This window comes from Variovorax gracilis, assembly GCF_030317115.1.
GTDB lineage: Bacteria > Pseudomonadota > Gammaproteobacteria > Burkholderiales > Burkholderiaceae_C > Variovorax > Variovorax gracilis.
Genome location: NZ_JASZYF010000003.1, coordinates 55192 through 280668, shown reverse-complemented (window position 1 = coordinate 280668; position 225477 = coordinate 55192). Strand labels below are relative to the sequence as shown.

The 225477-nt window shown below is 66.2% G+C and carries 209 protein-coding genes, 4 tRNA genes and 1 pseudogene (2 of these 214 cut by a window edge); 121 read left to right on the top strand and 93 right to left on the bottom strand.

The features are described from left to right. Both pcaF and QTH97_RS09225 read left to right on the top strand, forming a co-directional pair. Positions 1-635, top strand: partial view of a 3-oxoadipyl-CoA thiolase gene (pcaF, locus tag QTH97_RS09230; protein ID WP_286567824.1) — the 3' portion only. It extends 571 nt beyond the left edge of the window; only the last 635 of its 1206 coding nucleotides appear in the window; its start codon lies beyond the left edge, outside the window; its stop codon occupies positions 633-635. A gap of 140 nt (positions 636-775) precedes the next feature. Continuing rightward, positions 776-1774, top strand: coding sequence for a Bug family tripartite tricarboxylate transporter substrate binding protein (locus tag QTH97_RS09225; protein WP_286567823.1), 999 nt, complete (start codon positions 776-778; stop codon positions 1772-1774). Here QTH97_RS09225 and lhpI read toward each other — a convergent pair. Then, entirely contained in the window at positions 1771-2697 is a 927-nt protein-coding gene (lhpI, locus tag QTH97_RS09220; RefSeq protein WP_286567822.1) for a bifunctional Delta(1)-pyrroline-2-carboxylate/Delta(1)-piperideine-2-carboxylate reductase, read from the bottom strand. The two genes, QTH97_RS09225 and lhpI, sit on opposite strands and share 4 nt — an antisense overlap. Before the next feature lie 41 nt (positions 2698-2738). Between lhpI and QTH97_RS09215 the strand changes: the two genes are divergently transcribed. The 3 genes from QTH97_RS09215 to QTH97_RS09205 all read left to right on the top strand — a co-directional run bounded on the left by QTH97_RS09215 (position 2739) and on the right by QTH97_RS09205 (position 4174). After that, complete coding sequence (locus QTH97_RS09215; RefSeq protein ID WP_286567963.1) at positions 2739-3497, top strand: sulfite exporter TauE/SafE family protein; 759 nt, start codon at positions 2739-2741, stop codon at positions 3495-3497. A 65-nt stretch (positions 3498-3562) separates the two neighbouring features. Next, positions 3563-3781 (top strand): hypothetical protein, encoded by a 219-nt coding sequence (locus tag QTH97_RS09210; RefSeq protein ID WP_286567821.1) that lies wholly within the window; start codon positions 3563-3565, stop codon positions 3779-3781. A 15-nt stretch (positions 3782-3796) separates the two neighbouring features. After that, a complete protein-coding gene (locus QTH97_RS09205; RefSeq protein WP_286567820.1) occupies positions 3797-4174 on the top strand; it encodes a hypothetical protein in 378 nt (125 codons plus the stop codon). An 18-nt stretch (positions 4175-4192) separates the two neighbouring features. Here QTH97_RS09205 and QTH97_RS09200 read toward each other — a convergent pair whose 3' ends face one another. The 6 genes from QTH97_RS09200 to QTH97_RS09175 are packed head-to-tail and all read right to left on the bottom strand — an operon-like array spanning position 4193 to position 10981. After that, a complete protein-coding gene (locus tag QTH97_RS09200; RefSeq protein ID WP_286567819.1) occupies positions 4193-4675 on the bottom strand; it encodes a MarR family winged helix-turn-helix transcriptional regulator in 483 nt (160 codons plus the stop codon). A gap of 40 nt (positions 4676-4715) precedes the next feature. Beyond that, complete coding sequence (locus QTH97_RS09195) at positions 4716-6440, bottom strand: acyl-CoA dehydrogenase family protein (RefSeq protein ID WP_286567818.1); 1725 nt, start codon at positions 6438-6440, stop codon at positions 4716-4718. A gap of 14 nt (positions 6441-6454) precedes the next feature. Continuing rightward, positions 6455-7444, bottom strand: coding sequence for a Bug family tripartite tricarboxylate transporter substrate binding protein (locus QTH97_RS09190; protein ID WP_286567817.1), 990 nt, complete (start codon positions 7442-7444; stop codon positions 6455-6457). 41 nt (positions 7445-7485) lie between these two features. Then, complete coding sequence (locus QTH97_RS09185; protein WP_286567816.1) at positions 7486-8250, bottom strand: SDR family NAD(P)-dependent oxidoreductase; 765 nt, start codon at positions 8248-8250, stop codon at positions 7486-7488. Between the two features lie 21 nt (positions 8251-8271). Next, positions 8272-10182: a feruloyl-CoA synthase gene (locus QTH97_RS09180; protein ID WP_286567815.1), complete on the bottom strand. Its 1911-nt coding sequence runs from the start codon at positions 10180-10182 to the stop codon at positions 8272-8274. 25 nt (positions 10183-10207) lie between these two features. Continuing rightward, positions 10208-10981, bottom strand: a complete 774-nt coding sequence (locus QTH97_RS09175; protein WP_286567814.1) for a crotonase/enoyl-CoA hydratase family protein — start codon at positions 10979-10981, stop codon at positions 10208-10210. A gap of 117 nt (positions 10982-11098) precedes the next feature. Between QTH97_RS09175 and QTH97_RS09170 the strand changes: the two genes are divergently transcribed. Next, a complete protein-coding gene (locus tag QTH97_RS09170) occupies positions 11099-11965 on the top strand; it encodes an amidohydrolase family protein (protein ID WP_286567813.1) in 867 nt (288 codons plus the stop codon). Positions 11966-11983: 18 nt separating this feature from the next. On the opposite strand, the gene kefC is transcribed toward QTH97_RS09170, so the two are convergent. Together kefC and kefF are read right to left on the bottom strand one after the other, a co-directional pair. Continuing rightward, complete coding sequence (kefC, locus tag QTH97_RS09165) at positions 11984-13828, bottom strand: glutathione-regulated potassium-efflux system protein KefC (protein WP_286567812.1); 1845 nt, start codon at positions 13826-13828, stop codon at positions 11984-11986. Positions 13829-13830: 2 nt separating this feature from the next. Next, a complete protein-coding gene (gene kefF / locus QTH97_RS09160) occupies positions 13831-14472 on the bottom strand; it encodes a glutathione-regulated potassium-efflux system oxidoreductase KefF (protein WP_286567811.1) in 642 nt (213 codons plus the stop codon). A 67-nt stretch (positions 14473-14539) separates the two neighbouring features. On the opposite strand from kefF, the gene QTH97_RS09155 reads away from it, so the two are divergent. Together QTH97_RS09155 and QTH97_RS09150 are read left to right on the top strand one after the other, a co-directional pair. After that, the gene (locus QTH97_RS09155) at positions 14540-15160 is read left to right on the top strand and encodes a nucleotide-binding protein (protein WP_286567810.1); all 621 of its coding nucleotides are present in this window, start codon (positions 14540-14542) and stop codon (positions 15158-15160) included. Between the two features lie 69 nt (positions 15161-15229). Further along, positions 15230-15688, top strand: coding sequence for a MaoC family dehydratase (locus QTH97_RS09150; RefSeq protein WP_286567809.1), 459 nt, complete (start codon positions 15230-15232; stop codon positions 15686-15688). Between the two features lie 126 nt (positions 15689-15814). Here QTH97_RS09150 and trmL read toward each other — a convergent pair whose 3' ends face one another. Together trmL and QTH97_RS09140 are read right to left on the bottom strand one after the other, a co-directional pair. Beyond that, complete coding sequence (trmL, locus tag QTH97_RS09145) at positions 15815-16276, bottom strand: tRNA (uridine(34)/cytosine(34)/5-carboxymethylaminomethyluridine(34)-2'-O)-methyltransferase TrmL (RefSeq protein WP_286567808.1); 462 nt, start codon at positions 16274-16276, stop codon at positions 15815-15817. A 21-nt stretch (positions 16277-16297) separates the two neighbouring features. Next, complete coding sequence (locus QTH97_RS09140; RefSeq protein WP_286567807.1) at positions 16298-17014, bottom strand: ComF family protein; 717 nt, start codon at positions 17012-17014, stop codon at positions 16298-16300. Positions 17015-17036: 22 nt separating this feature from the next. Between QTH97_RS09140 and QTH97_RS09135 the strand changes: the two genes are divergently transcribed. The 8 genes from QTH97_RS09135 (at position 17037) to QTH97_RS09100 (ending at position 23377) form a co-directional block, all read left to right on the top strand. Then, positions 17037-17951, top strand: a complete 915-nt coding sequence (locus QTH97_RS09135) for a methyltransferase domain-containing protein (RefSeq protein WP_286567806.1) — start codon at positions 17037-17039, stop codon at positions 17949-17951. Between the two features lie 122 nt (positions 17952-18073). Beyond that, on the top strand, positions 18074-18550 hold the full coding sequence (locus tag QTH97_RS09130; protein WP_286567805.1) for a DUF2244 domain-containing protein: 477 nt from the start codon (positions 18074-18076) through the stop codon (positions 18548-18550). Positions 18551-18616: 66 nt separating this feature from the next. Then, on the top strand, positions 18617-19795 hold the full coding sequence (coxB, locus tag QTH97_RS09125) for a cytochrome c oxidase subunit II (protein WP_286567962.1): 1179 nt from the start codon (positions 18617-18619) through the stop codon (positions 19793-19795). A 41-nt stretch (positions 19796-19836) separates the two neighbouring features. Further along, positions 19837-21474 carry a cytochrome c oxidase subunit I gene (gene ctaD, locus QTH97_RS09120; RefSeq protein ID WP_286567804.1) on the top strand — a complete coding sequence of 546 codons (1638 nt, stop codon included), beginning with the start codon at positions 19837-19839 and terminating at the stop codon, positions 21472-21474. 13 nt (positions 21475-21487) lie between these two features. Continuing rightward, the gene (locus QTH97_RS09115; RefSeq protein ID WP_444813409.1) at positions 21488-21598 is read left to right on the top strand and encodes a cytochrome oxidase small assembly protein; all 111 of its coding nucleotides are present in this window, start codon (positions 21488-21490) and stop codon (positions 21596-21598) included. A gap of 8 nt (positions 21599-21606) precedes the next feature. Further along, positions 21607-22239: a cytochrome c oxidase assembly protein gene (locus QTH97_RS09110; protein ID WP_286567802.1), complete on the top strand. Its 633-nt coding sequence runs from the start codon at positions 21607-21609 to the stop codon at positions 22237-22239. After that, complete coding sequence (locus QTH97_RS09105) at positions 22236-22445, top strand: DUF2970 domain-containing protein (RefSeq protein ID WP_286567801.1); 210 nt, start codon at positions 22236-22238, stop codon at positions 22443-22445. The genes QTH97_RS09110 and QTH97_RS09105 overlap by 4 nt, the downstream gene beginning before the upstream one ends. A gap of 50 nt (positions 22446-22495) precedes the next feature. After that, a complete protein-coding gene (locus tag QTH97_RS09100; protein WP_286567800.1) occupies positions 22496-23377 on the top strand; it encodes a cytochrome c oxidase subunit 3 in 882 nt (293 codons plus the stop codon). A 71-nt stretch (positions 23378-23448) separates the two neighbouring features. Here QTH97_RS09100 and QTH97_RS09095 read toward each other — a convergent pair whose 3' ends face one another. Continuing rightward, on the bottom strand, positions 23449-23670 hold the full coding sequence (locus QTH97_RS09095) for a twin transmembrane helix small protein (RefSeq protein WP_286567799.1): 222 nt from the start codon (positions 23668-23670) through the stop codon (positions 23449-23451). A 36-nt stretch (positions 23671-23706) separates the two neighbouring features. Here QTH97_RS09095 and QTH97_RS09090 point away from each other — a divergent pair, with 36 nt between their 5' ends. Genes QTH97_RS09090 through QTH97_RS09065 form a run of 6 tightly spaced genes read left to right on the top strand, consistent with a single transcriptional unit; the run spans position 23707 to position 28738 of the window. Continuing rightward, complete coding sequence (locus QTH97_RS09090; RefSeq protein ID WP_286567798.1) at positions 23707-24504, top strand: SURF1 family protein; 798 nt, start codon at positions 23707-23709, stop codon at positions 24502-24504. Continuing rightward, a complete protein-coding gene (locus QTH97_RS09085) occupies positions 24446-25171 on the top strand; it encodes an SCO family protein (RefSeq protein ID WP_286567797.1) in 726 nt (241 codons plus the stop codon). The genes QTH97_RS09090 and QTH97_RS09085 overlap by 59 nt, the downstream gene beginning before the upstream one ends. Before the next feature lie 7 nt (positions 25172-25178). Further along, positions 25179-26366, top strand: coding sequence for a COX15/CtaA family protein (locus tag QTH97_RS09080; RefSeq protein WP_286567796.1), 1188 nt, complete (start codon positions 25179-25181; stop codon positions 26364-26366). Continuing rightward, positions 26363-27268 (top strand): heme o synthase, encoded by a 906-nt coding sequence (cyoE, locus tag QTH97_RS09075; RefSeq protein WP_286567795.1) that lies wholly within the window; start codon positions 26363-26365, stop codon positions 27266-27268. Before QTH97_RS09080 ends, cyoE begins: the two co-directional genes overlap by 4 nt. 8 nt (positions 27269-27276) lie before the next feature. Continuing rightward, a complete protein-coding gene (locus QTH97_RS09070; RefSeq protein WP_286567794.1) occupies positions 27277-27894 on the top strand; it encodes an SCO family protein in 618 nt (205 codons plus the stop codon). Between the two features lie 10 nt (positions 27895-27904). Then, the gene (locus tag QTH97_RS09065) at positions 27905-28738 is read left to right on the top strand and encodes a DNA alkylation repair protein (RefSeq protein ID WP_286567793.1); all 834 of its coding nucleotides are present in this window, start codon (positions 27905-27907) and stop codon (positions 28736-28738) included. A gap of 48 nt (positions 28739-28786) precedes the next feature. Here QTH97_RS09065 and rpoH read toward each other — a convergent pair whose 3' ends face one another. The 3 genes from rpoH to ftsY all read right to left on the bottom strand — a co-directional run bounded on the left by rpoH (position 28787) and on the right by ftsY (position 31590). Next, positions 28787-29728, bottom strand: coding sequence for an RNA polymerase sigma factor RpoH (rpoH, locus tag QTH97_RS09060; RefSeq protein WP_286567792.1), 942 nt, complete (start codon positions 29726-29728; stop codon positions 28787-28789). A 146-nt stretch (positions 29729-29874) separates the two neighbouring features. Then, positions 29875-30336 carry an Mpo1 family 2-hydroxy fatty acid dioxygenase gene (locus QTH97_RS09055; protein WP_286567791.1) on the bottom strand — a complete coding sequence of 154 codons (462 nt, stop codon included), beginning with the start codon at positions 30334-30336 and terminating at the stop codon, positions 29875-29877. Between the two features lie 69 nt (positions 30337-30405). Next, a complete protein-coding gene (ftsY, locus tag QTH97_RS09050) occupies positions 30406-31590 on the bottom strand; it encodes a signal recognition particle-docking protein FtsY (protein ID WP_286567790.1) in 1185 nt (394 codons plus the stop codon). Between the two features lie 29 nt (positions 31591-31619). On the opposite strand from ftsY, the gene QTH97_RS09045 reads away from it, so the two are divergent. From QTH97_RS09045 to pcp, 8 genes are read left to right on the top strand one after another with little or no spacing between them, the layout of a single operon-like run. Continuing rightward, positions 31620-33077, top strand: a complete 1458-nt coding sequence (locus QTH97_RS09045; RefSeq protein WP_286567789.1) for a M16 family metallopeptidase — start codon at positions 31620-31622, stop codon at positions 33075-33077. Positions 33078-33094: 17 nt separating this feature from the next. Then, positions 33095-34453, top strand: a complete 1359-nt coding sequence (locus QTH97_RS09040) for a M16 family metallopeptidase (RefSeq protein ID WP_286567788.1) — start codon at positions 33095-33097, stop codon at positions 34451-34453. Between the two features lie 30 nt (positions 34454-34483). Continuing rightward, positions 34484-35128, top strand: coding sequence for an RsmD family RNA methyltransferase (locus QTH97_RS09035; RefSeq protein WP_444813406.1), 645 nt, complete (start codon positions 34484-34486; stop codon positions 35126-35128). A gap of 44 nt (positions 35129-35172) precedes the next feature. Next, positions 35173-35676 (top strand): pantetheine-phosphate adenylyltransferase, encoded by a 504-nt coding sequence (coaD, locus tag QTH97_RS09030; protein WP_286567787.1) that lies wholly within the window; start codon positions 35173-35175, stop codon positions 35674-35676. Between the two features lie 52 nt (positions 35677-35728). Beyond that, positions 35729-36391: a 5-oxoprolinase subunit PxpB gene (gene pxpB / locus QTH97_RS09025; RefSeq protein WP_286567786.1), complete on the top strand. Its 663-nt coding sequence runs from the start codon at positions 35729-35731 to the stop codon at positions 36389-36391. Beyond that, positions 36391-37434: a 5-oxoprolinase subunit C family protein gene (locus QTH97_RS09020; RefSeq protein WP_286567785.1), complete on the top strand. Its 1044-nt coding sequence runs from the start codon at positions 36391-36393 to the stop codon at positions 37432-37434. Before pxpB ends, QTH97_RS09020 begins: the two co-directional genes overlap by 1 nt. Next, the gene (gene pxpA, locus QTH97_RS09015; RefSeq protein WP_286567784.1) at positions 37424-38164 is read left to right on the top strand and encodes a 5-oxoprolinase subunit PxpA; all 741 of its coding nucleotides are present in this window, start codon (positions 37424-37426) and stop codon (positions 38162-38164) included. Before QTH97_RS09020 ends, pxpA begins: the two co-directional genes overlap by 11 nt. An 11-nt stretch (positions 38165-38175) precedes the next feature. Beyond that, positions 38176-38826, top strand: coding sequence for a pyroglutamyl-peptidase I (gene pcp, locus QTH97_RS09010; RefSeq protein ID WP_286567960.1), 651 nt, complete (start codon positions 38176-38178; stop codon positions 38824-38826). 23 nt (positions 38827-38849) lie between these two features. On the opposite strand, the gene QTH97_RS09005 is transcribed toward pcp, so the two are convergent. Then, positions 38850-39560 (bottom strand): alpha/beta fold hydrolase, encoded by a 711-nt coding sequence (locus QTH97_RS09005; RefSeq protein WP_286567783.1) that lies wholly within the window; start codon positions 39558-39560, stop codon positions 38850-38852. A 63-nt stretch (positions 39561-39623) separates the two neighbouring features. On the opposite strand from QTH97_RS09005, the gene QTH97_RS09000 reads away from it, so the two are divergent. From QTH97_RS09000 to glxR, 7 genes are all read left to right on the top strand, one after another. Beyond that, the gene (locus QTH97_RS09000) at positions 39624-40295 is read left to right on the top strand and encodes a histidine phosphatase family protein (RefSeq protein WP_286567782.1); all 672 of its coding nucleotides are present in this window, start codon (positions 39624-39626) and stop codon (positions 40293-40295) included. A 119-nt stretch (positions 40296-40414) separates the two neighbouring features. After that, positions 40415-41794, top strand: a complete 1380-nt coding sequence (locus QTH97_RS08995) for an amidase family protein (protein ID WP_286567781.1) — start codon at positions 40415-40417, stop codon at positions 41792-41794. A 39-nt stretch (positions 41795-41833) separates the two neighbouring features. Further along, on the top strand, positions 41834-42865 hold the full coding sequence (locus tag QTH97_RS08990; protein ID WP_286567780.1) for a LacI family DNA-binding transcriptional regulator: 1032 nt from the start codon (positions 41834-41836) through the stop codon (positions 42863-42865). Positions 42866-42961: 96 nt separating this feature from the next. Further along, positions 42962-43924 carry a Bug family tripartite tricarboxylate transporter substrate binding protein gene (locus tag QTH97_RS08985; protein WP_286567779.1) on the top strand — a complete coding sequence of 321 codons (963 nt, stop codon included), beginning with the start codon at positions 42962-42964 and terminating at the stop codon, positions 43922-43924. A 26-nt stretch (positions 43925-43950) separates the two neighbouring features. Then, the gene (gene gudD / locus QTH97_RS08980; protein WP_286567778.1) at positions 43951-45282 is read left to right on the top strand and encodes a glucarate dehydratase; all 1332 of its coding nucleotides are present in this window, start codon (positions 43951-43953) and stop codon (positions 45280-45282) included. A 39-nt stretch (positions 45283-45321) separates the two neighbouring features. Continuing rightward, positions 45322-46110, top strand: coding sequence for an HpcH/HpaI aldolase family protein (locus tag QTH97_RS08975; protein WP_286567777.1), 789 nt, complete (start codon positions 45322-45324; stop codon positions 46108-46110). A 20-nt stretch (positions 46111-46130) separates the two neighbouring features. After that, positions 46131-47009 carry a 2-hydroxy-3-oxopropionate reductase gene (gene glxR / locus QTH97_RS08970; protein WP_286567776.1) on the top strand — a complete coding sequence of 293 codons (879 nt, stop codon included), beginning with the start codon at positions 46131-46133 and terminating at the stop codon, positions 47007-47009. Between the two features lie 11 nt (positions 47010-47020). On the opposite strand, the gene QTH97_RS08965 is transcribed toward glxR, so the two are convergent. Next, positions 47021-48373 carry a tetratricopeptide repeat protein gene (locus QTH97_RS08965; protein WP_286567959.1) on the bottom strand — a complete coding sequence of 451 codons (1353 nt, stop codon included), beginning with the start codon at positions 48371-48373 and terminating at the stop codon, positions 47021-47023. A gap of 58 nt (positions 48374-48431) precedes the next feature. After that, a complete protein-coding gene (locus tag QTH97_RS08960; protein WP_286567775.1) occupies positions 48432-48830 on the bottom strand; it encodes a tautomerase family protein in 399 nt (132 codons plus the stop codon). 110 nt (positions 48831-48940) lie between these two features. On the opposite strand from QTH97_RS08960, the gene QTH97_RS08955 reads away from it, so the two are divergent. Next, the gene (locus tag QTH97_RS08955) at positions 48941-49816 is read left to right on the top strand and encodes a LysR family transcriptional regulator (protein ID WP_286567774.1); all 876 of its coding nucleotides are present in this window, start codon (positions 48941-48943) and stop codon (positions 49814-49816) included. 26 nt (positions 49817-49842) lie between these two features. Here the strand turns inward: QTH97_RS08955 and QTH97_RS08950 are convergent, their stop codons facing one another. The 6 genes from QTH97_RS08950 to QTH97_RS08925 form a co-directional block, all read right to left on the bottom strand. Next, positions 49843-51255 (bottom strand): amidase, encoded by a 1413-nt coding sequence (locus QTH97_RS08950; RefSeq protein WP_444813405.1) that lies wholly within the window; start codon positions 51253-51255, stop codon positions 49843-49845. Next, positions 51246-52736: an ABC transporter substrate-binding protein gene (locus tag QTH97_RS08945; protein WP_286567773.1), complete on the bottom strand. Its 1491-nt coding sequence runs from the start codon at positions 52734-52736 to the stop codon at positions 51246-51248. Before QTH97_RS08945 ends, QTH97_RS08950 begins: the two co-directional genes overlap by 10 nt. Before the next feature lie 82 nt (positions 52737-52818). Next, on the bottom strand, positions 52819-53652 hold the full coding sequence (locus QTH97_RS08940) for an ATP-binding cassette domain-containing protein (protein WP_286567772.1): 834 nt from the start codon (positions 53650-53652) through the stop codon (positions 52819-52821). Further along, the gene (locus tag QTH97_RS08935) at positions 53649-54638 is read right to left on the bottom strand and encodes an ABC transporter ATP-binding protein (RefSeq protein WP_286567771.1); all 990 of its coding nucleotides are present in this window, start codon (positions 54636-54638) and stop codon (positions 53649-53651) included. Before QTH97_RS08935 ends, QTH97_RS08940 begins: the two co-directional genes overlap by 4 nt. An 8-nt stretch (positions 54639-54646) precedes the next feature. Then, entirely contained in the window at positions 54647-55528 is an 882-nt protein-coding gene (locus QTH97_RS08930) for an ABC transporter permease (RefSeq protein ID WP_286567770.1), read from the bottom strand. Positions 55529-55622: 94 nt separating this feature from the next. Beyond that, positions 55623-56573, bottom strand: coding sequence for an ABC transporter permease (locus QTH97_RS08925; protein ID WP_286567769.1), 951 nt, complete (start codon positions 56571-56573; stop codon positions 55623-55625). A gap of 119 nt (positions 56574-56692) precedes the next feature. Between QTH97_RS08925 and QTH97_RS08920 the strand changes: the two genes are divergently transcribed. Then, on the top strand, positions 56693-57001 hold the full coding sequence (locus QTH97_RS08920) for a YfhL family 4Fe-4S dicluster ferredoxin (RefSeq protein WP_286567768.1): 309 nt from the start codon (positions 56693-56695) through the stop codon (positions 56999-57001). Here the strand turns inward: QTH97_RS08920 and QTH97_RS08915 are convergent. The 8 genes from QTH97_RS08915 to QTH97_RS08880 form a co-directional block, all read right to left on the bottom strand. After that, positions 56998-57453 carry a hypothetical protein gene (locus tag QTH97_RS08915; RefSeq protein ID WP_286567767.1) on the bottom strand — a complete coding sequence of 152 codons (456 nt, stop codon included), beginning with the start codon at positions 57451-57453 and terminating at the stop codon, positions 56998-57000. The two genes, QTH97_RS08920 and QTH97_RS08915, sit on opposite strands and share 4 nt — an antisense overlap. 37 nt (positions 57454-57490) lie before the next feature. After that, complete coding sequence (pth, locus tag QTH97_RS08910; RefSeq protein ID WP_286567766.1) at positions 57491-58123, bottom strand: aminoacyl-tRNA hydrolase; 633 nt, start codon at positions 58121-58123, stop codon at positions 57491-57493. A 113-nt stretch (positions 58124-58236) separates the two neighbouring features. Then, a complete protein-coding gene (locus QTH97_RS08905; RefSeq protein WP_286567765.1) occupies positions 58237-58890 on the bottom strand; it encodes a 50S ribosomal protein L25/general stress protein Ctc in 654 nt (217 codons plus the stop codon). Between the two features lie 96 nt (positions 58891-58986). After that, entirely contained in the window at positions 58987-59964 is a 978-nt protein-coding gene (locus QTH97_RS08900) for a ribose-phosphate pyrophosphokinase (RefSeq protein ID WP_286567764.1), read from the bottom strand. A gap of 77 nt (positions 59965-60041) precedes the next feature. Beyond that, positions 60042-60118: transfer RNA gene (locus tag QTH97_RS08895), tRNA-Gln, on the bottom strand. 67 nt (positions 60119-60185) lie between these two features. Further along, positions 60186-61046, bottom strand: a complete 861-nt coding sequence (ispE, locus tag QTH97_RS08890) for a 4-(cytidine 5'-diphospho)-2-C-methyl-D-erythritol kinase (protein WP_286567763.1) — start codon at positions 61044-61046, stop codon at positions 60186-60188. Next, complete coding sequence (locus QTH97_RS08885) at positions 61043-61543, bottom strand: lipoprotein insertase outer membrane protein LolB (protein ID WP_286567762.1); 501 nt, start codon at positions 61541-61543, stop codon at positions 61043-61045. Before QTH97_RS08885 ends, ispE begins: the two co-directional genes overlap by 4 nt. Beyond that, positions 61540-63366: a tetratricopeptide repeat protein gene (locus QTH97_RS08880; protein ID WP_286567761.1), complete on the bottom strand. Its 1827-nt coding sequence runs from the start codon at positions 63364-63366 to the stop codon at positions 61540-61542. Before QTH97_RS08880 ends, QTH97_RS08885 begins: the two co-directional genes overlap by 4 nt. An 81-nt stretch (positions 63367-63447) precedes the next feature. Between QTH97_RS08880 and mutM the strand changes: the two genes are divergently transcribed. The 3 genes from mutM to mutY all read left to right on the top strand — a co-directional run bounded on the left by mutM (position 63448) and on the right by mutY (position 67470). Further along, positions 63448-64263 (top strand): bifunctional DNA-formamidopyrimidine glycosylase/DNA-(apurinic or apyrimidinic site) lyase, encoded by an 816-nt coding sequence (gene mutM, locus QTH97_RS08875; protein ID WP_286567760.1) that lies wholly within the window; start codon positions 63448-63450, stop codon positions 64261-64263. Positions 64264-64338: 75 nt separating this feature from the next. After that, positions 64339-66300 carry a dynamin family protein gene (locus QTH97_RS08870; protein WP_286567759.1) on the top strand — a complete coding sequence of 654 codons (1962 nt, stop codon included), beginning with the start codon at positions 64339-64341 and terminating at the stop codon, positions 66298-66300. 132 nt (positions 66301-66432) lie between these two features. Then, positions 66433-67470 carry an A/G-specific adenine glycosylase gene (gene mutY / locus QTH97_RS08865; RefSeq protein ID WP_286567957.1) on the top strand — a complete coding sequence of 346 codons (1038 nt, stop codon included), beginning with the start codon at positions 66433-66435 and terminating at the stop codon, positions 67468-67470. A 19-nt stretch (positions 67471-67489) separates the two neighbouring features. On the opposite strand, the gene rapZ is transcribed toward mutY, so the two are convergent. The 3 genes from rapZ to QTH97_RS08850 are packed head-to-tail and all read right to left on the bottom strand — an operon-like array spanning position 67490 to position 70943. After that, the gene (rapZ, locus tag QTH97_RS08860; protein WP_286567758.1) at positions 67490-68365 is read right to left on the bottom strand and encodes an RNase adapter RapZ; all 876 of its coding nucleotides are present in this window, start codon (positions 68363-68365) and stop codon (positions 67490-67492) included. Beyond that, complete coding sequence (recN, locus tag QTH97_RS08855; RefSeq protein WP_286567757.1) at positions 68362-70044, bottom strand: DNA repair protein RecN; 1683 nt, start codon at positions 70042-70044, stop codon at positions 68362-68364. Before recN ends, rapZ begins: the two co-directional genes overlap by 4 nt. A gap of 2 nt (positions 70045-70046) precedes the next feature. Continuing rightward, positions 70047-70943, bottom strand: a complete 897-nt coding sequence (locus QTH97_RS08850) for an NAD kinase (protein WP_286567756.1) — start codon at positions 70941-70943, stop codon at positions 70047-70049. A gap of 28 nt (positions 70944-70971) precedes the next feature. Here QTH97_RS08850 and hrcA point away from each other — a divergent pair, with 28 nt between their 5' ends. The 7 genes from hrcA (at position 70972) to QTH97_RS08815 (ending at position 79452) form a co-directional block, all read left to right on the top strand. Further along, positions 70972-71976, top strand: a complete 1005-nt coding sequence (hrcA, locus tag QTH97_RS08845; RefSeq protein WP_286567755.1) for a heat-inducible transcriptional repressor HrcA — start codon at positions 70972-70974, stop codon at positions 71974-71976. Between the two features lie 37 nt (positions 71977-72013). Then, a tRNA-Ile gene (locus tag QTH97_RS08840) sits at positions 72014-72090 on the top strand. Positions 72091-72262: 172 nt separating this feature from the next. After that, complete coding sequence (locus tag QTH97_RS08835) at positions 72263-74650, top strand: FAD-dependent oxidoreductase (RefSeq protein WP_286567754.1); 2388 nt, start codon at positions 72263-72265, stop codon at positions 74648-74650. Continuing rightward, positions 74647-75432, top strand: coding sequence for a hypothetical protein (locus tag QTH97_RS08830; RefSeq protein ID WP_286567753.1), 786 nt, complete (start codon positions 74647-74649; stop codon positions 75430-75432). The genes QTH97_RS08835 and QTH97_RS08830 overlap by 4 nt, the downstream gene beginning before the upstream one ends. 1 nt (position 75433) lies before the next feature. Continuing rightward, the gene (locus QTH97_RS08825; RefSeq protein ID WP_286567752.1) at positions 75434-76498 is read left to right on the top strand and encodes a polyprenyl synthetase family protein; all 1065 of its coding nucleotides are present in this window, start codon (positions 75434-75436) and stop codon (positions 76496-76498) included. A gap of 35 nt (positions 76499-76533) precedes the next feature. Further along, on the top strand, positions 76534-77718 hold the full coding sequence (locus QTH97_RS08820) for a saccharopine dehydrogenase NADP-binding domain-containing protein (protein WP_286567751.1): 1185 nt from the start codon (positions 76534-76536) through the stop codon (positions 77716-77718). 12 nt (positions 77719-77730) lie between these two features. Beyond that, positions 77731-79452 (top strand): hypothetical protein, encoded by a 1722-nt coding sequence (locus QTH97_RS08815; protein ID WP_286567750.1) that lies wholly within the window; start codon positions 77731-77733, stop codon positions 79450-79452. Here QTH97_RS08815 and QTH97_RS08810 read toward each other — a convergent pair. Beyond that, positions 79420-82551: an ATP-binding protein gene (locus QTH97_RS08810; protein ID WP_286567749.1), complete on the bottom strand. Its 3132-nt coding sequence runs from the start codon at positions 82549-82551 to the stop codon at positions 79420-79422. The genes QTH97_RS08815 and QTH97_RS08810 overlap by 33 nt on opposite strands. A gap of 309 nt (positions 82552-82860) precedes the next feature. On the opposite strand from QTH97_RS08810, the gene QTH97_RS08805 reads away from it, so the two are divergent. Next, positions 82861-82937: transfer RNA gene (locus QTH97_RS08805), tRNA-Arg, on the top strand. A 331-nt stretch (positions 82938-83268) separates the two neighbouring features. On the opposite strand, the gene QTH97_RS08800 is transcribed toward QTH97_RS08805, so the two are convergent. The 3 genes from QTH97_RS08800 to QTH97_RS08790 form a co-directional block, all read right to left on the bottom strand. Continuing rightward, on the bottom strand, positions 83269-84429 hold the full coding sequence (locus QTH97_RS08800; RefSeq protein WP_286567748.1) for a hypothetical protein: 1161 nt from the start codon (positions 84427-84429) through the stop codon (positions 83269-83271). A gap of 325 nt (positions 84430-84754) precedes the next feature. After that, positions 84755-84967 (bottom strand): hypothetical protein, encoded by a 213-nt coding sequence (locus tag QTH97_RS08795; protein ID WP_286567747.1) that lies wholly within the window; start codon positions 84965-84967, stop codon positions 84755-84757. Positions 84968-85299: 332 nt separating this feature from the next. Further along, the gene (locus QTH97_RS08790; protein WP_286567746.1) at positions 85300-86304 is read right to left on the bottom strand and encodes a hypothetical protein; all 1005 of its coding nucleotides are present in this window, start codon (positions 86302-86304) and stop codon (positions 85300-85302) included. A gap of 891 nt (positions 86305-87195) precedes the next feature. Between QTH97_RS08790 and QTH97_RS08785 the strand changes: the two genes are divergently transcribed. From QTH97_RS08785 to greB, 6 genes are all read left to right on the top strand, one after another. Beyond that, positions 87196-87930: an ABC transporter ATP-binding protein gene (locus QTH97_RS08785; protein ID WP_286567745.1), complete on the top strand. Its 735-nt coding sequence runs from the start codon at positions 87196-87198 to the stop codon at positions 87928-87930. Next, the gene (locus tag QTH97_RS08780; RefSeq protein ID WP_286567744.1) at positions 87930-88643 is read left to right on the top strand and encodes an ABC transporter ATP-binding protein; all 714 of its coding nucleotides are present in this window, start codon (positions 87930-87932) and stop codon (positions 88641-88643) included. Before QTH97_RS08785 ends, QTH97_RS08780 begins: the two co-directional genes overlap by 1 nt. Before the next feature lie 11 nt (positions 88644-88654). Continuing rightward, positions 88655-89524 (top strand): branched-chain amino acid ABC transporter permease, encoded by an 870-nt coding sequence (locus QTH97_RS08775; RefSeq protein WP_286567743.1) that lies wholly within the window; start codon positions 88655-88657, stop codon positions 89522-89524. Between the two features lie 3 nt (positions 89525-89527). After that, the gene (locus QTH97_RS08770) at positions 89528-90514 is read left to right on the top strand and encodes a branched-chain amino acid ABC transporter permease (protein ID WP_286567742.1); all 987 of its coding nucleotides are present in this window, start codon (positions 89528-89530) and stop codon (positions 90512-90514) included. A gap of 80 nt (positions 90515-90594) precedes the next feature. After that, the gene (locus QTH97_RS08765; RefSeq protein WP_286567741.1) at positions 90595-91824 is read left to right on the top strand and encodes an ABC transporter substrate-binding protein; all 1230 of its coding nucleotides are present in this window, start codon (positions 90595-90597) and stop codon (positions 91822-91824) included. Positions 91825-91879: 55 nt separating this feature from the next. Further along, complete coding sequence (gene greB, locus QTH97_RS08760) at positions 91880-92455, top strand: transcription elongation factor GreB (RefSeq protein ID WP_286567740.1); 576 nt, start codon at positions 91880-91882, stop codon at positions 92453-92455. A 12-nt stretch (positions 92456-92467) separates the two neighbouring features. Here greB and QTH97_RS08755 read toward each other — a convergent pair whose 3' ends face one another. The 4 genes from QTH97_RS08755 to QTH97_RS08740 form a co-directional block, all read right to left on the bottom strand. Beyond that, on the bottom strand, positions 92468-94723 hold the full coding sequence (locus QTH97_RS08755; protein WP_286567739.1) for a RelA/SpoT family protein: 2256 nt from the start codon (positions 94721-94723) through the stop codon (positions 92468-92470). Between the two features lie 92 nt (positions 94724-94815). Further along, complete coding sequence (gene rpoZ / locus QTH97_RS08750) at positions 94816-95019, bottom strand: DNA-directed RNA polymerase subunit omega (protein ID WP_028249368.1); 204 nt, start codon at positions 95017-95019, stop codon at positions 94816-94818. A 29-nt stretch (positions 95020-95048) separates the two neighbouring features. Beyond that, positions 95049-95669, bottom strand: a complete 621-nt coding sequence (gene gmk / locus QTH97_RS08745; protein ID WP_286567738.1) for a guanylate kinase — start codon at positions 95667-95669, stop codon at positions 95049-95051. 11 nt (positions 95670-95680) lie between these two features. After that, entirely contained in the window at positions 95681-96595 is a 915-nt protein-coding gene (locus QTH97_RS08740; RefSeq protein ID WP_286567737.1) for a YicC/YloC family endoribonuclease, read from the bottom strand. Positions 96596-96684: 89 nt separating this feature from the next. Here QTH97_RS08740 and QTH97_RS08735 point away from each other — a divergent pair, with 89 nt between their 5' ends. The 7 genes from QTH97_RS08735 (at position 96685) to QTH97_RS08705 (ending at position 102065) form a co-directional block, all read left to right on the top strand. After that, positions 96685-97692, top strand: a complete 1008-nt coding sequence (locus QTH97_RS08735) for a serine/threonine protein kinase (protein ID WP_028249365.1) — start codon at positions 96685-96687, stop codon at positions 97690-97692. Then, positions 97689-98594, top strand: coding sequence for a PP2C family protein-serine/threonine phosphatase (locus tag QTH97_RS08730; RefSeq protein ID WP_286567736.1), 906 nt, complete (start codon positions 97689-97691; stop codon positions 98592-98594). The genes QTH97_RS08735 and QTH97_RS08730 overlap by 4 nt, the downstream gene beginning before the upstream one ends. Positions 98595-98620: 26 nt before the next feature. Continuing rightward, complete coding sequence (gene rph, locus QTH97_RS08725; RefSeq protein WP_286567735.1) at positions 98621-99349, top strand: ribonuclease PH; 729 nt, start codon at positions 98621-98623, stop codon at positions 99347-99349. 35 nt (positions 99350-99384) lie between these two features. Continuing rightward, positions 99385-99984 (top strand): RdgB/HAM1 family non-canonical purine NTP pyrophosphatase, encoded by a 600-nt coding sequence (rdgB, locus tag QTH97_RS08720; RefSeq protein ID WP_286567734.1) that lies wholly within the window; start codon positions 99385-99387, stop codon positions 99982-99984. Then, entirely contained in the window at positions 99981-101237 is a 1257-nt protein-coding gene (gene hemW / locus QTH97_RS08715) for a radical SAM family heme chaperone HemW (RefSeq protein ID WP_444813404.1), read from the top strand. Before rdgB ends, hemW begins: the two co-directional genes overlap by 4 nt. Before the next feature lie 15 nt (positions 101238-101252). After that, the gene (locus QTH97_RS08710) at positions 101253-101939 is read left to right on the top strand and encodes a TetR/AcrR family transcriptional regulator (RefSeq protein WP_286567733.1); all 687 of its coding nucleotides are present in this window, start codon (positions 101253-101255) and stop codon (positions 101937-101939) included. A gap of 38 nt (positions 101940-101977) precedes the next feature. Next, positions 101978-102065 (top strand) — tRNA-Ser (locus tag QTH97_RS08705). A gap of 876 nt (positions 102066-102941) precedes the next feature. On the opposite strand, the gene QTH97_RS08700 is transcribed toward QTH97_RS08705, so the two are convergent. Both QTH97_RS08700 and QTH97_RS08695 read right to left on the bottom strand, forming a co-directional pair. Further along, the gene (locus QTH97_RS08700) at positions 102942-103838 is read right to left on the bottom strand and encodes a class I SAM-dependent methyltransferase (RefSeq protein ID WP_286567732.1); all 897 of its coding nucleotides are present in this window, start codon (positions 103836-103838) and stop codon (positions 102942-102944) included. A gap of 124 nt (positions 103839-103962) precedes the next feature. Then, the gene (locus QTH97_RS08695) at positions 103963-104544 is read right to left on the bottom strand and encodes a hypothetical protein (RefSeq protein ID WP_286567731.1); all 582 of its coding nucleotides are present in this window, start codon (positions 104542-104544) and stop codon (positions 103963-103965) included. Between the two features lie 292 nt (positions 104545-104836). Between QTH97_RS08695 and QTH97_RS08690 the strand changes: the two genes are divergently transcribed. The 3 genes from QTH97_RS08690 to QTH97_RS08680 all read left to right on the top strand — a co-directional run bounded on the left by QTH97_RS08690 (position 104837) and on the right by QTH97_RS08680 (position 106678). Further along, positions 104837-105400, top strand: coding sequence for a YbhB/YbcL family Raf kinase inhibitor-like protein (locus tag QTH97_RS08690; RefSeq protein ID WP_286567730.1), 564 nt, complete (start codon positions 104837-104839; stop codon positions 105398-105400). A gap of 55 nt (positions 105401-105455) precedes the next feature. Then, positions 105456-106124, top strand: coding sequence for a YceH family protein (locus QTH97_RS08685; RefSeq protein ID WP_286567729.1), 669 nt, complete (start codon positions 105456-105458; stop codon positions 106122-106124). A gap of 170 nt (positions 106125-106294) precedes the next feature. Then, the gene (locus QTH97_RS08680) at positions 106295-106678 is read left to right on the top strand and encodes an HU family DNA-binding protein (protein ID WP_286567728.1); all 384 of its coding nucleotides are present in this window, start codon (positions 106295-106297) and stop codon (positions 106676-106678) included. A 75-nt stretch (positions 106679-106753) separates the two neighbouring features. Here QTH97_RS08680 and QTH97_RS08675 read toward each other — a convergent pair whose 3' ends face one another. Then, positions 106754-109003, bottom strand: a complete 2250-nt coding sequence (locus QTH97_RS08675) for a heavy metal translocating P-type ATPase (protein ID WP_286567727.1) — start codon at positions 109001-109003, stop codon at positions 106754-106756. A 140-nt stretch (positions 109004-109143) separates the two neighbouring features. Between QTH97_RS08675 and QTH97_RS08670 the strand changes: the two genes are divergently transcribed. Further along, the gene (locus tag QTH97_RS08670) at positions 109144-109614 is read left to right on the top strand and encodes a (2Fe-2S)-binding protein (protein ID WP_286567726.1); all 471 of its coding nucleotides are present in this window, start codon (positions 109144-109146) and stop codon (positions 109612-109614) included. 2 nt (positions 109615-109616) lie between these two features. Continuing rightward, positions 109617-111860 carry a xanthine dehydrogenase family protein molybdopterin-binding subunit gene (locus QTH97_RS08665; RefSeq protein ID WP_286567725.1) on the top strand — a complete coding sequence of 748 codons (2244 nt, stop codon included), beginning with the start codon at positions 109617-109619 and terminating at the stop codon, positions 111858-111860. A gap of 9 nt (positions 111861-111869) precedes the next feature. Here QTH97_RS08665 and QTH97_RS08660 read toward each other — a convergent pair whose 3' ends face one another. The 8 genes from QTH97_RS08660 to QTH97_RS08625 form a co-directional block, all read right to left on the bottom strand. Further along, positions 111870-112136 carry a hypothetical protein gene (locus QTH97_RS08660; RefSeq protein WP_286567724.1) on the bottom strand — a complete coding sequence of 89 codons (267 nt, stop codon included), beginning with the start codon at positions 112134-112136 and terminating at the stop codon, positions 111870-111872. Between the two features lie 235 nt (positions 112137-112371). Further along, positions 112372-113022 carry an urease accessory protein UreG gene (gene ureG / locus QTH97_RS08655; RefSeq protein ID WP_286567723.1) on the bottom strand — a complete coding sequence of 217 codons (651 nt, stop codon included), beginning with the start codon at positions 113020-113022 and terminating at the stop codon, positions 112372-112374. 14 nt (positions 113023-113036) lie between these two features. Then, positions 113037-113726 (bottom strand): urease accessory protein UreF, encoded by a 690-nt coding sequence (locus QTH97_RS08650; RefSeq protein WP_286567722.1) that lies wholly within the window; start codon positions 113724-113726, stop codon positions 113037-113039. After that, entirely contained in the window at positions 113726-114307 is a 582-nt protein-coding gene (ureE, locus tag QTH97_RS08645) for an urease accessory protein UreE (RefSeq protein WP_286567721.1), read from the bottom strand. Before ureE ends, QTH97_RS08650 begins: the two co-directional genes overlap by 1 nt. Before the next feature lie 54 nt (positions 114308-114361). Continuing rightward, positions 114362-116080, bottom strand: coding sequence for an urease subunit alpha (gene ureC, locus QTH97_RS08640; protein WP_286567720.1), 1719 nt, complete (start codon positions 116078-116080; stop codon positions 114362-114364). Further along, positions 116081-116386 carry an urease subunit beta gene (locus QTH97_RS08635; protein WP_286567719.1) on the bottom strand — a complete coding sequence of 102 codons (306 nt, stop codon included), beginning with the start codon at positions 116384-116386 and terminating at the stop codon, positions 116081-116083. A gap of 10 nt (positions 116387-116396) precedes the next feature. Further along, positions 116397-116996, bottom strand: coding sequence for a HupE/UreJ family protein (locus QTH97_RS08630; protein ID WP_286567718.1), 600 nt, complete (start codon positions 116994-116996; stop codon positions 116397-116399). A gap of 148 nt (positions 116997-117144) precedes the next feature. Next, positions 117145-117447: an urease subunit gamma gene (locus QTH97_RS08625; RefSeq protein ID WP_286567717.1), complete on the bottom strand. Its 303-nt coding sequence runs from the start codon at positions 117445-117447 to the stop codon at positions 117145-117147. Positions 117448-117520: 73 nt separating this feature from the next. Here QTH97_RS08625 and QTH97_RS08620 point away from each other — a divergent pair, with 73 nt between their 5' ends. The 3 genes from QTH97_RS08620 to QTH97_RS08610 all read left to right on the top strand — a co-directional run bounded on the left by QTH97_RS08620 (position 117521) and on the right by QTH97_RS08610 (position 122811). Further along, the gene (locus tag QTH97_RS08620; protein ID WP_286567716.1) at positions 117521-121060 is read left to right on the top strand and encodes an ATP-binding protein; all 3540 of its coding nucleotides are present in this window, start codon (positions 117521-117523) and stop codon (positions 121058-121060) included. Then, positions 121057-122064, top strand: a complete 1008-nt coding sequence (locus tag QTH97_RS08615) for a response regulator transcription factor (RefSeq protein WP_286567715.1) — start codon at positions 121057-121059, stop codon at positions 122062-122064. Before QTH97_RS08620 ends, QTH97_RS08615 begins: the two co-directional genes overlap by 4 nt. A 75-nt stretch (positions 122065-122139) precedes the next feature. Continuing rightward, complete coding sequence (locus QTH97_RS08610) at positions 122140-122811, top strand: PA4824 family protein (RefSeq protein ID WP_286567714.1); 672 nt, start codon at positions 122140-122142, stop codon at positions 122809-122811. 21 nt (positions 122812-122832) lie between these two features. Here QTH97_RS08610 and QTH97_RS08605 read toward each other — a convergent pair whose 3' ends face one another. Beyond that, positions 122833-123759: a LysR family transcriptional regulator gene (locus QTH97_RS08605; RefSeq protein ID WP_286567713.1), complete on the bottom strand. Its 927-nt coding sequence runs from the start codon at positions 123757-123759 to the stop codon at positions 122833-122835. Between the two features lie 70 nt (positions 123760-123829). Here QTH97_RS08605 and metE point away from each other — a divergent pair, with 70 nt between their 5' ends. After that, positions 123830-126166: a 5-methyltetrahydropteroyltriglutamate--homocysteine S-methyltransferase gene (metE, locus tag QTH97_RS08600; protein WP_286567712.1), complete on the top strand. Its 2337-nt coding sequence runs from the start codon at positions 123830-123832 to the stop codon at positions 126164-126166. Here the strand turns inward: metE and recJ are convergent. Together recJ and QTH97_RS08590 are read right to left on the bottom strand one after the other, a co-directional pair. Beyond that, complete coding sequence (gene recJ, locus QTH97_RS08595; protein WP_286567711.1) at positions 126135-127844, bottom strand: single-stranded-DNA-specific exonuclease RecJ; 1710 nt, start codon at positions 127842-127844, stop codon at positions 126135-126137. The genes metE and recJ overlap by 32 nt on opposite strands. Before the next feature lie 2 nt (positions 127845-127846). Continuing rightward, the gene (locus QTH97_RS08590; protein WP_286567710.1) at positions 127847-128815 is read right to left on the bottom strand and encodes a hypothetical protein; all 969 of its coding nucleotides are present in this window, start codon (positions 128813-128815) and stop codon (positions 127847-127849) included. Positions 128816-128937: 122 nt separating this feature from the next. Between QTH97_RS08590 and QTH97_RS08585 the strand changes: the two genes are divergently transcribed. Both QTH97_RS08585 and lolD read left to right on the top strand, forming a co-directional pair. After that, positions 128938-130194 (top strand): lipoprotein-releasing ABC transporter permease subunit, encoded by a 1257-nt coding sequence (locus QTH97_RS08585; RefSeq protein ID WP_286567709.1) that lies wholly within the window; start codon positions 128938-128940, stop codon positions 130192-130194. Further along, positions 130187-130864: a lipoprotein-releasing ABC transporter ATP-binding protein LolD gene (gene lolD, locus QTH97_RS08580; RefSeq protein ID WP_286567708.1), complete on the top strand. Its 678-nt coding sequence runs from the start codon at positions 130187-130189 to the stop codon at positions 130862-130864. The genes QTH97_RS08585 and lolD overlap by 8 nt, the downstream gene beginning before the upstream one ends. A 91-nt stretch (positions 130865-130955) precedes the next feature. On the opposite strand, the gene QTH97_RS08575 is transcribed toward lolD, so the two are convergent. The 3 genes from QTH97_RS08575 to QTH97_RS08570 all read right to left on the bottom strand — a co-directional run bounded on the left by QTH97_RS08575 (position 130956) and on the right by QTH97_RS08570 (position 133268). Continuing rightward, complete coding sequence (locus tag QTH97_RS08575; protein WP_286567707.1) at positions 130956-131504, bottom strand: DUF4124 domain-containing protein; 549 nt, start codon at positions 131502-131504, stop codon at positions 130956-130958. Positions 131505-131715: 211 nt separating this feature from the next. Further along, the gene (locus QTH97_RS36960; protein ID WP_353655625.1) at positions 131716-132048 is read right to left on the bottom strand and encodes an SH3 domain-containing protein; all 333 of its coding nucleotides are present in this window, start codon (positions 132046-132048) and stop codon (positions 131716-131718) included. A 23-nt stretch (positions 132049-132071) separates the two neighbouring features. After that, positions 132072-133268: an SMP-30/gluconolactonase/LRE family protein gene (locus QTH97_RS08570; protein ID WP_286567706.1), complete on the bottom strand. Its 1197-nt coding sequence runs from the start codon at positions 133266-133268 to the stop codon at positions 132072-132074. A gap of 292 nt (positions 133269-133560) precedes the next feature. Here QTH97_RS08570 and QTH97_RS08565 point away from each other — a divergent pair, with 292 nt between their 5' ends. From QTH97_RS08565 to QTH97_RS08550, 4 genes are all read left to right on the top strand, one after another. Next, positions 133561-134628 (top strand): efflux RND transporter periplasmic adaptor subunit, encoded by a 1068-nt coding sequence (locus QTH97_RS08565; protein WP_286567705.1) that lies wholly within the window; start codon positions 133561-133563, stop codon positions 134626-134628. Positions 134629-134643: 15 nt separating this feature from the next. Next, on the top strand, positions 134644-137853 hold the full coding sequence (locus QTH97_RS08560) for a multidrug efflux RND transporter permease subunit (RefSeq protein WP_286567704.1): 3210 nt from the start codon (positions 134644-134646) through the stop codon (positions 137851-137853). Beyond that, positions 137843-139258: an efflux transporter outer membrane subunit gene (locus tag QTH97_RS08555; RefSeq protein ID WP_286567703.1), complete on the top strand. Its 1416-nt coding sequence runs from the start codon at positions 137843-137845 to the stop codon at positions 139256-139258. Before QTH97_RS08560 ends, QTH97_RS08555 begins: the two co-directional genes overlap by 11 nt. Positions 139259-139368: 110 nt before the next feature. Then, positions 139369-139794 (top strand): hypothetical protein, encoded by a 426-nt coding sequence (locus tag QTH97_RS08550; protein ID WP_286567702.1) that lies wholly within the window; start codon positions 139369-139371, stop codon positions 139792-139794. Between the two features lie 128 nt (positions 139795-139922). Here QTH97_RS08550 and QTH97_RS08545 read toward each other — a convergent pair whose 3' ends face one another. From QTH97_RS08545 to QTH97_RS08475, 15 genes and pseudogenes are all read right to left on the bottom strand, one after another. Further along, positions 139923-140300, bottom strand: coding sequence for a VOC family protein (locus QTH97_RS08545; RefSeq protein WP_286567701.1), 378 nt, complete (start codon positions 140298-140300; stop codon positions 139923-139925). 37 nt (positions 140301-140337) lie between these two features. Then, positions 140338-141819 (bottom strand): SRPBCC family protein, encoded by a 1482-nt coding sequence (locus tag QTH97_RS08540; RefSeq protein ID WP_286567700.1) that lies wholly within the window; start codon positions 141817-141819, stop codon positions 140338-140340. After that, on the bottom strand, positions 141819-142259 hold the full coding sequence (locus tag QTH97_RS08535) for an SRPBCC family protein (protein WP_286567699.1): 441 nt from the start codon (positions 142257-142259) through the stop codon (positions 141819-141821). Before QTH97_RS08535 ends, QTH97_RS08540 begins: the two co-directional genes overlap by 1 nt. A gap of 21 nt (positions 142260-142280) precedes the next feature. After that, positions 142281-143978: a flotillin family protein gene (locus tag QTH97_RS08530; protein WP_286567698.1), complete on the bottom strand. Its 1698-nt coding sequence runs from the start codon at positions 143976-143978 to the stop codon at positions 142281-142283. Between the two features lie 19 nt (positions 143979-143997). Then, positions 143998-144828, bottom strand: a complete 831-nt coding sequence (locus tag QTH97_RS08525; RefSeq protein ID WP_286567697.1) for a phosphoenolpyruvate hydrolase family protein — start codon at positions 144826-144828, stop codon at positions 143998-144000. 29 nt (positions 144829-144857) lie between these two features. After that, positions 144858-146075 (bottom strand): Tm-1-like ATP-binding domain-containing protein, encoded by a 1218-nt coding sequence (locus tag QTH97_RS08520; RefSeq protein ID WP_286567955.1) that lies wholly within the window; start codon positions 146073-146075, stop codon positions 144858-144860. 528 nt (positions 146076-146603) lie between these two features. Continuing rightward, positions 146604-147098: pseudogene (locus QTH97_RS08515) on the bottom strand (ABC transporter ATP-binding protein); the annotation flags it as partial. After that, on the bottom strand, positions 147098-147907 hold the full coding sequence (locus QTH97_RS08510; protein WP_286567696.1) for an ABC transporter ATP-binding protein: 810 nt from the start codon (positions 147905-147907) through the stop codon (positions 147098-147100). The gene QTH97_RS08510 and the pseudogene QTH97_RS08515, both read right to left, overlap by 1 nt. Before the next feature lie 124 nt (positions 147908-148031). Then, positions 148032-149285 carry an ABC transporter substrate-binding protein gene (locus tag QTH97_RS08505; protein WP_286567695.1) on the bottom strand — a complete coding sequence of 418 codons (1254 nt, stop codon included), beginning with the start codon at positions 149283-149285 and terminating at the stop codon, positions 148032-148034. Positions 149286-149301: 16 nt separating this feature from the next. Then, positions 149302-150444 (bottom strand): branched-chain amino acid ABC transporter permease, encoded by a 1143-nt coding sequence (locus QTH97_RS08500; RefSeq protein WP_286567694.1) that lies wholly within the window; start codon positions 150442-150444, stop codon positions 149302-149304. Positions 150445-150467: 23 nt separating this feature from the next. Next, on the bottom strand, positions 150468-151409 hold the full coding sequence (locus QTH97_RS08495) for a branched-chain amino acid ABC transporter permease (RefSeq protein ID WP_286567693.1): 942 nt from the start codon (positions 151407-151409) through the stop codon (positions 150468-150470). After that, the gene (locus tag QTH97_RS08490; RefSeq protein ID WP_286567692.1) at positions 151406-152689 is read right to left on the bottom strand and encodes a metal-dependent hydrolase family protein; all 1284 of its coding nucleotides are present in this window, start codon (positions 152687-152689) and stop codon (positions 151406-151408) included. The genes QTH97_RS08495 and QTH97_RS08490 overlap by 4 nt, the downstream gene beginning before the upstream one ends. Positions 152690-152824: 135 nt before the next feature. Beyond that, positions 152825-154117 (bottom strand): metal-dependent hydrolase family protein, encoded by a 1293-nt coding sequence (locus QTH97_RS08485; protein WP_286567691.1) that lies wholly within the window; start codon positions 154115-154117, stop codon positions 152825-152827. Positions 154118-154119: 2 nt separating this feature from the next. Next, positions 154120-154917 (bottom strand): alpha/beta fold hydrolase, encoded by a 798-nt coding sequence (locus tag QTH97_RS08480; protein WP_286567690.1) that lies wholly within the window; start codon positions 154915-154917, stop codon positions 154120-154122. After that, positions 154914-155786 (bottom strand): fumarylacetoacetate hydrolase family protein, encoded by an 873-nt coding sequence (locus QTH97_RS08475; RefSeq protein ID WP_286567689.1) that lies wholly within the window; start codon positions 155784-155786, stop codon positions 154914-154916. The genes QTH97_RS08480 and QTH97_RS08475 overlap by 4 nt, the downstream gene beginning before the upstream one ends. Before the next feature lie 179 nt (positions 155787-155965). Here QTH97_RS08475 and QTH97_RS08470 point away from each other — a divergent pair, with 179 nt between their 5' ends. The 5 genes from QTH97_RS08470 (at position 155966) to QTH97_RS08450 (ending at position 160569) form a co-directional block, all read left to right on the top strand. Then, positions 155966-156631 carry a TetR/AcrR family transcriptional regulator gene (locus QTH97_RS08470; protein WP_286567688.1) on the top strand — a complete coding sequence of 222 codons (666 nt, stop codon included), beginning with the start codon at positions 155966-155968 and terminating at the stop codon, positions 156629-156631. Positions 156632-156640: 9 nt separating this feature from the next. Beyond that, positions 156641-157489, top strand: coding sequence for an alpha/beta hydrolase (locus QTH97_RS08465; protein ID WP_286567687.1), 849 nt, complete (start codon positions 156641-156643; stop codon positions 157487-157489). A gap of 97 nt (positions 157490-157586) precedes the next feature. Continuing rightward, positions 157587-159191 (top strand): arylsulfatase, encoded by a 1605-nt coding sequence (locus QTH97_RS08460; protein ID WP_286567686.1) that lies wholly within the window; start codon positions 157587-157589, stop codon positions 159189-159191. Positions 159192-159209: 18 nt separating this feature from the next. Then, the gene (locus QTH97_RS08455) at positions 159210-159815 is read left to right on the top strand and encodes a murein L,D-transpeptidase catalytic domain-containing protein (RefSeq protein WP_286567685.1); all 606 of its coding nucleotides are present in this window, start codon (positions 159210-159212) and stop codon (positions 159813-159815) included. A gap of 91 nt (positions 159816-159906) precedes the next feature. Then, a complete protein-coding gene (locus QTH97_RS08450; RefSeq protein ID WP_286567684.1) occupies positions 159907-160569 on the top strand; it encodes a hypothetical protein in 663 nt (220 codons plus the stop codon). Here the strand turns inward: QTH97_RS08450 and QTH97_RS08445 are convergent. Then, a complete protein-coding gene (locus QTH97_RS08445; protein WP_286567683.1) occupies positions 160552-161574 on the bottom strand; it encodes an SGNH/GDSL hydrolase family protein in 1023 nt (340 codons plus the stop codon). The two genes, QTH97_RS08450 and QTH97_RS08445, sit on opposite strands and share 18 nt — an antisense overlap. 135 nt (positions 161575-161709) lie before the next feature. Here QTH97_RS08445 and QTH97_RS08440 point away from each other — a divergent pair, with 135 nt between their 5' ends. Genes QTH97_RS08440 through QTH97_RS08425 form a run of 4 tightly spaced genes read left to right on the top strand, consistent with a single transcriptional unit; the run spans position 161710 to position 168132 of the window. After that, complete coding sequence (locus QTH97_RS08440; RefSeq protein WP_286567682.1) at positions 161710-165198, top strand: hypothetical protein; 3489 nt, start codon at positions 161710-161712, stop codon at positions 165196-165198. Positions 165199-165240: 42 nt separating this feature from the next. Beyond that, positions 165241-166599, top strand: a complete 1359-nt coding sequence (locus QTH97_RS08435; protein WP_286567681.1) for a class II 3-deoxy-7-phosphoheptulonate synthase — start codon at positions 165241-165243, stop codon at positions 166597-166599. 36 nt (positions 166600-166635) lie between these two features. Continuing rightward, positions 166636-167406 carry a class II aldolase/adducin family protein gene (locus QTH97_RS08430; protein WP_286567680.1) on the top strand — a complete coding sequence of 257 codons (771 nt, stop codon included), beginning with the start codon at positions 166636-166638 and terminating at the stop codon, positions 167404-167406. A gap of 15 nt (positions 167407-167421) precedes the next feature. Further along, the gene (locus tag QTH97_RS08425; protein ID WP_286567679.1) at positions 167422-168132 is read left to right on the top strand and encodes a hypothetical protein; all 711 of its coding nucleotides are present in this window, start codon (positions 167422-167424) and stop codon (positions 168130-168132) included. Here QTH97_RS08425 and QTH97_RS08420 read toward each other — a convergent pair. Beyond that, positions 168123-168371 carry a DUF3297 family protein gene (locus tag QTH97_RS08420; RefSeq protein WP_286567678.1) on the bottom strand — a complete coding sequence of 83 codons (249 nt, stop codon included), beginning with the start codon at positions 168369-168371 and terminating at the stop codon, positions 168123-168125. The two genes, QTH97_RS08425 and QTH97_RS08420, sit on opposite strands and share 10 nt — an antisense overlap. Positions 168372-168555: 184 nt before the next feature. Here QTH97_RS08420 and QTH97_RS08415 point away from each other — a divergent pair, with 184 nt between their 5' ends. The 7 genes from QTH97_RS08415 (at position 168556) to QTH97_RS08385 (ending at position 175559) form a co-directional block, all read left to right on the top strand. Then, entirely contained in the window at positions 168556-169422 is an 867-nt protein-coding gene (locus QTH97_RS08415) for a branched-chain amino acid ABC transporter permease (protein ID WP_286567677.1), read from the top strand. Next, complete coding sequence (locus QTH97_RS08410) at positions 169422-170444, top strand: branched-chain amino acid ABC transporter permease (protein WP_286567676.1); 1023 nt, start codon at positions 169422-169424, stop codon at positions 170442-170444. Before QTH97_RS08415 ends, QTH97_RS08410 begins: the two co-directional genes overlap by 1 nt. Next, positions 170437-171201 (top strand): ABC transporter ATP-binding protein, encoded by a 765-nt coding sequence (locus tag QTH97_RS08405; RefSeq protein ID WP_286567675.1) that lies wholly within the window; start codon positions 170437-170439, stop codon positions 171199-171201. Before QTH97_RS08410 ends, QTH97_RS08405 begins: the two co-directional genes overlap by 8 nt. Further along, complete coding sequence (locus tag QTH97_RS08400; protein ID WP_286567674.1) at positions 171188-171895, top strand: ABC transporter ATP-binding protein; 708 nt, start codon at positions 171188-171190, stop codon at positions 171893-171895. Before QTH97_RS08405 ends, QTH97_RS08400 begins: the two co-directional genes overlap by 14 nt. A gap of 43 nt (positions 171896-171938) precedes the next feature. Further along, positions 171939-173123, top strand: coding sequence for an ABC transporter substrate-binding protein (locus QTH97_RS08395; protein ID WP_286567673.1), 1185 nt, complete (start codon positions 171939-171941; stop codon positions 173121-173123). Between the two features lie 42 nt (positions 173124-173165). After that, the gene (locus QTH97_RS08390; RefSeq protein WP_286567672.1) at positions 173166-173933 is read left to right on the top strand and encodes a crotonase/enoyl-CoA hydratase family protein; all 768 of its coding nucleotides are present in this window, start codon (positions 173166-173168) and stop codon (positions 173931-173933) included. A 264-nt stretch (positions 173934-174197) separates the two neighbouring features. Next, the gene (locus QTH97_RS08385; RefSeq protein ID WP_286567671.1) at positions 174198-175559 is read left to right on the top strand and encodes a homoserine dehydrogenase; all 1362 of its coding nucleotides are present in this window, start codon (positions 174198-174200) and stop codon (positions 175557-175559) included. A 24-nt stretch (positions 175560-175583) separates the two neighbouring features. On the opposite strand, the gene QTH97_RS08380 is transcribed toward QTH97_RS08385, so the two are convergent. Together QTH97_RS08380 and QTH97_RS08375 are read right to left on the bottom strand one after the other, a co-directional pair. Then, positions 175584-176819, bottom strand: coding sequence for an acyl-CoA dehydrogenase family protein (locus QTH97_RS08380; protein ID WP_286567670.1), 1236 nt, complete (start codon positions 176817-176819; stop codon positions 175584-175586). Positions 176820-176949: 130 nt separating this feature from the next. Further along, positions 176950-177714: an SDR family NAD(P)-dependent oxidoreductase gene (locus QTH97_RS08375; RefSeq protein WP_286567669.1), complete on the bottom strand. Its 765-nt coding sequence runs from the start codon at positions 177712-177714 to the stop codon at positions 176950-176952. A gap of 173 nt (positions 177715-177887) precedes the next feature. Between QTH97_RS08375 and QTH97_RS08370 the strand changes: the two genes are divergently transcribed. After that, positions 177888-179207: a TetR/AcrR family transcriptional regulator gene (locus tag QTH97_RS08370; RefSeq protein ID WP_286567668.1), complete on the top strand. Its 1320-nt coding sequence runs from the start codon at positions 177888-177890 to the stop codon at positions 179205-179207. On the opposite strand, the gene QTH97_RS08365 is transcribed toward QTH97_RS08370, so the two are convergent. The 8 genes from QTH97_RS08365 to QTH97_RS08330 form a co-directional block, all read right to left on the bottom strand. Continuing rightward, entirely contained in the window at positions 179131-179517 is a 387-nt protein-coding gene (locus QTH97_RS08365; RefSeq protein ID WP_286567667.1) for a hypothetical protein, read from the bottom strand. The two genes, QTH97_RS08370 and QTH97_RS08365, sit on opposite strands and share 77 nt — an antisense overlap. A gap of 26 nt (positions 179518-179543) precedes the next feature. Next, complete coding sequence (locus tag QTH97_RS08360; protein WP_286567666.1) at positions 179544-179705, bottom strand: hypothetical protein; 162 nt, start codon at positions 179703-179705, stop codon at positions 179544-179546. 130 nt (positions 179706-179835) lie between these two features. Next, positions 179836-180210 (bottom strand): hypothetical protein, encoded by a 375-nt coding sequence (locus QTH97_RS08355; protein WP_286567665.1) that lies wholly within the window; start codon positions 180208-180210, stop codon positions 179836-179838. Between the two features lie 94 nt (positions 180211-180304). Next, entirely contained in the window at positions 180305-180937 is a 633-nt protein-coding gene (locus QTH97_RS08350) for a response regulator (protein WP_286567664.1), read from the bottom strand. Positions 180938-181068: 131 nt separating this feature from the next. Next, the gene (gene pgm / locus QTH97_RS08345) at positions 181069-182718 is read right to left on the bottom strand and encodes a phosphoglucomutase (alpha-D-glucose-1,6-bisphosphate-dependent) (RefSeq protein WP_286567663.1); all 1650 of its coding nucleotides are present in this window, start codon (positions 182716-182718) and stop codon (positions 181069-181071) included. An 8-nt stretch (positions 182719-182726) separates the two neighbouring features. Next, positions 182727-184802 carry a transketolase gene (gene tkt / locus QTH97_RS08340; RefSeq protein WP_286567662.1) on the bottom strand — a complete coding sequence of 692 codons (2076 nt, stop codon included), beginning with the start codon at positions 184800-184802 and terminating at the stop codon, positions 182727-182729. Beyond that, the gene (gene gnd, locus QTH97_RS08335; RefSeq protein ID WP_286567661.1) at positions 184799-185812 is read right to left on the bottom strand and encodes a phosphogluconate dehydrogenase (NAD(+)-dependent, decarboxylating); all 1014 of its coding nucleotides are present in this window, start codon (positions 185810-185812) and stop codon (positions 184799-184801) included. The genes tkt and gnd overlap by 4 nt, the downstream gene beginning before the upstream one ends. Before the next feature lie 144 nt (positions 185813-185956). After that, entirely contained in the window at positions 185957-187468 is a 1512-nt protein-coding gene (locus QTH97_RS08330; protein WP_286567660.1) for a phospholipase D family protein, read from the bottom strand. Between the two features lie 231 nt (positions 187469-187699). Here QTH97_RS08330 and QTH97_RS08325 point away from each other — a divergent pair, with 231 nt between their 5' ends. The 5 genes from QTH97_RS08325 (at position 187700) to QTH97_RS08305 (ending at position 194080) form a co-directional block, all read left to right on the top strand. Beyond that, positions 187700-189832, top strand: a complete 2133-nt coding sequence (locus QTH97_RS08325; RefSeq protein WP_286567954.1) for a TonB-dependent siderophore receptor — start codon at positions 187700-187702, stop codon at positions 189830-189832. A 21-nt stretch (positions 189833-189853) separates the two neighbouring features. Continuing rightward, entirely contained in the window at positions 189854-191044 is a 1191-nt protein-coding gene (locus tag QTH97_RS08320; RefSeq protein WP_286567953.1) for a PepSY-associated TM helix domain-containing protein, read from the top strand. Further along, the gene (locus QTH97_RS08315) at positions 191041-191238 is read left to right on the top strand and encodes a hypothetical protein (RefSeq protein WP_286567659.1); all 198 of its coding nucleotides are present in this window, start codon (positions 191041-191043) and stop codon (positions 191236-191238) included. Before QTH97_RS08320 ends, QTH97_RS08315 begins: the two co-directional genes overlap by 4 nt. A gap of 75 nt (positions 191239-191313) precedes the next feature. After that, the gene (locus QTH97_RS08310; protein ID WP_286567658.1) at positions 191314-193425 is read left to right on the top strand and encodes a TonB-dependent receptor domain-containing protein; all 2112 of its coding nucleotides are present in this window, start codon (positions 191314-191316) and stop codon (positions 193423-193425) included. A 22-nt stretch (positions 193426-193447) separates the two neighbouring features. Next, entirely contained in the window at positions 193448-194080 is a 633-nt protein-coding gene (locus QTH97_RS08305; protein WP_286567657.1) for a phosphoribosyltransferase, read from the top strand. Positions 194081-194099: 19 nt separating this feature from the next. Here the strand turns inward: QTH97_RS08305 and metK are convergent, their stop codons facing one another. Beyond that, positions 194100-195281, bottom strand: a complete 1182-nt coding sequence (gene metK / locus QTH97_RS08300) for a methionine adenosyltransferase (protein WP_028249298.1) — start codon at positions 195279-195281, stop codon at positions 194100-194102. A gap of 184 nt (positions 195282-195465) precedes the next feature. Here metK and QTH97_RS08295 point away from each other — a divergent pair, with 184 nt between their 5' ends. Beyond that, on the top strand, positions 195466-196344 hold the full coding sequence (locus QTH97_RS08295) for a lysophospholipid acyltransferase family protein (RefSeq protein ID WP_286567656.1): 879 nt from the start codon (positions 195466-195468) through the stop codon (positions 196342-196344). Beyond that, the gene (locus tag QTH97_RS08290; RefSeq protein WP_286567655.1) at positions 196341-197225 is read left to right on the top strand and encodes an LpxL/LpxP family acyltransferase; all 885 of its coding nucleotides are present in this window, start codon (positions 196341-196343) and stop codon (positions 197223-197225) included. The genes QTH97_RS08295 and QTH97_RS08290 overlap by 4 nt, the downstream gene beginning before the upstream one ends. Here the strand turns inward: QTH97_RS08290 and QTH97_RS08285 are convergent. Next, positions 197219-198133, bottom strand: a complete 915-nt coding sequence (locus QTH97_RS08285) for an alpha/beta fold hydrolase (RefSeq protein ID WP_286567654.1) — start codon at positions 198131-198133, stop codon at positions 197219-197221. The genes QTH97_RS08290 and QTH97_RS08285 overlap by 7 nt on opposite strands. Before the next feature lie 74 nt (positions 198134-198207). Then, positions 198208-198948: a ribosome biogenesis GTP-binding protein YihA/YsxC gene (gene yihA / locus QTH97_RS08280; RefSeq protein WP_286567653.1), complete on the bottom strand. Its 741-nt coding sequence runs from the start codon at positions 198946-198948 to the stop codon at positions 198208-198210. 70 nt (positions 198949-199018) lie between these two features. Here yihA and QTH97_RS08275 point away from each other — a divergent pair, with 70 nt between their 5' ends. From QTH97_RS08275 to msrQ, 5 genes are all read left to right on the top strand, one after another. Continuing rightward, positions 199019-199693 carry a c-type cytochrome gene (locus QTH97_RS08275; RefSeq protein ID WP_286567652.1) on the top strand — a complete coding sequence of 225 codons (675 nt, stop codon included), beginning with the start codon at positions 199019-199021 and terminating at the stop codon, positions 199691-199693. A gap of 106 nt (positions 199694-199799) precedes the next feature. Continuing rightward, on the top strand, positions 199800-201941 hold the full coding sequence (locus QTH97_RS08270; RefSeq protein ID WP_286567651.1) for a cytochrome c biogenesis protein ResB: 2142 nt from the start codon (positions 199800-199802) through the stop codon (positions 201939-201941). After that, positions 201938-203254 (top strand): c-type cytochrome biogenesis protein CcsB, encoded by a 1317-nt coding sequence (gene ccsB / locus QTH97_RS08265; protein WP_286567650.1) that lies wholly within the window; start codon positions 201938-201940, stop codon positions 203252-203254. The genes QTH97_RS08270 and ccsB overlap by 4 nt, the downstream gene beginning before the upstream one ends. A gap of 114 nt (positions 203255-203368) precedes the next feature. Continuing rightward, the gene (gene msrP, locus QTH97_RS08260) at positions 203369-204367 is read left to right on the top strand and encodes a protein-methionine-sulfoxide reductase catalytic subunit MsrP (RefSeq protein ID WP_286567649.1); all 999 of its coding nucleotides are present in this window, start codon (positions 203369-203371) and stop codon (positions 204365-204367) included. Between the two features lie 12 nt (positions 204368-204379). Next, complete coding sequence (msrQ, locus tag QTH97_RS08255) at positions 204380-205021, top strand: protein-methionine-sulfoxide reductase heme-binding subunit MsrQ (RefSeq protein WP_286567648.1); 642 nt, start codon at positions 204380-204382, stop codon at positions 205019-205021. Here msrQ and lysA read toward each other — a convergent pair. Further along, a complete protein-coding gene (lysA, locus tag QTH97_RS08250) occupies positions 204999-206285 on the bottom strand; it encodes a diaminopimelate decarboxylase (RefSeq protein ID WP_286567647.1) in 1287 nt (428 codons plus the stop codon). The two genes, msrQ and lysA, sit on opposite strands and share 23 nt — an antisense overlap. Beyond that, positions 206282-206524: an LPS translocon maturation chaperone LptM gene (lptM, locus tag QTH97_RS08245; protein ID WP_286567646.1), complete on the bottom strand. Its 243-nt coding sequence runs from the start codon at positions 206522-206524 to the stop codon at positions 206282-206284. The genes lysA and lptM overlap by 4 nt, the downstream gene beginning before the upstream one ends. A gap of 12 nt (positions 206525-206536) precedes the next feature. On the opposite strand from lptM, the gene cyaY reads away from it, so the two are divergent. Then, positions 206537-206869, top strand: a complete 333-nt coding sequence (gene cyaY / locus QTH97_RS08240; protein ID WP_286567645.1) for an iron donor protein CyaY — start codon at positions 206537-206539, stop codon at positions 206867-206869. A gap of 8 nt (positions 206870-206877) precedes the next feature. Here the strand turns inward: cyaY and QTH97_RS08235 are convergent, their stop codons facing one another. Then, positions 206878-209286: a penicillin-binding protein 1A gene (locus QTH97_RS08235; RefSeq protein ID WP_286567644.1), complete on the bottom strand. Its 2409-nt coding sequence runs from the start codon at positions 209284-209286 to the stop codon at positions 206878-206880. A gap of 241 nt (positions 209287-209527) precedes the next feature. Here QTH97_RS08235 and QTH97_RS08230 point away from each other — a divergent pair, with 241 nt between their 5' ends. The 13 genes from QTH97_RS08230 to QTH97_RS08170 form a co-directional block, all read left to right on the top strand. Beyond that, positions 209528-210607, top strand: coding sequence for a pilus assembly protein PilM (locus tag QTH97_RS08230; RefSeq protein WP_286567952.1), 1080 nt, complete (start codon positions 209528-209530; stop codon positions 210605-210607). Continuing rightward, entirely contained in the window at positions 210604-211227 is a 624-nt protein-coding gene (locus tag QTH97_RS08225; RefSeq protein ID WP_286567643.1) for a PilN domain-containing protein, read from the top strand. Before QTH97_RS08230 ends, QTH97_RS08225 begins: the two co-directional genes overlap by 4 nt. A gap of 9 nt (positions 211228-211236) precedes the next feature. Beyond that, the gene (locus QTH97_RS08220; RefSeq protein WP_286567642.1) at positions 211237-211917 is read left to right on the top strand and encodes a type IV pilus inner membrane component PilO; all 681 of its coding nucleotides are present in this window, start codon (positions 211237-211239) and stop codon (positions 211915-211917) included. After that, positions 211914-212453, top strand: coding sequence for a pilus assembly protein PilP (locus QTH97_RS08215; RefSeq protein ID WP_286567641.1), 540 nt, complete (start codon positions 211914-211916; stop codon positions 212451-212453). Before QTH97_RS08220 ends, QTH97_RS08215 begins: the two co-directional genes overlap by 4 nt. Further along, positions 212450-214597: a type IV pilus secretin PilQ gene (locus QTH97_RS08210; protein ID WP_286567640.1), complete on the top strand. Its 2148-nt coding sequence runs from the start codon at positions 212450-212452 to the stop codon at positions 214595-214597. The genes QTH97_RS08215 and QTH97_RS08210 overlap by 4 nt, the downstream gene beginning before the upstream one ends. Positions 214598-214619: 22 nt before the next feature. After that, positions 214620-215165 (top strand): shikimate kinase, encoded by a 546-nt coding sequence (locus QTH97_RS08205; RefSeq protein WP_286567639.1) that lies wholly within the window; start codon positions 214620-214622, stop codon positions 215163-215165. Positions 215166-215200: 35 nt separating this feature from the next. Then, positions 215201-216301, top strand: a complete 1101-nt coding sequence (gene aroB / locus QTH97_RS08200; protein WP_286567638.1) for a 3-dehydroquinate synthase — start codon at positions 215201-215203, stop codon at positions 216299-216301. A 55-nt stretch (positions 216302-216356) separates the two neighbouring features. Beyond that, the gene (locus QTH97_RS08195; RefSeq protein ID WP_286567637.1) at positions 216357-217487 is read left to right on the top strand and encodes a deoxyguanosinetriphosphate triphosphohydrolase; all 1131 of its coding nucleotides are present in this window, start codon (positions 216357-216359) and stop codon (positions 217485-217487) included. After that, positions 217484-218746, top strand: coding sequence for an MFS transporter (locus QTH97_RS08190; RefSeq protein ID WP_286567636.1), 1263 nt, complete (start codon positions 217484-217486; stop codon positions 218744-218746). Before QTH97_RS08195 ends, QTH97_RS08190 begins: the two co-directional genes overlap by 4 nt. A gap of 2 nt (positions 218747-218748) precedes the next feature. Then, complete coding sequence (locus tag QTH97_RS08185; RefSeq protein ID WP_286567951.1) at positions 218749-219321, top strand: DUF1415 domain-containing protein; 573 nt, start codon at positions 218749-218751, stop codon at positions 219319-219321. After that, positions 219318-220178: a class I SAM-dependent methyltransferase gene (locus QTH97_RS08180; RefSeq protein WP_286567635.1), complete on the top strand. Its 861-nt coding sequence runs from the start codon at positions 219318-219320 to the stop codon at positions 220176-220178. The genes QTH97_RS08185 and QTH97_RS08180 overlap by 4 nt, the downstream gene beginning before the upstream one ends. Before the next feature lie 21 nt (positions 220179-220199). Next, positions 220200-220895 carry a transposase gene (locus QTH97_RS08175; protein ID WP_286567634.1) on the top strand — a complete coding sequence of 232 codons (696 nt, stop codon included), beginning with the start codon at positions 220200-220202 and terminating at the stop codon, positions 220893-220895. Between the two features lie 181 nt (positions 220896-221076). After that, positions 221077-225477 carry the 5' portion of a glutamate synthase-related protein gene (locus QTH97_RS08170; RefSeq protein WP_286567633.1) on the top strand. 348 nt of this gene lie beyond the right edge of the window, so the window shows 4401 of its 4749 coding nt (coding positions 1-4401); its start codon is at positions 221077-221079; its stop codon lies beyond the right edge, outside the window.

The following is a 225477-nucleotide window of genomic DNA, read 5'->3' as shown; positions in this document are numbered from 1 at the left end:
AGCGCGCCGTGGCCGCGCAGAAGTCGGGCTTCTTCGATGCGGAGATCGTGCCGGTCACCGTGGCGCAGAAGAAGGGCGATCCGATCGTGGTCTCCAAGGACGAGCATCCGCGCGACACCAGCCTGGAAGCGCTCGCCAAGCTCAAGGGCGTGGTCCGTCCTGACGGCAGCGTGACGGCGGGCAATGCCAGCGGCGTGAACGACGGCGCCGCGGCGCTGCTGCTCGCCGACGAGGCGAATGCCGCCAAGTACGGCCTCACGCCGCGCGCCCGGGTGGTGGGCATGGCGACGGCCGGCGTGCCGCCGCGCGTCATGGGCATCGGCCCTGCGCCGGCGACCGAGAAGGTGCTCAAGCTCACGGGCCTGAAGCTCGACCAGATCGATGTGATCGAACTCAACGAAGCCTTCGCCGCCCAGGGCCTCGCGGTGCTGCGCCTGCTCGGGCTGAAGGACGACGACGCGCGCGTCAACATCAACGGCGGCGCGATCGCACTGGGCCATCCGCTGGGCGCCAGCGGCGCTCGCCTTGCGACCACCGCGATCAACCAGCTGCACAAGGGCGGTGGACGCTACGCGCTGTGCACGATGTGCATCGGCGTGGGGCAGGGCATCGCGGTCATCCTCGAGCGCGTCTGATCGTCTGATCCCATCCATTCAGGGCCTGGGCCGCGCATCGCGTGTGTCCGGGCCTTGCCGCGTGTGCATGCCTGCAGGCCGCCGCGCGCTACCGTTTTCATCACTCGTAGTTCAACGGGCTCACGGCCCAAGGAAATTTCATGTTCTTCAGATTGCCTTCCCAGCGTCGTCAACTCGGTCTCGCAGCGCTTGCGCTCGCGGCTGCCGCCTTGCTGCCCGTCACGGCCGGCGCGCAGCAGTTCCCGAGCAAGCCGGTGCGCATCATCACGCCGTTCCCGGTGGGTGGCGGGCCTGACGGCGTTGCGCGCCTGGTCGCGGACAAGCTGTCGCGCGCCTGGGGTCAGCCGGTGGTGGTCGAAAACCGGCCGGGCGGCAACGGCTTCATCGCGATCGACGCCTTCAAGCGCGGCGCCAAGGACGGCCATGACCTGATCGTGCTCGACAACGTGCACCTGGCCGCCTATCCCGCGCTGTTCAAGAAGCTGCCGTACGACGCCGGCAAGGATTTCGACACGCTGCTGCCGCTGTTCAAGACCTATTTCTTCTTCACCGTGCCGACCAACAGCAAGTACAAGACGGTCGGTGACCTGATCGCCGACGCCAAGGCGAATCCCGGCAAACTGAACTACGGCTCGTGGTCGGTCGGCAACCCCGTGCACCTGGGCTCGGAGCTCTTCGAATCAGCCACCGGCACACAGATGGAGCATGTGATCTACAAGGAAACGACGCAGCTCTACACCTCGGTCGCCACCGGTGAACTGGCCTTCGCCCTGGGCAGCAGCGCCACGGCCGGGCCGCTGCAGCGAGCGGGCAAGGTGCGCTTCCTGGCGGTGGCCGCGCCCCAGCGTGTGTCCGCATTCCCGGACGTACCGACGGTCGCCGAGTCGGGCGGTCCGAAGGGCTTCGAAGTCACCGGCTGGAACGCCATCGCAGCGCCCAAGGGCCTGCCGGCGGCCGTCACCGACAAGATCAAGCGCGACATCGAGAAGGCGCTCGCGGAGCCGGACGTGCTGGAGAAGTTCAAGAGCTTCGGCTACGAGCCTTTCCCCCAGACGCGCGAGCAGTTCAACCAGTTCGTGCAGACCGAGACCCAGCGCTTCGGCGAAGTGATCCGCAAGGCCAACGTCTCGCTGGACTAAGCGCCTTCCCAGACCAGTGTGGCGGCGGTCAGGTCTTCGAGCGCGCTGCCCACTGCCTTGAACACGGTGCGTTCGTGCTCGTCCGTGCGTCCTGGATGGGCGCCGCGACACAGGGCGGTGAAACTCACCACGCTGTCCGCGCGCAGCGTGCCGGCGGCCATCGCATCGAGCAGGTCGCCGGCTTTCCCCAGAGCCTCTTCGGTATCGACGAAAGTCCGCGCGCCGGCAAAGCACGACGGATCGGCTTCGCGCATCTGCGGCGTGAAGCTGCCGATCAGGTCGAGATGCGAGCCCGGCGCGAGCCATCCGCCCTTGACGAGCGGTGAAGTGGCCAGGGTGGCACAGGTCACGATGTCTGCGCCGCGAACGGCCGGTTCAAGATCGATGGCCGCTTGCGCATTCCAGCCTTCCGCGCGCCACTGGGCCGCCAGCGCTTCCGCGCCCTCGGGCCGGTGATTCCACACCACCACCTCGTCGATGCCGCGCACGCTTGCATGCGCGGCCGGCAGCAGGCGTGCGATGCGGCCGGTGCCCAGCACCAGCAGCCGCCTCGCATCCGAACGCGCCAGGAACGATGCACCCAGCGCCGATGCCGCAGCGGTGCGCCATGCGGTGATCTCGTTGCCATCGAGTTGCGCCAGCGGCACGCCCGTGTGTGCGTCATAGAGCACGTAGGTCGCGTGGAGTCCAGGCAGGCCGCGTGCGCTGTTGCCGGGGAAGATGTTGATGGTCTTGATGCCGAGGTAGCCTGCCTCGCTCCACGCAGGCATGATCAGCACGGTGCCTCGATCGCTGCCCGCTTCGACGGTATGCACATGCCGCGTCGGCACTGTCGCTTCGCCGGCAAAGGCCTTGCGCAACGCCGGCACAAGACGTCCGAAGTCGAGATGGGCGCGGGTCTGGTCGGCGTCGAGGATCTTCATGCGTGGACAATGTAGCCTTCCCGCAGTCGCCTCCCCCCGTTTTGAATCTCCCCATCATCACCGACCTGCATTTCTATGCAGTCGCCGTTCCCGCCGTGCTGATGCTCGGCGTCAGCAAGAGCGGCTTCGGCGCCGGCTTCGGCTCTCTCGCTGTTCCCCTCATGGCGCTGGCCGTGACCGTGCCGCAGGCGGCGGCGATCCTGATGCCGGTGTTGCTGTTGATGGATCTGCTGGGCATCGCTGCCTTTCGCCGTGACTTCGATCGCCGGCTGCTCTGGTTTCTCATTCCCTGCGGCCTGGTCGGCACGGTGATCGGCGCGCTGCTCTTCAAGGTGCTGCCGGCGCACACCGTGGCGGGCATCGTCGGCGTCTTCACCCTGCTGTTTCTTGCGCAGCGGGTGCTGTTCCCGCCGCGGGCAACCGACCCCCTGCCGTCGAAGACGGCCGGTGCGGTGCTGACGACCATCAGCGGCTTCACCAGCTTCATCGCGCATGCGGGCGGCCCGCCGGTGACGGCGTACGTCATCCCGCTGCGGCTCACGCCGGTGGCCTACACGGCCACGATGGCCTACTTCTTTTTCGTCGTGAACCTGAGCAAATGGGTGCCCTATGCATGGCTCGGCCTGCTCGACTGGCGCAACATGGCGACCTCCCTCGTGCTGTTGCCGATCGCGCCGCTGGGCGTTTGGGTCGGCATTCGCATCGCGCGTCGCATCGATCCCGTCTGGTTCTATCGCTTCGTCTACCTCGGCATGCTGCTGACGGGGCTCAAGCTGACATGGGACGGATTCGTCGCCTGATCTCAGATGATGTAATGCAAATCTCTACGATTGCCGCGACTCCTGGGCGTGTGCAGAATTTCGGCATGCCCGTACCGTCAACGACGCCCGCCGCTCTCCAGGACGATGAGCTCCAGAACCTCGCGTCGGAGTGGCGCATTCGCGCCATGCAAGGCGACCAGCTCGCGCATCGCCTGGCCCAGGCGCTGGAGGCAGAACAGCGTCGCCGCATCCGCGACACGGGCCTTCAGACGCTGCCGCCGGCGGCTTCGCCGAATGCGGCACCCTGGTGGAAGTTCTGGTGACTTGCATTTGCACGCATGATTTCCATTGACTTCGGCATCGGCCTCGCACTGCTGAGCCTCTTCGGCGCGACCTTTCTTTCCAACCTCCTGGCGCGTCGGCGCGACAAGGCCCGGGAGTTCGATCCGATCACGCGCGAGGCGCGGGAGCTTCTTCTGCGCGAGCGCGCCACGCCGATCCCGCTGTGCCCCACGCTCGGTCCCGAGCACTGGGCGCGCCTGGAGGCCGTGCAGCCGAGCTGGCGGCGCAACGGCTTCGTGGCTGCAAAGGCGCGCTACACCGAGGCGCGCAAGGCGTTCTCGCGGCACGACTTCAATGGCGAGCTCTACTACCCCGATCCGAAGCGGATCGTGGGTGCCGTTCACGAAGTGCTGGTGCTCACCGAGCGCTTCTAGCCATTGGCTGCAAGGCGGCTAGTGGTAGATCTTCTGCAGGAGGCGGATCAGCGTCTCGCGCTCGCGTGAAGTCAGCCGCGCGCTGGCGTCCGCTTCGAGCTGCACCACCGTCTGCTCGGCCTCCCGCACCAGTTGCTCGCCGGCCGGCGTCAGGTAGAGGCCGATGGCGCGGCCGTCGTGCGGATGGGGCCGCCGCTCGATCAGGCCTCGGCTGTCCATCCCCGCGATCAGGCTCACGAGGTTGGGCGGCAGGATGTCCAGCGTGGAGCACAGTTGCCGCGACGTGGCGCCCGGGTTGTGCGCCAGCAGCGACAGCACCGAGAAGTCGACCTGCTTGAGCCCGTAGGCGGCCATGCGGTCCGAGAACACCTGGCTGACGATGAGCCAGGCGCGCCGGGCGTTGTAGCCGACGAGCGCTTCAAGCACGCGGGTGTCCAGCCGATCGGATCGCGGCGCCTGGGTGGGGGCCGCGGGAAGAGATTTCTTGCGGGAGACTGCCATGCCCCCGAGCGTAACTGCCTTCGGGGCTGCCGGGAGCCCCTCAGGCGACTGCGTTTGCGGTGACGGACTCGCAGGCCCGCTTGACGATGCCGAGACGCATTTCGAACTCCGGCAGGGCCCAGCGACGGAAGGCCGCGGCAGGAGCCGACCACCGGACGTCGTCCGGTGCCGCGTGTTCGATGCGTGCCCAGGCCCAGGCGAGCAGGGCAAGCATCACGACGCGCAGGTAGTCGTCGGCCACTTCGAAGGGCAGCGCCGCATCGGCGTGCGCGGCCATGGCGATCGTGGTGGTGAGGTAGCGAAGCTGCGCCAGCCGGCGCTGCACGTCGGCGTCGATGTCGCGCGAGGCGTCGAGCTCGTCGCGCAGTTCGATCAGCACGGCAGACATGCCCGTGCCGCCATCGGCCAGCACCTTGCGCACGAGCAGGTCGATGGCCTGGATCTCGTTCGTGCCCTCGTAGATCATCGTCACGCGCGAATCCCGCACGACCTGTTCGATGCCCCATTCGCGCACGTAGCCGTGGCCGCCGAAGACCTGCAGGCATTCGCTCGCGCCCTGGAAGGCCTGCTGCGTGCAGGCCGCCTTCAGCACGGGTGTGACGAGCGCACACCAGCGGTGGGCGCGCTCGCGCACCTTGGGGTCGGCGTCATGCCGTGCGACGTCGAGCTGGACGGCGGTGCGGTAGGCGATCACGCGGGCGCCGTCGATCCAGGCGCGTTGCGTGTCGAGGATGCGGCGGATCGCCGGATGCTCGGCCACGAGGTCCGCCGCCTCGCCGCCGCGGCTGGCGGGCACCGGGCCGGGGGCGCGCATCTGGCGCCGTTCGTGCGCATAGGCGTCGGCTTTTTGCCAGGCCGCGTCGAGCAGGCCGATGCCTTGGAGGGCGACGTGCAGGCGTGCCGCGTTCATCATCACGAACATCGCGGCGAGGCCGCGATTCGGCTCGCCGATCAGCCAGCCGGTGGCTTCGTCGAAGCGCATCACGCAAGTCGAGCTGCCGTGCAGGCCCATCTTTTCCTCGATGCGCTCGCAATGCACCGCGTTGCGCGAACCATCGCGCAACACCTTGGGCACGAGCACCAGCGAGAGGCCCTTGGGGCCGGCCGGCGCGTCTGGGAGGCGGCACAGCACCAGGTGAATGATGTTGTCGGTCAGGTCGTGCTCGCCGCCCGAGATGAAGATCTTGCCGCCGGCCACGCGATAGCTCCCGTCGGCTTGCGCAATGGCGCGCGTGCGCACCTGGCCCAGGTCGCTGCCGGCGTGGGCCTCGGTCAGGCACATGGTCGCCAGCCATTCGCCGGTGGCGATCTTCGAGAGATAGCCTTCCTTCAGTTCCGCGCTGCCGTGGTGCTTGAGGCATTCGTAGGCGCCATGCAGCAAGCCCGGCGCCATGGTGAGGCCGTGGTTGGCCGCACTGAGCCATTCGAAGAGGATGGCTTCGAGCACGGCGGGCAGGCCCTGGCCGCCGTCTTCGGTCGCTGCCGAAAGGGCTGGCCAGCCGCCTTCGACGAAGGCGCCATAGGCTTCGCGAAATCCGGGCGGCGTGACGACACGGCCGTCGACGAAGCGGCAGCCGACCTCGTCGCCGGTCCGGTTCACGGGTGCGATGACTTCGGCGACGAACTTGCCCGCCTCGTCGAGGACCTGTGCCTGCAGCGCGTCGTCGACCTCCGCGAAAGGCGGCAAGGCACGCAGGCGCGGAGCGGCACCGAGCACCGTGTTCAACACGAAGCTCACGTCATCGGGGCGGGGCTGGTAGTTCATCGCAAGCCGGCGTGTCAGGACTCGGCGGTGAAGCCGATCTTCTTGACCAGCGGGCCCCAGCGCTCGTATTCGCTCTGGATGGACTTCTTCATCTCCTCGGGAGACGATCCGTTCGCGACCAGGCCGACGGCGAAGAGGCCTTCGATGATGGCCGGGTCCTTCAGCGCGGTGGTGATGGCGGCGTTGGCGGCCGTGATGACGCTGGCTGGCGTCTTCGCGGGTGCGATGAAGCCGAACCATTCTTCCGCAACGATCTCGGGAAAGCCTTGCTCCGCGAACGTGGGGACGTCGGGGAAGTAGGGCGCCCGCTTGTTGCCCGAGGTGGCGAGCACGCGCAGCTTGCCGGCCTTGGCGAAGGGGAGGTAGTCGCCGGCCGGCGTCATGCTGGACGCGATCTGCCCGCCGACCACGTCGTTCACCGCCGGCAGCGAGCCGCGATAGGGGACGTGCTTGAGTTCCGTGCCGCTGTTGAGGCCGAGCAGAGCGCCCAGGAAGTGCGGCGTCGATCCCGCACCGGGCGAACCGTAGCTGGCGTCCTTGGGATTGGCCTTCGCCCACGCGATGTAGTCCTTCAACGTCTTCACTTCCGCCGGCACCATCGGACCCACGGCGAGCCCGTGCGTCATGACGGCGCCGATCGAGATCGGCGCGAAGTCGCTGATCGTGTAGTTGAGCTTGCTGTAGATGTGCGGATAGGTCGACAGCGCCGAAGCCTGGCAAACCGCCAGCACCGAGCCGTCGGCCGGCGAGGTCTTGAGCGCCTCAAGCGCGATGCGGCCGCCGGCGCCCGGCCGGTTGTCGACCACCGCTGCGTTCTTGGTGAACGCGGTGTTGCCGAGCTTGTCGCCGACGCGCCGCGCGACGCTGTCGCCGGCACTGCCGGCCGGGAAGCCGTAGAGGATCTTCACCTGGTTGAGCGCTTCCGCGAGCGCGGCGAACGGATGCAGCGCGCCGAGGGCGGTGGCTGCGCCGAGGGCCTGGACGAAATGGCGTCGGGTGGTCATGTCTTGTCTCCTGGGGAGTTCGTTGAATTCGTCGAGCAGACTCAGCGCGGCGCCATGCGCAGTGCGCCGTCCAGCCGGATCACCTCGCCGTTGAGGTGCCCGTTGGTCACGATGTGGCAGGCCAGTTCGGCGAACTCCGAGGGCTTGCCCAGGCGCGGCGGGAAGGGGATCGACGCGGCCAGCGATTGCTGGATGGGCTCCGGAAGTTCCTTGAGCAGCGGCGTCGCGAAGAGGCCCGGTGCGATGGTGCACACACGGATGCCGTGCTGCGCGAGGTCGCGCGCCATCGGCAGGGTCATGCCGACCAGGCCGCCTTTCGATGCGCTGTAGGCCTGCTGCCCGACCTGGCCGTCGAAGGCCGCAACCGAGGCGGTGAACATCATCACGCCGCGCTCGCCGCCTTCGACCGGTTCGAGCTTCGCGCAGCGCGCCGCATAGAGACGGCTGATGTTGTAGGCGCCGATGAGGTTGACGTTGACCACCCGAACGAAGTCCTCCAGCGGTGCGGGGTTGCCGTCCTTGCCGACGAGGCGCTTGGCGCTGCCGATGCCGGCCACGTTCATGAGGATGCGCGCGGGGCCGTGCGCGGCCTCGGCCTTGTCGAGCGCAGCCGTGACGCTGTCGGCCTGCGTGATGTCGCAGACGCAGGCGATGCCGCCGATTTCGGCGGCGACCTTTTCGGCGAGCGTGGCATTGACGTCGAGCACGGCGACCTTGGCGCCGAGCCGCGCGAGCTCGCGCGCCGTGGCTTCGCCGAGGCCGGAGGCGCCGCCGGTGACGAGTGCAGCTTGTCCTTGGATGTTCATGGCATGTGTCTCCTGGTGGGGTTATCGGGGCTTCAGCGTGAAAGGCAGCGTGTCGGCATGCAGGGCTTCTGCCAGCGTGGCGCGGTGCTTGAGCACGGCACGCTGGTTGATGGAGCCCTTGTCGGTGACCTCGCCCTTGTCGATCGAAGGCGGCTCGGATACGACGTGCGCGCGGGCGATGCGGTTGGCGCTGCCGGTGCTCGATGCGGCGAGCGTGTCGAGCAGGGCCTGGATCTGCGCCTGGACGGGGGCGCTTTCGACCACGTCCTTCATCGGCGCATCGGGCGCCAGGCCGGCGAGCGTGCGCACTGCCTGCGTCGGGAAGATGAGTGCGCCGACTTCCTTGAGGTTGATGCCGGTCAGCACCACGTCCTGAACGTAGGGCGCGCCGGCCGCGATGATCCTGGCTCTCAGCGGGCCGACGCTCACGAAGGTGCCCGTCGCCAGCTTGAAGTCTTCCGCGATGCGCCCGTCGAAGCGCAGGCCGCGGTGGATGTCGGCTTCGTCGATCCACTGCACGGCGTCGCCGGTGCAGAGAAAGCCTTCTTCGTCAAAGGCTTCGCGCGTGGCTTCCTCCGAGCGCCAGTAGCCCGGCGTGACGTTGGGGCCGCGATAGCGCACCTCGGTCTTGCCGTCGACCTCGATCAGCTTCAGCGTCATGCCGGGGGTCGGCACGCCGACGTCGCCGGCGCGCACGTTCGGGCTGTTGATGAACATCGCGGAAGGGCCCGATTCGGTCATGCCAAGACCGGTTGCCATGACGATGCGCTCGCCGATCTCGGCTTCCTGGATGGAATGCAGCAGGTCCCACACGGGCTGGGCGAGGCCGGCGCCGGAATAGAAGAACATGCGAACCCGCGAGAGCAGGGTCTTGCGCAGTTGCGCATCGGTCTGCATGGCCTGTGCGATGGCTTCGAAGCCGGTTGGCACATTGAAGTACACGGTGGGCGCGATCTCGCGCAGGTTGCGCAGCGTCTCGGCCATGCCCGCCGGCGTCGGCTTGCCGTCGTCAATGTAGAGCGTGCCGCCGTGATAGATCGTGATGCCGACGTTGTGGTTGCTGCCGAAGGTGTGGTTCCACGGCAGCCAGTCGATCAGCACCGGCGGCTCCTCGGCGAGCGCCGGCAGCGACTGGGCGATCTGCACCTGGTTGGCACACCACATGCGCTGCGTGTTGATGACCGCCTTGGGCATCTTGGTCGAGCCCGAGGTGAAGAGGAACTTGGTGATGGTGTCAGGGCCCGTCGCTGCCATGGCTGCATCGACGGCCGGGGTCGCAGGGGTGGCGAGCAGGCTGTCGAAAGCGGTGAGTTGGCGGCCGGCAAGCTCGGGCGATGTCTTGCCCGTGTCGCCCTCGCCGCCGTGGCCGCGGTGCAGCACGACCTCGACGTCCTTCGGCACGACCGCGGCAATGGCGCGTCCGAAGCGCGAGGCGTCGCTGGCGAACACCAGGCCCGGCGTCAACGTGTCGAAGACGTGGCGCAGCTTGTCGTAGTCCTGGCTGACCGTGGAATAGGCGGGCGACGCAGGGCAATAGGGGATGCCGGCGTAGATGCAGCCGAGCGACAGCAGTGCGTGCTCCAGACTGTTCTCGCTCAGGATCACCACCGGCCGTTCGGCGCTCAGGCCGCGGTCGAGCAGGGCCTGGCCGATGCGGCGCGCACCCTGCAGCGCCTCCGAATAGCTCAGGTGCTGCCACGCGCCGGTGCCGCCGTCGGGCAACTGCTCGCGGCGCGCCATGAAGCTGCGGTCCGGCGCGACCTCTGCCCAGTGCATCAGGAGGTCGGTGATGCGCTCGGCGTAGCTGCCGAGCGGGTCGGTGGCTTGCAGGTACCGCACGCCGGATGCGCCTTCGCGCAGGCTGACGTGGCGCACGCCGAAGTTCAGGGGGCGGTATCGGGGCAGGGCTGTGCCGGGGCGTGTGGCTTGCATGGGGTCCTCGGATCTTCGAGAGGGATCAGGTCTTCTGCACTTTTCCGGCTTTGCCTTCCAGGAAGGCGCGGACGCGCTCCTTGGCGTCGGGCGCGCTTTGCGCGATGCCGGCCATCAGTGCTTCGGTAAAGAAGCCATGGTCGGCCGGCTGCTCGGCGATGCGAGGCAGCGCGTGCATCAGCGCGTAGTTGGTGAGCGGGGCGTTGGTCGCCACGCGCTTGGCGAGTTCGATTGCCTTGTCGAAGGCCGAGCCTTCCGCGACGAGGTACTGCGCGAAACCGGCGCGCTCGCCTTCCTCGGCGTTGTAGACGCGGCCCGTCATCATCATGTCGGTCATTCGGGCGGCGCCGATCAGCTTGGGGATTCGCACCGAGCCGCCGCCGCCGACAAAGATGCCGCGCGAGCCTTCCGGCAGCGCGTAGAACGTGGTCGCGTCGGCCACGCGGATGTGGCAGGCGCTCGCGAGCTCGAGGCCGCCGCCGACGACGGCCCCGTGGAGCGCGGCGATCACGGGAACCGGGCCGAACTGCACCAGATCGAGCGCCGCATGCCACATGCGCGAGTGCTGCAGGCCTTGGCCGGCGTCGCGCTCCTGCAGCTCGGAGAGGTCGAGCCCGGCGCAGAAATGCGGGCCCTCGCCATCGATGACCGCCGCACGCACCGTGGAAGGCAGGTTTTCGAAGGTGTTGCGCAGTGCGAGGATCAGCGCATCCGACAGCGCATTGCGCTTGGCGCCGCGCGTGAGGCGGATGATGGCGATGTCGCCCTGAAGTTCGAGCTGGAGGTCGGTGTGGTTCATGATTGCATTCCGGAGTACGATCGATTATGGTTATAGAAAATAATCAATTCAAGCCGCGCGACAGGGTGCGGCATGAGGACTTACCCTAAGCTGCCAACCGCCTGGAGACAACTGCCCATGGACCACCAGAACCTGATCGCGATCGACACTCACACGCATGCCGAGGTGAGCTGCTGGAACCCCTTCGACAACTACGGCGAAGAATACGACCGGGCGGCCGACAAATACTTCCGTTCGAGCCGCCGCCCGACCATCCAGGAAAGCATCGACTACTACCGCGAGCGCAAGATCGGCCTGGTGATGTTCATGGTCGATGCCGAGTCGAACATGGGCCGCCGCCGCATCCCGAACGAGGAAATCGCGGAGGCGGCGCAGAAGAACCCGGACATCATGATCGCCTTCGCCAGCATCGACCCGCACAAGGGCAAGATGGGAGCGCGCGAAGCCCGCCGGTTGATCGAGGAATACGGCGTCAAGGGCTTCAAGTTCCATCCGACAGTGCAGGGCTTCCACCCGTACGACAAGATGGCGTGGCCGATCTACGAGGTCATCAACGAATACGGGCTGCCGGCCGTGTTCCACACCGGCCACAGCGGCATCGGCTCGGGCATGCGCTGCGGCGGCGGCCTCCGGCTCGAATACAGCAACCCGATGCACCTGGACGACGTCGCCATCGACTTCCCCGACATGCAGATCATCATGGCTCACCCGAGCTTTCCGTGGCAGGACGAGGCGCTGAGCGTGGCCACGCACAAGCCCAATGTCTGGATCGACCTGTCGGGCTGGAGCCCCAAGTACTTCCCGAAGCAGCTGGTGCAATACGCCAACACGTTGCTGAAGGATCGTGTGCTGTTCGCAAGCGACTATCCGCTGATCACGCCTGATCGCTGGCTGAAGGATTTCGAGGACGCGGGCTTCAAGCCCGAGGTGGTGCCCGGCATCCTGAAGGGCAACGCGGTTCGCCTGCTCAAGCTCGACCAGTAGAACCGGGCGATCCGGACGCTACGGGGTCCTTTCTTCTTCGACGCGATCCCAATCCAGGCCGGAGCGCTGGCGCCGCTCCTCGCGTTCTCGCGCCATCTGTTCCTGGAACTGCTGCCGGCCTTCCTTCGCGACCGCGATCAGCTTGGCGCGGTCCTTGTAGTGCGGGTAGGTCTCGTGCATCAACTGGATGTTGCGACGCCTGAAGCGCATCGCGGTCTCGCGCGCTTCGTGCGCTGGCCAGCCGAGCCCTTCGAGCACCGAGCGGGCGCTGCGCAGCGACGACTCGAACACCTCGCGCTCGATGAACTCGACCTTGCGGTCGAGCAACTGATAGAGGTGCGCGACGTTGCGCGCGCGCGCAACGATCCTGGCGTTCGGAAAGTGCTTTTGCGCCAGGTCCACGATTTCGAGCGATTGCTCCATGTCGTCGACCGCGATCACCAGCACCTTGGCCGTGCCGGCGCCGGCGGTGCGCAGGAGGTCGAGCCGTGTCGCATCGCCGTAGAAGACGCCGAAGCCGAACTCGCGCAGGCTCTCGATGGTGTCGGGGTCATGGTCGAGCACGGTGATCTTGAGGCCCTGCGCGCTCAGCATGCGACCGATGATCTGCCCGTAGCGGCCGAAGCCGCAGATGACGACCTTGGCGTCCTGCTGCTCCGAGATTTCCTCCATCGAGGCCGGCGCGTGCGCGCTGTAGCGCGGCAGCACCCATTTGTCGATCGCGACCAGCAACAGCGGGGAGATCAGCATCGACAACGCGACCGCCCCGATCAGGAACGAGGCGACGCCATGCGGCAGCACATTGGGCCCGGCAGCCTGGAACACGACGAAGGCGAACTCCCCGCCCTGCGCCAGCAGCAGCGTGAACACCGGCCGCTGCTGGTAGGGAATCCCCATCACCTTGCCCAGCGCGTAGATCACGCCGAACTTGAGCAGCATGAATCCGACCACGACCGCCGCCATGAGCCCCGGCTGGGCAAGGAGCACGCCGAAGTCGATGCTCATGCCCACCGCGATGAAGAAAAGGCCGAGGAGCAGCCCCTTGAAGGGCTCGATGTCGGTTTCCAGTTCGCGGCGGTATTCGCTTTCGGCGAGCAGCACGCCGGCGAGAAAGGCGCCCAGCGCCATCGAGAGGCCGATGAACTGCATCAGCGCGGCGATGGCGACTACCAGCAGCAGCGCGGCGGCGGTGAATATCTCGGGCGTGTTGCTGCGGGCGATCCAGCGCAGGAGAGGGCGGATGGCCAGTCGGCCCCCGAGCACGATGCCGCCGATGACGGCGACGATCTTCAGCCCTTCCAGCGTCCGTTCGAAGCCGCTCATGCCGCCGCCGGCATCGGCACCGACCGCCAGCAGCGGCAGCAGCGCGAGGATCGGAATGGCCGCCACGTCCTGGAACAGCAGGATCGAGAAGCCGGCCTGGCCGCTGGACGTCAGCAGCAGGTTGCGTTCGCCCAGTACCTGGAGAGCGATCGCGGTCGACGACAGGGCCAGTCCCAGCGCCGCCACCAGCGCCACGCGCCAGTTCGCGCCCGCCGCCCAGCCGGCCAGGAACAGCACCGCGGCGCAGGCCAGCACCTGCGCCGAACCCCAGCCGAAGATCGGCTGGCGCAGGCTCCACAGGCGCTTGGGTTCGAGTTCGAGCCCGACCAGGAACAGCATGAGCACCACGCCGAACTCCGCGAAGTGCAGGATGTCCTCGACGTTGGTGACCAGCCCGAGCCCCCAGGGCCCGATGGCGATGCCGGCGGCCAGGTAGCCGATGATCGAGCCGAGCCCGAGCGCCTTCGACAGCGGCACCACCAGCACGGCAGCGCCGAGGTAGATCAGGGAATTGACGAGCCAACCCGGGGCGTGTTCCATGATCAGGCCTCCCCGTGGGTGACGGGCCTGTCGACCTCGGGCACGGCGCAGCTCGCGCAGCCGTCCAGGTCTTCGAGCTCGGGCCAGCTCGGGTAGGTGGAAAGACGATCCTTGAACACGGCGACATGCGCCGCCACCTCGCCGGCTGGAGCGCTGCGTGCGCCATGAAGCAGCAGCGGCGGGAGGAAGCGCATGCCGCAGAGCGCGGCGGTCTGCTCGTAGGGCGGCAGGAAGGCGTCGAAGAAGTAGCGGTTGTAGCTTTGCGGGTGGTAGCTCGTCTCGGGGCCGCCGGTGGTGGCGACCAGCCAGAAATCCTTGCCCTCCAGCGCCGTTCCGCCGGTGCCGTAGGCCCATCCGTAGCCCAGCACTTCGTCGAGCCAGAGCTTCTGCAGCGCCGGCATCGAATACCACTGGATCGGGTGCAGCAGGACCAGCAGGTCGGCGCGGGCAAGCCGTGACTGCTCGGTGCCGACGTCGATCGCGTAGTCGGGGTAGGTGTCGTAGAGATCGTTGACGTCTACACCCGGCACGGCCTGTGCCGCTCTCAGCAACTGGCGATTGACGCGCGAGTCCCGCCAATGCGGATGCGCGGCGATGAGGTAGATGCGAGTGGCGGCGCTTTCCGTGCTTGTTGTTGTCGGCATGCCGCGAACATAGCGCACTCCGTGCACGGCTACCATGGCGCCTGTCTTCAGCCTCGAGGAGCCTCACATGCCGGTGGTCCTGGTCGCCAATCCCAAGGGCGGAGTTGGCAAATCCACGCTCGCAACCAACATCGCGGGCTATTTCGCAAGCCGTGGCTATCCGGTGATGCTGGGTGACATCGATCGCCAGCAGTCGTCGCGGCTGTGGCTCAACCTGCGGACGCCGCAGGCGCGCGAGATCAGGAGTTGGGACGCATCCGAGGACGGCAATGTCGTGCGGCCGCCGCGCGGAACGACGCACGCCGTCATCGACACGCCTTCCGGCTTGCACGGCTCGCGCTTCAAGGAGGTGGTGGCGCTGGCCGACAAGGTCCTGGTGCCCCTGCAGCCGAGCATCTTCGACATCTATGCGACGCGGGACTTCCTCGACAAGCTGCTGTCTCACCGCCATGCGGACAAGACGAAGGTCGCCCTGGTCGGCATGCGCGTGGACGCCCGCACGCTCGCGGCCGACCGGTTGCGCGAGTTCGTCTCCGGGCTGGGCGTGCCGGTGCTGGGGGAGCTGCGTGACACGCAGAACTACGTCCAGCTTGCAGCCCGTGGCCTCACGCTGTTCGATATCGCTCCCGGCCGCGTCCAGCGCGATCTGGAGCAGTGGGAGCCGATTCAGCGGTGGCTCGACGCCTGAGGTTTTTCCCTAGTGCCTTTGTCGCGGCGTGGACAGGCGCGGTGGCTTCACCCCGATAAAGTGAATCGCATGAAAAAGACCTTCCAGACCCTCCAGGATCTCGCCGCATGCGTCGGCCAGGAAGTCGCCGTGAGCGACTGGATCACCATCACGCAGGAGCAGGTCAACCTGTTCGCCGAGGCAACCGGGGATCACCAGTGGATTCACGTGGACGTCGAGAAGGCCAAGGCCGGTCCGTTCGGCGCGCCGATCGCCCACGGCTTCCTGACCTTGTCGCTGCTGCCGCGCATCTACGAAACGGCGATGAGCGTCGTCGAGTCGCGCATGGGGGTGAACTACGGCCTGAACCGCGTCCGATTCATGTCGCCCGTGCCGGTCGGCGGGCCAGTGCGGGGGCGGATGAAGCTGCTGAGCTCGGAGGCGATCCCCAATGACGGCCTTCAAATGACCTGGGAAACCACCATCGAACTCGAAGGTTCGCCCAAGCCGGCCTGCGTCGCCGAATCGGTGGTGAGACGGTACCCGTAGCTCGCCCCCAGGCTTGCTCACTTCGTGTAGCCGGCTACCCCCTGCCGGGGGAACCGCCGGTGGAAGGGCGGAGCCGGATCCGCGGCGGTTCACACGGGGGCGGGCTTTACCGCCTTTTGCGCTTGCTCAGTGGAAATCGTTCTGGCGCCAGGCTTCGAACACCGTGACGGCCACGGCGTTCGACAGGTTGAGACTGCGCTGGCCTTCCTTCATGGGGAGGCGCAGCCGCTGCGTGGCGGGAAAGCGCTCGCGCAGCTCTGGCGCGAGGCCGCGCGTCTCCGAGCCGAAGACGAGCCAGTCGCCGGGGCGGAAGGCGACGGCGTGCACCGCCTGCGTGCCGCGCGTCGTGAGCGCGAACATCCGGTCCGGCGCTGGGTGCTCGGCGTCGAGCAGTGCCTGCCAGTCGCGGTGCCGCAGGATCTTGGCGTACTCGTGATAGTCCAGCCCGGCGCGTCGCAGCAGCCGGTCGTCCATCGAAAAGCCGAGCGGCTCGACCAGATGCAGGGTGCAGCCCGTGTTGGCGGCCAGCCGGATGACGTTGCCGGTGTTGGGCGGGATCTCGGGTTCGACGAGGACGATGTGAAACATGGCACTGATTGTCGGTTCCGCTCAGCCGGGTGCCTCCGTGCGGGCGAGCACGATCGCCGTGACGTGCGATGCGCCGCCCGCGCGCAGCACCTGGGCTGCCGCGAAAAGGGACGCCCCGCTGGTCATCACGTCGTCGACCAGCACGACCCGGCGGTCGCGGACGGCCATCGCGCGCAGTGGCTCCAGGGCGAATGCTCCGCGCAGGTTGCGCAGGCGTTCCGCCCGCGTCAGCCCGCTCTGCGCCGTGGTCTCCCGGGTTCGCAGTAGCAGGGTGGCGTCGGTTTTCCGTGGCGCCAGGCGGCGCGCGAGTTCGTGCGCCTGGTTGAAGCCGCGCTCGCGCAGTCGAACCGGTGCGAGGGGCATCGGCAGGACGATGTCCGCCTTCTCCAGTGCAGGCTCGACCCATGGCGCGCTGCGCAGCAGGGTCGCGAGCGGCGCGGCCCGGCCCGCGTCGCCGCGAAACTTGAACTCCGCGATGCATTCGGGCCATGGCCAGACGTAGGCGCAGGCCGCCAGGCAAACATCGAGGGGCGGGGGCTCCCGCATGCACTCGGTGCAGCGCGAAACGCCGTCGGGAACTTGCAGCGCGCAGGTCGCGCAGCGCGGTGTCGGTGGCGCAAAGCGCGCGACGCATGCGTCGCACACCGGCTGCGCCGGCCATGCCCGGCAAACGACGCATTGGCTGGGCAGGCGGTTGAGCAGGCCCGGGAAAGGCCGTTCGATCCAGTGGCTGAACATCCCTCAATATACTGAGCGCCCCATGTCCACCGAGCCCGCACACCGCCCGCCGACCATCGACGCCACGGCGGCCGCGCGATGGGCACGGCTCGCGCCGGAGCCGGCATCTCCCTGGCTGCACGAGGAAGTCGGTCGCCGCATGGAGGATCGGTTGCAATGGATCAAGGCCAAGCCGCGTCACTGGGTCGACTGGGCGCCGCTGCGCGGGGGGCTGGGGGCGCACGCCCTCGTCGCACGGCGCTACCGCGACGCCGCTTCCTTCGTGATAGAGCCGGAAACCGCGCTGGTTCCGGCGACCGGCAAGGCGCTCGCCGCGCCCTGGTGGTCGGCCCGCCGATGGCAGGGTTCGCAGCCCAGCTTCGACGCGCTCCCGGAAGACGGCGTGGATCTGCTCTGGGCCAACATGGCGCTCCACATGGCCGCCGACCCGGAGGCGCTGATCGCCCAGTGGCATCGCCGGGTCGCGACCGATGGATTCCTGATGTTCTCGTGCTTCGGCCCCGACACCTTGATGGAGTTGCGGGCCCTCTACCGTCGTCTTGGCTGGCCGGCCGCCAGCCACGAGTTCACCGACATGCACGATTGGGGCGACATGCTGGTCGGCGCCGGCTTTGCGGAGCCCGTGATGGACATGGAACGCATCGTGCTCACCTGGGCGGATGCCGATGCGGCGCTGGCCGAGTTGCGTGGCCTCGGGCGAAACCTGCATCCCGGACGTTTTCCGGCCCTGCGTGGCAGGGGCTGGCGCAACGCGCTGGCAGAGGCGTTGCCCGAACTGGCCCCGGCCGAAGAGGGAGGCGGGCGGATCGCGCTGACCTTCGAGATCATCTACGGCCACGCCTTCAAGCCGCCCCCGCGGGTGGCCCTTTCCATCGAAAGCGCCGTGTCCCTGCGCGAGATGCGAACGATGCTTCAGCGCAGTCGCGCAGGCCTGTGAGTGATTGTTGCGTGACCCGCTACAATCCGGCGCTGCGTGAACTCCCGGGTATTGTCCCGTGATCGAGGCCTGTCGGACATGGGTTTGACAGCGATCGACGCACCGATTTGCTGAACTCGCCCGTGTCGAATTCCGTGTTTCGTTTTGCCACTGTTTCAGGCCAGAGCATCCATTGGTTCCTGAAGCGCAACTGCTCGGTCACGCCGAGCCAGCTTGGCTGGCTCTATGCGTCGCTCTGCGTGGTTTCCCTGGGCATCGGAACCGTCTTCTGGCTGAACGGTGCACGACTCGTGCTTCCGTTCGCCTGGCTCGAACTCGCCGCGGTGGGTTTCGCGTTCGTGCTGTATGCACGGCACGCGACCGATGGCGAGAAGATCGCCTTGCAGGGCGGGCGGTTGGTGGTCGAACTCGAGAACGGTGGGCACTATGAGCGCACGGAATTCTTGCCGCACCAGGTGCGGGTCGAGCCACAGGACAGCGATCGGTCGCTGATCGAGGTCTCGGGTCAAGGTCGTTCGGTCAGGGTGGGGCGCTATGTGCGCCCGGAGTTGCGCGCGGCGCTGGCGCGCGAGATTCGCATGGCATTGCGCAGTGCCTGAGGGGGCAGGCGCAATGTCGCACCGTGGGGACCGGTGGGGTTAACAGGAAATGAAGAAGTGAACACGATGAAGAGCAATTGGCGGAACAAGATCTGGCCGGCGAATCTGCTGCTGGCGGCCGGCGCGGCGTTCAGCGGCGCGGCGCATGCAGTCAATGACCTTCCCGGCGGGCCATCCGTACGCCAGTTGAATCTCCCGACGGGCGTCACCAAGATCGCCCAGGAGCAGCATTTCCTGCACACGGTGATGATGATCCTGTGCACCGTGATCTTCGTGGCGGTGTTCGCCGTCATGTTCTATTCGATCTGGAAGCACCGCAAGTCGGTCGGCCACAAGGCGGCCAACTTCCATGAGTCCGTGGTGGTCGAGGTCATCTGGACCATCGTGCCTTTCATCATCGTCATCCTCATGGCCCTTCCGGCGACCCGCGTGCTGGTGGCCCAGAAGGACACCACCAACTCCGACCTGACCATCAAGGTCACTGGCTACCAGTGGAAGTGGGGCTACGACTACCTCAAGGGCGAAGGCGAGGGCCTCGGCTTCATCTCGACCCTCGACAGCTCGCACCGGGCGCTGTCCGATGCCGGCGCCCGGGGCGACGTGCCGGACAACTTCCTGTTCAAGGTCGACAACCCCCTGGTCGTGCCGGTCGACACCAAGGTGCGCATCATCACCACCGCGAATGACGTGATCCATGCGTTCGCCGTGCCCCAGTTCGGCATCAAGCAGGACGCGATCCCCGGCTTCGTCCGCGACACGTGGTTCCGTGCAGAGAAGGTGGGTGACTACTACGGCCAGTGCCAGGAACTTTGCGGCAAGGAGCACGCCTTCATGCCTATCCACGTGAAGGTGCTCGCCAAGGCCGACTACACCGCCTGGGTGGACGGCAAGCGCAAGGAGGCCGCCGCCAAGCAGGACGATCCGAACAAGGTCTGGACGCTTCCGGAAATCATGGCGCGCGGCGAAAAGGTCTACGCGGCCAACTGCGCGGCCTGCCACCAGGCCAACGGCAAGGGCGCCGGCCCGATCAAGCCGCTCGACGGCTCGGCGACCGTGCTCAATGCAGACCACAAGCTGCAGCTCCACATCGTGCTCAACGGCCAGAACAATGGTGCCATGCCCGCATGGAAGCAGCTGAGCGACACCGACATCGCCGCCGTGGTGACCTTCACCAAGAACAGCTGGTCGAACAAGACGGGCCAACTGGTGCAGCCGGCTGAAGTGCTCGCGGAGCGCGGCAAGTAAGCCGCCGCCCCCACGACGAAGAGTTTGCAAGGAATACCAAGATGAGCGCAGTCCTCGATCCCCACGGCCACGCACCCGGCCACGGCGACCATGCCCACGACGATCACCACCACGCGCCGACCGGCTGGCGCCGCTGGGTGTTCGCGACCAACCACAAGGACATCGGCACGCTGTACCTGCTGTTCTCCTTCACCATGCTGATGGTCGGCGGCATCCTGGCGCTGCTGATCCGCGCCGAGCTGTTCCAGCCCGGCCTGCAACTGGTCAACCCCGAGCTGTTCAACCAGTTCACGACCATGCACGGCCTGATCATGGTGTTCGGCGCGATCATGCCGGCCTTCGTGGGCTTCGCGAACTGGATGATCCCGCTGCAGGTCGGCGCATCCGACATGGCCTTCGCGCGCATGAACAACTTCAGCTTCTGGCTGCTGATCCCGGCGGCGCTGATGCTGGTGGGCTCGTTCTTCATGCCGGGCGGCGCACCCGCTGCGGGCTGGACGCTCTACGCGCCGCTCACGCTGCAGATGGGCCCGTCGATGGACGCCGGCATCTTCGCGATGCACATCATGGGCGCGTCGTCGATCATGGGGTCGATCAACATCATCGTCACCATCCTCAACATGCGCGCGCCCGGCATGACGCTGATGAAGATGCCGATGTTCTGCTGGACCTGGCTCATCACCGCCTACCTGCTGATTGCCGTGATGCCGGTGCTCGCAGGCGCCATCACGATGACGCTGACCGACCGCCACTTCGGCACCAGCTTCTTCAACCCCGCCGGCGGCGGCGACCCGGTGATGTACCAGCACATCTTCTGGTTCTTCGGTCACCCCGAGGTGTACATCATGATCTTGCCGGCCTTCGGCATCATCAGCCAGATCGTGCCGGCCTTCGCGCGCAAGAAGCTCTTCGGCTACGCCTCGATGGTGTACGCCACCTCGTCGATCGCGATCCTGTCCTTCATCGTGTGGGCGCACCACATGTTCACCACCGGCATGCCGCTGACCGGCCAGCTGTTCTTCATGTACGCGACCATGCTGATCGCCGTGCCGACGGCCGTGAAGATCTTCAACTGGATCGCGACCATGTGGCAGGGCTCGATGACCTTCGAGACGCCGATGCTGTTCGCCGTGGGCTTCATCTTCGTGTTCACGATGGGCGGCTTCACCGGCCTGATCCTCGCGGTCGCGCCGATCGACACCCAGTTGCAGGACACCTACTACGTCGTGGCCCACTTCCATTACGTGCTGGTGGCCGGTTCGCTGTACGCGATGTTCGCCGGCTACTACTACTGGGCACCCAAGTGGACCGGCGTGATGTACAACGAAGCGCGCGGCAAGGTCCACTTCTGGTGGTCGCTGATCGCTTTCAACGTCACCTTCTTCCCGATGCACTTCCTGGGTCTGGCCGGCATGCCGCGTCGCTACGCCGACTATCCGATGCAGTTCGCCGACTTCAATGCGGTCGCCACCGTGGGCGCGTTCGCCTTCGGTCTTGCGCAGGTCTACTTCTTCCTCTTCATCGTGCTTCCCACGATGATGGGCAAGGGCGAGAAGGCCCCGCAGAAGCCTTGGGAAGCCGCCGAAGGGCTCGAATGGGAAGTTCCTTCGCCTGCTCCGTTCCACACCTTCGAAACCCCTCCCAAGCTGGACGCCACCGCGACCAAGGTGATCGGCTGAGGCGCATAGCGTGATGACACCCGAACAGAAAAGAAGCAACCGGCGCATGGGGCTCACGCTGGCCTCCATCGCGGTGCTGTTCTTCATCGGCTTCATCGTCCGCATGGTCTGGATCGGCCGGTAGGCAGGATCATGGGCATCGGTCGACGCATCCGCCGCGAAAACGTCCGCATGGTCGGCAAGTTGGCCGTCGTGGCGGCCGGCATGTTCGCGTTCGGCTATGCGTTGGTGCCGATGTACCGTGCCATCTGCGAGATGACTGGCATCAACATCCTGGCCCTGTCCGAGTTGCAGGTGCCGGGCGGTGCGTCCGGTGGCGACAAGGTGCGCCTGCCCGACAACACCCAGGTCGACACGAGCCGCACGATCACGGTCGAGTTCGATGCCAACGTGCGCGGGCTGTGGGACTTCAAGCCCGCGCAGCGGTCGATGCAGGTGCATCCGGGCCAGCTCAACACCGTGATGTACGAGTTCCAGAACGTGCAGAACCGCCGGATGGCCGCGCAAGCCATCCCGAGCTACGCGCCGCAACAGGCCGCGCCGTATTTCAACAAGCTCGAGTGCTTCTGCTTCAACCAGTACACCCTCGACGCGGGCGAGAAGAAGCAGTGGCCGGTCGCCTTCGTGATCGACCCGAAGATCTCGAAGGACGTCAAGACGATCACGCTGTCGTACACCTTCTTCGAGGTGGGCGGCAAGACGCCCGCGGCACCGGTGGCCGCCAACTCGGCCGCCGTGCCGCCTGCGACGGAGCCGCGCTCATGACCGCGCCCGAAGCACCGCGCAAGGGCTCGCTCTGGCGGACGGCCAGGGCCGTAGGCTGGTCGTTCTTCGGCGTGCGCAAGAACAGCGCTTTCCAGGACGACGTTTCCAAGCTCAATCCCTTGCACATCATTGCGGTCGGCCTGATTGCCGTGGTGCTGTTCGTGGGTGGCCTGATCCTGTTCGTGCGCTGGGTTGTCGCGACCTGAAGAACACGTCCCACAGAATTTGAATCGAGAGAAGAAAGCCAGGACCTGATATGAGTTCAACCACCCACGGCACCACGCCCTACTACTTCGTGCCCGGCCCATCGGCCTACCCGGTCATGGCTGCGACCGGCCTGCTCTTCGTCATCCTGGGGGCCGCCCAGTGGATCAATGGCCACCAGTGGGGTGCATGGTCGCTGCTGCTGGGCATGGTGGTGTGGCTCGGTACGTTGTTCGTCTGGTTCCGCCAGTCGATCAGCGAAAGCGAGGGCGGCATGTACGGCCACAAGATCGACCTCTCCTTCCGCTGGAGCATGAGCTGGTTCATCTTCTCGGAAGTGATGTTCTTCGGCGCATTCTTCACCGCGCTGTGGTGGGCACGCTCCCATGCGCTGCCATCGCTCGGCAGTCTCGACAACGCCCTGCTGTGGCCCGATTTCAAGGCGGTGTGGCCGACGACGGTGGCCGGCGTGACCGGTTCGCCGGCCGATATCGTCGAGCCCTTCCAGACCGTCGGGCCGTTCTGGCTGCCGACCATCAACACCGCGCTCCTGCTGAGCTCCGGCGTCACGCTCACCATCGCCCACCACGCCCTGCGTGCCGGCCATCGGGCGCAGACCGTGCGCTTCATGTGGCTCACCGTGCTGCTCGGCCTGACCTTCCTGTTCGTGCAGGGCTACGAATACCACCACCTGTACACCGAACTGAACCTCAAGCTCAGCTCCGGCACGTACGGCTCGACCTTCTTCATGCTGACCGGCTTCCACGGCTTGCACGTGTTCATCGGCATGCTGATGCTCTTCTTCATCACCTTGCGCATCCGCAAGGGGCATTTCACGCCGGAGCGCCACTTCGGATTCGAAGGGGCCGCCTGGTACTGGCACTTTGTCGACGTGGTGTGGCTCGGTTTGTACTTCACGGTCTACTGGCTTTGAGCATCACCGACGGCACAACAAAAAAGCGCCGCAAGGCGCTTTTTTCATGGTTCTCCTGGAACGAGCACAACCTACTTGCCGACGGGGAGGCCCCCGGGCTGGATGTAGCCAAGCTTCCAAGCCACCAGAACGCACAGGAACAAAACCACCGACAGCCCGATCCGAACGGTGAGCGCGCGCACCATGCCGCCACTTTTGGCGCGGCCGTTGCGCCCGTCCTTCAGCATGAAGAACAGCGCGAACCCGAGACTCGCCAGGATGCCCAGGAAGGCGAGGGCGACAAAGTATTTCATGACCCCGATTATCGGCCGCAGAGGCCGTCCCACAGCATGAACGCGGACTCTCCGGCCGTCCTGCGCACGCCGCGCCGCGGACGATTCTGGCTGGTCACGGCCATGGCGGCGGCCACGATCGCGACCACGGTTTCGCTGGGCCGCTGGCAGCTCTCGCGGGCCGCGCAGAAAGAGGCCATCCAGGCCGAGATCGACACGCAGAAGAGCCTGCCGCCGCTCGATCAGCAGGCCTTCCTGTCCCTCGACAAGCCTGCTTCGACCCTGAATCGCCCGGTCCGGCTGCGAGGCCTCTGGCTGACGCCGCACACGGTCTATCTGGACAACCGACAGATGCACGGCGTGCCGGGCTTCTACGTGGTGACGCCGCTCGCCCTCGAAGGCACGGATCGAACCGTGCTGGTCCAGCGCGGCTGGGTGCAGCGCAACTTCACCGACCGGACCCGACTGGAGCCCGTCGAGACGCCGCCCGGCCTGATCGAAGTGACCGGGCGGATCGCCGCGCCGCCAGCGCACCTGCTGGAACTCGGCAAGGCGGACGCCGCAACGCCAACGCCGGGAGCCGCCCCGGGGTCTTCGCTCATCCGGCAGAATCTGGACCTTGAAGCGTTTCGCGCCGAAACCGGTCTGCCACTGCGGACCGACGTCTCCTTGCAGCAGACCGGTCCGGCTTCCGAGGGCCTGCAGCGAGATTGGCCGGCCCCCGCGCTGGGTGTTGAAAAGCACTACGGCTATGCATTCCAGTGGTTCGGCCTCTCGGCCCTCGTCGCAATCCTCTATGTCTGGTTCCAACTCATCGCCCCCTTCCGCCGCGCACGCGCTGCACGCCGTGGCTGACGAGCCGCTCGGGCTGACCGTGCATTCGATGCCGTCGCCGCGCCAGGCGCTCGCCGGGGCCGAGGGCCGGCGGACGGTGCTCGGCCGCTGGAAGATGATCGCCGTGCTGCTGTGCTGCGCGGCGCCGGTGATCGCGTCGTACTTCACTTACTACGTGATCCGCCCCGAGGGTCGCAGCGTGTACGGAGAACTCGTCGATCCCCAGCGCCCGGTACCGAACATCACCGGCACCCTGCGTGACGGCAAACCGGTCCAGTTGTCGTCCTTCAAGGGCCAGTGGCTGCTCGTCGCAGTGGGCGATGCCGGTTGCGACGCGCTGTGCGAGCAGCAGCTTTACCTGCAGCGCCAACTGCGCGAAAGCCTGGGTCGCGAAAAAGATCGACTCGACCGCGTCTGGATCGTCAGCGATACCGCGCCCATCCCCGAGCGCCTCGACAACGGCCTTCGCGGCGCGACTGTGGTGCGCGTGCCTGCGGCGCAACTCGCGCAGTGGCTCGCCCCCAGTGCCGGGCATGCACTGGCGGAGCATTTTTTCGTGGTCGACCCCATGGGCAACTGGATGATGCGTTTCCCCGCCCGTATGGACACCGCTGGCGCGAGTCGCGCCAAGCGTGACCTCGACCGCCTGCTGCGTGCGTCCTCCTCGTGGGACGAGCCGGGTCGCTGATTTCGCCATGGACACGACTTCGCTCTACGACCTCACACCGATCGCCTGGCTCATGGCGGTGGGCGTGCTGATCGCCCTGGGCCCGTTGCTCTGGGTCTGGCGGCGCAATGCCGGCAGCGGAGCTGCGAGACGCCTCCATGCGCTGACCGTGCTCACGCTGTTCCTGACTTTCGACCTGACCCTGTTCGGCGCGTTCACCCGCCTGACCGATTCGGGCCTCGGTTGCCCCGACTGGCCCGGCTGCTACGGCAATGCCAGCCCGCTCGGCGCGCGCCACGACATCGCCATGGCGCAGGCCGCGCAGCCGACCGGCCCGGTCACGCACAGCAAGGCGTGGGTCGAAATGGTCCACCGCTACCTGGCGACCGGCGTCGGGGTGCTGATCCTCGCGCTGGCGGTCTCGACCTGGATTGCGCGGCGCCGCCAGCGCATGGCCGAGCACGTCGGTGAAAAGCCGCTCAGCGCATGGTGGCCCGCCGCCACGCTGGCGTGGGTGTGCCTGCAAGGCGCGTTCGGCGCGATGACCGTAACCTGGAAGCTCTATCCGGCGATCGTCACCCTTCATCTGCTGGGCGCCGTCGTGCTGCTGGCGCTGCTGTGCATCCAGGCCGTTCGCTACCAGCAGGCGGCGGCGCAACGCGCGCCCACGGCCGTGCCTTCCGCGCTGCGCACGCTGCTGATCGTGACGACCGCACTGTTGGCGCTGCAGATTGCGTTGGGCGGCTGGGTCAGCACCAACTATGCGGTCCTCGCGTGCACGCAATTCCCCACTTGCCAGGGCAGCTGGTGGCCTCCCATGAACTTCGCCCAGGGCTTCCATATCTGGCGCCAGCTCGGCGAGACGACGGGCGGCGCCCCCATCGATTTTGCGTCGCTGACCGCCATCCACTACGCGCATCGGCTCATGGCCTACGTCGTGTTCGTCGCCATCGGCGCGTTGGCCTGGCGCCTTCACGGTGTCGCCCCGTTGCGCGCCCATGGGCGCTGGCTGGCAGGCCTGGCCCTGCTTCAGCTCGCGACCGGATTGGGCAACGTACTGCTTGGTTGGCCTCTCGCGGCGGCCGTGCTGCACACCGGCGGCGCAGCAGCGCTCGCGGTAGTGCTCACCTGGACGATCTGCGAAAGCCGGCGCGAACGCGCCACGGTGATCGCGGCGGCAGGCGCGCGCAGCAACGGAATGGAGGTTGCCCGATGAGCGCACCTGCCTCCGTCCACGGCCCGACGACCGCCAGCGTCCTGCGCCAGTTCTACGCGCTGACCAAGCCGCGCGTCGTGCAGTTGATCGTCTTCTGCGCACTGATCGGCATGGTGCTCGCGGTGCCCGGCGTGCCGACCCTCGCCGACTTGCAGCAGGGCGCGCTCGCCTGCCTCGGCATCTGGCTGGTCGCCGGCGCCGCCGCGGCCTTCAACTGCCTGGTCGAAAAGGGCATCGATGCCAAGATGAAGCGGACCGCGTGGCGGCCGACGGCACGCGGCCAACTGAGCGACCGGCAGGCGCTGATCTTCTCTGCTGCGCTGTGCGCGATCGGGTCGTTGCTGCTGTGGTTCACGGTGAACCCGCTGACCATGTGGCTCACCTTCGCCACTTTCGTCGGCTACGCGGTGATCTACACCGTGATCCTCAAGCCGCTCACGCCGCAGAACATCGTGATCGGCGGCGCCTCCGGCGCGATGCCGCCGGTGCTGGGCTGGGCGGCGATGACGGGCGAGGTCGGGCCCGAGGCCCTGATCCTCTTCCTCATCATCTTCCTGTGGACGCCGCCGCACTTCTGGGCGCTGGCGCTCTACCGTGTCGAGGACTACCGCAAGGCGGGGCTCCCGATGCTGCCGGTGACGCACGGCAACGAGTTCACGCGCCTGCAGGTGCTGCTCTACACCTTCATCCTGTTCGCGGCCTGCCTGATGCCTTTCATCTACGGCATGAGCGGCTGGCTCTACCTTGCGGTCGCCGTCGGGGTGAGCATCGGTTTCACCGGCTACGCCTTCGCGCTGTGGCGAAACTATTCCGACGCGCTGGCGCGCAAGACTTTCCGTTTTTCACTGATCCACTTGAGCGTGCTGTTCGCGGCGCTCCTGGTCGATCACTACCTGCGATGAAGCATTCAATGAACAAGCGGCAAGCTCTCCAATGGATGGTGAGGACGGCGACCTGGGCTGGCGTGGCTGCCATTGCGGGCGTGAATCTCGCGGCCTGCACCGAGTCCAAGCCCAGCTTCAATGCGGTCGATATCACGGGCGCGGACTACGCGAAGGATTTCTCGCTGACCGACGCCGAGGGCCGCGTTCGGACGATGGCCGACTTCAAGGGCAGGGCGGTCGTGCTGTTCTTCGGCTATGTCCAGTGCCCGGATGTCTGCCCGACCACCATGTCGGAAATGGCGCAGGTCAAGCAACAGCTCGGCGCGGACGGCGACAAGTTGCAGGTGCTGTTCGTCACCGTCGATCCGGCGCGCGACACGCCGGAGGTGATGAAGGCCTACATGGGCGCGTTCGACCCGTCCTTCGTCGCGCTGATTCCGACGCCCGACCAGCTCGCGGCCATGACGAAGGACTTCAAGGTCTATTTCAAGAAGGTGGACGGCAAGACGCCCACCAGCTATTCGATGGACCACTCGGCGGCCAGCTTCGTGTACGACCCGCAGGGCCGCTTGCGCCTCTACGCGCGCTACGGCGCGGGCGTGCCGGCGATGGTGTCGGACATCAAGGCCCTGCTGAAGTCCTGAGCCGGGCGCCGTGGGCAGCGTCGATCATCTCCGGCGGCGAAAAGGCGCTTTCCGCATTGCCCTGATTCCGCCGGAAGTGCTGGATGCCCTCAACGACGGTTTGCTGGAAACCGTCAACCTGAACGAGTTCCTGGCGCTTGAACTCCCTCGCCTGGCGCGCAGCGTGGCGAGCCACATCGGGCTCGATCCCGGCAGCGAGCGTCTGAGCGATACCTTCGCGATGCTGGCGGCCTTCAAGCCGATGCAGCGCCACGGCCACATCGCCCGCGCGCTCTATGACCTGACGGCGCAGCATCCGGAACCCGATGCCGTGGCGCATCTGCTGGCCACCCATCCCAGCGACGTGGCGCGCTGCTGGGCGACGCAGTGGATCGCCATGTCGGGGCTTGTGTTGCCCGAGCAACTGGGCGCGGTTCGCCGCTTTGCCGCGGATTTGCATTTCGGCGTGCGTGAAATGGCCTGGATGGCGGTGCGGGACGCGACGATCCGGTCGCTTGACGATGCGCTGCGGCTTCTTCAGCCGTGGGTGATGGATCCTGACCCGAACATCCGCCGCTTCGCCAGCGAACTCACCCGCCCCCGGGGCGTCTGGTGCGCGCAGATCGAGCGGCTGAAGGCCGAGCCGTGGGCTGGAGTGGAATTGCTGGAGCCGCTGCGCGCGGACCCCAGCCGGTACGTGCAGAACTCGGTCGCCAACTGGCTCAATGACGCCAGCCGGACCCAGCCTGACTGGGTCGAAGAGACTTGCGCGCGCTGGCTTTTGGAAAGCGACGTGGCCGAGACGCGCTACATCGTGCGGCGCGCGCTGCGGACCCTGTCGAAGCGAACGGGCGGGGAGCCCTGAAACCAAAAAGCCCGGCACGAGGCCGGGCTTTTTCGGGTTGGGAGACGCTCAAGCGTATTCCGCCAGCGCCTTCTTCATCTTCTTCATGGCCGCCACTTCGATCTGGCGGATGCGCTCGGCGCTCACGCCGTAGACCGCTGCCAGGTCGTGCAAGGTCATGCCGCCCGAGCCATCGTCGTTGACCTTGAGCCAACGCTCTTCCACGATGCGGCGGCTGCGATCGTCCAGGGCTTCCAGGGCGGTCGAGATGCCGTCGGTCGAAAGACGGTCGCGCTGCTGCGATTCGAGCTGGGCTGTCGGCTCCTGGCTCGCGTCCGCGAGGTAGGCAATGGGGCCGAAGCCTTCGTCGCCGTCGTCGGACGGGCTCGGGTCGAGCAGAACGTCGCCTCCGGAGAGGCGTGTTTCCATCTCCAGCACTTCTTCGGGCTTGACGTTCAACCGGGTCGCCATCTGCGAGACCTCGTCAGGGCTCAGGGTGTCGCGGTGCGTCCCACCATCGGCAGCGGCGGAATCGGCCTTGAAGCCCTGCTTCATCGAGCGCAGGTTGAAGAACAGCTTGCGCTGGGCCTTGGTCGTCGCGACCTTGACCATGCGCCAGTTCTTCAGGATGTACTCGTGAATCTCCGCCTTGATCCAGTGCATGGCGTAGCTCACCAGCCGCACGCCCTGGTCGGGGTCGAAGCGCTTCACGGCTTTCATCAGGCCGACATTGCCCTCCTGGATCAGGTCGCCGTGCGGCAGCCCGTAGCCCAGGTATTGGCGGGAAATGGAGACGACGAGGCGCAGGTGAGACAGGATCAGCGCACCAGCGGCTTCGAGATCGTTGTTGTCGCGCAATTTGCGCGCGTAGCCCTGCTCTTCCTCGAGCGTCAGCAGCGGCAAGCGGTTGGCTGCCGAGATGTAGGCGTCCAGGTTACCCAGCGGGGGCACCATCGACCACGGATTGGCGACGGCAAGCTGGTTGGCAGAGGCTCCAGACAGTGTTGTCATTCGGGAAACTCCTTCGTTCTTGGCCATATGCTGACCATATTAGCACTCGGTTAGAGGGAGTGCTAAGGTAAGGGTTCCCACCTATTTTTAATCGGGTCGATAGCGTCTGCCCATGGACAAATGCCCGAATCGGCGACGGCGACGCCCTACCAGCGGATCCCGAGTCGCAGGAAGATCCTTGACAGGACGAACAGCGGGCCGACCCAGAGGTATTGGATGTCTTCGAAGAAGGAAGGTTTCCTGCCTTCGATCTTGTGGCCGATGAACTGGAAAATCCATGCCACGACAAAAATAGCGGCGGAAACCGGAAAAACAAGATCGCCCAGCGCCTGAACTGCCGCGATCAGCGCGACAGTACCCATGAGCATGGTGATCAGGAACGCGGGAGACCGCAGCATCGCGTAGTACACGAGGCTCGCCGCCACGAATGCATAGGCCACCCAGGGGTGCAGCGCAAAAAGCAGCCCGACGATGCTGAACATGATGGCCGGGATCGCCACCATGTGAATGGCCTCGTTGATCGGGTTCTGGTGGCTTTCGCCATAGTGCGCGAGCAGTCGGTCGACTTTCCTGTCGCTGCCCGTCAGCGGGGCGGCTGCGGTGTTCATCTTGTCTCCTCGGCTTGTTCTTGCGCCGAAGATGATGCCAGACCGCTCCGCTCCGGTCGCTCGGGATTTCTACCCGAGCAGGGCCTGGGCGAACTCCCGGGCGTTGAATGTTTCCAGGTCTTCCAGTTTTTCGCCCACCCCGATGAAATAGACGGGGATCGGCCGCTCGCGGGCGATGGCGCACAGCACGCCGCCCTTGGCTGTTCCGTCCAGCTTGGTGACGACCAGCCCCGTCAGGCCCAGGGCTTCGTCGAAGGCCCTGACTTGCGCCAGCGCGTTCTGCCCCGTGTTGCCGTCGATCACCAGCAGGATCTCGTGAGGGGCGGTCGCATCGGCCCGCGTGACCACGCGCTTGATCTTCTTCAACTCGTCCATCAGGTGGATTTGCGTTGGCAGCCGGCCGGCCGTGTCGACCAGCACCACGTCCTTGCCGCGCGCCTTGCCGGCGTTGACCGCGTCGAAGCTCACGGCAGCGGGGTCCCCGCCTTCCTGGCTGACGATTTCCACCGTGTTGCGATCGGCCCAGACCAGCAATTGCTCGCGCGCTGCCGCCCGGAAGGTATCGGCCGCCGCGAGCAGCACCGAAGCGCCTTCGTTGGCCAGGTGCTTGGTGAGCTTGCCGATCGACGTCGTCTTGCCCGCGCCGTTGACGCCGGCCACCATGATCACGGTCGGCGTGTACTGCCCGATCACCAGCGACTTCTCGAGGGGGCGCAGCAAGTCCGCGATCGCGTCGGCCAGGAGCACCTTCACCTGTGCGGCGTCGGTAGCCATGTTGCTCTTGACCCGGCGGCGCAGATCCTCGAGGAGGTGCTCCGTGGCCTTGACGCCGGTATCGGCCATCAGGAGGGCTTCTTCGAGTTCTTCGTAGAGGGCGTCGTCGATCTGGGCGTTGACGAAGGCGGCCGTGATGCTGTTGCCGGTCTTGCGCAGGCCGCTCTTGAGCTTGCCGAGCCAGCCGGTGCGCTCCGGTGCTGGCGCGGGTGCCGGTGCGAGCATAGGAGGCGGAGGCGGAGGCGGCGGCGGCGGCGGGGCAACGGTCGGTTCCGGCGCGGGTGCAGCAACGGGCGGGGCCGCCGGCGCAGGCGGTGGTGGCTCTGCCACCGCTGGCTTGCCGCCAAACCAGGTGGAAGGCGAAAAGACCGACTTCGCCGGTGCCGCCGCCTCTGCGGGCGCCTCGGCCGGCGTCTCCGCGGGTGCCGCAGACGGCATTTGTGCCTCGGATGGCGGTTTTTTCTTGAAGAAACTGAACATTGCGTGGTTTTTACAATCCGAGCCATTCTATGAAACACCCCTCGCCACGCCGCGCTGCGTTTGGTGCGGTGCTGGCCTCGGTGCTGATGGCGCCCTGGGTTCTGCCCGTCCACGCGCAAACTCCCCCTTCCACGCCTGCGCCTTCAGCGGCTTCGACCGCCCCGGTGCCGGCCGAGCAGTTCACGCTTTCCAACGGCATGACCTTGATCGTGAAGCCCGACCGCCGGGCACCCACTGCGGTCCAGATGCTCTGGGTCCGGGTCGGCTCGATGGACGAGGTCGACGGCACTTCGGGCGTTGCCCACGTCCTGGAGCACATGATGTTCAAGGGCACCAAGGAGCTGAAACCGGGCGAGTTCTCCCGCCGCGTCGCCGCCCTCGGCGGGCGCGAAAACGCCTTCACCACCCGCGACTACACCGGGTACTACCAGCAGATCCCCGCCGACAAGCTCGAGCAGGTGATGAAGCTGGAATCGGACCGCTTCGGCAACAACCAGTGGGCGGACGACGAATTCAAGCGAGAGATCGAGGTTGTCAAGGAAGAGCGCCGCATGCGCACCGAAGACCAGCCGCGCTCCCTGCTCGGCGAGCAGCAGAACGCCGCCGTCTTCACCGCCTCGCCGTATCACCGGCCCGTGGTCGGCTGGATGAGCGATCTCGACGCGATGACGCCGGAGGATGCACGCGCCTTCTTCAAGCACTGGTACACCCCGGCCAACGCGGCGATCGTCGTGGCCGGCGACGTCGATGTGACCAAGGTGCGTGCCTGGGCCGAGAAGTACTACGGCTCGATCCCGGCGCGCGCGGTGCCGGCTCGCAAGCCGCGCACCGAACCCGCGCAGCGTGGCATCCGCCGCATCGAGTTCAAGGCGCCCGCCGAGCAGGCCTACGTGTCGCTCGCGTACCGCGTGCCGCAGATCGACCCCACGGACAAGTTCAAGGGCGATATCGATCCTTATGCGCTGGTGGTGCTGGCGGCGGTGCTCGACGGCTATCCGGGCTCGCGGCTCGACCGCGCATTGACGCAGGGGCCCGATCGCGTGGCTGATTCGGCGGGTGCGTATTCGGGCTTCGTCGGTCGCGGTCCGCAGTTGTTCGTGCTGGATGGCGTTCCCGCAGCCGGCAAGACCACGGAAGCGGTCGAAGCCGCACTCCGCGCTGAAGTGGCAAAGATCGCCCGCCAAGGCATCGGCGAAGCCGAGCTGGCCCGCGTGAAGACGCAGTGGGTCGCCAGCGAAACCTACAAGCTCGATTCGGTGATGTCGCAGGCGCGCGAACTCGGAAGCAACTGGGTACAGGGCCTGCCGTTGGACGCGAGCGAGCGAATCATCGAACGGCTCCAGGGCGTGACCGCGCAACAGGTCCAGGCCGTCGCGGCCAAGTACTTCGGCGACGACCAGCTCACCGCCGCCGTGCTGCGACCCCTGCCGCCCGAGACCGCCCGCCGTCCCCGCGGCTTTGCAGCGCCGGCCGGCGAACTGCGCTGAAACAAGGCTGAATCCGCATGTTCATCCCATTCGATATCCGACGCATTTCGCGCCATGCCGTCATTGCCGTCGCGACGGTGGTCTTCGGTTCCGGCGCCCACGCGGCCATTCCGATCCAGCACTGGTCGCTGCCGAGCGGCGCGAAGGTCTATCTCGCCGCCACCAACGCGCTGCCCATCGTCGATGTCCAGATCGACTTCGATGCGGGCGGTCGGCGCGATCCTCCCGCGCAGGCTGGCCTGGCTTCCGTGACGGCAGGCATGGTCGAAAAGGGCATTCGCGCCAGCGGCAGCGAGCCCGCAATGGACCAGAACGCCCTTGGCGAAGCCTGGGCCGACCTGGGCGCCGACTTCGGCGCGGGTGCCGGTTCGGATCGCACCAGCTTCACGCTCCGCACGCTCTCCAAGCCTGAACTCCTCGACAAGGCGGTACGCCTCGCCTCACGCGAGATCGGCGAGCCAGCCTTTCCCGAAGACGTGTGGAAGCGCGAGCGCGAGCGCATCAATGCCGCCATCCGGGAAGCCAACACGAAGCCCGCGACGATCGCCGAAAAGGCGTTCTCGCAGGCGGTCTATGGGACGCATCCCTACGGCCTGGACACCACCGAGGCCACACTGGCGCAGATCGACGTCGCCACGATGCGCCGGCGTTACGAGCAGCTGATCGTGCCGTGCCGCGCCAAGGTCAGCATCGTCGGCGCGGTGACGCGCGAGCAGGCCGGCGAGATTGCGACGGCCTTGCTGTCGCGCCTGCCGTCATCGTCGTCCGCGTGCGCGGAATTGCCAGCCGTGCCCGAGGTCGCGCCGCTCGCTGCTGCGAAGGAAGACCGCATTCCCCACGATTCCGCGCAGGCGCACGTGATCATCGGCCAGCCCGGCTACCGTCGCGCCGACCCGGACCACTTCGCGCTCAACCTCGGCAACTACGTTCTCGGCGGCGGAGGCTTCGTCTCGAGGCTGACCGAACAGGTGCGGGAAAAGCGAGGTCTCGCGTACAGCGTCTACAGCAGCTTCGCGCCGGGGCTCCATGCGGGTGCGTTCCGCATCGGCTTCCAGACGCGTCCCGACCAGGCGGACGAGGCGGTCAAGGTCTCGCGCGATGTGCTCGCGAAGTTCGTCGCCGAGGGCCCGACCGCGGCCGAGCTGAAGGCGGCGAAGGACAACCTCATCGGGGGCTTCCCGCTGCTGCTCGACAGCAATCGCAAGTTGCTGGGCAATGTCGCGAACATCGCGTGGAACGACCTGCCGCTGGACTACCTCGACACCTGGACTGCTCGCATGAACGCGATCACGGCGGCGGACATCAAGGCGGCGTTCGCCCGCAAGCTGCAACCAGACCGGATGGTCACCGTGGTGGTGGGCGGCGGCAAGCCCTGAAGTTCGCGCGGCTGCCGTTAAGCTCGGGGCGTGAAACCAACGCCTCGAAAACCTGCCATTTCTGCGCCTCCCAAGCTTGCCAAGGCGCCGCATTTCGTACGAATCATCGGTGGCCAATGGAAGCGCACGCGCCTGGCCGTCGCTGACAAGCCCGGCCTGCGCCCCACGCCGGATCGGGTGCGCGAAACGCTCTTCAACTGGCTGGCGAGCCTGGCCGGGGCCGGCGGCGGTGAACTGCCGGGCTGGCACTGCATCGATGCCTTTTCCGGCACGGGTGCGCTGGGCCTGGAAGCCGCGTCGCGGGGGGCAAATCCGGTGCTGCTGTGCGAACAGGACCCCGCTCTGGTCGCCCAGTTGCTGACGCTCAAGACCAAGCTCGCTGCCGACGCCGTGCGCGTGGAGCGCGGCAATGGTGTCACCGCGATCGAGCGCGCGCCGGCCGGGAGCGTGCATGCCGTTTTCCTGGACCCGCCTTTCGAGAACACCGCCCTCTACGCGCCGGCGCTGCGTGCCGCCGCGCGTGCCTTGCGGCCCGGAGGCGTCGTCTATCTCGAAGCGGCCCGTCGATGGAGCGACGAGGAGCTGTCCGCGCTTGGATTGATCGGCTACCGTTACCTCAAGGCGGGTGCCGTGCACGCACACCTTCTCCAGCAAGCGCCGGACGCCGCTGCATAATCCGCCGAACCTAGCCGAAGCGTCTGTACCAGGAGGAAGCAAGCATGTCCAACAACGTGATCGCGGTGTACCCCGGCACCTTCGACCCCATGACGCTAGGCCACGAAGACGTGGTGCGTCGCGCCACCCAGTTGTTTTCGCGGGTCATCGTCGCCGTGGCGGCAGGGCATCACAAGAAGGCGCTCTTCACGCTGCAGGAGCGCATCGACATGGCGCGCGATGCGGTGAGCCCCTTCAGCGACCAGGTCACGGTAGAAAGCTTTTCGGGGCTGCTGCGCGATTTCGTCGTGGCGCGCGGCGGCAAGGCGATGGTCCGCGGCCTGCGTGCCGTGACCGACTTCGACTATGAATTCCAACTCGCCGGCATGAATCGCTCGCTGATGCCGGAAGTCGAAACCGTGTTTCTCACGCCGAGCGACAAGTACCAGTTCATCTCCAGCACCTTCGTGCGCGAGATCGCGATGCTGGGCGGCGAGGTCGACAAGTTCGTGTCGCCCAACGTCCAGGACAGCCTGATGGCGAAAGTCCGCAGTCTCGGCCGGGAATGATGCCCCCCGGCTTGTCGCTTCGCGCACCGTGCCACTCCAGGCGGCTGGCGGCATGAACGGCCCGGCGTCGCCCCGCCTGCATTCCCTCGGCGAGGCGGCACTCTTGTGCGAGTTGCCGGCGCCGGCCACATTGGCGCAGCAGCAGCAGATCTGGGCGCTGGCGACGGAAGCCCTGCGGTGGCGGGGTGTTCGCGAAGTGCTGCCGGGGATGAACAACCTGAGCCTGCTCTTCGATCCTGCGCAAATAGATGGCGTCGAGCTGGAGATGCAGGTCCTGTCGGCGTGGCCGCAGTTGGCCGCCGCTTCCATCCAGGGGCGCCAGATCGAGATTCCGGTGGCTTACGGCGGTGAGGCTGGCCCCGATCTCGCCGATGTCGCGGCGCACACGGGTCTCACGCCATCCGAGATCGTCCGGCGCCACAGCGAGGGCGACTACGTGGTCTACCTGCTGGGCTTCCTGCCCGGCTTCGCATTCATGGGCGGGCTCGCTCCGGAACTGGCGACGCCCCGGCGAGCCGAGCCGAGGCTGGCGGTGCCGGCCCGCTCCGTGGGCATCGGCGGCGAGCAGACGGGGATCTATCCGCTCGCTTCACCGGGAGGTTGGCAACTGATCGGACGAACCTCGCTGGAGCTGTTCGACCCGAGCGCCGCGGAGCCCACCTTGCTGCGCCCCGGCGATCATGTGCGCTTCGTCGTGGAAAGTGTGGAACTCTGATGGCGGCGCGCGCAAGCGTCACCGTGCTGCGGCCGGGGATGATGGCCTCGGTGCAGGACCTGGGCCGTCATGGCCATCGGCATCTGGGCATCTGCCCGGGCGGAGCCCTCGACACGCTGGCGCTTGCGCTGGCCAATCGCCTGGTCGGCAACGCCGACGGTTCGGCCGGGCTCGAGCTGACCATGGGCGCGTGTGAATTGCGCTTCGAAACGGCCACTCGCATCGCCATCGCCGGCGACGACTTCGATGCCCGCCTGGATAGCGCGCCGCTGTGGCCGTGCTGGAGCGTGCCGGTGAGTGCCGGGCAGACGCTCAAGCTGGGACGCGCCAATCGCTCGATCGCCAAGAAGGGACTGCGCACCTGGCTGGCCGTTGCAGGCGGCATCGACGTCCCCCTGATCCTCGGCTCCCGCAGCACGGACCTCAAGGCCGGTTTCGGCGGGCACGAAGGCCGGGCGTTGAAGGCAGGCGACCATTTGATGCTGGGCGCGCCGGCCTTGAACGCGGCCCAGCTGGCGCGTCGCCCCTTCGGATTGCGGATGCCCGAGTGGAGTTTCCACCCCGACGACCATTCGATCGTGCTGCGCGTCATGCCCGGCCCCGAGTTCGAGCAGTTCACCGTCGCATCGCGCGATCTCATGTGGCGCGAACCCTGGCGCATCACGCCGCAGAGCAACCGCATGGGCAGCCGGCTGGAAGGCCCCGAACTCAAGCGCAAGCGCAGCGCGGACATGCTTTCGTCGGCGGTGATTCCCGGCACGATCCAGGTGCCGCCCTCCGGCCAGCCGATCATCCTGATGGGCGACGCGCAAACCACCGGCGGCTACCCCCGCATCGGAGTGGTCATCCGCGCAGATCTCTGGAAGCTGGCGCAGGCGCCTCTCAACGGCCGCCTGCGGCTCCAGCAGGTCGATGCGGCGGAGGCGCTCGCGGCCTGGGACAGTCAGCGCCGCTATCTCTCGCAGGTGGCGCAAGGCCTCGTGTCGGCGGGATGGATCGCGCCGGCGCAGAATTCCGCCGAAGGAGCAAGCCATGCAGATTGACCTCAACGCCGACCTCGGCGAAGGCTGCGACAACGACGAAGCCCTGCTCGGGCTCGTGAGCTCGGCCAACATCGCCTGCGGCTGGCACGCCGGCGACGCCAACACCATGCGGCAGTGCGTGCGCTGGGCCATCGACAACGGTGTCGCGATCGGCGCCCATCCGAGTTTTCCCGACCGCGAGAACTTCGGCCGCAGCACGATGAACCTGCCGCCCGAGGAGATCGTCGCCGGCGTGCTCTACCAAGTCGGCGCGCTCGCTGCGATCGTCAAGGCCGAAGGCGGCACGCTGGCCCACGTCAAGCCGCACGGGGCGCTCTACAACCAGGCCGTGAAGGACCCGGTGCTCGCTGAGGCGATCTGCGAGGCGGTGCGGCGTTTCGACCCGGGGCTGCGCTTTTTCGGCCTGGCCGGCAGCGGCATGATCAGCGCTGCCCATCGCGCGGGCCTGAAGCCGGTGGAGGAAGTGTTCGCCGATCGCGGCTACCAGCCCGACGGCAGCCTCGTCCCACGCAGCCAGCCCGGCGCGCTGATCGAGGACGAGGAACAGTCGCTGGCGCAGACGCTGTCGCTCGTGCGCGACCACCAGGTGACCGCCATCGACGGCAGTGTGGTGGCCGTCAACGCGCAGACCGTCTGCCTGCATGGCGACGGCGCGCATGCTCTGGCCTTTGCGCGCCTCATCCGCGAGCGGCTCACGGCCGAAGGCATCGCCGTGGTCGCCACGGCTTGAATCCTGCGAGCATCGTGAACGTCCTGCTGACCGGCTTCGAGCCCTTCGACAAGGACACCGTCAACCCCTCGTGGGAGGCGGCGCGTGCGCTCCAGGGCTGGCGCTGCGAAGGGGCAGTGGTGCAGGCGCGTCGCGTGTCCTGCGTGTTCGGCGCCGCGCTGCGCGAACTCGATGCGGCGATCGACGAGCTGCAGCCGCACCTGGTGCTCGGCATCGGCCAGGCGGGAGGGCGCAGCGAGATCACGCCCGAGCGGGTGGCGATCAATCTCGACGATGGCCGTATCTGCGACAACGCGGGTTGCCAGCCGATCGACATGCCCGTGGTGGCCGGTGCGCCTGCCGCCTACTTCACGACGCTGCCGATCAAGGCCATCGTGCGGGATCTGCGCGCGGGCGGCATTCCGGCCTCGGTGTCGAACACGGCCGGCACCTTCGTCTGCAACCACCTGTTCTTCGGCCTGATGCATCGCATCGCGACCCGGCCGGTGCCCGGCATCCGCGGCGGCTTCATTCACATCCCTTACTTGCCAGAGCAGGTCGCGCGCCTTCCGGGATTGCCGAGCATGGCGCTGGAGACAGTGATTGCCGCACTGCGCGTAGCCGTCAGGACTTCACTGACCGTGCGGGAAGACGTGCGCGAGGCGGGCGGGCAACTGCATTGAGCCTGCGCCGGCGCGGGTTCGGCTCATGCGTCGGCGAGCAGGCGCCGCAGCCATGGGCCGAGCGTGGTGTTGACGAACTCGGGCTTTTCCATCGTGAGCATGTGGCCGCAGTGTGCAACCCATACCAGTTCGGCATGGGGCATCAGGGCGGCGATCTCGCGCGAGCACTCCGGCGGCGTGAGGCGGTCGCTGTCGCCGCACAGCACGAGCACCGGGCAGCGCAGGCCGGAAAGATGCGGCCGCGCATCGGGCCGCTCCATCAGCGCGCGGTTCTGACGAATCAACTGCGCGGCGCCGGCGTCGAGCACCAACTCGACATAGCGTCGCACCAGCGCGGGGTCGCCGGCTTGCGTGGGGTGAAAGGCGAATCCCGCGTTGAGCTCGATCACATCGCGCGCCTCGCCGCGCTCGAACAGCTCGATCGCCGATTCGCGCAGCTTGTACATGTCGGGCGTTTCCGGCCGTGCATTGGTGCCGAGCAGGGCCAGCCCCACGACGCGTTCGGGCGCTTGGCGCGCAGCTTCCATCGCGATCATCCCGCCCATCGAGGCGCCGCACAGGATCAGTGGGCCGCGGTGCTCGTCCAGCATCGCCGCGGCCATGGCCGGGATGCGGTCGTGGCGCATATGGACATCGCTCACGCGAACGTCGAGCGCTGAGGGCAGGGCGGGCAACTGGGCCTCCCAGAGGCGCTCGTCGCAGGCGAGCCCGGGCAGCAGGACAAGAGTAGGCATCCGCGAATTCTCGTTGAACGGCCGCTACACGAAGTGGACATGCCCGGGGGTGACAATGAGCGCATGCCCAGCACCGAACTCATCCTGATCCGCCATGGCGAAACCGATTGGAACCGCGAACTGCGCTTTCAGGGCCACATCGACGTGCCCCTCAACGACACGGGCCACGAGCAGGCGCGCCGGCTCGGGCTCCGCTTGGCAGGCGAGTCGGTGCAGCACCTGATCAGCAGCGACCTCATGCGTGCACAGCAGACGGCCGCACCGGCTTCGCGGCAGCTCGATTTGGAGATCGTCACCTCGGTCGCGCTGCGGGAGCAGAACTTCGGCGTGGTCGAAGGCATGCGCGCCGACGAGATCCAGGACCTTCACCCGCGCGCGTGGGAAGACTGGCTCCAATTCCGCGAAGACCATGCAATGCCCGAGGGCGAATCGCCGCGCCAGTTCCACGCACGCATCATGGACGCGCTGGGCCGCATCGCCGTCGAGCATGAGGGGCAGAGCGTCCTGGTGGTCACTCACGGCGGCGTGCTCGACATGGTCTGGCGGACGGTGCGCGGCCTGGGCCTGAACGGGCCACGCCAAAGCGACATTCCCAATGCCGGCTTCAACCGCATCCGCATCGCCGATGCCACGGCGCCATCGCTCATGGAGATCGTGGACTGGGCCGACACCCGGCACTTGGCCGACCTGCCCGCTCAACCCACCTATGACCAGCGCCGACACCTGAAGAAGTGAAGCGCGGCGCATGACGCCGGGATGCGCAAGATTCGTCAAGCGCATCGCAATGAAGATCAAGCAGGTGCGCGGATGCGCCGGCATGATGAACGCGTGTGCCATCAACCGGCCAGTTGCCCATGGACTACGCAACCACCAGCGAGCTTGTGGACGCCCTTCGGACGGGCCAGGTCTCGGCTGTCGAACTGCTGAAGCGTTCGGTCGATCGCATCGAGAAATCCGATCCGCAGATCAATGCCGTCGTCGTGCGCGACTTCGAGCGCGCCAGGCAGGCGGCGGCTGCAGCCGACGCGGCGATCGCGCGCGGCGAGCGGCGCCCGTTGCTGGGCGTTCCGCTCACGGTCAAGGAAGCCTTCAACGTCGCCGGCCTGCCGACGACCTGGGGCATCCCGGGCACGGACAAGATCGAGGTGGCCGAAGACGCCGTTCTGGTCGGGCGCCTCAAGGCAGCCGGCGCCATCGTCATCGGCAAGACCAATATCGCGATGCATCTGGCGGACTGGCAGAGTTCGAACCCGATCTTCGGTACGACGAACAACCCCTGGGATCCGGCACGAACGCCAGGTGGCTCGTCTGGCGGCGGCGCCGCGGCGCTGGCGGCGGGCTATGTGTCGCTCGAATTCGGTTCGGACCTGGCCGGGTCGCTGCGCGTGCCGGCGCACTTTTGCGGCGTCTTCGCCCACAAGCCCTCACACGGGCTCGTGCCGATGCGCGGCTTTGCACCGCCGGGGACGCCCGCGCTGTCCGTGGGCAGCGACATCGACCTCGGGGTCGTGGGCCCGATGGCGAGAAGCGCGGGCGATCTCGCGCTGGCGCTGGATGTCATTGGCGGCCCCGACGATGCGGAGGCGGTCGCATACCGTCTCGCGCTGCCGCCTGCGCGCCGGAGCGCGCTGCAGGGTTTCCGGGTGCTGGCGCTCGAAGCGCATCCGATGCTGCCCACGTCGAACGCTGTGCGCTCTTCCTTGCAGCATCTGGTCCATGGGCTGGAACGCGCCGGCTGCCGCGTCGGCCGCGCAAGTCCGCTGCTGCCGGACCTGGAGCGCATCGCATCCCTATGGGGGCAACTTCTGTGGGCCGTGATCGGTGCCGACATGCCGGCCGAGGCGGGAGGCGCCAGCCATCGCGACTGGGTGCACGCCGATCGCGAGCGGCTGGGCATTGCCCATCAATGGCGGGCGTTCTTCCGGGAATGGGATGTGATCCTGTGCCCCGTCATGCCGACCCCCGCGTTTCCGCACGACCACCGCGAAATGGAAGCGCGGCGGCTGGAAGTCGATGGCAAGGAGATCCCGTACCAGGACCAGGCGGTCTGGTCGAGCATCGCGACACTGACCGGCCTGCCGGCCACGACCATTCCGATCGGGCGGAGCGAAGAGGGGTTGCCCATCGGAGTCCAGGTCATCGGCCCGCGTCTGGAGGACCGCACCACGATCGCCTTCGCGCAGGCCGTGGAGCGCGAGTTCGGCGGGTTCGTGCCGCCGCCCAGCTACGCCTGAGTCGTCGCGGTAGCGCTATCGTCGGCCTAGAATGGCCCGATGAGCAAAGACGGCACCCCTGTTCGACGCGCCCGCCGGGGCAGCGGCGCGGTCACCCTGCACGACGTCGCAAAGCTCGCGGGTGTCGCGCCCATCACCGCGTCGCGCGCCTTGAGTTCGCCCAAGCAGGTCTCGGCCGAAGTCCTGAAGAAAGTCACCGACGCCGTGGGCCGTACCGGCTATGTGCGCAACGTGCTCGCGGGCGGGCTGGCATCGACCCGCAGTCGCCTCGTCGCCGCCGTGGTGCCCACCATGACCGGGCCGGTGTTCCTCCAGACCGTGCAATCGCTGACGGAAGCGCTCGCGGAACGGGGCTACCAACTGATGCTGGGCCAGAGCGGCTACGTTGATTCGCGCGAGGACGCGCTGCTCGAAGCCATCATCGGACGTCGACCCGATGGCATCGTGCTGACCGGCATCATGCATTCGCCCGAGGGGCGCAAGCGCCTGCTCGCCGCCGGCATTCCGGTGGTCGAGACCTGGGACCTGACGCCCACGCCGCTGGACATGATCGTGGGTTTTTCACACCCCGATGTGGGTCGCGCAGTGGTGGATTTCCTTCATCGCAAGGGGAGAAGCCGACTCGCGGTCGTGGCCGGCGACGACGAGCGCTCGCAGCGGCGCCATCAGGCGTTTCGGGATGCGGCGCGCGCGGCCGGGCTACGCGATGTTCCCGTGATCCAGGTGCCTGCGCCGACCACCCTGAAGAGCGGGCGCGGTGCGCTGGCCGACCTGCTGCGCGATGTTCCGGACATCGACGCCGTGTTCTGCAGTTCCGACCTGGTTGCATTGGGCGTGCTGGTGGAAGCGCAATCGCGAGGGATCGCGGTGCCGGAGCAACTGGCGGTCGTCGGTTTCGGAGACCTCGAGTTTTCCGCGGACCTGAATCCTGCCTTGACGACCGTTCGCATCGACGGCGCCACCATCGGCCGCACTGCCGCGCAGTTCATCGTGGATCGCGCCGAGGGTCGACAGACCGGGCCGCGGATCGTTGACGTCGGCTTCTCGATCATCGACCGCGCCAGCACATGACTCGCGTAAACCCCTAGACGGATCGCTTGCGCGTCAAAACGGTAGCGCTATCATTTCACTTCCGAAAGATAGCGCTACCATGAAAGAGACAAGCCCATGAAGTCCTTGTTGACCTTCCTTGCCATCGGCCTCGCCGCAGCCACCTCCGTGCACGCACAGGATTGGCCGCAAAAGCCGGTGACCCTCGTCGTGCCATTCCCCGCCGGCGGGTCCACCGACATGGTCGCTCGCGCCATCGGTCCCAAGCTGACCGACAAGCTGGGCCAGCCATTCCTCGTCGACAACAAGGCGGGCGCCACGGGCACCATCGGCGCCACGCAGGTCAAGCGCTCGGCGCCCGACGGCTCGACCTTTCTCGTGACCTCGCTCGGACCGCTCGTCATCGCGCCACACCTCATCAAGGGCATGCAATACGACGCGCTGAAGGATTTCGATCTCATCACCGTGGCGGTGCAGGCCCCCAACGTGCTGGTGGTGCCCGCGAAATCGCCGCACAAGACCGTGGCGGACGTGATCGCCTCTCTCAAGGCCAACCCGGGCAAGATGACCTTCGCCTCTTCGGGCAACGGTTCGAGCGACCACCTCACGGCCGAGTTGTTCTGGCAGCAGACCGGTACCAGCGGCCTGCACGTGCCGTACAAGGGCGGCGCGCCGGCCATCACCGACCTGCTCGGCGGCCAGGTGGACGCCTCTTTCCAGAACGTCAACGCCGTCGTTCAGAACATCAATGCAGGCAAGCTCAGGGCGCTGGCCGTCACCGGCGAAAAACGCTCGCCTGTGTTGCCCGATGTGCCTACCATCGCCGAAGCGGGCGTCAAGAACGTCGAGGTGTATTCGTGGCAGGCGATCGTGGCACCCAAGGGTCTGCCCGCGGCCGTGCGCACCAAGGCACACGATTCGATGGCCGCTGCGCTCAACGACCCGGCGGTCAAGCAACAGTTCGTGGCGATCGGCCTCGAAGTCGTCGCCAACACGCCGGCCCAGTTCGCCGCCTTCCAGCAACAGGAGTTCGCACGCTGGAAGAAAGTGATCGAGACCGGCAAGATCACCATCGATTGACAGCCCCACCGTCCTGAGCGAATCCCATGACCACCTCCACCCCTGTCATCACCGAACTGCGCGTGATCCCGGTCGCCGGCCGCGACAGCATGCTGCTCAACCTCAGCGGCGCGCACGGTCCGTTCTTCACGCGCAACCTGCTGATCCTCACCGACAACGCCGGGCGCACCGGCGTGGGCGAAGTGCCGGGTGGCGAGAAGATCCGCCAGACCCTCGAAGATGCCCGCGACCTCGTCGTCGGCCAGCCGATCGGCGCACACCAGCGCGTGCTGCAGCAGGTGCAGCAGAAGTTTGCCGACCGCGACGCCGGCGGCCGCGGCCTGCAGACCTTCGACCTGCGCACCACCATCCATGCCGTGACCGCCGTCGAATCCGCGCTGCTCGACCTGCTGGGACAGCATTTGGAAGTACCCGTCGCCGCCCTGCTCGGCGAAGGGCAGCAACGCGACGCGGTCGAGATGCTCGGCTACCTCTTCTTCGTCGGCGACCGCGACCAGTCCGATCTGCCGTATGCACGCGAGCCGCAGGCCGACAACGACTGGTCCCGGCTGCGCCACGAGAAGGCCATGACGCCGGAAGCCATCGTTCGCCTGGCCGAAGCGGCACGCGAGCGTTACGGCTTCAACGACTTCAAGCTCAAGGGCGGCGTGCTGCGAGGCGAGGAGGAAACCGAGGCCGTCACGGCGCTGCACGAGCGCTTTCCGGAAGCGCGAGTCACGCTCGACCCGAACGGCGGCTGGCTGCTGAAGGACGCGATCCGCTTGATGCGCGACATGCGCGGCGTCGTTGCGTATGCCGAAGACCCCTGTGGAGCCGAGGAAGGCTTCTCGGGTCGCGAAGTCATGGCCGAGTTCCGGCGCGCCACCGGGCTGCCGACGGCCACGAACATGATCGCCACCGACTGGCGCCAGATGACGCATGCGCTGTCCCTGCAATCGGTCGACATCCCGCTGGCCGATCCGCACTTCTGGACCATGGCGGGTTCGGTGCGCGTCGCGCAGACCTGCCGGGACTGGGGCCTCACCTGGGGCTCGCATTCCAACAACCATTTCGATGTTTCGCTCGCCATGTTCACGCAGGTCGGCGCCGCCGCGCCGGGCCGGGTGACCGCGATCGACACGCACTGGATCTGGCAGGATGGGCAACGCCTGACCAAGGAACCGTTGCGCATCGAAGGCGGGCTGGTGCAGGTGCCGAAGAAGCCTGGCCTCGGCGTCGAACTCGACATGGCCGAAGTCGAGAAGGCGCACCAGCTCTACAAGCAGCATGGCCTGGGCGCTCGCGACGACGCCGTCGCCATGCAGAGCCTGATTCCCGGCTGGACCTTCAACCCCAAGCGTCCGGCCTTCGACCGCTGAGCCCCGGGGTCGCACAATCACAAAACCAAGGAGCGCCCCATGAGAGAGAACCGCTTGCGAACGCTGTGGAAATCAGGAGGGGCCGCCGTCAACGGCTGGCTCGCGATTCCGAACGGCTTTTCCGCCGAGACCATGGCCCACCAGGGCTGGGATTCGCTGACCATCGACCTTCAGCATGGCGTAGTCGACTACCAGTCGATGATTCCCATGCTGCAGGCCATCTCCACCACGGACACCGTGCCGGTCGTGCGGGTCCCCTGGCTCGAGCCGAGCGCGCTGATGAAGGCGCTCGATGCCGGCGCCTACGGCGTCATCTGTCCCATGATCAGCACAGCCGACGAGGCCGCGCGGCTCGTGGCCTACACGCACTACGCGCCGCGCGGCACGCGCAGCTTCGGGCCGGTGCGGGCCTTGCTGTACGGCGGCTCGGACTACGCGCAGCATGCCAACGACACCATCGTCACCTTCGCGATGATCGAGACGGCGCAGGCGCTCGAAAACCTCGACGCGATCATGTCGGTCGAGGGGCTGGATGCGGTCTACATCGGCCCCTCGGACCTCTCGCTCGCGCTGGGCTGCCGGCCGGTGTTCGACGACGTCGATCCGCCGGTCGCGCAGGCCATCGATCACGTGCTCGAACGCGCCAAGGCGCACGGCCTGGTCGCCGGCATCCACAATGGCACGGCCGAGGGTGCACTTGCGCGCGTGGCGAAGGGCTTCCAGTTCGTCACCGTCAGCTCCGACGCGCGGCTCATCGCCGCAGGCGCCCAGCAGGTGCTCGCGAAGATGCGCGCCAAGCCGGCTGCGGCCGGCTCCACCTCCTACTGAAAACTGAAAGGGACCTCCATATGAAGATCGGATTCATCGGACTCGGCATCATGGGCGCGCCGATGGCGCAGAACCTCATGCAGGCCGGCCACGAGATGTTCGTGCGCACGCGCAGCAAGGTGCCCGACGCGCTGAAGACAGCGACCGCCTGCGCCAGCAATGCCGATGTCGCGCGCGCGGCCGATGTCGTGATCCTGATGCTGCCGGACACACCGGATGTCGAGACCGTGCTGTTCGGCGAGGACGGTGTCGCCTCGGGTCTCACGAAGGGCAAGCTCGTGATCGACATGAGCTCGATCGCGCCGATCGAGACCAAGCGCTTCGCCAAGAAGATCAACGAACTCGGCTGCGACTACCTCGACGCGCCCGTCTCCGGCGGCGAAGTGGGTGCCAAGGCTGCGAGCCTGACCATCATGGTCGGCGGCGACGAGGCGGTGTTCGAGCGCGCCAAGCCGCTTTTCGAGGCCATGGGCAAGAACATCACGCTCGTCGGCGGCAACGGGGATGGCCAGACCACCAAGGTGGCCAACCAGATCATCGTGGCGCTCAATATCGCCGCCGTGGGCGAGGCGCTGCTGTTTGCCAGCAAGGCAGGCGCCGATCCGGCCAAGGTGCGCCAGGCGCTGATGGGTGGGTTCGCGGCCAGCCGCATCCTCGAAGTGCATGGCGAGCGCATGATCAAGCGCACTTTCAACCCCGGCTTCCGCATCGCGTTGCATCAGAAGGACCTGAGCCTTGCACTGGCGGGTGCGAAGTCGATGGGCGTGGCGCTGCCGCAGACCGCTTCGGCTGCGCAACTGATGCAGTCCTGCGCTGCGCACGGATGGGATCAACTGGACCACTCGGCCCTCGTCAAGGCGCTGGAGCAGATGGCGGCGCACGAAGTCGCGCCAGACTGACGCGGCGCTGTTCAGCGATCGAATCCCGGCAGGCCGAGGCGCGCATAGACTGCCTCGGTTTGTCGGCGCAGCCGCTTGGATTCTGGCTGCCCGTTGACTTGCCGCTGCAGGATGCCTTGCGCGCCGGTCAGCGTGGCCTCGGTGCCGCGTCGGATCAGCGCATCGAGGTAGACCTGCTCGAACAAGTCCCGCTGCGCGTGGCTTCCGCCGATCTCGATGAGGCGGGGCAGCGCCATTCCCAGCCCTTCGATCGCTGAGTCGAAATCCCCGCGAGCATGCGCGTGCAGGCCGTGCGCAGCCGGTACGCATACGCGTTGCCATGCATCCCGCGTCGACGGCGGTGCTTTCGGCGCAAAGGCTTCGATGTTCCGCATCAGCCTGTCGGCCTCGGGTCTTCCGGCGCGCGCCAATCCATACAGATACTGCAGATCGAGAAACGGCAGCACGTGATCATCGAGCCGGAGCGCCAGATGCTCGGCGAGGTCCAGCCAGCGGTTGCCCACATCGATGCCCGCCAGTTCGAAGCGCGCCAGCAACGAGACGGCCCCGATCTGGTCCTGCGAATACGCCTTGACTACACCCCATACCTGGCGGTCGTAGATTTCCAGCGCCTCCTCGTCTCGACCCAGGTCGATGAGGAAAAGGGCCACGTGCCACCAGTTGTGCGTGACCATGAACGAGTTGAGGCCGACCCAGGTGTCGCTCACGCTGCACATGAACGCCAGCCCTTCGCTCAGCCGGCCTTCGGTGAGCATCACATGGCCCAGTGCATGGTGCGCCCAGGGCTCCTTGCGCTCCATCGAGATCGCCTGGCGCGCGCTGGCCTCGGCCTCGCGCATCAGGTGGCATTGTTCATAGCCGAAGGCGGCCATGCCATGCAGGTAGGGCACTTCGCCCGCTGCAGGCAGTGCCGCCAGGGCGAGTCGCAGCATGCCCGGGCAGTCGCCGGTGTTGAAGCAGTGGTATTGCCCGAGCTTGAGCGAAGCCAGATCGCGCGGATGCTCGCGAACCTGCTCGTGATGAAGCGCAATCGCCCGCGCGATGTCGCCGTCCGCCCAGGCCGCGATGGCGGCGATGTAGCGCTGCTCCCGGAGCGTGGCGCCGGCGGCGGCCTGCGCGCGCAAGATGAACGGGCGCGCGTTGGCGACGGCATCCCGCGATTCTGCAAACAGGTGCAGCGTCGCGCAGTAGGCCTGCACGATGGGGCTCGGGTCATTCTCGGCCGCGAGCACGTCCACTGCGCGCGCCTCGCACGAGATGAAGCCTTCGACGAAGGCGTTGACGGCGCCCACGCTCGTGGGGTCTGCGAGGCTGAGCGGATTGCCGAGGCTGTCGGTGAAGCGGGTGGCTGAACTCAAGGCGATTCCTGGGGCTCGGGTCGGAGAGTTCCCTCATGTTGCCACGCCCCGGATCGGCCTGCGATCAGACGCCGGCTTGCTGGTGGCGGTATTCCTGCGTCTTGCCGCCGTAGCCGTAGGCGGCCGCGCGGGCGTCGATCAGATGGACATACGACACCTCGTGCAGATTGCTCCGCAGCGCCGCCATCGCCGCGTGGATTTCGCGAAGATAGCGCGCCTTCTCCGCCTTGGTGTTGGTCTCATCGGTGATGCTGATGTCGAGGTGGAACGCCGACTTGCCGAGTTCCGCCAGTGACTGGCCGCCGATGAACCAGGCGTCGGCCGCGATGTACTGCACCGTGATCGCGATCACCGGCAGCTTCTTGTCGAGCACGGTCTGTGTGAGTTCGGCCACCTTGTCGACGACGCGCCGGGTGAGTTGCGCGTCAGGATGGCCAGAGAGTTGAACGACGATGTGCGGCATGGTGTGGTCCTTTCCTGCGATGAATGAGGTGTCATTGTGGAAAAGGTGGAAGCATCTGAAAAGCGGGAAGATATGATGATTTCCATCGGTTATTCGAATGGATAAAGAGCATGCAATCGTTCGACATCGAGCAATTGAAGACGCTGGTCGCGGTCGTCGAGGCCGGCAGCCTGACCGCTGCGGCACCGGTGGTCTTCCTGTCGCAGTCCGCCGTGAGCGAGCAGATGCGCAAGCTGGAGGAGCGGGTGGGGCAGTCCTTGCTGACGCGCAGCAAGGCGGGAGTGACGCCCACGCCCGCAGGGCTTCGCCTGGTCGGGCATGCGCGCAGGATCCTCGCATTGAGTGACGAGGCGTTCCGCGACTTGCGCGGCGAATCGCTGCAGGGCGAACTCCGGCTCGCGGTCACCGACTACTTCCGGCCCGGCGAACTCGCGCGCCTGCTGGGCCGGTTGGGGGAGAGCTATCCGCAAGTGCGCCTGAATGTGAGCGTCATGAAAAGCGGCGCCATCGAGGCGGGCTACGCGCGCGGCGATTTCGACGTGGGGCTGTCGATGCGTATTCCAGGCAACGCCGGCGGTTCAAGGTCGGACGAGCAGGCTCGCACGGCCGTGCTGCGCCGTGAATCGCTGGCGTGGATGGGCGCGGAGGGAAGGCGCCTCCAGCGTGACGAGCCCTTGCGTCTTCTCGTCTTGCCCGACACGTGTTCGCTGCACCAGTTCACAGTCAAACTGCTGCGACAGCGTGGCGTGCCCTACGTCGTGGCGCATGTGGCGTCGGGCGTTGCCGGCCTTCAATCGGCCTTGGCGGCTGGCCTGGGCGTGGCCTGTCTCAACGAATCGGCGCTGTGCGAAGGGGTGGCGCGCTTGGCGACGCCGCACGGATTGCCGGCATTGCCGCGCGTGGCCTTTCACTTCCTGCCCGCGCGCCGCGGCGAAACGGAATTCGTGACGCGAGCGCGCGAGTTGCTGACATCGCATCTCGTTTGAGATGCCGCGAGCGGAGGAACGCCTCGTCAGTCGCGAGGCGGTTGCGGCCAGGGCCGCTGCGGTTCGCGGATCAGTTCGAAAGCCCGCGACACCTGCAGCACACCCAGGTCGTCGAAGCGGTGCCCGGCAATCTGCAAGCCGATCGGCAAGCCACTCGTGGTGTAGCCGCAGTTGATCGATGACGCCGGTTGCTCCGACATGTTGAACGGCACCGTGAAGCCGATGTGCTCCAGCGGCCGCAGCGGGTCGTTGGTCGGCGAGGGCAACTCGGCGGAGGCCGGGGCGTTGGGCGCCGTGGGCGAGATCACGTAGTCGTACCTCGCACAGGCGGCCACGGTCGCGACGCGGGTGGTGTGGAACTGGCTGAAGGCGCGGAACACATGCTCGCCGCTGAAGCCCGCGGCGCTCTCCGCCCATTCGCGGATGTAGGGCAGGACCCTGGCGCGCTGCTCGGGCCTCAGCGCGTTCATGTCGACCAGCGAACGCATGCGCCACAGATGGTCCATGCCATCGAGCATCGCCCGCGACATGAAGGGCTGCATCGGCTCCACGATGGCGCCGGCCTTTTCAAAGAGGCGGGCCGCGTGCTCGACGGCGGCATGGATCTCCGGATCGACCGCCAGGCCGCAGCCGGCGTCCAGCAGCAGGCCGATACGCAGGCCGCGCAGGTGATCGGTGCCCACATCGAAGGACGACCAGGCGATCTCCTGCTCGGGCAGGCTCATGCTGTCGCGTGCATCGGGCTGCGAGAGCGTCTGCATCATCAACGCCGCATCACCGACCGTGCGTGTCATCGGACCGGCGGCCCGGCCCATGTAGGGCGGGTCGATGGGGATGCGGCCCAGGCTGGGCTTGAGGGTGAAGATGCCGCACCAGCCGGCCGGCAGGCGCAGCGAGCCGCCGATGTCGGTGCCGATGTGCAGCGGGCCATAGCCTGCGGCGGCGGCGGCGCCGGCACCGGCGCTGGAACCACCGGGGGTCTTCGACAAATCCCAGGGGTTGCGCGCCAGCTTGTGGAAGCTCGACAGCCCCGAGGACAGCATCCCGTAGTCGGGCATCGTCGTCTTGCTGACGATCACCGCGCCGGCTTCCTTCAGACGCGCGGCGGGCGGGGCATCGGCCTCGGCGGGCCGCAGTTCGACGGCGGCGGTGCCGGCCGGCATCGGGTCCCCGCGCGTCGCGATGTTTTCCTTGATGGTCGTGGGCACGCCGTCGAGCGGACCCAGCGGCTCGCCGCGCCGCCACCGAGCTTCGGAGGCACGCGCCTGTTCGAGCGCGGCTTCGGGCCGCAGCAGCCAGGTGGCCTGCAGGCGAGGTTCCCAGCGCTCGATGCGGTCGAGCACGGACTGCGTGACCTCGACCGGCGAGAGGCGCCCTTCCCGGTAGGCTGCGATCAGTTCCTGCGCGGACAGGTCGTGCAGCGCGTTGCTCACGACCACGACAGCGCCGACAGGTCGTTGACGAAGATCGGCATCTCCTTCCAGAGGCCCTTGACCCCCTTCTTCGCGATCACCGGGAACTGGGGCTGGAACAGGAAGGCATTGGCGGCATCGTTGGCCAGCACCTTCTGCGCATCGCCCAGCAGCTTGTTGCGCTCCGCGGTGTTGCCCGTCGCCTTGATCTTGTCGAACAGCGTGTTGAATTCCTTCGACTGGTAGCCCCAGTAGTAGTCAGACTTGGCGTAATTGCCGAGGTCGAAGGGCTCGACGTGCGAAACGATGCTGAGGTCGTAGTCCTTGTTGCCGTAGGTGCCGCTGAGCCACTGCGCCCATTCGACGTTCTGGATCTTCACGTTGATGCCGATCTTGGCCAGTTGCGCGGCGATCACCTCGCCACCCTGGCGGGCATACGGCGGCGGCGGCAGCGTCATCGTGAGTTCGAGCGGTGTCTTCACGCCGGCCTCGGCCAACAACTGCTTGGCCTTCTCGATGTTGAAGGGGTTCACGGCCGTGGTGTCGACGTAGCCGGCGGCACCGGGCACGTAGTGGCTGCCGATGGGCACGCCGAAGCCGTCGGCCGCGCCTTCGATCACGGCCTTGCGGTCGATGGCCATGGAGATCGCACGTCGCACGCGCACATCGTCCAGCGGCTTCCTCTTGTTGTTCATCGCCAGGATGGTCTTGGCGCGCGAGCCGCCGAGGATCACCTGGTACTGCGGGTTGTTCTTGAACTGCGGCACCACGCGCGTGGCGATGCGCGGGAACGCATCCACGTCGCCGGCCAGCAGCGAAGCCGCCTGCGCGGCCGGATCGGAGATGAAGCGGAAGGTGACCTTGTTGAGCTTCGCAGCGGCCGGGTTGCGAAAACCATCCCACTTGCTCAGGACCAGCGAACTGCCCTTGTTCCAGCTGTCGAGCTTGTAGGGGCCGGTGCCCACGGGCTTGGTGGCGTTGGTCTCGGCGCTCTTCGGCTCGACGATGACGGCGGTGGCCTGACCCAGCACGAAGGGCAGGTCAGGGTCGATTTCCTTGTTGATCAGCACCACCGTGTAGTCGTCGACCACCTGCGTGGTGATGTTCGCGAAGGTGCGCTTGTCCTTGTTGGTGCTCTTCTCGCCGCCGGCCCGGTCGAAGGAGAACTTGACCGCCTGGGCATTGAATGGTTCGCCGTTCTGGAACTTGACGCCGCGCCTCAGCTTGAAGGTGTAGGTGCGCAGGTCGGGTGAGACTTCCCAGCTTTCTGCCAGCAGTGGCGAGACGCTGCCGTCGGCGTTGATCTTGGTGAGAGTCTCCAGGATGTTGTACTGGACGATCTCGGCGATGGCGGCGGCGGCGCCGGCGGTCGGGTCCAGCCCCGGCGGTTCCAGCGTCATCCCCAGCACCATCGAGTCCTTGCGTCCCTGCGCCAGTGCGGCCTGCGGCAGCGCGAGCGGCACGGTGGCGAGTGCGGCGGTGGTCAGGAGGGTGCGGCGATTCAACATGGTCAAGGCTCCAGGGAAAAGCTGAGGGTATGGAAATACAACGTTACATCATCGCGAACTGCCGCCCGCGCGGCAAGGAGGCTCATGGCGCGGCCACCGGTTCGGGCCGTGGCACGGCGGCCAGCAGCGCCTGGGTGTAGGGGTGCTTCGCGTGCGCGAAAAGTTGCTGCGGCGCACCGCGCTCGACCACCAGGCCGCGGTGCAGCACGCAGACTGCATCGCACAGATGGTTCACCACCGCGAGGTCATGACTGATCAGCAGGTAGCTGATGCCGAACTGCTGTTGCAGGTCCTGCATCAGGTTGAGCACCTGGGCCTGGACGGAGACGTCGAGCGCGCTCACCGGCTCGTCGGCCACGATGAGCCTGGGTCGCGTGATCAGCGCACGTGCGATCGCGATGCGCTGCCGCTGGCCGCCGGAGAACTCGTGCGGGTACTTGTGCAGGTCGCTGGTGCGCAGGCCCACGGCGGCGAGTGACTCGCCGGCACGCTCGCGCTGCTCCGCGCGGCTGGTCTCGGCGAGCGCTTCGAGGGGCTCGGCAACGATGCGCGCCACTGTCTGGCGCGGGTCGAGCGAGCCGTAGGGGTCCTGGAACACCATCTGCACATCGCGCCGCGCCGCACGCAACTGGTCCTTGGGCAGTGCGTGCAGATCGCGGCCAAGCAGCTTCACGCTGCCCGAGGTCGGCCGGTCGAGTGCCATCACCAGCCGCGCGATGGTCGACTTGCCCGAGCCCGATTCGCCGACGATGCCCAGGCTCTGGCCCGGGCGAATGCCGAAGCTCACGCCGTTGAGCGCCTTGACCATCGGCGGCGGGCTGAACAGGCGCTCGCGCGGCAGGGTGTAGTGGCGCACGAGGTCGGTGACTTCAAGCAGCGCGGCGGAATGCGGGTCGGGATCGAAGCGGTCCGTCATGCGTCCGCTCCTTCCTCGGCGGCAATCTCGTCGAGTCGGATGCAGCGCACGTGGTGGTCATGCGGCAGCGGGACGGGAGGCGGTCGCGTCGCAAGGCAGGCGTCGACCGTGTAGCCGCAGCGCCCCGCAAACGGACATCCGGCAGGCAGGTCCACCAACTCGGGCACGCTGCCCTGGATCGTCGCGAGCTTCACACCGCGCGGTGCGCCCAGCGCTGGCCGGGCAGCGAACAGGCCTTGGGTGTACGGATGGGCACGCTCGGCAAAGACCGTGGCGGTCGGGCCGCTCTCGACCACGCTGCCGCCGTACATCACGAGCATCTTCGAGACGCTCTGCGCGATCACGCCGAGATCGTGCGAAATCAGGATCAACGCCATGCCGCGCTCCGCGACCAGCCCGCGGATGAGTTCGAGGATCTGCTTCTGGATCGTGACGTCGAGCGCGGTGGTCGGTTCGTCGGCAATCAGCAGGTCCGGTCCGCAGGCCAGTGCCATCGCGATGCCGATGCGCTGGCGCTGGCCGCCGGAAAACTGATGCGGATAGGCGTCGAGACGCGATGCGGCGTCGGGGATGCCGACACGTTCGAGCAGCGCCAGAGCCTCCTTGCGGGCCTCGGCATTTGACAGGCCGCGGTGCAGCCGCAGCGGCTCGCCCACCTGTCGCGAGATCGTGTGGACCGGGTTCAGCGCCGTCATGGGCTCCTGGAAGATCATGCCTATCCGGTTGCCGCGCATTTCGCACATGTCGCGTTCGGGCAGGCCGACCAACTCGGTGCCGTCGAAGCGGATGCTGCCCGTCACCTTGGCGCTGGACGGCAGCAGCCCCATCAGCGATTGCACCGTGATCGACTTGCCGCAACCGGATTCGCCGACGATGCCGAGCGTCTCGCCGCGCTCCAGCGTGAAGCCGATGCCCCGCACCGCTTCGGCCGGGCCGCGCTGCGTCTGCAGCTGGACGTGGAGATTGTTGACTTCGAGAAGAGGCATGTCGGGGTTCAGCGTGCGCGTGCGAGGCGCGGGTCCAGAAGGTCTCGCAGGCCATCGCCGAGCAGGTTGAGGCCGAGCACGGCGAATGCGATGGCCATGCCCGGAAACACTGCAAGCAAGGGCGCCTGGAACATCATGGTCTGCGCCTCGCTGAGCATTCGGCCCCACGACGGTTGAGGCGGCTGCGTGCCGAGCCCGAGGTAGGAGAGGGCCGCTTCGGCCAGGATCGCCACCGCAAAGCGGATCGTTATCTGCACGATCAGCACCGCCGAGATGTTCGGCAGCACGTGCTGCATCGTGATCGCGAACGAGCCCTTGCCGCAGGCGCGCGCGGCGGCGATGTACTCGCGCGACCAGATCGCATTGGCCGATGCACGCGTGATGCGCGCGAAGGTCGGGATGTTGTAGATGCCGATCGCGATGATCGCGTTGACGATGCCCGCGCCGAACACCGCCGTCATCATGATCGCCGAGAGGATCGCGGGAAAGGCCATCGAGAAGTCGGTGAAGCGCATGATCGCTTCTTCCACCCATCCGCGCCTGGCCGCGGCGAGCAGGCCGAGCGCCGTACCGACCGTGAGGCCGATGCCGACCGCGATCACCCCGACCAGGATGGACGCGCGCGCGCCGACCAGCAGCAGCGATGCCACGTCGCGCCCGAAGGTGTCGGTGCCCAGCCAGTGCGCGGCGCTGGGCCGCTGCAGCTTGCTGGCCAGGTCCATTTCGTAAGGCGACCAGGGCGTCCAGACGAGGGACACCGACGCGGCCAGCAGCAACAGCAAGGTGAGAGCTGCGCCGATCGCAAAGCTGCGGTGATGCAATGCTCGACGCCAGAAGCCCGGCACCTTGAAGGCAGCCGCGCTCGGGACGCCGACCGGAAGGGCGCTCATGGCGCCCGCCGCCGGGCCGCCCCAGGGCGAGCCGGGCTTCCCCCTCGGGGGGTGGAGCTGCGCGCAGCGAAGCGAAGTGAAAAGCCGGGGGGACTCATATATCGGATGCTTTTATGCGCGGGTCGATCACTGCGTAGAGCACGTCGACGATGAAGTTGACGATGACGACCATCGCGGCCAGCAGCATCACACAATTGCGCACCACGATCAGGTCGCGGTTGCTGATGGCCTGGAAGATCAGCCGGCCGAGGCCGGGCAGATAGAACACGTTCTCGACCACGATCGTGCCGGCGAGCAGTTCGGAGAACTGCATGCCCATCACCGTGATGACCGGGATCAGCGCATTGCGCAGCACGTGGCGCCAGAGCACCGCGCGCTGCGACACGCCCTTGGCGCGAGCGGTGCGGACGAAGTCCTCGCGCATCACCTCGAGCACCGCCGAGCGCGTGATGCGCGCGAGGATGGCGGCCTGCACCACCGCGAGCGAAAGTGCGGGCAGCAGCAATGCCTTCAGGCCCGGGAGGATGCCTTCGTCCCACCCCTCGAAGCCGCCGGCCGAGAACCATTGCAGTTGCACCGAGAAGACGAGGATCAGGAGGATCGCGAACCAGAAGTTGGGGATGGCGATGCCCACCTGCGTCAGTCCCATCAGGCCGACGTCCCCGAGCTTGTTGTGGCGGGCCGCGGCGGTGACGCCGACCACCAGCGCCAGCAGCGTCGTGAAGGTCATGGCGAGCAATGCCAGCGGCACGGTCAGCGCGAGCCGCTCGAGGATCAAGTCGAGCACCGGCGAGCTGTAGGCATAGCTGTCGCCGAGCTGGCCGGTCAGCAGGCCGCCGATCCAGTGCCAGTAGCGGGTCCATGCCGGCTGGTCGAGTCCGAGCTTGGTGGCAAGGGCCGCCACGGCGTCTGGCGATGCGTCCGGGCCCATGAGCATCTGCGCGGCGTTGCCGGGCAGGATCTCGAGCACCAGGAAAACGATGACGGAGGCGCCGATCAGGGTGGCGATCAGCGTCACGAGGCGTTTGAAGAGAAACAGGCTCATGGGGCGGGGCGCAGCATAACCCGATTGACGCAACGACCATGCCCGGGAACGCGTGGCCCCCTGTGGGGGCTTCGGCCGGCATGACGCGGCCCGGAGGCGGGCCGATCGATAATGCGGGCATGGCCCTCATGATCACCGACGAATGCATCAACTGCGATGTGTGCGAGCCGGAGTGCCCCAACGACGCGATCTATATGGGCGTGGAGATCTACGAGATCGACCCGCACAAGTGCACCGAATGCGTTGGCCACTTCGACGAGCCGCAGTGCGTTCAGGTGTGCCCGGTTGCCTGCATTCCGACCCATCCGGAGCACGTCGAGACGCGCGAGACGCTGTGGCAGAAGTTCGAGCGGCTGACGGCTGCGAAGCAGGCAGCACAGGGCGGCGCGGCCGACAGCGCTCCGCCGGCCACGGCATCCGCATCCTAGTTTTCCGCCGCTGACCTGGAGGCCCTCTTCTTCGGCGGCGATGCCGGGTCTTGCCTGCTGACATAGACCGGGTCCTTCGGTCTCTTCTTCATCTTGTACACGGCGTTCGCATCCCGGTGCGTTGGCGTTGCCATTCTTGGCTGTGGCTTGTTGTCGATGAACGAGGCCTGCCTGCGGGCACTGACCGATTCCAGATGCAGGCGCTCGCGCTCCAGGCGGTCGGCCGCCATGCGTGCGTCGCGCGTGGTCCGGTCGGCTTCGCGCCTTTGATCGGCAGTGCGCGCGTCTTGGAACTTCAGCGCCCTGCCGCCCTCGCAGGGACGGTCGGTGTAGGAGTTTCCGCAGCGCCAGGTTCCGCTGCTGCCCTCCGCGGCGAGGGCATCCCATTGAAGGCATGCCGCCGCCAGCAAGATGGCGCTCCTTGCGGCGATTCGCGTGTGTGACAGTCTCATTTCTTGTAGCTCCCTTTTCTTCTCTCTCTCTCTTCCGCTAGCCCGCGGCGGGTGCGTCCCCCTCGCCGGGCTCGCGCCTCGGTGGTTTGGGTCGCGGCGGCTTGCTCGTGTGAATGAGCAAAGTCGCCTTGTCCATCTCGCCGGCCAACAGCGCCGGGAAGGCGTGCAAAGTGCGGGTGATCGCATCGTCGATCGCCTCGCGTTGTTCCTTGAGAGGCTTCTTCAGCACCCAGCTGACGACCTCCGACTTCACGCCCGGGTGGCCGATGCCCAGGCGCAGGCGCCAGTACTCCGCCGTGCCGAGTTGGGCGTGGATGTCGCGCAAGCCGTTGTGGCCCGCGTGGCTGCCGCCGAGCTTCAGCTTGGCCTGGCCCGGAACCACGTCGAGTTCATCGTGCGCCACCAGGATTTCCTGGGGCTCGATCTTGAAGAAGCGCGCCAGCGCCGCGACCGACTTGCCCGAGAGGTTCATGAAGGTCTGGGGCTCGAGCAGCCACAAGGGCTTGCCGCCGACCTGCGTGCGTGCCACCAGCCCGTGGTAGGAGCGCTCCGGCGAGAGGGTGAGCTTGAGATCGCGCGCGAGCGCGTCGATCCACCAGAAGCCTGCGTTGTGCCGCGTCGCTTCGTATTCCGGGCCTGGATTTCCGAGGCCCACAAACAACTTGATCATGGATGAATGATATTGCTCGTGATTTGCTGCTCGCCCCAGGCTTCCCGCACTTCGTGTCGGCCCCAATGAAAACGGCCCGCACTGGGCGGGCCGTTCTGGCTGGGCGAAGCTGCTTACTTCTTCTTCGCGGGGGCCTTGGCGTCAGCCTTGGCTGCGGGTGCAGCACCCTCGGCGGGAGCGCCTTCGGCTGCAGCCGTTTCTTCGGCGACCAGCGGGGACACGGCCGACACGACAACGGGGTTGCCCTTGCCGTGGCTCACGTACTTCAGGCCCTTGGGGAGCTTGATGTCGTTGACGTGGACGGTGGCGTTCTTGGTCAGGCCCGAGAGGTCGACTTCGATGAACTCGGGAAGGTCGGCCGGCAGGCAGCTGACTTCGAGTTCGTTCATCACGTGGTTCACGAGGTTGTGGTCGAGCTTGACCGCCGTGGACTCTTCCTCACCCTTGAAGTGCAGGGGCACCTTGACGGTCATGCGGGTGCGGGCGTCGACGCGTTGGAAGTCGATGTGCTGCACGAGCTGACGGAACGGGTGGTATTGCACGTCGCGCAGCAGCACCTTGGTGGTGTTGCCGGCGAGTTCCATTTCGAGGATGGACGAGTGGAAGGCTTCCTTCTTGAGGGCGTGCCACAGCGCGTTGTGATCGATCTCGATCAGCTGGGGTTGGCCTTCGCCACCGTAGACGATACCGGGCGTCTTGCCCGAGATGCGGAGACGGCGGCTCGCACCCGTGCCCTGCTTTGCGCGCTCAAAAGCGACGAATTTCATGACTGGCTCCTGTGGAAGTCGACCGCGACCAGTGCGACTCCGGTTTCAAAATGGGCTCCCCGAAGGAAGCCCGGCTTTTTGCTCGGAAGGCGAACCTCAGAAGAGGTTTTCCTGGTCCGAGAACAAACTCATGACCGACTCGCCCTTGGCGATGCGCTGGATCGTCTCGGCGATCAGCGGTGCCACGGAGAGTTGGCGGATCTTTCCGCATCCCTTGGCGCCGGCGCTCAGGGGGATCGTGTCGGTCACGACCACCTCGTCGAGTGCCGAGCCCTGCGCGATCCGCTCGATGGCGGGGCCCGAAAAGATCGGGTGCGTGCAATAGGCGTACACCTTCTTGGCGCCGCGTTCCTTCAGCACTTCGGCGGCTTTGACCAGCGTGCCGGCCGTGTCGATCATGTCGTCCATGATCACGCAGTTGCGGCCGTCGATCTCGCCGATGACGTGCATGACTTCGCTCACGTTGGCGCGCGGACGGCGCTTGTCGATGATCGCGAGGTCGCAATTCAGTTGCTTGGCCAGCGCCCGGGCACGAACCACGCCGCCCACGTCGGGCGATACCACGATCAGGTCTTCGTAGTTCTTCTGGCGCAGGTCGCCCAGCAGCACCGGCGACGCGTAGATGTTGTCGACGGGAATGTCGAAGAAACCCTGGATCTGGTCGGCGTGCAGGTCCATCGTCAGCACGCGGGCCACTCCCACCGTTTCGAGAAGATTGGCAACCACCTTGGCGGAGATCGGCACCCGGCTCGACCGGGGGCGGCGATCCTGGCGCGCATAGCCGAAATAGGGGATCACGGCACTGATGCGCTCGGCCGAAGCGCGCTTGAGCGCGTCGACCATGATGAGCAGTTCCATCAGGTTTTCGTTGGTCGGCGCGCAGGTCGACTGGACGACGAACACATCGCGTGCCCGGACGTTCTGGTTGATCTCGACGGTGACTTCGCCATCGGAAAAACGACCGACACGGGCTGCACCGAGCGAAGTGCCCAGGTGCTGCGAAATTTCCGCGGCAAGGCCAGGATTGGCATTGCCGGTGAAAACCATGAAATCAGGGTTGTGAGCAGCCTGCATGAGCGTCCCGGCAAAGTGCATCCGGCAATGCGAAATGGCTCTGGAGGGAGCCGCCAAAAATCTCTTGAATGAAGATTTGGCAGGGGAGAAAGGATTCGAACCTTTGCATGCTGGAATCAAAATCCAGTGCCTTAACCAGCTTGGCGACTCCCCTACACGGGTCGATGGCCAATGCCATCCACCGATATATGTCGCATCAGACCGCAGAGCGCTCTGATTATCTAGACCGCCCAGCCCACGAGGGGATGAACGGCCAGGTTGCTGCACTTGCGAACCTGCCAGCCCTGAGGGGCATCGGCCAATTCAGCTTCGTGCGGCATTGTCGCAAACACCGAACTACCTGAACCGGTCATGCGGGCATTGAATCCTTGGTGACCGAGCCATTCGATGGCTTCGGTGACCGAGGGGCAGAGCCGCTGGGCAACCGGCTGCAGGTCGTTATGACCGAAGTCAAAGCGAAAACCTGAAACTTCCGCTTCGCTGTGTGCAGCAAAGCCCGAGATTATAGCAGCAGGAGTTGAGCGTTGGAGGTCCGGTGCTGCAAAAATCATTCGGGTATCGAGTCCGGCCGGTGGCTTCACGACCGCGAAGGCGCCGGCGGGCAGGGTGATGGGCGTGATTTTCTCGCCGATTCCCTCGACCCAGGCGTTGTGTCCGCGCAAGAAGAAGGGAACGTCTGCACCGAGCTCGAGGCCGATTTCCTCGAGTTTCTGCAGCGGCAGATCCAGGCCCCACAGCCGATTCAGCGCCAGGAGACAGGTCGCAGCGTCGGAAGAGCCGCCGCCCATGCCCGCCTGGGCAGGCACGTGCTTGGCGATCCCGATGTGAGCGCCCTGGCCTGTCCGCGCATGGCCTTGCAGCGCCTTGGCGGCGCGCACGATCAGATCGTCGTCGGGGAGTTCTGTCGTCAGGTCCTCGCGAGAGATGACGCCGTCGTCGCGCCGTTCGACGTGCAGCGTGTCGCACCAGTCGATCAGCATGAACACCGACTGCAGCAGGTGATACCCATCCGCTCGCCGGCCCGTGATGTGCAGAAACAGGTTGAGCTTGGCCGGAGCGGGAAGATCGTAGATTGCCTTCATGCGCGCTCGAACACGATGCGCAGGTCGGCTCGCGGCTCGGGCGACTCGCGGGTCGCCTGCAACCGTCCGGTGCCGACCTGGGAAAGATCCGGACGCCAGCCCGGCACGCGTTCGTCGCGTCCGGCGAGCCACGCGAACAGGGCGCCGACCGGGATGGCGGCGCCCGTCGCAGCCTCGATCAGCGCATCGACCGAATCGAAGCGCCGTGTTTCGCTGCCGTTCTTGAGCAATGCTTCCCCGGGCGCCCAGTGGAGCTGCGCGAGAGTGCTGCCGATCGGGCTGGTGAGGGTGAGGTCGCCGGCCTGCGGTGCGCCGCGCAGTTCGAAGAGTGCCGAAAAGGTCTGGACCGGCTGGCTGTCGACGCGCAGCGAAAGCCGGCCGCTCCAGGCTTCGATGGTGCTGCCGCCGGCCGGTCGCGCCGGACCGCCAGGGCTGGCGCAGCCGGCGGCCAGCAATGCGCCGGCACAGCCGGCCGTCAGCACCAGGCGTCGATTCAAAGCTTCACGCGCAGGCGCTTGAGCGTTTCCTGCAGCGTCTCGTTGTCTGCATCGGCCAGGGACGCTTCCTTCCAGACGGTCATCGCGCGGTCGCGTTGGCCGACCGCCCACAACACCTCGCCCAGATGCGCGCCGATTTCAGGATCGGGACGGCGCTTGTAGGCATCCTCGAGGATGCGCATTGCTTCCCCGGTGTTGCCGAGCCGGAATTCGACCCAGCCCAGGCTGTCGGCGATGAACGGGTCGTCCGGCGCGAGCTGCACTGCCTTCTGGATCAAGGTGCGGGCTTCCTCCAGCCGCACCTTGCGATCGGCGAACGAATAGCCGAGCGCGTTGTAGGCGTTCTGGTTGTCCGGCTTGAGCTCGATGAGGCGGCGCAGCAGGCGCTCCATTTCATCGAGGCGATTGAGCTTCTCCGCGACCATGGCCTGGTCGTAGATCAAGTCGGTGTCGGCGGGCGCTGCCAGGCTGGCTTGTGCCAGCATGTCGAAGGCCGCCTGGTACTGCTTCGCGTCGCGCAGGAGCTGCACTTCGGCCAGGAACTTCTGCTTCTTTTCATCCGCGGTGCGGTCGGGCAGGCTGCGCACGAGTTCGCGCGCCTGAGGCAGCTTGCCTTGCCGAGCGAGCAGCGCGGCGCGGCGCACCTGGGCGACGACCAGGTCGTCGGTGTTGTCGATGCGTGCCAGCCAGCCGTCGGCACCCGCGTAGTCCTTCTTGCGTTCCGACAACTGCGCCATCAGCAGATAGGCCTGTGTGAGCCCGCGCTCCTGCGCCTCCGGGTCGCGTTGCGAGCTGGCGAGCGACATGTAGCGCCTGAGCGACGCCTCGGCTGCCGCGTCCTGGCGGGCCTGCACCTGCAGGCTGCCCAGCAGCAGCCAGGGCTCGGGCAGCTCGGGGCGGGCCGCGGTGAGCGACGCCAGTTCGGAGGTCGCTTCCGCGTAGCGGCGTCCTTCGACCAGCACCCGCGCGTAGGCCATGCGCATTTCGGGCTGGGCTTTCGGGCCGGCGAGGTAGCGCTTGACGATCGGTTCCGCCAAGGGTTGGCTGGGGTCCATCAACTCCAGTGCGAGCAAGGCCGGGCCGTCCGACGAGGGGTCCAGCTCCTGACCCTTGATGGCGGCATCGAGGGCTCCGGCAGTGTCGCCTGCCGCCAGCCGGAGACGGCCGACCGTACCCCAGGCGGCGCCGCCGGTGGCGGGGCTCTTCAGTTCTTCGGAAAGCGCCTGTTCGACGACCGACGCCGCCAGCTTCTTGTCGGTGGCCCGGGCGTAGTTCCGCGCGATCACCGCCATGAGAAAAGGTCGCTCGACCTGTGGCGTGGCGGCCACTTCGGCGCGCAGGGGTTCGACCGTGTCGCCGATGCGGTTCAGCGCGATCAGGATCTGCAGCTCGAAGCGCCGTGCTTCGCGGGAATTCGGCACGCTCTCCTTCCACGCGCGGGCCGCAGCCAGCGCGGCATCGCCGGAGCGCGATTGCAGCGCGATCTCGACGGCGCGCTGGAAGAGCTTGCTGTCACGGGAACGTCGAGCGGCATCCAGCACGAGGCCGTAACCTGCGCCGGGGTCGCCCGAACGCGCGGTGAGTTCACCCATGAGCACTTCATAGAAGAGCTCTGCCGTCATGGCGGAGGGTTGCGCTTCGGACTTGTCCGTGCCGCTGGAAGCTGCGGCCGGGGTCACGGCGGGCTCGGCGGGTTCGATGATGGGGGCCGGGCTGGTGGGGGCTGCGGGCGCGGGCGGTTCAGTCTGTGCCTGGGCGGCAAGCCCCGTCAGAGCCAGGAACGCGGCCGCCGCAAGGCGGGATCGGCGGAGCGGGAAGGTCATCGAACCATAATAATCCAAGGCTTTTGCAAGATGGCCGCGTGGGGCTTCGGCGCCGGCGAGTTTTCGTGTCAGCCTTCTCCCATGCCCGAACTCCCCGAAGTCGAAGTCACCCGTCGTGGTTTTGCCGATCGCATCGCCGGAGCCCGCATCGACGCGGTGCGCGTGGGCAAGCCCTTGCGGTGGGCGCTCGCCGTGGAACCGGGCGTGCTCGTCGGTCGCACGGTGCAGGCGGTCCGGCGCCGCGGCAAGTACCTGCTGGTCGACCTGGATGCGGGGCTGCTGCTCATGCATCTCGGCATGTCGGGTAGCCTGCGTTTCGACGCCGCATTGCCGGCGCCGGCAGCGCACGACCATTTCGACCTGGTCACCAGCCGTGGCACCTTGCGTTTGAACGATCCGCGTCGCTTCGGCGCGGTGGTCTACGTGGAGGACGAGGCTTCGCCGCTGGCGATCAAGCTGCTGGGCGGGCTGGGCATGGAACCGCTGGGCGACGCCTTCGATCTGGACGCCTTCCACGCGGGGCTGCGGCGGCGCACGGCGCCCATCAAGCAGGTGCTGCTGGCAGGCGACGTCGTGGTGGGGGTGGGCAACATCTACGCATCCGAAGCGCTCTTTCTTGCGGGCATTCGCCCCACGCTGTCCGCCTCGCGCATCAGCCGGCCCCGGGCCGCTCGCCTGCATGCGGCGGTGCGCGACATCCTGGCGCGGGCGGTCGAGCGTGGAGGCACCACCCTGCGCGATTTCTCGAACATCGATGGACAACGTGGTTACTTCCAGTTGGAAGCAACGGTCTATGGCCGCGCCGGAGAGCCCTGTAGAGTGTGCGCAACCCCCATTCGGCAAGTTCGCCAGGGGCAACGTTCCACATATTTCTGCCCAAACTGCCAAAAGTACTGAATCTCATCGGGGCGAATGACGCCTCCAGAGCCATGCCGATGCTATATTTTGTAAACCGCTCTTACATTTAGCCCATTGACCGCCTCTTTCAACCAGCAGTTCGACCAGCATGGTGCTTGGCGGCGCAACTTTGCGCACCGCCTGAAGTGGCTTTCGCACTGGCTGAATGAGAACGAACTGCTGAACCAGAGCGTTGCAGAGCGCCTGCGCGACGTCGAATCGCAGCTGCGCACCAGCAAGGTCATGGTCGCTTTCGTCGCCGAGTTCTCGCGCGGCAAGTCCGAGCTGATCAATGCGATCTTCTTTGCCGGGTATGGCCGCCGCATCATGCCGGCGAGCGCGGGGCGCACGACGATGTGCCCGACCGAGCTGGGCTACGACCCCGCCCATCCGCCCAGCCTGCGCCTGCTGCCGATCGAAACCCGGCTCGAACCTCACTCGCTGACACATTGGCGCGACGAGCCTGAACGCTGGACCGAGATCGAGATCGACGTCGAGAACGCGGAGCATCTCTCGCAGACGATGAGCAAAGTCGCCGAGGTGCGGTGGGTCCCGATGGACGAGGCCCGCGCGCTGGGCTTCTGGAGCGACGACGCGCCTGACGACAACCCGGTTCCCGACTCTGACGGCCGCGTCGAGATTCCCCGCTGGCGCCATGCGGTGCTGAACATGCCGCATCCCTTGCTCGAACAGGGCCTGGTGATTCTCGACACGCCGGGCCTCAACGCGATCGGCGCCGAGCCCGAACTGACGGTGAGCCTGATCCCGCAGGCCCATGCCGTGGTGTTCATCCTGGGCGCCGACACCGGCGTGACGCGATCCGATCTCTCGATCTGGCGCGAGCACCTCGTGACCGAGGGCGATGTCAGCGAAACCCGCATCGTGGTGCTGAACAAGATCGACACCATGTGGGACATCCTGAGCACGCCGGCGCAAGTCGATGCGCAGATCCAGCGCCAGCGCAAGGGCGCCGCCGAGTTGCTCGGCGTGCCGCTGTCGCAGGTGCTGCCGGTTTCCGCGCAGAAGGGGTTGCAGGCCAAGATCCGCCGCGATGTCCCGCTGCTGCAGGCCAGCCGCCTTCCCGCGCTCGAAGCCGTGCTCGGCGAAGGTCTGCTCGGCAAGCGCGAGACCATGCTCCGGCTTGCCGTGGATGCCGGCATCGCGTCCCTGCGGACCGAGGCGGCGCGCATTCTCAACGTCCGCCAGCGTGACCTGTCCGAGCAGGCGCTCGAATTGCAGGGCCTGCGTGGCAAGAATGGTTCGGTCATCCGGCACATGCGAACGCGCATCGAGCAGGAGCAGACCGAATTCGAAGGCAGCAACACCCGCATCCTGGCCTTGAGGTCGGTGCAGGGAAAGTTGCTGCGCGAGGTGTACGCGGTGCTCGGCAGCACAGCGCTCAAGGCGGACATGGGGCACCTCGCGGCGGCCCTGAAGCGCCGCGGCATCAAATTCAACGTGCGCAAGGTGTACGGCGAAACCTTCGACGCGCTGCGCAACAACCTGCGCGAGGTCCAGGCGACGACCGCCGAGATCCAGTCGATGCTGCACGCGACCTTCCGCCAGCTCAATGCGGAGCACGGCTTTACCTTGCAGGCGCCGGCCGAGCCCGATCTGTCGGGGTTCGAGCAGCAACTGACGCAGATCGAGCGCAGTCATGTCCACTATCTTGGCGTCGGCAACCTGCTGAAGCTGGCGCAGCCGGATTTCTGCGACAAGCTGGTGCGCGCGCTGGCGAGCCGGCTTCGGGTGGTCAACGAGGCTGCCATGACCGAGGTCGAGCGCTGGAGCAAGGGTGCGGGTGCCCAGCTCGACGCGCAACTCAAGGAGCGGCGCCGTACCTTCACCAAGCGGATCGAAGCGGTTGAACGCATCCAGGGTGCTGCGGGCAATCTCGACGAGCGGCTGGCCGAACTCGCCGCGCAAGAGGCCAATCTTGCCGAGCTGCATCGGCGCCTGGGCGAATTGACATCGGCGCTCGCGAGCAACGAGGCGCCGAATGCCTCTGCAGCTCGCAGTGAACTCAGTGCAGCATGAGGCTCTCCCCCAGGTTGGCTCACTTCGTGTAGCCGCCCACCCCCTCACCGGGGGCCATACCTGTGGCCCGGCAAGGCCGGTTCCTCGGTATTTCTGGTCTTGAGCGGGACGGTTTCAGCTCGCGCGCTGGTGTTGGCGCCGGTTTTTGCGGCGCGCATCGTTGCGTGGCAGCAAAGTCACGGGCGCAGTGAGCTGCCTTGGCAGAACACGCAGGATCCTTATCGGGTCTGGCTCTCGGAGGTGATGCTCCAGCAGACCCAGGTCACTACCGTGCTGGGCTACTTCGCACGATTCCTCGATCGCTTTCCGACGGTGCTGGACCTTGCCGCCGGCACCGAGGATGAAGTCTTCGCGCTGTGGAGCGGACTGGGCTACTACAGCCGTGCGCGAAACATGCACCGCTGCGCGCAAGAGGTTGTAGCGCGCTTTGGTGGGGAGTTTCCGCGCACTGCGGCTGAGCTCCAGACCTTGCCGGGCATCGGCCGGTCGACCGCCGCGGCGATCGCTGCTTTCTGCTTCGGGGAGCGGGTGGCGATCCTCGATGGCAACGTGAAACGCGTGCTCACGCGAGTGCTGGGCTTCGATGGCGATCTGTCTTCCACCGCGCAGGAGCGTGCCTTGTGGAACGAGGCGACCGAACTCTTGCCGCCGGCGACGCAGCGCAAGGCGATTGCGCGGTACACGCAAGGGCAGATGGACCTGGGCGCAACCGTCTGCCTGCCGCGAAAGCCGAGTTGCATCATCTGCCCGGTCAACGACTTGTGCACCGCGCGGCAGGAGGGTGCGCCGGAGAAGTACCCGGTCAAGACGCGAAAGCTGCGGCGCAGCGCCCATTCGTTGTGGATGCTGCAGGCGCGCGACGCCAGCGGCCGTGTGTGGCTTGAAAAGCGTCCGTCGCGGGGTATTTGGGCCGGCCTCTACTGCCTGCCCATCTTCGAGACCCGGGAGAGCTTGCTGGAAGTGCTGGAGCCAGATGATCGCGAGATCGCTCGCGATGACGCGGCATTTCTTCACGTGCTCACGCACAAGGATCTTCATCTTCACCCGGTATCCGTCGTCTGCCAGGGCGAGCGGTCGCTGGGCGAAGCCGGTGGATGGTTTGACGGCGACCAGTGGCCGGCGCTCGGCCTGCCCGCGCCGGTGCGCAAACTGCTGGCAAACGGCGGCTGAAGCCACCGCCGGGCGGCCGTCAAACCCCGTCGAGTTCGCGATGTCGCTTGAGGGCGGCCCACTTCGCACCGAATCCGCGGGCCAGTTGCTCCACCAGGAACACCGAGCGGTGCTGACCGCCGGTGCAACCGATGGCCACGGTCACGTAGCTGCGGTGGTCCCGCGCCAACGCGTCGAGCCATCGACCGAGAAACTGTTCGATGTCGGCGTACATGCGGGCGACGTCGTCATGCTCTCGCAGCCACTCGATCACCGGCGCGTCACGGCCGGTCAGGGGCCGCAACTCGGAGACGTAATGGGGGTTTGGCAGCATCCGCACGTCGAACACATAGTCGGCATCCAACGGCACGCCGCGCTTGAACGCGAAGGACTCGAAGACCAGCGTGAGGGCACTCTCCGGAGCGGAAATCAGCGCCTTGACGTAGCTCTGCAACTGCGCGGGACGGATGATGCTCGTGTCGATGACATCGGCACCGTCGCGCAGGTCAGCGAGCAATTCCCGTTCGAGCTCGATGGCCTGGACCAGCACCCGCTGCTGCTCGGGCGCATCGGTGCGGCCTTCGTGCCGTGACAAGGGGTGGCGGCGCCGTGTTTCGGAATAGCGGCGGACCAGCGCATCGGTGGTCGAGTCGAGAAAGAGCGAGCGCAACGAAACACCTTCGCGCCGCAGCCCTTCAAGCTGCTGCGGAACGAGCGGCAGCGAGACGCCGCTTCGCACGTCCATCGCGATCGCCACGCGCTTGGCGTGTTGCTGCTGCTGCAGCGCCACGAAGGGGGCCAGAAGTTCCGGCGGCAGGTTGTCCACGCAGTAGTAGCCTGCGTCTTCCAGTGCGTGAAGGGCCACGGACTTTCCGGACCCGGACATGCCGGTGATCAGCACCAGCTCCAGGTTCATGACGAGGTCTCCGGCGTCTTGGCGCCCAGCATTTCTCGCGCATGCGCCAGCGAGGTGGCGGACACACGTTCGCCGCCCAGCATGCGTGCGATTTCCTGGGTGCGGCCTTCGCCTTCCAGGACCGAGACGCCGCTTTCGGTGCGAGGCCCTGCCTGGCCCTTGACTGTGGTCTGCCGCTTGGCGACCACGAGGTGGTGATCCGCGCAGGCAGCCACTTGCGGCAGGTGGGTGACAGCCAGGACTTGCCGGTCACGGCCGAGCTGTTTCATGAGGCGGCCCACGGTCTCGGCCACCGCGCCGCCGACGCCCGCATCGACCTCGTCGAATATCAGGGTTTGTGCCGCACCGAGTTCGCTCGTGGTGACGGCGATGGCGAGCGCGATGCGCGACAACTCGCCACCCGACGCCACCTTGCCGATCGAACGCGGCGTGCTCCCCGTGTGTCCGGCGACCAGGAAGGCAATGTCTTCGAGGCCGGAGCGGCTGGGCTGTGCCAGCGGTTGAAGCTCCACTTCGAAACGGCCGCCCTTCATGCCGAGTTCCTGCATGGCCTGGGTCACGGCCTGGGCGAGCCGCGGCGCAGCCTGCTTGCGTGCCTTGCCGAGTGCCTTGGCTTCCTTCAGGTAGGCCTGCTGCGTAGCTTGCTCCGCGCGCTCCAGTGCGTCGAGATCGCTCTGGGCGTCCAGCGCTCGCAGCTCCGTCTGCCAACCGGACAGCAGCGCCGGCAGTTCCGCGGGCGGTCGCCGGTACCGGCGGGCCAGGGACATCCACAGACCCATGCGCTCGTCGAGTTCGGCGAGCTTTTCCGGGTCGGTGTCGGCTTGACGGAGGTAGCTGTGCAGCGAGTGCGCTGCGTCGGAGGCCTGGGCCACGCTCGAGGCCAGCACTTCGCCGAGTGCCTTGAATTCGGGCTCGATGTGCTCGCAGTTCTGCAGCAGCGTGACGGCGCGGCTCAGCGCGGCCAGCGCGCCGTTGTCGTCATCTTCGAGAGCGGTGCTGGCGCCTTCGGCTGCGTCGATGAGCGCCTGGGCGTTGGAGATGCGCGTGTGGGCGGACGACAGTTCGTCCCACTCGCCCTCTCCGGGCGCCAGCTTCATCACCTCAGCCACTTGCCATTGGAGGCGTTCGCGTTCTCGTTGCAGGGAGTCCTGGGCGGAGCGGGCAGTTTCCAGCAGCGAGATCGCTTGTCGCCAGGCCTGCCAGGCGCTGTCGAGCGTGGTGGTGCTCGCGCCGGCATAGGCGTCGAGCAGACCACGCACGGCTTCAGGCCGCGTAAGGCTCTGCCATGCGTGCTGACCGTGGATGTCGAGCAGGCGCTCGCCGAGCTCGCGCAATTGCGTCGCTGTGGCGGGGCTGCCGTTGATCCAGCCGCGACTGCGGCCCTGGAGGTCCACGGTGCGGCGCAGCAACAGTGCGTCGCCGGATTCGAAGCCGCCTTCGTCCAGCCAGCTGGCCAGTGTCGGGTCGGCGTCGAATTCGGCGCTCACGTCCAGCCGCTCGGCGCCCTCGCGCACGGAGCCGGCGTCGGCCCGATTGCCCAGCGCCAGTTGCAGCGCGTCGATCAGGATGGATTTACCCGCCCCGGTCTCGCCCGTGAGGACAGTGAAACCCGTCGAGAGATCGAGCTCGAGTGCGCGCACGATCACGAAATCGCGCAAGGCGATGCGGCGCAATGCCATTTTCAGGAACCTCCTTCGTTCCAGTGCAGTTTCTTGCGCAGAGTGTCGAAATAGCTCCAGCCCCTGGGGTGCAGGAATCGCACCCGGTATTCCGAGCGGCGCACCACGACCCGGTCGCCGATCGCCAGCGATGCGAGCGATTGCATGTCGAAATTGGCGCTGGCGTCGCGCCCACCCACCAGTTCGATCGAGACTTCGTCCTCGTCCGGCAACAGGATGGGGCGGTTGGAGAGCGTGTGCGGGGCGATCGGCACCAGCACCCATCCCGGCACCGCGGGATGCAGCAACGGCCCGCCGGCCGAAAGTGCGTAGGCCGTCGACCCGGTGGGCGAGGCGATGATCATCCCGTCGGCGCGCTGGTTGGCCACGAAATGGCGACCGACCGTGACGCGCAACTCGACCATCCCCGAGGTGGCGCCGCGGTTGACGACCACATCGTTCATCGCAAGCGCGTCGAAGACCGATACGCCGTCGCGAATCACCTGGGCGTGCATGAGGCTGCGGTGGTCTTCCTCGTACTCGCCGGACAGCATCGGGATCAGCGTCGCCTGGTAGTTGTCCAGCGAGATGTCGGTAATGAAGCCGAGCCGCCCCCGGTTGATGCCGATCAGCGGAACGCCGTACGGGGCGAGCTGCCGTCCGATGCCGAGCATGGTGCCGTCGCCCCCGACCACGAGGCCGAGGTCGCATTCCTCGCCGATTTCCTCGACCGTCAGCGCCTTGTACGGGCCGACCTCGACGGCGGCGCCTTGCGACTGCTCCACAAACACCGTGCAGCCCTGTGCTTCCAGAAACGCGCCGATGCCTTCCATGACGTCGTCATGCGCATCGCATTGCGCCCGGGCACCGGAAGCCTGGTATTTACCTATGAGGGCGACGTGCCGAAAGCGAGGGGCCATCTACAAATTACAACATTAAAATCGTCCGATGCTGGACGACCGCGCCAAGTTGCTGCTAAAGACCCTCGTCGAGCGATATATCGCCGAAGGGCAACCTGTCGGCTCGCGCACCCTGTCTCGTGCATCGGGGCTGGATCTTTCCCCGGCGACCATTCGCAATGTGATGTCCGACCTCGAAGGCCTGGGCCTCATCGCGAGCCCCCATACGTCCGCGGGCCGCATTCCGACGGCGCGCGGCTATCGGCTCTTCGTCGACACCATGCTGACCGCGCAGCGCGAGCAGTTCTCCACGCCGAGCCTTGCGCCCGACCAGCCGCAGAAGGTGATCGCGAACGCCGCGAACCTGCTGTCCAACCTGTCGCAATTCGTTGGCGTCGTGATGGCGCCGCGCCGCGCGTCGGTGTTCAGGCAGATCGAATTCCTGCGATTGTCCGACCGTCGACTGCTCGTGATCATCGTTTCGCCTGACGGCGATGTGCAGAACAGGGTGATCTTCCCGGAGGCGGACTACTCGCAGTCGCAACTTGTCGAGGCGTCGAACTACATCAACACCCACTATGCCGGCCTGTCGATCGAGCAGGTGCGCGACCGCCTCCAGTCGGAGGTCGAGCAGCTGCGCGGCGAGATCGCGGCGTTGATGCAGGCTGCGGTCCAGGTGAGCTCCGAAGTGCTCACCGAGGCGCAGGACGAAGTGGTGATCGCCGGCGAGCGCAACCTGCTGGCCGTGACCGATTTTTCCAGCGACATGAGCCATCTGCGCCGCGCGTTCGAGTTGTTCGAGCAGAAGGCGCAACTGATGCGCCTGCTCGACGTGTCGAGCCAGGCGGAGGGCGTGCGCATCTTCATCGGCGGCGAGAGCCAGGTCGTGCCCTTCGACGATCTGTCGATCGTGAGCGCGAACTACGAGGTCGACGGGCAGGTGGTCGGAACGCTCGGCGTCATCGGCCCCACGCGCATGCCGTACGAGCGGATGATCCAGATCGTCGACATCACGTCGAAGCTGGTCACCAACGCCTTGAGTCACCGGAAATAGGATGCGGTCGCAGGCCCCACTAGAATCCGTGCCGCGTGGGCCGTTAGCTCAGTTGGTTAGAGCAGCGGACTCATAATCCGTTGGTCGCTGGTTCAAGCCCAGCACGGCCTACCACCGAACATGGGGTTAGCAGGCGAATGCCTGCTAACCCTTTTTCTTTTTGCGGAGCATGGTCTTCATCCCCCCTCAGGTCCAATCACCTTGACGCCAACTGGCCGACTCGTCAGTATCCGCGGTGGCAAAAAAGTAGGCCTAAACGCCTCTAATAAATTCTTGAGGAGGGCGATTGAGCACTCGTACCCATGCCAAGGCGCGCAAGACGCCCGGGCAAGCGACAGCGCGCACGGCCGCGTCAGTTTCTGCTTCCAGTCCCGCCGTGCGGGTGACCATCGTCGGCGGCGGATGTGCCGGCCTGTCGACCGCATGGCAACTCCTCAAATTGAATGAGGAGCGAGCGAAGCTCCTCGATTCAGACAACCCACGCGAACGGCGGACTGCGCAGGAATGGCCGGAGTACGCCATCACCGTCTACGAGTCGAGTTGGCACCTGGGCGGCAAGGGCGCGTCGCGGCGCGACGAGCACGGCCGGATCCTGGAGCATGGCCTGCACGTCTGGCTCGGCTTCTACGAGAACGCCTTCAAGTTGATGCGCGAGTGCTATGCGCAAGTCGAGGGTGAAGGCTGGGGGCCCGACGCCCCGGCCGGCCAACGACTGACCCATGGCCGTTTCGACGACGCCTTCGCCCCCGAGCCGCACATCGGCGTGGCGAGCCGGCATGGAGGTGCGTGGGAGACATGGACGGGGTTTCTTCCGCCCATGAAGGGGCAGCCCGGTGAACGCCTCGACACGGCCACCAACCCTTTCAGCATGTGGGGCTACCTGGCCCGCGCGCTGGCGCTCGCCAAGGCGCTGATGCAGAGCGTGCTGGCGCCTTCCCACACCGATCCCCACAGCGAGCGCTCCGGCCCGCGCGCGCGTTCCGCGCTGGACGAGGCGGTCGAACTCGACTTCTCCTTCGATCCGAGTTCATCGCCAGAGGTGCTGGTCGAACGATTCGCAGTCCTGGCGCGGGCGGTGCTGCTGACGTCGGCCGCGGGTGTGCTGCAGGCAGCCTCGTTCCTGGAAAGCTGGCTGCGCGAGAACAACCCGGCGCCGCAGATCGCCTCGTCGATGCTCAAGTTCATCGAGGCTCTGGCGACCAATGTCCGTCGCCAGTTGCAGGATCTGGTGATGGTCGACGAGGAGTTGCGTCGCAAGACCGAGATCCTCAATCTGCTGATGACGATCCTGATCGGCCTCTACCGTGATCGCGTCTTCTTCGACGCGCGGGGGCTCGACGCGATCGACGGAATCGACTACCGCGATTGGCTGCAGAAGCACGGCGCGACGACCGGCGCAGTGGACTCGCCGCTCGTGTGGGGCATCTACGACCTCGTGTTTGCCTATCGAGACGGCGACCATCGCAAGCCCTCGCTGTCGGCTGCGCAGGCCCTGCGTGGTGCGGCGCGCATGTTCTTCACCTACCGCGGCTCCATGTTCTGGCGCCTCCAGTCGGGAATGGGCGACGCGGTTTTCGCGCCGCTGTACCGGGCGCTGAAGAAGCGGGGCGTCGAGTTCAAATTCCTTCATCGGCTGGTGGACATCGAATTCGACTTCCGTCAGCGCCAGCCCAGCATCACGAAACTGCGCTTCGAGACGGATCGCGATGTGGCGCTGCTCAACGAGCCGGATCGCTCGCCTCTCGACGAGCAGGGCTGCTGGCCGGAAGATGCGAGCAAGTGCTTTGGTCCAGAGGGTGCAGGGAAATCCAAAGCCGGGAAGGCCCGAAGCAAACGCCAGTTCGACGCGACAGCCGGAGTCGATTTCGAAGTGGCCGTGATTGCCGTCGGCAAGGATGATTTTGTTGCCGCGTGCGAGGCAGCCCGGGATGACACCGCCAGGTCCTATCTGTTCAAGGAACTGCCAGCGTGGGAGTTGATGCGCCAGCGCGTGGCAACCGTCGGAACGCGCTCCGCGCAGGTCTGGATGTCGCACGACGTCGAGGCGCTCGGATGGGATCGCGGGCCGGTCATCGTCGCGGGACTGGATGTACCTCATCGCGATGACAAGAAGAAGGGCTCCCGGCGCTACGAGACCTGGGCCGACATGACGCACACCCTCGCCGCAGAGCGTGCGTATCGCGTGCGGCAGGACGGCGCGGTTCACGGCGCGGATGTGATCCGGTCGATCTCCTATTTCTGCGGCGTACTGCCGGACGACAAGCTTCGCAAGACGCTGGAGCGCACGGATGACGCGCATGGCGAACTGGGTGCGTTTCTCAAGGAGCGGATGCGAACCTTGTGGCCGAAGGCGTTCACGGGCGGCCGGACTCCCCTCGAGTTGCTTGTGGCGGCCAATGGCAAGGAGAAGGGTGCCGGATACCTGCGCGACCAGTACGTCGTCGACAACCGCGTCGGAAGCGCGAGGTATACGCAATCCCTTCCGGGCAGCGGCACCGTCCGCATCTCGCCGCTCGACCCCTGGTTCGCCAACATGACGGTGGCGGGCGACTGGACGGATTGCGGATTCAACGGCGGCTGCGTCGAGGCCGCCGTGATGTCGGGCAGGCTTGCCGCGCACGCGATCAGTGGTCGCGTGGATCTCAACCAAATCGTCGGATACCACCACCCATGAGCACGGTCTGGAAACGACCGACCCTGTCGGTGACGAAACCCAATCGCAACTTCGGCGGCATCTACCGCAGCGCAGAGGGCGAGAACGCAGGCAAGACGATCGGCGGCGTACCGCTGCAGACGGCGTCCGATGCGGTCGTCGCGGCGGTGGAACTTGGCTACAAGGTGGCCGATGCGCAACTGGGCCGGGGCCGCCGCCTGGCGAAGCAGCTTGGCGGCGCGGCACAGCGCGCCGGCGTGCACAGCGCGGCCCAGCCGATCGACGCGACCGAGCGGCTTCTGTCGCGAGCCATGCTTCTGATGCTCGAATGGTTCGAAGGCGCGGCGAGTGATCCGCAAGGCCCGCTGCGCCGTCTCGCACGGGCCGAACTCGATGCCGTAGTGTCCGCGTTCGGGCTCGCCAAAGGAGGCGGGGGACGGGAAGCCAAGACTGCCCACACGCATGCGCCTTCGCCGGCTCCGGCGAGCGCGGCCCCAACGCGGCCCAGCGCGCCCCGCAACTCGCCCAGCCTCGGTGTGCGTCATGCGCCGGGTACGGCCACCCGGTTGGTCCGGGTGACCGAGACCGAATGGTCGGGCCCGTCAGCCGAGGCTCGAACGCGCCTGACCTTCCATCACGCAACGACGCCGACCGCGCCCGTCCTGGGTGCATGGCTGGTGCGACGCGCGGGCGCGGCGGAACTGGTGGTCGAAACCGAAGCCAGCCATCCGCCCGGCGTGTGGCGCGCCGCCGTGTGCGATGCCGAAGGCATGCAGATCGGCCACGTCGAGATCGGGCTCTGACATGGCCACTGCGTTTCGAGAGCGTCCGGTGTTCGAACAGGTCGACGACAGCCTCGTGCAGGAGGTGCTCGACGAATACGGCGCGCGCGTTCGCAGCCAACTCAAGCGCTGGCTGCCGGCCGTGGCGCCGCGCAACTACCTCGACGAATTGCTCGCCGACTACCCGCGGCGCGGCGGCAAGATGCTGCGACCCTGCATCTGCCTGGCGACGGCGCGGATCTTCGGTGCCGACCTCGAGGACGCCGTGGCCTCCGCGGTGTCGATCGAGCTGCTGCACAACGCGCTGCTGATTCACGACGACATCGAGGATGAGAGCGACCAGCGCCGGGGGTCGCCGACATTGCATGCATTGCATGGCGTGCCCCTCGCGCTGAACGCGGGGGACGCGCTCGGCCTGCTCAGCCTCGCGCCGCTGAAGGCCAACTTCGAGCGCCTGGGAACATCGCTTGCGCTGCGCATCTTCGAGGAGACCGAACGCACCGCATGGGCCAGCGCCGAGGGACAGGCGCTGGAACTGGGATGGCAGCGCGAGTCGCGGCTGGACGTGAGCGAGGAAGACTATCTGACGATGGTGCTTCTCAAGACGTGCTGGCTGGCCTTCATCCATCCGCTGCGCGTCGGCTGCCTGATCGGCTCGCGCGGCCGCTACGACGTCGACCGGCTGGTGCGACTGGGCAATTTCATCGGCGCCGCGTTCCAGATCCAGGATGACTTGCTGAATCTCGACAGCGGCGCCAGCTACGGCAAGGAGGCGGACGGCGACCTGCGCGAAGGCAAGCGAACGCTGATGGTCATCCACGCCCTGGCGCATGCCGCGCCGGCGGCCCGGGCACGTCTGGAGCGATTCTTCAAGCTGCCCCGCGAGAAGCGCACCGGGGCCGAGATCCGTTGGGTCCACGCCCTCATCGATCGTTGCGGCTCCATGGACCATGCGCGTGGTGTAGCGGCCGGTTTGGCCGGCGCGGCGCTGTGCGAATTCGAACGCTGCTTTTCCGACCTGGCGCCGAGCCGCGACCTGAGCTTCCTGCGTGCGATGCCGACCTGGGTCCTACAACGCGTCCGTTGAATCCGACACCGCACCGCCATTCGAGGAACGAAGCCATGTTTCGACAGATCCTGCTTTACGGTGCCACCGGATTCTCCGGTCGCATCGTCGCGGAGGCCGCCGCGAAGCGCTGGGCCGACAGCGAGTACGAGCTGATCCTGGCCGGGCGCGACGGCGCGAAGCTGGCGAAGATGGGGCGCGAGTTGGGGTTCCAGACACGCGTGGTCGCACTCGATGACGCGCGGGGCCTGGACGAAGTCCTGGGCGCCAGCGGCATGTACGCGGTACTCAACGCCGCGGGCCCGTTCGCGTCGACCGGCCTGCCGCTCGTGAAAGCGGCCCTGCGCAACAAGCGCCACTACGTCGACATCAACGGCGAGGCCGACGTGTACAAGCAACTCGACGACTATGCCTACATCGCGGAGCAGCGGGAGGTTGCGCTTCTCTGCGGCGCCGGGCATTCGGCAACCACGTCGGACGTGATGCTGGTGGCGGCACTCAAGCTGCTCTCATCGCAGGGCATCAAGGAGATCGGCACCGTGCGGATCGCGTTCTCGCACGTCAAGTACGTGTCGCGCGGCAGTGCACAGACCGCATGGCGCTCGATCCGAGAGCAGACGATGGTGGTCCGTTCCGCCGATGCCGGGCCTCGCAAGCGGCCTCGCCTCGATATCGACTACGAGCCCTCCGGCAGGATCGAGCGCATGTTCGACTTCGGCGACGTCGCTCCGGGACAGAAGGGCGCCGAATCGCCGCGCCGCATCGCGATGCTGGCCAATCTGCTCGACCTGTTGACGGCCCGGATCACGCTCACGCGCAGCGAGATCAACGCGCGCCGCATCGAGTCCTTCATCGAGATGCCGGAAGGGGCACGCATCTTCGTGCAGCTCGGCGCGTTCTCGGCGCCTCTGTACGCGCTGCCCGCGTGGCGTCGGCTGGTGCGCGCGCAGGTCGACATGCTGCCCGAGGGACCTGACCAGGAAGAGCGCCTGAACGATCGGCACACGGTCCTGCTGGAGATCGACGACGGCGCCGGCCGCACGCTGATCGACTGGCGGACGGAAACGCCTGACCCTTACGACTTCACCGCGGATTGCGTGCTGGGCGTGATCGAAGGGCTGCCCTCGAGATCGCTTTACGGCTGGCGCACACCCGCCGAGATGTTCGACATCGAGATCCCGAACGGAAACCTGCCGAACCGGCTTTTCTCCAATTGCCATTTCGAGCGGCGGAAAGGCTGAGCGATGAAGGGCGTGACACCCACCGAAAGGTTCTGGTTCGGAGTCGCCAGCGTCGCTGGCGCGGCCGATTCGCCACCCCTGGTCCAGGGCGCGCGCGACATGGCGGTGGATGTGCTTTGGGATTCGGACGCAGGCGATGCATTTGCGGTCCTCGTTTCTGAAATGGAAGACGCGACCCAGGGCACGCTGAAGTGTCTGTGCGCCTTCACGAATATCGTGGCGTGGGCCGATGCGCTGCGCCAGCAGGGGATCAAGGCCATCGAGACCCCCATTGCAGCCGAAGACCGTGGCACCGGCACCTTCGACCTCACGATCACGGCGCCCCTGAAGCTGGCGACGAACGACGAGGAAGCCGGGGATCCTGCGCCGGTGCTCGGAACGCTCCATGGCGTGAGATTCACGCCGGCCGCTGGGGACGCTGCTGATCCCGAACCCTTGACGGTGGTGTATGGCCAGGACGTTTCCACGCCCGCGGCCGGCGTGTCCAACAGTGAAGTGATCGTCCGGAGCGTGGAGGTCGAAATGCCGCGACAGGACGTGTGCGTACTGCAGGACGGAGCGTCCTTCGTTTTCTCGGGGAAGGGGCGCATGCTTCTCCCGCCAAGGCTTGCGGACCTCCCCTATGCCTTTGCCCACAGCCGGTGCGGCCAACTGGTCAGACGCCTGTCCGACATCCTGGCCCCGCCCGCCGCGCCGCCGCTTTCGCGGCCTGTCCTGAAGCATCGGGCCAGTGAATTCAAGACCACCGGCTACCGCTTCACGGATGTCGAGCTGATCGGCATGCGCATCGACCTGAGACCCTTCGGCGATGCGGCCGACGATCTGCTGGCACGGATGATCCGGCCGCTGAACTTTCACCTGGATCGGAACGCGAAGATCGATCCGATATCGGCGATGGGCTTCAGCTACCGGCCGGCGGCGCGCGTGCTGGTGCTCGAGCTGGTGCGCTATGGCCGCATGTACCTGGGCTATGACAAGCCCGATCAGGGACAGGACGATCCGTTCGAATCGCAGTACGAACTTCTCTTGCGCGTGCTCGTCGGCCGCGTCGATGACGACGGCGCGCAGGCGCGTGATCCGGCCATGTTCGTGCCGGCGGTCTTCGTCGACAGCGCGTGGTCGAAGATGATCGGGCGCGAATACCAGGGCTTCAGGAAGCGCCTGGCGCGCTTCGTCGACAGCAGCGGGCATCCCCTCCGGCCCGCGGGTGGGCCGCGGAACGGGTCGACTTCGCCGCTGTTCGACGTGGCCAGGGTCGAGCAGGTGGATTCGTTTCGGAGCAATCCGAGGATCACTCCGATTCTCGACATCGACCTGCCGTCGATAGATCCCGACTGGTTCGAGCGCGCAGAACCGGTCGATTCGTTCGGCGTCTCGTTGGCGGCCGGCCCGCGATGGCGGCAATCGGACTTCTCGCGCAAGGAATTCCGGCGCTCGTTCGCGCGCGAGGTGCTGCAGGACGGGCCGACGTCCTTCAATTCGATGCAGGTCGCGCCTGTGGACAGACGCGGACTGCCTCCTGCGTGGATCACCGGCTCATTCCATTTGAACGGCCTGCGGGCGGCTTTTCCGCCGGGCATCGCGACACTCCAGCTCGGCGACTCTGCAGAGTTGCCCTACGCGTTCCGCCTTCTGCGAAAAGTCATGCGCAACGAACCCATTGCCATGCCGACCGGCGACTGGTACGTCGGGCGATGTTCGCTAGACCTGCGCGTTGAGGACGGGCTGGTCTGAGACCAGTGCCGAGGCAGCGATAGCCGCCTCGAAATTCGCGAGCGTCACGCGCACGAAGTCAGGATCCGGCGGGACGGGCGCCGCGCCGTCGAGCACCGCAAGCACGATCTTGGCCGCTTCCCGGCAGCTCGCGTTGTCCACCAGGAGCAGGGCGGAGGCGCGCAGTGCCACCGTCAGCGCGCCTTGCGCACGCGCATGCACGATCGCCTTCAGCAGGAGCATGGTCGCGCGTGCGCGGTCTTCCTCGAGCTGCGCCAGGAGGATGCTCAGTTCGGGCGCCATGTACGCTTCTTCGCCGTTCTCGGCGCGCAGCAGCCCGTGTTCTGCCGCTGCACGAGCCCCGTCGCGATCACCCGCGGAAGCGAGCGACATGGCAATGCCCCAACTGTAGTAAGTGGAGCTGACCTCCGCGCCTGCGTCCAGGAAGGCCTTGTGCACGTACTGCAGGGTCGCCACGGATTCCGGCGCGGGGCCCAGCGCGCCCTGGGCCATGCACAGTTGCATCATCCCGGCCGGGATCCATGTCTGGTAGCCGCGCTCCTGCGCGATCGCCAGACCCGTCGTCGCCAGTTCGGCCGCATGCGCGAAGCGGCGCTGCAAGAGCCGCGACGCCGCGAGCCATACCTTGCCGTAGCTGTCATCGAACGGGCTCTTGAGCGCCGCCAGGTGGTCGTGAAGCGCGGTCGCGGCACTCTCCGCGGACTGGAGATCGCCGCGCAGCCACGCGGTGGTTGTCATCAATGCCCAGGCCGCGGTCGCGGGCTCCTGCACATTCGGGTAGGTAAAGCGGTTGCCCTTTTCCGCCATGTACAGCTTCAGGCAGCGGTCAAGATGCTCCTGGCTGTCATCGAGCCGGCCCAGGTAGGTCAGCGGGTAGGCGGCGAACGCGAGCGCGTCGATCAGCAGATCCAGGCGGCCACAGCGTTCGGCCAGCCGGATGCATGACTGCGCGAGTTCCTCCGACCGGACGATGCGCCCGCGAACCAGATAGTGCGTGCCGCTGCCGCGAAACACCGGATAGGCATCCTCGGGAGGCGTCGTATCGTCGCAGAGCGCCATCGCCTCGGCGAAGGCCTGCTCCACCTCTGGTGCTGCGTAGCCGCGTGTCGCGGTGAGCGAGTGACCCAGTTGCGACAGAAGGGCGCGGCGCAGTGAACGGTTGTCCTGCGGATCCTCGATCTGCTCGGTGAGGTTCAATCCGGCCTTCGCGTGGCCGATCGATTCCTCGTAGGCCGCGCGCCCGGCGGTCATGCGGCTGGCGTCGGCCAGTGTCCGCGCTGCCCGTTGGCTCTGGCCGGCCTGGGCGAAGTGGTGGGCGAGCAGATCGAGCGGCACCTCGCCGGTCGCACCGTCCGCATGGGCCTGCAGCAATTCGGCAGCCCGGGCATGCAAGCGCTGGCGGTCGCTGCGCAAGAGGGTCCGATAGACGGCATCGTGGATCAGCGCGTGGCGAAAGCGCAGCGATCCATAGGACGCGGCGCTCGTGGCGATGAGGATGCCTTCCTCGATCAATCGGCCGATCGATGCGGCAATGTCGCCGCTTTCGCCCGCCAGTCGCTCGAGCAGTTGCGGCGAGAACTCCCGGCCGAGGACCGCCGCGGACTGCACCAGGGCCCTGAGCGCGGGCATGCGGTCGAGCCGTGCCTGGATCAGGTTCTGCAGGGTGGCGGGGATTTCCGTGCCGGACCCGGCGTTCTTGTCGAGCACCGTCCTTGTCAGCTCTTCCAGGAAGAGCGGATTGCCCTCGCCGCGCGACACGACGCTGTCGATGGCCTCATTGGCAATCGCTCCGCCGGAAGCCAGGTGCTGCACGAGCTTGCGCGATTCCTCGGCGCCCAGGGGCGCGAGATCCTTGCGCACGACGTTCGGCAGCGCCTGCAGGAAGGTTCCTCCATCCTCGCGCCGTGTTACCAGGATCATCAGGCGCTGGCCGGCCGAGCTTTCGATCACTCGCTGAAGGACCAGCCCCGTCGTGGCGTCGCACCAGTGCAGGTCTTCCACCACGAGCAGCACCGGGCTGCGATCCGTCAGGGCGCGCATCAGCCAGACCAGCAGCTTGACGGTGTTCTCGCGTTCCAGTTCAGGGCTGTCCTGAGAGACGCCTGGCGCTTGCGGCCACACGACGGGGCGCAAGTAGCGCAGCGCCTGTTCCGGGATTTCGCCCGAGACGGACCCGGCGAGCAGCAGGCGTGTCTTGTCCAGCGCGCTCGCCTCGTCGTCGCTGGGCTGCACGTCCGCGAGGCGACGCAAAAGCACACCGAGTGGGTACAACGGTGCGTTCTGCATCCTGGGTGTGCAGTGCAGGTCCACGTGCTGCACCCACTCTTCCGCGAGCGACTGCTGGAGCGCGCCCGCTACGCGAGACTTGCCCACGCCGGCCTCACCCACCAGTTCGACCACCTGCGGGCTGCCCTCGGATGCCAGCCGCCATTGCGCCGCGAGTTCCGCGAGCAAGGACTCCCGGCCGATCAATTGGCTTGTCCCTTGCCCTTTTCGCAAGGCCTCGAAGCGCGACAGCGACGGCAGTTCGGCATGCGCGCGCCAGGCGCTCACAGGCTCGGGAAATCCGGCGAGGCGCAAGTCTCCGAGCGATTGCAACTCGAAGCGCTGGCCCACGAGGCGGCGGGTCTGGTCGCAGAGCACCACGCCACTGGGTGGCGCGCAGGCGACGAGGCGCGCCGCCAGGTGAGCGACGGGTCCCGTGACCGATTGCTCGTCGATCGCTGCGCCATCGATCATCTCGCCCATCACGACCGTGCCGGACGCGATGCCGACGCGCATTTCAAGCGAGGCGGGCGCGGGCGCGCGCACGGATCGAATCGAGTGCACGAAGTCGATCCCGGCACGCACTGCAGATTCCGCGGAGTCTTCCTGGATGGCGGGGTAACCGAACACGACAAAGGCGCCGTCGCCGACGAATCGGACGATGTAGCCGGAATGTCGGCGCGAGACTTCGCGCACGACGCGGTGAATCGATGAGAAGACCAGCCGCAGGTCGTCCGGATCCAGCACATTGGCCAAGCGTGTCGACTGGACGAGGTCGCAGAACAAGACGGTGCCTTGCCGCAGTTCGGGGCGCTCGACCGCAGTCGTGGGCAATGGGGTGCCGCATTGGTCGCAATAGCGTGCAGAGGGACGTGACTCGGATCCGCAGCGCGGGCACAGCGTGGACATCTCGCGACGGAGCCTTTCAAGCAAGCAGCTTCGGCAGTGATCAATCGCCTTTTCCAAGGCGCGCACGCATCAACGCGGCAAGTGTAGAACTTACATACTAGGACTGGATGTAGTCAAGGTCGCCGGCCGATCTGCGGCGCTGAATGTGGCGTTCGCGCTGAATGCGCGTCAGATCCGATTGAAATTGGGACTACTGGAAAGAGGCCCAAAAAGCATGCTATGATCGCAAGCTGTGCGGCTGTAGCTCAGTTGGATAGAGTACTTGGCTACGAACCAAGGGGTCGTGGGTTCAATTCCTGCCAGCCGCACCACTCTCTCGAATGGCCTAGAGGATTCATTTCCTCTAGGCCATTTTCTTTTGCGTGGGGCCTTCACGGGGCGCACCTCCTTGCGCAGGCGCATGCCCGCCGCGTGGCTCAGGTCGTGAATGCAGGTCGTTCAGAACAACTTCCTGTCGGGCTCGTTCCCAAGCAGATCCCTACGGCGGCCGCAGCGGGCCTCGATCACCGAACGCGCGACGCCGTTGGACATCAAGACTTGGACGCTCCGCCTGCCTTTCGCGTAATGAGCACGTGCAGCGGCATATCGCAATGTCAAGGGCCGCTACCGCTCACACGCCTCGTCGGCGCTGTAGCCGCCATATCAGGTCCGACTCACGCCCAAATAATCTGCCAATTTTCGGAGCGGTCGCGTCACTGCCCACGAACGTGAAGAAAATACCGCAGTCAGATCATTTCTCAATTTCGCTATCTCAGCCTCAGCGCGCGACTGCTCATTCATCAGTTTTACGATTTGAGCCTCAGCGTGCGACTGTGCGTTTGCCAGTTTTGCGATTTGTGCCTCGGCGTGGGAGTTATCCTTTTTCAGCAGAGAGATGGAATCTTCAATGGAAATTGCTTCTATGAACGCCTCGTCCCTCTCGATGATATGCCGTCCCTTGCGAAGCACGGCAGTGAATTCCTGCGTTCCAAATCGTGTGTGATAGACGCGCTCGACAGCAAAGTCCGTCAATCCAATTTGGTAGAGAAAACTCATGATCTGGAAAAACGAAGTTGGAGTAAATTGCCACGCGTGGGTATCGTGGTAAGCATCTTCGCCAGGAAGTTCGTGAAAGACATCCGCCTTCACGTCCTTGTAGGTTTCGTACCGCTGGGGGCCATGGTCGCCTGACCAGTGACGATCGGCGTCATTGTGGGCCCGATGCAGACGTTGAACGATATGGCTCCTCGGCTGATGGGTCTTGCGGTTCGCATAATATGCAGCGAGAACGTCGCTGACAGCAGTCGGCGGTGCAAAGTGATCAAAGCAGTAGCGCTTATCCGGGCATGCGATGTAGTAGCGGCCGTCATCCTCCAGCACACTGGAAACGCCCTGAAAGTGCCGGACAAAGTCGGGCTGATGTTCGATGCAATGGCCGCTGAAAACTGCTGAAAATTTCCGATCAACCATGTCGAATCCGCCTTTCGGAGCAACATAGTGGATCTGCGGAACGTTGGAGGTGTCGTGGCCTGCGTGCTTCACCGCTTCCGTCAGTTCTTCCGTAGTCAAAACGTCCATATACCGCACGTTCTCGCCGACGACTGATGGGGCGTGAAATGGCCCGATTTCGAGAATGGATCCTTCGGCGTGTGCAAACGCCAGTAGGTGACATCGTTCAGCCCCGGGACTCGCGACGTCCCCTTTCAATATCCCATGAATCTGATAATGCTCCAGTGCCTCTTGATCCGTGAGGCGCGCCAGACCTTGGTATTGCTGCCTGTAGAAATCTGGTTCAAATGCGCGAGGAAGGGGCACTTTATTCATTTGAAGAACCGGGGTTAGTGTGACGGGGGCTTTGATGCCATCACTGCAGCAGAGCCTGGCGTGCCTTGTTCGCCCATTGGGTCGGGTGGTTCTGGAAGGACGCTGCCGATGGCTACCTCGCCGCCCGGCGTGTGGGTGCTGTGGCGGGGCGCTTGATGACCGTCTTCGCGGCCGCTGTCGGCTTGGCTGAACTCGTCGATGACCGAGTAGCCCGCTTGGCTGGCTTTCTTGGAGCGCCGCTCAACGCTTCGAGGAGATGGCGCCTGGCCACCTCGAATGAGACCGATTTTTCACGCATGACGAACTCCGGATGACCTGCACGGTCTCAGGTGCCCTTGTCGCGCTTGGGCCGCGGCCAGAACACCGCGATGCCTTCGCGTGCGCAAATGGCGCGTGCTTCCAACTCGGACAACTCGCTGACCGTCACGCCAGTGTTTGGCGAGCGCGCGGGCGGTTCGGCAAGCGGCGCGGGTTGACTGACCGCGGGCAGGTCTGGATCTGCATGTTCAGGACGACGGCGTCGCAACAATGAGCGCATGGAGCGGAGTTTGGGTCTGCTCGCGGGGCTGGGGCCCATGGCGTTTCATGATGTTGCCGGCCTTACCTGCAGACATGAAAAAGCCCGCGGTCGGCGGGCTTTTTGAATGTGGACGTGAGCACTTACGCGGCCCACGTTACGGCAAAAATTCATCTGCAGAAGCCATCTTTGATTTTTCTCGTCGTGATGACTTCGACGCGCCTAGTGAGATTCGGCTTGCCTGCGCAGGCATTTTGCCCAGGAGCCCTGGGCAACCGATAATTATAGCACGAATCGAGCCGATTCGGACAAGATATCCGACCCGGCCCGATCACAAGAAATGCATTCGCCGCTCACCCCATCAACATCGGATTGCGGCGCGCCTCGTCGATGCGGCGCTGGCGCAGGGCTTCGCGACATTGGCCGAGACGCGCGGCTCCAGGTTCGGCGCAGCGGTTGTTGACGCAAACGGCGCGTGCCAGGAAGCTCCGTCCGCTGCATGCGGCCAGGAGGTCGGATCGCTGGCGGACCGGTGCTGCCGCCACATCCCTGGACCGAGGCGGAGCCGACCGCGTTGTGTGCGACGGCCCGTGACTGCCAGGACTCGAAGCGCGACTGGAATCTTCGGGTTCAGCTGCCCGTGCCTGCACTGCGGGCGGCGCGACCCATGACGTGCTGCTCACTTCCTCGTGACCGCTGGCGATCTTCTTGCTGGCCAACAGATCCGACACGATCTTTTGCTGCGCCGAGGTCACCGCGACCGGGCTTGTCGTTGCGGCTGCGGCAAGCGAGGAACTTGGCTTCGCCGATGCAGCGGCCGTCTCATGGTTCTCGAATTGCAATTGGTGCCATGTCGCGAAGCTGACGAACAGCAGAAGCGGCGGTACCAGCACCATGGTCAGGACGCTGCGCAACGCGCGGGCATCCGGGGACGACGCCTTGGCCGGCTTCGCGGGCTCGGGCGAGGGCGCCTCGTCGCTCGACGGGGACAGGTGTCCTCCGCAGGTCGCGCAGCGAACCGCACCAAGACTGTTCATCGTTCGGCAGAACTCGCAGGCGGCGAAGTCCGACTCCTTGTGCTGAACCAGCATCTTGAAGAGATCCCCCACTTGCGCATAGCCCACGGCTTGCACGGTCGCGGGCCACTTGGCGGGCCATATCGAATTCGCGGTGGTCGCATGCATGCTGGACTCCTTTGAAGATGGGTTGGGGAAACCCCGCTCTTTGGCAGAGCGGGCACGCGGAGCTTCAAGCGTAGAACACTCGCGCGGCCCGTCAAATGAGGAATGCAACACCTCAGCCGGCCAGGTCGCGACAGGCACATAAGGGGTGTTTTTCGTACGCGCCGGGCGCGCCACGTGTAAGACTGCGCCTGAATTTGACGGACAGGAATGCTGAGGGGCCGGCGGTGGCCTCCGCCGGAATGCCGCCGGCCGAAGCGGGGTAGCAACACTACTGGGGGAATGGCCGCGTCCGCGGGCGCGCCGTGCCGGCGGGATAATGCGCGGCGGCCACGCCAGGGACCGCTTTGGACGTCGATGCTTTCGGGGCCTGCCGACACCAGGCCGGCGGCGTTCGCAGCCTGGCGCTCATGGGGACGATCACGATGAGTTCATTGCACATGTTCCTGCCGGCATCCGAGCCCGCCCGCAGCGAGGCCTTGGCCCTGTTGAAGAAGACCCACCACATACCTCGTCACCTCGTGAGAGGCACCGCGCGCGCGGATCTGGGCAAGCGTGGACTGGCGGTTTCGGACGACGTCCGGCAAAGCCAGCAAGAGGCGCCCCCGCAAGAGCCGCAGCCACCGGACCCCGCCCCCGTCCAGGCAAGCTGAGGCGTCGCCGAAGCCGCGCAGTGCGCAAACGCGACCTGCCGGTACCCGGCCGGGACGAGCCGCCACCGGAGCCGGTGCCGGGCCAGAACGAGCCGAATCCTCAAAAGCCCGAGAGCGACGAACCGATTCTTCCGAGGCCGCTCGACCCCTCGATCCCTGATCTCCCGCCGACCGAATGAGTCGGCGTGCGACGTCTCGCGCGCTGACACGGCCCCGCAGTCACCGATGTGACAGCAAGGGTAAAGCCCGCTTCGAAATATTTCAAAGCTCGGTATCTTGATGTATCGGTCGGCATCGAGCTTCCATTCCTGGCAGGCAAGATCGTCCGACACCGGCCGCTGACCCAACGCGCAAGGAGTCGAACATCGTCTCGCCTGCCAACCGTGCTGATCTGCTCTGTGTCGACGGCGTCACCGTGCGCTTCGGCGGCATCACGGCCCTCGACAGGGTGTCGTTCTCGGTCGCGACCGGACATATCGTCGGTCTGATCGGGCCTAACGGAGCCGGCAAGACGACGTTGTTCAACTGCCTCTCCCGGCTCTATGCCTTCAGCGAAGGGCGAATCCTTTTCGAAGACCGATCGCTCGTCGCCACCCCGGCCCACGGCATCGCCGCGCTCGGCATCGGGCGTACTTTCCAGAACCTTGCGCTATTCCGGACCATGACGGTGCGGCAGAACATCCTGCTCGGCGGGCATTGCCGGACGCGCAGCGGATTCTTCGCGAATGCGGTCCGCCTGCCGTGGGTGCGGCGCGAAGAGCAGGCGCTGGAGGCGCATGCCGACCAACTCGTCGATCTGCTGGACCTGCACAGCGTCGCTCACACCCGCGTGATGGACCTGCCGTTCGGCACGCAGAAGCGCGTCGAGCTTGCCCGCGCCCTGGCCAGCCAGCCGAAGCTGCTGCTGCTGGACGAACCCGCCGGCGGCCTCAATCACGAAGAGGTCGGCAACCTGATGGAACTGCTGCGGCAGGTGCGCGACCGGCTCAAGCTCACGATGCTGCTGGTGGAGCACCACATGAACCTGGTGATGCGGGTATCGGACAAGGTGGTCGCGCTGGACTTCGGGCGCATCATTGCCGACGGCACACCGGCCGAGGTGCAGGCCAATGCCGAGGTGATCCGCGCCTACCTGGGAGGGCAGACCTGATGGCCGCGCTGCTCGAAGTGCGCGGCCTGCACGCGCAGTACGGCCCGAGCAAGGTCCTGCATGGCATGGACTTCGGCGTGGAGGAGGGCGGCATCACCACCATCCTCGGCGCCAACGGCGCTGGCAAGACCACGACCCTGCGCGCGGTCTGCGGCATGGTGAAGACGCAGGGCGACATTGTCTTTGCCGCGACGCGCATCGACGGCCGCTCGACCGAAGGCATCGTCCGGCTGGGCGTGGCCCACGTGCCCGACGGGCGCGGCACCTTCGTCAACCTGAGCGTCGAGGAGAACCTGCGCCTCGGCGCCTACACGCGGCGTGACAAGTCCGAGGTGGCGGCGGATTTCGAGCGTGTGTACGAGTACTTTCCGCGCCTGAAGGAGCGCAGGCGCCAGCAGGCCGGCACCTTGTCGGGCGGCGAACAGCAGATGCTGGCCGTGTCGCGCGCGCTGATGCTGCGGCCGCGCCTCCTCCTGCTCGATGAACCTTCGTTCGGCCTCGCGCCGCGCATCGTTCAGGAGCTTTTCGAGATCTTCCGCGAGATCAATCGGCGGGACCGGGTCAGCATGTTGCTGGTGGAGCAGAACGCGGCGCAGGCGCTGCGCCTGGCCGACCAGGCCTACCTGCTGGAAACCGGCCGCGTCGTGATCTCCGGCTCGGCCGACACCATCCGCAACGACGAGGCGGTGCGGCGTTCGTACCTCGGCTACTAGCCCCCTCCCAGATGAACGTCCTGCTCCATCAAGTGCTCTCCGGCCTCGCCACAGGCGGCATCTATGCCAGCATGGCGCTGGCGCTGGTGATGATCTACCAGGCCACGCACCTGGTGAACTTCGCGCAGGGCGAAATGGCGATGTTCTCCACCTACATCGCGTGGAGCCTCATGCAGGCCGGCGTGCCGTACTGGGGGGCTTTCTTCATCACGGTCGCGGTGGCGTTCTTGCTGGGTGCGCTGATCGAGAGAATCATCCTGCAGCCGGTGGAAAACGCGCCGATCCTGTCGGTCGTGATCGTCTTCATCGGACTGCTGGTGATTCTCAACAGCCTCGCGGGATGGATCTTCACGTACACGATCAAGCCCTTCCCGAGCCCCTTTCCGTCCGAGCCGCTCTTCGGCAATTCGTACGTGTCCTCGCACGAGCTGGGCTCCATCGGCATCACGCTCGGCGTGCTAGCGCTGGTCTTCATGTTCTTCCGCTTCACGCCGCTGGGCCTGGCGATGCGTGCGGCTGCGCAGAACCCCGTGTCGAGCCGGTTGGTGGGCATCCGCGTGGGCTGGATGCTGGCGCTCGGCTGGGGCCTGGCCGCGGCCATCGGATCGATCGCCGGCATCATGGTCGCGCCGACGGTATTCCTCGAGCCGAACATGATGGCCGGCATCCTCCTGTATTCCTTTGCCGCGGCGTTGCTGGGCGGCATCGACAGCCCGGGCGGCGCGGTGCTGGGCGGATTCATCGTCGGCGTGCTGGAGAACCTGGTCGGCGCCATCCTCGGCACCGAGCTGAAACTGACGGTTGCGCTGGTGCTGATCGTCGGCGTGCTGGTGATCCGGCCGTCCGGCTTGTTCGGCAAGGTCCACGTCACACGGGTCTGAACCATGGCCACACCCAACGAACCGACCAGCGAGCCATCGGCCAAGGCACGCCTTGCCGGATTGCTGCTCCTGCTGGTCATCGCGTGTGTGTTGCCTTTCCTGGTCAGCAACTACCGCGTGTTCCAGTTCACGCTCGCGCTGGTCTACGCCATTGCCTTGCTGGGCCTGAACATGCTCACCGGCTACAACGGGCAGATCTCGCTCGGCCATGGCGCCTTCTATGCGATCGGCGCCTACGTGGCGGCGATCCTCATGGACAAGTTCGGCGTGCCCTACTGGCTGACCGTTCCGGTCGCCGGCGCCGTGTGCCTGCTGGCGGGCTTCCTTTTCGGTTTGCCGGCGCTTCGCCTTGAAGGCCTCTACCTGGCGCTGGCGACCTTCGCCCTCGGCGTGGCGATGCCGCAGATCCTCAAGTACAAGCACCTCGAACACTGGACCGGGGGAGCGCAGGGCATCGTGATCGTGAAGCCGGAGGCGCCGGAGTGGACGGGGCTGACGCAGGACCAATGGCTGTACTTCGTCGTGCTGGCCTTCCTGCTGGTGCTCTTCGTCATAGGCTGGAACCTGCTGCGCGGGCGCATGGGCCGGGCGATGGTCGCGATCCGGGACCAGCCGATTGCCGCGCAGGCGATGGGCGTCAACACTGCCATGGTCAAGTCGTTGACTTTCGGCGTCTCGGCGATGTACACCGGTATCGCCGGGGCCTTGGGGGCCATCGTGATCCAGTTCGTCGCACCGGACTCATTCAACATCTTTCTTTCGATCACGTTCGTGGTGGGGATCGTGATCGGAGGGCTGGCGTCGATGCAGGGGGCGATCTTCGGGGCGGTGTTCATCCAGTTCATTCCGAACGTCGCCGACCAGATCTCGAAGGCCGCCCCATGGGCGATCTACGGCGTGTTCCTCATCGTGTTCATGTATGTCATGCCGGGTGGAGTGGCCGGCCTGATCCGCATCCTCTTCGGTCGATTTCAAAGGCGCAGGCGCTGAGAAGTTCGTGTTCTCGTCCGGTTCACGGCCCTCCGCAGGCCGGTCCGTTTTGTGTTCGATGACATTGAAGGAGACACATCATGAAGTTCAGTCCAGACCGTCGTGCAACCCTGCTCGCCGGCGCGGCGGCGGTCGCCTTGGCCGTCGTCGCCGCGCCGGCCGCCGCCCAGAAGAAATATGGGCCCGGCGTGACCGACACCGAAATCAAGCTCGGCCAGACCATGCCCTACAGCGGGCCGGCCTCGGCCTACGGGACGATCGGCAAGCTCCAGCAGGCCTACTTCAAGATGATCAACGAGAACGGCGGTATCAACGGCCGCAAGATCAACCTGATCAGCCTGGACGACGGCTACAGCCCGCCCAAGACCGTCGAGCAGGTGCGCAAGCTGGTCGAGCAGGACGAGGTGCTCGCGCTGTTCCAGACGCTGGGCACTCCGAGCAATTCGGCGATCCACAAGTACGTCAACGCCAAGAAGGTGCCGCACCTGCTGCTCGCTACCGGCGCGACGAAATGGGCCGACCCCAAGAACTTCCCGTGGACGCTGGGCTTCAACCTGAGCTATCAGGCCGAAGGCGTCATGTACGCCAAGTACCTCCTGAAGGAAAAGCCCAACGCGAAGATCGCGATCCTTTACCAGAACGACGACTACGGCAAGGACGTGCTCAAGGGTGTGAAGGACGGCCTGGGTGCGAAGGGAGCCAAGATGATCGTTGCCGAGGCGACGTACGAGGTGACGGACCCCACGGTCGATTCGCAGATCGTCACCCTGCAGGGCTCCGGCGCGGACACCTTCATCAATATCACCACACCCAAGTTTGCGGCGCAGGCCATCCGCAAGGCCTTCGATTCGGGTTGGAAGCCGCTGCATATCGTCAACAACGTCGGCGCATCGGTGGGGTCGGTGCTCACGCCGGCCGGGCTGGACAAGTCGACGGGACTGCTCACCATGCAGTACTACAAGGACCCGAACGATCCGCAGTGGAAGGATGATCCGGCGATGCTGGAATGGCGTGCCTTCATGGGCCGCTACTACCGCGAGGGTGATCCGAAGGACGCGTCCAATCTCTATGCCTATCTGGCGGCGCAGGCGATGGTCCAGATCCTGAAGCAGGCCGGCAACGACCTCACCCGCGAGAACGTGATGAAGCAGGCCGCCAACATCAAGAACCTGAAGCTGCCGCTGCTGCTGACGGGCATGTCGCTCAACACGACGCCGACCGATTTCTTCATCGTCAAGCAGGGGCAGCTGTCTCGCTTCACGGGCACGCAGTGGCAAGGCTTCGGCGACCTAATCAGCACGGTCGATTGAACGCGGCCCCCTGTGATACAACCGCCGCCGAGCCCGCGATGGGACGGTGTGAGCAATGAGCAAGGCATTCACGAAAGAAAGCGATACGGACGACGAGGACGGCGGCGAAGGCGGTACGCTGCCCCCGTTGCCTGCGGGCGGCAAGAACTACATGACGCCCGCGGGCTATGCACGCCTGCGCGCCGAGTTGCTGAACCTGATGGACGAGGAGCGGCCCAAGGTGGTCGAGGCGGTTCACTGGGCGGCAAAGAACGGCGACCGTTCGGAGAACGGCGACTATCTCTACGGCAAGAAGCGGCTGCGCGAGATCGATCGCCGGATCCGCTTTCTGACCAAGCGCCTCGAAGTGGCGGAAGTCACCGACCCCTCGGTGCACCATGGCAGCGACCAGGTGTTCTTCGGCTCCACGGTGCGATATGCGGACGAAACCGGCGACGAGCGCGAAGTCACCATCCTGGGCATCGACGAGGCCGACAGTGCTCAATCGCAGGTCAGCTGGATTTCGCCGATCGCCCGCGCACTGCTCAAGGCGAGGGAGGGCGACGTGGTCAAGCTGGCGACGCCGGGCGGCGTGCACGACATCGAGGTGTTGTCCGTGAGCTATCCGCCGCCGCCAGGCGACGCGGCCTGATCGGCCGCTGGTTCAAGGCGCGGGGATGGTCCGCGCCGCCGCGAGCACGGAAGAGGTCCGGCGCACGGCGCGCAGCACGGCTTCGAGATGCGCCCGGTCCCGTACTGCGATCACGAAGCGAAGGTCCGTCGAATCCTGCGGCGTCTCGTCGGCCATTTCCACGTGCGTGATGTCTGCCTCGGCGTCGGCCAGCGTCGCCGCCACGCGGGCCAGCACGCCCTTGTCGTTGCGCACGGTGATGACGACGCCGGTCTCGAAGGTGCGGACCGGGTCGTCGGCCCATTCGACCGCGAAGAAGCGCTCGCTGTCCTTGTAGCGCAGGCGTTGCCCGACCCCGCATTCGTCGGTGTGCACGACCAGGCCTTCGCCGTGGCCCAGGTAGCCGACGATCGAATCGCCCGGAATCGGCCGGCAGCACAAGGCGAAGCGCACCGAGGAGTTTTCGCTCCCGTCCAGCGTGACGGCGCCTTGCGAGACGCCTTCATGCGCGGTGAAGCGCTCTCGGCTCAGCATCAGCGCATCGGGCTTTTCGCCGCGCTCGGCCAGCAGTGCCATGAGCCGCTTCGCGACGATGCTGGCAATGCGCTTGCCCAGGCCGATGTCGGTCAGCAGTTCGGAGCGCGTGCGGTTGCCGGTGAATCGCAGCAGCTTTTCCCAGAGTTGCTGATGTTCCGCGTCGTCGTCCGGCAGATTTCCGAGTCCCTCGGCTCGCAGCGCCTGGGCGAGCAGCTTCTCGCCCAGCCCTTCGGATTCGGCATGCGCGAGCGTCTTGAGATAGTGGCGAATCTTCGAGCGCGCACGGCCGGTTCGAACGAAGCCGAGCCATGCGGGATTCGGCGTCGACACTGGTGCCGTGATGATCTCGACCACGTCGCCATTCTTGAGTTCGGTGCGCAACGGGACCTGGTCGCCATTGATGCGCGCGGCGGATGTGTGATCGCCGATGTTGCTGTGGATCGCGTAGGCGAAGTCGACCACGGTCGCGCCACGCGGCAGCGCCATGATCTGGCTCTTCGGCGTGAACACGTAGACCGCATCGGGAAACAGGTCGACCTTGACGTGGTCCCAGAACTCGGCCGCGTCGCGCGTTTCATCCTGGATGTCGAGCAGCGATTGCAGCCATTTGGCTCCGAGCCGTTCGCTGGTGGTCGCCGCCGCGGGCTCTGCGGCCTTGTAGAGCCAATGCGCCGCGACCCCGGATTCCGCGACGACGTGCATGGCCTCGGTGCGCAGCTGGAACTCGACATTGACGCCCGCGGGGCCGACCAGCGTGGTGTGCAGCGACTGGTAGCCGTTGAGCTTGGCGATCGCGATGTGATCCTTGAACTTGCCGGGCAGCGGCTTGTACATCTGATGCAGGATGCCCAGCCCGGTGTAGCAGGAGATCACGGTCGGCACGATCAGCCGGAAACCGTAGATGTCGGTCACCTGGGCGAAGCTCAGGTGCTTTTCGTCCATCTTGCGGTAGATGGAATAGAGCGTTTTTTCGCGCCCGGCGATCCGCACGCTCATGCCGGCGGCGGAGAAGGCCGTTTCGACCTCCTGCTGGACTTTCTGGATCAGGTCCCTTCGTCGGCCGCGCGCCTTGGCCACTGCTTTTGCGAGGATGGCATAGCGCCACGGCCGCAGATGGCGAAACGACAGGTCCTGCAGTTCGCGGTAGGTCTGGTTGAGGCCGAGCCGATGGGCGATTGGCGCGTAGATCTCGAGCGTCTCGCGCGAGATGCGCGCCCATTTCTCGCGCGGCGCGTCGTCCAGCGTGCGCATGTTGTGCGTACGGTCGGCCAGCTTGACCAGGATGACCCGTACATCCCGGGCCATGGCAAGAAGCATCTTGCGGAAGGATTCCGCCTGATTCTCCTCGCGGGTGTTGAAGCGCAGCTTGTCCAGCTTGGTGAGGCCGTCGACCAGTTCGGCGACCGGGGCGCCGAAGCGCTCGATCAGCTCCGACTTGGTCACGCCGCAATCCTCGATCGCGTCGTGCAGCAGGGCAGCCATCAGGGCCTGTGCGTCGAGCTTCCATTCCGCGCACTGCGCGGCCACGGCGATCGGATGGGTGATGTAGGGCTCGCCGCTGTTGCGAAGCTGCCCCAGATGGGCTTCGTCCGCGAAGCGGTAGGCGCGGCGTACCTGCTCGATGTCTTCCGAGCCCAGATAGTCCAGCCGGTCGGTCAGGGCCGCGAAGCTGGCGGCGGCCGCGTTCAATGCCGCCGGGCTCGGCCGGGGGCTCGGGGAGGCCTCTAACTGGGGCTTGACGACCGCGCTCATGACTCCCACTTTAGCGTGCCAGCCAATGGGACGCATTCAGGCACAAAAAAAGCACCGCGTACGGTGCTTCCTTGTTGCATGTGAGCATCAACTTAGCCGGGAACCTTCTTCAGCATTTCAAGGCCGATCTTGCCTTCGGCGATTTCGCGCAGGGCGGTCACGCCGGGCTTGTTCTTGCTCTCGATCTTGGGCGCATGGCCCTGGCTCAGCATGCGCGCACGGTAAGTGGCGGCGAGCACGAGCTGGAAGCGGTTCGGAATGTGTTGCAGGCAATCTTCGACGGTGATGCGGGCCATGAGGATCTTTCGGCGGTGGGGTGGGCGGATCAGGGGATGTTCAGCGCGGCAAAGGTGCTTGCACGCGCACGGCGCTGTGCGGAGTAGCGGAGCCGCTGAGCGTGGACTATCGCCTTCAAGTCGAAAAGCGCGCGCTCAAATACCTCATTGATTATAACGAAGTCGAACTCGCTGGCGCGGGCCATCTCCTCGGCGGCGTTCCGGAGCCTCAATTCGATGATCGCGGCGCTGTCCTCCCCGCGGCGTTCGAGCCGGGAACGCAGTTCTTCCCAGCTCGGCGGCAGGATAAAGATCATCACTGCGTTCGAAAAGGTCTTTCGGATCTGAAGCGCGCCTTGGAAGTCGATTTCAAGGATCACGTCCGCCCCTTGGGCGATGCGCTCCTCGATTGCCTTCTTGGACGTGCCATAGCGCTGGCCGTGCACGTGCGCCCATTCGACGAAGGCGTCGGCCGCCACCATCGAGTCGAACTCCGAATGGGACGCAAAAAAGTACTCGCGTCCGTGCTTTTCCTGGCCGCGAGGCGGGCGCGTGGTGTGCGACACCGAGGGTTGCACGGCGGAGTCGAGTTCCATCAGGGCCTTGACCAGGCTCGATTTGCCGGCGCCACTGGGCGCCGCGACCACGAAGATATTGCCGGGGTAGTCCATTCGCTGCTTCTCTATTCGATGTTCTGGACTTGCTCGCGCATCTGCTCGATCAGCACCTTCATGTCGACGCCGATGCGCGTCAGTTCGAGCGTGGCCGACTTGGAGCCCAGCGTGTTGGCCTCGCGATGGAGTTCCTGGATCAGGAAGTCCAGCCGCTTGCCGATTTCGCCGCCCTTCTTCACGAGGCGCTCGATCTCGTCGAGATGCGAATTCAGGCGCGTCAGCTCTTCGGCGACGTCGATGCGGATCGCGAAGGCCGTGGCCTCCGTGAGGGCACGGTCCTGCGCCGCTTCCGGCAGCGTGCCTCCGCTCAGGCCCATGGCTTCCTGCCAGCGTTCGAGAAAGCGCGTGCGCTGCTGCTCCACGAGCTGGGGGACCAGCGGCAGGGCCTGGGTCGCGAGCGCTCGTAGCTGCGTGAGGTGGTCCTGCAGCATCCTGGCGAGGCGGGCGCCTTCACGTTCTCGCGCTGAAAGCAGGGCCTTGAGCGTCTTTTCGGTGACGTCCGAGAGATCGGGCCCCCAGTCACCCTTGGCTGCGGTGTCGCCGGCGGCGAGCCGCAGCACGTCGGCGACGCTGAGATCGCGCGCGCTCGGAAGCCACGCCTTGATGTTGTCCTGCAGGCCGTTGAGCCGTTGCAACAGCTTGGCCGAAGGCTCGCCGATGCCGGCGTTGAAGGTGTTCTCGATCGCCGCGCGCACCTCGACCTTGCCCCGCTTGAGCTGCCCGGTGAGCAATTCGCGCAGCGCGGGTTCGTGCTGGCGCAGTTCCTCGGGCAGCTTGAAAGTCAGGTCGAGAAACCGGCTGTTGACCGAGCGGATTTCGACCCCGAGCCTGACCGTGGCGTGGGGCCTCGCTTCGGCTTCGGAGTGGCTGCCTGCGGGGCCGGTCTGGCCGCTGGCATAGCCGGTCATGCTGTAAACTGGCATTGCGCCTCACTGTGATTTGTTGTTCGCACCGTGGCGTCGGCACAGCGTTCGCTTGCCGCACCATCGCCTTCGGGCGAAACTCCCGGATTATGTCAAAGGTCAAACCTTCGCCCCTGCTGCCTGATACGGTCATTGGCGGCTATCGCGTCGTGCGGCGGCTTTCCGCCGGTGGTTTCGGTGTCGTCTACCTCGCCGTCGACCACAGCGGCCAGCAGGTGGCCATCAAGGAATACCTCCCATCATCGCTCGCGACGCGCGGCACCGGTGAACTGGCGCCGCAGGTGCCGCCGGAGAAGCTCTCCCTCTACCGTCTGGGCTTGAAGAGCTTCTTCGAGGAAGGGCGGTCGCTCGCGCAGATCTCGCATGCCTCCGTGGTGAGCGTGCTCAATTTCTTCCGCGAGAACGAGACCGTCTACATGGTCATGAATTACCTGGAGGGGGCCACTCTTCAGGATTTCATCGTCACCGCTCGCGACCTGAAGAAGCAGAAAGTATTCCGCGAGTCGACGATTCGCTCCCTGTTTGACGAAATCCTGCGTGGTTTGCGCATCGTGCACCAGCACAAGATGCTGCACCTGGACATCAAGCCGGCCAACATCTTCGTGACCGACGACGACCGCGCCGTGATGATCGACTTCGGTGCCGCGCGCGAAGTGCTCTCCAAGGAGGGCAACTTCATCCGTCCGATGTACACGCCCGGCTTCGCCGCGCCCGAGATGTACCGCCGCGACTCCTCGATGGGGCCGTGGACCGACATCTACGCGATTGGCGCCTGCATCTATGCCTGCATGCAGGGTTATCCCCCGAACGACGCGCCGCAGCGCATCGAGAAGGACCGCCTCGGCCTGTCGCTCTCGCGTCTGCGCGGCATCTATTCGGACAACCTGATCGAAGTGGTCGAGTGGTGCATGTCGCTCGATCCGCTGTCCCGTCCGCAATCGGTGTTCGCCTTGCAGAAGGAACTCAGCCGCGAAGGCGAACGCCGTTACACCAAGCTCACCGTCGGCGAAAAGGTCCGACTTTCGATCGACAACATGCGCTCATTTGAAAAGAAGGGGCTGCCGAAGGCGGCAGCGCCGACCACACGCCCGGCATGAAGTTTTCAGTATTCCAAGTCAGCCGCAAGGGCGGCCGCCTCAAGAACGAAGATCGCATGGGTTATTGCTACACGCGTGAATCGGGGTTGTTCGTGCTGGCCGACGGCATGGGCGGGCATCCCGAAGGCGAAGTGGCAGCCCAACTGGCATTGCAGACCATCGCGGCGCTCTACCAGCGCGAAGCCCGCCCGATCGTGAAGGACGTCAAGGCCTTCCTGACCGCAGCAGTCATGTCGGCGCACCAGCAGATCATGCGGTACGCGGGAAACAAGGGCATGCTCGATACGCCGCGAACGACCGTGGTCGCCGCTGTCATCCAGGGCACGACGGCCACGTGGATCCACTGCGGCGACTCGCGCCTGTACGTGGTGCGCGACGGCGATCTGCTCATCCGCACCCGCGACCATTCGCACGCCGAACGGCCGCGTGCCAACGCCGGCCCCGAGCCGGTCAACCGGAACTTGCTGCTGACGTGCCTGGGCTCGCCCACGCCCCCCTTGTTCGACGTGTCGGCGCCGCTTCAACTGCAGCGCGGCGACCGCATCATGCTGTGTTCGGACGGCGTCTGGGGCGTGCTGGACGACAGCGTGATCGTGCACATCCTTTCGTCCGGCAAACCCGTCTCCGACTCCGCACCCGACCTCGCTGAAATGGCGCTGCGCAATGGCGGCACCCACAGCGACAACGTGACGCTGATCGCGCTGGAGTGGGAAACGCCCGATGAGCCTGGGCAGAAGCGCGGTGTTTCCACCGACAGCATCAGTGACGGCGTGTTCGCCTCGACCATCCAGGCCGGCATGCCTTCGGACAGCGAACTCGATGACCTCGACGAAGACGCCATCGAGCGTTCGATCGCCGAGATCAACGAAGCCATCAAGCGTTCCGCTGCCCGAAAGGGCTAATTTTTCTTCTTTTTTCGTTCTTCACCATGACAGTTTTCGTACGAAGCGGCGGCCGCGCCGCCGATCAGTTGCGCCCGGTGCGCATCACCCGGGGCTTCACCATCCACGCGGAGGGCTCGGTGCTGATCGAGTTCGGCCAGACGCGCGTGCTGTGCACGGCATCGGTCGAGGACCGGGTGCCGCCGCACAAGCGCGGCAGCGGCGAGGGCTGGGTCACGGCCGAATACGGCATGCTCCCGCGCGCCACGCACACCCGCAGCGATCGCGAAGCGGCCCGCGGCAAGCAAAGCGGCCGGACGCAGGAAATCCAGCGCCTCATCGGGCGCTCGATGCGCGCCGTGTTCGACCTCGCGGCGCTGGGCGAGCGCACCATCCACCTCGACTGCGACGTGCTGCAGGCCGACGGCGGCACGCGCACCGCGGCCATCACCGGCGCCTTCGTGGCCGCGCAGGATGCGGTCAACAAGCTGCTGGCGGAAGGCAAGATTCCCGCGTCCCCCATCCGCGGCCATGTGGCAGCCATTTCGGTGGGCATCGTGCAGGGGACGCCGCTGCTCGATCTGGAATACACGGAAGACTCCGCTTGCGACACCGACATGAACGTCGTGATGACCGGTGCCGGCCACTTCGTCGAAGTGCAGGGCACGGCGGAAGGCGCGGCCTTCTCGCGCGACGAGATGAATTCGCTGCTGGCGCTCGCCGAAAAAGGCATCGCCGAGCTGACCGTCTTGCAGACACAAGCGCTTTCGAGCTGAAGACTGAAGAAGACGCGCATTCGCGCAAGCTGACGATGAAACTGGTCCTCGCCTCCAACAACCAAGGCAAGCTCGCGGAACTGCAGGCCCTGCTCGCGCCACTCGATGTCACGCTCGTGCGCCAATCCGAATTGGGTGTCGGCGAGGCCGAGGAGCCGCACCGCACCTTCGTCGAAAACGCGCTGGCCAAGGCGCGCCATGCGTCGGCGGTCACGGGGCTGCCGGCCATTGCGGATGATGCCGGGCTGTGCGTCGAAGCCTTTGGAGGGCTCCCCGGCGTCGACACGGCGTACTACGCCACGCAATTCGGCTACGAGAAGGGCGACGCAAACAACGTGCGCGCGTTGCTGGAGCAACTCGCCTTGAAGACCGATCGCCGCGCCGCCTTGGTCAGCACCCTGGTCGCGCTGCGCAGCGCCGACGACCCGGAGCCGCTGATCGCTGTCGGCCGCGTGGCTGGCGAGATCGCACGCGAGCCCGTGGGCGACAACGGCTTCGGCTTCGACCCCGTGATGTTCCTGCCGCAGTTTGGCAGGACTTTCGCGCAGTTGCCCGCCGACGTGAAGAATGCCAACAGCCATCGCGGCCAGGCGGCGCGTGCAATGCTGGCCCTGATGCGCGAGCGGTGGTCGTGAGCGTCGTCATTCCGATCTCGACGAGCGCCGAGGAGGCTTCCAACGGCGCGGCCGGCGCGAACGATGCGCTTCATCTGATGCGGCCCGGACCCTTGCAGTTGTCGGCGCTGCCGCCGCTGTCGCTGTACGTGCATCTCCCCTGGTGCCTGCGCAAATGCCCGTACTGCGACTTCAATTCACATGAATGGCGAGGCAGCGACGACGCGCTGCCCGAACAGCGCTATCTCGACGCACTGGTGGCCGACCTCGATGCTGCGCTCCCCTTGATCTGGGGCCGCACGGTGCACACCATCTTCATCGGCGGCGGCACGCCGAGCCTGTTTTCGCCGGCGTCCATCGACCGGCTCATCGGCGACCTCCGCGCACGGCTCAAGCTGGCCCCCGATTGCGAGATCACGCTGGAGGCCAATCCCGGCACCTTCGAGCGCGACCGCTTCCGCGCCTACCGTTCGGCTGGCGTCACGCGGCTGTCGGTCGGCGTCCAGAGCTTCAACGACGAGCACCTGAAGGCGCTCGGCCGCGTACACGACCGCGCGCAGGCCATCGCCGCGGTGGAGGAGGCGGCAGTCGCCTTCGACACCTTCAACCTCGACTTGATGTATGCGCTTCCCGGCCAGACGCTGGAAGGACTGGATGCCGACCTCGACCAAGCCTTGGCGTTGGCGCCGCCACATCTGTCGGTCTACCACCTCACGATCGAGCCCAACACCTATTTCGCCAAGTTCCCGCCCGTGGTGCCCGAGGACGATACGGCCTATGCCATGCTGGACCGCATCACGGAGCGCACAGCCGGGCACGGCTTGGGGCGCTACGAGATTTCGGCCTACGCTCGCGCCGGCCACCGGTGCGCGCACAATCTCAACTACTGGGAGTTCGGCGACTACCTGGGCATCGGCGCCGGCGCGCATAGCAAGCTCAGCTTTGCGCACCGCATCGTGCGACAGGTTCGCTTTCGGGAGCCGCGCCTCTATATGGACAACGCCATCGCCATGCAGGCCGTAGCGCAAAGCGACGATGTCGCCATCGCGGCGCTGCCCTTCGAATTCATGCTCAATGCCTTGCGGCTGAAGGACGGCTTCACGCTGGCGCAGTTCGGCGAGCGCACCGGCCTTGCCATCACCGCCATCCAGCGCGGCCTCGAAGAGGCTGAGCGCAAGGGCTTGATCGAACGGGATCTCGCGCGCGTCTGGCCGACGGCACGGGGGTACGATTTCTTGAGCGACCTGCAAGCCATCTTCCTTCCGGACACCTGAGCGACTTCAACAGCCATGGAAAACCTCGAATCTGTAGAGACCAAACGCCGTTCGCGCGGCCGGCCCAGCCCGGAGCAGGCCATCGCGCTGCGCGAGTCCTTTCTGGCCGCGGCGCTGGAGTCCTTCCTGGACAAGGGCTACGCCGCCACCAGCATCGAGGCCATCGCGCGCGAGGCGGGCGTAGCCAAGATCACCATCTACCGCCAGTTCGACAACAAGGAAGCCCTGTTCCGCGAGGTGGTGCACCGCGCGGTGAGCAGCGCTCGCGAGACGATGCAGGCGACCCTCGTGCAGCAGGATGCCGACGAGCGGCAAGTGCTGCTGGACCTGGTCGACCGCATGTACTTGAGTGCCACCGAGCCCAAGACGTTGGCGCTGCTGCGCCTCGTGATCGCCGAAGCGGTGCGCTTTCCGGAACTGGCCAAGTCGCTGTATGCGGAGAACAGCTATGTGCTTGCGCCGGTCGTGGAGTACCTGGCGAAGGCACACAAGGCGGGGACCTTGTATGTGCCGTCGCCTGAACTGGCAGCGGTGCAACTGTCGACCCTGGCCTTCGGTGGGGTGAGGTTCTTTATTTCGAAGCCCCTCGCCGGTCCGGAGGAGCGGCGCGCTTGGGCGGAAGGCATCGTTGATCTGGTGATGCGAGGATGGACGCCTGCGCCTGCAGACGCGTCCGAGAAACCGACTCCAGGCAACGACTAAAATCGCGACCCTGCCGCCATGCGCATGGAGGCAGCCCAGGAGAGTTGGGTGAGTGGTTTAAACCAGCAGTCTTGAAAACTGCCGACGGGCAACCGTCCGTGAGTTCGAATCTCACACTCTCCGCCAGCGATCGATTTTTCTCATCGAGGCTCGGGCAGTTCGATATTTCTCCCCATCCTTTGACCCGTCCGTCGGCGGTGAGACTGCGTGAGACTCAACGGCATGCCGGGCGACAACTTCTAGCCGCCAGTGCACGAAACCGGCGTGGCGCGCCCCACGGCCCACGACGTGCGGCCCTGATCGATCGTCATCGTTTGGCGTCCGTTCGAGAACGTGGTCCCCGACTTTCCGATTGCGGGAAGATCGATGGCGGCCGCTCCGTCAACGGAGACCGAGGCACTATCTCCCATCAAGCGCACAGCCAAGCGTGTCCCATCGCAAACGTAGCTACTGACTGGATAGGGATTGCCGACACCGATCGACGGACTTGGCGTCGGACCCTGGCAGGCCGCCAGTGTCCAGATGGCAAACGTGCCGACGATTGAACAAAGAACGCGTTGCACGTTGCCCCTCACAACGTCCGCCACGTCGTTCGATGGAGCGATGCTCATTTGCTGCGTAGATCGCACGAAGGGCTCCTCGATTTAGAAAGGGTGAACCCTACACACTCAGGCTAGCAGCGTCCAGTCACGCCAATTGACGTGGCATTGGAGAGCCCTAGCCCAAGGCCCCGACTTCCTAGAACCCGCGGCGCACCGCCGAGAAGGCACTCACCGCCGTTATCCAAGTGTGAGAGTCAGTGACCACTCGGGGAGGGAAAGGGAGGGGGAGATACGGATTGCCCGCCGAACTTCTTTGCCGATGACCGAATCGTGGCGGCGGGCCCGTCCGCCAAACCTTCGCCAAACATTCTCTCAGGCTCGACTGGGGCCGCGGTGCGATTTCTTTGGCGCTGGCGACAGCGAACCAACCTCGATCGTAATCCCGACCGATATCGCTTCATCATGCGGAAGCGCGTGTAACCGCAAGATCGCAAAACATTTCGCTGTGCAACGCCAACCCGACGACGCGCCAATTGTCCTGAACGATTAACTCGTTCGCCGCGCGGACAACTCCATAGTGAATGTTTGCGAAATGGTCAAATACCACGTAGTCATTGAAGATGATGATTCCGTCAGGCTTGAGTTTGCGCGCTGCGTTAATCGAATCAAGCTTGACGTCCGCATATTCATGACCGGCATCAATATAAATCAGATCGAAAGTCTCGTCAGGATACGCAGCAAGTGTCTCGTGACAATCCCCAACTTCATAAGTCATCACATCACCTTGCGCAGCGAACCTGTCTTTATAGAAATCTAGATGCGTCATCCCTTTAAGGAGGACAGAACTTGGCTCGCCCCAGATCAATGGACTCGCATGCAAATTGTATGTGTCGAACGCAACAAATCTTGATGGCCTGAACTTCTGGATCATGACATCGGTAAACGTCCCAAGCGCCACACCGACTTCGCCAATGATCGGATTCTCCCTCGGTAGTGACAGCCCTTCGATCATCGTGAATCGGTCAGAGAATAATTGGGCGCCGCGCAAATGCTCCTCAGTCAGTTTGGGCGGAGGTACGTACGCCATTTTTTGCTCGAACTCGCGAATAACTTTATCGCGACGCTCGATTTCATCCGCGGCTCGCTTTGCCTCACCGAGTGCGCGCTCAGTCTCCTCTCGTAGCTTGTTTTTCGCATCCTCCAGTGCATTATTTGCCGCAGCTTCTGATGCCGAGGCCGATGTGCGTTCGGCCTGTATCGCAGCTACCAGATCACGCTTCTCGCGTCGCAGTTGGTAGGCCCGAACAATACCATGAGGCATTAAAAATTTTGATATGTCTCTCAGATAATTGGCCATGACTTTGATGGACTCCTCGTGGGATATTAATGCTTATCACATGGAATTCGAGAATCGGTGCTTGATGCTTGGTATTAAATATCTTCAATGAGGGCGCAGGATGAGTCTCTGCCTGGAGATCGGTCTACTTCCTTGGTGCCGGCGCCCCTTGTGGCACCAGAGCACCGTTCGCCGGACCTGGAACAACTGGTGATGCCTCTTGACTGATGGACTTCTGCTTGTTCTCTACCTGCGCGGAACCGGATAGCCGCGACACATGCGCAGACGTAGCGATGATGAGCACGATCGCAAGCACTGGAATGTAGAACGACCACACGCCGAGGACTTTAACCTCGGCACGTGCGATGGACCTCCAGGGATTCGTACCCGGGCCGCCCGACAGGGTCTCGCAGATCAGGGGGCCGTCATAGGCGATTTCGCCTCGAAGCGCGCGTTCGATGCTGGCGACGCGATCTATGGACTCGCGTTTGGGCACCCGGATCATCAACTCCATGAAGAAGAATGCCAGGATCAGGACGCATCCGACTGCGAGAAAGGCCCAAACAAACAGCCTGGAGTTGTCGCCGCTGAAGAGTGCGGCTACCAAGCCTCCGAGCAGAACAAGCAACCAGCCACGGACTTGATATTCCTGCCCCTCATGGCGACCAATGATGGTCTGAAGCTGCTTGAACTCTTCAATAGCCACAAGCCTCTCGGCATCAGTCATTGCCAGATCCTTTGAACGTTCAGCATGGTACGGCGCTTGCGGGACTGAGGAATCCGCAGGTCGCCGGCGCGTCTGCGATGTCCCCAGTGACGCTCAAGCTCCCTCACGCTCAAAAGGACAAGCTGCAGCGCTTGGGTGGTGCGCCTTGATCCGAGAAAGGATCGGGGAACAACCGCTCCGGCGTCGCGCCGTCACTGCGCGCCCCGGCACGCCACGCTGGCCAGGCAAGGCTTCCCTAGCCGAACACTTCAGGATTTAATGGCCCTCCTTCGAATCCAGAGGGGACCGCTTCATGAACATCCGATATTGCAGTGCCGCATTGGCCCTTGGCTTCGTGACCTTGGCAGCCCAGGCCCAAGGCTTCCGCGTGACCAGCCCGGACCTGCACGACAGCCGCCCGATCGACAACAAGTTCGTCTTCAAGGGCTTCGGCTGTACCGGAGACAACGTCTCCCCGACCCTGCGCTGGAGCAACGCGCCACCCGGCACGAAGAGCTTCGCGCTGATGGTCCACGACCCCGACGCTCCCACAGGCGGCGCGGGCTTCTGGCACTGGATCGTCGTCGACATTCCCGCCACGGCAACCTCTCTCGAACAGGGCGCAGGCACAGCCGACGGCGCCAAGCTCCCTGCAGGCGCACGCCAGATCAACACCGATTTCGGCACTCCAGGCTGGGGTGGCCCGTGCCCGCCCGTCGGCGACAAGCCGCACCGGTATCACGCCACGCTCTACGCCCTCAAGGTCGAGAAGCTGGAGTTGCCGCCGAACGCGACGGCTTCACTGGCGGGCTTCGTGGTCAACGCCAACGCGATCGGCAAGTCCACCACGACCGGGACTTACGGAAGAAAGAAGTAGAGCCGCCCGCAGGGAAGCGACCAGGGACAATGGCGAATCCAACCTGCCGCAAGCCATGTCCAGTCCGCTCCCTACGCTTTCCCTTCTTGAAACCCGCGTCCTCGGCGTCCTTGCCGAGAAGCAGCGCACGGTGCCCGACAGCTATCCGCTGACGCTCAACGCCATCGTCTCGGGGTGCAACCAGAAGACAAGCCGCAATCCGATCCTCGAAGTGTCCGATGCCGAGGCGCAGGCCGTCATCGACAGCCTCAAGGGCTACAGCCTGGTGTCGGAGACGAGCGGCGGGCGCGCGTTCCGGTACGCGCACAACATCGACGGCGTGCTGCGGATCCCGTCGCAGTCGATCATCCTGTTGACGGTGCTGATGCTGCGCGGTCCGCAGACGGCCGGCGAGCTTCGCATCGCGTCCGATCGCATGCACAACTTCGCGGACATCTCCTCGGTCGAGGCTTTTCTCGACGAGTTGGCGAATCGGCCGGCAGGCGCACTGGTGGTCAAGCTGCCCCGCTTGCCTGGCGCGCGCGAGAGCCGTTGGGCCCACTTGCTGAGCGGGACGCCGGCCGAGGATGCATCCGTCCCCACTCTGCAGGCCAACGGCGACGTGTCGCTGGGCGAACTCGCAGCGCTCAAGGCCAATGTGGCGCGGCTCGAATCAGAGCTCGCGAGTTTGAAGGCGCTGGTCCATCGAATGGCTTCAGAGTTGGGCATCGCGAGCGATCAATAGGGGCACGAAAGCCCTGCCAGGTGTTGCGTATTGCCTGCATTCGGCTGGGAAAGCAGCGTGCAGGCGCCGGGCATCATGTCGCCGCCCTATATACTCCGCGCCGCTTGCAGCTTGTATCTATCGCTGCGCCGCCATCGGCAACATGGCGAAACTATCCTAAGGAAATTCTCTTGAACCGTATCGAACTGGTCGAAAAGATCGCCACCGCACACAACGTCAGCAAGGCAGAAGCCGCTCGCATCCTCGAAACCGTGACCGGCTCCATCGTCGCTGCAGTCAAGAAGGGCGACCCCGTCCAACTGATCGGCTTCGGAACCTTCAAGCAAGTGGCTCGCGCTGCTCGCACGGGCTTCAACCCCCAAGCCGGCGCCAAGATCAAGATCGCTGCACAGAAGGTGCCGAAGTTCGTGGCAGGTGCAGCCTTCAAGGCCGCCATCGACCCCAAGGCAGCCAAGCGCAAGGCCGAGAAGGCAGCGGCCAAGCCCGTCGCCAAGAAGGCTGCAGCACCTGCCAAGAAGGCCGCTGCACCCGCAAAGAAGGCAGCCAAGAAGTAAGCTGCTGCAGCCCAGGGCTGCGTCAATGAACAACGGCCCCTCGGGGCCGTTTTCTTTTTTTGGGATTGAAGAAGGTCAACGATCGCTTCGGCGCAGCAGCCGCAAGCCGTTGCCGACGACCAGCAGGCTGGCGCCCATGTCCGCGAACACGGCCATCCACATCGTCGCGGTGCCGAACACGGCGAGTACAAGGAACACGGCCTTGATGGCGAGCGCCAGGCTGATGTTCTGCCAGAGCACTGCGTGCGTGCGGCGCGACAGGCGGATCGTCTCGGCGATGCGGCCGAGGTTGTCATTCATGATCACGACGTCTGCCGCTTCCATGGCCGCGTCGGTCCCTGCGGCGCCCATGGCGAAGCCGATGTCTGCCTGCGCCAGCGCCGGGGCATCGTTGATGCCGTCGCCGGTCATCGCGGTCGCGCCATAGCGCTGGCGCATTTCCTTGATCGCGCTGAGCTTGTCTTCCGGCAGCAATCCACCGCGTGCATCGCCGATGCCGGCCTCGCGCGCGACGGACCTCGCGGTGGCGTCGTTGTCGCCGGTCAGCATCACAGGTGCCACGCCGAGGCGCTTGAGCTCGGATATCGCTTCGATGGAGCTGGCCTTGATCGTGTCGGCGACCACGAAGAGGCCGAGTACACCACCGTCGTTCGCGAGCAGGGTCACAGTGCGGCCCTGCGATTCGTGCGCCGCGAGTTCCGCCTCGAGGCGGGGCTCGGCCTGCTGGCGTTCCTGAATGAGCCGATGGTTTCCGAGCACGAGGCGCTGCCCGCCGATCACGCCCTCGACCCCACGACCGGGCAGTGCCTTGAATTCATGAACGTCGATCGCATCGCTCTCCAGGCGCGTTGCGATCGCCTGGGAGACCGGGTGATCGGATCGTGTCGCGAGGCCTCTGGCGAAACGCCGGACCTCAGCCTCGTCGGCATTGCCCCAAGGCTGGAACGCGACCAGCCTGGGCTTGCCCTCGGTGATGGTGCCGGTCTTGTCCAGCGCGACGGCCTTGAGCAGGCGCGCATCTTCGAGATAGGTGCCCCCCTTGATCAGGATGCCGCGCCGCGCGGCCGAGGCGAGGCCGCTCACGACGGTGACCGGCGTCGAAATGACCAGCGCACAGGGGCATGCGATCACCAGGAGCACCAGCGCCCTGTAGATCGCCTCGAGCCAGGGCCAGCCGATGAAGAGCGGGGGCAGCACAGCGACGGCCACGGCCACCGCAAACACGGCCGGCGTGTAGACCGCCGCAAAGCGATCGACGAAGCGCTGCGTGGGCGCGCGCGTGCCTTGCGCTTCCTCGACCGCGTGGATGATGCGCGCCAGCGTCGTGTCATCGGCAGCGGCAGTGACGCGAAACTCGATCTCGCCGACTTCGTTGATCGTGCCTGCGAACACGGTGTCGCCGGGACCCTTGTCGACGGGGATGCTCTCCCCGGTCACCGGTGCCTGGTTGATGGTGCTGTTGCCCTTGGTGATGACGCCGTCCAGCGCCACCCGTTCGCCGGGCTTGATGCGTGCGATGGCACCCGGAGCGATCTCCGCGGCCCGGACGCGCGCCCAGCGGCCGTCGGCCTGCTGCACATCCGCATCCGCCGGCGCGAGGTCGACGAGGCCCTTGATCGCATTGCGCGCGCGATCCACGGCGCGAGCCTCGATCAGTTCGGCAATCGCATAGAGCGCCATCACCATCGCCGCTTCGGGCCACTGGCCGATCAGGAACGCGCCAGTGACCGCCACCGACATGAGCGCGTTGATGTTGAGCCGTGCGTGCCGCAGGGCCTTCAGGCCCTTCGTGTAGGTTTCGAGGCCGGCGAGCCCGATCGCAGCGGCAGCGACCGCCATTCCGACCGCCTTCCACGCCAGCGTATCCGGTGCGAAGAAGGAAATGCCTTCTGCCGCAACCGCCAGCCCGAGCGCGGCTGCGAAGCGCGCGTAGCCGTTGCCAGGAGCATGGTCGTGTCCGTGACCGTCGTCGGTGTTCGCGGCGCTTGTCCCCGAGATGGCTTCAGGCGCGAAACCCGCCTTCCGAATGGCCTCCAGGGCTCGCAGGACGGCATCTGCAGGGCCGTCGATCCTCAGCGTCCGTTGCCCCAACTGGAAATGCATTGCGCGGATGCCCGCGATCGGCTCGACGGCGCGCCGGATCTCCGACTCCTCGGCGCTGCAATCCATGGTGGAAATGCGAAAGGTGTTGGCCTCGACCCGCCCGATCGATATGGGTTCGGCGCAATGGTCGGCCGCACAGCAGGCTGAATGGCCGGCGGCATGCGGGCCAGCTTCGGGCGCACGCAGTGCAACGATCGGGGTCTCGGGGGTGCTTCTTGCCATGGACCCATTGGAAACCCTGAAGTGACTACAAGGTCAAGCGCAGGCGGAAACACGCTTGATGCAAGCCGAACCCTGTGGCAATCTGCAGCGCCGTCGACCGACCCCGCCCGCCTGGCCGGGACTCGACGCAGGAGGTCCGAATGCCAACCGTCACGATGATCGTCAATGGCGCGTCGCGGAACATCGACGCCTGGGACCCCGACATGCCCTTGCTCTACGCGCTGCGCAACGACCTGGGCCTGCACGCGGCCAAGTTCGGATGCGGACTCGGGCAATGCGGTGCCTGCACCGTGCTGATCGACGGGGCGCCCGTGCGATCGTGCACCGTACGCGTCGGTGATGCGGGCGGGCGGCGCGTCGTCACGGCGGAAGGGCTTGGCACACCCGACAAGCCGCATCCCGTGCAGGCCGCCTTCATCGCCGAGCAGGCTGCGCAATGCGGCTACTGCACCAACGGCATGGTGATGAGTTCGGTGGCGCTGCTTCAACGCGTGCCCAGGCCCAGTCGCGAACAGGCCCAACAGGCACTCGCCGGCAACCTGTGCCGATGCGGCTCGCACGACCGCGTGCTGCGCGCCGTGGAACGCGCGGCCGGCGTCAAGAGGGCCTGATCATGACGACGCAGCATCTCGAAGAAGCTTCCGCCTGCAGGTTGACCCGGCGTGCCTTGCTCGAAGCCGGTGCGCTGGTCGTCGGATTCAGCCTGTTCCCGGCGAAGTCGGCGCTGGCGCAAGCCGCCGGGCCCTCCACCGCCGCCCAGCGCGCGCTGGCGCTCGACCAGGTCGATTCTTTTCTTGCCATTCGCGGCGACGGTTCGGTCGTCGTCTATTCCGGCAAGGTCGACCTGGGCACCGGCCATCGAATCGCCATGCGCCAGATGGTGGGCGAGGAACTCGGCGTTCCGGTCGAGCGCATCGAACTGATCGAAGGCGACACGGCGTTGACGCCCAACCAAGGCCCGACGGCCGGCAGCAGCGGCGTGATGCGGGGGGGCGTCGAATTGAGGCAGGCCGCCGCGACGGCGCGCGAGGCGCTGGTCGCGATGGCGGGCCAGAAGCTGCAGGTGCCCGCAGATCAGCTCAGGCTGGTCGACGGCGCGGTCCGAGCGGCGGACGGCCGCAGCGTCGCGGTTCCGGTGCTCGTGGGTGGCCGCAGCTTCGACGTCAAGATGAACCCCAAGGCGCCGTTGAAGCGCCCGGCCGACTATGTTCTGGTCGGCCGCCCCTTGCCGCGCCCCGACGTGCCGGCCAAGGCAACCGGACGCCACATCTACGTGCATGACCTCGTGGTGCCCGGCATGCTGCACGGCCGCGTCGTGCGGCCGCCCTCCGTGGGCGCGCGGGTCATCGCGGTTGACGAGTCGTCCGTCGCGCGCTTGCCGGGCGTGCGCGTGGTGCGAATTGCGGATTTCGTCGGCGTGGTCAGTCCCGACGAATGGGCCGCGGTGCGAGCGGCGCGGGAACTCAAGGTCCAGTGGACCGACAGCGCACAGTTGATCGGCCATGGCGCCCTGGCCGACTGGGCGCGCAGCGGCCCCTTCGTCGCCGAGGAAGTCATCGCGACCAAGGGCGACGCGCAGCGCGTGGCCGCCCTGCGTGATGCGCCCGACGTACTGCGCGCGACCTATTCGTGGCCCATCCAGTCGCACGGCTCCATCGGCCCGTCGTGCGCGGTGGCCGATGTGCGGCCCGATGGCGGCACGGTGTGGACGGCGTCGCAGGCGAGCCACCGCTTTCTGAACGTCTTTGCCGCCATGGTCGACCTGCCGCGCGACAAGCTGCGCGTCATCTACCTCGATGGGGCCGGCTGCTACGGCATGAACGGGCACGACGACGCGGCCGCCGACGCGGTGCTGCTGTCCAAGGCGGTCGGCAAGCCGGTGCGTGTCCAGTGGAGCCGGCAGGACGAACTGGGCTGGGACCCGAAGGGCCCGCCGCAACTGCTCGACATCAAGGCCACGCAGATGCCGGACGGACGCATCGACGCGTGGGAAACGGACATGTGGGTGCCACGCGCCACCGCCAACCTGGAGTGGATTCCGCTGCTCTCTCCGCTCGCGGCGGGCATGAAACAGCCGGTCGGGCAGGCGACGGGACTGGTGTCGCAGAACGGCGATCCGCCCTACGCCGCGAATGCGGTGAAAGTGTCGGCTCACTGGCTGGGCCCGGCGCCGCTGCGGCCGTCGAACATCCGCGCACCGGGCAAGGTCGCGAACTGCTTTGCAGTGGAAAGCTTCGTCGATGAACTGGCCGCCAAGGCGCAGGTGGATCCGGTGGCCTTCCGGTTGCGCGACATGTCGAATCCGCGGGGCGCCGAAGTGATCCGGCGCATGGCGCAGATGGCTGGCTGGCAGGCAAGGCCTTCGCCCGTAGCGTCACCGGCCAAGGGCAAGGTCGTGGTGGGGCGGGGCATGGCCTACATCCACTACAAGAACAACGAGACCTTCGTCGCCATGGCGATGGACGTGGAGGTCGACCGCGCGACCGGCGAGATCGCCGTGCGCCGCGTCTGCTGTGCTCACGACTGCGGGCTGATGATCAATCCCGACGCCGTGCGCGCGCAGGTCGAAGGCAACATCCTCCAGACGCTTTCGCGCACCTTGTACGAGGAGACCACCTTCGACCGGTCGCGTGTCACCAGCGTCGACTGGGCGAGCTACCCGCTGCTGCGCTTCCCGGCGGTGCCGCGGCTGGAGATTGCGCTGATCGATCGTCGCGACGAACCGCCGCTGGGCGCGGGCGAAGCCGCGTCCAGCCCGGTGCCGGCGGCCCTGGCGAACGCGGTGTTCGACGCGACCGGGGTGCGTTTGCGCAGCGTGCCTTTCACCAGCGACAAGCTGAAGGCGCTGCTTGCCTGAACTCGCCCCTCAGGCGTTCTGGAAGTCGTTGCTGTGCAGGCAGATGGCGACGTTCGGGTTTTCTCGAAAACGCACCGTGGCCATGGCGTCGATCGAATCGGCGTTGCGTGCATAGGTTTGCACCAATTCGGAATCCCCACCTTCGGGCGCGTGGAAGCGGGTGTGGAGCGCTTCCTCGTCGATGCGGGCGATGATCCGGGCGCCGTCGAACCCGTCGGGATAGATGGCGAACTGGACGCTGCCAGTCGCGGCGTGGAAGATTGCTTCTGAGGCCATGGTCGTGCGTGCGGTTCGGTTCGGTTCGGACAGTGTCCCGCTTCCTTGAAAACGAAAGCATCCGTCCGACGATGTATGCCCCACTGCAAGATGTGGACCATTTCACGGAAATGACGCTCGCCCCCAGGTTTACGCACCTCGTGTAGCCGCCTGCCCCCGCCGGGGGCAATACCGGCGGACCGGCGGACCGGCGGAGCCGGTTCCGCGGTGTTTTCCGGACTGGCTTGCCGGCTCTTTACGCGGTCGTGAGCATGCCGCGTTCTTCGATGAAGGAGACGACCTCGGCCAGGCCGGCGCGGGTCTTGAGGTTGGTCATCACGAAGGGGCGCTGCTTGCGCATGCGCTTGGTGTCCGCCTCCATGACGCCCAGGTCTGCACCGACATAGGGCGCCAGGTCGGTCTTGTTGATGACGAACAGGTCGCTCTTGGTGATGCCGGGGCCGCCTTTGCGGGGGATCTTCTCGCCGGCGGCCACGTCGATCACGTAGATCGTGAGGTCCGACAACTCGGGACTGAAGGTCGCCGCCAGGTTGTCGCCGCCGGACTCGACGAACACCACGTCCGCATCCGGGAACTGGACCAGCATGCGGTCGATCGCTTCGAGGTTGATCGACGCGTCCTCGCGGATCGCGGTGTGCGGGCAGCCACCCGTTTCCACACCCATGATGCGCTCGGCCGGCAGCGCGCCGGCCACCGTCAGGAGGCGTTGGTCTTCCTTGGTGTAGATGTCGTTGGTGATGGCGACGAGGTCGTACTTGTCGCGCATCGTCTTGCAGAGCATTTCCAGCAGCGTGGTCTTCCCGGACCCGACGGGGCCGCCGATGCCGACGCGCAGAGGCGGCAGTTTCTTGGTGCGGTGGGCGATGTGGTGGAGGGCGGAGGACATACGTGCTGACGTGCTTAGCTTCTGAAGAGACGCGAATACTGGGTTTCGTGCCGGGAAGACAGGATGGCGAGCATCGGCGAGAAAGCCTGCCGGTCGTCATCCGTGAGTGTGATCGCAAGATCGACCGCCGTGGGGATTTCCGCGGCCAGCCGCCCCAGCATGCGCTGGCCGGCGCTCTGGCCCAGCGGCACCGCCTTGACCGCGGCGCCGATCATGTTTTCGGCCCAGCCGAAAGCAAAGGCGAGGCATGCATCGCGCACCGCCGCCTCGGTGCGGCTTGCCGCGAAGGCGAAAGCGATCGGGTAGCTCGCGGGAAGGGCTTCGAACACCGTTGCCGCATCGTCGTGATGCAGCTTGAGCCATTCGACGAAGGAGCGGCCCATCTGCTCGGTCTGCAAGAGGAATTCGGCGGATTCGCGCGTCTGGAAGACCCAGGCGTTGAGCGTGCGGACGCGCGGCATGTCGCCGCTGCGCCAGGCGGGAATCGCTTGCGCCAGGACGGCGAGGTCGGCGCGCGCAAGGCTCAGATTCAGCTGGTGGACGAGCCAATCCGACGCGGCCTGCTCGGTGCCGAGCCCGGCCCATTCGATGCCGGCCTCCAGCCCTTCGGAATAGGAGAAGCCGCCCACGGGCAGCGCCGGCGATGCGAGCCAGATCAGTTGAAGGAAACTCGCCGCGGGCAGGGCGGCCGGCGCGTCATCCATCAATGCGAATGGCCGTGCGAGTGGTCATGGCCGTGATCGTCATGCGCCTGCGAACCGGCGTAGGCATCGGGATGCAGCACCGGCCCGACCGGCGCCACGCCGTGCGAATGCCCATGTCCTGCGCCATGAGCGCCATAGGCGCCGCCTTCGGGCTCGAAGGCTTCATCGGCTTCGCGCACGATCAGGTGCATCGAACGCAGCATGCCGGCCAGCACATGGTCGGGTTCGATCTTCAGGTGATCGGGCTTGAGCTCGATCGGCACGTGGCGGTTGCCGAGGTGGTAGGCCGCGCGCATCAAGTCGAAGGGCGTTCCGTGTTCGCTGCAATGCGTGATGACCAGCACCGGCTGGCGCGCCGCGATCACCTTGATCAGCGAACCGTCCTCGGCGACCAGCACATCGCCGCCCCGCACGGCCGTACCCCGCGGCAGGAACACGCCGATCTGGCGGCCCTGTGAATCGGTGGTGTCGAAGCGGCTTTTCTGGCGGACGTCCCAATCGAGTTCGATCGTGGCGGCGCGCTTGAGCAGGACGGGCGCGAGGCCGCCCCCCTGGGGCATGAGTTTGTTGGCGGTGAGCATGGGAGGCAGGTTGTTCGGTGAATGCGGATTGTCGATCCGCCTGCATCATCGAACCTAGAAAAGGAAATACCGCTGCGTCATCGGCAACGAGATCGCCGGATCGCAGGTCAGGAGTTGCCCATCGGCACGCACGGCGTAGGTCTGCGCATCGATTTCCATCCTGGGCGTGAACGCGTTGTGCACCATGTGCTGCTTGCGCACGCCGCGGATGTTCTTCACCGCGCTGAGATTCTTGGCGAGCCCGTAGCGCCTGCCGATGTCCGCTGCCAGCCCCGCTTGCGAAACGAAGGTCAGCGAGCCCTTTGCCAGCGAGCCGCCATAGGCACCGAACATCGGCCGGTAGTGCACCGGCTGCGGCGTCGGGATCGATGCGTTCGGGTCGCCCATGGCGGCCATCGCGATGCTGCCGCCCTTGATGATCGTGAACGGCTTGACGCCGAAGAAGGCCGGCTTCCACACCACCAGGTCGGCCCACTTGCCGACCTCGATGCTGCCCACTTCGTGCGCGATGCCGTGCGAGATCGCGGGATTGATCGTGTACTTGGCGACGTAGCGCTTGGCGCGGAAGTTGTCGTTGCGCGACTCGTCTTCCGGGAGCTTGCCGCGCTGCGCCTTCATCTTGTGAGCCGTCTGCCAGCAACGGATGATCACCTCGCCCACGCGGCCCATGGCCTGGCTGTCGGAGCTGAACATGCTGATGGCACCCATGTCGTGCAGGATGTCCTCGGCCGCGATCGTTTCCTTGCGGATGCGGCTTTCGGCAAAGGCCAGGTCCTCGGGGATGCCGGCATCGAGGTGGTGGCACACCATGAGCATGTCGACGTGCTCGTCGAGCGTGTTCACCGTGTAGGGCATCGTCGGATTGGTCGACGAAGGCAGGAAGTTCGCCTCGCCCACCACGCGCAGGATGTCCGGTGCGTGGCCGCCGCCCGCGCCTTCGGTGTGGAAGGCGCAGATCGCGCGGCCCTTCACGGCCGCAATCGTGTTCTCGACGAAGCCCGATTCGTTCAGCGTGTCGCTGTGGATCGCGACCTGCGTGTCGGTCGCGTCGGCCACGTCCAGGCAGTTGCTGATCGCGGCCGGGGTGGTGCCCCAGTCCTCGTGGAGCTTGAGGCCGATCACCCCCGCATCGATCTGCTCGTGCAGCGCCGCCGGCAGGCTCGCGTTCCCCTTGCCCAGAAAGCCGAGGTTCATCGGGAATGCATCCGCCGCCTGCAGCATCCGCTCGATGTGCCACGGTCCCGGCGTCGCGGTGGTGGCGAAGGTGCCGGTGGCCGGGCCGGTGCCGCCGCCGAGCATGGTCGTCACGCCCGAGGCCAGCGCTTCCTCGATCTGCTGCGGGCAGATGAAGTGGATGTGGCTGTCGATGCCGCCCGCTGTGACGATGTTGCCTTCGCAACTGATCACTTCGGTGCCCGCACCGATGACGATGTCCACGCCGGACTGCACGTCCGGGTTGCCGGCCTTGCCGATCGCGACGATGCGGCCGTCCTTCAAGCCGATGTCGGCTTTCACGATGCCCCAGTGGTCGAGGATCAGCGCGTTGGTCATCACCGTGTCCACGGTGCCTTCCGCGCGTGTGCGCTGGCCCTGCGCCATGCCATCGCGGATGGTCTTGCCGCCGCCGAACTTGACTTCCTCCCCGTAGCCGCCGGCATGGAGCGTGTAGTCCTCCTCGACCTCGATCACCAGGTCGGTGTCGGCGAGGCGGATGCGGTCGCCCACCGTGGGACCGAAGATTTCCGCATAGGCGCGGCGGCCGATCGTTGCCATCTAGAGTTTTCCTTGAACCAGGCCGCGGAAGCCGTAGACCACGCGGTCACCGGCGAAGTCCACGAGTTCGACGGTCCGTTGTTGCCCGGGCTCGAAGCGCACGGCCGTGCCCGATGCGATGTTCAGGCGCATGCCGCGCGCGGCCTCGCGGTCGAAGCCCAGCGCGCCGTTGGTCTCTGCGAAGTGGTAGTGCGAGCCGACCTGGATCGGCCGGTCGGCCGTGTTCTGGACCACCAGCGTCAGCGTGCGGCGCCCGGGGTTGAGGACGTGCTCGCCCTCATCGGTGATGAGTTCGCCGGGAATCATCGGCGCTCCCTCAGGCCAGGCTGCCGAGGAGGGCGACGCCGAACATCGCCACGGCCGCGCCCGCGAGGCGGGGCAGCCAGCGATGGCCATGCCGCAGCGACCAGCCGATCGCGATGCCGGCACCATGCAGCAGCACGGTGGCGGCGAGCATGCCCGCCAGCGTCAGCGCGGCCGTGGATTCACCGGCCAGCTCCTGGCCGTGCGCGATGCCGTGGAACACGGCAAAGACGCCGACCAGCGCCGCGGCGGCGGGCGCCGGCAGCCGGCGTTGCGTGAGGACCAGCAGGCCGAGCACCAGCAGCGACGCGGCAATCATGGGCTCGACTGCCGGCAGTTGCATGCCCGCCAAGCCAGCCACGGCGCCGACCATCAGCATGACGGCGAAGCCCAGAGGAGCCCACAGCAGGTCGGGCCAGGCGCGGCGCGCCGTGAGCGCGCTCCACAAGCCCACGGCGACCATCGCCGCCAGGTGGTCGGCGCCGGTCAGCGGATGGAGAAGGCCGGCGACGAAGCCGTGGTGGTGCCCGCCGTCGACGCCGGTGTGGGCGCTGGCGACCAGCGGCAAGGCGGCCGCGATCAGCGTCGCAAAGGCAAGGCGATAAGTGCGCATCGATAGGTCTCCTGAGAAAGCAATGGGTTGGGTGCCGGCGAGGCAAGTCAATCGCGGGAACGCCGCGGAGCCGGTCTCGCCGGGCCGCCGGCGTTGCCCCCTGCACGGAGGGGTGCGGCCACACGAAGTGGGCAAGCCTGGGGGTGCGTCATGGTATCGGTTGGTGCACGGTAACCAGCTTGGTGCCATCCGGGAAAGTGGCTTCGACCTGGATGTCCGGGATCATCTCCGGAATGCCGTCCATCACATCCGAGCGCGTGAGCACGGCGCGGCCTTCGCTCATGAGGGCGGCCACGCTCTTGCCATCGCGCGCGCCCTCCATCACCGCCGCCGAGATCAGTGCGATCGCTTCGGGGTAGTTGAGCTTCAGGCCCCGTGCGCGGCGGCGCTCGGCCAGCAGCGCCGCCGTGAAGATCAGCAGCTTGTCTTTTTCTCGCGGTGTCAGTTCCATGGCAAGGTCTTTGCAACAGTCATGCCGCCGGGGCCGGACAGCTCCGATGGCACGGAAGCTGCACCTGTGACGCGTGCACTCCACCGCCGTTCCCCCCGCTCCGAGCGACGAAGCGCCGCAGCGCATCGTCAAGGTCCGGCGCGACTACAACAGCTGGGTCGCCAGCGAAACGCTGGAAGACTACGCGCTGCGCTACACGCCGCAGCGCTTCCGGCGCATGTCGGAGTGGCGCGTGGCGAACACGGCTTTCGGCGGCGCGGCTTCGTTCCTGATCCTGGAGGCGGTCGGCGCCACCCTTCTGGTGCAGTACGGCTTCGTCAATGCGTTCTGGGCCATCCTGGTCACCGGGCTCATCATCTTCCTGGCGGGTCTGCCGATCAGCGTCTACGCCGCGCGCTACGGCGTCGATATGGACCTGCTCACGCGCGGCGCCGGCTTCGGCTACATCGGTTCGACGCTGACCTCGCTGATCTACGCCTCGTTCACCTTCATCTTCTTCGCGCTCGAAGCGGCGGTGATGGCCTATGCGCTGGAACTGGCGCTGGGCGTGCCGCCGGTGTGGGGCTACCTGCTGTGCGCGCTGGTCGTGATCCCGCTCGTCACGCACGGCATCTCGGCCATCAGCCGGTTGCAGCTCTGGACGCAGCCAATCTGGCTGCTGATGCTGGTCGTGCCATTCGGGTATGTGCTCGCGCGCGATCCTGGTGCGTTCTCTGGCATCTCGCACTATGTCGGTGTCAAGGCGGCATCAATCGGCTTCGACTTGCACCTCTTTGGTGCTGCGCTCACGGTCGGCATCGCGCTGATCACCCAGATGGGCGAGCAGGCCGACTACCTGCGCTTCATGCCGGCGCGCACCGCCTCCAATCGGGGGCGCTGGTGGGCTGGCGTGCTCATGGGCGGGCCGGGCTGGGTGGTGCTCGGCGTGCTCAAGATGCTGGGCGGCGCGCTGCTGGCCTACCTGGCGATCAGCCACATGGTGCCGCCCGAGCGCGCCGTCGATCCGAACCAGATGTACCTCGCCGCGTACGAGTACGTCTTCCCCAACTACGGCTGGGCGGTCGTGGCGACGGCGGTGTTCGTGGTGATCTCGCAGCTCAAGATCAACGTCACCAATGCGTACGCCGGCTCGCTCGCATGGAGCAACTTCTTCTCGCGCGTGACGCACAGCCACCCGGGCCGCGTGGTGTGGGTGGTGTTCAACGCGCTCATCGCCTTCATGCTGATGGAGATGAACGTGTTCGAGGCGCTGGGCGACGTGCTCGGTCTCTACGCCAACATCGCCATCGCCTGGATGATGGCGGTGGTGGCCGACCTGGTCATCAACAAGCCGCTGGGCCTCTCGCCGCCCGGCATCGAATTCAAGCGGGCGCACCTGTGGGACATCAACCCGGTCGGTGTCGGCGCGATGGCGCTGGCCTCCGGACTGTCCATCACCGCGCACCTCGGCGTGTTCGGGCCGCTGGCGCAGGCCTTCTCGGCGCTGATCGCCCTGGGCACGGCCTTCGTCACCGCGCCGCTGATCGCCTGGGCCACGCGGGGCAAGTACTACATCGCCCGCGTCTCCGACGAACGCGGTGCCGCCCCGTTCGCACCGGCCGCCCGCCGCTCGGCGGTGCGCTGGGCACGCGTCGAATCGGATGCCGGCAGCTACCGCCGGCTCAGTACGCAGCGCTGCGCCATCTGCGAGCGAGAGTATGAAGGCCCGGACATGGCGCACTGCCCCGCCTACCAGGGGCCGATCTGCTCGCTGTGCTGCACGCTCGACGCGCGCTGCGGCGACTTGTGCAAGCCGCAGGCAAGCCTGTCGGCGCAATGGTCGGGCGCCTTGCGCTGGCTGCTGCCGCGCCGCGTGTGGCCGTACCTCGACACCGGCCTCGGCCACTTCCTGCTGCTGATGCTGATCGTCGTGCCTCTGCTCGCTGCCGTCTTCGGGGTGCTCTACCAGCAGGAACTTCGCGCGCTCGGCGAAACCGTGCTGACCGAAGCTGCGCTGGCGGACCTGCGGCCTGCGTCGCTGCGCTCGGGCTTCCTCAAGGCCTACATGGCGCTGCTGGTGATCGCCGGCATCGTCGCCTGGTGGCTGGTGCTCGCCCACCAGAGCCGCAAGGTCGCGCAGGAAGAGTCGAACCGCCAGACGCACTTGCTGGTGCGCGAGATCGAGCTGCACCGCGAGACCGATCGCGCCTTGCAAGCCGCCAAGCAGACCGCCGACCAGGCGCGCGAGCAGGCGGACCAGGCCAACCAGGCCAAGAGTCGCTACATCAGCGCCATCAGCCACGAACTGCGCACGCCGCTCAACAGCATCCTGGGCTATGCGCAGCTCATGGGCGAGGACGCCGCCGTGCCGCCGCACCGCCGGCAGGCGGTCGCGGTCATCAAGCGGGGCGGCGAGCATCTGCTTTCGCTGATCGAAGGCACGCTCGATATCGCCCACATCGAAGCTGGCAAGCTGACGCTCATTGCCAAGCCGATGCAGTTCGCGGAAGTGATGAGCGAGCTGGCCGACATGTTCGAGCTGCAGGCCGAGGACAAGGGCCTGGCCTTCCGCTTCGAGCCCACCGGCACCTTGCCGGAACTGGTACGCGCCGACGAGAAGCGGGTGCGGCAGATCCTCATCAACCTGCTGGGCAACGCGATCAAGTTCACTGCAGTGGGGCAGGTCACGCTGCGCCTGCGCTATGCGCGCGAGTTCGCGGCGATCGAGATCGAGGACACCGGGCCCGGCATGTCGGCAGAGGAGCTGGGCCGCATCTTCGAGCCCTTCGCGCGTGGCGCGACCGCCGGCCCCGCGGCGCCGGGTGCGGGCCTCGGGCTCACGATCGCGAAGATGCTCATCGACCTGATGGGTGGCGAGATGACCGTGAAAAGCACGCCCGGCGTGGGCTCGGTGTTTCGCCTGCGTCTCTTTCTGCCGCATCTGCACGAGGTGCAGGCCGCGAGTGTGCGTCGGGTGGCGGCACCCGTCGTGCGCGTGCGGCGCGGCTACGAAGGCACGCGCCGACGGCTGCTGGTGGTCGACAACGAGGAGGCCGATCGCGACTTGCTTTCACACGTGCTGTCGCCCCTGGGCTTCGAACTGCGCACGGCCGCGAGCGGCCACGATGCACTCGACCTGATTGCGGCGGGCTGGCGGCCCGACGCGATGTTCGTCGACCTTGCGATGCCGGGCATCGACGGCTGGGAAACCATCCGCCGTTCGCGCGCTCTCGGGCTTGCCAACGCCGCAGTCGCGATCGTGTCGGCCAATGCCTTCGACAAGCGGCTGGACAACGACGTCGGCATCACGCCGGAGGACTTCTTCGTCAAGCCGGTGCGCCACAGCGAACTGCTCGACTGGCTGGAGCGACGGCTCGAACTCCGCTGGAACGACCAGGTCGCGGCGCCGTTGGTGTCCGCACCATCGGCCGTTGTGCTGCCTTCGGCCGAGCGCCTCCGCGCGCTCGAGGAGGCGGTGAGCCTCGGTTACTTTCGGGGAATCATGAACCAGCTCGACGCGATCGACGCAGCGCAGCCCGAATGCGCGGCATGGACTTCAACGCAGCGCGCATTGGCGCGGCAATTCCAGTTCGAGGCGATGAGCCGCGCCCTGGCGCCCGTGGGTACGCCATGAGCACAGCCACGCCACTCGTCAACACCCTGCGCGGCAGTGGGGGCAACAGCGACCTCGTGCTGATCGTCGACGACGTGCCCGACAACCTCGCCGTGCTGCACGACGCGCTGGACGAGTCTGGCTACACCGTGCTCGTCGCCACCAGCGGCGAGCAGGCGCTGCAGCGCGCCGCGCAGGCCCGGCCCGACATCGTGCTGCTCGACGCGATGATGCCGGGCATCGACGGCTTCGAAGTCGCGCGGCGGCTCAAGGCCGACGCCGCGACCACGCACATCCCGATCGTCTTCATGACCGGCCTGACCGAGACCGAGCACCTCGTCGCCGCGCTCGAAGCCGGCGGCGTGGACTACGTCACCAAGCCGATCAAGCCCAAGGAAGTGCTGGCACGCATGAACGTGCACCTGCAAGGCGCCCGCCGCGCGCGCCAGGAGGCGCAGCAAGCCGGCCAGGCGCGCAATGCGCTCGATGCCTTCGGCTATGCGAGCTTCACCGTGCGCATGCCCGAAGGCAAGCTGATCTGGCAGACCGTGCTCGCGCGCGACCTGTTGCTGCGCTATTGCGGCACCAGTGCGCCGGTGACGCCGCCCGCCGTGCTCGAATGGCTGCGCGTGCATCTGCCGGATGCGCAACAGCGCCAGATCGAGCCGCCCGTACTGACCATCGAGCAGGGCGCGACCAGCCTCAACGTGCGGCTGCACCAGCAGACCGGCCATGATGACGATGGCGACGACTGGCTGATCATCATGCGCGAGGTGTCCGACACCGCGGTCATCGAAGTCATGAGCCTGAGCCTCAAGCTCACCGCGCGCGAGGCCGAGGTGCTCTACTGGGTCGTCAAGGGCAAGACCAACAAGGACATCGGCGAGATCCTGGGCAGCAGTCCCGCGACCGCGAAGAAGCACCTGGAGCGCGTGTACGTCAAGCTCGGCGTCGAGACGCGCACCGCCGCCGCCGGCGTGGCCATGAAGCGCATCCGCGAGTTGCAGCCGCAGTTCGAGATCTGAAGTTGTAGCCGGCGGGACGCGGCGGGCGCATGATGGCCGCGAAGCCGACATGCGCGGCTTCTAGAATCCGCCGCCATGCGTCGACACGTCGTCCCCCTCCCGCTGTGGCTGATCGCGCTCAACGCGAGTGCGGGGGGGCACTTCGACGTCGACGACGCCTTCACGCTGGATCCCGGTCAATGCCAGTACGAGGCCTGGTACGGGCGATTTGGCTCCGAGCCCGTCACGGACATTCACCTCGGGCCCGCCTGCCGGGTAGGCCCGGTCGAGCTGAGCGTCAACATCGATCGCTATTCGGTGCCGCAGTTGTATGGCGTCGTGCTCGGGCCGCAGGTCAAATGGACCTGGTTCGGGCAGGGTGCCGAGTCAAGGCTTGCCGCTGCCGTGTCCGTGGGCCTGAGTGCCGATGTCACGCACGGCGGCTACACCGGCGGCCAGGTCGTGCTGCCGGTGAGTTGGCGTGCGTTCGACAGCCTGTGGATCCACGCCAACATCGGCGCCGACTGGTCGACGGTGACTGGCGAGCGCACCGGGCGAGGCGGGCTTCAGGGCGAGTTTGCGTTGAACGACAAATGGAGCCTGATGTTCGAGCGCTTCCGCGCCTTCGGCTTCTGGACATCACGCGTCGGTGCGCGATACAGCATCACGCCGTTGATCAGCGTCGACGTGACCGCCGCACGCAGCGATGTGGTGGGCAGCCCGAGGGTGTACGTGATCGGGCTCAATCACGAATTCAAGGCACCTTGAAGGGCCAGCGCGGGCAAGCCGCTAGAGCAACTCGATGCCGGGCAGGCTCTTGAAGCAGGTCTCGCGCGTGATCTGGACGAAGTCCCCCAGCCAGGCCTGGCGCGATGTCGACGCGGAACACGCCATGTGCAATTCACCGGTCAGACCGCTCTTGCCTACGCGCCGCGCCGTGATGTAGCCCCGATCGAGATAGCCCTGCACGGCCCAGAGCGGAAGCGTTGCAATGCCGCGCCCGCTGGCCACCAACTGGAGCATGGCCACGGTCAGTTCCGTCGTCCGGCGCTGTGCGGGTGAAACGCCAGCCGGCTGCAGCACCTGGCGCACGATGTCGAGCATGTCGTCGGGCACCGGATAGGTGATGAGCGTCTGGTCGGCGAAGTGGCGCGCTGTCAGGTGCGGTTTCGAGCTCAGCGGGTGATCGTTCGCCACCAGCGCCACGATCTCGAAGCGGAAAAGCGGGTGATAGTCGACCGTCTCGTCCGCGTCCTGCTCGGACACGATGGCGACGTCGGCCCGGTCCTGCAGCACGAGCGCGATGGGGTCCGGATGAAAGCCCGAGACGATGTCCAGCTCGATCTCGGGCCAGCGCTGGCGAAATGCGTCCATGGCCGGCATCAGCCAATCAAAGCAGGTGTGGCACTCCACCACGATGCGGAGCTGTCCCGCCCGGCCCAGCGACAGGCGCGCCAGGTCACGTTCGGCCTCGCCGATCATCGGCAAGGCGCGGTCGGCGAGTTCGAGCAGGCGCATGCCGGCCGCGCTGAATTGCGGCGGGACGGACTTTCGCTCGAACAATGCCAAGCCGAAATGGTCTTCCAGCAGCTTGATCTGATGCGACAGCGCCGACTGCGTGAGATTGAGCAACTGGGCGGCCCGAACCAGGCTGCCGGTATCGCGCAATGCAGCCAGGGTGCGGAAATGGCGAATCTCAAGGACGGAGGTGGTCATGAATGAATTTCACGTTGAAGCGCAAAATGTTTCGTTTGAATCATAGCGGTCTCCTTGCGATCATCGGGCGATGACCCGTACCCACACCCTCGGATTCCCGCGCATGGGCGCCCACCGCGAACTGAAATTCGCCCTCGAAAAACACTGGCGTGGCGAGATCGGCACCGCCGCCCTCGAAGCCGTCGGCGCCGATCTGCGCGCCCGCCACTGGCAGGCCCAGAGCGATGCCGGGCTGGATTTCGTCACTGTCGGCGACTTTGCGTTCTACGACCACGTGGCCAATCACATCCAGCTCCTCGGCTGCGAGCCGCCGCGATTCGACTTCGCGGCCGAGGCCGAACTGGCGCGCTACTTCACGATGGCGCGCGGCGTGGCCGACGAGACCGGCCATGAAGGCTGCACGCACGGCGGGCATGGCACCTTCGCGCTCGAGATGACCAAATGGTTCGACACCAACTACCACTATCTCGTGCCCGAGTTCACGGCGAACACTCGCTTCGGCCTGGCCTCGGTTCGCCTCTTCGACGAAGTTGCACAGGCACAGAAGCTGGGTCACAAGGTCAAGGCCGTCCTGCTGGGCCCATTGAGCTTTCTCTGGCTCGGCAAGGAGAAGGAGGCGGGTTTCGACAGGTTCACCTTGCTGGACGCGCTGCTGCCCGTCTACGAGCAGGTGCTGGCGCGGCTGAAATCGCTCGGTGTCGAATGGGTCCAGATCGACGAGCCGATCCTGGGATTGGATCTCCCGGATGCCTGGCGCAATGCCTTCGAGCGCAGCTACTGGCAGCTTGCCCGCAGTGCGCCGAAGCTGCTGCTCGCGACCTACTTCTCGCCGTTGGCGGAAAACCTCCGTCTCGCCTGCCAGTTGCCCGTGGCGGGCCTGCACGTCGATGCGGTGCGTGCGCCCGAGGAACTCACCGGCGTGGCGGACTGGCTGCCCGCGCACAAGGCGCTGTCTGTCGGCATCGTCGACGGCCGCAACATCTGGCGCACCGATCCGGCTGCGGCGCTCGAGCGCCTGCAGCCCGTTGCCGACAAACACAAGGGAGAACTCTGGATCGCGCCGTCCTGCTCGCTGCTGCACGTGCCCTTCAGCCTGGCGTCGGAGACGAAGCTCGACGCGGAAATCAAGAGCTGGCTCGCGTTCGCCGTCGAGAAGCTGGACGAGTTGCGCGTGCTGCGTGCCGCACTGGACGGCGAAGACTCATCGGTCGAAGCCGAACTGGCCGCAGCGCGTGCGGCCACTGCAGCGCGTCGCGGCAGCCCGCGTGTGCATCGGGCCGAGGTCGCATTGCGGCTGGCCAGGGCGGTGGCAACCGACGACAGGCGGGTCTCGGCCTTTGCGCAGCGCCAGTCAGAGCAACGTGACCGCCTTGCTCTGCCGCTCATGCCGACGACGACCATCGGATCCTTCCCCCAGACCGCCGCGATCCGGGCTGCGCGCGCCGCCTTCAAGCGAGGCGAACTCGATGCCGGCGGCTACCGCGGGAAGATGCAAGCGGAGATCAGGCTTGCCGTGCACAAGCAGGAAGAACTCGGCCTCGACGTGCTGGTGCATGGCGAGGCCGAGCGCAACGACATGGTCGAGTACTTCGGCGAGCAACTCGACGGCTTTGTCTTCACCGCCAATGGGTGGGTGCAATCGTACGGATCGCGCTGCGTGAAGCCGCCGGTGATCTTCGGCGACGTGGCGCGGCCGAAACCGATGACCGTGGAATGGACCGCGTATGCGCAGAGCCTCACGAAGCTGCCGATGAAGGGCATGCTGACCGGCCCGGTCACGATCCTGCAGTGGTCCTTCGTGCGCGACGACCAGCCGCGCAGCGTCACGACGGAACAGATCGCATGGGCGATTCGCGACGAGGTGGTCGACCTGGAGAAGGCCGGCATCGGCATCATCCAGATCGACGAACCGGCCATCCGCGAGGGGCTGCCGCTCCGGCGTTCGCGCTGGAAGAGCTACCTGGAGGGCGCGACGCGGTCGTTCCGCATCAGTGCTTCGGGTGTGGCCGATCGAACCCAGATCCACACCCACATGTGCTATTCGGAATTCAACGACATCCTTCCCGAGATCGCGGCGATGGATGCCGACGTCATCACGATCGAGACCAGCCGCTCGGACATGGAACTGCTGCGCGGGTTCGGCGACTTCAAGTATCCGAACGAGATCGGCCCCGGCGTCTACGACATTCACTCGCCGCGCGTGCCGACGGCCGATGAGATGGTGAGGCTCATGCGCAAGGCCGCGGCCGTGGTGCCGCCGTCGAACTTGTGGGTCAACCCCGACTGCGGTCTCAAGACCCGTGGGTGGCCCGAGACCGAAGTCGCGCTGGCCAACATGGTTGCCGCCGCCAAGGTCCTGCGCGGCGAACTGGCGCTCAGACTTCCGCGCCCTCTACCAGGAACCTGACGCGCCGCACGCCCTGCCATTCGTCCGCATCGAGCCGGTAGGCGATCACCACCTTGGGCGGCAGCGGCTCGGTGTGGCCGAACCAGATGCCGTCCACCGGCTTGCCGCGGTGCTTGAGCTTCAGCGCCAGGTGCTTCTCGCCGACGAGGCGCTGCGACACCACTTCCACTTCCTCGCTGAAGGTCGGCGGCGCGAAGCCCTGGCCCCACACCTCGCGATGCAGCGTATCGACCAGATCCACGCGCAGGTATTCGGGTGCGAGCGGGCCGTCGGTGTCCAGCCGGCGCGTCAGTGTGGCGGCGTCGAGCCACTCCTGCGCTACTTCGGCGAGCGCCTGCTCGAAGGCCGGAAAGTGCTCCCGCGCCACGGTGCAGCCGGCCGCCATCGCATGCCCGCCGAAGCGCAGCAGCACGCCGGGATGCCGCTTGGCGACCAGGTCGAGCGCATCGCGCAGGTGAAAGCCGGGAATCGAGCGGCCCGAGCCCTTGAGTTCGTGCGACTTGCCGTCGGCGCCGCTGGCCGCGAAGACGAAGGTCGGGCGGTGGAAGCGTTCCTTGATGCGCGAAGCGACGATGCCGACCACGCCTTCATGGAAGTCCACGCCGAACACGCTGATGGCTGCGGGCGGCGCCTGGGTGTCGTCGAAGAGCGATTCGGCGAGCATCAGCGCCTTGTCGCGCATGCCGCCTTCGATGTCGCGCCGTTCGCGGTTGATGCCGTCGAGCGTGCGCGCGAGTTCGTCCGCGCGGCTGCCGTCGTCGGTCAGCAGGCATTCGATGCCGAGCGTCATGTCGGCAAGACGTCCGGCTGCGTTGATGCGCGGGCCGAGTGCAAAGCCGAAGTCGAAGGTGGTCGCCGATGCTGCGTTCCGGCCCGCCGCCTTGAAGAGGGCCGCGATGCCGGCAGGCATAGCGCCGGTGCGGATGCGGCGCAGGCCCTGTGCAACCAGCCGGCGGTTGTTGGCGTCGAGCCGGACCACGTCGGCCACGGTGCCGAGCGCGACCAGGGGTAGCAAGGTATCGAGCTTGGGTTGGGTCGCCACGTCGAACACACCGCGCGCCCGCAGTTCGGAGCGCAGCGCGAGCAGCACGTAGAACATCACGCCGACACCGGCGATGCTCTTGCTTTCGAAGTCACAGCCGGGCTGGTTCGGATTCACGAGCACGTCGGCTTCGGGCAGCGACGGGCCCGGAAGGTGGTGGTCGGTCACCAGCACCGACAGGTTCCGCGCCTTGGCCGCAGCGACGCCATCGACGCTTGCGATGCCGTTGTCCACCGTGATGAGCATGTCGGCGCCACTGTCCGCTACGCGCTCGGCGATGGGCGGCGTGAGCCCGTAGCCATCGGTCACGCGGTCGGGCACGAGGTAGCTCGCATGCTTGGCGCCGAGCAGGCGCAGGCCGCGCACGGCGACGGCGCAGGCGGTCGCGCCGTCGCAGTCGTAGTCGGCGACGACGCACAGGCGCTTGTCGTCGCGGATCGCATCGGCCAGCAGCACGGCCGCCTCGCGCGTGCCGCGCAACGTGTTCGGCGGCAGCAGGCGTGCGAGGCCGTCGTCGAGTTCTTCCTTGCCCAGCACGCCGCGCGCGGCATAGAGCCGCGCCAGCAGCGGATGCACACCGGCTTGTTCGAGCGCCCAGGCGCTGCGCGGGGGGATGTCGCGGGCAACGATCTTCATGGTCACAGCGCCTCCAGCGCGATGGCCGCGCCCGGCCGGTTCAACAGGCTCCGGGCCCACTGCACCATGCCGCGCGACTGCACGCCAAAGCGCCGCGCGCCGCGGTCGCCGCACAGCGTGAGGGTGACATCGGCGCCGCGCGTGTACTCGTCGAGCAGTTCCGCCACCGGACCGGCATCGATCGCCCGCCATGCGGATGCCCATCCTGCGCCGTCATCGCGCAAGGCGGGCGTGCGCAGCGCGTCGGCGACGATCGGTGCGGGATGGCTCGGCGCGAAGGAAGCCGGCAGCCGCCCCGTGCCGCTGAGCCAGAAGGAATTGATCGGTGGTACGCCCCGCGCGGTGCGCGCATCGTTCACTCTTTCCGTATAGAGCAGCATCTGCATCTCGTTCTGAAGCCTGCGCAGGGGCCGCGCCGCATCGGACAAGGGCGACCACTGCGAAATCGGGAAGCCGACGGCGCGGTCGATCGATGCCGTCGGCAAGTCCGCGAATATCTTGCCGCTTGCCAGCCAGCGGCCCGGCGTGGTCGATGCGTGCAGCGCGATGCCGTCTTCCTCGAAAAAGGGGTGCGCGGCCGCCAGCAGCGCGGCGGATTCGGCCGCGTCGATCTCGATCGCGGCCGGGTCGCCCAGCACCACGTCGTCGATGCCCACGTGCCAGTGGCACAGGGTCGCCATGCCCCAGCTGGCGCCGTCCTCGGTCGACGGCAGGCCCGCCTGCCTTGCGTCCAGAGCCGCCCAGGGGATGCAACCGTCTGCAGCCGCGATGCCGAGGGCTTCGGCCAGCGCTCGCTCGTGCGGCGGCGAAAGGGTGCTGTCTTCCTGCATGTCCTCGTGGATCAGCGTCAGCCGGGAGAGCAGGGCTTCGAGCTTCGGCAGGCGCAATCCCGCCAGCGCCTCGCGGCAAGCGGGCGAACCACGGCCGGCGAAGGGAATCAGGAGATGGCGGGAAGAGGGCAAGGCTGACATGGGCCTATTGTCCGGGATGCCACAATCGCCGCGATGAACTGCCCCCACGCTCATCACTTCGTGTATTCGCTGCCCCCCGACGGGGCGCAGGCCTCCCTTGGGGCGGCCCGGCGGGAGGCCTGATGCGACTCCCCTACGAATTGCAACTCGGCTGGCGCTACACGCGCGCAGGCCGGGCGACGCGGCGCAACGGCTTCATCTCATTCATCTCCGGCGTGTCGATGTTCGGCATCGCGCTCGGCGTGGCCGCGCTGATCATCGTGCTGAGCGTGATGAACGGCTTCCAGAAGGAAGTGACCGACCGCATGCTCGGCGTGATCTCGCACATCGAGATCTTCTCGCGTGACGGCCAGGCGCTGGGCGATCTCGACGCGATCATGGCCCAGGCGCGCAAGAACCCCCAGGTGGTCGGAGTGGCACCCTTCATCGCCGCGCAGGCGCTGATCGCGCGCGGCGAAGACATGAAGGGCGCTCTGGTGCGCGGCATCGAGCCCAAGCTGGAGCCGCAGGTGACCGACATCTCCACGACCGCGCAGCAAGGCGCGCTGGACAAGCTGGTGCCGGGCGAGTTCGGCATCGTGCTCGGCGTCGAGTTGGCGCGCTCGCTTTTCGTGCGCGTGGGCGACCAGGTCACGCTGGTGGCGCCGGGCGGACAGGTCACGCCGGCCGGCGTGCTGCCGCGCTTCAAGCCCTTCACCGTGGTCGGCACCTTCGACTCGGGCCACTACGAATACGACTCGGCGCTCGCCATGGTCCATGCGGAAGACGCCGCGCGCGTGTTCCGGCTCGAAGGCCCGACCGGCGTGCGACTCAAGCTCAAGAACCTGCACCAGGCGCGCGAGGTGGCCGAGGAGCTCGCCGTCACGCTGCCGGGCTCCTTCCTGATCCGCGACTGGACGCGCGCGAACAAGACGTGGTTTGCGGCGGTGCAGGTCGAGAAACGCATGATGTTCATCATCCTCACGCTGATCGTCGCCGTCGCGGCCTTCAATCTCGTCTCGACGCTGGTGATGACCGTCACCGACAAGCGCGCCGACATCGCGATCCTTCGCACGCTCGGATCGAGCCCCAAGAGCATCATGGGCATCTTCGTGGTGCAAGGCGCGATGGTGGGCGTCATGGGCACGCTCGGCGGCCTGCTGCTGGGGCTGGGCATTGCCTACAACATCGACGTGATCGTCCCTGCGCTGGAGCGGCTGTTCCACGCCAGCTTCCTGCCGAAGGACATCTATCTCATCAGCAAGATGCCGAGCGATCCGCAGCGGGGCGACATCGTCCCGATCACGGTGATCTCGCTGATCCTCGCCTTCGTCGCAACCCTCTACCCGAGCTGGCGCGCGAGCCGCGTCAATCCCGCGGAGGCGTTGCGCTATGAGTGATGTGGTCCTGAAAGTCCGCGGGCTGACCAAGCGCTTCCATGAAGGCCGTATCGATCTCACCGTGCTGCATGGCGTCGATCTCGACGTGTACGCGGGCGAGACGCTGGCGATCGTCGGCGCCTCGGGTTCCGGCAAGAGCACGTTGCTGCACTTGATGGGCGGGCTCGACGCACCCACGGCCGGCAGCGTCGAACTGCACGGCGAGAACATCGCCCATGTCGACGCCGCCGAGCAGGGGCGCCTGCGCAACATGCACCTCGGCTTCGTCTACCAGTTCCATCACCTGCTGCCGGAGTTCAGCGCGCTCGACAACGTGGCCATGCCGCTCAAGATCCGCCGCATGCCGCCCGCGCAGGCGCACGACGCTGCAGCGTCGATGCTGAAAGCGGTGGGCCTCGGCGAGCGCGTGCAGCATCGGCCCGCCGAGTTGTCGGGCGGCGAGCGCCAGCGCGTGGCCATCGCGCGCGCGCTGGTGACGCAGCCGGATTGCGTGCTGGCCGACGAGCCGACCGGCAACCTCGATCGCGCGACCGCCGATGGTGTCTTCGCGCTGATGCTGCAGTTGGCGCACGACCGCGGCACCGCCTTCGTGATGGTCACGCACGATGAAAGTCTGGCATCACGGTGCGATCGCGTGCTGCGGCTCACCGCCGGGCGACTGGCGGGATAAGGCCCGCCCCCACCTGCGGACCGGCGGAGCCGGTCCCGCGAGGTTTCTGGATTTGCTCGCTCGAAGACGAGGTTCGCAAGCGCTGCCGGATTCAGCGGCAGATCGTCGTCGTCCCCACCGGCCGGCAGGTCTTGCCGTCGATGCTCTGGTAGCGGTCCAGTTGGCCGGATCGGTCGTAGTGATTGCCCTGCTTGTCCACGCAGCCCTGCGCATCGCAACTGCGGATTCGGGGCCGCATGTCGCGCGGCCGTTGCGGCTGGCGATAGGCGCCGGGGTAGGGGTTGCCGTAGTCGATCACCACGGGGTCGTCGCCACGATCGCTCCAGCGTGAGTCGCCGGACCGGTCGTTGCCGTTGGCCGTGCCACGGGAGTCGATGACCGCGGGGCCCGAGGGTTCCGGCATCGGCCGAACCGCTTCCGCCGGACTGCGTTGAGGCAGTGCCGCGCGGGGAAGGTCTGCGCCATCGCGTGCCGGCGTCGCGGGCTCCGGGGTCGACACGCGTCCCACCGGCTTGGAGCCGGCCGAACAGGAACCATCCGTGTAGCTCACATTGCCCGCCGCGTCCGCGCAGCGAATCACCTCGGCGCTGGCCGTGAGGCAGAGCGTGGCCGTGATGGCGAGGACAGGCAAGTGGCGCATGGAGCGTTCATTGTCGCCCCGGCGAAGTCCGTCGGGTGGAAGGGCTGACTGCGGACATTCCCGACAAAGACTGCCTGCGCCCACCTGCCCGTTGCCCCATCCTTGTCCCGGATCACCACGATCCTTCCCCAGGAGCATGCCGTGAAGAGTCGATATGTACTTGCTGCGATCCACGGCGCAGCGGTCGTCCGCAGGCCCTGAGTCAGAGCCCTCAGCCCGCGGGGCGGGAATGCCCGGGGCGGGACGACGGCCAACCCCTGTCGTTGATGATCGGCACCCGTCCGCGCACGGAGTGCTGCAGGTAGCGGGAATCGACCCATCCGCGGTGACGCCTGGAGTCGATGCGGCACCAGCGCCAGTTGCTGATGCAACCGTTCACGCGAACGGATGTCCGCGCCGGAAGAACGGCCACCACTTCGAACGAACGATCAGGCCCGCCGCGTACGTTGAGTGCGCGCGTGGTCGATGTGCTGAGGGCAAATGCCGAGAGCGGCGCGCAAAGCAGGAGGGCAACCAGGCAGGACTTCGATTTCGCAAGCGACATGCGCAACTCCGGCGGTGGCGGCTTCAGGCCGGCGCCGCTCCCTGGGTCGCCGTGTAGACCGCGTACAGCGACTGGCTGGCAGCCATGAACAGGCGGTTGCGCTTGGGGCCACCGAAGCAGACGTTGCCGCAGACCTCGGGCAGCCGGATGCGACCGATGAGCTTGCCTTGCGGTGTCCACACCGTCACGCCGCTATACCCCACGTTGCGTCCGGCGTTGCTGGAGCACCAGAGGTTGCCGTCCACGTCGGCCCGCACACCGTCGGGCCCGCACTTCACGCCATCGATCATGAAGTTGCTGAACAGCTTGCCGCCGCTGAGCTTGTTGTCCGCGCCGACGTCGAACACATGCATGTCGCCCTTGCCGCCGGGAATCGTGTCGCCCGGCCCCTGCCCGGTGCTGACGATGTAGAGCTTCTTGAAATCGGGCGAGAAGCACAGGCCGTTGGGGTCCGGCACGATGTCCTCACCCGCCACTTGCGTCAGCGTGCCGCTCTTGTCCAGCCGGTAGACCGCGGTCGGCAACTCTCGCTTGTAGGTGCCGATCTCCGGCGGCTGCCCCAGCCTGGGATTGAGGCGCCCGGCCTTGTTGGCGGGCCCGCCAGCGGCGTCCACCGTGCCTTCATAAAGCTGCGCGCCGTAGGGCGGGTCGGTGAACCAGTAGCTCCCGTCAGGATGCGAGACGATGTCGTTGGGCGAGTTGAGCCGCTTGCCATTGAAGGTCGAAGCAAGGATCGTCACCGAGCCATCGAGTTCGTAGCGCACCACTCTTCGCGTGAGGTGCTCGCAGGAAAGCTGCCGTCCCTGGAAGTCGAAGGAGTTGCCGTTGCTGTTGTTGGAGGGCAGGCGGAACACGCTGACATGCCCGTCGTCTTCGCTCCAGCGAAGCTGGCGGTTGTTCGGGATGTCACTCCAGACCAGGAAGCGGCCGACCGAATTCCATGCCGGCCCTTCGGCCCACAAGGCGCCAGTCCAGAGCCGCTGGATCGGCGCATTGGGCTGACGCAGGCCATCGAACGCCGGGTCTACCGTCAGCACATCCGGGTCGGTGAAGTAGGTGGTCGGCGCCCCGCGGCGGCTGAAGTCGCGCGGCGGCTGGGTGATGGTGCTGGGCGGTTCGACCGGCGAGGGCTTTGCAGCCTGTGCGCGCACGCCCTGCGGCACCAGCATCGCGGTCCCCAAGGTGGCTCCGGCGCCGCAGATCAACTTGCGGCGTTGCATTGCGGCTTTCGGATTCGGATCGAATTCTCGTCGCGCCATGTCTCACCCCCAATCGAGAAGGGTTCGCATCCTATGCCCTTCTTGCCGGTTGCGCCAGCGCTTCGCATTGGGCCAGACTGGCCTCGCAGCGTCACACGAATTTGATTATTCTGTTGAACGTCCCCGTGCGAAGCATCCCTTCTCCAAGGAATCCCGATTGCCGCATCGACCAGCCAGACGCCCTGCATTGATTGCCGTCCAGTTGCTCGCGCTCGCCTGCGCTGCGTGTGGCAACAACGATCAAGCTTCGCCGATGGCCGCCGCACCGCCGACGACCGTTCTGGTGGTCAAGGCCGAAGCCGCGCCCGTTTCCAATACCGTGGAGCTGCCGGGCCGGATCGAGGCTGTCCGCACGGCGGAAGTGCGGGCCCGCGTCGACGGCATCGTCGAGCGCCGGCTGTACCAGGAAGGCACGGACGTGCCGGCGGGTGCGCCCCTGTTCCTGATCGACCCGCGTGACTACAGCGCACTGCTGCAGCAGGCCAGGGCCGCGTTGAGCCGGGCCGAGGCGGCGCGCTCCAATGCAGCCTCCATCGTCTCGCGCTTCAGGCCGCTGGTCAGCCGGCAGGCCGTGAGCGCTCAGGAATTCGAAGCGGCGGAAACCGCGCTGCGGCAAGCGGAGGCCAATGTGAGCGACGCCAGCGCCGAGGTGACCCGTGCCCAGCTGCGCTTCGAGCGCAGCACGGTGCGGGCACCGATCGCCGGCCGCGTGGGCCGCGCCCAGGTCACCGAAGGTGCGCTGGTCAGCGCCAACGCCGCGACGCTGATGACGCAGGTCAACCAGCTCCAGCCGATCAATGCCGTTTTCACGCAGTCCAACACCGCCATCCTCGACTTCGAGCAGCAGGTGCGCGCCGGCACCCTCAAGGTGCCCGACATGGCGCATGTCGAGGTCCGGCTGATCCTCGCCAACGGGCAGGAGTTCGGCGAACCGGGTTATCTCGATTTCGCGGACCTCGCGGTCGATCCTTCCACCGGCACGCAGACCATCCGCGCCCGTTTCCCGAACGCTTCGCGCACACTGCTGCCGGGCCAGTTCGTGCGGGGGCGTATCGTCGCGGGCGTCCACAAGACGGGCATCCGCGTGCCTGAGCGCGCTGTGCAGATCGATGCCAACTCGGCCAGCGTGGCACTCGTCGCGCCCGACGGTGCGGTCGTTCGTCGCAGCGTCACGGTGGGCGGGCAGGAGGCTGGCGAGTGGGTCGTGCTTGATGGGCTCCAGGCCGGCGAGCAGGTCATCGTCGATGGCTGGCACAAGGTCCGCCCAGGCCAGAAAGTGACCGCGCAGCCGGCGCCGGCACCTCCACCCGCGACGCGCTGAGCGAACGCCGAATCCATGGATCGCTTCTTCGTCTATCGCCCGGTGTTCGCCTGGGTGATCGCGTTGTTCATGGTGCTGTTCGGGGTCATCGCGGTGCTGCTCCTGCCGGTGGAGCAGTACCCGGATGTCGCACCGCCCTCGCTCAACGTGCAGGCCGTCTACAGCGGCGCCGATGCCCAGACGCTCGACCGGACCGTCACCTCGATCATCGAGGACGAGATGAACGGGATCGAGAACTTCCTCTACATGTCCGCGATCAGCCGCTCCAACGGCACTGCGCAGATCACCGTCACGCTCAAGCCCGGCACCGACCTGGACATCGCGCGCACGCAGGTGCAGGACCGCCTGAGCCGCGTCGAGCCACGCCTGCCGCTCCAGGTGCGCCAGCTCGGCATCACCGTCACCAAGGCCTCGTCGGGCTTCCTGATGCTAATCGCGCTGCAGTCCTCGGGTGGCGCGTCGCATGTGACGGCGATCGGCAACTTCGCGTCGAACAACATCGTCAACGAGTTGCGGCGCATCGCCGGCGTGGGCGACGTGCAGCTGTTCGGCTCATCCTTCGCGATGCGGATCTGGCTCGACCGCGACAAGCTCGGCGGCTTCGGCCTTGCCGCGAGCGAAGTGCTCGCCGCCGTGCAGGAGCAGAACAGCCAGACCGCGAGCGGTGGGCTGGGCGACCAGCCGGTCGCGGGCGGAACGGAGTTCAACGCCCAGATCGTGACGCAGAGCCGCTTCTCCACGCCTGAGCAGTTCCGCGAGATCATCGTTCGCGCCAACCCGGATGGCTCCACGGTCCGGCTCGGCGACGTCGCGAGGGTCGAACTGGGCAACGACAGCTACGGCTTCGGCTTCACCGTCAACGGCAAGGAAGCCGCAGGCATGACGATCCAGCTCGCGAGCGGCGCCAACGCGCTGGCAGTGGCGACGCAGGTGCGCCGGCGCATGACCGAGTTGCAGCCGACCTTCCCTCAGGGCATGACGTGGAGCGTTCCCTTCGACACCACGCCCTTCATCAACACCTCGGTCAACAGCGTGGTGCGCACCATGATCGAGGCGCTGCTGCTGGTCACCGTCGTGGTGTTTCTCTTTCTGCAGAGTTGGCGTGCCACGCTGATTCCGACGCTGATCGTGCCGGTCGCCCTGATCGGCACCTGCGTGGGCCTGCATCTGTTCGGCATGTCGATCAACCTGCTGTCGCTGTTCGGCATGGTGGTCGCGATCGGCATCCTGAACGACGACGCGATCGTGGTCGTGGAGAACGTGGAGCGCGTGATGCGCGAGGAGGGCCTCAACGCGCGGCAGGCGACGGTCAAGGCCATGGGGCAGATTTCCGGCGCGGTCATCGCGAGCACGCTGGTGCTGGTCGCGGTGTTCATTCCGATGGCATTCTTTCCGGGGTCGACGGGTGGCATCTACCGGCAGTTCTCGGTGACCTTGACGGTGTCGATCTTTCTGTCGACGGTGCTCGCGCTGACGCTCGGCGCGGCCTTGTGCGCGGCGCTGCTCAAGGACGATGCGACGCTTGCGCGCGAGGCCGAGAGCCGCAAGCCGGGTGCCGCCGCGCGCATGCTGAACCGCGTCTTTGGCGGCTTCAACGCGGGACTGGATGCGGGCACGTCGAAGTACATCCGCGGCGTCGACGGGATGATCGCCAGGCCCTTTCGCTGGCTGCTCGTCTTCGTCGTGGCGTGCGTGGCGACGGCGTGGATGTTTGCGCGTCTGCCCGGCGGGTTTCTGCCCACCGAGGACCAGGGCCACATCTTCGTGACCTATACCGGCGCCCCGGGCTCGACGACGGCCCGCACGCAGCATGCGGTCAATCAGGTCGAAGCCTTCCTGCAGCAGCAGCCGCAGGTGCGCAACGTGGCGACAGTGACCGGCTTCAGCTTCTTCGGCCAGGGGCAGTCCGCCGCAATGTCCTTCGTCGACCTGAAGCCCTGGGCGGAACGGAGCGGGAGCGAGAACAGCGCGAGTGCACTGGTCCAGCGCAGCAACGCCGCCTTCAGGAACATCCCCGAGGCGCTGATCTTTGCGCTCGACCCGCCCGCGATTCCGTCGCTGGGCAATGCCACCGGCTTCACGATGAAGATCCAGGACCGTAGCGGTATCGGTGGCGCGGCCCTGCAGCAGGCGACCCAGCAGATGATGGCGGAGGCGGCCGCCAGTCCCATCCTGGCCGGCGTGCGCGCAGAAGGACTGCCGCCCGCGCCGCAACTCTATGTCGACATCGACCGCATCAAGGCGCGTGCGCTGGGCCTGCAGATCGGTCAGGTGAATCAGGCGCTGTCGTTGAGCTTCGGCGCCAACTACGTGAACGATTTCGTCTTCGAGGGCAATGTGCTGCGCGTGTTCATCCAGGCCGACGCGGCGCAGCGCATGCGCCCGGAGGATGTGCTCGCCCTCAGGCTGCGCAACAACCAGAACGAGTCCGTGCCCTTCTCGGCCTTCACCCGCGTGCGCTGGATCTCCGGGCCGCAGCAGCTCGAACGCTACAACGGCTTTCCGTCTGCCACCCTCTCGGGGCAGGCCGCGGCCGGACAGTCGAGCGGCTCAGCCCTCGTGGAAATGGAGCGCATCGCCAAGCGCGTGCTGACGGGCAACCTCGCGTATGAATGGACCGGCACGGCCTTCGAGGAGCGGCAGGCCGGGGGCCAGATCCCGCTGCTGCTGGGGCTTTCTCTGGTCGTCGTCTTCCTGCTCCTGTCGGCGCTCTACGAAAGCTGGGCCATCCCGGTGGCGGTGCTGCTCATCATCCCCTTCGGCGTGGCCGGCGCGGTGCTGCTGACGATGGCGCGCGGTCTGTCGGCCGACGTGTACTTCAACATCGGCCTGATCACCATCATCGGCCTCGCCGCCAAGAACGCGATCCTGATCGTCGAGTTCGCGATCAAGGAGGAGAGCGAGGGCAAGGACGCGGCGACGGCCGCGAAGAACGGCGCGCAGCAACGGCTTCGCCCGATCCTGATGACCAGCGTCACCTTCGTACTGGGGATGATGCCGCTCGTGCTCGCCACCGGCGCAGGCGCGGCGAGCCGCCAGGCGGTGGGCACCGGCGTCATGGGCAGCATGCTGACTGCGACCTTCTTCGGCATCTTCTTCACGCCGCTGTTCTATGTGGCTGCGCGCAAGTGGCTGAGCCGGGAGAAGAAGCACAGCGAAGAGGCGGATGACTTGGCGCTGCGGACGACGGGCGGTGAACCACGCGGAGGCTCGGGTGAGGCCTAAGGCAGCCGCACTGTGCGTTGCCGCGTGCTGCGCGCTGGCCGCGTGCAACCACGCGCCGACCTATCGCCAGCCGGACGTGCCGGTTGCCGAAGTCTTCGGCGCAGCCGATCCGGGGGGCAGCCGGCTCGCGACCGAGATCGGCTGGCAGAGTTTCTTTGGCGACCCGCAGCTTCGTTTCCTGATTGCGGAGGCGCTGGCCAACAACCGCGATCTCGTCGCGTCCGTGGCCCGCATCGAGCAGGCCCGCGCGCAATACCGTATCCAGGAGTCGGCGCGGCTGCCACAGGTCAACGCCAATGCCGGCGCGTCACGCACGCAGGCTCCGCTGAGCACGATCGACCCGGAACTGGCAAACACCAGCGCCTCGGTCATCTTCAACCAGTACAACGTGCAGGCCGCGATGGCGTCCTACGAGCTGGACTTCTGGGGCCGCGTGAGCAACCTCAGCGAGGCCGCCCGCCGGCGCTATCTGGCGACCTTGGAAGGTGAACGCGCCTTCCGGCTCTCGCTGATCGGAAACGTCGCTGCGAGCTACTACAGCATTCGCGCCGGGGAGGAGGGCATCGACCTCGCCCGGGACACCGTCGCGGCGAGACGCTATGCGCTGGAGATTGCGAAGCTGCGCCTGGATGCCGGCGTGACTTCCACCGTCGACTACGACCAGGCGGCCATCCTCGTGACGCAGGCGCAGACGCAACTGGCCGAGCTTCAACGAACGACCGAGCAGCGGCGGAGCCAATTGCTGGTGCTGGTCGGCAAGCCGCTGGAGGGGCCATTGCCGCCTGCGCGCGCCATCGAGGACCCGGGGCAGTTCGGGGAGTTGGATGCGGGCCTCCCTTCGGCCTTGCTTGTCAATCGGCCGGATGTGCTGCAGGCCGAGCAGCAACTGCGTGCGGCCAACGCCGATATCGGGGCGGCTCGGGCTGCGTTCTTTCCGCGCATCGCGTTGACGGGCAATCTGGGGTTTGCATCGGCGGAACTGGGGGATCTGTTCAAGAGCAGCAATCAGGCGTGGTCGGTCGGTGGATTGGTCAGCCTGCCGATCTTCGACGGAGGGCAGCGGCAGGCGCAGCTCGGGGTGGCCCAGGCGCGGCGCGATGAACTCATTGCGCTCTACCAGCGCACCGTGCAGACCGCATTCAGCGAAGTGTCCGAAGCCCTGATCGGGCGGCGGCGGTACCAGGAACAGATCGCGGCGCAGGAGGCGGCGGTGCTGGCGCAGCGACGGCTCGCCGAGGTGGCGGAACTGCGCTATGAGAACGGGATCTCGATCTATCTGGAAGTGGTCGATGCGCGGCGGAATCTCTTCTCTGCCGAGCAGCAGCTGATTCAGCTTCGCGCGACTGCGCTGCAGAACGGAGTGTCGCTGTATGTGGCGCTGGGGGGCGGGTTTGCCGGGCCCTAGTCAAAGGGTCGAGCAAGCGCGCTGCCAGTGCGCGCGGTTTGGCCGGGTTGGTTGCACCACGCAAAAGACAGGATTAGCATGCTGTTGACCGCCCATGCAAAGGACACATCATGAGTGACCGGCGCATCCTCATCGTGGCACACCGGACCGCGGCGTCGCCCAAACTTCTCGCCGCCGTTGCCGAGCGGGCCGCACGCGGGCCGTGCAAGTTCACGCTCTTGGTTCCTCGGCCGTATTGGGACCCGGACACGGAAGAGGCGGCCATCACGCTCGAACTCGCGATTCCGCTGCTCGACGTGGCCGCGGGCTCGCACGTGCAAGGGATCGTCGGGGCCACCGACCCGTACGAGGCCGTACACCAGACGCTCGAGCACGAAAAGTACGACGAGATCATCGTCTCGACGCTCCCAGAGCGGATCTCCCGGTGGTTGCGCCTCGACCTCGCGCATCGCATCGAGCGGTTCGGCGTGCCGGTGAGCGTCGTGACTGCGGAACAGGCCGAGCGCACTCTCTCGCCGGGAGCCGGATCGGGCTGATCCGACGTCGCCGGCGCGGGGCGGCAATGCGCCATGAGCCGGGAAGGCAGCCATCGGGACTGAGGTCTGCGCGCTCGAAAGTCGTCGAACGCCGCTGAAAGCGCCCGCATGTCATCCGGCGTCCGCCGCTAGGGCCTTTCCCCCGCATCAAAATCCAGCTCCACCTTCGCCCCGTTCGGATCCAGGCAGAACAACTGCCAGGTTCCAGCCCCGGCCTGCTGCCGCAAGTCGTACTTCACCCCGCTCTCATCGAACCGCTTCTTCACTGCCCGCAGGTCCTGCGCCGTGAAGGCCATATGGTCGATGACTCCCGTGCGCTGCTCGGGCACCGGTCGCCCAAAGTACAGATGCAGCACCGCCTGCGGTCCGCTCCCATAAAGCCAGGCCCCGGGAAACCCGAGGTCCGGCCGGTGCCCCACCTTCAAGCCCAGCAGCCCGGTGTAGAAATCCAGCGTCTTCTTCTCATCTTCCGCAGTCACGGTGAAATGGTTCATGCCGACGATCATGGAGAGTCTCCTGTTCAGGTCTGGGTCTTGGGCGGGGTCATGGCAGCAGCACCAGCGCGCCCGTGCTGCCGCGCGATTCAAGCCGCGCATGCGCTTGCGCAGCGGACTCGAGTGAAAAACGTTCGATCGGCGGCGGCCTGATCGCACCATCCGCCAGCGCATTCCACACGCGCTGCGCACGCTCGGCGAGCTGCGCCTGCGTCGACACGTAGTCGAACACCACGGGCCGCGAAAAGCTCAACGACTTCGCCACCAGCGCGTCCGGCGCAAGCGGCGTCAGCGGGCCGCTGGCCTGGCCGAGGCTGATCCAGTGGCCGCGGCGGGCGAGGGCGGCGAGGTTCTCCTCGCGGCCCGCATCGCCCAGTCCGTCGATCACCACGTCCGCGCCACCGCAGGTGCGCTGCACGGCGTCGGCAAAGCGGTAGTCACGGGTCACGATCACGTGCTCGCAGCCGTAGTCGCGCGCGACACGTGCTTTCTCATCGCTGGATACGGTGCCGATCACCACCGCGCCGAGTCGTCGCGCCCAGGCGCAGACCAGCAGTCCGACGCCACCGGCCGCCGCATGCACCAGCAGTCGCGTGCCGCGCTGCACGCGCCCCAGGTCGTGCAGCAGGTAGTCCGCGGTGATGCCCTTGAGCAGCAGCGCGGCGGCCACGTCGTCCTCGATCGCGGCGGGCAGTCGAACAACCCACTCGGCCGGCACGCAGCGCACGCTGCAGTACGCGCCCGGCACCGGCCCCAGGTAGGCCACACGGTCGCCCGGCAGAAAGCCCGACACCTGCGCGCCGACATCGACGACGGCGCCCGCCGCCTCCATGCCCGGCACGCCCGGCGACGCCGCCGAAACCGGCAGCATCTGCGGCACCCAGCCACGGCGCAGGTACACATCGAGAAAGTTGACGCCGACAGCACGCTGCCGGATGCGCACCTCGCCCTCACGCGGCGCGGCAGCCTCGCCGTCTTGCGGCCGAAGTTCTTCCGGACCGCCGTAGCGTTCGACGCCGATGCGCCGCGTGGGCATCGGCATGGCCGTCGGCATCGCAACGGCGCCCGGCGCCCGCTGGTCGCTCCCCAGCCTCAGATGCCGTCGCAGGTTCTCGAACCCGGCCTCGTACACGCCCTGCGCCACCGTGTCGCGCAGTTCACGCTCCATGCCCGGCGGCGTGGCAAAGGTCGACTCCCAATGCCAGAAAGTGCGGTTGCCGTCGGTCACCGGCTTCAGCGTCACGGTCGCCACGTAGCGCTGCAGCGGCAAGGTCGCCTCGACGATGCAGTAGGTGCTCTTGTGCTCGGTGTCCGACAGCGTCAGCAACTGCTCGCGGATGCGATTGCCGTCCCGCAGCGTGAAGCTGCGCACGCAGCCGACCTGGTCGCTGCGCTCGCTGCCTTCGATGCGGCTTTGCCCGACCACCTCGTGCCACTGGTCGTGGCTGTTGAAGTCGCGCAGCACGGCCCACACGCGCTCGATCGGCGCGTCGATGACGGTCGATCGCACGACGCGTTGCAGGCCGGCCATCAGCGCCCGCCGAAGTGCTGCTTCAGCGCGTTGAAGCCGCCCTGGAACACGCCCTGGCCGATGGACTGCGTCAGCTCGCCTTCGCGGCCTGCATCGCAGTCGAACTCCGCGCTCCATTCGGCGAAGCAGCGCGTGCCGTCGGTCACGGGCGTGAGCTTGAGCGTGGCCACGTAGTTCGTCACCCCCATGGGGCTTTCGAGGATCTCGTAGGTGCAGCTGTACTCGTAGTCCGACAGGGCCAGCAGCTTCTCGCGGATCATCCCGCCGTCGCGCGTGTGGAAGTGGCGGATGCAGCCGACGCGATCGGCCGGCTGGCTGTTCTCGATGCGGCTGTCGGCAATCATCGGATGCCACTGCGGCAAGCCGTTGAAGTCGCGCACGCGCGACCAGACGTTGTCGGCGCTCGCGTCGATGACGCTGGAAACATAGACGTTGACCATGCGCTGTTCCTGCCGCTGCCGCTATTCCTGCCGTTCCTTCTTCACGCCGGCGGGGAGCGCGGCATGAGCGCCGCTGGTGTCGCCCACCAGCCGCTGGATATCACCGCCCTCGATGCCGATCTCGCGAAGGAGCTGGTCAACCAGCGGCGCCTGCGCCCGGAAGCGCAGCGCGGAGTTGACCAGCCCGTCCGCGAAATTGCCGCCTTCGCCGTTGCGGACACCGTCGCCCGACGATCCGCCGAGCCCGTCGACGTGCAGGATCTTGATGCCCTCGATGTTCTCCAGCGGTCGCACCGATTCGCGGATGATCGCCTCGGCCTTCTCGACCAGCTTCATGCGCAGTGCGGACATCCGCGCGTCGGGCGAGAGCATGTTGTGCGACTCGTTCATCATGCGCGCCGCATCGGCCTCGATCTCGGCGCGCACCTTCATCGCCATCGAGCGGATCTTGTCGGCGTCCGCATCGGCCTCGGCCTGCGCGCGCACGGCTGCGCCGCGGGCGGCACTCGCGTCGCTCTCGGCCTGGGCGGCCGACGTGAGACGCAGCGCATCGCGCTCGGCCACCTGCGCGGCGGCGATGAGTTCGATGGCTTTCTTGCGCTCGGCCATCTCGACTTCGCGCGCGGTGAAGACCTTTTCTTCGGCGGAAACCGCTGACGCTCGCGCCAGTTCGGCCTCGGCCTGCGCTTCGCTTTGCGCCTTGCTTTCGCGGGCGATCGAAATGGCGCGTTGTTGCTCCGCGAGTTCGAGCGACATGCGGCGTTCGATCTCTGCGCTCTGGATCGCGCGCTCCTTGCTGATGCGGCCTTCCTCGATGGTCTGCTCCGAGCGGATGCGAGCCGTGTCGATGCTCTGCTTCGCGGCAATCTGCGCGCCCTCGGCTTCCTGCTCGCGTTGCGCGCGTTCGGTCGACACCTCGGCCCGCTGACGGGCGCGTGCCATCTCCAACTCGCGTTGCTGCGCCAGGCGCGCGTGCTCGCTCTCGCGATCGATGTCGAGCGAGAGCTTTTCTGCTTCGAGGTTCTTGTTGCGGATGGCGATGAGCGTGTCCTGCTCCACGTCGTTGCGCTGCTTCTTGCGGTGCTCGATCTGTTCGGTCAGCCGGGTCAGACCCTCGGCGTCGAATGCGTTGCTGGGGTTGAAGAACTCCATGCCGGTCTGGTCGAGCTGCGTCAACGAAGCGGCTTCCAGTTCGAGCCCGTTCTTGGTCAGGTCCTCGGCCACGGCGTCGCGCACGCGCTTCACATAGGCTCCGCGCTTCTCGTGCAGTTCCTCCATCGTCATTTCGGCTGCAGCGGTGCGCAGCGCATCGACGAACTTGCCCTCGACCAGTTCCTTGAGTTGCTCCGGCTCCATCGTGCGCAGGCCCAGCGTCTGGGCCGCGGCGGCCACGGCATCCTCGTTGGTCGCAACGCGCACATAGAACTCGGCGATCACGTCGACCCGCATGCGGTCCTTGGTGATGAGCGCCTTGTCACGGCCGCGGCTCACCTCAAGCCGCAGCGTGTTCATGTTGACGGGAATCACGTCATGCACGATGGGCAGCACGAAGGCGCCGCCGCCGAGCACCACCTTCTGCCCGCCGAGGCCGGTGCGCACGAAGGCGCGTTCCTTCGAGCTGCGCAGATAGAGCCAATGCAGCAGCCACACTGCGATCGCCACGACGATCGCAACGACGATCAGCCCGAGGATGAAACTTCCGAATTGAGCGCCTGACATGGATGTCGTCTCCTGTTATCTATCGCGTGATCTGGACAAATCGCCGCGTGGTCTCGGTGAGGGCCGTCTCGGTCGGCAGGCGCTCCATCGAGCTCGCGCCGTAGAAGCCGGCACAAGCCGGGCAGTGCGCCAGCACGTACTGGGCGTCCTCCGGCGTGGCGATCGGGCCGCCGTGGCACAGCACGATGGCATCAGGCTTCACCGTGTGCGCGGCAGCAGCCCACTGGTTGATGCGGGGCACGCAGTCGGCCAGCGTGAGCGCGGTTTCCGCGCCGATGGCGCCGCCCGTGGTCAGGCCGAGGTGGCACACCACGATGTCGGCGCCGGCGCCCGCCATGGCGCGTGCGTCGGCTTCGCTGAAGACGTAGGGCGTGGTCAGCAGGTCCATCGCACGAGCGCGAGCGATCAACTCGACCTCCAGCGCGTAGCTCATGCCGGTCTCCTCGAGGTTCGCGCGAAAGACGCCGTCGATCAACCCGACGGTCGGGAAGTTCTGCACTCCGGAGAAGCCGAGCGAGATCAGCCGGTTCAGGAACTCGTCGGGAATCATGAACGGGTCGGTGCCGTTCACGCCCGCGAGGACGGGCGTGTGCCTGACCACCGGCAGGACCTCTCGCGCCATCTCGCAGACGATCTCGTTGGCATTGCCGTAGGCCATCAGGCCGGCCAGCGAGCCACGCCCGGCCATGCGGTAGCGGCCTGAGTTGTAGATGACGATGAGGTCGATGCCGCCCGCTTCCTCGCACTTGGCGGACAGGCCGGTGCCTGCGCCGCCGCCAATGATCGGCCGGCCGGCGTCAATTTTCTCGCGGAAGCGCTGGAGCAGTGTCGATCGGGCGATGCGGGGCATGGTCGTCGGGTCTCCTCGCGTGTGGTTGTTCAGGCGCGCCGCGCGCCGGACGCCGTGCGTGCCACTTCGTGCCATGCACTGACCAGCGCGTCGGCGAAGGCTTCGTCGTTGATGTGCAGCGGCAGGCGTTGCAGCTTGCGGTCCGGGCCGGCGCGAAACGTGGCTTCAATCGCAGTGAAGAGCGCCCGGTCGGCCTCCGGGTCGTGGAAGGGCTGACCGGGCCGGTCGATCGCAGACACGCCGCCCTCGGGGATAAGGAAGCGAACCGGGCCACGCATCGCATTGAGCTTGGCGGCAATGAATTCACCGATGGCGCGGCATTCGTCGGCCGTGGTGCGCATCAGCGTCACGGTCGGGTTGTGGCGGTACAACCTGCGGCCCTTGAAGCGCTCGGGCACCGTGTCCCACGCGCCGAAGTTCACCATGTCCAGAGCGCCGCAGGAACCGACGTAGGGCAGGGCATGCCGCGCGAACACGTCCAGCCGCGTCGGGCCGGCCGAGAGCGTGCCGCCGACGATCTCGTCCGCGACTTCCGTCGTCGAGACGTCGATTGCGCCGGCGACCAGGCCGGAGTCGGCCAGCTTCTCCATCGACTGGCCACCGACGCCCGTGGCGTGGAACACCAGGCAGTCGTAGCTGTCCTCGAGTTGCCTGGTCACCGCCTGCACACACGGCGTCGTCACGCCGAACATCGTGAGGCCGATGGCCGGCTTCGTGACCGTCGAGGCGACGGGCGGGTGCGCGATCATGCCGGCCAGCGCGTTCGCCGCATTCGCCAGCACCAATTCGCTGATGCGGTGGATGCCTTGCACGTCCGTGACCGAATACATCATGCAGATGTCGCTTGGCCCCACGTAGGGGCGCGTGTCCCCGCTGGCCATGGTCGAGACCATCAGCTTGGGCACGCCGATGGGCAGTGCGCGCATGCCCTGCGTCGCCATCGAGGTGCCGCCGGAGCCGCCGGCCGAGATGATGCCGCCGAGGTCGCGCCGCGTGGTGAGGAAGGCTTCGAAGGCGAGCGCCATCGCGGCCATCGCGCTGCCGCGGTCGTTGCTGAAGACGGCGGATTCGCCCTGCGGGTGATGGCGCGCCACTTCGCGCGGGGGCACGCTGGCAGGAGACGGCTTGCCGGAGGTCGCGAGGTCGACCGTGACCACGCGCATGCCAAGCTTCTCGAGGCATTGGCGCAGGAAGGCGAGTTCGCGGCCCTTGGTGTCGAAGGTGCCCGCGACATAGGCGGAGCGCACGCTGCTGGCGGCGACGGGGAACTCGAAGACCCGGGGCGATGAGGAGGCGGGCGCGGCTGACGCTGCGACGGGCGTCGAGGCGGGTGCCGGCGCGGCGCGCGCAATGTCCGCGACCGGCGCAGCCGTGCCGCCCGCATTCCATCGCGTGAAGCCGCGCACGGTAGCGGGGGCGAGGTCGTCGAGCGACGGCGCGCCGTCGCCATGCGCGCGCCGAACAGTGAAGACCTGCATGGATGCTGGCGGCTCGGCGGCTGTTGCATCCGGAGTATCGATCTCGTCGTCGGGACCGCCCGAGCGCACGCCGAGCAGTCGCTCCTGCAATTCGCGATCCGCCGCCAGTTGCGACGCCGGCATCTCCTGCGCGATGCGTCCGTTGACCATCAGGCCGATGCGATCGGCGACCGACACCGCGACGCCGAGGTTCTGCTCGATCAGCAGCACGGCGATGCTGCCCTCGGCCGCGAGATTGCGCAGCGCCTGCGCCACCTGATCGACGATCACCGGTGCCAGCCCTTCCGTGGGCTCGTCCATCACCAGCAGCTTCGGATTGAGCAGCAGCGCACGCCCGATGGCGAGCATCTGTTGCTCGCCGCCCGACAGTTGTGCGCCGCCGTGGCCGCGCCGCTCCGCGAGGCGGGGGAACATCGCGTAGACACGGTCGACCTCGCGCCTGTGGGTGGCGACGAGCCGCAGGGTCTCGTCGACCGACAGCGACGGCCAAACCCGGCGACCCTGTGGCACGTAGGCGATACCGCGCTTCGTGATCTCGTTCGGCGCCAGCCCCAGGATCTCCTCGCCCGCGAGCCGGATGCTCCCACGCGCCGGCACCAGCCCCGTGATGGCGTTGCACAGCGTGGTCTTGCCCATGCCGTTGCGTCCGACGATGCCGAGCACGCCCCGCTCCAGCGCGAGACTGACGCCCTGCAGCGCATGTGCGCGGCCATAGAACACGTCGAGCGCCTCGATGACGAGCACCGGCGCGCCGCTGGCGGCCGCTTTGCGGTCGGTGCCGAACCATGCCATCAGTGCCTGCTCCCCATGTAGATCGCCTGCACCTGCGCGTCGTTCTCGATCTCGTCCGGCGTGCCGGTGCGCAGCGTGCGCCCGTTGTGCATGACCGTGACCCGGTCGACCACGCGCAGCGCAATGTCCAGGTCATGCTCGATCAGCACGAAACTCATGTGCGCCGGCAGAGAACCCAGCAGTGCCACCAACTCGCGCCGCTCGACGGGCGACAGGCCGGCGGCCGGTTCGTCGAACAGGATCAGTCGCGGCGCCCCTGCGAGCGCCATGCCGATCTCCAGTTGCCGCTGCTGCCCATGTGCCAGATTGGCCACGCGTTCGTCGGCGATGTGGCTCAGGCGCGAGCGTTCGAGCAGATCGTTGGTGGCGCGCGTCGAGGCATTCCCCGCGCGCGCCCTCAGGAAGCTGAAGCGGCCACTGGCGACGCCGCGTACTGCGAGAAAAAGGTTGTCGCGCACCGTGAGGTCGCGGAACAGCAGCGAAGACTGGTACGTGCGCCGCATCCCCTTGCGGATGCGATCGTGAGGTGGCAGGTCGGTGATGTCCTCGCCGAAGAAATGGATGCGCCCGGCCGTGGGCGGGAAGTCGCCGGTGATGGCATTGAACAGCGTGGTCTTGCCCGCGCCGTTGGAGCCGAGGATGGCGTACTTCTGCCCGGCCGTGACGGTGAGCGACACGTCGTCGACCGCACGCAGGGCACCGAAGGCGCGCGTCACCCCGTCCAGCCGCAGTGCGTCGCCGGAGAGCAACTGCCCCCCGGCGTCGCCGACCAGATGGCCGCGCGAAGCAGCGGGCCGGAGCGGGGTCACGGTGGCCACAACTAGGCGCGCCCCATTCGCGAAACACCGCGGAACCGGCTTCGCCGGGCCGCTGGTGCTGCCCCCTCGACGGGGGAGGCGGCTACACGCAGCGAGCAAGCAACGGGGGTGCTCTTCATTTCCTGCAATCGGGCACGTCGCGCGTGCCGAGCCCCATCTTCTTGAACTCGTCCTCGGGCAGGCCCAGCGTCTGTGTGATGTTCGGCACCGACTTCACCACCTTGTTGTAGAACGAGCCGTCCGGTGCCTTCGTCACTTCAGTAATGTAGGTGGTGCCGACGCCATTGCGGTTGCCGTCGATCTTCACCACGCCGGCCGGCCCGTTGAAGCTGGTCTTCTGCAATGCATCGCGGTAGGCCTTCTGGCCGTTCGACAGATCGCCCTTGACCGCGTCCAGTCCGTCGAGCGCCGCCTTGGTGTTGATGTAGTAGAGGTAGGCGAAGAGGGATGGGCTCGGGAAGCCGTCCTTGAAGTTGGCCTTGTAGTCGGCCACGAACTTCTTCCACTCGGGCGTGTCGATCGAATCGGCCATCGGGCCTGCGGACGCGGTGCCCAGCAGCGATTCGCGGCGCTTGCCCTTGAAGTTGAGCACCGTCTGGTCGACCGTGATCGAGCCGCCGACCATCGGCTTGTCGCCGCCGGCCTGCTCGTACTGCGTGAGGAAGTTCACTGCATCGGACCCGCCGAGCACGACGACCAGCGCGTCCACGTCCTTCGGGATCTTCGCGATCACCGACGCGTAGTCCTTGGTGCCCAGCGGCACCCAGGCCTTGTCGACGACCTTGCCGCCCTTGGCGCAATAGCTGGCCATGAAGCCCTGCACCTGCGAGTACGGGAAGCCGTAGTCCTCCGCGATCAGGAAAGTCTTCTTGTAGCCCTTGGAGAGCGCATGCTCGCCCAGGCCCACCATCCACTGCGCACCTTCGGTGTTGAAGCGGTAGAAGTTGGGGGCCGGGTCGCCCAAGGTCGCGGCCTGCGCGCCCGACGATCCGTTGATGAACGTGATGTTTGGCTGCGTCTTCGCGTAGTTCTTGACCGCGATGCCTTCGTCGCCCGACAGCGGGCCGATCATGATCTGCACCTTGTCCTGCTCGACGGCCTTGCGCGTGGAGTTCACGGCCTTGTCGGGCGTCGCGTCGGACGAGACCTTGACGAACTCGATCTTCTTGCCGCCGGCCATGCCGTTCTTTTCCTTCAACGCCAGGTCCGCACCGCGCATGCCGTCCTGGCCGGGTGCCGCGAACGGACCCTCCAGGGAGGCCAGCAGCCCGATCTTCAAAGTCTCCTGGGCGTACGCGGCGCCGCCCAGGGTGACCAATGCCGCCGCAGCCACGATGCTGCGCCCGAACGATTTCTTGCCTTTGCTCATGTCTCGCTCCTTCTTGTCATCGATGAATGCGGCCATGGCCGCGGTGGGTGAAAGCGGAGTCCAGGCGGTTGCGCAGGCTTTGCCACAGGCCGAGCAACCCGTCGGGTGAAAACAGCACGATCGCGAGGAAGACCCCGCCGATCACGAGATTGAAGCGTTCGCGGTCGACCAGGTCGATCGCGAAGTTCTGCAGCAGCACGAAGACGATCGCACCGATGAAGGCACCGATGGGGTGCTTCATGCCGCCGAGCACGGCGATGATGAGGATGTTGATCATCGCGCCGACACCCACGGTGCCGGGCGAGATGCGGCCGTTGTACCAGACCATCAGCACGCCGCCCACCGCCGCGAGAAAGCCCGCCACTGCATAGGCCCCGACGCGGTGCGCCGTCACGTTGTAGCCCAGTGCCTGCATGCGCCGGGGGTTGTCCCGGATGCCTTGCAGCGCGATGCCGAAGGGCGTGCGGATCAAGTGCTTGACGAAGAAGTAGCCCGCCAGCGAACAGGCGAGCACCAGGAAGTAGAAGGGCATCGGCTGACCGAGGTCCAGGCCGAGGACCGTCGGCGCCGCGATGCGGCTGAAGCCCTGGAAGCCGTTGAAGACGGTGTAGTTCTGCTGTGCCAGGTAGAAGAAGGCCACGCCCACCGCGAGCGTGATCATGATGGTGTAGATGCCTTCGGTGCGCACCGAGAGCCATCCGATGCCCGCGGCGACGAGCGTCGCCAGCGAGATCGCAACGATGAGCGCCAGCCACCACGGCCAGCCCAGGCTGATGGCGACATTGCTGCTCGTGCCGAAGATCGCCAGCATGTAGGCCGCGAAGCCCGCCACCGTCATCTGCGCCAGCGACACCATGCCGCCGTAGCCTCCGAGGAAGATGAGCGACATCGCGATGAGGCCGAGCGCCAGCGATTGCGCGCCGATCTGGAAGGTGAAGAAGGGCGTGGCGAAGAAGGGGTAGGCGAAGACGAAGGCGGCGACCAGGAGGTGCCGCCACTTCACGGCCCGCACGAGGGAGCGCCACCAGTTCGAGAGGCGGGCCTCGGTCGTGATGCCGCGCGCAGGCAGGGGCTGCACCGACGAATGCATGACCGCCGGCCTGCTGGTGTCGCGCACGCCCCGGGCAGCCTCCGATGCCGCCGCGGAGGACGAGTTCATGGCTCTGCGCCACTTCGCCGCGCTCATGTGTTCTTCCCCATCAGCCCACGCGGCTTGAAGGCCAGCGCGACCACCATGATCACGAAGGTGAACACCACGCTGTAGGTCGGCGCATACGCCAGCCCGAACTGTTCGGCCAGGCCGATCAGCAGCGCGCCGATCGCCGCGCCCACGACGCTGCCCATGCCGCCGACGATCACGACGACCAGCGATGCGAGCAGGTAGCGTGTGTCCTCGCCGGGCGAGATCGAAAGCGCCGTTCCACCCACGACGCCGGCGAGTCCCGCCAGCCCGGCGCCGATCGCGAAAGTCAGCGCAAAGACCCGCTGCACGTTGACGCCCGATGCGGCCAGCATGCCCCGGTCGTCCACGCCGGCGCGGATCATCATGCCGATACGGGTGCGTGCGAGCAGCAGCCACAGCCCGACGCCGATCACGATGGAGGCGATCAGCACGAAGATCCGATAGGTCGGAAATTTGTTGACCAGCGGCAGGGTGGTCGAACCATAGATCCACGACGGAGGGTCGAAGGTGTAGATCTCGGCGCCCCAGATCCAGAGCATCAGGTCGGCCAGCACGATCGACAGGCCGATGGTCACGAGCGTCTGCCGCAGGTCCTGCCCCTGCATGTGGCGGAACACCAGCACCTGCATCAGCAGGCCCATCACCGCAGCCGCGAGAAATCCCGCGATCACCGCCAGCACCCACGACCCGGTGTGCTCGCCCACATACCAGCCGACATACGCCCCGAAGAGGTACAGCGACCCGTGCGCAAGATTGACGTTGCGCATCAACCCGAACACCAGCGTGAATCCGCTGGCGACCAGGAAGTACAGCGATGCCAGCGTGAGCCCGTTCAACAGGGTCTTGAAGAAGAGCGAGGCGTTGTCGACGATCGCCCAGACGGCGAACACCGCGACCGGAACGCCGAACAGCAGCAGGAGCGCCCAGTTCTTCCTGCTCACGCGGCGCGCTCCCAGCCCCGTTGCGAGGCGATCTCCGGCGCCTTGGCGAACTCGCCGTCCTTCATGACCGCGAGGATGCGCTTCGGGTCGCGCAGGATCGAGAGGTTGGCGAGCGGGTCGCCGTCCACCAGCAGCATGTCGGCCAGGTAGCCATCCTTGATGACGCCGAGTTCGTCCGGCTTCATCATGATCTGGCCGCCGTAGAGCGTGGTCGAGCGGATCGCCTCCATCGGCGTGAAGCCGAGGTACTTGACGAAGAACTCCAGGTCGCGCGCGTTCTGGCAATGCGGCGTGAAGGCGAAGCCGTAGTCCCCGCCCGGCAGCACGCGGATGCCGCGCTTGTGCATCTTCGACAGCGACACGCACGCTGCTTCCCACTCCGTCTCGTAACCCATGTCGACCGCCATCGCGTGCGTGATGCCGTAGGGCTCGGCCTCGTGCAGCATCGCGTAGAGGATGGCGATGCCCGGCGCGACGAACACGCGGTCCTTTGCCGCCTCGAGCATGTCGATCGCCTCGTCATCGACGAAGCTCGCGTGGTAGATCAGGTCGATGCCGTGGCGCAGCGCCTGCTTCACGCTGTCCGACGAGCGCGCGTGCGCGATGCCGCGCTTCCCGCGGATGCGAACCTCGCGCATGGCGGCCTCGACCTCCTCGTCCATCATCCACGTCGTCTCGGAAGGAGACTGCGGCGTGAAGTTGTCGCCCGAGAGATTGAGCTTGACCGAGTCCACCCCGTACTTGAGGAACATCCGGACGGCCTTGCGCATCTCTTCGGGGCCGGAGATGTTCACGCCGAAGCTGAATTCGGGGAAAGGCAGGTGCGGCAAGGTCTCGTCGCCCAGGCCGCCGAGCACCGTGATCTCCTGGCTGGCCGCGAGGTAGCGCGGCCCGGGGATCTGCCCGGCGTTGATCGCGTTGCGGATCACGACGTCGAGCCGCGGCTTGGCACAAGCGGCGCCGACGCAGGAGGTGAAGCCGGCTTGCAGATAGCGCCGCGCCACCTTGGCGCACCACAGCACGTGTTCTTCGAGCGGCATGGTCTGGATGGCCGAAAGCGTGGCCGCGTCGTTCCACGAGAAGTGCGTGTGGGCCTCGCACATGCCGGGCATCAGCGTGGCGCCCGCGCCGTCGATCACCGTCGCGCCGCCGGGCGCGATCGGCGCCGAGCTTCGCCCGACCTGGCGGATGCGGTTGCCCCGCACGAGCACGCTGCCGGTGTAGGGGTTCTGCCCCGTGCCATCGAGGATGCGGACGTTGGTGAAGACGACGTCAGTCACGATCTTCTCCTTTCAAGGGGATCTCCGTGCCAGGCCAGAAACTCCGCGGAGCCGGCTTTGCCGGGCCGCCGGTGTTGCCCCCGGGCGAGGGGGTTGGCGCAGCGACACGAAGTGCGCGAAGACGGGGGGAGTGCTTCATGCTGCGGCCCAGCGCGTCGTGCGCGCAGAGCGGACCGGGGGCGCGCGATGGAATTCGCCGTCCTTCATGACGGCCATGATTCGTGACTTGTCCTGCAGCACCGTGATGTCGGCGAGCGGATCGCCGTCGACCAGCAGGATGTCGGCCAGGTAGCCCTCGCGGATGTAGCCCAGCACCTTGCCCATTCGCATCATCGGGCCGCCCCAGGCCGTAGCCGAGAGCAGCGCTTCCATCGTGCTCATGCCGACGTACTTGACGAAGTACTCCAGGTCCTTGGCGTTGGTGCCGTGCGGTGTCCACGCGAATCCGTAGTCGCCACCCGGCAGGATGCGGATGCCGCGCTTGCGCATGGCACGCATGCTCTCGACCGCCGCTTCCAGCTCGCGGTGGTAGCCCATCTTGCGCGTGACCTCGGGCGTCAGGCCCCACTGGCTGGCGTGGTGACAGGTGTTGATGAGCCAGGCGAGGCCGGGTGCGATGAAATGCTCGGTCTTCTTCGCTTCGAGCATGTCGAGCGCTTCCTCGTCGGTGAAGCTGGCGTGGTAGATGACCTCGATGCCCTGCTTGACACATTGCTTGATCGACCAGGTGGAGCGCGCATGCGCAGCCACCCGCTTGCCCCATGCCTTGGCCTCCTGCACGCAGACGGCGATCTCCTCTTCGGTGAACTGGCTCATCTCGCTCGGCATGCCGGTGATCGATTCGCCGGAGAGATTGATCTTGAGCGAGTCGACGCCGTACTTGGCGAACATGCGCACGCAGCGGCGCATTTCCTCCGCCCCGCTGACGATCGCGCCGAAGGCGAACTCCGGCTGCGGCAGGTGCGGCTGCGTCGTGTCGCCCAGCCCGCCGGGCACGGTGATCTCCTGGCTGGCGGCCAGGTAGCGCGGGCCGATGATGGTGCCGTCGTTGATCGCGTTGCGGATGACCACGTCGAGCCGGGGCTTGGCGGTTGCGGCGCCGACGCAGCTCGTCCAGCCCATGTCGAGGTAGCGCTTGGCGACCTCGGCGCACCACAGGATGTGCTCCTCGGGTGGCATGCGCTGGATTGCGTCGAGGCTGGGCTGGTCGTTCCAGGAGAAGTGCGTGTGCGCCTCGACCATGCCCGGCATCAGGAAGGCGCCGGCACCGTCGATCACCTGCGCACCGCTGATGGGCGCGGGGCGCGCGCCGTAGGCGGTCTTCACGACACGCGCGATGCGGTTGCCTTGCACCAGCACGTCACCCGTGAAGGGTGCCTCGCCGCCGCCGTCGAAGACCCGCACGTTCGTAAACAGCACGTCGGCCATGTTCAGCTCCTTGCGTGGGTGGCAAGAAAGTCGCGCAGCTCACGCTGGCACTCCTCGGGGCGCTCCACCGGCGTCCAGTGCCCGCAGCGCGGCAGCACGACCACGCGTTTGCTGGCGGCGCGATGCAGCCGGTCGGCCATGGCGCGCACGGCCTGCGGCGGCGCCACGCCGTCCTCGTCGCCGGTGACCAGCAGCACCGGCGCCTCGATGGTCTCGACCGCCGCAGCCTGCGAGCCGGCCAGAGCCTCGCAACTGCGGGCATAGCCGTCACCGTCCTGCCGCATCAGGCTCTCCCGCACGAAGGCCACTGCGACCGGCAGGCGCTCGCGCGTGTCGCGGGAAATCGCGGCCTGGAGCAGCCCCTCGGTGATCTCGTGCATGCCGGCCGCGCCCTCTCGCGCCTTCGCGGCACGCGCCTTCATGGCTGCGCGTGCCGCATCGGGCGGCGCGATGAGCGGGCCGAAGAGTGCGACGCTCGCCACCCGCTTCGGATGCGCCGCCGCGATGTGCTGGCAGACGATGGTGCCCATCGAATGGCCTAGCCAGTGTGCGCGCGAGACGTTCAGGCGCTCGCAGATGTCGAGCAAGGTCTCGACGTAGCGCGCGATCGACAAATCGCCTTCGGCCCGGTGCGAGCGTCCGCTGCCCGGCAGGTCGACGCGGATCACCCGGTGCCGCGCCAGCGCAGGCATCAGCGGCGTCCAGGTGTTGGAGGTGCCGCCCAGCCCATGCACGCAGACGACGGCGGGGCCTTCGCCTTCCTCTTCCACCGCGATGCGGTCGATCAGCTGAAAGCTCATGATGGTTCGAACCGGTTCTCGATGACGCCGACGCCGTCGATCTCGATGCGCACCACGTCGCCCGACTTCAGCCATTGCGGCGGGTCCAGGCCCATGCCCACGCCGGAGGGCGTCCCGGTGGCAATGACGTCGCCGGGGTGCAGCGTGATGCCGCGCGAGCAAGTCTCGATCAGCGTGGGGATGTCGAAGATCATGTCGCGGGTCTGTCCGTCCTGCCGCAGCGCGCCGTTGACCCAGCCGCGAACGCGGGTCGCGCGGCCGTCGACTTCGTCGCCCGTCACGATCCACGGGCCCATCGGGCAGAAGGTATCGAAGCTCTTGCCCAGGTCCCATTGCTGGTGGCGCATCTGCACGTCGCGCGCGGTCACGTCGTTGACGATCGTGTAGCCGAACACATGGTCCATCGCCCGTGACGCGGGAATGTCGCGGCCGCCGCGGCCGATGACGACGGCGAGCTCGGATTCGTAGTCGATCTGCACCGAGGCGGCGGGCGAGGGCAGGCGCACCGCGTCGTGCGGTCCGACCACGCATTCGCCCAGCTTGCCAAAGACGATGGGCCAGGGGTCGCTCTCGGGCATGGCAGAGCGGAACACCGAGCCGGCCAGCTCGGCGGCATGCGCGCGGTAGTTGCGTCCGACGCAGAACAGGCTTCGCAGCGGACGCGGCAAGGGCGCGCGGAGGGTGACGAGCTCGACCGGCAGGCGCACGCCCGAAGGCTGCGGCATCGGCTCGCCGCGCGCCAGCGCCTGGATCAGCGGCAGGGCGCCGAGCGATGCGTCGCGAACGCCCAGCGGCGTGGCTTCACGCCCGTCCGGCGAGATCGTGCCCACGCAGTCGCGACCACCCCAATTCCAACTGGCCAAACGCATCGACTTTGTCTCCATGGGGTCCCGCGGTCTTGCTGGAGTGCACCAGTTGCCACGGGATCTCGGAAGTCTCGGATGTCAGGTTTGAGACTTGCGTCTCAAATCGGGATCGCTGCATCATACGGTCCGGCCACAGCTGTTCACAATAGATTCCAGGCCCTTCCGAGCCCCGTACAAACCCCATGGCCCGACTGAAGCACAAGCTGAGCGAACCCCCGACACCCCCCGAGCGCGGCGTCAGGGCCGCGACCTTCCGCTTGCTGCTCGACACCGCCATGACCATCATCCAGGAGAGCGGTCACATTCCGTCGGTGGCCGAGTGCGCGGCGCGGTCGAAGGTCTCGCGCGCCACCGCGTACCGCTACTTCCCGAGCCGCAGCGCGCTGGTGACCGCAGTGATCGACAGCTCGCTCGGACCGGTGCGAAGGCTCGCTTCGGACAACCCGAACGGGCGCGAGCGGGTGCACGAGTTGTTCCTGCAGACCTTTCCGCGCTTCAAGGAATTCGAGGCGCAACTGCGCGCCGCGGCGCAACTGTCGCTGGAGCAATGGGGCCTGGAGCGCGCGGGGCTGCTGGAGGAAGAGCCGTATCGGCGCGGCCATCGCGTGCGAATCCTCCAGCACGCGATCGAGCCGCTCGCGCCGCTGATGCGGCCTGCGGTGCGCGACCGGCTGCATCACGCGCTCTCGGTCGTTTACGGCATCGAGCCCTACGTGATCCTCAAGGACATCTGGGGCCTGCGCGATCGCGAGGTCGAGCGCACCGCGCTGTGGATGGCCGATGCACTGATCGACGCGGCGCTGCGGGAGTCCGAGCAGAAGCCGCCGCCGAAGCGCAAGACGAGTTGAGGACTCTCCATGCCTGATCGATCGCCCGAGTGGTTCGACGCCCAGTACAACAACCGCGCACGCATTCCCGGACATCCGGCGATCCTCCGGCACTGGGCCGATGCATCGGCGCGCGCGCTGGCCCGGCCGGGCTGGGTGTTCGACGTGGCGTACGGAGACGACCCGACTGAACGGCTCGACATGCTCCCCGCCGGCACCGATGCGCCTGTGTTCGTCTACATCCACGGTGGTTATTGGCGCGCCCTCGACAAGCGGGACCACGCCTTCGTCGCGCCGCCGCTGGCGGATGCGGGCGCGATGGTCGTCAACCTCAACTACGCGCTGTGTCCCGCCGTGAGCATCGAGCACATCGTGCGGCAGCTCGTCAAGGCACTGGCCTGGGTCTTTCGCCACTCGGCGGCGCATGGCGGCGACCCGCGGCGTATCGTCGTGGCGGGGCATTCCGCAGGCGGGCATCTGGCGGCGATGCTGCTGGCGTGCAACTGGAAGACGGTGGCTTCGGACCTTCCCGCGGACCTGGTGAAGTCGGCGCTGTCGATCTCGGGCGTCTACGACCTGGAGCCGCTTCGGCATGCACCCTTCCTCGCACCTGACATCGGCCTGACCGCAGCGTCGGCACTGCGCCTCAGTCCGGCTGCGATGCCCGCACCTTCGCGCGGCTCGCTGGTGACGGTGGTGGGCGGCGACGAAAGCGAGGAGTTCCATCGTCAGGCGAACCTGATCGCCAAGGCATGGGGTCCGCGCGTGGTGATCGCCTCGGAGATCGAGGCGGGCCGCAACCACATGGACGTGCTCCACGAACTCGCCAGGCCGCAGTCGACCACGCATCGTTGGGCGCTGAAACTCCTGGGCCTCTGAGCCGCTCCGGCCACCCGTTGCACCAAAGTGCAATTCAATTTCCACCGGGAAGTAGTTAGGGTGCGTCGGGCTAGACAACCCAATGCAGGAGTACCCGATGGCGACCAAGTCTGCGCGACGCGCGACCGACAAACCCAACATCCTCGTCATCTGGGGTGACGACATCGGCGTGACGAACATCAGCGCGTACAGCGACGGCATCATGGGCTACGAGACGCCCAACATCGACCGCATCGCGAACGAGGGTGTCCGTTTCCTGCACTACTACGGCGAACAGAGTTGCACTGCCGGCCGCGCGGCCTTCCTGACCGGACAGCATGGACTGCGCAGCGGCCTCACCAAGGTCGGCTTCCCGGGGGCACCGATGGGGATGAGCCAGCTCGATCCGTCAATCGGCGGATTGCTCCAGAACCTCGGCTACGCGACCGGACAGTTCGGCAAGAACCACGTGGGCGACCGCAACGAGAGCCTGCCCACGGTCAATGGCTTCGACGAGTTCCTCGGCAACCTCTATCACCTGAACGCCGAAGAGGAGCCGGAGCTTCCCGACTACCCGAAGGATCCGGCGTACCTGGCGAAGTTCGGTCCGCGCGGCGTGTTGCACTGCAAGGCCACCGGCAAGGACGACCGGACGGTCGATCCGCGCTTCGGCAAGGTCGGCAAGCAGACCATCGAGGACACCGGGCCGCTGACCAAGAAGCGCATGGAAACCATCGACGACGAGACCTCGACGGCCGCGATCGACTTCATGAAGCGCCAGAACACTGCGGGCAAGCCCTTCTTCGTCTGGTTCAACTCGACCCGCATGCACTTGCGCACGCACGTGCGCTCGGAGCATCGCGGCCGCTACGAGCATGGCGACAGTGAATACATCGACGGCATGATCGAGCACGACGACACGGTCGGCACGTTGCTCGACGCGCTGGACGACATGGGCATCGCCAGCAACACGATCGTCGTCTATTCGTCCGACAACGGCCCGCACATGAACTCGTGGCCCGACGGTGCCATGACGCACTTCCGCTCCGAGAAGAACACCAACTGGGAGGGCGCCTTCCGTGTGCCCTGCGTTGCGCGCTGGCCCGGCACGATCCAGCCCGGCACGGTCACCAACGAGCTGATGAGTCACAACGACTGGATTCCGACGCTGTGCTCCATCGCCGGGGAGCCCGACATCGTCGGCAAGCTCAAGAAAGGCTACAAGGCGAACGGCAAGACCTACAAGGTTCATCTCGACGGCTATGACCAGTCAAGCTTCCTGCGCAAGGTCAGCGGCAAGGCGGGGCGAAAGAGCGACGCGAAGAGTGCGCGCAGTCTGTTCTTCTACACCGACGACGACGGCCTGCTCGTGGCGATCCGGCAGGGCGACTACAAGTACGTCTGCGCCGAGCAGCGCGTGCCCGGCACCATGCAGGTGTGGGCGGAGCCCTTTACCGAGTTGCGTCTGCAGAAGATCTTCAACCTCTTCCAGGACCCGTTCGAACGCGCGGACATCACGTCCAATACCTTCTGGGACTGGCAGCTCAATCACATCGGCCAGGTGTACGGCCTGATGGAAGAGGTCTTCAAGTTCGCCGAGACCTTCAAGGAGTTCCCGCCACGCTCGTTCCCGCCCAGCTTCAATCCGGCGACGGTGCTGGAGGTGATGATGGGCGACATCCGCAAGAAGATGGAAGCCGCGGCGGCCTCGAAAGGCAAGTAGGCGCAGGAGAGATGCCGTGTGAACAGGCGATGGCTGCTCCGAACGGGCCTCGGCGCCGTGCTGGGCTGCGGTCCCCCGGCGCTGACGCCGGTGTCGGCTCAAGCGGCGCGCTCGCCGCTGCTGGAGCCTGCCGTCGCCTATGTGCTGGAGCAGCCTTCCGAGCATCCTTTTTGCGCGGTGCTGGACTATTCGGTGCACTCGAGCCTGCCGCGCTTTCATGTGATTGACCGATCGACCCGGACCATCGCTCACAGTTTCGTGGTGGCGCATGGCATCGGGTCCGAGCCGGAAGACAACGACGGCATCCCGCAGATCTTCCTGGATGTGGTCGACAGCTTCGCCAGCAGCATCGGCCTGTTCAGGACCGACGAGATCTACATGAGCCCCACGGAGGGCAACGGGCTCTCCATGCGCCTGCGTGGCCTGTCGCCGACGAACGGCAATGCCTACAAGCGCCTGATCGTCATCCACGCGCAGTGGTACGTCGAGCCGGAGTTCGTCGCGCTGTATGGCAAGGCGGGGCGCAGCGACGGATGCATGGTCTTTTCGTCGGCGGATCGAGATACGGTGATCGAACTGTTGCGCGGAGGGGCGCTGATCTACGCGGTGGCGGGGTCGGCCTGAAGGTTGCTGCTCGCTTTGGAAGATGTGCCAAAGCGCACATCCGGCGCGGGTCGCGACAGCAACAATGGGCAGCGCACTACTGGAGAACACCATGCTGTGGCCCTCCGCCTCCGAGCTCGCCTTGAGTGCCCCGTTGCCGCCGGGCTACCACTACGAGCTGCTCGACCGACGCCAGATCCCCGTGCTGATCTCGGCACTCGAGGCCTGGTACCCAGGCATCGTTGTCGGCAACGCGAGTTGCCATCTGCGCGAGGACTTCTACGTGCAAAGGGTGCGTCTGGAGGATGAACCCGAGAGGGACTTCATCGTCATCCTGATCAAGCAGGGCGATCGGTTGGCAGGCGTGTTCTCGGGCGAGCGTGACGTGGACGGCGAGGTCCTGTACGGACGGATCTGCGCAATTTCTCCGGAGCACCGGGGCGCGCACCTGAGCCGGAGCGTTCCCTTGCTCGAGGAAGCGCTGGGCCGCGCGATGGGCATGGGCATGGCCTACGGCCTTGCCACGATGCACTATCCGCACATGCAGGCGACCTTCGAGCGCATGGGATGGCGGCTGGTCGGCATCACGCCTGGATTCGACCGGGAGCTCGTGGCGCCCGGCGTCGTCAAGCGTGTGTATGAAGCCGTCTACGCGAAGGTGCTGGTGGCAGAGGAAGGGTTGTTGCGGCCGCAAGCCCGGAGCATGACGCCGGCGGTGCGGGCCCTGTTCGGAATCCTCTTCCCGGGGGAAGGACCGTCAGCCAGTTCCCGATGAGCCACCGCCCAGCGCGGTGCTGCTGTTGTTGGCTGGAAGAGGATCCTGCAAGTCTCCCGCATTCGGCGACCAGCCCAGCGCTTTCGCGAGTTCGACTTCCCAGCGGTTCCTGGCCAGCTTGGCGAAGCCGTCCTCGTTGGGATGGATCTCGTCGAGCCAGTCGTTCGAAGCTTCCTCTGACTGGGGATCGGCAGGCGTCAGCAGCCCGCGCTGGTCGATGACGTGGACATTCGGTGCCGCGGCGAAGGCAAGCTGCAGTTGGCGATTCAGTTCGTCCACGATGGCGTCGGCGACCGATCTCATTTCGACGTCGCTCAACCCCGCCGCCAGCAGCGACGGATAGAGCCAGGGGCCACGACCTATCCGGGAGCCCGCGAAGATCGTCGCACCGGCAGGGCGGGGCTGCAGGTAGTCGTAGCCGTGCAAGAAGATGGGTGCCTTCCGCGTGATCGGGTCCTTGGCGTCATCGCGCATGTCGACGAATCGCTGGATGTTGGTGATGACGTCCTGGAAGAAGGCCGTGTAGCTGGCCGGCGTGGCCAGGCCCGCAAGGTCGCTCTCCGAGAGGCGGGACGACTGGCCTGCCCTGAGCAGTCCCTTGTTCTCGAACAAGTCGGAGAACAGGTTCTTGAGGTCGTTGCCGCCGGCGGAGAGCAGGATGGCCTTGAACGAGAAGAGCCTGAACATCTCCCGCGTCCGGCTCGCCTGCCATCCGCGCACCATGTCCCGGGCCTCGTCGCCGATGTGCGCGACGTCGACGACGCCCGCTACATAAGGTGTGCGGATTTCTTCGAGAAGGTTGGTTCCCTCCCTCGGGATCGGCGTGAACTTGTCGAACCACGAATCGCCTTCGGCGTAGACCAGGCAGTCGAGGGCAAGCTGGTTCATGGTCTTGATGACCACGGACGTGTCGGCACCGACGGTGTCGATGCGAACCATGCGCCGCCAGGTCTTGCTTGCCAGTCCCTGGTCGCTCAGGGCGAAATATTTCGTGATCACGGTCATGACGAATTCCTCCTCGGTCGCACACTATTGCGCGAATGCGGCGGCCACATCCTCCGAAATGAGGATTGCCAACCGCCGATCGAAACGGGTTGAATCGCTGGGGCCGGGCCTCAGACCCGGCGACTGGAGGTCGTGATGAGCGCAGTGATCGGAGAACCGGAACGGATGCACGGCGCAGACGTCGAAGAGGAATCGCCGGTCGAGGCGGTCGATCGCGGCAGTGGAGGCAGGGGCTCCTCGGCTCGCAGGCGCTCGAAACCGGATTCCGGCGATTCGGCCGGCTTCTCCATCGCATCGCTCTCCTGGCTCGCGGCGGGATCCGGCATCGTGGCATTGCTGCTCTTTTCGCTGCAGAAGGCGCTGAAGTTGCCCTCCGGCTTCGGCATCGAGGACCTGATGGGCTGGAAGAACGCCTTGACGGTACTTGAAGCGGTACGCAATTGGTGCCCGCCCATCTCCGAGCGTTGGCCGGCTGCGGCAGCCTACGTCCTGGTCGACACGGCACTGTTCATGCCGTTGTACGGGGCGCTCATCCTGGCTGCGGCAAGAGGCCTGGGCGGCGCGCTGCAGAAGGGCAGGCTGAAGCTGGTGCTGCAGCCCGTCAGCTGGATCCTGGTCATCGTCCTCTGGCTGGTCGACGGTATCGAGAATTTCGGCGGGGCCGAGCGAATCGGTGTCAGCCGTTGGGCCTTTTTCGTCAGTGCCCTGATTGCCGTCATCCTGTTCGCGATGTTCTGGCGCACGGTGAAGGCATCCCAGCGAGAACAGAAGCGCACCGTGTGCCTGAACACCACGGCGCTGTTGGCCGCGATGGCGATTCTGGGCCTGGTGGTACTCGTGCAGGGCAAGTCGGTGGCTTGTGGCGCGCTGGCCGATTCGAACTCCGTTGTGTACGGATTCACCGCCTGGGCCCATGACGTCAAGCCGATTGCAGTGCTGCTCGCGCTGATGCCGATCACGGTCGCGGCGGTCGTTTGGTGGTTCGGGATGGATCTCGACCTGCACGACGCGCTTCAGGAGGAGATGTCGGAGTGCCGCGCCGCCTGGCGATCGGGCGTGATGGGCGTCATCGGCCGGACCCGTTACATCCTTGCATTGCTGGGCCTGTTCGCCGCCTTCACGCTCGTGCTGGACCAGTGCCGCGATGTCCTGCTGGCGCTCGCGGGGCCACGGGGAAGCCAGACGGAGCCTTCGCCGCCGGGGTCGGGCGCGTGGAGCGTCGCGGTGTTGATCGTCGGGGCCATCTCCGTCGGCATGCTGGCCTACTCCTGCTGGTTGTGGACCCGGCTTGTGGGGATGGTCGAGCGCCCGGGGCTCGCACTCCCGGGCGGCAAGGATGTCCGCACCCAGGTCGGCGAGTTCGCGCGTGGATGGGCGCGTGCGATGTCCCTGGTGCCTCTTGTCATGTTCTGCGTGCTCGTCGCGCACACAGCCGGCGATGCGGGCGCAGCGGCGCGCGCAGGCCGGGGCACTCTCGCCGACAGTGGCCTTTTCGAGACTTTCGTGTATCTGGGCCTTTTCGCGACAGCCGCCATCGTGAGCGGATTCGCGTTCCTGGAGTTGCGCCGGAAGCTGTCGTTGAAAGACTCCGGCGACTACTACAACAGTGAATCCGACGTCTACATGCTGCTGCGCACGGGCACGATCATCAAGCGTCGCCAGGACGACGATGGCGCAGCCGGGCTTGGCGCAGCCGTGGTCGATCCGGCGTCGCCGGGGTGCCTGCATGCCATTCGCTCGAAGCTGGCACCGTTCTTCCGGACGCTCCAGCCGGTCGCACGCCTGTTTCGCCCGCTGATCCCGCTGAGCAGGCCCATTGGCCTGCCGCTGGTGGCGCTTGCGCTGATGCTTCTCTTGCGCGCGTGCATGGCATGGTGGCCTGACACCACCTCGCAGGCGCCAGCGACGTTTGCCTTGCTGTGCCTGGCGCTCGTCTGGTGGATGGGCGTGGCGGGCGCGATTTCGCTGGCGGAGCAGCGTCAGACCATTCCGTGGGGACTGGCCATCCTCGGCGTCGTCGGCGTTCTGGGCCTGTTGAAGCTCGTGGACAACCATGTCATGCCGCTCAACACGCTCGCGGGCGCGAGCGACACGACCTTGGCGACTTTGCGGAACAACGGCCTGACGGTGACAGTCCTGCTTTGCGCGATGAGCGTGGTGTTGTGGTTCGTGTTGCTCTACAGGCCTGCGACTTCGAGGGAAGACCCGAAGGTGCGGGCCTGGAGACCCAATGAACGCCTGCGTCGCTCCCTGTTGGCTGTCGTGGTTGTCGCAGGGGTCGGGGGCGGCCTTCACTTCGTTGATCGGGATACGCAGCCGCTGCTTCGTTCCACCGATCCGATCCGGACGGATCGCACGCTCGACCGCGTCGTGGCTGAACGGGCTTCCTCGTTGAAGGACGTTGTTCCGACCGAGGCGGACCATCGGGTCTACCTGGTCGCCAGCGAGGGCGGAGGCATTCGAGCCGCCTATTGGACAGCGCTGATCCTGGCAAAGCTCCATGACCGGCCCGCCGCGGCATCGTTCGACAGCCGCACAGTGGTGCTCAGCGGCGTGTCGGGGGGCGCGGTCGGAGAGGCGGTGTACATCGCCTGTCTGCGCGAAATGCCCCCCGGGCATCCCGTCGGCCCGTGCGTCAAGACACGTTTCGCTCGCCTCGATGCCCTGTCCCCCTTGCTGGGAGCGATGTTGTTCGAGGACGTGTTTGCCCGGATTCTTCCGCTGTACAGGGCGGGAGGTCCTTCGATCTGCGGCCAGCCCGGTTGCGGTTACCTGAGCAGGGCGCTGGGCTTCGAGCGGGAATGGATGCGGCAGTTTCCCGCGCTGGCGGATTCGCTTGCGCCTTCGTCCGCGAAACAAGGAGAACCTGAACTGATGCTCAACAGCACGTGGGTCGAATCGGGCAACCGTGCGACCTTGTCGACGATGCGGCTGCCCCCGCGCGACACGCCTGCGAGTCAGGACGTGATTGCGGAGGCCGGGTCTCAGCCGAGCCTCATCACCGCGGCCCATGCGGCGGCGCGCTTTCCCTTCATCAATCCACTCGGGGCGCTGCAGCCGGTGCAGGCGCAAGACCGTCGGGGGGCGGCGGAGGTCATCGGCCACCTGGCAGACGGCGGATACCACGACAACAGTGGGGCCGAGAGCCTCTCCGATGTGTTTCGCGCCTTGCGTGACAAGTTGCCGTCGGGCTGGAAGCCGCAATTGGTGCTCATCCGCAATGGGCAAATCAAGCCGCGCTGCGAGAAGCAGGGGTCCAGGGAGCCGGAGCCGCGTTGCCTGACGAAGAACGTACGAGCCGATGACGCGGACCTGGCAACACCGCAGAAGAGTGCCTCATGGGGCCTCTACGTGGACTTGCTGGGGCCACCCGTGACACTGCTCAACGTCTCCGGCATCGGGGCTCGAGGCAGGCAGGCCGTCGCCGCGATGGGTGCGGATCTGGCGCCGATGCGACCCTGGCTGCTCGACCAGACCACAGAGGTCACCTTGGTGCCGCTCGGCTGGTACCTGTCGCCCGCAGCGCGGAAGGCGTTGGATCATCAGGCGGAATGTGTGGTGACGCCCGATCAACCCGATTGCGCAGCCTCTCGCCCTCGCACTGACGTGAACGGCAGCGGCTAGCCCGGTGGTCTGGTCTAATCGGCCGGACACGGAGTTCCACCGATGTTCCACCCGCAAGATTGGCGCCCATCCTCCTGGAGAGGCCTCACTGCGCTGCAGATGCCGTCGTATCCCGATGCGCGCGCGTTGCAGGAGACGGAGCGACGCCTCTGCGGCCTGCCCTCCCTCATATTCCCCGGTGAGATCTCGCAATTGCGCGCACGCCTCGCGGCGGTGTCCCGCGGCGAGGCATTCCTGTTGCAGGGCGGTGACTGTGCGGAGAGCTTCGACGAGTTCGGCCAGGAGCCAGTGGAATCCACCTTCCGCGTGATCCTGCAGATGGCGGTCGTGCTCACCTACGCCGCGGCCTGCCCGGTGGTGAAGGTGGGGCGCATTGCGGGCCAGTTCGCCAAGCCGCGGTCCTCCGAGGTCGAAACGCAGGACGGGGCGACGCTGCCCTCCTACCGCGGGGACATCATCAACGGCAGCGAGTTCACGGCGCCGGCGCGGCAGCCGGACCCTTCCCGCCTGCTGATGGCCTACTCGCACTCCGCCACCACCCTGAACCTGCTGCGCGCCCTGGCCCAAGGCGGCTTTGCCGACCTGCACGAAGTGCATCGGTGGACCGCGGACTTCGTCCGCTCGAGCCCTCAGGGCGAGCGCTTCGAAGAACTCGCGGACCGCATCACGCAGTCGCTGGCGTTCATGGAGGCCTGCGGGTTCGACGCCTCCCGGGCGCCGCAACTGCACGCGGTCGAGTTCTATACCTCCCACGAGGCCTTGCACCTGCACTACGAGGAGGCACTGACTCGCTTCGACGAGCGCACTGCCAGTTGGTACGGAGGCTCGGCCCACATGCTCTGGCTGGGCGAGCGCACCCGCCAGTTGGACGGCGCCCATGTCGAGTACATGCGCGGCGTGGGCAACCCGATCGGCGTCAAGCTGGGGCCGTCGGCCAGCCCGGATGACGTGCTGCGACTCATGGATCTGCTGGACCCGGAGCAGGAACCCGGCCGCCTGGTGCTGATCGCCCGCATGGGAAGCGACAAGGTGGCCGAGCGGCTGCCGCCCCTGCTGCGCGCCGTGCACCGCGCCGGCCGCACGCCAGTGTGGTGCTGCGACCCCATGCACGGCAACACGGTGACCTCGACCACCGGCTACAAGACGCGCGACTTCGAACGCATCCTCCAGGAGCTGCGCGGCTTCTTTGCAGCGCACGGGCAGGAGGGCACCTATCCCGGAGGCCTGCATTTCGAGATGACGGGGCAGGACGTCACCGAATGCCGGGGCGGCGCGCAGGCGCTGACGGACGAGGGACTGTCGGCGCGCTATCGCAGCGCCTGCGATCCGCGATTGAACGGATCGCAGAGCCTGGAGCTGGCCTTCCTGATTGCGGAAGTGCTTTCCCGGCGCCGGCGGTGAAGGCCCATCGAAGGTTTCAGCGAAAGGAGTCCCATCGTGCAGATCGGCGTACAGAGCTTTGCCTCGCGGGTGCCACCGAGCTTCGACAGCAAGGGTGCGGAGCGGACTTACCTGCTGCAGCGCCTCGCTGCCGCTTGCCGCATCTTCGGCCGGCGCGGATTCTCCGAAGGGCTCCTGGGGCATGTCACGATGCGCGACCCCGAGCTGCACGATCACTTCTGGGTCAATCCGGTCGGTGTCGCCATGACCCGCGTCAAGGTGTCGGATCTGGTCCAGGTCAACCCACAGGGAAAGGTGATGCGCGGCAGCGGCATGGTCAATCCCGTCGGACTGCTGTTGCACACCGCCATTCACCAGGCACGCCCGGAGGTGATGGCCGTTTGCCACGCGCACGCGCTGCACGCGTCGACCTGGTCGTCCTTCGAGCGCCTGCTCGACCCCATCACGCAGGACGCCTGCATCTTCTTCGAGAACCAGGCGCTCATCCTGGAGCCCCGGGTGGTGCGCGATGCGGAGGCCGCGGCGCGGTTCGCTGCCGGATTCGGCGACAAGCGCGTCGCGATCCATGGCGGGCACGGCATCTTCTCGACGGGGCAGAGCATCGACGAGGCCGCCTGGTGGTTCGTGCTGATGAATCGGTGCTGCGAAGCGCAGCTCTTGGCGGAGGCGGCCGGAAAGCCGACCCATTGGCAGACGGAGGATGCCCGGTGGCTCGCGTCGGTACTGGGTTCTCCCACCTTCGGCTGGCTGTCGTTCCAGACGCTGTGGGATGACATCATCGCGAGCGACCCCGATCTCGTGGGTTGAAACCGCGGTCCTCCCATGAGCCATCCCCCTCGACTTGCTTCCTATTTCTGGAGCGGCGATGCCATCCGCAGCCGGAGCGTGAGCGATGTCGTGCTGTCAGGCATGGTCGACGTGCCTGCTCCCCCTGCCAGGCTCGTGGCCGATTGGGAGCGGGAGATTTCGCAGCGCCTGGGCCTGGAGCCCGGCGATGTCGAGCCATTGCCTTTGGCGAGAGCGCGCGTGCGTTGGCCGGACTACAGGCACTGCGTGCAGGCCGTGTCCGACTGGACGCGCTCGCTAGGCCTGCACGACGTGCTGGCCTCCAGCGACGTCGCCCTGATGGCCTGCCGCGGCGCGAGGTACCACCACGACGGCGCCCAATACGGCGGCGCGGCCTTCTGCAATCTCTTCGTGAGCGAGGACAGGGGGCTGGATGTGCATTTCCCTGTTGCTGGCCGTCGAATTTCCTTGGTGAGGGGCACGGCTCTGGTCTTCGACACCGCCCAGCCTCACGCCGTCATCCGGCGCGGCAGCAGCGGCTTCGATGAGGCGCAGTTTGCGCCTGGCCAGGATTGCACCCAGGTCTTCCTGACCTGGGAGCTTCCGATCGAGAACGCCGATGTCGGGCGCGCACTGGGAATCGCCTTCGACATCGACCCTGCGACGTCGCTGCGACTCGATGATGAGCAAGTCCTCCTGGACGGCGCACTTGCCAGCGTGTGCCCGGATTCGGGTGCCTACCGGTAGAAGGCCTCCACCTTGCCCTTCAGCTTGATCAGCAGGGGCTTGCCCTTGCGGTCCAGCGTGCGGCCTGCGGGCACCTTGATCCAGCCTTCGCTGATGCAGTATTCCTCGACGTCGCCGCGTTCCTTGTCGTTGAAGCGGATTCCGATGTCGTGTTCGAACACGGCAGGGACATGGTGCGGACTGCGCGGGTCGATCGACAGGTGGTCGGGGAGGGGTGGCTTCGGGGTGGCTTCGGTCATGAAATAAGGGTTCCTCAAGGGCCGCTATTTTGAAGGACCTACCGGTCGGTAGAAAAAGGTGTCTCACACGTGACGCGGTCTCAGGTGAAACCTTGAGGCGACCCGACCGATGCCACTTCCACAATCAGCCCCTTGCCTCGATGCCGCACCGGCGTCGTTCCCCCCGAGTCACACCGAGGAACACGTGGAGCTCTTTTTCCAGCAACTTCTGAACGGCCTCACCATCGGCGGCGTCTACAGCCTGGTGGCACTGGGCCTGACACTGGTGTACGGCATCCTGCACGTGCCCAACTTCGCGCACGGCGCGTTCTACATGACCGGTGCGTTCGCAGGTTATTACCTGATGGCCAAGCTGGGTGTGAACTACTGGCTGTCCATGGCCGGCGCGGCGGCCATCGTCGCGGTGATCGCGATGCTGGCGCAGAGGCTGGTGTTCCATCCCCTGCGCAATGCGCCCGAACTGCACGACATGATCGCCGCCATCGGCATCCTGCTGTTCCTCGAAGCGGGCGCGCAGGCGCTCTTCGGCGCGGACTTCCACCGCATGCCGACGCCGTACGGGCAGGTGGTCGAGGTCTTCGGGCTCACTGCGCCTTTGCAGCGCCTGCTGATCATCGCGGGCGCCTTCGGCCTGATGGTGCTGCTGCACCTGTTCCTCAATCACACGGTGCTTGGCTCGACCATCATCGCGATGGCGCAGAACCGTGACGGCGCCGCGCTGGTCGGCATCGACGCGACGCGCGTGACGCTGCTGGTGTTCGCCATCTCGGGCGCGCTGGCCGCGATCGCGGCAGTGCTCTATGCGCCGATCAACCTCGTCTACCCGGCCATGGGCAACCTGGTGATCACCAAGGCCTTCGTGATCATCATCCTGGGCGGCATGGGCAGCTTCCCGGGCGCGATCGTCGGCGGGCTGATCATCGGCATGGCCGAGAGCTTCGGCGGCTTCTATTTCTCGACGGACTACAAGGACATCATCGCCTTCGTGCTGCTGGTGGTGATCCTGTCCTTCCGGCCGCAGGGCCTGTTCACCGCGAAAGGGGCGCGCTGATGAACTGGCTTCAAGGCAAGACGGGCTGGGCGCTGCTGGCCGTCGTGGCGCTGGTGTTTCCGTTCTTTGCGCAGAACAACTACCTGATCTCGGTGGCGACGCAGGCCTTCATCATGGCCATCGCCGCGTTGGGGCTGAACCTGATCACGGGCTACACGGGGCAGTTCAACCTTGCGCACGGTGCCTTCATGGCAGTCGGTGCGTACACGGTCGGCATCCTGACGGTCGATCACCACGTCTCGTTCTGGATCGCCTTCGTGCTGGCCGGCGTCGTGACCGGCGTGCTCGGCTTCTTCATCGGCCTGCTGTCGCTGCGGCTCAAGGGCCACTACTTCTCGATCTTCACGCTGTGCGTGAGCTACATCATGTTCCTGCTGATCGAGAAATGGGAAAGCCTGACGCACGGGCCGGTCGGCATCATGGGCATCCCCGCGCCGACGGGCATCGGGCCGCTGCAATTCGGGACGCCGCTGTCGCAGTACTACCTGGTGCTGGCCTTCCTGGCGCTGGGCATCTGGATCATGTCGCGCATCGTGCGATCGCTGCTCGGCCGCAGCTTCATGGCGGTGCGCAACAGCGACGACCTGGCCGAAGCGCTCGGCATCGACCTGATGCGCACCAAGACGCTGTCCTTCGTGCTGTCGGTGGTCTACGCCGGGTTCGCCGGGGCGCTGTATGCGGGGCAGGTACGTTTTCTGGGCCCCGATCTCGCGAGCGAGGTCGTGACCTTCGACCTCGTCATGTTCACCTTGGTCGGCGGCATCGGCACGTTGCTCGGGCCGCTGGTCGGCACCTTCCTGGTCACCTGGCTCACGCAGAGCCTTCAGTTCCTGCAGGACTACCGCATGGTCGTGTTCGGCCCGGTGCTGATCGCGCTGATCATCTTCCTGCCCGACGGCATCGTGGGCACCTGGCTCAAGCGGCGCGCACAGCGCGCGGATGCGGCCAAGGCGGCAAAGGCGCGGCCATTGGAACCGGCCGTCACCGATGCGGTCGCGAGGGAGGCACAAGGCAATGCTTGAGATCAACGACCTGACAAAGCAGTTCTTCGGCCTCACCGCGGTCGACCAGGTGTCGACACGATTCGAGCGCGGGCAGGTCAGCGCCATCATCGGCCCGAACGGCGCGGGCAAGACCACCTTCTTCAACCTGGTGGCGGGCACGCACAGGCCGACTTCCGGGCGCATCAGCTTCAACGGCCGCGACGTGACCGGCATGCGGCCCGATCACGTCGCGAAGCTGGGCATTGCGCGCACCTTCCAGACCACGCACCTGTTCGACAACGCGACCGTGCTGGACAACCTGATCGTCGGACACCGCCTGCGCACCAAGTCGGGCCTGTGGGACGTGCTCGCGAACACGAGCCGGCTGAAGGAGGAAGAGCGCCTGTGCCGCGACAAGGCACAGGAAGCGCTCGACTTCGTCGGCCTCTCGCACATCGCCAACCGCATCGCGGCCGACATCACGCAGGAGGAGCGCAAGCGCGTGGCTTTCGCGCTGGCGCTCGCGACCGACCCGGAACTGCTGCTGCTCGACGAACCGGCCGGCGGCGTGAACCCCGAGGAGACGGTGGGCCTGGCGGCCCTGATCCGCAAGCTGGTGGACCACGGCAAGACCGTGTGCCTGATCGAGCACAAGATGGACATGATCATGCGACTGGCCGACAAGATCGTCGTGCTCAACAACGGCGCCAAGATCGCCGAGGGCACGCCCGCCGAGATCCGGCGCGATCCGCACGTGATCGAGGCCTACCTGGGAGCGGACCATGCTGCGGTTTGAAGGAGTCGACCTGCACTACGGCAGCTTCCGTGCGCTGAGCGGCGTCAACCTGCATGCAGCGCCCGGCGAACTGGTCGTCCTGCTGGGGGCCAACGGCGCGGGCAAGACCTCGATCTTCATGGCCGCGAGCGGCATCCAGAAGCCGAGCGCCGGCAGCATCCGCTTCGGCGATCGCGAACTGGTGGGCCAGCGGCCGGCGCAGATCGTCGGCGCGGGCCTGGTGCATTGCCCCGAGGGCCGCAAGCTGTTCCCGATGATGTCCGTGAAGAAGAACCTCACGCTCGGCGCCTATGTGCACCGGCGCGACAAGGCGGGCATCCAGCGTTCGCTCGACGAGGTGTTCGAGCTGTTCCCGATCCTCGAGAAAAAGCAGAACGATCCGGCCGGGTCTCTGTCGGGCGGGCAGCAGCAGATGGTCGCCATCGGTCGCGCCATGCTCGGCCGGCCCAAGCTGCTGCTGCTCGACGAGCCTTCGCTCGGTCTGGCGCCGCTGATCGTCAAGCAGGTGTTCGAGGTCATCCAGCGCATCAACCAGTCCGGCACTACCGTGCTGCTGGCCGAGCAGAACGCGTATTCGGCCCTGGCCATCGCGCACCGCGCTTATGTGATCGAGCGCGGCCACATCACGCTGGAGGGCGATCGCGATTCGCTGCTCCACAACGAGGCCGTGCGTGCCGCCTACATCGGCGCCTGAGCCGGCGCCAATTCATCTTTCCATCAACCGGAGACATTCCCTCATGAACAGAACCGCCATTTCCCGCCGTCGCCTCAACCTGCTGCCTGTTGCCGTGGCCCTTGCGGCTGCGTTCGGCGCCGGCAGCGTGCTCGCGCAGGACACGGTCAAGATCGGCTTCACCGGGCCTTTGAGCGGCGGCGCCGCGCTCTACGGCAAGAACGTGGTGAACGGCATGGAAATGGCGATCAAGGAAATCAACGCCGCGGGCCTGGAGGTCGGCGGAAAGAAGGTCAAGCTTGAACTGGTGGCGCTGGACGACAAGTACTCGCCGGCCGACGCGGCGATCAACGCGCGCCGCCTGGTGCAGCAATACCAGACCCCGGCCGTGTTCGTGCCGCACTCGGGCGGCATCTACGCGATGCAGGCCTTCAACGAGCAGGAGAAGTTCATCGTGATGGCGTACTCCAGCACGCCGAAGATCACCGAGACCGGCAACAAGCTCACCATCCGCATTCCGCCCACCTTCAACTCGTACATCGAGCCCTTCACCAACTACGAGATGAAGAAGTTCGGCAAGAAGGTCGGGATGCTGCCGGGCGACCACGAGTACGCGAAGAACTGGTCACAGCTTTTCGCCCCGGCCTGGGAGAAGGCGGGTGGCACCATCGCGTCCAACAACCCGATGTCCTATAACCGCTCGGCCGACTTCTACAGCGGCGTGAGCCGCGTGCTGGCCGAGAAGCCGGATGTGCTCTTCGTCGGCGGCCCGTCGGAGCCGACCGCGCTGGTGGCCAAGCAGGCGCGCGAGCTGGGCTTCAAGGGCGGCTTCCTGATCATGGACCAGGCCAAGCTCGACGAGATGGCGAAGGTCACGGGCGGCCTCGCTCCGCTCGAAGGATCGATCGGCGTGCTGCCGGTGTCGTACGACGATCGCGTGGGTCCCAAGACCTTCGCGGCCGCCTACCGCAAGGCCTACGGTGCCGACAAGGACCCGACCACCGAATCCTCCTACAACTACGCGCTGACGCATGCGGTGGCCCTCGCGATGAAGCTGGCCGGCACGACGACGGACGCCGCGGCCATCCGCGCCAAGATCGGCGAGGCACTCACCAAGCTGCCGAAGGAAACGAACGCGGGCAACTTCAACGGCGTGGATGCGGTCGGCGGCACCATCGTCGATCCGTTGGTCGCCACGGTGGAGGGTGGCAAGATCAAGCCGGTGAACTTGAGCGATCTGATGAAGTAACCCGTGGACCGTGCCAGGTCCACTCGGAAAGAGAGGCATGCCATGTCCCATGTTTCATTCGAAGTCGACCAGGCGATCTGCACCATCACCCTGAACCGGCCGGAGAAGCGCAACGCCGTCAACGGCGTGGTCGCCGCCGAGCTGCTGGCGGCGTTCGAACGCTTCGAGGCCGACGGCGCATTGCGCGTCGCCGTGCTGACGGGCGCGGGCGGCCACTTCTGCGGTGGCGCCGACCTGGGTGCCGTCGGCAATCCGGCCGAGCGCAACGAACTCGACCCCGAAGGCGGCGGCAACGGGCCGATGGGGCCGACGCGCATGGCGCTGTCGAAGCCGCTGGTCGCCGCGGTCAACGGCTTTGCGGTGGCTGGGGGATTGGAGCTCGCGCTGCTAGCGGACCTTCGCGTCGCGGACGAAGACGCGACCTTCGGCGTGTTCTGCCGACGTTGGGGCGTGCCGCTGATCGACGGCGGCACCGTGCGGCTGCCGCGCATCGTGGGCATGGGGCGTGCGCTCGACCTCATCCTCACGGGACGCGCGGTGCCGGCGCCCGAGGCATTGGCGATGGGCCTTGTCAACCGGCTCACGCCACCGGGCGGCGCGTTGACGGCGGCCCAGGAACTGGCGCGGCAGATCGCCGCCTTTCCGCAGCAATGCATGCTGGCCGATCGCCGTTCGGCCTACGAGCAGTGGGATCTGCCGCTCGACCTGGCACTGCGGCGCGAAGGGGCGCAGGGCGTTCCCGTGGTGCTGGCGGAAGGCGAGGCAGGTGCGGCGCGATTCGTGGCCGGCGCCGGGCGGCACGGCCGGTAGGCGTGGCCCAGTCCTGTACACTGCCGTCTCCATGACGTGCCATCCCATCCATATCGCATTCGACGCCACCCGTCCGGGCCGCGCAATGCTGCTCGCCCTCGTGCGGGCAAAGGGCGCACGAATGATTACCACGATGACCCCCGCGGCTACCTGAGCACGCGCAGGTGGCCGTTCCGGCAGCCACCTGGTGATCTCTCTTCTCCCCGAATGAATGAAACCCAGCTCTGGCAGCTGGGTTTTTTGTTTTTTTGTCCGGAGAAGTCCATGTACCTTGATCCAGTCCAGTCATTCGAGCCGTTGCGCAGCCGCTGCGCACCCACCCGCCCGCTGCGCGTGGGCATGATCGGCATCGGAACGGTGGGCGCAGGCACGTTTCGCGTGCTGGCCCGCAACCAGGCGGACATCGCCGGCCGCGCAGGCCGGGCGATCGAGATGGTGATCGTGTCGGCGCGCAACCTGTCGCGCGCCGCCGGCATCGTCGGCGAAGGCATCGAGTTGACCGACGACCCGCTGCGCGTGGCCACGCATCCCGATGTGGACGTGGTGGTGGAGGTGGCGGGCGGCACCGGCCCGGCGCGCGACTGGTTGCTGGCCGCCATCGCGCAAGGCAAGCACGTGGTCACGGCCAACAAGGCGCTGCTGGCCGTGCACGGAACCGAGATATTTGCCGCCGCGCGGCAGCATGGCGTCGCCGTGGCGTACGAAGCGGCAGTGGCGGTGAGCATCCCCATCATCAAGGCGCTGCGCGAAGGCCTGGCGGCCAACCGCATCGAGTGGGTGGCCGGCATCATCAACGGCACGACCAACTTCATCCTGAGCAAGATGCGCGACGAAGGCCTGGACTTTGGCGCCGCCCTCGCGCAGGCGCAGGCGCTCGGCTATGCCGAGAGCGACCCGAGCTTCGACATCGAAGGCATCGACGCCGCGCACAAGCTCACGCTGCTGGCGGCCAATGCCTTCGGCATGCCGCTGCGCTTTGACGACGCGCAGGTCGAGGGCATCACCGCGCTGCAGGGGATGGACGTGGCGTGCGCGGAGCAACTGGGCTTTCGCATCAAGTTGCTGGGCGTGGCCCGCCGCCGCGAACATGGCGTCGAGTTGCGCGTGCAGCCCGCGCTGGTGCCGGCCACGCAACTGATGGCGCATGTGGACGGATCGATGAACGGCATCATGGTCAAGAGCGATGCGGCCGGCGTGACGATGTACTACGGCGCTGGGGCCGGGTCCGAGGAGACGGCGTCGGCGGTGATTGCTGATCTCGTGGACGTGGCCCGGCTCGATGGCACGCCCGCGGCGCAGCGCGTGCCTCACCTGGGCTTTCACGCGAATGCAATGAACGCGTTGCCGGTACTGCCTCGCGCTGCGGTGTGCACGCCGCACTACCTGCGGGTGCCCGTGCATGCCGCGGGACAGGTCGAGGAAGTGGCGGCCTGGCTGGGGAGGCGGGACCTGCCGGTGCGACAGGTGGTGCGGGCGTCGGACCGGCCGGGCATGGGCGTACAGGCGCTGGCGCTGACCGAGCCGATGGCTCAGGGCGCGTGGGATCAGGCCGTCCGCGTGCTGCAGGTGCACCCGATGGTGGCCGGATCGCTGGCGACGCTGCGGGTGGAGGAGCTCGCGGGGTGACTGCCCACCCCGGGGCGGGGGCCGTCAGGCCACGCGGTGCTTGCCGTACTCCATGCGCGCAATCGCACGGTTGTGCACTTCGTCCGGGCCGTCGGCCAGCCGCATCGTCCGCATGCTCGCGTACTGCTTGGCCAGCCCGAAGTCCGTCGTCACGCCGCCCGCGCCATGCGCCTGGATGGCGTCGTCGATGATCTTCAGCGCCATGCGAGGCGCGGCGACCTTGATCATCGCGATCTCCAGTTGCGCGACCTTGTTGCCGACCCGGTCCATCATGTCCGCTGCCTTCAGGCACAGCAGGCGCGTCATCTCGATGTCGATGCGCGCCTCGGCCACGCGCTGCTCCCACACGGATTGCTCGGAGATGCGCTTGCCGAAGGCCACGCGCGACTGCAGGCGCCTGACCATCTTTTCAAGCGCGACTTCGGCGCTGCCGATGGTGCGCATGCAGTGGTGGATGCGCCCGGGGCCGAGGCGCCCCTGCGCAATCTCGAAGCCGCGCCCTTCGCCCAACAGCAGGTTGGACACCGGCACGCGCACGTCGCGGAACACCACTTCGGCGTGGCCATGCGGCGCATCGTCGAAGCCGAACACCGGCAGCATGCGGACGATCTCGATGCCGGGCATGTCCAGCGGCACGAGAATCTGCGACTGTTGCGAATGGCGCGGCGCCTCGGGGTCGGTCTTGCCCATCACGATGGCGATCTGGCAGCGCGGGTCACCCACGCCCGACGACCACCACTTGCGGCCGTTGATGACGTAGTGGTCGCCGTCGCGGCGGATCTCGGTCTGGATGTTGGTCGCGTCCGAGGACGCCACGTCGGGTTCGGTCATCAGGAAGGCCGAGCGGATCTCGCCGGCCAGCAGCGGCTGCAGCCACCGGGCCTTGTGCGCGTCGCTGCCATAGCGGATCAGCACTTCCATGTTGCCGGTGTCGGGCGCCGAGCAATTGAAGACCTCGGACGCGAAGCCGACCTTGCCCATTTCTTCGGCGCACACCGCGTATTCGAGATTGGTCAGTCCCGCGCCTCGGTAGGGGCTGTCGTCCGGCACCGAGTCGCGCGGCAGGAAGAGATTCCACAGCCCTTCTGCCTTGGCCTTGGCCTTGAGCTCCTCGACGACGGGAACGACCTGCCAGCGGTTCTCGCCGAAGTCTTTCATCTGCTGCATATACACCGGTACGGCGGGGTGGACGTGCTGGTTCATGAAGGCCACGACGCGCTCGCGCCAGTGCACCTGCCTGTCGGAAAGGGTGAAGTCCATGGGAGTCTTTCGTGAATGGAATGTCAGCGGCCCAAAGCCAGGAATAGCGCGGCACCGGCTTTGCCGGACCGCTGGTGCGGCCCCCGGCAGGGAGTGGCGACACGAAGTGCGCGAAGCCAGGGGGCGAGTTTCAGCACGTCACGCCGCCGTCGATGACGAGGCTTTGACCGGTCATGAAGGCGCCTGCCTGCGAGGCGAGGAAGACGGCAGCGCCGGCGATCTCGTCGGGCTCGCCGATGCGCCGCAGCGGCGTGTTGGAAGTGCGGTGCTTCAGGTTTTCGGCGTCCTCCCACAGCGCGCGCGCAAAGTCGGTCTTGATGAGCCCGGGCGCGATGCAGTTCACCCGGACGTTGTATGGCCCGTACTCGACGGCCAGGTTGCGTGCGAGCTGGAAGTCCGCGGCCTTCGAAACGTTGTACGCGCCGATCACCGGCGATCCGCGCAGCCCGCCGATCGACGAGACGATGATGATCGAGCCCTCCCTGCGCTCGATCATCTGCGGCACCGCGAAGTTGATCAGCCAGTGGTTGGCGATCACGTTGTTCTCGAGGATCTTGCGGAACTGGTCGTCCTCGATGCCGCCGAGCGGGCCGTAGTACGGGTTGGAGGCCGCGTTGCACACCACGATGTCGACCCGGCCGAGCTGCCGCGTCGTCTCTTCCACCAGATGCTGGAGATCCTGCTTGGAGGAGATGTTGGCGGGTATCGAGATCGCGGCGCCCTCGCCGTGGGCCTGATTGATGGCATCTCGCACCTCGGCGCAGGGCTCGGGCTTGCGTGACGAGATGACGACCTTGGCGCCGTGCTCGGCCATGCGCTCGGCGATGGCGCGGCCAATGCCACGCGAAGAGCCCGTGATGATGGCCACCTTCCCGGCCAGCGAAAACAAGGACATGGATGTCTCCTGAGTGCCTGAAATACAAAGACCGGATCTTCGAAGAACGACGGAAAAAGAACGGTCCTTTAAGTGACTCGGCTTCCAAGCCGTGGCGTACTGGATGTTCCATCCGGTGCGCATCAGCCGGGCGCCGTCTGATAATCGCGCGCCCCCACCATCGATTGCCACGCATGCCCGTCGAGACTCCGAGAGAAACGCAGACTGCGCGCTTCAACGAAAAGCGCGATGCCATTCTGGGCGCTGCGGCGTTGCGATTCAACGAACAAGGGGTGAAGGGCGCGACTCTCGCCGACATTGCGGCCAGCGTGGGCCTGGTGACCAACAGCGTCACCTACTACTACCGCAAGAAGGAAGACCTCGCGACAGCCTGCTTCCTGCGGGCCATCGCGCTGTTCGACGACATGGCGAAGGCCGCGGCGCGCCAGCCGAATGTCGACGGGAGGGTGCGCGCGTACTTGCGCGCCCACGCGGCCTTGCAAGCCGCCGTGCGCCTGGGGCAGCATCCGCCGGTGGTGGTCTTCAGCGACGTGCGGGCGCTGCCGAGTCCCCAGCTCGAAGCAGTGCATCGCGCCTACACGGACATGTTCCGCCGCGTGCGCGCGCTCCTGAAGGGCGAGGAGACCGCGGCGTGGTCGAAGGACACGCGCAATGCCCGCACCCACATGCTGCTGTCGCTCGCGAACTGGCTGCCGGTGTGGTTCGGCCGGTACGAGGAGTCGGAATACGTGCGAATGGCCGAGCGCGTGGCCGACATCGCGCTCCACGGCATGGTCGGCGTGGCGGCCGAATGGCCGGTGGAGGAGGGCGGAGATGCGTCGCTGTTCGGGCCAACGGAAGCCGGCGCCATGGACGCGTTCCTGCGCGCCGCCACGGCACTCGTCAACGAGCAGGGCTATCGCGGCGCGTCGGTCGACAAGATTTCGGCCCGGCTGCATGTGACCAAGGGATCCTTCTATCACCACAACGACAACAAGCTGGACCTGATCGCTGCCTGCTTCGAGCGGACCTTCAAGATGGTCCGGCAGGCGCTGGCAGCCGCCGAGTCGGACAGCGGCAGCGGTTGGAGCCGCGCCGCCGCGGCGACCAGCGCGCTGGTGCGCTTCCAGCTCTCCGCGCAGGGTCCGCTGCTTCGGCTTTCGTCCACCAGTGCGCTGCCCGATCGGGCGGACCGCGCGCGTGTCCACAAGACACTGCAGCAGTTGACCGAACGGATGGCGAGCGTGCTCGTCGATGGGTTGGTGGATGGCTCGGTGCGCCCGCTGGACACCTCGATCGCGGCGCAGATCGTGATGGGTCTCGTCAACGGAGCCGCGGAACTGCACCGCTGGGTGCCGGCAGTCACCGAAGCCTCGGTGGTCGCGCTCTACGTGCGGCCGATCTTCGGCGGGCTGTTGAGTGCCGAAAGCGGGAAGCTCAGCGGTTCGGACGGCGCCGCGGGCGTTTCAGGTAGGCCTCCCGCACCACGAGCGCCATCGTCTCGATCGGCGTGAAGACCAGCGACGCTGCCGCGAGCACGGCGCAGCAGAAATCCCCCAGCTGGAAGACCGCCGGCGGATAGGGCTGGGAGAGAAAGCGGCTGATCACCACGGCGTGGGCCACGAAGAGCACCAGGTTGGCAACCACCACGGCCACCAAGAGCCGGCTGCGGAACATGGCGGAGCAGATCAAGGCCTGCAGCGTGGCGGCGGCGAGCATCGACATGCCCATGGGATAGCCCGCCGCATAGGCCTCAAGGCCGAGCGCCGCGAGCACCAGAGAGGCGGCGGCCAGGAGCGCCGACTTCCGGCGCACGGCTGCCATGGCGGCCACAGGCCGCACCGGCTCCATCAGTTGAGCGGCGCGCCGCGGATCGTGTCGGCGGATTTCTGGAGCTGGCGCTCCATTTCCTCCGTGAGGTGCGATCTGCCCCACCAGCCGAGGTGATCGATCAGCCAGCCGCCGACAAGCACCATCGAGAGGACGCCAAGAGTGTAAAGGTCTGAATCCATGATCCGCTTCCCTTCCGGTTCGATGGCTCCAGTCTGTACGGACGCCGCCCGGCTGTGAATCTGCCAATCGACAGGTGTTGTAAATGGAAGGCGTACAGCTTTTGACATTGCGCCGCGAGGGCGCCCGTGTCTAGCCCCTGCCCGATTTGCGCTGGGCTCCGAGCGCCTTGGCCCGTTCCTTCTGCAATTCCTTGAGCCGCGCCACCTGGTCGGGGCAATCGGCCTGGGTGCCGATCAACACCACCGGATTGCGCCGCAGGGCGGTGACGGATTTCTCGACCTGTGCCGGATCGCGATGCTTGACCACCAGCCCGGCGGCCACGGCCGCCTTGGACTGCTTGAAGAAGGCCTTTTCGAATCCAGGCGTGCCGCAGCGCGCCGCAATCACGCGGTAGTCGGCTTCCTGCTGCTCGCCCGACACGTCGGCAGGCTGCGCGCCCGCGGCCCACGGAAGGCAAGTGGCTGATAACCAGAGCAAGGCTCGGACGTTGAAGCGCGCTTTCATGTCACCCTCACTTCCGCACCGGGCGGATGGAAGTTGAGAGTGATTTTCCGCCGATCAGTTGCAGCGCCGGAACAATCTTTGCGGCAGCCCACGCTCAGCTGATGAGCTGGTTCTTCAGGGCGTAGTACGTCAGGTCGCTGTTGGAGGCGAGGTTCATCTTCTCCATCAGGCGGCTGCGGTAGGTGCTCACCGTCTTGACCGAGAGCGAGAGATGCTCGGCAATGCTGCCTGCCGTCTCACCGGTGGCGAGTTTCAGGAACACCTGGAATTCGCGCTCCGATAGCTGCTCGTGCGGCGCCGCGTCGTTCTTGCGATCGAGTTGGCGCGCCAGGAGTTCGGCCACGGCCGGAGTGATGTAGCGCCGGCCCAGCGAGATGGTGCGGATGGCATCCACGATCTCCTTGGGGTCGCATTCCTTGTTGAGGTAGCCGCTCGCGCCCTGGCGGATCAGGTTCATCGCGTAGTGCTCCTCGGGGTATCCGCTGAGGATCAGGATGCCGGTGTCGGGTGCCTTGGCACGCACCATCGCGATCGCGTCGATCCCGCTCTGGCCCGGCATGGAGAGGTCCATGACCAGCACATCGATCTCGTGGGATCGCACCAGGTCGATCGCTTCGCGTCCGGTGGCCGCTTCGCCGACGACGCGGAGGTCGACGTGTTGCGAGAAAAAGTCCTTCAGGCCCGTCCGCACGATCGCGTGGTCGTCCACGATTCCGATCTTGATCATCTCTTGCTCCTCAAGTTATTGGCCGGGTGAGCATGCGGCCGACACCTGCCTTCGCATGTCTGCGGGCGACCCGAGCGCGCGTAGGACAAGCCGTGAATCAGCTTGCAGGATAAGAAGAGATCGAGGAGGAATCAGGGGGAGATCGCCGCGTCGACGATCTTCTGGGCTTCGTCCAGGATGCGGCGCAGGTGGTCGGCGCCGCGAAAGCTCTCGCCGTAGATCTTGTAGATGTTCTCGGTGCCCGAGGGACGAGCGGCGAACCATCCGCCCTGGGAGATCACCTTGATGCCGCCGATCGCGGCGCCGTTCCCGGGCGCATGGCTGAGCACACTTTCGATCTTGTCGCCGGCGAGTTCGCTGGCCCCGAGCTGTTGCGGCGAGAGCGCCGAGAGTTGCTTCTTCTGCTGGGCCGTTGCAGGCGCATCGATGCGGCTCGCGACCGGATTGCCGAACTCGTTCGCCAGGTCGGTGTAGAGCGCACCGGGGTCGCGGCCCATGCGTGCGGTGATCTCCGCCGAGAGGAGCGCGGCGGTGATGCCGTCCTTGTCGGTGGTCCATGCCGACCCGTCACGGCGCAGGAAGGTGGCCCCAGCGCTTTCCTCGCCGACGAAGCCGAGGGAGGCGTCGAGCAATCCATCCGCGAACCATTTGAAGCCGACCGGGACCTCGTAGAGACGCCGGCCGAGCCGTGCCGCGAGGCGATCGATGAGCTGCGTCGAAACGACCGTCTTGCCGACTGCCACCTGCGGACCCCATTGCGGGCGATGCTGGAACAAGTAGTCGACGACGACCGAGAGGTAGTGATTCGGCGCGAGCAGGCCCGCGCCGCCAGTCACGATGCCGTGCCGGTCGTGGTCGGTGTCGCAGGCACAGCCGACGTCGAAACGGTCCTTGATCTCGAGGAGCCGTTGCATCGCGTAGCCCGAAGAGGGGTCCATGCGGATCTGGCCGTCCCAGTCGAGAGTCATGAAGCCGAAGCGCGGATCGACCGTGTCGCTGACGACGGTGAGGTCCAGCTGGTAGCGGTCGGCAATCGCCGACCAGTAGTGCACGCCGGCACCGCCCAGGGGGTCGACGCCCATGCGGACCTTGGCTTCGCGGATCGCATCCATGTCGATCACCTGTCCCAGGTCGCCGACATACGCGTCGAGGAAGTCGTGGCGGTGCGTGGTCGCGGCCTTCAGGGCTGTCGCGTGGGGCATCCGCTTGATGCCGTCGAGTCGCTGTTCGAGGTAGCGGTTGGCCGCGGCCTCGACCCCGCCGGTGATGTCCTGCCCGGCCGGTCCGCCATTGGGCGGGTTGTACTTGAAGCCCCCGTCGCGTGGCGGATTGTGCGAGGGCGTGATGACGACGCCGTCGGCGAGCCCGCCCTGGCGTCCCCGGTTGTAGGTCAGGATGGCATGCGACAGGGCCGGGGTCGGCGTGTATTCGTCGTTCGTCGCCAGCATCACGTCGACGCCATTGGCGGCAAGCACTTCGAGAGCGCTGTCGCACGCCGGCTGTGACAGCGCGTGCGTATCGATGCCGAGGAACAGCGGCCCGTCGATGCCTTTGGCCTTGCGGTAGTCGCAGATCGCTTGCGTGACCGCCAGCACGTGCCACTCGTTGAAGGATCGATCGAATGCCGACCCCCGGTGGCCGGACGTTCCGAAGGCGACCCGCTGCGCCGGGATGCCGGGGTCGGGAACATCCGCGTGGTAGGCCGCGACGAGCGCGTCCACGTCGATGAGGGATTCGGGCGGGGCCGGCTTGCCGGCGAGGGGACTGATGCGTTCGGCCATGATGGTCCTCAGGCTGGGCGCGCATGCCTTGCCAATTGCTCTTTCGCGGCAGCGACGACATGCGCGGCGTCGAAGCCGAAATGCGCCTCGGCGACCTTGCCTGGCGCGGAGAGACCGAACGAGCGCATGCCGATGATGGTGCCTCGGCGACCGACATAGCGCTCCCAACCCAGCGGCGAAGCCTCTTCCACGGAGACGCGTGCCTCCACCGAGGGCGGCAGCACGCTGTCGCGGTAGTCGTCGCTCTGGCGTTCGAAGAGATCCCACGAGGGCATGCTGACCACGCGCGAGGCGATGCCTTCGCGCTGGAGCTGTTCGTAGGCCGCCATGCACAAAGTGACCTCGCTGCCGCTGGCCAGCAGGAGCACGTCGGGCTTGCCGTCCGGCGCGTCGGCGAGCACATAGGCGCCCCGGGCGACACCGCTGGCGCTGGCGTAGCGGGTGCGGTCGAGCGTGGGCAGCGCCTGCCGCGAGAGCACCAGGCTCGCGGGGCGATCCGTCAATTGCATCACGACCCGCCAGGCCTCGACGACCTCGTTGGCGTCGGCTGGGCGAAGCAGCGTCATGCCGGGCATCGCGCGGAAGGATGCGAGCTGCTCGACAGGCTGGTGGGTGGGTCCGTCCTCGCCCATGCTGATCGAATCGTGGGTCCAGATGTAGATGACCGGAATTCCCATCATCGCGCCGAGCCGAACGGCGCCGCGGCAATAGTCGGTGAAGATGAAGAAGGTGGCGGCATAGGCGCGCAGCCTTGACAGCGTCATGCCGCTGGCGATGGCGCACATGGCGTGCTCGCGAATGCCAAAGTGGAAATTGCGTCCACCGTAATTGCCGCTCTTGAACTCCCCCGCCTGTTCGAAGCCGAGCGCCGTCTTGGTCGATGGCGACAGGTCGGCCGCGCCACCCAGGAGCCACGGCACCTGCCTGGCGATGGCGTTCAGCACCTTGCCCGAGGATTCGCGCGTGGCCATGCCCTTGGTGTCGGCGGCGAACGCGGGCAATTCGCTATCCCAGCCTTCGGGCAGCTCGTGGCGCTGCATGCGGTCGATCTCCGCCGCGAGTTCCGGGTAGTGCGCCCGGTAGGCTGCGTACTGCGCATTCCAGGCGTCGTGTTCGCTGGTGCCACGCTCGCCGAAATGCGCCTCGAAGTGGCCCCGCACGCCTTCGGGCACGGCGAATTGCGCGTCCGGATCGAAACCGAAGAACTTCTTGGCGAGTCGGACTTCCTCCGTGCCGAGCGGCTCGCCGTGCGCCTCCTTGGTGTCCTGCTTGTTCGGCGCGCCGAAGCCGATGTGGCTTCGCACGACGATGAGCGTGGGCCGGTCCTGCGTCGCGTCGAATTCGCGCAGGCTGTGTGTGAGCGCTTCGAGGTCGTTCGCATCGGCGACGCGGAGGACCTTCCAGCCGTAGGCTTCGAAGCGTGCGCCGACGTCCTCGTCGGAGGTGATGGAGGTCGCGCCTTCGATGCTGATCTGGTTGTCGTCGTAGATCCAGCACAGGTTGGCAAGCTTCAGGTGTCCGGCGAGCGATGCTGCCTCGGCGCTCACGCCTTCCATCATGTCGCCGTCGCCGCACAGGGCGTAGACCTTGTAGTCGAACAGCTCATGGCCGGGCCGGTTGTAGGTGGCCGCGAGCCAGCGCTGTGCGATGGCCATGCCGACGCTGGTGGCGACGCCCTGGCCGAGCGGGCCGGTGGTGGTCTCGACACCCGACGTCCACGCGTATTCGGGGTGGCCGGTGCAGCGGCTGCCTTCCTGGCGGAAGTTCTGCAGATCGGCCATCGTCACTGCGAGGCCGCCTTGCTCGGCGTAGTGCGGCCCCTTCGCTTTCACGCCGCACAGGTGCAGGAGGCTGAAGAGCAGCGCCGAGGCATGGCCGACCGACAGCACGAAGCGGTCGCGGTTCGGCCAGTCGGGGTCATTCGGGTCGTAGCGCAGGAAGCGCTGCCACAGGCAGTAGGCGACGGGCGCTGCGCCCAGCGGCGTTCCGGGATGGCCCGAGTTGGCCTTCTGCACCGCGTCGATGGACAGGGTGCGCAGCGTGTTGATGCACAACAGGTCCAGCGGCGGTGCATCGTTGTTCATGATTTCTTTTCCGCGTGGCCGCCGAACTGGTGCCGCAGGGCCGACAGCACTCGATTGGAGAAGTCCGCCTCGCCGCGCGAACTGAAGCGGGCGTAGACCGCGGAGCTCAGCACCGGCGCCGGCACGCCTTCGTCGATCGCGGCCTGGAGGGTCCAGCGGCCCTCGCCGGAATCGGAGACGCGCCCCTGGAAGTCCGACAGGTCCGGATCGGCGGCGAGCGCGGTGGCCGTGAGGTCGAGCAGCCAGGAGCCGATCACGCTGCCGCGCCGCCACAGCTCGGTGATCTCGGGCAGGTTCATGTCGTACTGGTAGAGCGTGGGGTCGCGCAGCGGCGTCGTCTCGGCGTCGATGTCGTGCGAGCGCTTGCCGATGTTGGCGCCGCGAAGGATGTTGAGGCCTTCCGCATACGCGGCCATGAGTCCGTACTCGATGCCGTTGTGCACCATCTTGACGAAGTGGCCCGCGCCGTGGGGGCCGCAGTGCAGATAGCCTTGATCGGCGGTGCTGGCGCCGGGTGCCCGGCCGGGCGTCGGCGCGTGCTCGCCGGCGCCGGGCGCCAGTGTGGCGAACAGCGGCGAGAGGTGCTGCACGGTCTCGGTTTCGCCGCCGATCATCAGACAGTAGCCGCGGTCGAAGCCGGCGATGCCGCCGCTGGTGCCCACGTCGACATAGTGCAGGCCGCGGGCACGGAGTTCGCTGGCGCGGCGGATGTCGTCGCGGTAGTAGGAGTTGCCGCCGTCGATGACGATGTCGCCGGGCTCCAGCAGCGGCGTCAGCGTGGCAAGCGCGGAGTCGACGACTGCCGCGGGCACCATGAGCCAGATTGCGCGAGGCCGCGCAAGCTTCGCGACGAAATCCTGCAGGGTGGCCGCGCCGGTCGCGCCCTGGGCGGCCAATCGCTCGACGGAGGCCGGGGCGTTGTCATGCACGACGCACTCGTGGCCTCCACGCATCAGGCGGCTCGTCATGTTGGCGCCCATGCGTCCGAGTCCGATCATGCCGACTTGCATCGCGATGCTCCTGTGAGTCCGGTTTGGGTTGAGGTGTGAGCGCGCCCTTGCCGGACGAGTTCCGGAGAAGTCGGGAGCGGCCGGCGATCATCTTCCCGCCCAGGCAAAAAGTCGAGCGGGTGTCCGGGCGGGCGCTGCCAGGCGCTAGAGCAGGTCGCTCGGAACGAACCAGGAGAAGAGCAGCAGCTTCAGCCGCACCAGCGCATTGGCATCGGGCTCTTCGTTGAGCACGAGGTTCTCGCCGTCGGTCGTCACCCATTGGATCTGGTCGGTGCCGGGCTTCAGGCGGACTTCGTACACGCTTTCGACGTTGTCGACCTGAAAGGCATCGAGCAGCCGGTGCGCCACCTCGTAGCCCTCGAAGCGCACGCCCAGCTCGGTGTTGATGTAGGCCGAGCGCGGGTCGAAGTTCAGCGAGCCGACGAGCGCCCATTCGCGGTCGATCAGCGCCAGCTTGGCATGCAGCCGCCCGCGCGACTGGCGGAACACCTTGCGCAGGTTGATGCTGCGCTTGATCTGCTCCGAGCTCACCTCGTAGAGCGTGACGCCCATCCGCAGCATCTCGACGCGGAAGCTGTTGTAGTTGATGTTGACGAGCGGCTCGTCCGTGTCCGCCAGCGAGTTGGTCGCGACGGTGATGCGGATGCCGCGGGCACGCAGCCGCGCAATGTGGTCCATTCCCTGCTCGCCCGGGATGAAGTACGGCGTGATGATGTTGATGTCGGACTTGGCGAGGTCGAAGAGGGCGCGCATGCGCTCGGCCACGGTGGGCGGGCGATGCTCGGACTGGTGGTCGCCGTCCACGCGCAGCGCTTTGGTCGGGGAGTCCGCCACGGCATTGGCGCGTGTCGGGATCAGTTCCAGCTTGCCATGGGCAATCGCCGCGCTGACGGGTGGATCGCCGAACATGTCCGACTCCGGCGGAGGCTCGGGCGGCGGCGCCTGGGTCTCGGACGCGAGGGTGTCGAACGCGGCCCGCAACGCCTCGGGCGTTTCGCTCGATGGGACGATGTCGTGCAGCGGGTAGACGACTTCGCTGTTCCAGTAGTTGTCGAAGATGGTCTCGAGTTCGTCCACGACGGGGCCGGCCGCGAGCATGTCCAGGTCGATGAAATTGGCGCCCGCGCTGCGCAGGAAGTATTCGTCCGCCAGGTTGCGCCCGCCCACGATCGCCACGGCGCCGTCGGCAACGAAGAGCTTGTTGTGCATCCGATGGTTGAGCCGGCTGAAATCGCCCGCGAAGCTGAGCCAGCGTGTCGCGGTGTGGTCCCTGCCGGTCACGAAGGGGTTGAACAGCCGGACTTCCACGTTCGGGTAGGCGGCCAGGCCGAGCAGCAGGGGATCGAGCTTCACCGTGTAGAAGTCGTCGAGGAGCAGCCGCACGCGCACGCCGCGCCGCGCGGCGTCGCGCAGTTCGCGCAGGATCAGCTTGCCGGTCTTGTCGTTGCCCAGCAGGTAGTACTGCAGGTCGAGTGAGGCCTGGGCGTGGCGGATCAGGGCGATTCGCGCATCGAGGGCGAGGGCGCCCTGAGGGATCGCCCGCGCTCCCGATACGCCGTTGCGCTGCCCGTGGAAAGCCGCGGTGAGCTTCCTCAGTTCCGTCGCCGGCGAGGCTGTGACGGCGGGGCTGTACGGCGTGACCGAACGCGATGGCAAGCCTGCGCAGCCCGAAATCAGGCAGACGAACGCGATTGCCAGGCAACGAAGCATTGAGGCGGACATCGCGGGAAGGCTGGGCATCAGCTTGGGATGTTGCGGGCAGCGGATCGTAGCCGGCCGGCGAAATGCGCGCGCCGCCATCGGGGGAATCGGCGTCTTTGCATTGCGTTCACATTCCGTTCATGAATAGAATGCGAATTGTTATCAATTGCAATCAACATCAACCCAATGCGGATCAATTTCGGGCGGCGCCAGGCCGCCGCCATGCTCGCCGGCTGCCTTGCCATCAATCTCCAACAACAGGCATTGGCGCAGACGGGAGGTCCGACGACCCTGCCCGAGGTCCGGGTCGACGCGAACGCCGAGGTCGAGACCGCGACCTCGCCGGTCGTCGGCTACCGGGCCAAGAATGCGATGTCCGCGACCAAGACAGACACGTCTTTGTCCGAGACACCGCAGTCGGTGACCATCGTGACCCGCGACCAGATGACGGACCAGGGCGCGAACAACGTCCAGGATGCATTGACCTACGCCGCCGGCGTGCGCTCGGACGCGTACGGCGTCGATTCGCGTACCGACAGCGTGCTGATCCGCGGCGGCAATCCGGACGAATACCTCGACGGGCTGCGCAAGAATTTCGACTACTACACCAGCAACGCGCGCACCGAGACCTACACGCTCGAGCGCATCGAAGTCCTGCGCGGCCCTGCGGCCATGCTGTACGGGCAGGGGAGCACGGCGGGCGTCATCAACATGGTGAGCAAGCGGCCGCTGGCCGACACGCAGCGTGAAGTCGAAGTGCAGTTCGGGAGCTGGAACCGCACCCAGATCCAGACCGACCTCACCGGAGCCTTGACCGAAGACGGCCAGTGGCTCTACCGCCTGATCGCAGTGGGCCGCAATGCGGATACGCAGGTGGACTACGTGCGCGATGATCGCCAGCTTGTCGCTCCCTCTCTCACGTGGCGACCGAACGCGGCCACCACGCTGACGCTGCAGGCGCTCTACCAGAAAGACAAGACGGGGTCGACCTCGCAGTTTTTCCCCTGGGAAGGCATGGTGCTGCCGAATCCGAACGGCATCCTCCCCACCCGCCGGTTCATCGGCGAGCCGGGGTACGACCGCTACGACACCGAACGCTCGACGGCGGGGTGGCTTTTCGAGCACCGGTTCAACGACCAATGGGCGGTGCGCCAGAACCTGCGCTACACGCACAACGACGTCGACTACACCGGCTTCTACGGGGACTCGTTCACGGTGCCGGGCGGCTGGGCCGGCGATCCGGAGAACAAGCGCCTGTTCGGGCGCTTCTGGGATTCGAGCATCACCAAGGTCAACATGCTGCAGGCCGACCAGTACGTCGAAGGCCGTTTCAAGACCGGCGCCGTCGAGCATCAGGTGCTCACCGGGTTCGACTACGCGCGCTACTCGATGAACAAGCGCTCGGGCGTCGACTATCCGATCTACCTCGGCGGCACCCAGCCGCTCATCGACGCCTATGCGCCGGTGTATGGCCAGCCCTTCCCGACCTACGAACTGGTCGACAGCCCCAAGTCGACGCAGCGACAGTACGGCGTCTATGTGCAGGACCAGATGAAGTTCGCGAAGAACTGGATCGTCCTGGCCGGGTTGCGCCATGACGAAGTCACCAACGGCCTGGTCGGCAGCGACGATGAGAAGAGCGACGCGACCACCAAGCGCTTCTCGCTCATGTACGCGGCGGACAACGGCATTTCGCCCTATATGAGCTATGGCGAATCCTTCACGCCGGTCGCGGGCCTGAACGCGAACAACGAGCGCTTCACGCCGCAACGCGGCAAGCAATGGGAAGTGGGCATCAAGTACTTGCCGACCGACCGCCCCATCCAGGCCACCGCCACGGTCTACGACTTGCGGGAGGACAACCGCCTGATCCTCGATCCGAATGGCGGCATCGACTACGTGCAGGCCGGCAGCACCAAGACGACCGGCGTCGAGCTGGAGGTCAAGGCCACGCTGGACAAGGCCCTGGATGTGCTCGCCTTCTACAATTACACGAACGTCGACCCCCAGTTGACCCAGGTGCCACGCAATCAGGCGGCAGTGTGGGCCAAGTACCGATTCATGGTTGCCGGCATGCCGGGTTTCTCGGCCGGTGCCGGTGTGCGATGGATGGGCAAGTTCCAGGACGGCGTGGCCCCCGAGACTCCGGCCGTGACTTTGCTCGATCTCATGATCGCCTACGAAACGGCCAAGTGGCGCCTGGCGCTGAATATCAACAACGTGACGGACAAGTCCTATAACTCGGTCTGCTTGTCGCGCGGCGATTGCTGGTGGGGTGCCCGCCGCAATGCAGTGGCCAGCGCGACCTACCGCTTCTGACGCTTCTGCAAGATCCCCATGATGAACAGCCGCCGAATCAAGACCTGGGCCTGGGTTCACAAATGGAGCAGCCTGGTCTGCACCGTGTTCATGCTGCTCCTGTGCATCACGGGGCTGCCGCTGATCTTCCACCACGAGATCGGGCATTTGCTGGGCACGGAGGTCGAAGCGCCCAAGATGCCTGCCAACACACCGCGCGCGAGCCTGGACCGTGTGCTCGAGAAGGCCAAGGCGCTGCATCCGGATCGCGTGGTGCAGTACGTCTCGCAGCCGGAGGACGACGACGCGATCTGGTTCGTCACGCTCACGCCTACGCCGGCGCCGACGGACGACTTCAAGCAGGTCGCCGTCGACGCGCGCACCGGCCAGGTGCTGGCGCAGCCGAAGACCGACGAGGGCTTCATGTACGTCATGTTCAAGCTGCACGTCGACCTGTTCGCGGGGCTTCCCGGCATGCTCTTCCTCGGCTTCATGGGCTTCTTGCTGCTGGTGGCGATCGTCTCCGGCGTGGTGCTGTATTCGCCCTTCATGCGGAAGCTGGATTTCGGCACGGTGCGGCGCGAGCGCCGGCCCCGCCTCAAGTGGCTGGACCTGCACAACTTGCTCGGCATCGTGACGCTGGTGTGGGCCTTCACGGTCGGCGCGACCGGCATGATCAACACCTGGGCCGAACTCATCGTCAAGTACTGGCAGCACGACCAGCTCAGCGCGCTGCTCAAGCCGTACCAGGGACAGCCGACGGTGCCGGCCGCGGAGCGGGGATCGGTTCAGCAGTCGCTGGATGTGGCGCTGCAAAGCGCGCCGGGCATGAAGCTCTCGTTCATCGCCTTTCCGGGCACGGCGTTCTCGAGCCCGCACCACAACACCTTCTTCCTGCGCGGCAACGAGCCCTTCACGTCGCGGCTGTTGAAGCCGGTGCTGGTCGATGCCCAGACCGGCGCGATCACCGCCAGCCCGAGGCTGCCTTGGTATCTGACGGCGCTGCTGGTGTCGCAGCCGCTGCACTTCGGCGACTACGGTGGCATGCCGATGCAGATCCTGTGGGCGGTGCTCGACATTGCCACCATCATCGTGCTGGGCAGCGGGATCTACCTGTGGCTCAAGCGCGGGCACACGGTGTCGGCCGCGGCGAAGGCGGACCACGACCCGCACGCAGTGCATGCTCCCCTGGCACAGCCCGCTTCCACGGCGACGGCAAAGGCAGGCACATGAAGCCGCACCGCGGTCACTTCTGGCGCCTGTGGGGCTGGCCGATCGTGCTGGGGCTGCTGACCTGCATCGGACTGGTCTCTGCGCTGTTCAGCGACGGCGGGCTCGGGGATGCGCTGGCGTGGGTCACGCTCGGAATTCCGGTCGGGGTGGGTATCTGGTTCGGCTGGTGCCGTCGTCGACCGCGGCATCCATAAGTCGGGCGCGGCCCGCGGCGCCATAGGGTCTTGCCCTCCGCGCAGGCGGCGGCGGGGCAACGCAGAATGCCCGCCATGAAATCTCCTGTCGCCATCGCCTGCCTGCTGGCCGCCACCTCGTCCTCAGTCCATGCGCAGGATGTGGGTAGCGTGCCGAGCCTGGGCGAAGTCACCGTCACCACGCCGCGTGGGGCCGAGCCCGTGTTCGACGTCGCCGGCTCGGTGAGCCGCGTCGAAGGCGCCGAGATCCGCGACATGCGCCTGCAGTCGCAACTCTCCGAGGGCCTGAACATCGTGCCCGGCCTGCAGGTCCAGAACCGGCAGAACCTCGCCCAGGACCTGCAGATCTCCATCCGTGGCTTCGGCGCGCGCTCCACCTTCGGCGTGCGGGGCATTCGCATCTACGTCGACGGCATCCCCGCCACCCTGCCCGACGGCCAGGGCCAGACCTCCAACATCGACATCGGATCGCTCGATCGGGTCGAAGTGCTGCGCGGTCCCTTCTCGGCGCTCTACGGCAATTCCTCGGGCGGCGTGATCCAGTCCTTCACCGAGACCGGCGAAGGACCGCCCAAGCTGGGCTTTTCGCTGGCCGGCGGCAGCTACGGCACGATGCGCATCGGCTCCCAGGTCAGCGGATCGTCCGGTGCCGTCGACTACCTCCTGAGCGGCAGCCATTTCGAGACCGACGGCTACCGCGACCACAGCGAGGCCAATCGCGACATCGTCAACGGCAAGATGGGATTCAACCTGGACGATGGCAGCCGGCTCACGCTCATCCTCAACAGCGTGAAGCTGAGCGCTCAGGACCCGCTGGGCCTCACGGCCGAGCAGTACGCGCTGGACCCGCGCAGCGCCGCCGTCGCCGCCCAGTTCGACACCCGCAAGACCGTCGACCAGACGCAAGCCGGCCTGCTGTACGAGCGCCCGATCGATGCCAGCAACGCGCTGCGCCTGATGGTCTACGGCGGCCAGCGCAAGACCACGCAGTACCAGGCTATCCCGCCAACGGCGCAGGTGAGCCCGCTGAGCGCGGGCGGGGTCATCGGCCTGTCGCGGGACTACGGCGGCTTCGACCTGCGCTGGTTGTCGCAGATGACGCTGGCCGGCCGGCCCTTCGAGCTGGTCGCCGGCCTCGCCTACGACGACCTTCGCGAACAGCGCACCGGCTACGAGAACTTCATCGGCCCGGTCGCCAATCCGATCCTGGGCGTGCAGGGCAGGCTGCGCCGCAACGAGACCAACAAGGTCGACAACCTCGATCCTTACCTGCAGGCCACCTGGCGCCTGTCGGATCAATGGACGCTCGAAGCCGGCGTGCGCCGCAGCAAGGTCGACTTCGACTCGACGGACCACTACATCGTCGGGACCAACCGCAACGACAGCGGCAGCGCGTCGTACACCCAGACCCTGCCGGTGGCTTCGCTGCGCTACCAGGCGACCCGCGACCTGGCTTTCTACACCTCGGTGGGCCGGGGCTTCGAGACGCCGACGCTGAACGAGCTTTCGTACCGTCCCGACGGCCAGGGAGGACTCAACTTCGCACTGCAGCCGGCCACCAACGACAGCGTGGAAGTGGGCGCCAAGGCCCGCCTGGCGGGCGGCCTGCTGACGGCGGCGGTGTTCCAGACCCGCACGGACGACGAGATCGTGACCGCCACCAACGTGGGCGGCAGGGCCACCTTCCAGAACGCGGGGCGCACGAAGCGCGAAGGTTTCGAGTTGGCCTGGCAGCACGAGACGGAGAACCACTGGCGCACGCAACTCGCCTATACGTGGCTGGACGCGCGCTACAGCGATCCCTTCTGCGCCGTGCCGTGCACTCCCGCCACCTTCGTTCCGGCGGACAACCGCATCCCGGGGATTGCGCCGCAATCCTTCTTCGCCTCCTACGGCTGGGTGCCGCCGGACGGCTGGCGTGTCGGCACCGAACTGCGGGCGCTTGCCAGCATCGAGGCCAATGACCGAAACACCGTCAGCGTCCCGGGCTACGGGGTGGTCGCGCTGTTCGCGGGCTACGTCAAGAAGTGGCAGCGGTGGGAATTCAATGCCTTTGCGCGCATCGACAACCTCTTCGACAAACGCTATATCGGCTCGGTCATCGTCAATGAGGGCAATGCCCGCTACTTCGAGCCGGCTCCGGGGCGCAACTGGACGGTCGGCATGGGAGGCGCGTATCGTTTCTGAGTTCCGGCTGCAAGGAGTGCAAATGGAATTCAAGGATCGACGCGACGCGGGCCGCTTGCTCGCGAATGCGCTTGGCGCCTGGCGCGGGCGTACTGATCTTCTGGTGCTGGGGCTGCCGCGCGGCGGTGTGCCCGTCGCGTGGGAAGTCGCGCAGTTCCTGCGCGCGCCGCTCGACGTGCTGGTCGTGCGCAAGCTTGGTTTTCCGGGGCAGGAAGAATTCGCCATGGGCGCGATCGCATCCGGAGGCGTACGCGTGATGGGCGATTTCGACGGCGGCTGGCCGGTGTCGGAGCGGGCCATCGAGGCCGTGGCGGCGCGCGAGCAGGCCGAGCTGGCGCGTCGCGAGCGCCTCTATCGCGGCAACCGCGCGCCGCTCGCGCTGGCCGGAAGGGAACTGCTGCTGATCGACGATGGCTTGGCGACCGGGGCCACCATGTGCGCGGCCGTGAAGTCCGCCCGGATGGGCCAACCCCAGCGCATCGTGGTGGCCGTGCCGGTGGCGTCGCGAGAGGCGGTCCAGAGCGTAGGCGCGTTCGCGGACGAGGTGGTCTGCGTCTCCACGCCCGCGCACTTCCGCGCCGTCGGGCTCTGGTACGAGGATTTCGGCCAGACCAGCGACGAAGAGGTCTGCGAGCTGCTGCGCAGACCCTCCTGATTCCAGCGGCCGGGAAGCCTCAGAGGCCCGCCGCGGCGCGCAGGGCCGCCGCGTTGGCCGTGCTTTCCCACGTGAACTCGGGCTCTTCGCGGCCGAAGTGGCCGTAGGCGGCCGTCTTGCCGTAGATCGGGCGCAGCAGGTCGAGCATCTGGATGATGCCCTTGGGGCGCAGGTCGAAATGTTCCTGCACCAGCGCGGCGATCTTGTCGTCGGGGATGACGCCCGTGCCTTCGGTGTAGACCGTGACGTTCATCGGCTTGGCCACGCCGATCGCGTAGGCAACCTGGATCTGGCATTGGCGCGCGAGGCCTGCGGCCACGATGTTCTTGGCCACGTAGCGTGCGGCATAGGCGGCCGAGCGGTCGACCTTGCTCGGGTCCTTGCCCGAGAAAGCGCCTCCGCCGTGCGGGCAGGCGCCGCCGTAGGTGTCCACGATGATCTTGCGGCCGGTGAGACCGCAGTCGCCTTGCGGACCGCCGATGACGAAGCGGCCCGTCGGGTTGATCAGGTAGCGCGTCTCCTTGAGCCACTCCTTGGGCAGCACCGGCTTGATGATCTCTTCGATGATGGCTTCGTTGAACGAGGCCTTCATCTTGGTCGGTGTCTCGCTCTGGTCGGGGTGATGCTGCGTGGAAAGCACGACGGTGTCGATGCTGTGCGGCTTGCCGTCCACGTAGCGCATCGTGACCTGGCTCTTGGCGTCGGGCCGCAGGAAGGGCAAGCGGCCGTCCTTGCGCAGCTGCGCCTGGCGCTCGACGAGGCGGTGCGCGTAGTAGATCGGCGCGGGCATGAGCTCGGGCGTCTCGTCGCAGGCATAGCCGAACATCAGGCCCTGGTCGCCGGCGCCGGTGTTCAGGTGGTCGTCGCTCGCGTGGTCCACGCCCTGCGCGATGTCATTGGACTGCTTGTCGTAGCAGACCATCACGGCGCAACCCTTGTAGTCGATGCCGTAGTCCGTGTTGTCGTAGCCGATGCGCTTGATGGTGTCGCGCGCGACCTGGATGTAGTCGACGTGCGCGTTGGTGGTGATCTCGCCCGCCAGCACGACCAGGCCGGTGTTGGTCAAGGTCTCGGCGGCGACGCGCGAGCGCGGGTCCTGGGCGAAGATGGCGTCGAGGATCGCGTCGGAGATCTGGTCCGCCACCTTGTCGGGATGGCCTTCGGAAACGGATTCGGAAGTGAAGAGGAAGTCGTTCGCCATGTGATGAAACTCCATGAAGGTCCGATTGGCGCGTTGCCAACCCGGATGGAGCTTTGGCGAACGCTTTAGCAGTGATGTTTAACGTCGCCCTGCAAGTAGTTCCATAACTCAGCGACAATTTGCATTCTATTCGAGCCGCGCTGTAGGCTGCGCGCGCGTCCTGTTTTTACCCTCCCTGTTGTCGATGATCTCTCTCTTCCGTCTGCTCGCCCGGGTGCCGCTGCCTTTGATGCACGCGATCGGCGGAGGATTGGGCTGGCTGGTCTGGTGGCTGGCGCCGGACTACCGCAGGCGCTTCCGGGAAAACGCCGAAGCCGCCGGGTTCACGCCGGCGCAATACCGCCCCGCGATCACCGCCGCCGGCGCCATGGTCGGCGAACTGCCGTGGGTGTGGGCACGCCCCCAGGGCGAAAGCCTGCTGCCGAAGATCGTCCGCTGGGAAGGTGTCGAAGCGTTCGAAGCGGCGCTGGCCGCGCGCAAGGGCGTGATCCTCGTGTCGCCGCATCTCGGAAGCTGGGAAACCTTCGGCCAGGCGGTCGGCGAGCGCTTTTTCGAGGCCTATGGTCCGATCACGGCGCTCTTCAGGCCGGCCCGCAAGAAATTCATGGCGGAACTGATCGCCGGCTCACGGGACCGTCCCGGCCTGCAGACCCTGCCAACCACCGTCGCCGGCGTGCGGGGACTCATCCGCACACTGCGCAATGGCGGCTACACCGGCCTGCTGCCGGACCAGGTGCCGCCGCTGGGGCAGGGCGTCTGGGCGCCGTTCTTCGGCCGGCCGGCCTACACGATGACGCTGTTGCCGCGCCTCGCGCAGCAGACGGGCGCCCGCGTGTTTCTCGGCGTTTGCGAGCGGCTGCCGCGCGGCGCCGGCTACGCGATCCGGTTCGAGCCCTTCGACGGCACCGCGATGAGCGACCCCAAGGCCACGCCCGAGGCCGCCGCAACGGCCATGAACGAAGGCATCGCCAGCCTGATTCGCAGATTGCCGGGCCAGTACGTCTGGGACTACGCGCGCTACAAGCAGCCGCGCGCCGAAGCGGAAGCCGAGGTCGCCTCGTGAGCCTGACTTCGAGACTCGGCATCGCCTTCATGCGAACGCTGGCGCATGTGCCCTTTCCCCTGGTGCGAGGATTCGGCGCGCTGCTGGGGCCTGTGTTGCATGTAGCCGCGGTGCCTCGCCGGCGCGTCGTGGATGCCAACCTGGCCGTCTGTTTTCCGGACAAGTCGCCGGCCGAACGCCGCCGCATGGCGCGCGAGACCTTCGTGTACGTGGCGCAATCCTGGCTCGACCGCAGTTGGCTCTGGCATGCGCCCGAAGAAGTCGTTGCGCGGCGGCTCAAGGTGCATGGCGCGGCCAAGGAAATCGACGAGATCGCCAACGGCCACGAGCCGACGATCCTTTTCGCGCCGCATTTCTACGGCCTGGATGCAGCGGCCACCGCGCTGACGATGCATACGGCGCGGCCGTCGACCACCATCTACACCACCCAGCGGGACCCGATGGTGGACGAGTGGATACGCGAAGGCCGCAAGCGATTCGGCAACGTGATCACCCTGAACCGTGTCGACGGCATCAAGCCGATCATCGCGGGGCTGCGCAAGGGCGGTCTGCTGTATTTGCTGCCCGATATGGATTTCGGGCGCGACCAGACTGTCTTCGTGCCCTTCTATGGTGTGCAGGCGGCCACCGTGCCCTCGTTGTCGCGGTTCGCGCGCCTCGGGCGGGCCAAGGTGGTGCCGATCGTCTCGAAGCTCACCAGGGATGGCTACGAGATCGAGGTGCTGGAAGCCTGGAAGGACTTCCCGACCGACGACGTCATTGCCGACACCGCATTGATGAACCAGCGCCTGGAGGGCTACATCGACACCATGCCTTCGCAGTACTACTGGGTCCACCGCCGCTTCAAGACGCGGCCCGAGGGCGATCCGTCCGTCTACTGAGTCCGTCGCACGAAAGCTTCGATTTCGCTGGCGACGAACTGGGGCTGTTCGTGGATCAGCCAGTGTGTCGCGCCCGGCACCTTCTTGAGTTCGAGTTGGGGCACGTAGTCTTCGAGGCCTTCGAGCAGACCCGGCAGCAGTGCCGAATCGTCGAGCGCCCATAGCACGAAGGTCGGCGCCGAGACCGTCAGCCGTTCGCGCGGCAGGGTGGGAATCGGAGGGGCCGGCTGGCCGGGCATGGCCGGTTTCATCGGCGTGACGCGATAAAGGTTGCAAGCGCCTGTGAGCCCCGCGTCCCAGACCTCGCGGTACTGGTTCTTCACATCCTCCGTGAGCCAGCCGAAGCCGTCCGCCCCCGCCTTCATCAGCGTGAAAAAGGGCCACATCCGCCGATAGTCGTCGGCCGACAGCAGGGCTTCGGCATCGGGGCGTGCCAGGAAATTCATGTAGGCGCTCGCAGCCTGTTGCGCCGGGTTGTTCAGCAACTCGCGCGTGAAGGTGCCGGGATGCGGGGAATTGATGATGACCAGCCTGCCGAGCTTGTCGCCGTGGTGGTTGGCGTAGCCCCAGCCGAAGGCGCCGCCCCAGTCGTGCGCGACCAGGACCTCGATCTTTCCGTCCGGGCTTTCGCTCGCGGCGAGTTCGGCGACGTCCTGCACCAGGAGATGAGCGCGGTAGGCCGACACCTCGGCGGGGGAACTGGATTTCTCGAAGCCGCGCAGGTTGGGCGCGACGCAGCGAAATCCACCATGCTCAGGCTGCGCGAAGTATTCGAGCAGTTCGTCCCAGATGAAGGCGGCCTCGGGAAAGCCGTGCAGGAACACCATCAGCGGGCGTCCCGGCGTGCCGGCCGCACGGCAGCTCAAGGTGGTGCCGTTGGGCAGCTTGCGGGCGAAAGTCTCGATCACAGGTTGTCTCCTTGTTGCTCTTGGTTGGATGTCTCGGATTCAGGCAGAGAAGGGAGCGTCGCCGTGGCGATCCTTCAGCCCTGTTCGTCGACCTGTGGGGCCGGCTCCGCGGGCTTTTCGCCCTCCGGATGCGCCCAGCGCCAGAGCAGTTCGGCGGCCTCGTCCACGCCCTGCAGCTTCAGGGCCGAGAACAGTTTGACCTCGCCGCCGCCGGCCTGCAGTCGCGCAATCGACAGCGCCTTGGCGCCGTCCGACCGCGTGAGCTTGTCCGCCTTGGTCAGCAGCACCAGGAACTTGAGCCCCTGCTCGACTCGGGGCCGGATGACGTCCAGCAGGATCTCGTCCAGTTCGGTGAGGCCGTGGCGCGGGTCGCACATCAGCACGACGCCGCGCAGGCTCTCGCGCGTCATCAGGTAGTTGCCCATCACACGCTGCCAGCGCAGCTTCGCCTCGCGGGGCACGGCCGCGTAGCCGTAGCCCGGCAGGTCGGCCAGGACCGCGTCGTCGACCTTCTGCTTGCCAACGCCGAACAGGTTGATGTGCTGCGTCCGGCCAGGCGTCTTCGACGCAAAAGCCAGGCGCGTCTGCTGCGTAAGCGTATTGATGGCGGTCGATTTCCCTGCGTTGGAGCGGCCGACGAAGGCAATCTCGGGCAGGTCCAAGGGCGGCAAGTGCTCCAGCTGCGGGGCGCTGGTGAGGAAGTGGGCGGTGTGCAACCAGCCCCGGGCGACACGGGCGCGTTCGGCGGCCGCGGCGTCCACGGCCGGAGCCGTGCGGGAGTAGGGTGCGGCCGGCTTGCGCGGCGGGGTGGTCATCAATGAGCTTTCGGAACGGGGCGCCATTGTAGAATCGCCGGGTTTTGCGCCCTAAATCTAAGCCCCCGATATGAAGTTGTTTGCCAATTTTCTGCTTGCAGCCCTGTTGGGCGTCGCCGCCAGTGCCAGCTTCGCCGCCGACGAGCATGCCGCCAAGCCGGCAGCCGAGGCGCCTCCGAAGGCGGCCAAACCGGATCCGGCCAAGGGCGACACCATCTTCAATGCCACGCCGGCCAACGGCCAAAGCTGCGCCTCGTGCCATAACGCCGACGGCAACTCGGCCATCGCCGCAAACCCCAAGCTGGCGCAACAGCACCCCGAATACATCCTCAAGCAATTGCAGGACTTCAAGTCCGGCAAGCGCAAGAGCGCGATCATGAAACCGTTCGCGTCGGCCCTGTCGGACGAAGACATGCGCAACGTCGCCTGGTTCGTGGGATCCAAGAAGATCAAGACCGGCTATTCGAAGGAGAAGGACTTGGTCGCGCTGGGCGAGCGCATCTTCCGCGGCGGCATTGCGGATCGCCAGATTCCTGCCTGCGCGGGCTGCCACAGCCCGGACGGGGCCGGTATTCCAGCCCAGTACCCCCGCCTCGGCGGCCAGCACGCCGACTACACGGTGGCCCAACTCGTCCAGTTCCGCGAAAACGTCCGCCTGAACTCGGCGCCGATGAACGGCGTTGCCGCCAAGCTCAACGACCGCGAAATCAAGGCAGTGGCCGACTACATTGCCGGGCTGCGCTGATTCGCAGCGGTTCAGTGTGAACTAACCGCCGATAACAAACCCCAAACAAGGCGGGCCGATCCAGTAAGGATGGCCCGCCTTTTTTGCTTCCCACGGTTCGCTCCTCATGTCAGTTTCCACCCACGGTCTTCGAGTCCGTCGCGGTCCCCCAGTGGTCCGCGCGGCGGTGGAGCTTTTGTCGTCGATGCGCTTCGCGATCGCGCTGCTGACGATCATCTGCATCGCATCGATCATCGGCACCGTGCTCAAGCAGCACGAGCCCATCAACAACTACATCAACCAGTTCGGGCCCTTCTGGGCCGAAGTGTTTCGCGCGGCGAAGCTCGATTCGATCTACAGCGCGTGGTGGTTTCTCCTGATCCTCGCGTTCCTCGTGATCAGCACCTCGCTGTGCATCGCCCGCAACACGCCGCGCATCCTGTCGGACCTGAAGACCTACAAGGAAGGCATCAGGGTCCAGAGCCTCAGGGCTTTCGGCCAGCGGGCCGAGACCGTGCTCGACGAAACGCCGGATACCGCAGCCAATCGAATCGGCCAGTTGCTGGCCACCGGTGGCTGGAAGGTCAAGCTCCAGCACCGCGATGGCGACGGGTGGATGGTGGCCGCGCGCGCGGGCGGGGCACACAAGCTCGGCTACATCGCCGCCCACAGCGCGATCGTGCTGGTGTGCATCGGCGGACTGCTCGACGGCGATCTGATCGTGCGGGCGCAGACCTGGTTCAACGGCAAGAGCGTCTACACCGGCGGCGGCCTCATCGCCGATGTCCCGCCCCAGCACCGCCTGTCACCGAGCAATCCGACCTTCCGCGGCAACATCCTGGTGCCCGAAGGCGCCCAGTCGAGCGTTGCCATCCTCAACCAGTCGGACGGGGTGCTGCTGCAGGACCTGCCGTTCTCCATCGAACTGAAGAAGTTCATCGTCGACTACTACTCCACCGGCATGCCCAAGCTGTTCGCGAGCGAGGTGGTGCTGCACGATCGCGAGACGGGCAAGCAGATCCCGGCGCGCATCGAGGTGAACCACCCGGCGAGCTACAAGGGAATCGAGATCTACCAGTCGAGCTTCGACGACGGTGGCTCGAGCGTGAAGCTGAAGGCCGTGCCCATGGCCGCCGCGGCCAAGCCCTTCGAGATCGAAGGCACCATCGGCGGCAGCTCTGAAATCACCAATGGCACCGACCGGCTCACGCTGGAGTACACCGCGCTGCGCGTGATCAACGTCGAGAATTTCGCCGAGAGCGCCGGCGGCGCGATGACGAGCGGAGCCGACGTGCGCAAGGTCGATCTGCACAACAGCCTGGAATCGCGCCTGGGTGCGGCCAACAAGACCAACAAGCCCAAGGTGCTGCGCAACATCGGACCAAGCGTCGGCTACAAGCTGCGCGATGCGGCCGGGCAGGCGCGTGAGTATCAGAACTACATGGTTCCGGTCGATACCGGCGATGGCCAACCGGTCTTCCTGCTCGGCATGCGCGAGCGGCCGGAGGAGCCGTTCCGCTACCTGCGCGTGCCGGCCGACGAAAAGGGGTCGATGGAGACCTTCGTGCGCATGCGTGCGACGCTGGCGGATGCCGATGCACGTGCGCGCGCCATCGACCGCTACATCGCCCGAACGACCGATCCGAAGCGTCCTGAACTTGCCAACCAGCTTCGCTCCTCCGCCGCGCGGGCCCTGGCGCTGTTCGCCGGCGCCGAGCGCGCGAAGACCGACGCGGTGAGCACCGGCGGCTGGCAGGCGATCGCCGAGTTCATGGAAGCCAACATCCCCGAAGGCGAGCGGGAGCGCGCGGGCGCGGTGCTGGTGCGCATCCTGAACGACGTGCTGTTCGAGGTGTTGAACGTGAGCCGCGAGAAAGCCGCTCTCGCGGACATGCCTCCCGACGAGAAGACGCAGACCTTTCTGACCCAGGCGGTGCTGGCCATCAGCGATGCCCATTTCTACCCGGCGCCGGTGGCGTTGATGATGACGGACTTCAAGCAGGTGCAGGCCAGCGTGTTCCAGGTCGCCCGCGCGCCGGGAAAGAACATCGTCTACCTGGGCTGCCTGTTGCTGATCATCGGCATTTTTGCGATGCTGTACGTGCGTGAGCGCAGGCTGTGGGTCTGGCTGGCGAAGGATGACGCCCACGCGCGCGGCACGGCGGCCACCATGGCCTTTTCGGTCAATCGCAAGACCATCGACAGCGATCGCGAATTCGAGCACCTCAAAGACAAGCTGCTCGCCATCAGGAAAGACACGGCGCCATGACCACCACCACCCTCACGCTCAACGACAGCTGGCTTTCGCGCCGCAACGCCTTCGACTGGGTTTTCGCGATCCTGGTGGTGGCCGGCGGACTCTTTGCCTTCTCGCGCTATGCCGGCTCGATGGACATCTACGAGAAGACCATTCTGGTGGCGGCCGTGCCCGCGGCCATCTGGCTGGGATGGTTCTGGCGGCCGCTGCGGGTGCTGGCGATCGTGGTCGCTGGCGCGGCGTTGCTGGCCATCGCGTCCTACCAGGGCGACCTGGCGCGCGCCGACTCCGTGTTCTGGCTCAAGTACTTCCTGTCGAGCCAGTCCGCCATCCTCTGGATGAGCGTGCTCTTCTTCATGAGCACCCTGTTCTACTGGATCGGATTCTTCGGCGGCAAGCAGGGCGACACGATGGACCTGATCGGCTCGCGTCTTGCGTGGGCGGCCGTCACCATGGCGCTGATCGGCACGATGGTGCGCTGGTACGAAAGCCACCAGCTGGGCCCGGACATCGGCCACATCCCGGTCAGCAATCTCTATGAAGTGTTCGTGCTGTTCTGCTGGCTGACGGCGACTTTCTATCTCTACTTCGAATCGCGCTACGGCACGCGCGCCTTGGGCGCATTCGTGATGCTGGTCGTGAGCGCGGCGGTCGGCTTCCTGCTCTGGTACACGCTGGTGCGCGAAGCGCATGAAATCCAGCCGTTGGTGCCGGCGCTGCAGAGCTGGTGGATGAAGCTGCACGTGCCCGCCAATTTCATTGGCTATGGCACTTTTTCGCTGGCAGCGATGGTCGCGTTCGCCTATCTCATCAAGGAGCAGGCGAATGAGACGCGCTGGTTCAAGCTCACGCCGATCTGGCTGCTGGGCGTGGCGCTGTGTTTCGTGCCCGTGGCGTTCCGCCAGCGGGTGCAGGAAGCGGGCGGCAGCTACTGGGTGGGCTACGCGGCGCTCTCCGCCCTGATCGCAGCGGGCATTCTGCTGGGACGCAAGCGAATTGCTGCCCGGCTGCCAGCCAACGAAGTGCTGGACGACGTGATGTACAAGTCCATCACGGTCGGCTTCGCCTTCTTCACGATCGCCACCGTGCTCGGCGCCTTGTGGGCAGCCGATGCCTGGGGCGGCTACTGGAGCTGGGACCCCAAGGAAACCTGGGCGCTGATCGTCTGGCTCAACTATGCGGCCTGGCTGCACATGCGGCTGGTGAAGGGGCTGCGCGGCACCGTGGCCGCCTGGTGGGCTCTCGGCGGGCTGGCGGTGACCACCTTTGCCTTTCTCGGCGTCAACATGTTCCTGAGCGGCTTGCACAGCTACGGCACCTTGTAGGCGCCGGCGCGCGGAATTTTGCGATGAACTGAACCAACGGCGCGTTTTTCGCGTAACCGGATCATCGTTGGCAACGAACTCATCGGGGCACAGCAATTCAGGTGAAAGGCAACCATGTTGATTCAATCCCGTGACAACGGCTTCATCCATCCGCGTTCGAGCGAGATCACTCCGCGGGGCGTCTATGAAGGCCGGCGCGACATGCTCAAGTGGCTGGCCAGCGGCGCGGCTGGTGCAGCGATGGCGTCATGGGCCGCCCGCGATGCGCTGGCGCAGGTCGCGGCACCTGGCAAGCTGGCGCCATTGCCTGGCGTGAAGTCGACAGTCCCCGGCGCGCAGACCATGGAAAAGGTCAGCGACTACAAGGACGCCACCAGCTACAACAACTACTATGAGTTCGGCACCGACAAGGGCGATCCGGTCAAGAACGCCGGCACGCTCAAGACGAAGCCCTGGACCGTCGAGGTCGAAGGTCTGGTCAAGAAGCCCGGCAAGTACGGCATCGAGGACCTGATCAAGCTCAGCGCGCAGGAAGAGCGCATCTACCGGCTTCGCTGCGTCGAAGGCTGGTCGATGGTCATTCCGTGGGTGGGCTATTCGCTGGCGGAGCTCATCAAGAAGGTCGAACCGCAGGGCAATGCCAAGTACGTCGAGTTCGTCACATTGGCCGATCCCAAGACCATGCCCTTCGTCGGCTCGCGCGTCCTGGACTGGCCCTATGCCGAGGGCCTGCGCATGGACGAGGCGATGCACCCGCTCACGCTGCTGACCTTCGGCATGTACGGCGAAGTGCTGCCCAACCAGAACGGGGCGCCGGTACGCATCGTGGTGCCGTGGAAGTACGGCTTCAAGAGCGGCAAGTCGATCGTCAAGATCCGCTTCGTCGAGAAGGAGCCCGGTACGGCGTGGAACAAGGCCGCCGCGCAGGAATACGGCTTCTATTCGAACGTGAATCCCAACGTGGACCATCCGCGCTGGAGCCAGGCGACCGAGCGCCGCATCGGCGACGGCGGCGGACTGTTCGCCAAGCGCACCAAGACGCAGATGTTCAACGGCTACGAAGCGCAGGTCGGCCAGCTCTATGCGGGCATGGACCTGAAGAAGTTCTACTGAGCCGGGCCTGTCGTGAACAAGCTCCTGATGCACCCGGCGGCCAAGCCGCTGGTGTTCGTGTTGTGTTTGCTGCCGTTTGCATGGCTGTTCTACGGCGCACTCACCAACGGCCTGGGCGCCAATCCGGCGGAACACCTGATCCGTTCGACCGGCGACTGGACGCTTCGCTTCATCTGCATCGTGCTGGCCGTCACGCCGCTGCGGGTGATGACCAATGCCAATTCGCTGGCGCGCTTCCGGCGGATGCTGGGCCTGTTCGCGTACTTCTACGTCGTCGTGCACCTGCTGAGCTATAGCTGGTTCGACATGGAATTCGACGTGGCGGAGATCGCCAAGGACATCGCCAAGCGCCCGTTCATCCTGGTGGGATTTTCGGCCTTTGTCCTGTTGACGCCGCTGGCTGCGACCTCGTTCAACCGGGCCATCAAGGCCTTGGGCGCGAAGCGGTGGCAGACGCTGCACAAGCTGGTGTACGTCATCGCAGGGCTGGGCCTGCTGCACTTCTTCTGGATGCGCGCGGGCAAGAACAACTTCGCCGAAGTATTCGTCTATGCCGCGATCATCGCTGTGCTGCTCGGGTGGCGCGTATGGAACCACGCCAGCAAGAAGCCGCGCCCGAGCGGCGGTTCACTCAGTCGGCCAGCCGCTCGCTGAGAAGTTGGTCGTCGATGGTTTCGCGGCGACGAATCAGGGTGGCGCGCTCGCCGCTCACCAACACCTCGGGGGCGCGGCCGCGGGTGTTGTAGTTGCTGGCCATCGCCATGCAATAGGCGCCTGCGGAAAGCACGGCCAGGAGGTCGCCCGACTGCACCTTCAATGCGCGGTCGCGGCCGATCCAGTCACCGCTTTCGCAAACGGGACCCACGACGTCGTAGGTGACCGCGGGGGGCTCGGCGCGTTCCGGCGCCAACGGCACGATCTGGTGGAAGGCCTGGTACATCGCCGGCCGGGGCAGGTCGTTCATCGCCGCATCGACGATGCAGAAATTCTTGTCCTCGCCGGGCTTGGTGAAGAGCACCTCGGTCACGCACACGCCCGCGTTGCCGACCAGCGATCGGCCGGGCTCGACGATCAAGCGGCGCTGGCCAAAGCCTCGCGCGTCGAGGCGCGCCAGAAGCTGGTGCCAGAGCGCATCGGCTGCGGGCGGCGTGTCGCCGTTGTAGTCGATGCCGAGGCCGCCGCCGAAATCCAGGTGGTGCAGGGCCACGCCGGTCTTCTCGATGGCTTCGACGAGGTCGAGCACCCGCTCCAGTGCCTCGAGATAGGGCGAGGCGTCGGTGATCTGCGAGCCGATGTGGCAGTCGATGCCGACGACCTTCAAGCCCTTTAGCGACGCGGCGTGCTGGTAGATCGCGACCGCGCGGTCATGGGCAATGCCGAACTTGTTGCCTTTCAGGCCGGTCGAGATGTAAGGGTGCGTCTTCGGGTCGACGTTGGGGTTGATGCGCACGCTGATCGACGCCACGCGGCCTTCCTCGAGCGCGACCTCGTTGAGCACGTCGATCTCGGCTTCGCTTTCCACGTTGAAGCATCCGATGCCCGCGGCCAACGCCTGGCGCATTTCGCCCCGCGTCTTGCCGACCCCGGAGAAGATCACCTTGACCGGATCCGCGCCGGCGGCAAGCACTCGCGCGAGTTCACCGCCCGAGACGATGTCGAAGCCGCAACCGGCCTCGGCGAAGACGCGCAGGACGCCGAGCGACGAATTCGCCTTGATCGCGTAGCAAACCATGGCGTCGCGACCCTCGAAGCCACGCTGGTAGGCGGCCAGGGCGTCGAGCATCCACTGCCTGGAGTAGACGAAGAGGGGGGTGCCGTATTGGCGAGCCAGTACGGGGAGCGGCTGGCCTTCGACGTGCAGGACGCCGTCCTTGCGTGCAATGTGCGGGTGGCCTGGCAGGTGCGCGGCAGTGTTCATTCCGCGTCTCCCTTCTTGGCCGGTGCGCTGCCGGCGGGCGCGACAGGCTGTGCAGGCTTGGCTGCCGCATCCGGCGCGGCGGCCGAACCGGGCAGCAGCAATTCCGGGAGCGTGGCGCGGTTCTTCGCAGCGGCTTCCGTCGGCAGGTAAAGCGCACCCCTCTGGCCACATGCGGTCAGGCCGACCCCAACGAGCGCGAGGCCAACGGCGCTCACTAGAATTTGGCGAACATTCAACATGGCGAAATTGTAATGACCGACCCCGAGTACATGGACCGCGCGGAAGCAGCGCTTGCGGCGATCGAACGAAGCTGCGATCGCATCAATGACGCCACCGACGTCGATATCGACAATCAGCGCGTGGGCGGCATGATCACGATCACTTTCGGCAACGGCAGCCAGTTGATCATCAACCTGCAGAAGCCATTGCAGGAAATCTGGCTGGCCGCTCGTTCAGGCGGCTATCACTATCGCCACGACGGCGGCGCCTGGGTCGACACCAAGACGAACGAGGAATTCTTCGGCAACCTGTCGCGAGAGGCGACGCTGCAAGCCGGTCAGCGGCTCACGTTCGCGGCTGACTGACCCGCTGACTAGTTGCGGAAGAGGTCGAGGATCCGGTTGCGCTCTTCCGGCGCCGGCGCCGCGCCGATGGGTGCGCCCGAGATCGCCTCTGCCGCTGGCGTCGGCCCGCTCTCGACGCCCAGCGTCGCGACGCCTCGGCCCGGCGCGTAGTCGTCGTAGTACCACTCGCCGCCGACGTTGACCACGCCGGAAGGCGCAGGCACCTCGGCCACGGGAACGCCCTTGATGGCCGTTTCCATGTAGTTGATCCAGATCGGCAGGCTCAGGCCGCCGCCCGTTTCGCGATCGCCGAGCTTGCGCGGCGTGTCATAGCCCATCCAGGCCACTGCGGTCATGGTGGGCTGGAAGCCGGCGAACCAGGCGTCGAGCGAATCGTTGGTGGTGCCGGTCTTGCCGTAGAGGTCGGTGCGCTTCAGGGTGGCCTGGGCCTTGGCGGCGGTGCCGCCGCTCGCCACGGATTGCAGCAGGCTGTCCATGATGTAGGCGTTCCGTTGCGGAATCGCGCGCAAGGTTTCGTTGAGCAAGGGCGGCTGCTTGTCGACCAGCACCTTGTCCTTGTGATCGGTCACGCGCGTCACGAGGTAGGGATTGACGCGGTAGCCGCCATTGGCGAACACCGAATAGGCGGTGGCCATCTGCATGGGCGTCACCGAACCTGCGCCCAGTGCCATCGGCAGGTAGGCCGGATGCTTTTCACGCTCGAAGCCGAAGTTGGTGATCCAGTCCTGCGCGTAGCGCGTGCCGATGGATTGCAGGATGCGGATCGACACCATGTTCTTCGACTTCATGAGCGCACGGCGCATGGACATCGGACCCTCGAAATTGCCGTCGTAGTTCTTCGGCTCCCACGGTTGGCCGCCGGTCGTACCCGCGTCGAAGAACAGCGGCCCGTCGTTGATCACCGTTCCGGGGGTGAAGCCCTTTTCCAGTGCAGCCGAATAGATGAATGGCTTGAAGCTCGATCCGGGCTGCCGCCATGCCTGCGTGACGTGGTTGAACTTGTTCTTGTCGAAATCGAAGCCACCGACCATGGCCTTGACGGCACCGTCGCGCGGGTCCATGGCGACGAATGCGCCCTCCACCTCGGGCAACTGAGTGATCTCCCATGCGCCCTTGGGCGTCTTGGCGACCCGAATCACCGCGCCGCGGCGGATCCGGATGTTGGGCGGTGCCTTGTCGGACAGACCCGATTGGGCAGGCTTGAGGCCATCCCCCACGATCTGCAGGGTGTCGCCATTGCCGCGGACCGCCGTGATCTCCTTGGCATTGGCCTTCAGCACGACCGCCGACATCACGTCCCCGTTGTCAGGATGGTCGGCCAGCGCGTCATCGACGGCTTCGTCGAGTTCCTTCGCGTTCGCGGGCAGGTCGACGAACTTCTCGGGGCCGCGATAGATCTGCCGGCGTTCGTAATCCATGATGCCCTTGCGCAGCGCCCGGTACGCGGAGGCCTGGTCGGCGGCGACGAGAGTCGTGTAGACCTTGAGGCCTCGCGTGTAGGTGCTGTCGCCGTACTGCGCGTACATCAACTGCCGCACGGTTTCCGCGACATATTCGGCGTGCAGCCGTGTCGGGTCGGCCGCGTCGCGCAGGTGCAGTTCTTCCTTCTTGGCGTCCGCCGCCTGCTCGGCGGTGATGAAGCCGGCTTCCTGCATGCGGTCGATCACATACAGTTGGCGCCCGCGTGCGCGTGCCGGATTGTTGACGGGGTTGTTGGCGCCGGGCGCCTTCGGCAGGCCTGCCAGCATGGCCGCCTGCGCGATCGTGATGTCCGACAGCGGCTTGCCGAAATAGGCTTCCGATGCAGCGGCGAACCCGTAGGCGCGATTGCCAAGGTAGATCTGGTTCAGGTAGATCTCGAGGATCTGATCCTTGGTGAGCAGATGCTCCAGCTTGAAGGTCAGCAGGACCTCGTAGATCTTGCGGGTCAGCGTCTTTTCGGAACTCAGGTAGACGTTGCGGGCCACCTGCATCGTGATGGTGGAGGCGCCCTGGCTCTTCACGCGGTTCATGTTCGCGAGGCCCGCACGGACCATGCCCTTGTAGTCCACGCCGCCGTGGTCGTAGAAGCGCGAGTCCTCGGCCGCCAGGACGGCATCCTTCATCACCTTCGGGATGGTCGAGATCGGCGTGAGGTTGCGCCGCTCTTCGCCGAATTCGCCGATCAGGATGCCTTCAGACGAAAAAACGCGCAGCGGCAGCTTCGGGCGGTAATCCGAAAGTTCCGAGATGTCGGGCAGGTTCGGATAAGCAACCGCCAGGGCGACGGCGATCACGCAAATCACGGCAACAACGCCCGCCGCGGCGATTCCCAGACCCCACAATACGATCCGCATCAGCCAGGTCAGCCAGGCTGGGCGTTTGGGTTTGGAAGAGGGGGCCTTGGATGGCCCTTTGGGTCGAGTTGTTTCGGGCATTGAGGCTCTTGGAGTCAGCGAGCATTATAAAAACGCGACTCTCCAAGACGGTCGGTCGGTAGCAGTTAGGACCCAAGTACTCTTATTTGTGACGTAAGTTGCAGATCGGAACCGTTACGTCGACTTTTGACAACGATTGGCGCTGCACTGGGGATTCGCCGCTTGGTTGGCGTTGTACCTTGCTGCTAGCATGCAACCACTCGCAATTTTTTCCAATCGTTACAAACGGATGGGATCGAACTTGACTGCTCTGGGATCGTTGTTTCGTCGTCAGCCCGCGCCCTTGCTCGGGTTAGACGTCAGTTCGTCCAGCGTCAAGCTGGTCGAGCTCGGCCGTGACGCGAGCGGCAAGTTGGTACTCGAGCGGTGTGCGATCGAGCCGCTCGAGCGTGGTTGGATCACCGACGGCAACGTCGAGAAGTTCGATGAAGTCGCAGAGGCCGTTCGCCGCGTCGTGCGCAAGAGCGGCACGCGGACCAAGAACGTCGCGCTGGCCCTGCCGCCATCGGCCGTCATCACCAAGAAGATTGTCTTGCCGGGCGGCATGAGCGAGCAGGAGCTCGAGATCCAGGTCGAATCCGAGGCCAACCAGTACATACCCTTCTCTCTGGACGAAGTCAGCCTCGATTTCTGCGTGATCGGCCAAAGCGCCAATTCGGCAGGGGACGTCGAGGTGCTGATTGCAGCGTCGCGCAAGGAAAAGGTGCAGGATCGCCAGGGCTTGGCCGAGGCGTCGGGCCTGAAGGCGGTGATCCTGGATGTGGAGTCCTACGCTTCGCGCCTTGCCACGGCGCGGCTGATCGAGCAGCTTCCGAGCCAGGGCCGCGACGCCGTGGTTGCGCTGTTCGAGGTGGGCGCCTTCACGACCAGCATGCAGGTCCTGCGCAACCAGGAAGTGCTTTATGACCGCGACCAGGCTTTTGGCGGTGCCCAGCTTACGCAGCTCATCGTTCGGCAGTACGGCTTCTCGGCCGAGGAGGCCGAAGCCAAGAAGCGGAGCGGCGAACTGCCTGACGACTATGGATCGGGCGTCCTCAAGCCCTTCGTGGCGAGCATCGCGCAGGAAATTGCCCGGGCGCTGCAATTCTTCTTTACCAGTACGCCGCACAACCGCGTCGACTATGTCTTGCTGGCTGGCGGTTCGGCCGCATTGCCGGGCTTGACCAGCGCGGTCACGCGTCAGACCTCCTTTGCCTGCTCGCTCGTCAATCCGTTCGATGGAATGGAGATCGGCAGCGGAATCCGTGAAAAGAAGGTGCGGCGCGAAGCGCCGTCCTATCTGACCTCGTGCGGCCTCGCGATGCGGAGGTTCCTGCAGTGATCCTGATCAACCTGCTCCCGCACCGGGAAGCTGCGCGCAAGCGTCGGCGCGAGACCTTCTACGCCACGCTGGGGCTCTCCGCAGTGCTTGGCGGCGTGATCGCCGGCATGGCATTTCTCTGGTACCAGGCCCAGATTTCCAGCCAGCAGTCGAAGAACAGCCTGTTGCAGTCCGCGATCACCAAGCTCGAATCGGAAATCAAGGAAATCTCGACCCTGCAGGCTGAAATCGCCGCCTTGAGGGCCAGGCAGCAGGCCGTCGAGGACCTCCAGGGCGACCGCAACATGCCCGTGCATCTGCTCAACGAGCTTGTCCGGCAATTGCCCGACGGCGTCTACCTGACGAGCATGAAGCAGGACAACCAGACTGTGACGCTGCAAGGCATGGCCCAGTCCAACGAGCGGGTGTCGGAGTTGTTGCGCAACCTCGGCAACAACAGTCCGTGGCTGGTCAAGCCGGAACTCATTGAAATCACGTCGGGCAACGTCAACCTGAGCCCACGAGATCAGCGTCGCGTCGCGAACTTCACGATGCGCATCGGCCTCAAGCGACCCACCGACGCACAGAAAGCCGCAACGCCCGCGGGCAAGACTGCAGCGCCTGCTGTCAACAAAGGGTAGGCGCTCATCATGGCAACCAAACGCTCATCCCGGAAGATCGACCTCGCGACCGCCATGCGGCGCTTTGGCCAGCAATTCCAGGGTCTCAATCCGAATGATCCGTCGGCCTGGCCGGCAGTCCCGCGGTACGCCTTGTGCGTTGCTGTCGCGGCGCTGGTTCTGGTGGCCTTGTGGTTCGTCTGGCTCACCAATTCGAACGACGAACTCGAAGCCGAGCGCGCGAAGGAAGTCTCGCTCAGGGCGGACTACCAGAAGAAGGTCGTGCAGGCCGCCAATCTTGAGTTGCTGAAGAAGCAGCGCGAGCAAGTGCAGCAGTACGTCACGCTGCTTGAGAAGCAGTTGCCGAGCAAGGCGGAAATGGACGCCCTGCTGTCGGACATCAACCAGGCCGGGCTCGGGCGCAGCTTGCAGTTCGAACTCTTCCGGCCGGGCCAGGTGTCCATCAAGGACTACTACGCCGAGTTGCCGATTGCCGTGCGCGTGACGGGTCGCTACCACGACATGGGTGCCTTCGCGGCAGACGTTGCCAATCTCTCCCGCATCGTGACCCTGAACAACCTGGCCGTAACTCCGCAGAAGGATGGGAACCTGGTCATGGATGCCACCGCCCGCACTTACCGTTATCTGGATGAGGAAGAGCAGGCCATGCAGAAACGTGCTGCTGCCGCCGCGGCGGGAAAGAAGAAATGAGATCACTCCGTTTTTTCTGGCTCGGCGTAGCCGTGGTCGGCCTGAGTGGCTGCTTCGGCTCCGAAGAGGAGGACCTTCAGCGCTGGATGGCCGAGCAGCGGGCGCAGGTTCGCCCTACGGTGCCGCCCATCACGGAGCCGAAGAAGTTCACTCCCCAGGCCTACACGGAAGGCGCGGTCATCGAGCCTTTCAATATGCAGAAGTTGACGCAGGCATTGCGCCGCGACGCGAGCCAGCCCAGCACCTCCGGCCTGATCGCGCCCGAGCTCTCCCGTCGCAAGGAGGCGCTGGAGGCCTTCCCGCTCGACTCGATGGCGATGGTCGGTAGCCTGAATCGCAATGGGCAGCCGGTCGCGCTGGTCACGGTCGACAAGCTGCTCTATCAGGTTCGGGTAGGCAACTATCTGGGACTCAATTACGGGCGCATCACCCGTATCAGTGAAACCGAACTCGCCTTGCGTGAAATCGTGCAGGACGCCGCCGGTGAATGGATTGAACGCGTGGCGACGCTGCAGTTGCAAGAGAGGACGAAATGAACCAACAAAAATCAATGCTCGCGCGCTGGCTGCGCGTTGCAGGTGCGGCTGTCCTCGCGTTGAGCGCGGCGGTCGTTCATGCGCAAAACGCCATCGAGTCGGTCACGAGCTCGATGCAATCGGGCGCCGAGGTCATTCGGATCGATTTCACCCAGCCGCTGTCGACGCCGCCGACGGGTTTTGCCATCCAGTCGCCGGCTCGGGTCGCGCTGGATTTTCCGGGTGTGACGAACGCGATCGGCCGCTCGGCGATCGAGGTCAACCAAGGCAATCTGCGTTCGGTCAACGTCGTCCAGGCCGGCGAGCGGACTCGCCTGGTGCTGAACCTCAAGCAAGCGACCGCGTACAAGACCGAGATCCAGGGCAAGTCGCTTCTCGTCTCTCTGGAGCCTGTTCCGGGCGCGGCGATGGCTGCGTCGTCACCCTCCTCATTCGCGGAGAACCGGAACCGCGACACCCTGCCATTGCGTGACGTCGATTTCCGCCTGGGTTCGGACAACACCGGACGCGTGATCGTGGACCTGGCCAACAACCAGGTGGGCGTCGACATTCGCCAGCAAGGCAAGAATCTCGTGGTCGAGTTCACCAAGTCGACCTTGCCGGAAGGCCTGCGCCGCCGGCTCGATGTTTCGGATTTCGGCACGCCTGTCCAACTCGTGACAACGCAGCAGGCGGGAGACCGCGTGCGGATGGTCATCGAGCCCAAGGGCGACTGGGAGCACAGCGCCTATCAGAGCGAGAACCAGTTCGTCGTCGAAGTGCGCCCCCGCAAGGTCGACCCGACCAAGCTGACGCAGGGCGTCGGCTACACGGGCGAGAGGCTCTCGCTGAACTTCCAGAACATCGAGATCCGCTCGCTGCTGCAGGTCATCGCCGACTTCACGAACTTCAACATCGTGACCTCCGACTCCGTGACCGGTGCCCTCACGCTCCGACTGAAGGACGTGCCGTGGGACCAGGCGCTGGACATCATCATGCAGGCGAAGAACCTGGGCATGCGCAAGAACGGCAGCGTCCTGTGGATTGCGCCCAAGGATGAAATCAACGCCAAGGAAAAGCTGGAGTTCGAGGCACAGGCAGCCATCCAGAACCTGGAGCCGCTTCGCACCCAGTCGTTCCAACTCAACTACACCAAGGCGATCGCGATTGCCCAGGGGTTGACGGGTACGGGTGCCGGTGCGGGCAGTGGTGGCGGCGCGGGTACGACCTCGCGCATCCTGAGCCCCCGTGGCAGCGTGATCGCTGAATCTCGTACCAATCAGCTCTTCGTTTCGGACATCCCGTCCCGCCTGACGCAGGTCGCCGAACTGATCCAGAAGCTGGACGTTCCGGTGCGCCAGGTGCTGATTGAGGCCCGCATCGTCGAAGCCGCGGACACCTTCGGGAAGTCGCTGGGCGTGCGTCTGGGCGGCGGGATCGCCGGTGGCTCGGTGGGTTCGCTGAACGGCAGCCAGGTCTTCGGCAACGCCGGGGTGATGCCGGTCGTCACGCCGGGCTCCAACGGCAGCCCTCCGACGTCGATCACGACCTTCACGAACTCCAACTTCGTCAACTTGCCGTCCACGGGCGTCGCCGGCAACGGCAATGCGCCCGGCACGTTCGCGATCTCGCTGTTCAATTCCAGCTTCTCGCGGATGCTGAATCTGGAAATCTCGGCCCTGGAAGCCGATGGCAAGGGCAAGGTGGTGTCCAGCCCCCGTGTCGTGACGGCAGACCAGACCAAGGCGTTGATCGAGCAGGGTACTGAACTGCCTTACCAGGTCGCGACTTCCAGCGGCGCCACCTCGATCGCGTTCCGCAAGGCCAACCTCAAGCTCGAGGTGACTCCGCAGATCACGCCCGAAGGCAACATCATCCTGACGCTCGACGTCAACAAGGACACGGTGGGCCAGGCGACCACGGCCGGTTTCGCGATCAATACCAAGCACGTGCAAACCGAGGTGCTGGTCGAGAACGGCGGCACGGTCGTCATTGGTGGTATCTTCGAACTCGTCGAATCCAATGACGAGTCGCGCATACCGGTGCTCGGTGAAGTGCCCTATGTCGGTGCACTGTTCCGTACGCGCACTCGCACTGCGAACAAAACTGAAATGCTCGTCTTTATCACCCCGAAGATGATTACCGATCGCAACGCTGCGCGTTGATGCGCAGCGTTCACAGCACCGCATGGCGGTCGCACTCGTCGGCTTGCCCGGCGCCGGCAAATCCGCTGTGGGCCGGCGCCTCGCGCAGCGCCTGCAGCTTCCTTTCATTGACAGCGATCATGTGATCGAGGAGCGGATCGGTTGCTCGATCCGCGACTACTTCGAGCGTGAGGGCGAGGCCAGCTTCCGCGATCTGGAGCAGGCGGTCATCGCCGAATTGGCAGCGGCCCCCCATGGGGTAGTCGCAACCGGCGGCGGCTCCGTGCTTCGCGAGGCCAATCGCAACCAGTTGCGCGAGCGCTTTCACGTGATCTACCTGCGTTCGGCACCCGAGGACCTCTTCCGGCGCCTTCGCCACGACGTGAAGCGGCCGCTGCTGCAAGTCGCCGACCCCTTGGGCCGCTTGCGCGAACTCTATGGCGCCCGAGATCCGCTCTACCGCGAAACCGCCCATGACGTAGTCGAGACGGGCCGGCCCACGGTCGGAATGCTGGTGAACATCATCGTGATGCAACTGGAACTGGCCGGTATCGCCACACCCGGTCCCGAAGGGGATCTGCGCGACTGAGAAGGCCCGTGCCGGCATGCACCTAAACTCGGGGCATGCCATTGTCCGTCCCTCCTGAACGCGTCGAGATCCAGCTTGGAGAGCGCAGCTATCCGATATGGATCGGCGGCGACTTGCTCGGAGACCCGAGCAACTACCTGGCCTTGGCTGCCGCGGCCACGGCATTGATCGTCACCAATACCACCGTTGCGCCTCTCTATGCGGCCACCTTGCGCACTGCATTGAGCGGAAGGTTCCGGGAGGTGCACGTTCTGGAACTGCCCGACGGCGAAGCGCACAAGGACTGGAAGACGCTCAACCTGATCTTCGATGCGTTGCTGAGCCACGGCAGCGACCGCAAGACGGTGCTTTTTGCGCTGGGCGGCGGCGTCGTCGGGGACATGACCGGCTTTGCGGCCGCCAGCTACATGCGAGGCGTTCCTTTCGTCCAGGTGCCGACGACCTTGCTGGCGCAAGTCGATTCCTCGGTGGGCGGCAAGACCGCCATCAACCACCCGCTGGGCAAGAACATGATCGGCGCGTTCTATCAGCCGCAGCTCGTGCTGTGCGACCTGGCGACGCTGACCACCTTGCCGCCGCGGGAGCTCAGCGCCGGATTGGCCGAGGTCATCAAGTACGGCCCCATCTACGACATGCAATTCCTGGCGTGGGTCGAGGCCCACATCGACGCGCTGGTGGCGCGGGAGCCTGCCGCCCTGGCGTACGCCGTGAAGCGAAGTTGCGAGATCAAGGCGGCCGTCGTTGGCCAGGATGAGCGGGAAACCGGCCTGCGCGCGATTCTCAATTTCGGCCACACCTTCGGTCATGCGATCGAATCCGGGCTGGGTTACGGCGAGTGGCTGCACGGCGAGGCCGTCGGCTGCGGCATGGTCATGGCAGCGCATCTGTCCGAGCGGCTCGGCGGCATCGACGCTGCGTTCGTGCAGCGACTGACAACGCTGATCCGGCGTGCAGGTCTTCCCGTCGTCGCACCCGCCTTCGCCGCGGAGCGTTACCTGGAGCTGATGCGCATCGACAAGAAGTCGGAGGCCGGTGAGATCCGGTTCGTCGTGCTCGACAAGCCGGGCTCCGCCATCATGCGCGGCGCTCCCGACGCGATGGTGCGCGAGGTGCTTGCGCAATGCTGCGCCGCCTGAGCTGCTGGCCGGCCTGCGCAGACATCAACCGAAGGTCGGCAACGGGACCCGGGACATGAGCCTCGCTGCCTACGCCTCCGATCCCGCCTTGTCGCGCGGCCGCAGGCATCCCGAATTGCCGGCGCCCACGCGCGATGCGTTCCAGCGTGATCGCGACCGCATCGTGCATTCGACGGCGTTCCGGCGCCTGGTCTACAAGACACAGGTCTTCCTGAACCACGAAGGCGACCTGTTCCGCACGCGGCTCACTCATTCGCTCGAAGTTGCGCAGCTCGGCCGCTCGATTGCGCGTGCGCTCCGGCTCAATGAGGATCTTGTCGAGGCGATCGCCCTGGCACACGACCTCGGCCATACGCCCTTCGGGCACGCCGGCCAGGACGCCCTCGATGATTGCATGCGGGATCACGGAGGCTTCGAGCACAACCTGCAGAGCCTGCGCGTCGTGGATGAACTGGAGCATCGCTATCCGCAGTACGACGGCCTCAACCTGAGCTTCGAGACGCGCGAAGGCATCCTCAAGCACTGTTCGCGCGCCAACGCGGAGCGCATCGAAGCGACCGAGCCGGGCGGCGTGGCGCGGCGCTTCTGCGACGGCACGCAGCCGGGCCTCGAAGCGCAGTTGTGCAACCTCGCCGACGAGATCGCCTACAACGCCCACGACATCGACGATGGCGTGAGATCGGGGCTGATCAGCATCGAACGACTGGGCGAAGTGGCCCTGTTCGACCGCTACCGCCGCGAAGCGTTGGCCGAGTATCCGCAGCTCCATGGAAGGAGGGTGCTCTACGAGACGATTCGGCGGATGCTCAGCGCGCAGGTCTACGACGTGATCGACGCAACCCGCAACGCACTCGAAGCCACCGCGCCGGCCGATGCGGATGCCGCCCGGCGTGCGGCGCCGCTCGTGCTCTTCAGCAAGGGCATGCGCGTCGAATCCACGGAGCTCAAGCGTTTCCTTTTTCACAATCTGTATCGGCACGAGCGGGTGGCGCACACTGCGAATCAGACGCAAGGGGTGGTTCGCGCATTGTTCGCCGCCTACCTGGACGCGCCTGCGGAGATGCCCGAGGAGTACGGCCAGCGCGAGAACCGCCATCGCGCGGTGGCGGACTATATTGCCGGAATGACTGATCGATTCGCGATCCGCGAATACGAACGCCTCACGGGGCGGCGGTGGGTCGAGTGAGCGGCCTGTCCCTGTCGCGAGCCCGCATTCCCGCCGCGGCCCTGGCCGTCGTCGCTGCAGGCGTTGCTGCCGCGTTGCACCTGGGCAAGTTGCCGCCGGCTGTGCCTGCCCTGCAGGCGAGCCTGGGCATCGGATTGGTCGAGGCGGGCTTCCTTCTTTCGTTGGTCCAGGTCGCAGGCATGACGCTGGGCCTCGTCGTCGGATTGGCGGCGGACACGATCGGATTGCGGCGCAGCATGCTCGTCGGATTGGCGGTGGTCACCGTCGCGAGCGCGCTTGGAGGACTGGTGGGTTTCTGGGTCACCGAAGGCGCACGAGCATTGCCCTGGCTGCTCGCGCTGCGCGCGCTCGAGGGCGTCGGCTTTCTCCTCGCGGTGATGCCCGGTCCCGGGCTGGTCCGTGCGATGGCGCCGCCAGAAGCGGAGAAGGCGGCGCTCGGGCTGTGGGGCGCCTACATGCCGCTCGGGGTGGCGTTGGCTCTGTTGCTGGGGCCGGCGCTGATCGCTTGGGCAGGTTGGATGGGATGGTGGTGGGCCCTCTCTGCCGTCTCCGCGGCGGCGGCGATCTGGGTGGCGATCGTCGTGCCCGGCGACAAGGCCCGGCAGGCGACGCCTGCTTCGCCGGCGGAGAACTGGTCGCTGCGCCTTCGCGGCACCGTCGGTGCGAGCGCGCCGTGGACCCTGGCGCTTGCCTTCGCCGTCTATTCCTCGCAATGGATGGCGGTGATCGGCTTCCTGCCGGCAATCTATGCGGACGCTGGCGTGCCCAGCGCCTGGAACGCAGCGCTGACTGCCCTTGCGGCGGCGACCAACATCGTCGGCAATGTGACGGGTGGCCGGCTTCTTCAGCGTGGCGTGGCGCCCGATCGCCTGCTGCGCGGGGGCTTCGTCGTCATGGCACTCGGCAGCATGGCAGCTTTTGCGCAGTTCGGCGGGCCTGGCGATGCGCTGAGCCTGCCGCCGGCGCTGCGCTACCTGGCGGTCTGCATGTTCTCGCTGGGCGGTGGAGTGGTGCCTGCCACCTTGTTCATGCTGGCGGTTCGGCTCGCGCCAGGGCCCTCCACCGTGTCGACCACCGTCGGGATGATGCAGCAGGCATCCTCGCTGGGCCAGTTCATGGCGCCGCCATTCGTCGCGTGGATAGCGCATCGTGTGGGGGGCTGGCAGTGGACGTGGACTCTGACGCTGGCATGCTCGCTGGCGGGCTTGGCGCTCGCAGCGCGACTGTCGCCCGCCATTTCCCGCAGGGGCGCCACATGAACATGAATACGGAAGCCGTTTCATCATCGCAAGCCGAGGCCGACACCCGACGCTGGCTGGAGCGCGCGGTGATCGGGCTCAATCTCTGCCCCTTTGCGAAGGCGGTGCACGTCCGGGGGCAGATCCACTATGCGGTGTATCTGCCGAACCAAGAGGACGGGCTGATCGACGCGCTGATCGCTGAAGCGAACGCCCTTGCCGTCTGCGAACCTTCCGAAAGGGACACCACACTTTTGATCGCGCCCAACACCTTGGCTGACTTTCTCGATTTCAACGATTTCACGGCGCGTGCCGATCGCGCCCTTGCACGAATGGGCTTCGAAGGCCAGTTCCAACTCGCCAGCTTCCATCCGCGCTTTCAGTTCGCCGGCACGGACGCCGATGACGTCACGAATGCAACGAACCGGGCGCCATACCCTACGCTGCACCTGCTGCGCGAGGACAGCGTCAGTCGCGCGGTCGATGCCTTCCCGGACGCCGAAGCCATTTTCGGGCGCAACATCGACACGCTGGAGGCACTCGGTGCCGAGGGTTGGGCGGCGTTGGACGTCGGGCCCCGAGGAGCCACGCGATGAGCAAGGTTGCCAAAGCCGCGAAGGCTGAAGCCGAAGTCCTGAGCGAACTGCGGCCGGGGCAGTCCGTCGAGTTGCTCAAGGAACTGCACATCCTTACACGCGAAGGCCGGCTCAACCAGGACTCGCGCCGCAAGCTCAAGCAGGTCTATCACCTGTTTCAGTTCATCGAGAAGCTGCTGCGCGAGTTGCCGGATGACGGCGCACAGGCGACGCTGGCCGATCATGGGGCGGGCAAGTCCTATCTGGGCTTCATCATCTACGACCTGTTCTTTCGCGAGCGTGGCGGGGGTCATGTGTACGGGATCGAGACGCGGGCCGATCTGGTCGAGCGGTCGCGCGACCTGGCGAAGCGCCTTGGCTTCGACCGCATGTCCTTCCTCAACCTCACGGTGGCCGAATCGGCCAGCGCGGCGGCGTTGCCGGAACGGATCGACGTCGTGACCGCGCTGCACGCCTGTGACACCGCGACCGACGACGCGATCGCCTTCGGGCTTGCAAAAAAGGCGCGCTTCATGGTGCTGGTGCCATGCTGCCAGGCCGAGATTGCAGCCTGCCTGCGCCAGACCAAGGCGCTGGCGCTTTCTCGCACACCGTTGGCCGAGCTGTGGCGCCATCCGCTGCACACGCGCGAGATCGGAAGCCAGCTGACCAACGTGCTGCGCTGCCTCTACCTCGAGGCCAGCGGCTACCAGGTCACCGTGACGGAACTGGTGGGCTGGGAGCACAGCATGAAGAACGAACTCATCATCGCGCGCCACACCGGGCAGCACAAAGCCAGCGCAGCCGCGCGGCTTCGCGAACTGCTGGCCCAGTTCGGGCTGGAGGCGCTGATGGAGACGCGCTTCCGGCTGACCTGAGCTTCTCGGCCCGCTTGCGCCATGGCACGCCTGCCCCGTCTCACCCTGGCCGATCAGCCGCACCACGTCATCCAGCGCGGCAACAATCGGCAAGTGGTCTTCGTCGATCGAGTCGACCGTGAGTTCTTCCTGACCCTGCTTGGGGAGAACGCCGTGCGCTTCGGCATAGCGCTTCATGCGTATGTCCTGATGGACAACCATTTCCACCTGCTTGCAACGCCGTCGACCGCCGACGGGCTGCCTCAATGGATGCAGGCGGTCGGGCGGCGGTACGTCCGGTACTTCAACGACCGACATGGCCGCACTGGCACCTTGTGGGAAGGGCGGTACCGATCGACGTTGATCCAGACCGACCGCTATCTGCTCGCGTGCATGGTGTACATCGACCTCAATCCGGTACGCGCCGGCATGGTGGCGGAAGCGCGCGACTACCCTTGGTCGAGCCACGGGCACTACGCCGGCTTGCGTCAGGACAGGTTCCTGATGCCACATCCGTTGTACTGGGCGCTCGGGAACACCCCCTTCGCGCGCGAGGCTGCGTATGCCGAATTGGTGCGCAGCGGCATATCGAGCGCAGTTCAGGCCACGTTGACCGACGCGACGCTACGCGGCTGGGCGGTGGGCGATGAAGATTTTCTCCATTCGTTACAGAAAACGACGGAGCGTCGGGTGCTCAAGGCCCGTCCCGGGCGACCGCCGGCCATAGGCAGCAAGTAGCGAAACCCGCGGAAGTCCCGCGGTTTCTCATGTTCTTGCTCCTGTTTTTAATGTGTCCCCAATTTTATCCTGAGTAAGTCATTCAGAATTTAAATTGAATCTGACCCCATTTAAACTGTTTGGCATTATTTGTGCAAAGCAATATGCTCCTTTTCCCTGCGAAAACTGAAGGAGCACGCCCATGACGACGGCTGCCGAGATCCAGCATCTCCAAGAACACGGTCTTTATTCCGCTGCTGATGAGCACGACGCCTGCGGCGTCGGGTTCGTGGCCCACATCAAGGGCGAAAAAAGCCATGCCATCGTGTTGCAGGGCCTGAAGATTCTCGAGAATCTTGACCACCGTGGCGCCGTGGGCGCCGACAAGCTCATGGGTGACGGCGCCGGCATCCTGATCCAGCTTCCCGACCTGCTGTACCGCGAAGAGATGGCAAAGCAGGGCGTCACACTGCCTCCGCCGGGTGAATACGGCGTCGGCATGATCTTCCTGCCGAAGGAGCACGCCTCCCGCGAAGCCTGTGAGCAGGAGATGGAGCGCGCAATCAAGGCCGAAGGCCAGGTGCTGTTGGGCTGGCGCGACGTGCCGGTCAACCGCGAGATGCCCATGTCGCCGAACGTGCGCGCCAAGGAGCCTTTGCTGCGCCAGATCTTCATCGGCCGCGGCAACGACGTGATCGTGCAGGACGCGCTCGAGCGCAAGCTCTACGTGATCCGCAAGACCGCCAGCGCCAACATCCAGCGCCTCAAGCTCAAGCACAGCAAGGAATACTACGTTCCGAGCATGTCGAGCCGCACGGTCGTCTACAAGGGCCTGCTGCTCGCCGATCAAGTCGGTACTTACTATCTGGATTTGCAGGACAAGCGCTGCGTCTCGGCCCTGGGGCTGGTGCACCAGCGCTTCTCGACCAACACTTTCCCCGAGTGGCCGCTGGCCCACCCGTACCGTTACGTCGCGCACAACGGTGAAATCAACACCGTCAAGGGCAACTACAACTGGATGAAGGCGCGCGAAGGCGTGATGTCTTCGCCAGTGCTGGGTGCCGACCTGCAGAAGCTGTACCCGATCAGCTTTGCCGGCCAGTCCGACACCGCGACTTTCGACAACTGCCTCGAACTGCTGACGATGGCCGGCTACCCGATCAGCCAGGCCGTGATGATGATGATCCCCGAGCCGTGGGAACAGCACGCGACGATGGACCCGCGCCGTCGCGCGTTCTACGAATATCACGCCGCGATGCTGGAGCCGTGGGACGGCCCGGCCTCGATCGTGTTCACCGACGGCCGCCAGATCGGCGCCACGCTCGACCGCAACGGCCTGCGCCCGTCGCGCTATTGCGTGACGGACGACGATCTCGTCATCATGGGTTCCGAGTCCGGCGTGCTGCCCGTGCCCGAGCAGAAGATCGTGCGCAAGTGGCGCCTGCAGCCCGGCAAGATGTTCCTGATCGACCTCGAACAGGGCCGCATGATCGACGACGAGGAGGTCAAGGCCACCCTCGCCAACAGCAAGCCCTACAAGCAGTGGATCGAGAACCTGCGCATCAAGCTCGACAGCGTCGAGGCCGAAACGGTGCAGGCGCCGCCGAGCCAGGTCAGCCTGCTCGACCGCCAACAGGCCTTCGGTTACACGCAGGAAGACATCAAGTTCCTGATGAGCCCGATGGCCGCCGCCGGCGAAGAGGGCATCGGTTCCATGGGCAACGACAGCCCGCTGGCCGTGCTGTCCAACAAGAACAAGCCGCTTTACAACTACTTCAAGCAGCTGTTCGCGCAGGTGACGAACCCCCCGATCGACCCGATCCGCGAAGCGATCGTGATGTCGCTCGTGTCGTTCATCGGCCCGAAGCCGAATTTGCTGGACATCAACCAGGTCAACCCGCCGATGCGGCTCGAAGTGAGCCAGCCGATCCTCGACTTCGCCGACATGGCGAAGCTGCGCGACATCGGAAAGTACACGCAAGGCAAGTTCAAGAGCTACACGCTGGACATTACCTATCCGCTTTCGTGGGGCGACGAGGGTGTCGAGGCCAAGCTGGCGTCCCTGTGCGCCGAAGCGGTCGATGCGATCAAGGGCGGCCACAACATCCTGATCGTGAGCGACCGCGCGGTCGGTCCGACCCAGGTGGCGATTCCCGCGCTGCTGGCGCTCTCGGCCATTCACCAGTACCTGGTTCGTGAAGGCCTGCGCACCACCGCCGGCCTGGTCGTCGAAACGGGTTCGGCGCGCGAAGTCCACCACTTCGGCGTGCTGGCGGGCTACGGCGCGGAAGCCGTGCACCCCTACCTGGCGATGGAAACGCTTGCAGCGATGCACGAGGACCTCTCCGGCGACCTGAGCGCGGACAAGGCCATCTACAACTATGTCAAGGCGGTCGGCAAGGGCCTGTCCAAGATCATGTCGAAGATGGGGGTCAGTACTTATATGAGCTACTGCGGTGCGCAGCTGTTCGAGGCCATCGGCCTCAACAGCGAGACCGTTGGCAAGTACTTCACCGGTACGGCCAGCCGCGTCGAAGGCATCGGCGTGTTCGAGATTGCCGAGGAAGCGATCCGCATGCACAAGGCCGCCTTCAGCGACGACCCGGTGCTCGCGCACATGCTCGACGCGGGCGGCGAATACGCCTGGCGCACGCGTGGCGAAGAGCACATGTGGACGCCCGATGCGATTGCCAAGCTGCAGCACAGCACGCGTGCCAACAACTTCAACACGTACAAGGAATACGCGCAGATCATCAACGACCAGAACCGTCGCCACCTCACGCTGCGCGGCCTGTTCGAATTCAAGATCGATCCTGCCAAGGCGATTCCCGTGGACGAGGTCGAGCCCGCCACCGAAATCGTCAAGCGTTTTGCCACGGGCGCGATGTCGCTCGGTTCCATCAGCACCGAGGCGCATTCGACGCTGGCTGTCGCCATGAACCGCATCGGCGGCAAGAGCAACACTGGCGAGGGCGGCGAGGATCCGAACCGCTACCGCAACGAGCTCAAGGGCATCCCGATCAAGATGGGCGACACGCTCAAGAGCGTGGTCGGCGAAGCCAACGTCGAAGTCGACCTTCCGCTGAAGGACGGCGATTCGCTGCGCTCGAAGATCAAGCAGGTCGCCTCGGGCCGGTTCGGCGTCACTGCCGAGTACCTCTCGTCCGCGGACCAGTTGCAGATCAAGATGGCACAGGGCGCCAAGCCCGGCGAGGGCGGACAGTTGCCCGGCGGCAAGGTGTCCAACTACATCGGCCAGTTGCGTTACTCGGTGCCGGGCGTGGGCCTGATCTCGCCTCCGCCGCACCACGACATCTACTCGATCGAGGATCTGGCCCAGCTGATCCACGATCTGAAGAATGTCGCGCCCCATGCGAGCGTGAGCGTGAAGCTGGTGAGCGAAGTCGGCGTCGGCACGATCGCAGCCGGCGTCGCCAAGTGCAAGAGCGACCACGTCGTGATCGCCGGCCACGACGGCGGCACGGGCGCTTCGCCCTGGTCGTCGATCAAGCACGCGGGCAGTCCGTGGGAAATCGGCCTGGCCGAAACGCAGCAGACCCTGGTGCTGAACCGCCTGCGCGGTCGCATCCGCGTGCAGGCCGACGGCCAGATGAAGACCGGCCGCGACGTCGCCATCGGTGCGCTGCTCGGCGCCGACGAGTTCGGTTTCGCGACGGCCCCGCTGGTGGTCGAAGGCTGCATCATGATGCGCAAGTGCCACCTCAACACCTGCCCGGTGGGCGTGGCGACGCAGGACCCGGTGCTGCGCAAGAAGTTCTCGGGCAAGCCCGAGCACGTGGTGAACTACTTCTTCTTCGTCGCCGAAGAAGTCCGCCAGATCATGGCCCAGCTCGGCGTGCGCAAGTTCGACGACCTGATCGGCCGTGCCGACCTGCTCGATACCAAGCAGGGCATCGAGCACTGGAAGGCGCGCGGCCTCGATTTCAGCCGCCTGTTCGCACAGCCGAACGTTCCGGCCGACGTGCCGCGCTATCACGTCGAGAACCAGGACCACGGCCTGCAAAAGAGCCTGGACAACAAGCTCATCGAAAGGTCGCGTCCGGCCATCGACAAGGGCGAGAAGGTCCAGTTCATCGAGGTGGCCCGCAACGTGAACCGCTCGGTCGGCGCCATGCTTTCGGGCGCGTTGACCAAGGTCCATCCTCAGGGGCTCCCCGACGACTCGATTCGCATCCAGCTCGAAGGCACGGGTGGTCAGTCCTTCGGCGCCTTCCTGGCGCGCGGCATCACGCTGTATCTGATCGGCGACGCCAACGATTACACCGGCAAGGGCCTGTCGGGCGGCCGGGTCGTGGTGCGTCCGAGCCTGGATTTCCGGGGCGAGGCGATTCGCAACACCATCGTCGGCAACACCGCGCTCTACGGTGCGACGACCGGTGAGGCCTATCTCTGCGGCGTGGCTGGCGAGCGCTTCGCGGTGCGTCTCTCGGGCGCGACCGCGGTGGTCGAAGGCACGGGCGACCACGGTTGCGAATACATGACCGGCGGAACGGTGGCGGTGCTCGGCAAGACCGGCCGCAACTTCGCGGCCGGCATGAGCGGCGGCGTCGCCTTCGTCTACGACGAGGACGGCCAGTTCGCT

Bases quoted from the DNA above. Each gene is read 5' to 3' on its own strand.
- greB (WP_286567740.1), top strand. From the start codon at position 91,880: ATGAGCAAGGCATTCACGAAAGAAAGCGATACGGACGACGAGGACGGC.
- rapZ (WP_286567758.1), bottom strand. From the start codon at position 68,365: ATGAACCTGGAGCTGGTGCTGATCACCGGCATGTCCGGGTCCGGAAAG.
- QTH97_RS09105 (WP_286567801.1), top strand. From the start codon at position 22,236: ATGACCGCGCCCGAAGCACCGCGCAAGGGCTCGCTCTGGCGGACGGCC.
- QTH97_RS08545 (WP_286567701.1), bottom strand. From the start codon at position 140,300: ATGATCGTCGGCATGAACCATTTCACCGTGACTGCGGAAGATGAGAAG.
- QTH97_RS08560 (WP_286567704.1), top strand. From the start codon at position 134,644: ATGGATCGCTTCTTCGTCTATCGCCCGGTGTTCGCCTGGGTGATCGCG.
- QTH97_RS08585 (WP_286567709.1), top strand. From the start codon at position 128,938: ATGCGACTCCCCTACGAATTGCAACTCGGCTGGCGCTACACGCGCGCA.
- rpoH (WP_286567792.1), bottom strand. From the start codon at position 29,728: ATGACAACACTGTCTGGAGCCTCTGCCAACCAGCTTGCCGTCGCCAAT.
- QTH97_RS08185 (WP_286567951.1), top strand. From the start codon at position 218,749: ATGAATACGGAAGCCGTTTCATCATCGCAAGCCGAGGCCGACACCCGA.
- QTH97_RS08575 (WP_286567707.1), bottom strand. From the start codon at position 131,504: ATGCGCCACTTGCCTGTCCTCGCCATCACGGCCACGCTCTGCCTCACG.
- QTH97_RS08380 (WP_286567670.1), bottom strand. From the start codon at position 176,819: ATGGACTTCACCCTTTCCGACAGGCAGGTGCACTGGCGCGAGCGCGTC.
- QTH97_RS08650 (WP_286567722.1), bottom strand. From the start codon at position 113,726: ATGGATGACGCGCCGGCCGCCCTGCCCGCGGCGAGTTTCCTTCAACTG.
- lptM (WP_286567646.1), bottom strand. From the start codon at position 206,524: ATGTTGAATGTTCGCCAAATTCTAGTGAGCGCCGTTGGCCTCGCGCTC.
- QTH97_RS08820 (WP_286567751.1), top strand. From the start codon at position 76,534: ATGTTTCGACAGATCCTGCTTTACGGTGCCACCGGATTCTCCGGTCGC.
- tkt (WP_286567662.1), bottom strand. From the start codon at position 184,802: ATGAACAACGATGCACCGCCGCTGGACCTGTTGTGCATCAACACGCTG.
- QTH97_RS08615 (WP_286567715.1), top strand. From the start codon at position 121,057: ATGAGCACAGCCACGCCACTCGTCAACACCCTGCGCGGCAGTGGGGGC.
- recN (WP_286567757.1), bottom strand. From the start codon at position 70,044: ATGGCATTGCGCCGCATCGCCTTGCGCGATTTCGTGATCGTGCGCGCA.
- rph (WP_286567735.1), top strand. From the start codon at position 98,621: ATGACAGTTTTCGTACGAAGCGGCGGCCGCGCCGCCGATCAGTTGCGC.
- QTH97_RS09180 (WP_286567815.1), bottom strand. From the start codon at position 10,182: ATGCAAGCCACACGCCCCGGCACAGCCCTGCCCCGATACCGCCCCCTG.
- QTH97_RS08935 (WP_286567771.1), bottom strand. From the start codon at position 54,638: ATGCCTCTTCTCGAAGTCAACAATCTCCACGTCCAGCTGCAGACGCAG.
- QTH97_RS08590 (WP_286567710.1), bottom strand. From the start codon at position 128,815: ATGTCAGCCTTGCCCTCTTCCCGCCATCTCCTGATTCCCTTCGCCGGC.
- QTH97_RS08305 (WP_286567657.1), top strand. From the start codon at position 193,448: ATGGAATTCAAGGATCGACGCGACGCGGGCCGCTTGCTCGCGAATGCG.
- QTH97_RS08920 (WP_286567768.1), top strand. From the start codon at position 56,693: ATGGCCCTCATGATCACCGACGAATGCATCAACTGCGATGTGTGCGAG.
- QTH97_RS08405 (WP_286567675.1), top strand. From the start codon at position 170,437: ATGCTTGAGATCAACGACCTGACAAAGCAGTTCTTCGGCCTCACCGCG.
- QTH97_RS08925 (WP_286567769.1), bottom strand. From the start codon at position 56,573: ATGAGCCTGTTTCTCTTCAAACGCCTCGTGACGCTGATCGCCACCCTG.
- QTH97_RS08480 (WP_286567690.1), bottom strand. From the start codon at position 154,917: ATGAGCTTTCAGCTGATCGACCGCATCGCGGTGGAAGAGGAAGGCGAA.
- QTH97_RS08765 (WP_286567741.1), top strand. From the start codon at position 90,595: ATGAAGTTCAGTCCAGACCGTCGTGCAACCCTGCTCGCCGGCGCGGCG.
- trmL (WP_286567808.1), bottom strand. From the start codon at position 16,276: ATGTTTCACATCGTCCTCGTCGAACCCGAGATCCCGCCCAACACCGGC.
- QTH97_RS08275 (WP_286567652.1), top strand. From the start codon at position 199,019: ATGAAGTTGTTTGCCAATTTTCTGCTTGCAGCCCTGTTGGGCGTCGCC.
- QTH97_RS08210 (WP_286567640.1), top strand. From the start codon at position 212,450: ATGAACCAACAAAAATCAATGCTCGCGCGCTGGCTGCGCGTTGCAGGT.
- QTH97_RS09170 (WP_286567813.1), top strand. From the start codon at position 11,099: ATGGACCACCAGAACCTGATCGCGATCGACACTCACACGCATGCCGAG.
- QTH97_RS09110 (WP_286567802.1), top strand. From the start codon at position 21,607: ATGGGCATCGGTCGACGCATCCGCCGCGAAAACGTCCGCATGGTCGGC.
- QTH97_RS08270 (WP_286567651.1), top strand. From the start codon at position 199,800: ATGTCAGTTTCCACCCACGGTCTTCGAGTCCGTCGCGGTCCCCCAGTG.
- metE (WP_286567712.1), top strand. From the start codon at position 123,830: ATGACCCGTACCCACACCCTCGGATTCCCGCGCATGGGCGCCCACCGC.
- QTH97_RS08670 (WP_286567726.1), top strand. From the start codon at position 109,144: ATGCCAACCGTCACGATGATCGTCAATGGCGCGTCGCGGAACATCGAC.
- ctaD (WP_286567804.1), top strand. From the start codon at position 19,837: ATGAGCGCAGTCCTCGATCCCCACGGCCACGCACCCGGCCACGGCGAC.
- QTH97_RS08940 (WP_286567772.1), bottom strand. From the start codon at position 53,652: ATGACGGACCGCTTCGATCCCGACCCGCATTCCGCCGCGCTGCTTGAA.
- QTH97_RS08695 (WP_286567731.1), bottom strand. From the start codon at position 104,544: ATGACTGATGCCGAGAGGCTTGTGGCTATTGAAGAGTTCAAGCAGCTT.
- QTH97_RS08960 (WP_286567775.1), bottom strand. From the start codon at position 48,830: ATGCCGCACATCGTCGTTCAACTCTCTGGCCATCCTGACGCGCAACTC.
- QTH97_RS08605 (WP_286567713.1), bottom strand. From the start codon at position 123,759: ATGACCACCTCCGTCCTTGAGATTCGCCATTTCCGCACCCTGGCTGCA.
- QTH97_RS09000 (WP_286567782.1), top strand. From the start codon at position 39,624: ATGCCCAGCACCGAACTCATCCTGATCCGCCATGGCGAAACCGATTGG.
- QTH97_RS09135 (WP_286567806.1), top strand. From the start codon at position 17,037: ATGTCCACCGAGCCCGCACACCGCCCGCCGACCATCGACGCCACGGCG.
- QTH97_RS08930 (WP_286567770.1), bottom strand. From the start codon at position 55,528: ATGAGCGCCCTTCCGGTCGGCGTCCCGAGCGCGGCTGCCTTCAAGGTG.
- QTH97_RS08175 (WP_286567634.1), top strand. From the start codon at position 220,200: ATGGCACGCCTGCCCCGTCTCACCCTGGCCGATCAGCCGCACCACGTC.
- QTH97_RS08740 (WP_286567737.1), bottom strand. From the start codon at position 96,595: ATGCCAGTTTACAGCATGACCGGCTATGCCAGCGGCCAGACCGGCCCC.
- QTH97_RS08945 (WP_286567773.1), bottom strand. From the start codon at position 52,736: ATGTTGAATCGCCGCACCCTCCTGACCACCGCCGCACTCGCCACCGTG.
- ispE (WP_286567763.1), bottom strand. From the start codon at position 61,046: ATGAAGGCAATCTACGATCTTCCCGCTCCGGCCAAGCTCAACCTGTTT.
- QTH97_RS08700 (WP_286567732.1), bottom strand. From the start codon at position 103,838: ATGGCCAATTATCTGAGAGACATATCAAAATTTTTAATGCCTCATGGT.
- kefF (WP_286567811.1), bottom strand. From the start codon at position 14,472: ATGCCGACAACAACAAGCACGGAAAGCGCCGCCACTCGCATCTACCTC.
- QTH97_RS08735 (WP_028249365.1), top strand. From the start codon at position 96,685: ATGTCAAAGGTCAAACCTTCGCCCCTGCTGCCTGATACGGTCATTGGC.
- coxB (WP_286567962.1), top strand. From the start codon at position 18,617: ATGAAGAGCAATTGGCGGAACAAGATCTGGCCGGCGAATCTGCTGCTG.
- QTH97_RS08800 (WP_286567748.1), bottom strand. From the start codon at position 84,429: ATGAATAAAGTGCCCCTTCCTCGCGCATTTGAACCAGATTTCTACAGG.
- QTH97_RS09190 (WP_286567817.1), bottom strand. From the start codon at position 7,444: ATGACCACCCGACGCCATTTCGTCCAGGCCCTCGGCGCAGCCACCGCC.
- QTH97_RS08385 (WP_286567671.1), top strand. From the start codon at position 174,198: ATGTACCTTGATCCAGTCCAGTCATTCGAGCCGTTGCGCAGCCGCTGC.
- QTH97_RS08915 (WP_286567767.1), bottom strand. From the start codon at position 57,453: ATGAGACTGTCACACACGCGAATCGCCGCAAGGAGCGCCATCTTGCTG.
- QTH97_RS08310 (WP_286567658.1), top strand. From the start codon at position 191,314: ATGAAATCTCCTGTCGCCATCGCCTGCCTGCTGGCCGCCACCTCGTCC.
- QTH97_RS08320 (WP_286567953.1), top strand. From the start codon at position 189,854: ATGAACAGCCGCCGAATCAAGACCTGGGCCTGGGTTCACAAATGGAGC.
- QTH97_RS09095 (WP_286567799.1), bottom strand. From the start codon at position 23,670: ATGAAATACTTTGTCGCCCTCGCCTTCCTGGGCATCCTGGCGAGTCTC.
- QTH97_RS08775 (WP_286567743.1), top strand. From the start codon at position 88,655: ATGAACGTCCTGCTCCATCAAGTGCTCTCCGGCCTCGCCACAGGCGGC.
- QTH97_RS08375 (WP_286567669.1), bottom strand. From the start codon at position 177,714: ATGTCCTTGTTTTCGCTGGCCGGGAAGGTGGCCATCATCACGGGCTCT.
- QTH97_RS08235 (WP_286567644.1), bottom strand. From the start codon at position 209,286: ATGCCCGAAACAACTCGACCCAAAGGGCCATCCAAGGCCCCCTCTTCC.
- QTH97_RS08525 (WP_286567697.1), bottom strand. From the start codon at position 144,828: ATGCCCCGCATCGCCCGATCGACACTGCTCCAGCGCTTCCGCGAGAAA.
- QTH97_RS08370 (WP_286567668.1), top strand. From the start codon at position 177,888: ATGCCCGTCGAGACTCCGAGAGAAACGCAGACTGCGCGCTTCAACGAA.
- QTH97_RS08565 (WP_286567705.1), top strand. From the start codon at position 133,561: ATGGCCGCCGCACCGCCGACGACCGTTCTGGTGGTCAAGGCCGAAGCC.
- QTH97_RS08220 (WP_286567642.1), top strand. From the start codon at position 211,237: ATGGCAACCAAACGCTCATCCCGGAAGATCGACCTCGCGACCGCCATG.
- QTH97_RS09100 (WP_286567800.1), top strand. From the start codon at position 22,496: ATGAGTTCAACCACCCACGGCACCACGCCCTACTACTTCGTGCCCGGC.
- QTH97_RS09020 (WP_286567785.1), top strand. From the start codon at position 36,391: ATGGCGGCGCGCGCAAGCGTCACCGTGCTGCGGCCGGGGATGATGGCC.
- QTH97_RS08780 (WP_286567744.1), top strand. From the start codon at position 87,930: ATGGCCGCGCTGCTCGAAGTGCGCGGCCTGCACGCGCAGTACGGCCCG.
- kefC (WP_286567812.1), bottom strand. From the start codon at position 13,828: ATGGAACACGCCCCGGGTTGGCTCGTCAATTCCCTGATCTACCTCGGC.
- pxpA (WP_286567784.1), top strand. From the start codon at position 37,424: ATGCAGATTGACCTCAACGCCGACCTCGGCGAAGGCTGCGACAACGAC.
- QTH97_RS08665 (WP_286567725.1), top strand. From the start codon at position 109,617: ATGACGACGCAGCATCTCGAAGAAGCTTCCGCCTGCAGGTTGACCCGG.
- QTH97_RS09085 (WP_286567797.1), top strand. From the start codon at position 24,446: ATGTCTGGTTCCAACTCATCGCCCCCTTCCGCCGCGCACGCGCTGCAC.
- QTH97_RS09090 (WP_286567798.1), top strand. From the start codon at position 23,707: ATGAACGCGGACTCTCCGGCCGTCCTGCGCACGCCGCGCCGCGGACGA.
- QTH97_RS08325 (WP_286567954.1), top strand. From the start codon at position 187,700: ATGCGGATCAATTTCGGGCGGCGCCAGGCCGCCGCCATGCTCGCCGGC.
- QTH97_RS08425 (WP_286567679.1), top strand. From the start codon at position 167,422: ATGAGCCATCCCCCTCGACTTGCTTCCTATTTCTGGAGCGGCGATGCC.
- QTH97_RS08770 (WP_286567742.1), top strand. From the start codon at position 89,528: ATGGCCACACCCAACGAACCGACCAGCGAGCCATCGGCCAAGGCACGC.
- QTH97_RS09225 (WP_286567823.1), top strand. From the start codon at position 776: ATGTTCTTCAGATTGCCTTCCCAGCGTCGTCAACTCGGTCTCGCAGCG.
- hrcA (WP_286567755.1), top strand. From the start codon at position 70,972: ATGCTGGACGACCGCGCCAAGTTGCTGCTAAAGACCCTCGTCGAGCGA.
- QTH97_RS08390 (WP_286567672.1), top strand. From the start codon at position 173,166: ATGTCCCATGTTTCATTCGAAGTCGACCAGGCGATCTGCACCATCACC.
- QTH97_RS09205 (WP_286567820.1), top strand. From the start codon at position 3,797: ATGATTTCCATTGACTTCGGCATCGGCCTCGCACTGCTGAGCCTCTTC.
- QTH97_RS08315 (WP_286567659.1), top strand. From the start codon at position 191,041: ATGAAGCCGCACCGCGGTCACTTCTGGCGCCTGTGGGGCTGGCCGATC.
- QTH97_RS08215 (WP_286567641.1), top strand. From the start codon at position 211,914: ATGAGATCACTCCGTTTTTTCTGGCTCGGCGTAGCCGTGGTCGGCCTG.
- lhpI (WP_286567822.1), bottom strand. From the start codon at position 2,697: ATGAAGATCCTCGACGCCGACCAGACCCGCGCCCATCTCGACTTCGGA.
- QTH97_RS09210 (WP_286567821.1), top strand. From the start codon at position 3,563: ATGCCCGTACCGTCAACGACGCCCGCCGCTCTCCAGGACGATGAGCTC.
- QTH97_RS08400 (WP_286567674.1), top strand. From the start codon at position 171,188: ATGCTGCGGTTTGAAGGAGTCGACCTGCACTACGGCAGCTTCCGTGCG.
- QTH97_RS08435 (WP_286567681.1), top strand. From the start codon at position 165,241: ATGTTCCACCCGCAAGATTGGCGCCCATCCTCCTGGAGAGGCCTCACT.
- metK (WP_028249298.1), bottom strand. From the start codon at position 195,281: ATGGCGAACGACTTCCTCTTCACTTCCGAATCCGTTTCCGAAGGCCAT.
- QTH97_RS08350 (WP_286567664.1), bottom strand. From the start codon at position 180,937: ATGATCAAGATCGGAATCGTGGACGACCACGCGATCGTGCGGACGGGC.
- QTH97_RS08710 (WP_286567733.1), top strand. From the start codon at position 101,253: ATGGAAAACCTCGAATCTGTAGAGACCAAACGCCGTTCGCGCGGCCGG.
- QTH97_RS08610 (WP_286567714.1), top strand. From the start codon at position 122,140: ATGCGTCGACACGTCGTCCCCCTCCCGCTGTGGCTGATCGCGCTCAAC.
- QTH97_RS08630 (WP_286567718.1), bottom strand. From the start codon at position 116,996: ATGCGCACTTATCGCCTTGCCTTTGCGACGCTGATCGCGGCCGCCTTG.
- QTH97_RS08355 (WP_286567665.1), bottom strand. From the start codon at position 180,210: ATGAAAGCGCGCTTCAACGTCCGAGCCTTGCTCTGGTTATCAGCCACT.
- gudD (WP_286567778.1), top strand. From the start codon at position 43,951: ATGACCACCTCCACCCCTGTCATCACCGAACTGCGCGTGATCCCGGTC.
- QTH97_RS09040 (WP_286567788.1), top strand. From the start codon at position 33,095: ATGTTCATCCCATTCGATATCCGACGCATTTCGCGCCATGCCGTCATT.
- gnd (WP_286567661.1), bottom strand. From the start codon at position 185,812: ATGCAAGTCGGCATGATCGGACTCGGACGCATGGGCGCCAACATGACG.
- QTH97_RS08195 (WP_286567637.1), top strand. From the start codon at position 216,357: ATGAGCCTCGCTGCCTACGCCTCCGATCCCGCCTTGTCGCGCGGCCGC.
- QTH97_RS08975 (WP_286567777.1), top strand. From the start codon at position 45,322: ATGAGAGAGAACCGCTTGCGAACGCTGTGGAAATCAGGAGGGGCCGCC.
- QTH97_RS08850 (WP_286567756.1), bottom strand. From the start codon at position 70,943: ATGGCCCCTCGCTTTCGGCACGTCGCCCTCATAGGTAAATACCAGGCT.
- QTH97_RS08205 (WP_286567639.1), top strand. From the start codon at position 214,620: ATGGCGGTCGCACTCGTCGGCTTGCCCGGCGCCGGCAAATCCGCTGTG.
- ureG (WP_286567723.1), bottom strand. From the start codon at position 113,022: ATGTCCTCCGCCCTCCACCACATCGCCCACCGCACCAAGAAACTGCCG.
- QTH97_RS08460 (WP_286567686.1), top strand. From the start codon at position 157,587: ATGGCGACCAAGTCTGCGCGACGCGCGACCGACAAACCCAACATCCTC.
- QTH97_RS09005 (WP_286567783.1), bottom strand. From the start codon at position 39,560: ATGCCTACTCTTGTCCTGCTGCCCGGGCTCGCCTGCGACGAGCGCCTC.
- cyoE (WP_286567795.1), top strand. From the start codon at position 26,363: ATGAGCGCACCTGCCTCCGTCCACGGCCCGACGACCGCCAGCGTCCTG.
- QTH97_RS08675 (WP_286567727.1), bottom strand. From the start codon at position 109,003: ATGGCAAGAAGCACCCCCGAGACCCCGATCGTTGCACTGCGTGCGCCC.
- QTH97_RS08365 (WP_286567667.1), bottom strand. From the start codon at position 179,517: ATGGCAGCCGTGCGCCGGAAGTCGGCGCTCCTGGCCGCCGCCTCTCTG.
- QTH97_RS08635 (WP_286567719.1), bottom strand. From the start codon at position 116,386: ATGATTCCCGGCGAACTCATCACCGATGAGGGCGAGCACGTCCTCAAC.
- aroB (WP_286567638.1), top strand. From the start codon at position 215,201: ATGCCATTGTCCGTCCCTCCTGAACGCGTCGAGATCCAGCTTGGAGAG.
- gmk (WP_286567738.1), bottom strand. From the start codon at position 95,669: ATGGACTACCCCGGCAATATCTTCGTGGTCGCGGCGCCCAGTGGCGCC.
- QTH97_RS08410 (WP_286567676.1), top strand. From the start codon at position 169,422: ATGAACTGGCTTCAAGGCAAGACGGGCTGGGCGCTGCTGGCCGTCGTG.
- cyaY (WP_286567645.1), top strand. From the start codon at position 206,537: ATGACCGACCCCGAGTACATGGACCGCGCGGAAGCAGCGCTTGCGGCG.
- QTH97_RS08540 (WP_286567700.1), bottom strand. From the start codon at position 141,819: ATGGCCGGCCTGCAACGCGTCGTGCGATCGACCGTCATCGACGCGCCG.
- QTH97_RS08625 (WP_286567717.1), bottom strand. From the start codon at position 117,447: ATGGAACTGACACCGCGAGAAAAAGACAAGCTGCTGATCTTCACGGCG.
- QTH97_RS08570 (WP_286567706.1), bottom strand. From the start codon at position 133,268: ATGCAACGCCGCAAGTTGATCTGCGGCGCCGGAGCCACCTTGGGGACC.
- QTH97_RS08295 (WP_286567656.1), top strand. From the start codon at position 195,466: ATGATCTCTCTCTTCCGTCTGCTCGCCCGGGTGCCGCTGCCTTTGATG.
- QTH97_RS08755 (WP_286567739.1), bottom strand. From the start codon at position 94,723: ATGAGCGCGGTCGTCAAGCCCCAGTTAGAGGCCTCCCCGAGCCCCCGG.
- QTH97_RS08445 (WP_286567683.1), bottom strand. From the start codon at position 161,574: ATGACCGTGATCACGAAATATTTCGCCCTGAGCGACCAGGGACTGGCA.
- QTH97_RS08985 (WP_286567779.1), top strand. From the start codon at position 42,962: ATGAAGTCCTTGTTGACCTTCCTTGCCATCGGCCTCGCCGCAGCCACC.
- QTH97_RS09055 (WP_286567791.1), bottom strand. From the start codon at position 30,336: ATGAACACCGCAGCCGCCCCGCTGACGGGCAGCGACAGGAAAGTCGAC.
- recJ (WP_286567711.1), bottom strand. From the start codon at position 127,844: ATGAAGATCGTTGCCCGCGACATCCCCCCGCGCAGCGCCTGGGCGCTC.
- QTH97_RS08440 (WP_286567682.1), top strand. From the start codon at position 161,710: ATGAGCGCAGTGATCGGAGAACCGGAACGGATGCACGGCGCAGACGTC.
- pxpB (WP_286567786.1), top strand. From the start codon at position 35,729: ATGAACGGCCCGGCGTCGCCCCGCCTGCATTCCCTCGGCGAGGCGGCA.
- QTH97_RS08450 (WP_286567684.1), top strand. From the start codon at position 159,907: ATGCTGTGGCCCTCCGCCTCCGAGCTCGCCTTGAGTGCCCCGTTGCCG.
- QTH97_RS08420 (WP_286567678.1), bottom strand. From the start codon at position 168,371: ATGACCGAAGCCACCCCGAAGCCACCCCTCCCCGACCACCTGTCGATC.
- QTH97_RS08955 (WP_286567774.1), top strand. From the start codon at position 48,941: ATGCAATCGTTCGACATCGAGCAATTGAAGACGCTGGTCGCGGTCGTC.
- ftsY (WP_286567790.1), bottom strand. From the start codon at position 31,590: ATGTTCAGTTTCTTCAAGAAAAAACCGCCATCCGAGGCACAAATGCCG.
- QTH97_RS08880 (WP_286567761.1), bottom strand. From the start codon at position 63,366: ATGACCTTCCCGCTCCGCCGATCCCGCCTTGCGGCGGCCGCGTTCCTG.
- yihA (WP_286567653.1), bottom strand. From the start codon at position 198,948: ATGACCACCCCGCCGCGCAAGCCGGCCGCACCCTACTCCCGCACGGCT.
- QTH97_RS09175 (WP_286567814.1), bottom strand. From the start codon at position 10,981: ATGAACCACACCGACCTCCAGCTCGAACTTCAGGGCGACATCGCCATC.
- ccsB (WP_286567650.1), top strand. From the start codon at position 201,938: ATGACCACCACCACCCTCACGCTCAACGACAGCTGGCTTTCGCGCCGC.
- QTH97_RS09185 (WP_286567816.1), bottom strand. From the start codon at position 8,250: ATGAACATCCAAGGACAAGCTGCACTCGTCACCGGCGGCGCCTCCGGC.
- QTH97_RS08465 (WP_286567687.1), top strand. From the start codon at position 156,641: ATGCCTGATCGATCGCCCGAGTGGTTCGACGCCCAGTACAACAACCGC.
- QTH97_RS36960 (WP_353655625.1), bottom strand. From the start codon at position 132,048: ATGTCGCTTGCGAAATCGAAGTCCTGCCTGGTTGCCCTCCTGCTTTGC.
- QTH97_RS09150 (WP_286567809.1), top strand. From the start codon at position 15,230: ATGAAAAAGACCTTCCAGACCCTCCAGGATCTCGCCGCATGCGTCGGC.
- QTH97_RS08995 (WP_286567781.1), top strand. From the start codon at position 40,415: ATGGACTACGCAACCACCAGCGAGCTTGTGGACGCCCTTCGGACGGGC.
- msrP (WP_286567649.1), top strand. From the start codon at position 203,369: ATGTTGATTCAATCCCGTGACAACGGCTTCATCCATCCGCGTTCGAGC.
- mutM (WP_286567760.1), top strand. From the start codon at position 63,448: ATGCCCGAACTCCCCGAAGTCGAAGTCACCCGTCGTGGTTTTGCCGAT.
- pgm (WP_286567663.1), bottom strand. From the start codon at position 182,718: ATGGCCGAACGCATCAGTCCCCTCGCCGGCAAGCCGGCCCCGCCCGAA.
- QTH97_RS08360 (WP_286567666.1), bottom strand. From the start codon at position 179,705: ATGGATTCAGACCTTTACACTCTTGGCGTCCTCTCGATGGTGCTTGTC.
- glxR (WP_286567776.1), top strand. From the start codon at position 46,131: ATGAAGATCGGATTCATCGGACTCGGCATCATGGGCGCGCCGATGGCG.
- QTH97_RS09195 (WP_286567818.1), bottom strand. From the start codon at position 6,440: ATGAACTACCAGCCCCGCCCCGATGACGTGAGCTTCGTGTTGAACACG.
- pth (WP_286567766.1), bottom strand. From the start codon at position 58,123: ATGATCAAGTTGTTTGTGGGCCTCGGAAATCCAGGCCCGGAATACGAA.
- QTH97_RS08505 (WP_286567695.1), bottom strand. From the start codon at position 149,285: ATGAGCAAAGGCAAGAAATCGTTCGGGCGCAGCATCGTGGCTGCGGCG.
- QTH97_RS08535 (WP_286567699.1), bottom strand. From the start codon at position 142,259: ATGGTCAACGTCTATGTTTCCAGCGTCATCGACGCGAGCGCCGACAAC.
- QTH97_RS08395 (WP_286567673.1), top strand. From the start codon at position 171,939: ATGAACAGAACCGCCATTTCCCGCCGTCGCCTCAACCTGCTGCCTGTT.
- ureC (WP_286567720.1), bottom strand. From the start codon at position 116,080: ATGGCAACGATCGGCCGCCGCGCCTATGCGGAAATCTTCGGTCCCACG.
- QTH97_RS08730 (WP_286567736.1), top strand. From the start codon at position 97,689: ATGAAGTTTTCAGTATTCCAAGTCAGCCGCAAGGGCGGCCGCCTCAAG.
- QTH97_RS09070 (WP_286567794.1), top strand. From the start codon at position 27,277: ATGAACAAGCGGCAAGCTCTCCAATGGATGGTGAGGACGGCGACCTGG.
- QTH97_RS09155 (WP_286567810.1), top strand. From the start codon at position 14,540: ATGCCGGTGGTCCTGGTCGCCAATCCCAAGGGCGGAGTTGGCAAATCC.
- QTH97_RS08900 (WP_286567764.1), bottom strand. From the start codon at position 59,964: ATGCAGGCTGCTCACAACCCTGATTTCATGGTTTTCACCGGCAATGCC.
- QTH97_RS08685 (WP_286567729.1), top strand. From the start codon at position 105,456: ATGTCCAGTCCGCTCCCTACGCTTTCCCTTCTTGAAACCCGCGTCCTC.
- coaD (WP_286567787.1), top strand. From the start codon at position 35,173: ATGTCCAACAACGTGATCGCGGTGTACCCCGGCACCTTCGACCCCATG.
- QTH97_RS08690 (WP_286567730.1), top strand. From the start codon at position 104,837: ATGAACATCCGATATTGCAGTGCCGCATTGGCCCTTGGCTTCGTGACC.
- ureE (WP_286567721.1), bottom strand. From the start codon at position 114,307: ATGCTCACCGCCAACAAACTCATGCCCCAGGGGGGCGGCCTCGCGCCC.
- QTH97_RS08180 (WP_286567635.1), top strand. From the start codon at position 219,318: ATGAGCAAGGTTGCCAAAGCCGCGAAGGCTGAAGCCGAAGTCCTGAGC.
- QTH97_RS09115 (WP_444813409.1), top strand. From the start codon at position 21,488: ATGACACCCGAACAGAAAAGAAGCAACCGGCGCATGGGGCTCACGCTG.
- QTH97_RS08905 (WP_286567765.1), bottom strand. From the start codon at position 58,890: ATGAAATTCGTCGCTTTTGAGCGCGCAAAGCAGGGCACGGGTGCGAGC.
- QTH97_RS08485 (WP_286567691.1), bottom strand. From the start codon at position 154,117: ATGGCCGACGTGCTGTTTACGAACGTGCGGGTCTTCGACGGCGGCGGC.
- QTH97_RS08470 (WP_286567688.1), top strand. From the start codon at position 155,966: ATGGCCCGACTGAAGCACAAGCTGAGCGAACCCCCGACACCCCCCGAG.
- QTH97_RS08825 (WP_286567752.1), top strand. From the start codon at position 75,434: ATGGCCACTGCGTTTCGAGAGCGTCCGGTGTTCGAACAGGTCGACGAC.
- QTH97_RS09045 (WP_286567789.1), top strand. From the start codon at position 31,620: ATGAAACACCCCTCGCCACGCCGCGCTGCGTTTGGTGCGGTGCTGGCC.
- QTH97_RS08500 (WP_286567694.1), bottom strand. From the start codon at position 150,444: ATGAACTCGTCCTCCGCGGCGGCATCGGAGGCTGCCCGGGGCGTGCGC.
- rpoZ (WP_028249368.1), bottom strand. From the start codon at position 95,019: ATGGCCCGCATCACCGTCGAAGATTGCCTGCAACACATTCCGAACCGC.
- QTH97_RS08550 (WP_286567702.1), top strand. From the start codon at position 139,369: ATGAGTGACCGGCGCATCCTCATCGTGGCACACCGGACCGCGGCGTCG.
- lysA (WP_286567647.1), bottom strand. From the start codon at position 206,285: ATGAACACTGCCGCGCACCTGCCAGGCCACCCGCACATTGCACGCAAG.
- lolD (WP_286567708.1), top strand. From the start codon at position 130,187: ATGAGTGATGTGGTCCTGAAAGTCCGCGGGCTGACCAAGCGCTTCCAT.
- QTH97_RS09140 (WP_286567807.1), bottom strand. From the start codon at position 17,014: ATGTTCAGCCACTGGATCGAACGGCCTTTCCCGGGCCTGCTCAACCGC.
- QTH97_RS09080 (WP_286567796.1), top strand. From the start codon at position 25,179: ATGGACACGACTTCGCTCTACGACCTCACACCGATCGCCTGGCTCATG.
- QTH97_RS08660 (WP_286567724.1), bottom strand. From the start codon at position 112,136: ATGGCCTCAGAAGCAATCTTCCACGCCGCGACTGGCAGCGTCCAGTTC.
- QTH97_RS08990 (WP_286567780.1), top strand. From the start codon at position 41,834: ATGAGCAAAGACGGCACCCCTGTTCGACGCGCCCGCCGGGGCAGCGGC.
- QTH97_RS08795 (WP_286567747.1), bottom strand. From the start codon at position 84,967: ATGCGCTCATTGTTGCGACGCCGTCGTCCTGAACATGCAGATCCAGAC.
- QTH97_RS08830 (WP_286567753.1), top strand. From the start codon at position 74,647: ATGAGCACGGTCTGGAAACGACCGACCCTGTCGGTGACGAAACCCAAT.
- QTH97_RS09200 (WP_286567819.1), bottom strand. From the start codon at position 4,675: ATGGCAGTCTCCCGCAAGAAATCTCTTCCCGCGGCCCCCACCCAGGCG.
- QTH97_RS08530 (WP_286567698.1), bottom strand. From the start codon at position 143,978: ATGTCAGGCGCTCAATTCGGAAGTTTCATCCTCGGGCTGATCGTCGTT.
- QTH97_RS08475 (WP_286567689.1), bottom strand. From the start codon at position 155,786: ATGCGTTTGGCCAGTTGGAATTGGGGTGGTCGCGACTGCGTGGGCACG.
- rdgB (WP_286567734.1), top strand. From the start codon at position 99,385: ATGAAACTGGTCCTCGCCTCCAACAACCAAGGCAAGCTCGCGGAACTG.